This window comes from Microvirga antarctica, assembly GCF_017921815.1.
Taxonomy (GTDB): Bacteria; Pseudomonadota; Alphaproteobacteria; order Rhizobiales; family Beijerinckiaceae; genus Microvirga; species Microvirga antarctica.
Genome location: NZ_JAGEMM010000002.1, coordinates 567490 through 798175, shown reverse-complemented (window position 1 = coordinate 798175; position 230686 = coordinate 567490). Strand labels below are relative to the sequence as shown.

Annotated in this window: 187 protein-coding genes and 1 pseudogene (2 of these 188 running past the window's edge); 61 read left to right on the top strand and 127 right to left on the bottom strand. The window is 63.2% G+C overall.

Features of this window, described 5'->3' with window-relative positions:
* The 7 genes from mmsA to ytfQ form a co-directional block, all read right to left on the bottom strand.
* Window positions 1-1489, bottom strand: partial view of a multiple monosaccharide ABC transporter ATP-binding protein gene (gene mmsA, locus J4G32_RS10930; protein ID WP_210490853.1) — the 5' portion only. It extends 41 nt beyond the left edge of the window; the window shows 1489 of its 1530 coding nt (coding positions 1-1489); the start codon lies at window positions 1487-1489; its stop codon lies off the left edge, out of view.
* Window positions 1490-1572: 83 nt separating this feature from the next.
* Window positions 1573-2622, bottom strand: coding sequence for a multiple monosaccharide ABC transporter substrate-binding protein (chvE, locus tag J4G32_RS10925; protein WP_210491440.1), 1050 nt, complete (start codon window positions 2620-2622; stop codon window positions 1573-1575).
* A gap of 271 nt (window positions 2623-2893) precedes the next feature.
* The gene (locus J4G32_RS10920; protein WP_210490852.1) at window positions 2894-3667 is read right to left on the bottom strand and encodes a FadR/GntR family transcriptional regulator; all 774 of its coding nucleotides are present in this window, start codon (window positions 3665-3667) and stop codon (window positions 2894-2896) included.
* Window positions 3668-3685: 18 nt separating this feature from the next.
* Window positions 3686-4645: a galactofuranose ABC transporter, permease protein YjfF gene (yjfF, locus tag J4G32_RS10915; protein WP_246504949.1), complete on the bottom strand. Its 960-nt coding sequence runs from the start codon at window positions 4643-4645 to the stop codon at window positions 3686-3688.
* Complete coding sequence (gene ytfT / locus J4G32_RS10910; protein ID WP_210490851.1) at window positions 4642-5646, bottom strand: galactofuranose ABC transporter, ATP-binding protein YtfT; 1005 nt, start codon at window positions 5644-5646, stop codon at window positions 4642-4644. Before ytfT ends, yjfF begins: the two co-directional genes overlap by 4 nt.
* Window positions 5647-7155, bottom strand: coding sequence for a galactofuranose ABC transporter, ATP-binding protein YtfR (gene ytfR / locus J4G32_RS10905; RefSeq protein WP_210490850.1), 1509 nt, complete (start codon window positions 7153-7155; stop codon window positions 5647-5649).
* 70 nt (window positions 7156-7225) lie between these two features.
* Complete coding sequence (gene ytfQ / locus J4G32_RS10900) at window positions 7226-8188, bottom strand: galactofuranose ABC transporter, galactofuranose-binding protein YtfQ (protein WP_210490849.1); 963 nt, start codon at window positions 8186-8188, stop codon at window positions 7226-7228.
* Window positions 8189-8351: 163 nt separating this feature from the next.
* Here ytfQ and J4G32_RS10895 point away from each other — a divergent pair, with 163 nt between their 5' ends.
* Window positions 8352-10085, top strand: a complete 1734-nt coding sequence (locus J4G32_RS10895; RefSeq protein WP_210490848.1) for an IlvD/Edd family dehydratase — start codon at window positions 8352-8354, stop codon at window positions 10083-10085.
* Between the two features lie 38 nt (window positions 10086-10123).
* The gene (locus tag J4G32_RS10890) at window positions 10124-11062 is read left to right on the top strand and encodes a dihydrodipicolinate synthase family protein (RefSeq protein WP_210490847.1); all 939 of its coding nucleotides are present in this window, start codon (window positions 10124-10126) and stop codon (window positions 11060-11062) included.
* Between the two features lie 234 nt (window positions 11063-11296).
* On the opposite strand, the gene J4G32_RS10885 is transcribed toward J4G32_RS10890, so the two are convergent.
* Window positions 11297-12433: a succinylglutamate desuccinylase/aspartoacylase family protein gene (locus J4G32_RS10885; protein ID WP_210490846.1), complete on the bottom strand. Its 1137-nt coding sequence runs from the start codon at window positions 12431-12433 to the stop codon at window positions 11297-11299.
* A 141-nt stretch (window positions 12434-12574) separates the two neighbouring features.
* Here J4G32_RS10885 and J4G32_RS10880 point away from each other — a divergent pair, with 141 nt between their 5' ends.
* The gene (locus J4G32_RS10880; protein ID WP_210490845.1) at window positions 12575-13948 is read left to right on the top strand and encodes a M20 family metallopeptidase; all 1374 of its coding nucleotides are present in this window, start codon (window positions 12575-12577) and stop codon (window positions 13946-13948) included.
* 26 nt (window positions 13949-13974) lie between these two features.
* On the opposite strand, the gene J4G32_RS10875 is transcribed toward J4G32_RS10880, so the two are convergent.
* Window positions 13975-14604: a DUF2239 family protein gene (locus tag J4G32_RS10875; protein ID WP_246504948.1), complete on the bottom strand. Its 630-nt coding sequence runs from the start codon at window positions 14602-14604 to the stop codon at window positions 13975-13977.
* A 118-nt stretch (window positions 14605-14722) separates the two neighbouring features.
* On the opposite strand from J4G32_RS10875, the gene J4G32_RS10870 reads away from it, so the two are divergent.
* Complete coding sequence (locus tag J4G32_RS10870; protein ID WP_210490843.1) at window positions 14723-15061, top strand: GIY-YIG nuclease family protein; 339 nt, start codon at window positions 14723-14725, stop codon at window positions 15059-15061.
* A gap of 91 nt (window positions 15062-15152) precedes the next feature.
* On the opposite strand, the gene J4G32_RS10865 is transcribed toward J4G32_RS10870, so the two are convergent.
* From J4G32_RS10865 to ligD, 3 genes are all read right to left on the bottom strand, one after another.
* Window positions 15153-18374, bottom strand: coding sequence for a peroxidase family protein (locus J4G32_RS10865; protein WP_210490842.1), 3222 nt, complete (start codon window positions 18372-18374; stop codon window positions 15153-15155).
* A gap of 345 nt (window positions 18375-18719) precedes the next feature.
* On the bottom strand, window positions 18720-19781 hold the full coding sequence (locus tag J4G32_RS10860) for an ATP-dependent DNA ligase (RefSeq protein ID WP_343232633.1): 1062 nt from the start codon (window positions 19779-19781) through the stop codon (window positions 18720-18722).
* A 24-nt stretch (window positions 19782-19805) separates the two neighbouring features.
* Window positions 19806-22484, bottom strand: coding sequence for a DNA ligase D (gene ligD, locus J4G32_RS10855; RefSeq protein WP_210490840.1), 2679 nt, complete (start codon window positions 22482-22484; stop codon window positions 19806-19808).
* A 150-nt stretch (window positions 22485-22634) separates the two neighbouring features.
* On the opposite strand from ligD, the gene ku (J4G32_RS10850) reads away from it, so the two are divergent.
* On the top strand, window positions 22635-23453 hold the full coding sequence (gene ku / locus J4G32_RS10850) for a non-homologous end joining protein Ku (RefSeq protein ID WP_210490839.1): 819 nt from the start codon (window positions 22635-22637) through the stop codon (window positions 23451-23453).
* Window positions 23454-23471: 18 nt separating this feature from the next.
* On the opposite strand, the gene ku (J4G32_RS10845) is transcribed toward ku (J4G32_RS10850), so the two are convergent.
* Complete coding sequence (gene ku, locus J4G32_RS10845; RefSeq protein ID WP_210490838.1) at window positions 23472-24362, bottom strand: non-homologous end joining protein Ku; 891 nt, start codon at window positions 24360-24362, stop codon at window positions 23472-23474.
* A 175-nt stretch (window positions 24363-24537) separates the two neighbouring features.
* Here ku (J4G32_RS10845) and J4G32_RS10840 point away from each other — a divergent pair, with 175 nt between their 5' ends.
* From J4G32_RS10840 to rimO, 5 genes are all read left to right on the top strand, one after another.
* Window positions 24538-25503, top strand: coding sequence for a DUF6454 family protein (locus tag J4G32_RS10840; RefSeq protein ID WP_210490837.1), 966 nt, complete (start codon window positions 24538-24540; stop codon window positions 25501-25503).
* Window positions 25504-25636: 133 nt separating this feature from the next.
* Entirely contained in the window at window positions 25637-26536 is a 900-nt protein-coding gene (locus tag J4G32_RS10835) for a hypothetical protein (protein ID WP_210490836.1), read from the top strand.
* A 16-nt stretch (window positions 26537-26552) separates the two neighbouring features.
* Window positions 26553-27032 carry a YbaK/EbsC family protein gene (locus J4G32_RS10830; protein WP_210490835.1) on the top strand — a complete coding sequence of 160 codons (480 nt, stop codon included), beginning with the start codon at window positions 26553-26555 and terminating at the stop codon, window positions 27030-27032.
* 115 nt (window positions 27033-27147) lie between these two features.
* Window positions 27148-27390 carry a DUF3297 family protein gene (locus tag J4G32_RS10825; protein ID WP_210490834.1) on the top strand — a complete coding sequence of 81 codons (243 nt, stop codon included), beginning with the start codon at window positions 27148-27150 and terminating at the stop codon, window positions 27388-27390.
* 157 nt (window positions 27391-27547) lie between these two features.
* Window positions 27548-28864 (top strand): 30S ribosomal protein S12 methylthiotransferase RimO, encoded by a 1317-nt coding sequence (gene rimO, locus J4G32_RS10820; RefSeq protein WP_210490833.1) that lies wholly within the window; start codon window positions 27548-27550, stop codon window positions 28862-28864.
* Window positions 28865-28871: 7 nt separating this feature from the next.
* On the opposite strand, the gene J4G32_RS10815 is transcribed toward rimO, so the two are convergent.
* The 6 genes from J4G32_RS10815 to J4G32_RS10790 all read right to left on the bottom strand — a co-directional run bounded on the left by J4G32_RS10815 (window position 28872) and on the right by J4G32_RS10790 (window position 34151).
* Entirely contained in the window at window positions 28872-29501 is a 630-nt protein-coding gene (locus tag J4G32_RS10815) for a nicotinamidase (RefSeq protein WP_210490832.1), read from the bottom strand.
* Window positions 29502-29518: 17 nt separating this feature from the next.
* Window positions 29519-29971, bottom strand: coding sequence for a GNAT family N-acetyltransferase (locus J4G32_RS10810; RefSeq protein WP_210490831.1), 453 nt, complete (start codon window positions 29969-29971; stop codon window positions 29519-29521).
* 68 nt (window positions 29972-30039) lie between these two features.
* Window positions 30040-31038 (bottom strand): class II fructose-bisphosphatase, encoded by a 999-nt coding sequence (glpX, locus tag J4G32_RS10805; RefSeq protein ID WP_210490830.1) that lies wholly within the window; start codon window positions 31036-31038, stop codon window positions 30040-30042.
* 77 nt (window positions 31039-31115) lie between these two features.
* Window positions 31116-32438, bottom strand: a complete 1323-nt coding sequence (locus J4G32_RS10800) for a homoserine dehydrogenase (protein ID WP_210490827.1) — start codon at window positions 32436-32438, stop codon at window positions 31116-31118.
* An 82-nt stretch (window positions 32439-32520) separates the two neighbouring features.
* On the bottom strand, window positions 32521-33741 hold the full coding sequence (locus J4G32_RS10795) for an LL-diaminopimelate aminotransferase (RefSeq protein ID WP_210490824.1): 1221 nt from the start codon (window positions 33739-33741) through the stop codon (window positions 32521-32523).
* A 38-nt stretch (window positions 33742-33779) separates the two neighbouring features.
* The gene (locus J4G32_RS10790) at window positions 33780-34151 is read right to left on the bottom strand and encodes a hypothetical protein (RefSeq protein WP_210490821.1); all 372 of its coding nucleotides are present in this window, start codon (window positions 34149-34151) and stop codon (window positions 33780-33782) included.
* A 112-nt stretch (window positions 34152-34263) separates the two neighbouring features.
* Between J4G32_RS10790 and J4G32_RS10785 the strand changes: the two genes are divergently transcribed.
* Both J4G32_RS10785 and J4G32_RS10780 read left to right on the top strand, forming a co-directional pair.
* Window positions 34264-36069, top strand: coding sequence for a PHA/PHB synthase family protein (locus J4G32_RS10785; protein ID WP_210490816.1), 1806 nt, complete (start codon window positions 34264-34266; stop codon window positions 36067-36069).
* Between the two features lie 222 nt (window positions 36070-36291).
* Window positions 36292-37722: a M10 family metallopeptidase gene (locus J4G32_RS10780; RefSeq protein WP_210490815.1), complete on the top strand. Its 1431-nt coding sequence runs from the start codon at window positions 36292-36294 to the stop codon at window positions 37720-37722.
* A gap of 108 nt (window positions 37723-37830) precedes the next feature.
* Here the strand turns inward: J4G32_RS10780 and J4G32_RS10775 are convergent, their stop codons facing one another.
* Window positions 37831-39150 (bottom strand): OmpP1/FadL family transporter, encoded by a 1320-nt coding sequence (locus J4G32_RS10775; protein ID WP_210490814.1) that lies wholly within the window; start codon window positions 39148-39150, stop codon window positions 37831-37833.
* A gap of 390 nt (window positions 39151-39540) precedes the next feature.
* Here J4G32_RS10775 and J4G32_RS10770 point away from each other — a divergent pair, with 390 nt between their 5' ends.
* The gene (locus tag J4G32_RS10770) at window positions 39541-40425 is read left to right on the top strand and encodes a fumarylacetoacetate hydrolase family protein (RefSeq protein WP_210490813.1); all 885 of its coding nucleotides are present in this window, start codon (window positions 39541-39543) and stop codon (window positions 40423-40425) included.
* A gap of 44 nt (window positions 40426-40469) precedes the next feature.
* Here the strand turns inward: J4G32_RS10770 and lpdA are convergent, their stop codons facing one another.
* The 7 genes from lpdA to eno form a co-directional block, all read right to left on the bottom strand.
* Window positions 40470-41906, bottom strand: coding sequence for a dihydrolipoyl dehydrogenase (gene lpdA, locus J4G32_RS10765; RefSeq protein WP_210490812.1), 1437 nt, complete (start codon window positions 41904-41906; stop codon window positions 40470-40472).
* A 129-nt stretch (window positions 41907-42035) separates the two neighbouring features.
* Window positions 42036-43412, bottom strand: a complete 1377-nt coding sequence (locus J4G32_RS10760; RefSeq protein ID WP_210490811.1) for a pyruvate dehydrogenase complex dihydrolipoamide acetyltransferase — start codon at window positions 43410-43412, stop codon at window positions 42036-42038.
* Window positions 43413-43438: 26 nt separating this feature from the next.
* Window positions 43439-43735 carry a DUF5076 domain-containing protein gene (locus tag J4G32_RS10755; RefSeq protein WP_210490810.1) on the bottom strand — a complete coding sequence of 99 codons (297 nt, stop codon included), beginning with the start codon at window positions 43733-43735 and terminating at the stop codon, window positions 43439-43441.
* Window positions 43736-43739: 4 nt separating this feature from the next.
* The gene (locus tag J4G32_RS10750; protein WP_210490809.1) at window positions 43740-45182 is read right to left on the bottom strand and encodes a pyruvate dehydrogenase complex E1 component subunit beta; all 1443 of its coding nucleotides are present in this window, start codon (window positions 45180-45182) and stop codon (window positions 43740-43742) included.
* A 57-nt stretch (window positions 45183-45239) separates the two neighbouring features.
* Window positions 45240-46286: a pyruvate dehydrogenase (acetyl-transferring) E1 component subunit alpha gene (gene pdhA / locus J4G32_RS10745; RefSeq protein ID WP_210490808.1), complete on the bottom strand. Its 1047-nt coding sequence runs from the start codon at window positions 46284-46286 to the stop codon at window positions 45240-45242.
* A gap of 167 nt (window positions 46287-46453) precedes the next feature.
* Entirely contained in the window at window positions 46454-46771 is a 318-nt protein-coding gene (locus J4G32_RS10740; RefSeq protein ID WP_210490807.1) for an FtsB family cell division protein, read from the bottom strand.
* Between the two features lie 150 nt (window positions 46772-46921).
* Entirely contained in the window at window positions 46922-48205 is a 1284-nt protein-coding gene (eno, locus tag J4G32_RS10735) for a phosphopyruvate hydratase (protein WP_210490806.1), read from the bottom strand.
* A 128-nt stretch (window positions 48206-48333) separates the two neighbouring features.
* Here eno and queF point away from each other — a divergent pair, with 128 nt between their 5' ends.
* Window positions 48334-48786, top strand: a complete 453-nt coding sequence (queF, locus tag J4G32_RS10730) for a preQ(1) synthase (RefSeq protein WP_210490805.1) — start codon at window positions 48334-48336, stop codon at window positions 48784-48786.
* Here queF and J4G32_RS10725 read toward each other — a convergent pair.
* From J4G32_RS10725 to J4G32_RS10710, 4 genes are all read right to left on the bottom strand, one after another.
* Entirely contained in the window at window positions 48768-49937 is a 1170-nt protein-coding gene (locus tag J4G32_RS10725; RefSeq protein WP_210490804.1) for an MFS transporter, read from the bottom strand. The genes queF and J4G32_RS10725 overlap by 19 nt on opposite strands.
* A 125-nt stretch (window positions 49938-50062) precedes the next feature.
* Window positions 50063-50902 carry a 3-deoxy-8-phosphooctulonate synthase gene (gene kdsA, locus J4G32_RS10720; protein WP_210490803.1) on the bottom strand — a complete coding sequence of 280 codons (840 nt, stop codon included), beginning with the start codon at window positions 50900-50902 and terminating at the stop codon, window positions 50063-50065.
* A gap of 51 nt (window positions 50903-50953) precedes the next feature.
* A complete protein-coding gene (locus J4G32_RS10715; RefSeq protein ID WP_210490802.1) occupies window positions 50954-51355 on the bottom strand; it encodes a DUF350 domain-containing protein in 402 nt (133 codons plus the stop codon).
* A 77-nt stretch (window positions 51356-51432) separates the two neighbouring features.
* Window positions 51433-52299, bottom strand: a complete 867-nt coding sequence (locus J4G32_RS10710; protein WP_210490801.1) for a VOC family protein — start codon at window positions 52297-52299, stop codon at window positions 51433-51435.
* On the opposite strand from J4G32_RS10710, the gene J4G32_RS21770 reads away from it, so the two are divergent.
* Window positions 52279-55911 carry a hypothetical protein gene (locus tag J4G32_RS21770; protein WP_281413547.1) on the top strand — a complete coding sequence of 1211 codons (3633 nt, stop codon included), beginning with the start codon at window positions 52279-52281 and terminating at the stop codon, window positions 55909-55911. The two genes, J4G32_RS10710 and J4G32_RS21770, sit on opposite strands and share 21 nt — an antisense overlap.
* A gap of 86 nt (window positions 55912-55997) precedes the next feature.
* On the opposite strand, the gene pyrG is transcribed toward J4G32_RS21770, so the two are convergent.
* The 3 genes from pyrG to tpiA form a co-directional block, all read right to left on the bottom strand.
* Window positions 55998-57626, bottom strand: a complete 1629-nt coding sequence (gene pyrG, locus J4G32_RS10700) for a CTP synthase (protein WP_210490800.1) — start codon at window positions 57624-57626, stop codon at window positions 55998-56000.
* Window positions 57627-57733: 107 nt separating this feature from the next.
* Entirely contained in the window at window positions 57734-58186 is a 453-nt protein-coding gene (secG, locus tag J4G32_RS10695) for a preprotein translocase subunit SecG (protein ID WP_210490799.1), read from the bottom strand.
* 167 nt (window positions 58187-58353) lie between these two features.
* Window positions 58354-59121 carry a triose-phosphate isomerase gene (gene tpiA / locus J4G32_RS10690; protein ID WP_210490798.1) on the bottom strand — a complete coding sequence of 256 codons (768 nt, stop codon included), beginning with the start codon at window positions 59119-59121 and terminating at the stop codon, window positions 58354-58356.
* Between the two features lie 135 nt (window positions 59122-59256).
* On the opposite strand from tpiA, the gene J4G32_RS10685 reads away from it, so the two are divergent.
* From J4G32_RS10685 to J4G32_RS10655, 7 genes are read left to right on the top strand one after another with little or no spacing between them, the layout of a single operon-like run.
* Entirely contained in the window at window positions 59257-61158 is a 1902-nt protein-coding gene (locus J4G32_RS10685) for a peptidyl-prolyl cis-trans isomerase (RefSeq protein WP_210490797.1), read from the top strand.
* Between the two features lie 4 nt (window positions 61159-61162).
* Complete coding sequence (gene trpE, locus J4G32_RS10680) at window positions 61163-62686, top strand: anthranilate synthase component I (protein ID WP_210490793.1); 1524 nt, start codon at window positions 61163-61165, stop codon at window positions 62684-62686.
* Window positions 62687-62732: 46 nt separating this feature from the next.
* Window positions 62733-63374 (top strand): anthranilate synthase component II, encoded by a 642-nt coding sequence (locus J4G32_RS10675; RefSeq protein ID WP_210490782.1) that lies wholly within the window; start codon window positions 62733-62735, stop codon window positions 63372-63374.
* Between the two features lie 5 nt (window positions 63375-63379).
* Window positions 63380-64393: an anthranilate phosphoribosyltransferase gene (gene trpD / locus J4G32_RS10670; RefSeq protein ID WP_210490773.1), complete on the top strand. Its 1014-nt coding sequence runs from the start codon at window positions 63380-63382 to the stop codon at window positions 64391-64393.
* An 18-nt stretch (window positions 64394-64411) separates the two neighbouring features.
* Window positions 64412-65212, top strand: a complete 801-nt coding sequence (gene trpC, locus J4G32_RS10665) for an indole-3-glycerol phosphate synthase TrpC (RefSeq protein ID WP_210490761.1) — start codon at window positions 64412-64414, stop codon at window positions 65210-65212.
* Window positions 65209-65685 carry a cyclic pyranopterin monophosphate synthase MoaC gene (gene moaC, locus J4G32_RS10660; protein WP_210490749.1) on the top strand — a complete coding sequence of 159 codons (477 nt, stop codon included), beginning with the start codon at window positions 65209-65211 and terminating at the stop codon, window positions 65683-65685. Before trpC ends, moaC begins: the two co-directional genes overlap by 4 nt.
* Complete coding sequence (locus J4G32_RS10655; RefSeq protein WP_210490729.1) at window positions 65682-66905, top strand: molybdopterin molybdotransferase MoeA; 1224 nt, start codon at window positions 65682-65684, stop codon at window positions 66903-66905. Before moaC ends, J4G32_RS10655 begins: the two co-directional genes overlap by 4 nt.
* 200 nt (window positions 66906-67105) lie before the next feature.
* Here J4G32_RS10655 and J4G32_RS10650 read toward each other — a convergent pair whose 3' ends face one another.
* From J4G32_RS10650 to J4G32_RS22175, 4 genes and pseudogenes are all read right to left on the bottom strand, one after another.
* Window positions 67106-69736 carry a calcium-binding protein gene (locus J4G32_RS10650; RefSeq protein WP_210490718.1) on the bottom strand — a complete coding sequence of 877 codons (2631 nt, stop codon included), beginning with the start codon at window positions 69734-69736 and terminating at the stop codon, window positions 67106-67108.
* Between the two features lie 2312 nt (window positions 69737-72048).
* The gene (locus J4G32_RS10645; RefSeq protein WP_210490710.1) at window positions 72049-75906 is read right to left on the bottom strand and encodes a hypothetical protein; all 3858 of its coding nucleotides are present in this window, start codon (window positions 75904-75906) and stop codon (window positions 72049-72051) included.
* 154 nt (window positions 75907-76060) lie between these two features.
* The gene (locus J4G32_RS10640) at window positions 76061-84655 is read right to left on the bottom strand and encodes a hypothetical protein (RefSeq protein WP_246504947.1); all 8595 of its coding nucleotides are present in this window, start codon (window positions 84653-84655) and stop codon (window positions 76061-76063) included.
* A 120-nt stretch (window positions 84656-84775) separates the two neighbouring features.
* Window positions 84776-85189: pseudogene (locus J4G32_RS22175) on the bottom strand (hypothetical protein); the annotation flags it as partial.
* 12 nt (window positions 85190-85201) lie between these two features.
* Between J4G32_RS22175 and J4G32_RS21765 the strand changes: the two are divergent.
* Window positions 85202-86110, top strand: a complete 909-nt coding sequence (locus J4G32_RS21765) for a hypothetical protein (protein ID WP_246504946.1) — start codon at window positions 85202-85204, stop codon at window positions 86108-86110.
* Between the two features lie 271 nt (window positions 86111-86381).
* Window positions 86382-87086, top strand: a complete 705-nt coding sequence (lexA, locus tag J4G32_RS10635) for a transcriptional repressor LexA (RefSeq protein ID WP_210490697.1) — start codon at window positions 86382-86384, stop codon at window positions 87084-87086.
* On the opposite strand, the gene J4G32_RS10630 is transcribed toward lexA, so the two are convergent.
* Complete coding sequence (locus J4G32_RS10630) at window positions 87064-89346, bottom strand: ComEC/Rec2 family competence protein (RefSeq protein WP_210490682.1); 2283 nt, start codon at window positions 89344-89346, stop codon at window positions 87064-87066. The two genes, lexA and J4G32_RS10630, sit on opposite strands and share 23 nt — an antisense overlap.
* Window positions 89347-89473: 127 nt before the next feature.
* On the opposite strand from J4G32_RS10630, the gene gltX reads away from it, so the two are divergent.
* Window positions 89474-90901: a glutamate--tRNA ligase gene (gene gltX / locus J4G32_RS10625; RefSeq protein ID WP_210490648.1), complete on the top strand. Its 1428-nt coding sequence runs from the start codon at window positions 89474-89476 to the stop codon at window positions 90899-90901.
* Between the two features lie 171 nt (window positions 90902-91072).
* Window positions 91073-92365, top strand: a complete 1293-nt coding sequence (gene gltA, locus J4G32_RS10620; RefSeq protein WP_210490635.1) for a citrate synthase — start codon at window positions 91073-91075, stop codon at window positions 92363-92365.
* A gap of 325 nt (window positions 92366-92690) precedes the next feature.
* Here the strand turns inward: gltA and J4G32_RS10615 are convergent, their stop codons facing one another.
* The 15 genes from J4G32_RS10615 to J4G32_RS10545 all read right to left on the bottom strand — a co-directional run bounded on the left by J4G32_RS10615 (window position 92691) and on the right by J4G32_RS10545 (window position 107889).
* Window positions 92691-93083, bottom strand: coding sequence for a hypothetical protein (locus J4G32_RS10615; RefSeq protein ID WP_210490624.1), 393 nt, complete (start codon window positions 93081-93083; stop codon window positions 92691-92693).
* On the bottom strand, window positions 93070-94293 hold the full coding sequence (lpxB, locus tag J4G32_RS10610) for a lipid-A-disaccharide synthase (RefSeq protein ID WP_210490619.1): 1224 nt from the start codon (window positions 94291-94293) through the stop codon (window positions 93070-93072). The genes J4G32_RS10615 and lpxB overlap by 14 nt, the downstream gene beginning before the upstream one ends.
* Complete coding sequence (locus J4G32_RS10605; protein ID WP_210490606.1) at window positions 94283-95182, bottom strand: LpxI family protein; 900 nt, start codon at window positions 95180-95182, stop codon at window positions 94283-94285. Before J4G32_RS10605 ends, lpxB begins: the two co-directional genes overlap by 11 nt.
* Window positions 95179-95985: an acyl-ACP--UDP-N-acetylglucosamine O-acyltransferase gene (lpxA, locus tag J4G32_RS10600; RefSeq protein ID WP_210490595.1), complete on the bottom strand. Its 807-nt coding sequence runs from the start codon at window positions 95983-95985 to the stop codon at window positions 95179-95181. Before lpxA ends, J4G32_RS10605 begins: the two co-directional genes overlap by 4 nt.
* Complete coding sequence (fabZ, locus tag J4G32_RS10595; RefSeq protein ID WP_210490578.1) at window positions 95985-96449, bottom strand: 3-hydroxyacyl-ACP dehydratase FabZ; 465 nt, start codon at window positions 96447-96449, stop codon at window positions 95985-95987. Before fabZ ends, lpxA begins: the two co-directional genes overlap by 1 nt.
* Window positions 96450-96477: 28 nt before the next feature.
* Window positions 96478-97557: a UDP-3-O-(3-hydroxymyristoyl)glucosamine N-acyltransferase gene (gene lpxD, locus J4G32_RS10590; RefSeq protein WP_210490565.1), complete on the bottom strand. Its 1080-nt coding sequence runs from the start codon at window positions 97555-97557 to the stop codon at window positions 96478-96480.
* A 137-nt stretch (window positions 97558-97694) separates the two neighbouring features.
* Complete coding sequence (gene bamA, locus J4G32_RS10585; protein ID WP_210490545.1) at window positions 97695-100094, bottom strand: outer membrane protein assembly factor BamA; 2400 nt, start codon at window positions 100092-100094, stop codon at window positions 97695-97697.
* 164 nt (window positions 100095-100258) lie between these two features.
* Window positions 100259-101422, bottom strand: coding sequence for an RIP metalloprotease RseP (rseP, locus tag J4G32_RS10580; protein WP_210490534.1), 1164 nt, complete (start codon window positions 101420-101422; stop codon window positions 100259-100261).
* A 37-nt stretch (window positions 101423-101459) separates the two neighbouring features.
* The gene (gene dxr, locus J4G32_RS10575; RefSeq protein ID WP_210490514.1) at window positions 101460-102623 is read right to left on the bottom strand and encodes a 1-deoxy-D-xylulose-5-phosphate reductoisomerase; all 1164 of its coding nucleotides are present in this window, start codon (window positions 102621-102623) and stop codon (window positions 101460-101462) included.
* Window positions 102624-102630: 7 nt separating this feature from the next.
* Entirely contained in the window at window positions 102631-103479 is an 849-nt protein-coding gene (locus J4G32_RS10570) for a phosphatidate cytidylyltransferase (RefSeq protein WP_210490508.1), read from the bottom strand.
* A gap of 2 nt (window positions 103480-103481) precedes the next feature.
* Window positions 103482-104249 (bottom strand): isoprenyl transferase, encoded by a 768-nt coding sequence (locus J4G32_RS10565; protein ID WP_210490499.1) that lies wholly within the window; start codon window positions 104247-104249, stop codon window positions 103482-103484.
* Between the two features lie 28 nt (window positions 104250-104277).
* Window positions 104278-104838, bottom strand: a complete 561-nt coding sequence (gene frr / locus J4G32_RS10560; protein ID WP_210490492.1) for a ribosome recycling factor — start codon at window positions 104836-104838, stop codon at window positions 104278-104280.
* Between the two features lie 60 nt (window positions 104839-104898).
* Complete coding sequence (pyrH, locus tag J4G32_RS10555) at window positions 104899-105612, bottom strand: UMP kinase (RefSeq protein WP_210490482.1); 714 nt, start codon at window positions 105610-105612, stop codon at window positions 104899-104901.
* A gap of 172 nt (window positions 105613-105784) precedes the next feature.
* Entirely contained in the window at window positions 105785-106714 is a 930-nt protein-coding gene (gene tsf, locus J4G32_RS10550; RefSeq protein WP_210490471.1) for a translation elongation factor Ts, read from the bottom strand.
* Between the two features lie 161 nt (window positions 106715-106875).
* A complete protein-coding gene (locus J4G32_RS10545) occupies window positions 106876-107889 on the bottom strand; it encodes a 30S ribosomal protein S2 (RefSeq protein ID WP_210490463.1) in 1014 nt (337 codons plus the stop codon).
* A gap of 401 nt (window positions 107890-108290) precedes the next feature.
* Here J4G32_RS10545 and J4G32_RS10540 point away from each other — a divergent pair, with 401 nt between their 5' ends.
* Window positions 108291-108758, top strand: coding sequence for a DUF1810 domain-containing protein (locus J4G32_RS10540; protein WP_210490451.1), 468 nt, complete (start codon window positions 108291-108293; stop codon window positions 108756-108758).
* 7 nt (window positions 108759-108765) lie between these two features.
* Here the strand turns inward: J4G32_RS10540 and J4G32_RS10535 are convergent, their stop codons facing one another.
* The gene (locus tag J4G32_RS10535) at window positions 108766-109941 is read right to left on the bottom strand and encodes a zinc-dependent alcohol dehydrogenase (RefSeq protein ID WP_210490440.1); all 1176 of its coding nucleotides are present in this window, start codon (window positions 109939-109941) and stop codon (window positions 108766-108768) included.
* Window positions 109942-110038: 97 nt separating this feature from the next.
* On the bottom strand, window positions 110039-111661 hold the full coding sequence (locus tag J4G32_RS10530) for an ABC-F family ATP-binding cassette domain-containing protein (RefSeq protein ID WP_210490431.1): 1623 nt from the start codon (window positions 111659-111661) through the stop codon (window positions 110039-110041).
* Between the two features lie 241 nt (window positions 111662-111902).
* Here J4G32_RS10530 and J4G32_RS10525 point away from each other — a divergent pair, with 241 nt between their 5' ends.
* Window positions 111903-112262 carry a hypothetical protein gene (locus J4G32_RS10525; protein WP_210490426.1) on the top strand — a complete coding sequence of 120 codons (360 nt, stop codon included), beginning with the start codon at window positions 111903-111905 and terminating at the stop codon, window positions 112260-112262.
* Window positions 112263-112267: 5 nt separating this feature from the next.
* Here J4G32_RS10525 and J4G32_RS10520 read toward each other — a convergent pair whose 3' ends face one another.
* The 13 genes from J4G32_RS10520 to J4G32_RS10460 form a co-directional block, all read right to left on the bottom strand.
* Window positions 112268-112996: an SDR family oxidoreductase gene (locus J4G32_RS10520; protein ID WP_210490417.1), complete on the bottom strand. Its 729-nt coding sequence runs from the start codon at window positions 112994-112996 to the stop codon at window positions 112268-112270.
* 23 nt (window positions 112997-113019) lie between these two features.
* On the bottom strand, window positions 113020-114084 hold the full coding sequence (locus J4G32_RS10515; RefSeq protein ID WP_210490405.1) for an ABC transporter ATP-binding protein: 1065 nt from the start codon (window positions 114082-114084) through the stop codon (window positions 113020-113022).
* 1 nt (window position 114085) lies between these two features.
* Window positions 114086-115702, bottom strand: coding sequence for an FGGY-family carbohydrate kinase (locus J4G32_RS10510; protein WP_210490389.1), 1617 nt, complete (start codon window positions 115700-115702; stop codon window positions 114086-114088).
* A gap of 30 nt (window positions 115703-115732) precedes the next feature.
* A complete protein-coding gene (locus J4G32_RS10505) occupies window positions 115733-117175 on the bottom strand; it encodes an FAD-dependent oxidoreductase (protein WP_210490376.1) in 1443 nt (480 codons plus the stop codon).
* Between the two features lie 102 nt (window positions 117176-117277).
* Window positions 117278-118573, bottom strand: coding sequence for an ABC transporter substrate-binding protein (locus J4G32_RS10500; RefSeq protein WP_210490369.1), 1296 nt, complete (start codon window positions 118571-118573; stop codon window positions 117278-117280).
* 28 nt (window positions 118574-118601) lie between these two features.
* Complete coding sequence (locus tag J4G32_RS10495; protein WP_210490349.1) at window positions 118602-119435, bottom strand: carbohydrate ABC transporter permease; 834 nt, start codon at window positions 119433-119435, stop codon at window positions 118602-118604.
* Complete coding sequence (locus J4G32_RS10490; RefSeq protein WP_343232632.1) at window positions 119425-120300, bottom strand: carbohydrate ABC transporter permease; 876 nt, start codon at window positions 120298-120300, stop codon at window positions 119425-119427. Before J4G32_RS10490 ends, J4G32_RS10495 begins: the two co-directional genes overlap by 11 nt.
* A gap of 54 nt (window positions 120301-120354) precedes the next feature.
* Window positions 120355-121422: a LacI family DNA-binding transcriptional regulator gene (locus J4G32_RS10485; RefSeq protein ID WP_210490339.1), complete on the bottom strand. Its 1068-nt coding sequence runs from the start codon at window positions 121420-121422 to the stop codon at window positions 120355-120357.
* Between the two features lie 233 nt (window positions 121423-121655).
* Window positions 121656-122888 (bottom strand): glutamate-cysteine ligase family protein, encoded by a 1233-nt coding sequence (locus J4G32_RS10480; RefSeq protein WP_210490336.1) that lies wholly within the window; start codon window positions 122886-122888, stop codon window positions 121656-121658.
* A complete protein-coding gene (locus J4G32_RS10475) occupies window positions 122885-124279 on the bottom strand; it encodes a RimK-like ATPgrasp N-terminal domain-containing protein (protein ID WP_210490333.1) in 1395 nt (464 codons plus the stop codon). The genes J4G32_RS10480 and J4G32_RS10475 overlap by 4 nt, the downstream gene beginning before the upstream one ends.
* A 524-nt stretch (window positions 124280-124803) precedes the next feature.
* Window positions 124804-125583 (bottom strand): sulfite exporter TauE/SafE family protein, encoded by a 780-nt coding sequence (locus tag J4G32_RS10470; RefSeq protein WP_210490322.1) that lies wholly within the window; start codon window positions 125581-125583, stop codon window positions 124804-124806.
* A gap of 20 nt (window positions 125584-125603) precedes the next feature.
* Window positions 125604-126230 (bottom strand): rhodanese family protein, encoded by a 627-nt coding sequence (locus J4G32_RS10465; protein ID WP_343232631.1) that lies wholly within the window; start codon window positions 126228-126230, stop codon window positions 125604-125606.
* Window positions 126184-126498, bottom strand: coding sequence for an ArsR/SmtB family transcription factor (locus J4G32_RS10460; RefSeq protein ID WP_210490312.1), 315 nt, complete (start codon window positions 126496-126498; stop codon window positions 126184-126186). The genes J4G32_RS10465 and J4G32_RS10460 overlap by 47 nt, the downstream gene beginning before the upstream one ends.
* A gap of 91 nt (window positions 126499-126589) precedes the next feature.
* Here J4G32_RS10460 and J4G32_RS10455 point away from each other — a divergent pair, with 91 nt between their 5' ends.
* Window positions 126590-127474, top strand: coding sequence for an MBL fold metallo-hydrolase (locus J4G32_RS10455; protein ID WP_210490302.1), 885 nt, complete (start codon window positions 126590-126592; stop codon window positions 127472-127474).
* A gap of 270 nt (window positions 127475-127744) precedes the next feature.
* The gene (locus tag J4G32_RS10450; RefSeq protein WP_210490298.1) at window positions 127745-128776 is read left to right on the top strand and encodes a 2,5-dihydroxypyridine 5,6-dioxygenase NicX family protein; all 1032 of its coding nucleotides are present in this window, start codon (window positions 127745-127747) and stop codon (window positions 128774-128776) included.
* A gap of 92 nt (window positions 128777-128868) precedes the next feature.
* On the opposite strand, the gene J4G32_RS10445 is transcribed toward J4G32_RS10450, so the two are convergent.
* The 4 genes from J4G32_RS10445 to J4G32_RS10430 all read right to left on the bottom strand — a co-directional run bounded on the left by J4G32_RS10445 (window position 128869) and on the right by J4G32_RS10430 (window position 134005).
* Window positions 128869-130041, bottom strand: coding sequence for an ABC transporter ATP-binding protein (locus J4G32_RS10445; RefSeq protein WP_210490290.1), 1173 nt, complete (start codon window positions 130039-130041; stop codon window positions 128869-128871).
* A gap of 48 nt (window positions 130042-130089) precedes the next feature.
* Window positions 130090-131892 (bottom strand): ABC transporter permease, encoded by a 1803-nt coding sequence (locus tag J4G32_RS10440; protein WP_210490288.1) that lies wholly within the window; start codon window positions 131890-131892, stop codon window positions 130090-130092.
* A gap of 63 nt (window positions 131893-131955) precedes the next feature.
* On the bottom strand, window positions 131956-132993 hold the full coding sequence (locus tag J4G32_RS10435) for an ABC transporter substrate-binding protein (RefSeq protein ID WP_210490281.1): 1038 nt from the start codon (window positions 132991-132993) through the stop codon (window positions 131956-131958).
* Between the two features lie 208 nt (window positions 132994-133201).
* Window positions 133202-134005 (bottom strand): SDR family oxidoreductase, encoded by an 804-nt coding sequence (locus J4G32_RS10430; RefSeq protein ID WP_210490268.1) that lies wholly within the window; start codon window positions 134003-134005, stop codon window positions 133202-133204.
* 358 nt (window positions 134006-134363) lie between these two features.
* On the opposite strand from J4G32_RS10430, the gene J4G32_RS10425 reads away from it, so the two are divergent.
* On the top strand, window positions 134364-134888 hold the full coding sequence (locus J4G32_RS10425) for a hypothetical protein (RefSeq protein ID WP_210490258.1): 525 nt from the start codon (window positions 134364-134366) through the stop codon (window positions 134886-134888).
* Window positions 134889-134917: 29 nt separating this feature from the next.
* On the opposite strand, the gene J4G32_RS10420 is transcribed toward J4G32_RS10425, so the two are convergent.
* From J4G32_RS10420 to J4G32_RS10410, 3 genes are all read right to left on the bottom strand, one after another.
* Window positions 134918-136549, bottom strand: coding sequence for a flavin-containing monooxygenase (locus tag J4G32_RS10420; protein ID WP_210490252.1), 1632 nt, complete (start codon window positions 136547-136549; stop codon window positions 134918-134920).
* A gap of 58 nt (window positions 136550-136607) precedes the next feature.
* Entirely contained in the window at window positions 136608-137528 is a 921-nt protein-coding gene (locus J4G32_RS10415) for an SMP-30/gluconolactonase/LRE family protein (RefSeq protein ID WP_210490244.1), read from the bottom strand.
* A 164-nt stretch (window positions 137529-137692) separates the two neighbouring features.
* Window positions 137693-139318: a GMC family oxidoreductase gene (locus J4G32_RS10410; RefSeq protein ID WP_210490242.1), complete on the bottom strand. Its 1626-nt coding sequence runs from the start codon at window positions 139316-139318 to the stop codon at window positions 137693-137695.
* Between the two features lie 429 nt (window positions 139319-139747).
* On the opposite strand from J4G32_RS10410, the gene J4G32_RS10405 reads away from it, so the two are divergent.
* Complete coding sequence (locus tag J4G32_RS10405) at window positions 139748-140515, top strand: SDR family NAD(P)-dependent oxidoreductase (protein WP_210490233.1); 768 nt, start codon at window positions 139748-139750, stop codon at window positions 140513-140515.
* 81 nt (window positions 140516-140596) lie between these two features.
* Here the strand turns inward: J4G32_RS10405 and J4G32_RS10400 are convergent, their stop codons facing one another.
* Both J4G32_RS10400 and J4G32_RS10395 read right to left on the bottom strand, forming a co-directional pair.
* Complete coding sequence (locus J4G32_RS10400; RefSeq protein WP_210490221.1) at window positions 140597-141451, bottom strand: helix-turn-helix domain-containing protein; 855 nt, start codon at window positions 141449-141451, stop codon at window positions 140597-140599.
* Between the two features lie 240 nt (window positions 141452-141691).
* The gene (locus J4G32_RS10395; protein ID WP_210490214.1) at window positions 141692-142303 is read right to left on the bottom strand and encodes a hypothetical protein; all 612 of its coding nucleotides are present in this window, start codon (window positions 142301-142303) and stop codon (window positions 141692-141694) included.
* A 220-nt stretch (window positions 142304-142523) separates the two neighbouring features.
* Here J4G32_RS10395 and J4G32_RS10390 point away from each other — a divergent pair, with 220 nt between their 5' ends.
* A complete protein-coding gene (locus tag J4G32_RS10390) occupies window positions 142524-143540 on the top strand; it encodes an LLM class flavin-dependent oxidoreductase (RefSeq protein WP_210490207.1) in 1017 nt (338 codons plus the stop codon).
* A gap of 126 nt (window positions 143541-143666) precedes the next feature.
* Here the strand turns inward: J4G32_RS10390 and J4G32_RS10385 are convergent, their stop codons facing one another.
* From J4G32_RS10385 to J4G32_RS10365, 5 genes are all read right to left on the bottom strand, one after another.
* Window positions 143667-144197, bottom strand: coding sequence for an SRPBCC family protein (locus J4G32_RS10385; protein ID WP_210490203.1), 531 nt, complete (start codon window positions 144195-144197; stop codon window positions 143667-143669).
* The gene (locus J4G32_RS10380; RefSeq protein WP_210490198.1) at window positions 144194-144535 is read right to left on the bottom strand and encodes an ArsR/SmtB family transcription factor; all 342 of its coding nucleotides are present in this window, start codon (window positions 144533-144535) and stop codon (window positions 144194-144196) included. The genes J4G32_RS10385 and J4G32_RS10380 overlap by 4 nt, the downstream gene beginning before the upstream one ends.
* Before the next feature lie 120 nt (window positions 144536-144655).
* Entirely contained in the window at window positions 144656-144991 is a 336-nt protein-coding gene (locus tag J4G32_RS10375) for an NAD-binding protein (RefSeq protein WP_210490194.1), read from the bottom strand.
* Between the two features lie 104 nt (window positions 144992-145095).
* Window positions 145096-145491, bottom strand: coding sequence for an NAD(P)-binding domain-containing protein (locus tag J4G32_RS10370; RefSeq protein ID WP_210490185.1), 396 nt, complete (start codon window positions 145489-145491; stop codon window positions 145096-145098).
* Complete coding sequence (locus J4G32_RS10365) at window positions 145488-146411, bottom strand: SDR family NAD(P)-dependent oxidoreductase (RefSeq protein WP_210490175.1); 924 nt, start codon at window positions 146409-146411, stop codon at window positions 145488-145490. Before J4G32_RS10365 ends, J4G32_RS10370 begins: the two co-directional genes overlap by 4 nt.
* A gap of 64 nt (window positions 146412-146475) precedes the next feature.
* Here J4G32_RS10365 and J4G32_RS10360 point away from each other — a divergent pair, with 64 nt between their 5' ends.
* Window positions 146476-147408 carry a LysR family transcriptional regulator gene (locus J4G32_RS10360; protein ID WP_246504944.1) on the top strand — a complete coding sequence of 311 codons (933 nt, stop codon included), beginning with the start codon at window positions 146476-146478 and terminating at the stop codon, window positions 147406-147408.
* Window positions 147409-147479: 71 nt separating this feature from the next.
* Here the strand turns inward: J4G32_RS10360 and J4G32_RS10355 are convergent, their stop codons facing one another.
* Complete coding sequence (locus J4G32_RS10355) at window positions 147480-148103, bottom strand: TetR/AcrR family transcriptional regulator (RefSeq protein WP_210490163.1); 624 nt, start codon at window positions 148101-148103, stop codon at window positions 147480-147482.
* Between the two features lie 79 nt (window positions 148104-148182).
* Here J4G32_RS10355 and J4G32_RS10350 point away from each other — a divergent pair, with 79 nt between their 5' ends.
* On the top strand, window positions 148183-149259 hold the full coding sequence (locus J4G32_RS10350; RefSeq protein ID WP_210490159.1) for an aldo/keto reductase: 1077 nt from the start codon (window positions 148183-148185) through the stop codon (window positions 149257-149259).
* A 351-nt stretch (window positions 149260-149610) separates the two neighbouring features.
* Here the strand turns inward: J4G32_RS10350 and J4G32_RS10345 are convergent, their stop codons facing one another.
* Entirely contained in the window at window positions 149611-150390 is a 780-nt protein-coding gene (locus J4G32_RS10345; RefSeq protein ID WP_210491398.1) for an SDR family oxidoreductase, read from the bottom strand.
* Window positions 150391-150425: 35 nt separating this feature from the next.
* Window positions 150426-150755: a nuclear transport factor 2 family protein gene (locus J4G32_RS10340; RefSeq protein ID WP_210490146.1), complete on the bottom strand. Its 330-nt coding sequence runs from the start codon at window positions 150753-150755 to the stop codon at window positions 150426-150428.
* Between the two features lie 140 nt (window positions 150756-150895).
* Between J4G32_RS10340 and J4G32_RS10335 the strand changes: the two genes are divergently transcribed.
* Window positions 150896-151795 carry a LysR family transcriptional regulator gene (locus J4G32_RS10335; protein ID WP_210490134.1) on the top strand — a complete coding sequence of 300 codons (900 nt, stop codon included), beginning with the start codon at window positions 150896-150898 and terminating at the stop codon, window positions 151793-151795.
* Between the two features lie 120 nt (window positions 151796-151915).
* Here the strand turns inward: J4G32_RS10335 and guaA are convergent, their stop codons facing one another.
* Entirely contained in the window at window positions 151916-153472 is a 1557-nt protein-coding gene (guaA, locus tag J4G32_RS10330) for a glutamine-hydrolyzing GMP synthase (protein WP_210490114.1), read from the bottom strand.
* 53 nt (window positions 153473-153525) lie between these two features.
* Complete coding sequence (locus J4G32_RS10325) at window positions 153526-154821, bottom strand: RsmB/NOP family class I SAM-dependent RNA methyltransferase (protein WP_210490095.1); 1296 nt, start codon at window positions 154819-154821, stop codon at window positions 153526-153528.
* Window positions 154822-154943: 122 nt separating this feature from the next.
* On the opposite strand from J4G32_RS10325, the gene J4G32_RS10320 reads away from it, so the two are divergent.
* A complete protein-coding gene (locus tag J4G32_RS10320) occupies window positions 154944-155093 on the top strand; it encodes a hypothetical protein (protein ID WP_210490087.1) in 150 nt (49 codons plus the stop codon).
* A gap of 86 nt (window positions 155094-155179) precedes the next feature.
* On the opposite strand, the gene J4G32_RS10315 is transcribed toward J4G32_RS10320, so the two are convergent.
* Together J4G32_RS10315 and guaB are read right to left on the bottom strand one after the other, a co-directional pair.
* Complete coding sequence (locus J4G32_RS10315; RefSeq protein WP_210490076.1) at window positions 155180-155611, bottom strand: MAPEG family protein; 432 nt, start codon at window positions 155609-155611, stop codon at window positions 155180-155182.
* Between the two features lie 71 nt (window positions 155612-155682).
* A complete protein-coding gene (gene guaB / locus J4G32_RS10310; RefSeq protein WP_210490058.1) occupies window positions 155683-157173 on the bottom strand; it encodes an IMP dehydrogenase in 1491 nt (496 codons plus the stop codon).
* Between the two features lie 177 nt (window positions 157174-157350).
* On the opposite strand from guaB, the gene J4G32_RS10305 reads away from it, so the two are divergent.
* Together J4G32_RS10305 and J4G32_RS10300 are read left to right on the top strand one after the other, a co-directional pair.
* Entirely contained in the window at window positions 157351-158784 is a 1434-nt protein-coding gene (locus J4G32_RS10305; RefSeq protein WP_210490040.1) for a DHA2 family efflux MFS transporter permease subunit, read from the top strand.
* Between the two features lie 42 nt (window positions 158785-158826).
* Window positions 158827-159681, top strand: coding sequence for a dienelactone hydrolase family protein (locus J4G32_RS10300; RefSeq protein WP_210490026.1), 855 nt, complete (start codon window positions 158827-158829; stop codon window positions 159679-159681).
* 69 nt (window positions 159682-159750) lie between these two features.
* Here the strand turns inward: J4G32_RS10300 and J4G32_RS10295 are convergent, their stop codons facing one another.
* From J4G32_RS10295 to J4G32_RS10275, 5 genes are all read right to left on the bottom strand, one after another.
* Window positions 159751-160224 (bottom strand): VOC family protein, encoded by a 474-nt coding sequence (locus J4G32_RS10295; RefSeq protein WP_210490018.1) that lies wholly within the window; start codon window positions 160222-160224, stop codon window positions 159751-159753.
* Window positions 160225-160258: 34 nt separating this feature from the next.
* Window positions 160259-161215: a Gfo/Idh/MocA family protein gene (locus J4G32_RS10290; protein ID WP_210490007.1), complete on the bottom strand. Its 957-nt coding sequence runs from the start codon at window positions 161213-161215 to the stop codon at window positions 160259-160261.
* 101 nt (window positions 161216-161316) lie between these two features.
* Window positions 161317-162045: an RlmE family RNA methyltransferase gene (locus tag J4G32_RS10285; protein ID WP_210490004.1), complete on the bottom strand. Its 729-nt coding sequence runs from the start codon at window positions 162043-162045 to the stop codon at window positions 161317-161319.
* On the bottom strand, window positions 162042-163148 hold the full coding sequence (locus J4G32_RS10280; protein ID WP_246504941.1) for a Ppx/GppA phosphatase family protein: 1107 nt from the start codon (window positions 163146-163148) through the stop codon (window positions 162042-162044). The genes J4G32_RS10285 and J4G32_RS10280 overlap by 4 nt, the downstream gene beginning before the upstream one ends.
* Before the next feature lie 107 nt (window positions 163149-163255).
* The gene (locus J4G32_RS10275) at window positions 163256-164440 is read right to left on the bottom strand and encodes an aminotransferase (protein WP_210489981.1); all 1185 of its coding nucleotides are present in this window, start codon (window positions 164438-164440) and stop codon (window positions 163256-163258) included.
* Between the two features lie 196 nt (window positions 164441-164636).
* Between J4G32_RS10275 and J4G32_RS10270 the strand changes: the two genes are divergently transcribed.
* Window positions 164637-166400 (top strand): hypothetical protein, encoded by a 1764-nt coding sequence (locus tag J4G32_RS10270; RefSeq protein ID WP_210489969.1) that lies wholly within the window; start codon window positions 164637-164639, stop codon window positions 166398-166400.
* Window positions 166401-166402: 2 nt separating this feature from the next.
* A complete protein-coding gene (locus J4G32_RS10265) occupies window positions 166403-166999 on the top strand; it encodes a hypothetical protein (protein WP_210489967.1) in 597 nt (198 codons plus the stop codon).
* Between the two features lie 50 nt (window positions 167000-167049).
* On the opposite strand, the gene efp is transcribed toward J4G32_RS10265, so the two are convergent.
* Window positions 167050-167625: an elongation factor P gene (gene efp, locus J4G32_RS10260; RefSeq protein WP_210491397.1), complete on the bottom strand. Its 576-nt coding sequence runs from the start codon at window positions 167623-167625 to the stop codon at window positions 167050-167052.
* Window positions 167626-167759: 134 nt separating this feature from the next.
* Between efp and epmA the strand changes: the two genes are divergently transcribed.
* Together epmA and J4G32_RS10250 are read left to right on the top strand one after the other, a co-directional pair.
* Window positions 167760-168845 (top strand): EF-P lysine aminoacylase EpmA, encoded by a 1086-nt coding sequence (epmA, locus tag J4G32_RS10255; RefSeq protein ID WP_343232630.1) that lies wholly within the window; start codon window positions 167760-167762, stop codon window positions 168843-168845.
* Window positions 168842-169894: a lysine-2,3-aminomutase-like protein gene (locus J4G32_RS10250; RefSeq protein WP_210489961.1), complete on the top strand. Its 1053-nt coding sequence runs from the start codon at window positions 168842-168844 to the stop codon at window positions 169892-169894. Before epmA ends, J4G32_RS10250 begins: the two co-directional genes overlap by 4 nt.
* Before the next feature lie 12 nt (window positions 169895-169906).
* Here J4G32_RS10250 and J4G32_RS10245 read toward each other — a convergent pair whose 3' ends face one another.
* The 4 genes from J4G32_RS10245 to J4G32_RS10230 form a co-directional block, all read right to left on the bottom strand.
* Window positions 169907-170983 (bottom strand): BMP family ABC transporter substrate-binding protein, encoded by a 1077-nt coding sequence (locus J4G32_RS10245; protein WP_210489949.1) that lies wholly within the window; start codon window positions 170981-170983, stop codon window positions 169907-169909.
* A 94-nt stretch (window positions 170984-171077) separates the two neighbouring features.
* Window positions 171078-171995, bottom strand: a complete 918-nt coding sequence (locus J4G32_RS10240) for an ABC transporter permease (protein ID WP_210489939.1) — start codon at window positions 171993-171995, stop codon at window positions 171078-171080.
* Window positions 171992-173068: an ABC transporter permease gene (locus J4G32_RS10235; protein ID WP_210489935.1), complete on the bottom strand. Its 1077-nt coding sequence runs from the start codon at window positions 173066-173068 to the stop codon at window positions 171992-171994. The genes J4G32_RS10240 and J4G32_RS10235 overlap by 4 nt, the downstream gene beginning before the upstream one ends.
* Window positions 173058-174608 carry an ABC transporter ATP-binding protein gene (locus J4G32_RS10230; RefSeq protein ID WP_343232629.1) on the bottom strand — a complete coding sequence of 517 codons (1551 nt, stop codon included), beginning with the start codon at window positions 174606-174608 and terminating at the stop codon, window positions 173058-173060. Before J4G32_RS10230 ends, J4G32_RS10235 begins: the two co-directional genes overlap by 11 nt.
* Window positions 174609-174828: 220 nt before the next feature.
* Between J4G32_RS10230 and J4G32_RS10225 the strand changes: the two genes are divergently transcribed.
* Window positions 174829-176031 (top strand): UbiH/UbiF family hydroxylase, encoded by a 1203-nt coding sequence (locus tag J4G32_RS10225; RefSeq protein ID WP_210489922.1) that lies wholly within the window; start codon window positions 174829-174831, stop codon window positions 176029-176031.
* Window positions 176032-176033: 2 nt separating this feature from the next.
* On the opposite strand, the gene J4G32_RS10220 is transcribed toward J4G32_RS10225, so the two are convergent.
* A complete protein-coding gene (locus tag J4G32_RS10220; RefSeq protein ID WP_210489914.1) occupies window positions 176034-177002 on the bottom strand; it encodes an AEC family transporter in 969 nt (322 codons plus the stop codon).
* A gap of 250 nt (window positions 177003-177252) precedes the next feature.
* On the opposite strand from J4G32_RS10220, the gene hspQ reads away from it, so the two are divergent.
* Window positions 177253-177582, top strand: coding sequence for a heat shock protein HspQ (gene hspQ, locus J4G32_RS10215; protein WP_210489903.1), 330 nt, complete (start codon window positions 177253-177255; stop codon window positions 177580-177582).
* Window positions 177583-177655: 73 nt separating this feature from the next.
* Here hspQ and J4G32_RS10210 read toward each other — a convergent pair whose 3' ends face one another.
* The gene (locus J4G32_RS10210; RefSeq protein WP_210489876.1) at window positions 177656-178459 is read right to left on the bottom strand and encodes an invasion associated locus B family protein; all 804 of its coding nucleotides are present in this window, start codon (window positions 178457-178459) and stop codon (window positions 177656-177658) included.
* A 297-nt stretch (window positions 178460-178756) separates the two neighbouring features.
* Between J4G32_RS10210 and J4G32_RS10205 the strand changes: the two genes are divergently transcribed.
* Together J4G32_RS10205 and J4G32_RS10200 are read left to right on the top strand one after the other, a co-directional pair.
* On the top strand, window positions 178757-180523 hold the full coding sequence (locus tag J4G32_RS10205) for an extracellular solute-binding protein (protein ID WP_210489866.1): 1767 nt from the start codon (window positions 178757-178759) through the stop codon (window positions 180521-180523).
* 126 nt (window positions 180524-180649) lie between these two features.
* Entirely contained in the window at window positions 180650-180982 is a 333-nt protein-coding gene (locus J4G32_RS10200) for a hypothetical protein (protein WP_210489862.1), read from the top strand.
* A gap of 15 nt (window positions 180983-180997) precedes the next feature.
* Here J4G32_RS10200 and mfd read toward each other — a convergent pair whose 3' ends face one another.
* Both mfd and J4G32_RS10190 read right to left on the bottom strand, forming a co-directional pair.
* On the bottom strand, window positions 180998-184519 hold the full coding sequence (mfd, locus tag J4G32_RS10195; protein ID WP_210489854.1) for a transcription-repair coupling factor: 3522 nt from the start codon (window positions 184517-184519) through the stop codon (window positions 180998-181000).
* 44 nt (window positions 184520-184563) lie between these two features.
* Window positions 184564-184860, bottom strand: a complete 297-nt coding sequence (locus J4G32_RS10190; RefSeq protein ID WP_210489840.1) for an FAD assembly factor SdhE — start codon at window positions 184858-184860, stop codon at window positions 184564-184566.
* Between the two features lie 83 nt (window positions 184861-184943).
* On the opposite strand from J4G32_RS10190, the gene recG reads away from it, so the two are divergent.
* Complete coding sequence (recG, locus tag J4G32_RS10185) at window positions 184944-187061, top strand: ATP-dependent DNA helicase RecG (protein ID WP_210489829.1); 2118 nt, start codon at window positions 184944-184946, stop codon at window positions 187059-187061.
* A 3-nt stretch (window positions 187062-187064) separates the two neighbouring features.
* Here the strand turns inward: recG and glmS are convergent, their stop codons facing one another.
* Complete coding sequence (gene glmS, locus J4G32_RS10180) at window positions 187065-188891, bottom strand: glutamine--fructose-6-phosphate transaminase (isomerizing) (RefSeq protein ID WP_210489822.1); 1827 nt, start codon at window positions 188889-188891, stop codon at window positions 187065-187067.
* A gap of 123 nt (window positions 188892-189014) precedes the next feature.
* Entirely contained in the window at window positions 189015-190391 is a 1377-nt protein-coding gene (gene glmU / locus J4G32_RS10175) for a bifunctional UDP-N-acetylglucosamine diphosphorylase/glucosamine-1-phosphate N-acetyltransferase GlmU (RefSeq protein ID WP_210489806.1), read from the bottom strand.
* A gap of 232 nt (window positions 190392-190623) precedes the next feature.
* Here glmU and J4G32_RS10170 point away from each other — a divergent pair, with 232 nt between their 5' ends.
* Together J4G32_RS10170 and mdoH are read left to right on the top strand one after the other, a co-directional pair.
* Window positions 190624-192144: an OpgD/OpgG family glucan biosynthesis protein gene (locus J4G32_RS10170; protein WP_210489795.1), complete on the top strand. Its 1521-nt coding sequence runs from the start codon at window positions 190624-190626 to the stop codon at window positions 192142-192144.
* Window positions 192120-194309, top strand: coding sequence for a glucans biosynthesis glucosyltransferase MdoH (gene mdoH / locus J4G32_RS10165; RefSeq protein ID WP_210489781.1), 2190 nt, complete (start codon window positions 192120-192122; stop codon window positions 194307-194309). Before J4G32_RS10170 ends, mdoH begins: the two co-directional genes overlap by 25 nt.
* An 8-nt stretch (window positions 194310-194317) precedes the next feature.
* Here the strand turns inward: mdoH and J4G32_RS10160 are convergent, their stop codons facing one another.
* The 4 genes from J4G32_RS10160 to J4G32_RS10145 form a co-directional block, all read right to left on the bottom strand.
* Window positions 194318-195247: a protein-L-isoaspartate O-methyltransferase family protein gene (locus J4G32_RS10160; protein WP_210489763.1), complete on the bottom strand. Its 930-nt coding sequence runs from the start codon at window positions 195245-195247 to the stop codon at window positions 194318-194320.
* 197 nt (window positions 195248-195444) lie between these two features.
* Window positions 195445-197088 carry a Na/Pi cotransporter family protein gene (locus tag J4G32_RS10155; RefSeq protein WP_210489749.1) on the bottom strand — a complete coding sequence of 548 codons (1644 nt, stop codon included), beginning with the start codon at window positions 197086-197088 and terminating at the stop codon, window positions 195445-195447.
* Window positions 197089-197255: 167 nt separating this feature from the next.
* Window positions 197256-197891 carry a MarC family protein gene (locus J4G32_RS10150; RefSeq protein ID WP_210489744.1) on the bottom strand — a complete coding sequence of 212 codons (636 nt, stop codon included), beginning with the start codon at window positions 197889-197891 and terminating at the stop codon, window positions 197256-197258.
* A gap of 82 nt (window positions 197892-197973) precedes the next feature.
* On the bottom strand, window positions 197974-198366 hold the full coding sequence (locus tag J4G32_RS10145; protein WP_246504939.1) for a DUF1622 domain-containing protein: 393 nt from the start codon (window positions 198364-198366) through the stop codon (window positions 197974-197976).
* A gap of 203 nt (window positions 198367-198569) precedes the next feature.
* On the opposite strand from J4G32_RS10145, the gene J4G32_RS10140 reads away from it, so the two are divergent.
* Window positions 198570-199079, top strand: a complete 510-nt coding sequence (locus J4G32_RS10140; protein ID WP_210489735.1) for an L-2-amino-thiazoline-4-carboxylic acid hydrolase — start codon at window positions 198570-198572, stop codon at window positions 199077-199079.
* Window positions 199080-199130: 51 nt separating this feature from the next.
* The gene (locus J4G32_RS10135; RefSeq protein ID WP_343232628.1) at window positions 199131-199964 is read left to right on the top strand and encodes a VOC family protein; all 834 of its coding nucleotides are present in this window, start codon (window positions 199131-199133) and stop codon (window positions 199962-199964) included.
* Between the two features lie 3 nt (window positions 199965-199967).
* Here J4G32_RS10135 and J4G32_RS10130 read toward each other — a convergent pair whose 3' ends face one another.
* From J4G32_RS10130 to J4G32_RS10105, 6 genes are read right to left on the bottom strand one after another with little or no spacing between them, the layout of a single operon-like run.
* Entirely contained in the window at window positions 199968-201431 is a 1464-nt protein-coding gene (locus J4G32_RS10130; protein ID WP_210489730.1) for an NAD(P)-binding domain-containing protein, read from the bottom strand.
* A 29-nt stretch (window positions 201432-201460) separates the two neighbouring features.
* Window positions 201461-201940: an L-2-amino-thiazoline-4-carboxylic acid hydrolase gene (locus J4G32_RS10125; RefSeq protein WP_210489724.1), complete on the bottom strand. Its 480-nt coding sequence runs from the start codon at window positions 201938-201940 to the stop codon at window positions 201461-201463.
* Window positions 201941-201945: 5 nt separating this feature from the next.
* Entirely contained in the window at window positions 201946-203625 is a 1680-nt protein-coding gene (locus tag J4G32_RS10120) for an ABC transporter ATP-binding protein (RefSeq protein ID WP_210489718.1), read from the bottom strand.
* Window positions 203622-204452, bottom strand: coding sequence for an ABC transporter permease (locus tag J4G32_RS10115; RefSeq protein WP_210489713.1), 831 nt, complete (start codon window positions 204450-204452; stop codon window positions 203622-203624). Before J4G32_RS10115 ends, J4G32_RS10120 begins: the two co-directional genes overlap by 4 nt.
* Before the next feature lie 8 nt (window positions 204453-204460).
* The gene (locus tag J4G32_RS10110) at window positions 204461-205432 is read right to left on the bottom strand and encodes an ABC transporter permease (RefSeq protein WP_210491372.1); all 972 of its coding nucleotides are present in this window, start codon (window positions 205430-205432) and stop codon (window positions 204461-204463) included.
* Window positions 205433-205436: 4 nt separating this feature from the next.
* Complete coding sequence (locus J4G32_RS10105; RefSeq protein ID WP_210489703.1) at window positions 205437-207038, bottom strand: ABC transporter substrate-binding protein; 1602 nt, start codon at window positions 207036-207038, stop codon at window positions 205437-205439.
* 443 nt (window positions 207039-207481) lie between these two features.
* On the opposite strand from J4G32_RS10105, the gene J4G32_RS10100 reads away from it, so the two are divergent.
* From J4G32_RS10100 to J4G32_RS10065, 8 genes are all read left to right on the top strand, one after another.
* Window positions 207482-208600 carry an anhydro-N-acetylmuramic acid kinase gene (locus tag J4G32_RS10100; RefSeq protein ID WP_210489690.1) on the top strand — a complete coding sequence of 373 codons (1119 nt, stop codon included), beginning with the start codon at window positions 207482-207484 and terminating at the stop codon, window positions 208598-208600.
* Window positions 208601-209047: 447 nt separating this feature from the next.
* Entirely contained in the window at window positions 209048-209305 is a 258-nt protein-coding gene (locus J4G32_RS10095) for a hypothetical protein (protein ID WP_210489676.1), read from the top strand.
* Window positions 209306-209834: 529 nt separating this feature from the next.
* Window positions 209835-211286, top strand: coding sequence for an amidohydrolase family protein (locus J4G32_RS10090; RefSeq protein WP_210489664.1), 1452 nt, complete (start codon window positions 209835-209837; stop codon window positions 211284-211286).
* An 11-nt stretch (window positions 211287-211297) separates the two neighbouring features.
* Window positions 211298-211747 carry a tripartite tricarboxylate transporter TctB family protein gene (locus J4G32_RS10085; protein ID WP_210489609.1) on the top strand — a complete coding sequence of 150 codons (450 nt, stop codon included), beginning with the start codon at window positions 211298-211300 and terminating at the stop codon, window positions 211745-211747.
* 7 nt (window positions 211748-211754) lie between these two features.
* The gene (locus J4G32_RS10080; protein ID WP_210491366.1) at window positions 211755-213266 is read left to right on the top strand and encodes a tripartite tricarboxylate transporter permease; all 1512 of its coding nucleotides are present in this window, start codon (window positions 211755-211757) and stop codon (window positions 213264-213266) included.
* On the top strand, window positions 213263-214237 hold the full coding sequence (locus J4G32_RS10075) for a Bug family tripartite tricarboxylate transporter substrate binding protein (RefSeq protein ID WP_210489599.1): 975 nt from the start codon (window positions 213263-213265) through the stop codon (window positions 214235-214237). The genes J4G32_RS10080 and J4G32_RS10075 overlap by 4 nt, the downstream gene beginning before the upstream one ends.
* A gap of 14 nt (window positions 214238-214251) precedes the next feature.
* Window positions 214252-214875 (top strand): glutathione S-transferase family protein, encoded by a 624-nt coding sequence (locus J4G32_RS10070; protein WP_210489590.1) that lies wholly within the window; start codon window positions 214252-214254, stop codon window positions 214873-214875.
* Between the two features lie 49 nt (window positions 214876-214924).
* Window positions 214925-215650, top strand: coding sequence for an RraA family protein (locus tag J4G32_RS10065; protein ID WP_210489575.1), 726 nt, complete (start codon window positions 214925-214927; stop codon window positions 215648-215650).
* Between the two features lie 22 nt (window positions 215651-215672).
* On the opposite strand, the gene J4G32_RS10060 is transcribed toward J4G32_RS10065, so the two are convergent.
* Window positions 215673-217097, bottom strand: coding sequence for a M10 family metallopeptidase (locus J4G32_RS10060; protein WP_210489559.1), 1425 nt, complete (start codon window positions 217095-217097; stop codon window positions 215673-215675).
* Window positions 217098-217442: 345 nt separating this feature from the next.
* On the opposite strand from J4G32_RS10060, the gene J4G32_RS10055 reads away from it, so the two are divergent.
* Window positions 217443-218675 carry a glycosyltransferase gene (locus tag J4G32_RS10055; protein ID WP_210489550.1) on the top strand — a complete coding sequence of 411 codons (1233 nt, stop codon included), beginning with the start codon at window positions 217443-217445 and terminating at the stop codon, window positions 218673-218675.
* 23 nt (window positions 218676-218698) lie between these two features.
* Here J4G32_RS10055 and J4G32_RS10050 read toward each other — a convergent pair whose 3' ends face one another.
* The 10 genes from J4G32_RS10050 to J4G32_RS10005 all read right to left on the bottom strand — a co-directional run.
* Window positions 218699-218986 (bottom strand): hypothetical protein, encoded by a 288-nt coding sequence (locus J4G32_RS10050; protein ID WP_210489546.1) that lies wholly within the window; start codon window positions 218984-218986, stop codon window positions 218699-218701.
* A 9-nt stretch (window positions 218987-218995) separates the two neighbouring features.
* Window positions 218996-220321, bottom strand: coding sequence for an HlyD family type I secretion periplasmic adaptor subunit (locus tag J4G32_RS10045; RefSeq protein ID WP_210489536.1), 1326 nt, complete (start codon window positions 220319-220321; stop codon window positions 218996-218998).
* On the bottom strand, window positions 220314-222035 hold the full coding sequence (locus tag J4G32_RS10040; RefSeq protein WP_210489527.1) for a type I secretion system permease/ATPase: 1722 nt from the start codon (window positions 222033-222035) through the stop codon (window positions 220314-220316). Before J4G32_RS10040 ends, J4G32_RS10045 begins: the two co-directional genes overlap by 8 nt.
* A 40-nt stretch (window positions 222036-222075) precedes the next feature.
* Complete coding sequence (locus J4G32_RS10035) at window positions 222076-224043, bottom strand: hypothetical protein (protein ID WP_210489510.1); 1968 nt, start codon at window positions 224041-224043, stop codon at window positions 222076-222078.
* Window positions 224044-224067: 24 nt separating this feature from the next.
* Window positions 224068-225024: a calcium-binding protein gene (locus J4G32_RS10030; protein ID WP_210489508.1), complete on the bottom strand. Its 957-nt coding sequence runs from the start codon at window positions 225022-225024 to the stop codon at window positions 224068-224070.
* A 363-nt stretch (window positions 225025-225387) separates the two neighbouring features.
* Window positions 225388-226269: a glucose-1-phosphate thymidylyltransferase RfbA gene (gene rfbA, locus J4G32_RS10025; RefSeq protein ID WP_210489495.1), complete on the bottom strand. Its 882-nt coding sequence runs from the start codon at window positions 226267-226269 to the stop codon at window positions 225388-225390.
* Window positions 226270-226407: 138 nt separating this feature from the next.
* Window positions 226408-227484 carry a dTDP-glucose 4,6-dehydratase gene (gene rfbB / locus J4G32_RS10020; RefSeq protein ID WP_210489472.1) on the bottom strand — a complete coding sequence of 359 codons (1077 nt, stop codon included), beginning with the start codon at window positions 227482-227484 and terminating at the stop codon, window positions 226408-226410.
* 27 nt (window positions 227485-227511) lie between these two features.
* On the bottom strand, window positions 227512-228111 hold the full coding sequence (rfbC, locus tag J4G32_RS10015) for a dTDP-4-dehydrorhamnose 3,5-epimerase (protein WP_210489457.1): 600 nt from the start codon (window positions 228109-228111) through the stop codon (window positions 227512-227514).
* Between the two features lie 87 nt (window positions 228112-228198).
* Entirely contained in the window at window positions 228199-229611 is a 1413-nt protein-coding gene (locus tag J4G32_RS10010) for a glycosyltransferase family 4 protein (RefSeq protein ID WP_210489439.1), read from the bottom strand.
* An 82-nt stretch (window positions 229612-229693) separates the two neighbouring features.
* Window positions 229694-230686 carry the 3' portion of a glycosyltransferase family 2 protein gene (locus tag J4G32_RS10005; RefSeq protein ID WP_210489425.1) on the bottom strand. Its footprint extends 846 nt past the window's final position, so the window shows 993 of its 1839 coding nt (coding positions 847-1839); its start codon lies off the right edge, out of view; the stop codon is at window positions 229694-229696.

Here is a 230686-nt window from a genome sequence, read left to right as displayed (position 1 = left end):
CCTGGGATGCCTCGGCGCTGTCGAGTTCGGCAATCATTGCGCCTTCGTTCATGACGTAGATCCGGTCGCACATGCCGAGCAGTTCGGGCATCTCCGAGGAGATCATGAGAACACCCTTGCCAGCGTCGGCCAGCCTGTTGATGATCATATAGATCTCGTATTTCGCGCCCACATCGATGCCGCGGGTGGGCTCGTCAAGGATCAGGATCTCGGGGTCGGCGAAGAGCCACTTGCTCAGCACCACCTTCTGCTGGTTTCCACCGGAAAGGTTGACGGTCTCCTGGAAGACGCTCGGGCTGCGGATGCGCATTTTGGCGCGGTAATCATTGGCGACCGCCAGTTCCTGCATCTCGTCGATGACGAAATTCTTGGAGACGCCCTCGAGATGAGCGAGCGTGACATTCTTGCGGATGTCCTCACCCAGAACGAGGCCATAAGTCTTCCTGTCCTCGGTGGCATAGGCGATCCCGTTGGCGACGGCCTTTTCCACCGTGCTGACATCGATCTCCTTGCCGCCCAGGCCTACCCGGCCTGAGATCTTCTGCCCATAGCTGCGGCCGAAAAGGCTCATGGCGAACTCGGTCCGCCCTGCCCCCATCAGTCCGGCGATTCCGACGATCTCGCCGCGCCGGATGTGGAGGTTGACGTTCTTGACCACCTGCACATGCTTGTGGAGCGGGTGATAGGCCGACCAGTTCTCGACCTTGAAAATGGTCTCGCCGATCTTCGGCTCCCGCGTCGGATAGCGCTCGTCCATGGTGCGGCCCACCATGCCGCGAATGATATGGTCCTCGCTCACCTCTTGCGTCCGGCAGTCGAGCGTCTCGACTGCGCCGCCGTCGCGAAGGACCGTGATGGAATCGGCAACCTTCGAGATCTCGTTGAGCTTGTGCGAAATCAGGATCGAGGAGATGCCCTGCTCCTTGAAACGGAGCAGCAGGTTCAGGAGCGCGTCGCTGTCCTGCTCGTTGAGGCTCGCCGTGGGCTCGTCGAGGATCAGAAGCTTTACCTTCTTTGAGAGCGCCTTGGCGATTTCCACGAGCTGCTGCTTGCCGACGCCGAGATTGGTGACCAGCACGTCGGGCGCTTCGTTCAGGCCGACGAGCTTCAAGAGTTCCTTCGTCCGCATGAATGTGAGGGACCGGTCGATAACGCCGAATGTGGCCTGCTCGTTACCGAGGAAGATGTTCTCGGCGATCGACAGGAGCGGCACGAGAGCGAGCTCCTGATGGATGATGATGATGCCGAGCTTCTCGCTGTCGGCGATGCCCGAGAAACGCCGCTCCTGGCCCTCGTAGTGGATCTCGCCCGAATAGGAGCCGTGCGGGTACACGCCGCTCAGAACCTTCATCAGCGTCGATTTGCCGGCGCCGTTCTCGCCCACCAGCGCATGAATCTCGCCGTCCTTGACCGCGATGTTGACGTTGTCCAGCGCCTTCACGCCAGGGAACGTCTTGGTGATCCCACGCATCTCAAGGATCGCGTTCATCGCATGACCTCGGGCAACGAACCTTCAGGAATCGAGCGAGGACCCCGCGCGGGCGCGCAGGGTCCAGTGTACGTCAAAACCAGTTACTTGAACTGGCTTTCCTTGTAATAGCCGCTGCCGATCAGAACGTCCTTCCAGTTGGACGCATCGACGCTGACCGGCTTCAGGAGATAGGACGGGACAACCTTCATGCCGTTCTCGTAAGTCTTGGTGTCATTGACTTCTGGCTGCTTGTTGGAGAGCACGGAGTCGACCATGTTGGCAGCCACCTTGGCGAGTTCGCGGGTATCCTTGAACACGGTCGCGGTCTGCTCTTTGGCGAGGATCGACTTGACCGATTGCACTTCCGCATCCTGTCCGGTGATCACCGGCATCGGCTGCTGCGGCGTGCCGTAGCCGACCCCCTTGAGAGAGGAGATGATGCCGATGCTCAGGCCATCGTAAGGCGACAGAACCGCATCGACGCGCTTGTCGGGATAGAAGGCGGAGAGCAGGTTATCCATGCGGGCCTGCGCGACGGCACCGTCCCAACGCAGGGTCGAGACCTTGTCCATGCCGGTCTGGCCGCTCACCACCTTGAGCTTCCCGCTCTTGATGTAAGGATCGAGCACCGACATGGCGCCGTTATAGAAGAAATAGGCGTTGTTGTCGTCAGGCGAACCACCGAACAGTTCGACGTTGAACGGACCCTTGCCCTCCTTGAGCCCCAGCGCCTTCTCGATATAGCCGCCCTGGAGCACGCCGACCTGGAAGTTGTCGAACGTGGCGTAGTAGTCGACGTTCTTGGAGTTGCGGATCAGGCGATCATAGGCAATCACCTTGATGCCTTTGTCGGCCGCCTGCTGCAGCGCGTCGGAAAGCGTGGTGCCATCGATGGCCGCGATTACCAGCACCTTCGAGCCCTTGGTGATCATGTTCTCAATCTGCGAGAGCTGGTTCGGAATGTCGTCTTCCGCATATTGCAGATCGACGGCGTAGCCCTTCTCTTTGAGCACCTTGACCATGTTGTTGCCGTCGTCGATCCAACGCGCGGACGACTTCGTCGGCATGGCCACGCCGACGGTCCCCTTATCCTGCGCGTGAGCAGCGCCAAGGATGCTGGAGGCTCCAAGGGCCACGGCTGCCAGTGTCATCGTGAATGTCTTCAAGGTCGTTCTCCCTATCGTCCATGCCCGGAACGTCGACAGCGCGCCCGGTGCAACGTCAGTCTTCTTCACTCTGGACCCAGGTGAGCATGCGGTTGCCAGTAGAGCCGGCGCCCGCTCCTCACCCATCACGGCGGAGCGACTTCTGGAGTAGCCCCGCCTTCGGTCAGCCGAGTGTTAGACCTGTGAGCTGACCCAATAAATCATACTATAATACTAATCGCCAGAAGACGTCACGGCGATCCCGGGGCCGTCTCGCTTACGCGACACCCGAGAAGGCATGGATCTGGACCGTCGTGAGGGCGCTTTCCCCATGCTTGATCTGTATCCGTTCCGCGGCCTGAAGGATGAGGGCCGACATGGCCTCGCTGGCCGCGACCGGATTGCGCTGCGCGATTCCATCGAGCACCGCCTGATGCTGCCGCATCACCGCTTTGAAGCGCGCGTCGCTGGAAACCGGCGAGCTGATTGTGAACGAGGTCGCCAGCGCCGCACCGATCATGGAACCGATCGATTGCAGGAAGGGATTGGCGGATGCCTCCAGAATGGCCTGGTGGAAGGCGAGGTCCGCCTTGGTGAAGCCCTGTCGGCTCGTCTCGCACAGATACATGGCCTCCAGCGCCCGCTGCATCTCCTCGAGCTGGTCCGGCGTGCGGCGCATGGCGGCGGTGGCACAAGCAAGGGGCTCCAGCATCTGCCGGATCTCGAACAGCCATCCCAGGAAGCGGGCGTCGACGCCCATCTCCAGATGCCAGTCCAGAATGTCGGCGTCGAACATGTTCCAGTTGTTGCGGTCGAGAACCTTCGTGCCGACCTTGGTCTTGGATTCGATCAGGCCCTTTGCCGCGAGAGTCTTCAGGGCTTCGCGCAGGGATGTGCGCGAAACGCCGTACAGCTCCATCAGATCCGCGTCTCCCGGCAGAATGCTGCCGATGGGAAAGCGTCCCTGCATGATGTTCTGGCCGATCCCGCGTGCGACGAGATCATGGGCCGATCGCGCGCGTACAGGCCTCCGCAAACCGTTCAGCAACATCAAATCTCCTCTTCCAGACTACCGCGTTCGCAGGGAAGCCGCCGACAGGCCCCGCTGCAGCACAATGAATGCGAACAGCAATGCGCCGATGGCGATTTTCGTCCACCAGGAACTCAAGGTCCCCTCGAACGTGATGTAGGTCTGGATCAAACCCTGAATGAGCACGCCAACCAGCGTGCCGATGATCGTTCCGTAACCGCCCGTCAGCAGCGTGCCACCGATGACGACCGCCGCGATGGTGTCGAGCTCGACCCCGGTGGCAGCAAGGGAATAGCCTGCGGAGGTGTAAAAAGAAAAGACGATTCCGGCCACGCCCGCCAGGAAGCTCGACAGCAGGTAGATGCGGATGGTGGTCTTGGCCACTGGAACGCCCATCAGTTCCGCCGAGGTCCGGTTGCCGCCCAGCGCATAGACATTCGCGCCAAATCGCGTGAAATGCGCCAGGACGATGCCGGCGGCGAAGGTCAGCAGCATGACGATGGCGATGAAGGTCAGGCGCCCCCCGCCCGGCAGGGCAAAGGCGATATCCGTGATCAGGCCATAGGCGGGCGCGTTGATCGGGATCGAATCCGTGGTCAGAACGAAGCACAGGCCACGCGCCAGGAACATGCCTGCCAATGTGACGATGAAGGCCGGGATCTGGAAAGTGTGGATCACGAAGCCCATGCCGGCGCCGAATAGCGACGCGATACCCAAGACAAGAATGAAGGCCAGATAAGGATTGAGCCCATACTTCTCGATGCTGACGGCCAGGAAAACGCTCGTGAAGGCGATGACCGAGCCGACCGAAAGATCGATGCCGCCGGAGAGAATGACGAAGGTCATGCCGACGGCGACAATTCCGATGAAGGCGTTGTCGGTCAAAAGATTGCCGATCACGCGGGTCGAAGCGAAGCTCGGGAACTGCGCCAGACAGATCAGGTAGCCGACGATGAAGACAGCCAGCGTGATGAGGACGGGAAGGTGACGCCGGATCATGCTCTTGCCTTCAACACGGCGCTGACGGCCGACAGGACGGGCGATTGGGCGAGAAGCACGGCGAGAACCACGATCGCCTTCACGATGAGGTTGTATTCCGGCGGATAGCCGCTCAGCAGGATGCCGGTGTTCATCGCCTGGATGATGAGGGCTCCGACGACGGCAAGCCCGAGATGGAATCGTCCTCCGAAGAGGGACGTTCCGCCGATCACCACGGCGAGGATCGCATCCAGTTCGAGCCACAGGCCGGCGTTGTTGGCGTCCGCCCCACGGATGTCGGCCGTCACGATGAGGCCCGCAATCGCCGCGCACAGGCCGCACCACATATAGACTGCGATGGTCACGACTTTGGTGCCGATGCCCGCATAGGCGGTTGAACGCACATTGGCACCGATGGACTCGATGAAAAGCCCTAATGCCGTGTAGCGGACGATGGCATGCGTGATGACGAGCATCACGATGGCGATCAGCACCGGAACGGGCAGCATGAGGAAGGAACCGCTGCCGATGGCCGCAAAACTGTCGCTGGTGAAGGTGATGATCTGGCCTTCGGTGATCAGCTGCGCGAAGCCGCGTCCCGCCACCATCAGGATCAGGGTGGCAACGAAGGGCTGGATCTCGAGCACCGCCACGAGAACGCCGTTCCAAAGGCCGCAGGCAAGGCCGATGCCGGCAGCGGCGGCGAGTGCCACGGGCAACGGATAGCCCTGTGCTGTCAGCGTCGCGGCCATCGCGCCTGCTATCGCCATGACGGCACCGACCGAAAGATCGATGCCGCGCGTCGCGATGACAAGGGTCATCCCTAAGGCGAGGATGGCCAACGGCGCACCGCGATTCAGCACATCGATGAGACTGCCGAAGAGGCGTCCGTCCTGCAGACGCAAGGCAAAGAAGTCGCGGAAGACGAGCCAGTTGACGAAGAAGACGAGAACCAGCGCAGCAAGCTGCGGAAGCCCCTTGGGAAGAGCGCGGGACGATCTGGCCTGGATCATGCCGCTCATTCAATGGCCCGCAATGGTTGTCATGATGGTGTCGGCGCTCACATCCGAGCCGGAGAGTTCGCGCACGTGCCGCCGGTCGCGCAGGACCACGACACGGTCGCTGTAGGAGGCGATCTCCTCCAGCTCCGACGAGATGACGAGAAGGGCGAGCCCTTCCTCGCACAGGCGCTCGATCACGCGAATGATCTCCGCATGCGCCCCCACGTCGATGCCGCGCGTCGGCTCGTCCAGGATGAGGAAACGTGGCTCGGTGGCAAGCCAGCGCGCCAGCAACGCCTTCTGCTGATTGCCGCCGGAAAGGAGGCCGATGGGCTTTTCCGCATCCGGCGTGCGGATGTCGAGAAGCTTGATGAAACGGTCGGCGATTTCTTCCTGCTTGCGCCGCGGGATCAGCCGCAGCCAGCCGCGTTGCGCCTGGAGCGCGAGAATGATGTTCTCGCGAACGGACAATTCCGCCACGATGCCTTCTGTCTTGCGATCCTCCGGCGTGAACCCGAACCGCAGCCGCGCCCCATCCCGCGGCGTGGCGATGCGCACCGGCTTGCCGTCGACGAAGGCCTGCCCGCTATCGGCGCGTTCGATGCCGAAAACCAGTTTCGCCGTTTCCGTGCGGCCGGACCCGAGAAGGCCCGCAAGACCCACCACCTCGCCGGGGCGAACCTCCAGATCGAACGGCTCCATGAGACGGCGCTTGCCGTAATCCTTGAACGTGACGAGCGGTTCGCCCGTGACCGTTTTACGCTGGTTGCGATGCAGTGCTTCGGCAGCCAGCTCCCGCCCCAGCATCATCGAGACGAGCGCGATACGCGGCAGTTCCGCGATCGGGCGCGAGCCTACAAGACGTCCATTGCGCAACACGGTGATCCGGTCGCAGATCGCATACACCTGATCGAGAAAATGCGTGACGAACAGGATGCCGATACCCCGGCTCCTGAGATCCCGCAGGATCCCGAAAAGAGTTTCGACCTCCTGCGCGTCGAGGCTCGCCGTCGGCTCGTCGAGGATCAGCACCTTGGCCGAGAGATCCACCGCACGGGCGATGGCGACGATCTGCTGGACGGCGACCGAATAGGTGCCCAGCGGATTGGCGACGTCGATGTCGAGGCCGTAGCCGGCCAGGAGCTTTTCCGAGAGGCGGCGCATCTCACCCGTGCGCACGAGGCCGAAGCGATGCGGCTGACGGCCGATGAAGAGGTTCTCCGCCACCGACAGATTGGGCAGAAGATTGACCTCCTGATAGACGGTCCCGATGCCGAGCGCGAGCGCATCCGCTGGATCGCGCGCCGCGATGTCATCCCCGTCGAGGCGGATGGTGCCGGCATCGCGCTTGAAGACGCCGGTGAGCACCTTGATCAACGTGGATTTACCGGCCCCGTTCTCACCCAGCAGGCCGTGAATCTCCCCCGCATGCAGCGTGAAGTCCACGTGGTGAAGCGCCTGCACGCCCGGGAAACCCTTCGTGAGATCTCGGATCTCGAGAAGCTGGGGCTGTTCCGTCACTGATGGCATCCCATCCTTGCCGTTCCACAGGCGAGACAGCAGGCGATTGTCCGCCTGCCGCTCCGGCGATTTGCGGATCTTAGTAGAGGTCCTTGCGCCGGTCGTATTCGGCCTTTGCCGTCGCGGGCAGGAAGACCTTCGACTCCGTCTGGATCCACTTCTTCGGCACCGTACCGTTCTTTTTGAACGCGATGAGCGCGTCGAAAGCCGGCCCGCTCATGTTCGGCGTCAGCTCGACCGTGACGTTGGCTTCGCCGTCGGCCATGGCTTTGAAGATATCCGGAACGCCGTCGATGGAGACGATCTTGATGTCTGTGCCGGGCTTCAGGCCGGCTTCCTTGATGGCTTGGATGGCGCCGATCGCCATGTCGTCGTTATGCGCGTAGACGGCGCAGATATTCTTGCCGCCGCCCTCCGCCTTGATGAAGCTTTCCATGACTTCCTTCCCCTTGGTGCGGGTGAAGTCGCCGGATTGCGTGCGGATGATCTTCATGCCGGGATGGGCGGCAACGACCTGATCGAAACCCTTCTTGCGGTTGATCGCGGGGCTCGAGCCGACAGTCCCCTGCAGCTCGACAACGTTGCACTTGCCGCCGGTTTCCTTGGCGAGCCACTCGCCGGCCACCTTGCCCTCATAGACCGTGTCCGACGTGACGGCAGTGAGGTAGAGCGACGGGTCTTTCGTGTCGATGGAGCGGTCGAGCAGCACGACCGGGATCTTGGCATCCTTGGCCTCTTTGAGAACCGCATCCCAGCCCGTCGAGACGACCGGGGCGATGAAGATCGCATCGACGCCCTGGGCAATGAAGGAGCGCACCGCGCGGATCTGGTTTTCCTGCTTCTGCTGCGCATCGGAGATCTTCAGGTCGATGCCACGCTTGTCGGCTTCGATCTTCGAGACCTTCGTCTCAGCCGCCCGCCAGCCGGATTCCGAACCGACCTGCGAGAATCCGACGGTCATTTTTGCTTGGGCATAGGCGGCGCCTGAGGACAGCATGAGGGCAGTCATGCCGATCGTCGTCAGAAGATGACGGGCTTTCATGAGTTTCTCCCTGAAATTGTCGTTGCTCTTCGACTTTAGCAGCCTTATCAGCTGACTATTAGTACTATTATATGAATCAAATCGAGAGCCTATTCAACCAAAGTCTCGTTCGCGAGAGGCCGCGCCGGACAGCGCGATATACAGTTTCAAGGGCATTGGAAGAATGACCGCAGTCAGGAAACGCCCGTTGCGCAGCCAGGCCTGGTTTGGCCGCCAGGACAAGATGGGCTTCTATTATCGCTCGTTCCTCAAAAACAGCGGATTGCCGCAGGACCAGTTCGAGGACCGGCCTGTGATCGGCATCTGCAACACATGGTCCGAGTTGACGCCCTGCAACGCGCATTTTCGCAATCTTGCCGAGCATGTGAAATTCGGCGTGCTGGATGCGGGCGGCTTCCCGCTTGAATTTCCGGTCTCATCGCTCGGCGAGGTGACCATGCGGCCGACGGCCATGCTGTTTCGCAACCTCGCCGCCATGGACGTGGAAGAGGCGATTCGGGCCCATCCCCTGGATGGCGTCGTGCTCCTCATGGGGTGCGACAAGACGACCCCTGCCCTGCTGATGGGCGCCGCCTCGGCGGACCTGCCGACCCTCGGCTTGTCGGGCGGCCCGCAATTGCGCGGTGTCTATCGCGGCAAATATATCGGCTCGGGCACCAACATCATTTCCATGAGCGAGCAACTTCGCGCTGGCGAGGTGACGCTCGAGGAATTTCACGAAGCGGAGGCCGGCATGAACCGCTCGGCCGGCCATTGCATGACCATGGGCACCGGGTCGACCATGGCGTCCATGGTTGAGGCCCTGGGTGTCGGCCTGCCGGAGAATGCTGCGATCCCGGCCGCGGACGCACGACGCAACCACCTCGCCCGCATGGCCGGCCGGCGCATCGTTGAAATGGTCAACGAGGACCTGGTTCTCTCAAAGGTGTTGACGCGCGAAGCCTTCGAGAACGCCATCCGCACGCTCGCCGCCATCGGCGGCTCGACCAATGCGGTGGTGCATCTTCTTGCCATTGCGGGACGCGTCGGCATCGACCTCACGCTCGACGATTTTGACAGGCTCGGCCGCGAGATCCACTGCCTCGTCGACCTCATGCCCTCCGGCCAGTTCCTGATGGAGGATTTCTACTATGCGGGTGGCCTGCCGGTGGTGCTGCGCACGCTCGGCGAGCGCGGCCTGCTGCACAAGGATGCGCTCACCGTCAACGGCAAGCCGATCTGGGAGAACGTGAAGGACGCGCCGTGCTGGAACCGCGAGGTGATCACCACCTTCGAGGAGCCGTTCAAGCCGGATGCGGGCATTGCCATCTTGCGCGGCAACCTTGCTCCCGACGGCGCGGTCATCAAACCCTCCGCCGCCTCGCCCGAGCTCATGAAACATACCGGTCGCGCGGTCGTGTTCGAGACCGTCGAGGAGATGCACCATCTCGTCGACGATGACGATCTCGACATCGACGAGACCTGCATCATGGTGCTCAAGAACTGCGGCCCAAAGGGCTATCCGGGCATGGCGGAGGTTGGCAACATGCCGCTGCCGCAGAAGCTGCTCAGGAACGGCGTGCGCGACATGATCCGCGTTTCGGATGCGCGCATGTCCGGCACGGCCTACGGCACGGTGGTGCTGCACGTGGCGCCGGAGGCCGCCGCCGGTGGGCCGCTCGCGCTGGTGCAGAACGGCGACCTCATCACCCTCGATGTCCCCGCACGCAGCCTTCATCTTCACGTCGAAGCGGAAGAAATGGAGCGCCGTCGCGCCGCCTGGGTGCCGCCCGCGCCCCATGCCGAGCGCGGTTGGACGAAGCTCTACATCGACCATGTTCTGCAGGCCGACAAAGGTGCCGATCTGGACTTTCTGGTCGGACGCACGGGCTCGCCCGTTCCACGCGACAATCACTGACAATAGAAGACATTGCGAAGACTTTGAAGGGAGAAACCATGTCCGCGTCCGGCCAGTCGTCCACGCGCCCCTATCGCGGCGTCTTTCCCGTGGCTCCGACCATCTTTCATGAGAACGGTCAGTTCGACCGCGAAGGCCAGAACCGCGCCATCGATTTCATGATCGATGCAGGCTCCCACGGCCTCTGCATCCTCGCGAACTTCTCCGAGCAGTTCCTGCTCGATGACGCCGAGCGCGAGACGGTCATGACGACCGTCCTCGATCACGTCGCCGGGCGCGTTCCCGTCATCGTCACCACGAGCCATTTCTCGACCCAGGTCTGCGCCGCGCGCTGCCGTCGGGCGCAAGATGCGGGCGCGGCCATGGTCATGATCATGCCGCCTTTCTTCGGCGCGACCTTGCGCGTCTCCGAAGCCGGGATCGACGCGTTCTTCCGCCGGGTCTCTGACGCCATCTCGATCCCGATCATGATCCAGGACGCGCCGATGGCCGGCACCTTCCTGTCAGCGGCTTTCCTTGCGCGCATGGCCAGGGAGATCGCCAACGTGTCCTATTTCAAGATCGAGGTGCCCGGCGCCGCCGTCAAACTCCGCGAGTTGATCGCGCTTGGTCAGGATGCCATCGCAGGCCCTTGGGACGGCGAGGAGGCGATCACCCTCATGGCCGATCTCGATGCCGGCGCCACGGGCGCGATGACAGGCGGCGGCTATCCCGACGGCATCCGCACAATCATCGACCCCTATTTCGCCGGCAACCGGGAACAGGCTCTCGTCGCCTATGAGCGGTGGCTGCCGCTGATCAACTACGAGAACCGGCAATGCGGCCTCTCGGCCGCCAAGGCGCTCATGAAGGAAGGCGGCGTGATCCGATCCGATGCCCTGCGCCATCCCCTGCAACCCCTGCATCCGGAAGCCCGCAAAGGCTTGGTCGAGGTCGCCCGCCGGCTCGACCCGATGGTGCTGCGCTGGGGGCGATGAGCCCACACGGAAGGGTTACGCCGCGGCCCTAGAGGCTGCCACCATTGCACCAACCCGCTGATAACCGGCCGATGATCGACGCGCGGCTTGCCTCTCCCATGGCGGAGGCAATGGGGTTCAATCCGCGCGAAGTCCTGCCAGTCAGCGAGACACGAGCCGATTCCCTGGGAATCTCCTGTCGGGATCCGTGAACCGCAACTGCCCGACCCGAAAAATTTTTTATGGGACTGGACCCTAGGGATAGGGGTCACCCAGACCGTCCTTCACCTTCGCCGGATCCTGTCCGGCGATCGACAGGAAGGCGGTTCCGGGGCGGGCGATGCGGGAGAACAGCCGTCCGAAAACAACGCCGTCGGTTCGCGATCTGAGGATGGTACGAGGCGTCGAAAGCGGAGCCTCCGGCGAGACGATCTCGGCCACGATCTGCCCTTCGACGACAGACTCGCCGAGCGCCACCTTGTGCACAATGATCCCGGGGGTGAACGCCCGCACATGGTCGACGGCGTCGACCGGCGTCGCGTCGCAGAGAGCGTCCGGAATCTCTCCCGGGTCGCCGGTGATCGCGCCGCTGCGCTGGAGGAAACGGATGATGGCGTCGGCGTCGAAGGCGGCAAGGTCGTCGCTCACATCCGCCTGTCCGCGATATTCCATCGTCACGGCAATACAACCATGGGCGAGTGGAACGTCGGGATAGGCTTCCTTGATACGAACCCACGGAAGATCGCAGGCCTCGTCGAAGCTGCCGCCCGCGCCACCGGTCGACAGGAGCGTGGCGACGCTCTGTGCTTGCGCCGACAGCGCCGCGGCAGCGGGCCACCCTGCATCGTTACAATAGAGATACGTGACGCCCTCGAAGTGGCAATGAAGGTCGAGAACGATGTTGGCGTCGATCGCAAGGCCGAGCAACGTCGCGCGGAGAGCATCAAGTTCGAGATAACCACGCAAGGCCCGCGTTGACTCTCGCAAGGCAGTCCGCACAAGTCGGTCGTTCTCCCGGGCATCCTTTCCGAGTAGCCCTTTCAGGCTGGCTATGGCGGCAGAGGACACATCGGGAAAGTTGCGGTTGAAATTGCCGCCGCCAGCCAGATCACCCCGGCCGATATGCATGTTGAGCATCCGCTGCGAGAGACCAAGCGGATTGGCGAACGGCACCACCACGATCTCGCCCGCAATCTGGCCGGCATCGTCCGCTTCAACGAGTCGGTGCAGGAGATGGTGGGCAACGAGCATCGCCGGCGTCTCGTCCGCGTGCAGGGCCGCTTGAACATAGATCTTCGGTCCCGCGCTTGGCTCACCGAAACGGTGAACCGGCAACCAACGCGTGGTCCCGAAACTGCCCTGCGGAATCTCGATCTCTTCAACCTGATGCATCGCGTGTCTCCTCCTGTCGCGTGGACGCGCGTTTGACGCGGCGCGGCCTTCACGGTTCTGTATCACCCGGCTCGCGATTCGCGTATGCGAACGCCGCGAGGGGTGCCAGCGTACCAGGCTGGACAGACAAGGCAGTGGACGATGGACCGGGCAAACGCGATATCGAGCGCAGAACGCTATTTCGATTCCGGTGCGTTTCAAGAGAGACTCACGCGTCTCGTCTCGCTCCCCACCGAGAGCCAGGACAGCAACCGCGCAGACACTCTGCAACGTTACCTCGAATCCGAAATTCGCCCTTGGCTCGAGACCTTGGGTTTCACCTGCACGATACTGCCTCATCCGCGCGCGAAGAGCTCATTCCTGTTCGCGGAACGGATCGAACATGCGGGTTATCCGACCGTGTTCGGTTACGGTCACGGTGATGTGGTGCGCGGCATGGAATCCGCGTGGCGCGAAGGTCTCTCTCCGTGGACGGTCACGTGTGTCGGAGATCGATGGTACGGACGCGGCACTGCCGACAACAAGGGGCAGCACGCCCTGTGCATCGCGGCCTTGCAATCCGTTCTCGAGGTCAGGGGCAAGCTCGGCTTCAACGCCAAATTTCTGATCGAGATGGGCGAGGAGGTCGGCTCGCCGGGGCTGCGCGAATTGTGTACCGACCATCACCACCGCTTTCAGGCCGATGTTCTGATCGCCTCCGACGGCCCCCGTCTCACGGCCGACCGTCCGACCATCTTTCTCGGCACGCGTGGGGTGGCGACATTCGACCTTTCGATCGTGGCAAGAGACGGCGGGCATCATTCCGGGAACTGGGGAGGCGTCCTGTCGGATCCGGCTATTCAGCTTGCGCATGCCATGAGCACGATCACGTCACCCACCGGGCGGATCGCGGTGGCCGAGTGGCGTCCCGACGGGATTCCGGACTCTGTGCGCGCCGTCCTCAAGGATTTCAAGATCGATTCGGGGCCGGATGGGCCGATTATGGATCCCGAGTGGGGCGAGCCGGGACTCACACCGGAGGAGCAGGTGTTCGGATGGTGCTCGTTCGACGTGCTGGCCATGCGGGCTGGCAATCCGGAGACCCCGGTCAATGCCGTCCCTCCCGACGCATGGGCGCGGTGCCAGCTCCGGTTTGTCAAAGGGATTGACCCGGAACAGATCGTGCCAGCCCTCCGCCGTCATCTGGCGCGCCATGGATGGAGCGGCGTGACGGTCGAGGAGGTCGAAGAGATGTCCCTCGCGACACGACTCGATCCGGCCGATCCCTGGGTCACATGGGCGGCGGGGTCGATCGCGCGCACGACCGGAAAGGATCCGGCAATCCTGCCCAATCTTGGCGGCACCTTGCCCAATGACATTTTCGCGGATGTCCTGGGCCTCCCCACGATCTGGGTTCCCCATTCCTACCCCGGCTGTCAGCAGCATGGTCCTGACGAGCACCTGCTGGCGCCGCTCGCCCGCGAGGGCCTCGCGATCATGGCAGGCCTCTACTGGGATCTTGGCTCAAGACCCTAAGGGCGCGCCTCGCCATCGCTCTGTCATCAAAGCCGGGCAGCACTGTCATCCGGGTTGCCCCACGCCAGCCTCTGCGCGAAATGCCTCACGTCCGGCGGCCACGAGAGAGTGTGTGTGGCAAACCCCTCGCGGTCATCGGCAAACAGGGCCCGGCACGCTTCCTCGAAACCCGGAAAATCGCCCCCCAGCGCCGCCATGAAACGGTAGGCTGCCTCCCGCGCGGCCCGCGCTCTGCCCTCACCGTCATCGGCCTGCCGGGCCTGATCGATCATCCGTCTGAGCGCCTGCGATGCCCCGCCCCTCTGAGTGGCGAGCCAATCCCAATGGCGGGGCAGCAGCGTCACTTCCCGGGCGACAACGCCCAATCTGGGCCTGCCTCGTCCCCTCGCGGGGTTGCCTGCGCCCTGTACCTCAGGCTCGGGCCGAAGCGCGCCGGTTGGATAGGAGGCCAAGAGACGCGCCCGGATGTCGTCCTCGGTGCCGCGGAGATCGAGATCAATCACCGCTCCAGTCTCGTCGTCGAAAGTGAGGATGGCAGCGTCCGGATTTCGGCACAGAGCAGCCTTTACCCCCACAGCGACCTCGATCAGGGGTCCGCAGACAAGGACGGCGCCGCGTTCGAAGGCGCGACAAGGCGTAGACAAGGTGTGGGACAAGGCGGAGTCTCCGGTGACATTTCCATCATGACCCTGATTCAGTCGTTGCGTCAATATTACCCGGATGTTAATCGAAGTCACGGCGAAGCTTTCTCCGCCGTGAAAGAGGACACGGACCATGAAAAGCGCTGATCGAAAAGCGGCTACCGCTGCCTACAAGGAGCGGAAAACGGCCCCGGGAATTTACGTGGTGCGCTGCATTCCGACCGGAGACCAATGGGTCGGACGGGCTCCCGATCTCGCCACCATACAGAACCGGATCTGGTTCAGCCTCGCTCAGGGCGCGCAGCCCCAGCGGGCTCTTCAGGCTGCGTGGACGACCCACGGAGCCGAAAGCTTTGTGTTTGAAGAGGTGGAGCGTCTCGAGGATGAGGAAACGCTCGCGTACGTGAGGGACGGCATCCTCAAGGAGCGGCTCGCCCATTGGTGCGCCACCCTCGGCGCAAAGGCTATCTGACCACAACGGCCTCAAGTGCGTCTGTTCGATACCGTCCAATGGTCAAGCAGACGGCGCCTTGCCGCACCCGGTCGCGCTCAGCCTCGTCCGCCTAGATGACGAAAAAGTCGTGATAGGTGAGCTTCAGACCCTTCTTCAGGCTTGCGATCTCGATGGCCTTTCCGGCTCCCGATCCGTCCGCGTCGTAGGACAGGACGCCTGTTTTGTTGTCGTAGATCAGGTAGTCGTTCTTGTCCTTGGCCTCGCTGCCGACTGTGAAAAAGGCCTTGTTGAGAGCGACCGGCTTCGCCTCGGTGCCCTTCCCGAGCTTGCCGAACACCGCATTGTCGAGCCAGACGGAATCGTCTCTGACGTTGAAGTCCGTGATGGTGTCGAGGTTGGTCGCCTTGTTGGGGCGAGCATTGAACACGAAGATGTCCCGGCCCGAATCGCCCGTCAGGATATCCCGGTCCTGACCGCCGAAGAGCGTGTCATTACCGGTCCCGCCGGCGAGCCTGTCAGCGCCCTTGCCACCCACCAGGCGGTCGTCGCCGGCGCCACCGGACAGACGGTCATCGCCGCTGTCGCCGCCGATGACGTCATCCCCGGTGCTGCCAGCGATGGCGTTATCAAAACTGTTCCCGGACAGCCGGAACGGGCCTGTGCCGATCGCTTTGAGATTCTCGATCTCGGATCCGCGCGCCAGCGTGTAGCTGACGCTCGTCCGGACGGTGTCTTTCCCGCCGTCGCCGATCTCCTTCACGATATCCCGGGCGTTGTCGACCACATAGATATCGTTACCCGTTCCACCGATCATGACGTCCGCACCGCCGCGGCCGATCAGGTAATCGTTGCCGGCGCCGCCGGTGAGGGAATTGACCCCGTCGTCGCCGAAGAGCCGGTCGGATCCGGCGCCGCCGATCAGGTTTTCAATGCCAATCAGCACATCCGCACCGGTCTGGCTGCCGGAGGCACTTCCGGTCATAAGATCCATATAGACAGCCGTTTTCGCGCTCGCATAGGTGACGGTGTCGATGCCGCTGCCACCGTCGAGGGTGTCGGCTCCCGCGCCGCCCTCGAGGAGATCGTATCCGCCGCCGCCGCTGAGATGGTTGTTGCCGGCATCGCCGCGAAGCGAGTCGGCCCCGTCGCCGCCGACGATGTTCTCAATCGAAATCAGAACGTCGCCGGTGGCTTCTCCGCCCGAGGCCTTGCCCGCAGCAAGGTCGACGAAGACCGCCGCAGAACCGCGGTAAACGGCGGTATCGTTGCCGTTGCCGCCGTCAAGGGTGTCGCCGCCTGCGCCGCCCGCGAGACTGTTGTTGCCGCCGTTTCCGCGCAAGCTGTCGGCTCCCGAGCCGCCAATCAGATTTTCGATGGACGTGAGGGTATCACCGGTCGCGTCACCGCTTGAGGCTGTGCCGGCCGCCAGATCGATGGCCACCGCCGTCGAGCCCGCGTAGCTCGCCGTGTCGTTGCCTGCCCCGCCGTCGATACGATCGGCGCCGGCGCCGCCTTCCAGGATGTCGTCGTCAGCCTCGCCGTCGAGCCAGTCGCTTCCCGCACCGCCAAAGAGGCTGTCGTGCCCGGCCCCGCCATGGAGATCATCGTCGCCGTTGCCGCCGCTGGCGGCGTCGTCGCCGCCGTAACCCATCATCAGATCTTTCTTGGAAGTCCCGTTGAGCGACTCGCCGCCCTCGGTGCCGCCGATGCGCTGATGGGACGCGAAGGCGTCGTGGTAGACATATGTGATGCCGCTGGTGCGGCCGATGATGTCGGCCAGAGAAGTGGATTTGATCTCGTTCAGCAGGCTCGTCTCGCCGCTGAGGCGATTCTCGTAGTAGAACCGGTCGCCGTCGCGCAGGTTTTCGAACTGCTTGCTCGTGAGGTCGGTGAAGGTCACTCCGAGTTGCGAACCGCTGACATGCCTCTCAAGCAGACCGCCGATGATGGAATCCAGCTTGGTGATATCGTTGGCATAAACCAACTTGAGCGCAGCCAGCGTCGCGCTGTCGACGCCGTTCTCCGCGGCAAACGTGTCGAAGCTGGTATAGGTCGAAAGACCGAGCCCTGCCCGGAGGGTATTGTAATCGCCCACGCCATGATCGCGGCCGCGCTGGGTGTCCAGCACTGTCAGATCGATGCTGGCCCCGGTGCCGTTGCCGTTGCTTTGGCCGAAGAGCAGATTGCGGTTGCCTTCAACGACCTTGCCGTCGATCTCCTGCGTCTGATGCGCCAACTGACCGCGCACCCACTCGTCGAGACTGGCACCATTGCGGATCGCGTTCGACGCGTTCGCCAGTTCGAAGGACTGAGCGAGGGTGAAGGCCCCGTTCGAGGTGCCATTCTCGGCCAGAATATCGAGCACGTTGCTCGACTGGTCATGACCGAAGCGGAAAGCGACCGTCGTCCATTCGTTGATGACCGACGGGTTCACATCGGATTTATAGCCCGTATAGGCGCCAACCGCGCCGGCACCGAGAAGCTTCGGCAGATATTCCGAATAGACGATATGCTGCCATTCGGCTTCCGTGATGGCCCGGGCAGCCTGGAAGAGCTGCTCCTGAGTCCAGCTCGGAAACTCCTGCGCGAGGCGATCGACCTGCCAGTTATGTTCGCGCGCCCACAAGGTGTGATGCGTGAGCAGCGCCGCGCTCTGGTTGGTGCGGTCGTCGCCCGTCACGAAGAGCGTGGGCGCAAACCCTCCGAGAGCGGTCAGGCCGTTGTTGATGGTGCGGACCTGATCGATCGTCTGACCGGAATCGGCGGCGACCTGGGCAAAGGTGGGAAGCAGATCCTCGGAATCGCCAGATGTGAGAAGCCTGGCGCCCTGGACCCCGTTCACATCGTCGCGCAACAGGTCGAGCATGGTCTGGTTGACGCCGTAGACGGTCGACAGATCGAGGAAGCTGGTCTCGGTCGTCTGCTGCTGGCGAACCCCGTTGACGAGCGTGAACGGCGTGCGGATGAACGGAAACGGCAGCCCGGCGAGATTGACCGGCGCGTCTACGCTCGGGCTGCCTGCGGCCTCAGCGACGTCGTGGGTGAGAAACTGCCCGAAAAACTGGAAGAATTCGTTGGTCTCTGCGGCATTCGGCAGGTTGACGTCATTCCCGAAGCCATCCTTCGGCTGCGCGAGAATCTGGTCGCTGATGACGCGCGGGATCGGCGTCAGCGACATCTGGCCCGCGCCATCGAGATAGCTGTCAGGCGTCACTCGGACATAGAAATCGCCGGCGGATCCCCAAAGCGGGTTGGCGATGTTGTTGCCGATGCCGGTCGGATCGCGGGCGATGAGGCTTGAGGCAAAGTTTGCCGAGATTCCGGATGACATGTGCAATTCCCCTCGCGCACCACGAACTCGATGTGAGCACAGGTCAGACACGCACAAATCAATTCGACGAAATATAATTTAGAATACGCAGCACCCTTCCCTAGAGAAACTCACTGGGGAGGGACGCTTGCGGCGTATTCTGAAGACCTTCGACAGAACAACTTCGGCATCTGGGTGCCAAAAAACACTGGCATGACGGGCCTGATTTGACAATTTTCCTGAGGTATTACCGCTTAAGAGATGGTTTTTTCGCTTGCCATATGAGCAGCCGCTCGGCAGCGCGGAAGTTCGAAAAAGTGATTCTGCCGCTGAAAACAAGCGTGGCCGGACAATGGTTTAGTCAAGCTAGACAGGCATGCCGGGCGGCTCGATTTGATCCAACAAGCATTGATCGGGACGCTTGTCCGGCCGCCATCTTAGCAATTTCGTTCCGTGGCGAAAGCGATTGCCTGTGACGTGATCGAACCGAACCTCGACCACGAGTTCCGGTCGCAAAGGCTGCCATTCGCTGCTTCGCTCCGTGCTCCACCGGCTCGGCCCACCCGGCGCCTTGCCCGTGAAGCCCGGAGGCTCGCGCAGCGCCTCAAGCCTGCGGGTCAGCTCGGCCCGCTCCGCAGCCGGAATGGTCGAGGTGAAACCCACATGGTCGAGCTTGCCCGCATCGTTGTAGAGCCCCAGGAGGAGCGATCCGACATTCCGGCTGGCACTTTCGTAGCGGAAGCCCCCGACGACGCAGTCCGCCGTTCTGAGGCGCTTGACCTTGATCATCGTTCTCTGGCCAGGCTCGTAAGGGCTGCGAAGCCGTTTGGCCACAACCCCATCCGTCTGGCCGTCGAGAGAGCCTTCAAGCCATTCGGCCGCGATGGCTCGATCGTCGGTTGAAGGCGACAGGACAAGTCTCTCCGGCAGAGCAGCCTCGCTCATGAAGGCCTCGAGCGCCTTCCGGCGCACGTCGAGCGCATCCCGCCATGTCTCACCTCCATCTGGACAGATCAGCATATCGAAGACGGTCAGACGCGCAGGCGTGGAAGCCGAGAGGGTCCGGATCCGACTTTCGGCCGGGTGAAGGCGCATCTGCAGGGCATCGAAAGCGAGCGCGCCGTCCTGTTCGATCAGCAGCTCGCCGTCGAGGACGAAGCTGCGTGGACGGATGTCCCTCAGCATGCTGACGACTTCGGGAAAATAGCGCCCCAGGGGCTTTCCCGACTTTGCCCGCAGCTCGACCGCGTCGCCGTTCTTGAAGGCGAGGCAGCGAAAGCCGTCCCATTTCGGCTCATATTGCCAGGGCCCGTCCTCCTCCGGCAGCTCTGGCGCGGACTTGGCCTCCATGGGAGGAGTGTCAAGCGGTAGCGCAAACGGTGTCTCGGATGGCGACGCCGTTGCGGTTTTTGACGAACGTGGTGACACAGGGTGTCCTCTCTCAGAGCCGTCTCAGGCCGCAAGCCTTGCTTTACCGAGTTTCTTGATGGCGTCTTCGAGCGACCCTTCGCTGTCGCCATACTCCGCCCAAGCCTTGCTTTTCCCGATCAGCGTCGGAACCGAACGGATCGTGTAGCGGGCCGGGTCGAGATCCGCCTTCACTTGCGCCCATGTGAGGGGCATCGATACGAGGGCTCCGGGCCTCGCACGGGGGGACAGCGGGGAAACGGCGGTCGCCATGCGGTCATTGCGCAGATAGTCGAGAAAGATGCGACCTTCTCGAAGCTTCTTGGCCATGTTGACCACGTATCGCTGCGGCTCGTCCTTCGCCAGCCGGAGGCAGACCTCACGGGCGAAAGTTTTGGCGTCGGGCCAAGTCGACTTGCGACGCCCGGTTGACGCAAGAGGCGTCACCACATGCAGCCCCTTCCCGCCCGTGGTCTTGCAGAAACTGGTAAGGCCGAGGTCGTCCAACCGCGTCCGCAGGGCCTTGGCGGCCTCCACGACGGTCGAGAAGGCGACGCCGGGGCCCGGATCGAGGTCGAAGACGAGACGTCCGGGGATCTCGGGTTCGCCGGGGCGACAGTTCGAGGGATGCAGCTCCATGCCGGCCACTTGCGCAACGGCCGCAAGCCCCTCGATCCTGTCGATCTGAAGGTAGGGCTTCTTGTCTCCGAACACGGTGACGAGTTCGAGGAGGTTGGAGGTTCCGGGCATGGCATGGCGCTGGAAGAACTGTTCGCCTCCCAGCCCGTCAGGGGCCCGGATGATCGAGCAGGGCCGGCCGTGCAGATGCGGCATCATCCAGGCGCCGACCGCCTCGAAATAAGCGGCAAGATCGCGCTTGCTGACCGGAACGCCGTCCCCCGCATCCGGCCAGAGCGCCTTGTCGGGGCTGGAAATCGTGACTCCCATGACCACGGCCTTTCCGGACTTTCCCGTCCGCGACTTTGCGGGGGACCGCGGCGCTGCCGGTTCCGGCACCTCCGTGGCCGCGGCACTTGCGGGCCTCTCCGCTTCGACCTCGGCCGCAGGCTTGTCCGCCCGCAGCCCCTTGAAGGCTGCCTGGCGAACCATCCCCGCGCCTGTCCAGCCCGCGAATTCGATCTCGGCCACGAGGTCAGGCTTGGTCCAGTGGGTGTTCGCGTCCTTTTTCGGCGCACCGATCCCAGTGAAAGGCGAGACAGTCGATTCCGTCGCCCGCAAAGCCTCCAGAAGAGGTTTGACCTTGGCCGCGCTAAAGCCGGTCCCGACCCGACCGAGATAGACGAAATGATCGCCCCGGTGGACCCCTGCAAGGAGCGAGCGAAACTTTCCCTGCGTCGTTGTCCACCCGCCGATGACGACTTCGTGGCCGGCGCGACACTTGGCTTTCGTCCAGCTTTTGGTGCGGCCCGAGCGATAGGGCGCATCCAGCCGCTTGGATACGATGCCCTCCAGCGAGAGGCGGCAGGCCGATTGCAGCACGGCGTCGCCGCCGGTCTCGAAATGCTCGACAAAGCGGATCAGCGTCGCCGGCACCTTGTCCAGCCCTTGCAGCAACGCCTCCAGGCGGATTTTCCGATCTGCCAAGGACTCGGACCGCAGGTCCCGCCCGACGTCATAGAGGAGGTCGAACCCATAAAAAATGAGATCGTCGGTTTCGCCTTCCGACAAAGCGGCCTGAAGGGCCGCGAAATCCGGAGCGCCGTCATGGTCGAGAGCAACGATCTCGCCGTCGATGATCGCATCCGGCAACCCGCTGGCTGCCCGCGCGATCGCCCCGAACTTCGCCGTCCAGTCGAGACCCTTGCGGGTTTTCAGGGTGGCCTGTCCGCCGGCAATCCGCAGCTGCATCCGATAGCCGTCGAACTTGATCTCGTGCGCCCAGCCGTCGCCAGAGGGCGGGCGCTCCACCGGCTCACAGAGCTGGGGCGGGATGAAGTCTGGCAGCGATGTTGACGCCGCGGCCTTGGATTTCGGTGGAGCGCGCCGCAAGGTCTTGGACGTCGCGGCCCCCTTTTCCCGTTCGCTGGCTGCCAGGCCCTGGCTGCTGTCCCAAACGGCATCCGGGCCGGCCGCCTTTTTCCCGGACAGCATGAAGGGCGTCGGACCCTTGCCCTTGCCGGCAGCGATATCCGCCATCGAACGGCCAGAGGCGACGGATTGATCGTCCTTGAGAACAGCCTCGCCATTACCGTCACTGCTGAACGAGTCCCGATGCTTGATCAGGAGCCAGTTCGTCCGCTTGCCGCCGTTGCGGTCTTTCTTCATGCGCACCAGCACCCAGCCGCCATGGAGCCGGTCGCCTTGGAGGGTAAACTTGAAGTCGCCTTTGGCCAGTTGTTCTTCGGGAGTGCCCTCCCCGTCGGGCTCCCAGAACCCGCGATCCCAGAGCTGCACCGTTCCGCCGCCATACTCGCCTTTCGGGATGGTGCCTTCGAAGTCACCATACTCAAGGGGATGGTCTTCGACCTCGACGGCCAGACGCTTGTCATGCGGGTCGAGCGACGGACCGCGGGTCACGGCCCAGGATTTGAACACGCCATCCATCTCGAGACGCAGGTCATAATGGAGACGGGTGGCCGCATGTTTCTGGATGACAAACCGGCCGCCGCTGGCGTGGGCTCCGCCCGCCTCGCCGCTCGGCTCACTGGTCTTCGTGAAATCGCGCTTTGCCCGATAGGTTGAGAGTTTGCTGTTGCCTGACACGAAGCGTCACCCCGTTTTGTCATCGCCCTTGCGCGAGCGGCATGCAGTAACGCCGCGAGGGTGGCGTTGGTTCTGGCAGTTCGGGACGCCCAGGAACGATGATCCCGGTCCCTGGTTGTGCGTCTGTGACCGCGCAGGCTGAGGGACACCATGGCACCGAAGACATTCTGGAAGGGCTACCTGAAGCTGTCATTCGTGACATGCGCCGTTACCATGACACCGGCCGTCTCCGAGGGCGAGAAGGTCAAATTTCACACCCTCAACCGCGCCACCGGCAACCGGATCGAAAGCCGCTATGTGGATTCAGAGACCGGCGCGGTGGTCGAGGGAGACGATGAGGTCAAGGGCTACGAGGTTGGCGAGAATGAATACGTGATCCTCGAGGACGACGAACTCGAGGCCGTAAAACTCGAAAGCACCCGGACGATCGAAATCGACATGTTCGTGCCGAAAGATTCGATCGAGTGGATCTGGTACGACCGTCCGCACTACCTCATGCCCGCGGATTCCGTGGCCCGGGAGGCCTATTCCGTCGTCCGCGAGGCGATGAAGGCCACGGATATGGTGGGGATCTCGCGGGTGGTCCTCTACCGCCGGGAGCGCGCTGTCATGCTCGAACCCCGCGACAACGGGATCGTCCTGTGGACCCTGCGCTATGGCGACGAGGTCCGGAAGGAGGATGTGTATTTCGACGAGATCGAGAAGGTGAAAGTCGAGCCGCCCCTGAAAGCCATGGTCACCACCTTGATCAAGGAACGCTCGCGCAAGTGGGATCCGGCCATGGTGCGTGATCCGGTCCAATTGAAACTGAAGGACATTATCGCCGCCAAGTCCAAACGCGGCGGAAAGCCCGCGGCGCGGAAAAAGCCCGGACCGGAGCGCCCGAACAACGTGGTCAACATCATGGATGCGCTGAAGAAAAGTCTCGCTGCAGAAACAGGCAAGAAGGCGCCGCCCAAGCGAAAGTGAGTGGCTTTTCGCGAGCCATCATCCGGCCTTTCGCTTCGGCGCGGCGGACGCCGCTGCGCGCTTGGCGGGGGCCTTGGCTTTGGCCTTACCGGAAGACGATGCGGCTGATTTTTTAGCACCCTTGCCGGCAGCTCCTGCAGCCCCCGCGCTCTTCCGCAGGGCCTCCATCAGGTCGATGACCTTCGCCTCGGGCTTGGCCGAGGGACGGGCGAAGGGCTTGCTCTCGCGCTTGGCGCGCACAAGATCCGCGAGCGCGCTCTCGTAGCGATCATCGAAAGCGGCGGGGTCGAAGGTGCCGCGCTTGGTGGCAATGATATGCTTGGCGAGATCGAGCATCTCGCCCTCGATCTTCATTGCCGGGATGTCGTCGAACGCGTCTTTCGACGAGCGGATTTCGTAGTCGAAATTCAACGTCGTGGCGATCAACCCCTCGTCGTGGACCCGGATCAGCACCGTCCGAACCCGACGGAACAGAACCGTGCGCGCTAGCGCCGCCACATTGCCCGCTCGCATGCCCTCCCGGATCAGCGCAAAGGCCTCCTGGGCTGCCGGGCTGCTCGGGGTGAGATAATAGGGACGGTCGAAATAGACGTCATCGATATCGCTGCAGGCTACAAACGCCTCGACATTCAGGGTCTTGTCACTGTCAGGGACAGCCGCCGCAATCTCGTCCGGCTCCAGCATCACGTATTCGCCCTTACCGGTCTCATAGCCCTTCACTTGCTCGTCCGCCCCGACCGGTTTTCCCGTTTCCGGATCCACGAACTGGCGGCGGACCCGGTGGCCTGTTTTCCGATTGAGCGTGTGGAAGGCGATCCGGTCCGAACTCGAGGCCGCGGTATAGAGGGCTACCGGACAGGACAACTCGCCGACTTTCAGAAACCCCTTCCAGTTCGCGCGCACGGCCATGGCTGTCCTCCGATTGATCCAACTCAACTCGGCGCTACCCGTGACGTTCCTCATCGCGCATCAGCGTCATCGCGGCGTCGCGCGACAAGGGCAGAGTCTCCGCTTGCACCGGATCCCTTGCGGATTCATGATTGATGGACAAGCGGCACAGTCAATTGCCGCGTTGGAGGACGCCATGACTTCCCGACGACTCGCTTCTTTTTGTGCGGCAATTTCAATCCTGACGCTCCCGCTCGTCGCTTTGACAGCACAGCCCGCCGCTTCTGCCGATACGGCGCTGGGCGAGCGGGTTCTGAAGCTGACGCGAGGCACCAAGTGGGAGCCGGTCACGGCCATCAAGATTCCGTTCAAGACCTTCCATCCCCAGGGCATGATCAAAATCGGCGATGATTTCTTTGTCTCGTCCGTCGATATCCAGACGCCGACCACGCGCTATACCGAGATGAAAGACGGCTATGACCGCGACACCGGCAAGGGTCAGGGCCACCTGTTCAAGATCGGTCCAGACGGCAAGCTTTTGGGCGACCTTATCCTGGGAGAAGGAACGGTCTATCATCCCGGCGGGATGGATTACGATGGGGAATTCCTCTGGGTACCGGTGGCAGAATACCGGCCCAACAGCCAGGCGATCATCTACAAGGTCGATCCCAAAACCATGAAAGCCCTCGAAGTCTTCAGGTTCAAGGATCATATCGGCGGCATCGTCCACAACGCCGAGAACAAGTCCCTGCACGGAGTCTCATGGGGTTCCCGCCGCTTCTATGCGTGGCCGATCGGTGCGGACGGCAAGGTGACCAACGCTGATGCGAAGCCCGAAGAGCTGCGGGTGATGAACCCGGCGCAGTACATCGATTACCAGGATTGTCATTCTCTCGCCGGCCAGCGGATGCTGTGCTCTGGCCTGAATGCCTACAAGGCGAGCGCTGACGGCCCGGTCTTCCGTCTCGGCGGATTCGAAGTGGTCGATCTCAAGGATAACCGGCCCGTCTGGCAGGTGCCGATCGAACTCTGGTCGCCCTCCGGCCTGCCCATGACCCAGAACCCGTTCTTCGTCGAATCAACCGCCACCGGTTTGCGTGCGTATTTCATGCCTGACGACGATGATTCCACGCTGTTTGTCTACGACGCCGCCATCAAGTGACCGATCACCCGCCGGGCGACCGATGCGCCCGGCGGTTCTGTCCCCTGTGTTCCCTTGACTTTGATTTGGCCATCGGCAGTGATGCGCTGAATGGCGAACCCTAGGGAAGGCGCCGATTCAGGGATCTGGGACCATGGGGCATCTGGTACGCCGCTCGCTTTGCGCAATGCTTTTGCCAATGTGTCTGGCAGGTTTATCCGTCACGGCTCAGGCAGCCGACATCCCCTACCCATCCCCCGTGCCCATCGAGGCACCGCTCGCGGTTACCTCGCCGTGGAGCTATCGGTTCATCCCCTATGGGTGGCTGGTGTCCATGAACGGCAATCAAACGGTGCGAGGGCGCACCGTCAAGGTCGACGCCACTTTCGTTGATATTGTTGAGAAATCCGATACGCTTCTGGCACTAATGGGGAATTTCGAGGCGCGCAACGGTGCGCTCGCCCTCTACGCGGATGCGGTCTGGACCAAAATCGGTCTGGATGGAAACACTGTCAGGACGCGCTCGCTGGCCCCCGGCGTGGTCGGGTCCCTGGGCGCTGCCGCCGATTTCAGCACGCAGCTTGCGGTCGTCGAGGTTGGGGCTGCCTATCAGGTGGCGAGCGCCGGCGCGCTCAAATTCGATATCCTCGGTGGCGTGCGCTACTGGTACCAGGAGGCCGATCTCTCGCTCGATCTGGTTGGAACCCTGAACCTTGCCGGCCTTGAGCTTATCGGGGGCCGCGCAGTGGCGAAATCAGGCGCCGTGGACTGGGTCGACCCGGTCATCGGCGCGCGAATCCGTTATGATCTCGCTCCGGGCCACGAACTCTTCGTGCGCGGCGATATCGGCGGCTTTGGCGTCGGCAGCAAGTTCTCGTGGCAGGCCATTGCCGGGTACGGCATGGAGTTCGGCACCTACCAGGGTGTGACCTATTCGGGCGTGATCGGCTACCGCGCGCTCGGCGTGGACTATGCCCAGGGCTCGGGCACCCGCCGCTACGAGTTCGACATGGTGTTGCACGGCCCCGTGGTCGGACTGAGCATGAAATTCTGATCGGACGGTTCTCTTCATGAGCCTCGAATCCGTCCGGGCGTTCCTCGCCGAGAAGGCGCCCCAACTCACGATCATCGAACTATCGACGAGCACCGCCACGGTGGAGCTGGCTGCGGCGGGTCACGGGGTCGTCCCCGGCCAGATCGCCAAGACCCTGTCGCTCAGGATCGGCGATCGCGTCGTTCTTGTGGTCACGCGGGGCGATGCCAGGCTGGACAATCGCAAGATCAAAGCGACGTTTGGCGGAAAGGCCCGGATGCTTGCCGGCGACGAGGTGGAGGCCGTGACCGGTCATCCCGTCGGCGGTGTCTGTCCCTTCGGGCTGGCAACCGCGCTGCCGGTCTATTGCGATGTGTCCCTCAAGGCCTTCGATGAGGTGATCCCGGCGGCTGGCGCGATCCACAGTGCTGTCAGGGTTTCGCCTGACCTTATGGCTGATCTTGCATCCGCCGCCTGGGTCGATGTCTGTCAGGCGGAGGCGGTCGCTCCGACCTGACACCAGGGACATCAGTCGAGGCGCGGGACCGTCCGGCGCACTCGCCGTTTGCATTGGAACCGGAATTGGCTATCTCTGGCCGCAACCCTGGCCCCTCATTCGGAATTCGCGACCTATGACCGACACCCCTCCCGATCGCCTGTCCGGCAACCCGAACAGCCCCTTTTACGATGAGAAGCTGCTCGAGCGCGGCGTGGGTGTCCGCTTCAAGGGCGTCGACAAGACCAATGTCGATGAGTATTGCGTCAGCGAAGGCTGGGTGCGCCTGACCGCGGGAACGGCCAAGGATCGGGCCGGCAACCTGATGACGATCAAGCTCAAGGGCCTTGTCGAGCCGTACTTCCGGGACGTCGAGTAAGGGTCGCTCAACCCCACGACCATCAGAATATCCTTGCAAATCCGGCTGTGATGGTGTCTCACGACCCGCCCAGCCCGTTTTGTCGTGACTGCGTGCCGCCCGCCACAGGGTGCCGGCCTGGGCAGTTCAAACACGTGTCAGAGATGGATGCCCGCGGATGAATGCTCCCGCTCCAAAAGTGTCGTTCGTATCGCTGGGATGCCCCAAGGCCCTGGTCGATTCGGAGCGGATCATCACGCAATTGCGGTCGCAGGGCTATGAACTGACCAAGAAACACGACGGCGCGGACGTGGTCATCGTCAATACCTGCGGCTTTCTCGACAGCGCCAAGGCGGAATCCCTCGACGCCATCGGCCTCGCCATGGCGGAAAACGGCAAGGTGATCGTCACCGGCTGCATGGGCGCGGAGCCAGAGCAGATCCGCGACCGGTTCCCAAACGTTCTGGCGATCACCGGACCGCAGCAATATGAGAGCGTGGTCGGTGCGGTGCACTTGGCAGCCCCGCCGGTCCACGACCCCTTTCTCGACCTCGTGCCCCCGCAGGGCATCAAGCTCACCCCCCGGCACTATGCCTACCTGAAGATTTCCGAGGGCTGCAACAACCGCTGCTCGTTCTGCATCATCCCGAAGCTGCGCGGCGATCTCGTCAGCCGGCCGATCGGCGAAGTGCTGCGCGAGGCCGAGAAACTGGCCAAGGCCGGGGTCAAGGAATTGCTCGTGATCTCGCAGGATACGAGCGCCTACGGCCTGGACATCAAGTACCAGCCCAGCCTTTGGCAGGACCGGGAGGTCCGGACCCGCTTCTATGAGCTGGCGCGGGAGTTGGGCGAGATGGGGATGTGGGTGCGCATGCACTATGTCTATCCGTATCCTCACGTTGACGAAGTCATCCCCCTCATGGCCGAGGGCAAGATCCTGCCTTACCTCGACATCCCCTTCCAGCACGCCTCCCCGTCTGTCCTCAAGGCCATGCGGCGGCCAGCTCACCAGGAAAAGACCCTCGAGCGCATCCGCCGGTGGCGTGAAATCTGCCCGGATCTGGCGATCCGCTCGACATTCATCGTCGGTTTCCCGGGCGAGACGGAGGCCGATGTCGATTTCCTCATGGAATGGCTCGCGGAGGCCAAGCTCGACCGGGTCGGCTGCTTCCGGTACGAACCGGTCGACGGCGCACCCGCCAACGCGCTGGGGGGGCCCGTTCCGCCCGAAGTGAAGGACGCCCGCTGGCACCGTTTCATGAAAACCCAGCGCGATATCAGCGCGCGGATCCAGAAGGCAAAGGTCGGCAAACGCCTTCAGGTCATCATTGACGAGCCCGGCACGACTGTGGCGCGCGGCCGCTCAAAATATGACGCGCCGGAAATCGACGGCTCGGTCTATGTGGGGTCCCGCAGGCCCCTGCGCGCCGGCGATATCGTGACGGTGAAAATCGAACGCGCGGATGAATACGACCTCCACGGGGTCGCCGTCTAACGGCAGTTCAATTCTGGTCATCCAGATTCGAACTGTCGATGACGGCGACTCCGGCCGCAGCCAGATCGGTCCGGATGACATCCAGCGACCCATTGGTGTCGATGGCCCGCGACGCATCGGCGATCAGCAGCGTCTCGAAACCCGCAGCCTGGGCGTCCAGTGCTGTCCAGCCGACACAGAAATCGGTGGCGAGGCCGGCCACGAAGATCCGCCGAAAGCCACGCTCGCGCAGATAACCAGTCAGGCCGGTCTTCGTGCTTCTGTCAGCCTCGATAAAAGCCGAATAACTGTCGATGCCGGGCTCATAGCCTTTGCGGATGATGAGTTCCGCATGCGGAATGTGGAGGTCGCGCGAGATTTCTGCGCCGAAAGTCCCCTGGACGCAGTGATCGGGCCAGAGGATTTGCTGCCCGTAGGGCGCCTTCATTGTCTCGAACGGGCGTCGGCCATGATGGCTTGAGGCAAAGGAGAGATGGCCCGGAGGATGCCAGTCCTGCGTCAGGATGACGTGGCGAAAGAGACCGGCGATCCTGTTGATCGGCCCCAGAATCTCGTGCCCGTTTGCAACCGCCAGCGCTCCGCCCGGGAGGAAATCGTGCTGGACGTCGGTGACGATGAGCAGGTCCGTCGACAGCATGGCGTTGCCCTGATCGGTCAGACCGGGAGCCGGTACTGAAGAAAACCGCTCCGCACCGCAACCTTGTCGTAGAGCGCCCGGGCCGTCTCGTTGGTCTCGTGAGTATTCCAGTAGAGCCTGGCGGCGCCTGCTTCACGGGCCCGGTCTGCGACGGCCTCGATCAGGTGACGCCCGATGCCGCGATTGCGCGCCTTGTCGGAGGCATAGAGATCCTCGAGATAGCAGTAGGAACCCTTTGTCCAGGTCGAAAGATGGAAAAGGTAATGGACGATGCCTACGACATCGCCGTTCAGGACTGCCACGAGGCCATGAACTGGCTCCGAAGGATCGTGGAGGCGGGCCCAGGTGGACTGCGTGATGTCAGGCGAGAGAGCCGCCTTGTAGAAGGCAAGATATCCCTCCCACAGCGCCTGCCATGCCTCTCGGTCGCCGGGCTCTACGGGGCGGATCAGGATCACCGGTTCACCCATGGCTCCCTCGGCTTCACAAGCGACGAATTCCTTCCTCGCCTATTAGGCGAGGAAGGAAGTGTAACGTCTTAATCCAGATGGAATTTCGACAGTTCCCGGTGCTCGCCGAAGATGCGCCGGACCGTGCCGGTTGCCGACCGGTAGACAATCGTCTCGGTGGTGATCACCTTCTCGCCGAACTTGACGCCCTTGAGGAGGCCGCCATCGGTGACCCCGGTCGCGGCCACGATCACGTCGCCGCGGGCCAGGTCCTTCATGTCGTATTTCCGGTTCGGATCGGTCACTCCCATCTGCAGGGCGCGAGAGCGACTTTCCTCGGTGTCGAGGATGAGCCGCGCCTGCATCTGGCCACCGATGCACCGCAAGGCGCCGGCCGCCAGCACGCCCTCAGGGGCAGCGCCGATGCCGAGATAGATATCGATGCCGGTCTCCTGCGGCTGGGTCGTGAAGATCACGCCGGCCACGTCGCCGTCCGAGATCAGGCGAACGCCGACGCCGAGCTTGCGCAGAGACGCGATCAGCGCCTCGTGGCGCGGCCGATCAAGCACGAGGGCTGTCAGTTCCTGGACCTTCACGCCCTTGGCCTTGGCCAGATTGTTGAGGTTCTCTTCCGGTGACGCATCGAGATCGATGGTGCCCTGGGGATAGCCGGGGCCGATGGCGATCTTGTGCATATAGACGTCGGGAGCGGCCAGCAGCGTGCCGGATTCGGCCATGGCCATCACGGCGATGGAGCCCGGCATGTCCTTGGCGCACAGCGTCGTGCCTTCGAGGGGATCGACGGCGATATCCACCTTCGGGCCGTTCTTGTTGCCGACCTTCTCGCCGATGAACAGCATCGGCGCCTCGTCGCGCTCGCCCTCGCCGATCACAACCGTGCCGTCGATGGGAAGCTTGTTCAGTTCCCGCCGCATGGCGTCCACGGCCGCCTGGTCGGCCGCCTTCTCGTTACCGCGTCCGCGCAGTCTGGCGGAGGCAACTGCCGCGCGCTCGGTGACGCGCACGAGTTCGAGGGTCAGGATGCGTTCGATGAGCTGGCCCGGCTGGACTGTGATGCCCTGCGACATGGATGGATCGTCTCCCTTTTGCAGGCGGAGCCAGTCGGCTCTCTGCGCTTGAATGGCGGACCCGCAGGCCCGTTCGATTATTCGCGTTCGATCCGGATCACCTGAGGTGGCTCCGCGATCAGCCCGTCCTCCGAGATCCGCTCGACGGCCGACCGGATTGCCGATTCCGTGGCCGCGTAGGTGATGAGCACCAGCGGGACCGGCGCACCTGAACGTCCGTGCGGATCCTGATTAGCAGCTTTCTCGGATCGTTTCTGCAGAATGCTTTCAAGCGAAATATCAGCCTCGGCCATCCGGGTGGCAACACCTGCCGCGACGCCCGGGCGGTCATGCACAGTCAGGCGAATGTAGTAGCCGCCCTCGTGCCGCTGCATCGGCGAGCGCGTCGCCTTCTCAAGCCTGTCGACGGAGCATCCGAACGGGTGATCGGCCTTCCCGAGCACGACATCGGCGATATCTGCGACCACGGCCGAGGCAGTGGCATCGCCTCCGGCTCCAGGGCCGATCAAGGTCAGTTCCTTGATGGCGTCGGCGTCGATCGTCACCGCGTTCGTGACGCCCATCACCTGCGCGATGGCAGAGCTCTTGGGCACCATCGTGGGATGGACCCGCTGCTCAATGCCCATGGCGTTGCGCTCGGCCACGCCCAGAAGCTTGATCCGGAAACCGAGTTCGGACGCCATCGTGAGATCAAGCGGCGTGATGGACGAAATCCCCTCGACGTAGATCGCCTCAAGGTCGACCTCCGTCTCGAACGCCAGACTGGTCAGGATGGCGAGCTTGTGGGCGGTGTCGAAGCCTTCCACGTCAAACGTCGGGTCCGCTTCCGCATAGCCCAGGCGCTGCGCGTCCTTCAGGCATTCCTGGAATGTCAGACCCTCAATCTCCATTCGCGAGAGGATGTAGTTGCAGGTCCCATTGAGAATTCCGTAGAGCCGCGAGATGGCATTGCCCGGTAGCGCCTCGCGCAGGGTCTTGATCACCGGGATGCCGCCCGCCACCGACGCCTCGAAGGCGAGCGCCACGCCATTCGCCTCGGCAAGGCGCGCAAGTTCCAGACCGTGCTGGGCGAGAAGCGCCTTGTTGGCGGTGACCACGTGCTTGCCAGCGCGCAACGCGGCCTCGACGATTTCCCGGCCCGCCCCTTCGGAACCTCCGACAAGCTCGACCACGCAATCCACGTCAGGCGAGGTCGCGAGCGCGATCGGATCGTCGAACCATTGATAGTCGGCGACATCAAAGCCGCGGTTCTTCGTCCGGTCCCGTGCCGAGACAGCCGTGACCTCGACCGGACGGCCGTAGCGCTGCGTCAGAACTGCATTGCGGCGGGCGAGGATCTTGATGACCGAGGCACCAACCGTGCCAAGGCCGGCAATGCCGACCCGAAGAGGACGTGTCACGGAGAAGGGCTCCTATGGAAAAGTCGCTGCTCTTTACGACTGCTCTGGGCCCATGTCCATGCGAAGCGGCAGACGCCGCGCCTCAGACCGCCTTGCTCAACGGAATGATGTTGTGGAGGGTCGAATCCGCGCCGTCGAAGAATTTCCGGACATTGCGCGCGGCCTGACGGATGCGTTGCTCGTTTTCGACGAGGGCGATCCGCACGTAATCGTCGCCGAACTCGCCAAAACCGATCCCGGGCGCGACCGCGAGGTCGGCCTTCTCGACGAGCAGCTTCGAGAACTCGAGGCTGCCGAGAGAGCGGAACTTCTCCGGAATCGGCACCCATGCGAACATCGACGCCGTGGGAGTGGGCAGCGCCCAGCCAGCCTTCCCAAAGGACTCGATCAGCACGTCGCGGCGACGCTTGTAGGTGGCGCGCATCTCGCGGATGCAATCGTCCGGACCGTTGAGCGCGGCCGTGGCCGCCACCTGAACGGGCGTGAAGGCGCCGTAATCGAGATAGGACTTCACCCGCGCCAAAGCGGCGAGCAGGCGCTCGTTGCCGACCGCGAAGCCGATCCGCCAGCCCGCCATGGAAAAGGTCTTCGACATCGAGGTGAATTCGACAGCGACATCGATCGCGCCCGGAACCTGGAGGATCGACGGCGGCGGGTTTGAATCGTCGAAATAGACCTCCGAATAGGCCAGATCCGACAGCAGAATGAGGTCGTGTTTCTTCGCGAAAGCAACGAGATCGCGGTAGAAATCGAGCGACGCAACGTAAGCGGTGGGGTTCGACGGATAGCAGACCACCAAAGCCACCGGCTTGGGGATGGAGTGCGCGACGGCCCGTTCGGCGGCGGGGAAGAATGCCGGCGTCGGCTCGGCCGGCACCGACCGGATCACCCCGCCGGCCATCAGGAAGCCGAAGGCGTGGATCGGATAGCTGGGATTGGGAACAAGCACCACGTCGCCCGGGGCGGTGATGGCCTGAGCCATGTTGGCGAAGCCCTCTTTCGAGCCGAGCGTGGCCACCACCTGGGTGTCCGGGTTGAGCTTCACCCCGAAGCGGCGCTCATAATAGGCGGCCTGGGCCCGGCGCAAACCGACGATGCCCTTCGAGGCAGAATACCGATCGGTGCGCGGCTTTCCGACGGTCTCGACGAGCTTGTCGATGACGTGCTTTGGCGCCGGAAGATCGGGATTTCCCATTCCGAGATCGACAATATCCGCTCCACCGGCCCGGGCAGCGGCCTTGATGCGATTGACCTGCTCAAACACGTAGGGCGGCAGGCGCTTGATGCGATGGAAATCGGACATGGGTGACCCTCGAGGCAAATCGTGGCGGTTCTGCGGTCTCACCGCGTCTTGGCGGCCGGTGGTGTGACCGCGGGCGGCGGCGCCGTTCCCCCCAGCGTTGCTGCGGCGGTCCCGGCCGCAAGGTTGCGGTCGCGGATCGCATCAAGCTCGGCCTCTGCCGCCTTGACCTCCGCAAGCGTCCGGGGCTTCTCCGGCCGGCCTGGATTGGCGGTGCCGATTGTCATGTACTCAAGCGAGTCAGGGCGAGACTGCGTGACGAAGTCGGGTCGCGCGGCGAGCTTGGGGCCGAATCCGGTGGACGAGACGAGTTCGCCCGCAGCATTCGGGCTGGCGCACGCGGACAGCGTCCCTGCCAGAACGGCAGCCGCCAAAAGAGCGACGCACCGGGGCGCCGCGGTCGGAAAATTCATTTTAATCCCACGATCCATGACATTGCTCTGGCATGTATGATGCCTCAATCGCTAAAATGTCGGAAACGCGGCCCAGGAGCAATGCCTGCGGGCACCTGAGGGAGATCGCCTGATGGACAAGCCGCCGGGACCGGACAAGCCGACGTTGAAATCGCCCGATTTCGACGAACTTTCCCGCAATGTGGCGCTGTTTCTGGATGGTGTGGGTAAAGCGACGGCTGCGTATTTGAAACCCTCGCAAGAGGGTTCGACTCCGTCGAATTTTTCCGAGGAGGCAGCCGAGGCCGTCAAGACCTTCGGCCACGTTGCCGAATCATGGATGTCCGACCCCACCAAGACGCTTGAGGCCCAGACCCGGCTCGGGACGCAGTTCTTCGATCTCTGGACATCGACGCTCAAGCGCGCGCAGGGCGATGCGGCTGACCCTGTGGCGCGCCCGGAGCCGAAGGATTCGCGGTTTCAGGACCCGCAATGGTCCCAGAACCCGGTCTTCGACTTTCTGAAGCAGGCCTATCTCATCACGTCGCGATGGGCCGACGATGTGGTCGAAGGCGCCGAGCACGTCGACGAACCCACCAGACAGAAGGCGCGGTTCTATCTCAAGCAACTCTCCAGCGCCCTGTCCCCGTCGAACTTTCTCCTCACCAATCCGGAGCTGATCCGCGAGACCCTTCACCACAATGGCGCCAACCTGGTCCGGGGTGTCGCTATGCTGGCCGAGGACATCGAGGCTGGCGGAGGGTCGCTGCGCATCCGCCAGTCCGATCCGAGCTTTTTCAAGGTGGGAGTCAATGTCGCAACGACCCCCGGAAAGGTCATTTTTCAGAATGATCTCATGGAGTTGCTACAATATTCTCCCACGACGGATAAAGTCCTGAAGCGGCCGCTCTTGATCGTCCCGCCCTGGATCAACAAGTTCTACATCCTCGATCTCAACCCGGAGAAGAGCTTCATTCGCTGGGCGGTCTCGCAGGGCCTGACGGTGTTCTGCATTTCGTGGGTCAACCCGCGGGCGGAGCATGCCGAGAAGAGCTTCGAGCATTATATGCGCGAGGGCATTTTTGCGGCCCTCGACGCGATCGCGGAGACGACGGGCGAGAAGAAAGTGACGGCCATCGGCTATTGTGTCGGAGGGACCCTGTTGGCCACGACGCTTGCCTACATGGCGGCCAAACGCGACAAGCGCATCGACAGCGCGACGCTCTTCACGGCGCAGGTGGACTTCACCTTTTCGGGCGACCTGAAGGTTTTCGCCAATGCGGAGCAAATTGGCGCGCTCGAGAAAACCATGAAGAAACGTGGCTATCTCGAGGGCAGCCACATGGCCAATGCCTTCAACATGCTGCGGCCGAATGACCTGATCTGGCCTTACGTGGTCAACGTCTACATGAAGGGCAATGCACCCTTCCCGTTCGACCTGCTTTACTGGAACGCGGATTCGACCCGCATGCCGGCTGCCAATCACGCCTTCTACCTGCGCAATTGCTATCTCGACAACAAGCTCTCCAAGGGTGAATTGGAACTCGGCGGCGTGAAACTGGACCTCAAGAAGGTCAAGGTGCCGATCTTCAACCTGGCGACCCGTGAGGATCACATCGCGCCGGCCCAATCCGTCTTTTACGGCTCGGCGCGCTTCGGCGGGCCAGTCGATTTCGTGGTGGCTGGCTCCGGCCACATTGCGGGCGTGGTCAATCCGGTCGCCAAGCCGAAATACCAGTTCTGGACGGGTGGACCGGCTGTGGGAGAGCTGAAAGACTGGATGGCACAGGCGACGGAGACCGAGGGAAGCTGGTGGCCCTACTGGTTCTCCTGGGTGGAAAAACAAGCGCCCAAGCGCGTCCCGGCTCGCGATCCTGCCAAGGGTAAGCTCGCGCCTCTGGCCGATGCCCCCGGCACCTATGTGATGGAGCGGTCCTGATCGAACGGCCGCGTCGCAGGAGATCACCGGTCCCGATTGTGGAGCAAGCTGGCTGATGTGGCCCGGCGGACTTATGGGCCTCCAGAATGCGACCGGTGACGACGGCTGAGGCGCCGGAAATCTTGTCGCGTGTCGAAGGACACAGGACGATCGAACGAAACACGCGCAACATTGTTCTATCCATCAGTGGGTGATCCGTTGGGTCACCGAGAGGAGATGACAATGGCAACCGTGAGAGAGATTCCCGGCAAAGGCTACGGCAACGTCTTTATCGATTCCCTCATTTGGGGCGCCGAGAAATGGGCCAATCCATCCGCCGATCCCGTCACCTACTTCTTTGGGTCGCGCCGTGATTTCAAGGTGGCGGCAGAGATTCATCCGGGCGGAAACAAAGTCCATGAGGGACGGGTGTTCTTCGATGAGCTCAACAAGATGGCTTCAAAGTGGAAGCAGACGGAGAAGCAGGCCTTCGCGTCGGCTCTCTCCCTCTATGAGAGTGTCTGCGGGCTGAAATTCACGCCGAGCACCTCTCCTCAGCACACCAACATCGCATGGTGGCAAACCGCGCTTGGGGACGACATCCTTGGCGCCCATGAGACTCCCGCGGCCGAGCAAAGCTGGGGTATTTTCAATCAATACGATCCGACCTGGAAAAATCTCAAACCCGGCTCCTCCGGGTTCTACACCATCCTCCACGAACTGGGGCACGGGATGGGCTTGGCCCACCCCCACGATGGCGGCGGTAGCGGTGACTCGACCCGCTTCCCGGGCGTCTATGATGCGGAGGACAAGGGAACAGGACACGTGAACCAAGGGGTTTTCACCGTCATGTCCTATAACCGCGCTTGGGATCATGCACCGAAAACGAAGAGTTACGGCCAAATGGCGTCTCTCGGCGCTCTCGATATCGCCGCCTTGCAGACGCTTTACGGGGCCAACAAGCATACGCAGACGAGCGACAATCTGTATGCCTTGCCCAAAGTAAGCAGACCTGGTGCCACATGGTCATGCATCTGGGACGCCGCCGGGAACGATACGATCACGGGTGCAGGCAGCGGCGTTGGCGTCACGATCGACCTGCGCGGAGCGACTCTCCGACCGGGAGACGAGCACGCTGGGGGGTTCATCTCGCAAGCAAAGGGGATCGCCGGCGGCTTTACGATCGCTCACCGAGTCCGGATTGAAAATGCGATCGGCAGCAAACTCAAAGATGTTCTCACTGGCAACGCTGTCGCCAACAAGCTCCTCGGGCACGCCGGCTCCGACACGCTAGAGGGCTTTGGCGGTAACGATTACCTTGATGGAGGCGCGGGAAGCGATCGCCTGAGCGGCGGCTTTGGCGCAGATACATTTGCCTTCACCACGCGGCTGAAAACCGGAGAGATCGAGTCAATCTCGGATTTCAAGCCGGGGACAGACACGATGTCCCTCGCCCATCAGGTGTTCGACAGGATCGGACATCGGGGCGTACTCCAATGGGACGCGTTTGTCTCGGGGTCACAGGCACACGATGCGCACGATCGCATCCTCTACGACGAACAGACAGGTCTCCTCTCCTATGATCCCGACGGATCGGGCGCCATGGCGGCTCATGTGATCGCGCAACTCTCGACAGGGTTGAGACTGTCGCACACCGATTTTCTCGTGAGCTGACAGAGCCTGCCATTCGTCGAGGACGAGGGGGCATCTCTCCCGCCAGAGACCCTTTCAAACGAAAGACCGGCTCGAGGCCGGCCTTTCGTCCGTTCACGTTGGTGGGTGTCAGTATTTGCGCACGATCGGAGCCGGGATCGCAACAGCGGGGTTATCCCACCGGTACTTGACCGAGGCCGAGATCAGGTCGACTGACGAGTCCACATTGGCAGCGAAAACCACGCCGCGCGTCGGGAAGATCGAATTGCCTGGGGCGATGTTGATGTCGGTATTTCCCACCGAGAAGATGTGCGTGTAGGCGACATCGAAGGAGAGCTGATCGCTCCACGCATAGGTGGCGCCGAGCGAGAGCCAGACGCGATCGGAATCGGGCAGACGCGGGTTGCGGTTGTCGAGTTCGATGGGCGAGATCTCGTAGCCGAGGCCCGCCCGGACTTTCCAGGCCGTGTTGACCTGATATTCGCCACCCAGCGAGAAATACCAGCCATCCTCATAATTCAGCGGAAGATAAGGGGCCGATGCGAGCAGACCTCCGGTCAGCTGATTGACCACCCGGGGGGAGCCGAGGCGGCTCCAGTTGGTCCATTCACCGGTCGCATGCAGCGTGAACGCATCGCCGATTTTCTGGCTGAGGCCGACGGAGACCGATTCCGGCAACATCAGATTGGCCTGGATCGGGACGCCGAAATACTGGAACGACCCGTCGAGCTTGTGCTCGACCGCCGAGCGGAAGCCGACGCCGATCTCCGTGCCGCTGAAGGGCGTGAAGGTCGCGCCCAGCGAATAGCCAAACCCGACATTGTCACCTTCAAGACCGGCGCTGGCGGCAAGCGGCGACGGATTGGCGGGCGACGGCCCGACCGCCGAGAAATACCGCACCTTCAGGTACTGGACGCGAACGCCGGCGCCGACGGACAGCCAGTCATTGACCTTGTAGCCGATGGTCGGCATCGCCTCGAGGGAGAAGATCGATGTGGTGCGGGCGTAGAGCTGGCCTGCCCAGATCTCGTTCGGCTTGGTGGCAAGGCCGAAGGGCGCGCCGCTGTAGAGACCGAGCCAGAGGCGATCATTGACCTGGTAGCTGGAGTAGCTGGTCGGCAGGAACGCATCGAGGCCGATATCGCCGGAGGGGCCGAGCGAGGAGAGGCCCCCGGGGATCGTGTAGATCGGGCTGATCTTGGATTCCGGGATGATCGCCGTGGCGTGGAACTCGGACTGGAAGCCTGGCGCCATCGTGATGGTCGCCGGGTTCCAGTACATCGACGAAACGCCGCCGGAACCGGATGCGACGCCGGCGAATGACATCCCCTGCCCCGTGGCGCTCTGCTCGCGAAGCGCGAAAGCACCGGCTTGCGCGCCGTTCTGGGCGCTGATGAGGGTCGCAAGGGAGATCGCGGCCAAGGCTACTGAACGGATCGAATGGCTCATGTAAATTTCCTGCCCTCTCGGACTATCGTCTCTTGATGGCGGACGAATCCGCTGCAGTCCCCACTCTGCCAATGCTGCATTTTCGCCGCAATCTCCGAATTGCAGCAGCCCGTCGGCACAGAGCTCGCCCCCATGAGTCAGGATCTCCTCCGATACTATACGATTAAGGAGTATCTACCTTCGATATCTGCGCGTCTGCTTCTCGGGCCAAGACCCGGCCTGTATTCGCGCGCCTTTGCTTGCAGTCGTCGCTCCCTGGTCCGGCCGTGCAGTCGTCGCGCTTTGACGAGCCGCGTGACAAAACCGCAACATCGGCGCTTGGGAAAAAAGGTCGTTGCGTTCAAACGGCGTTTTGCTCGATAACCCTTCACGCTGCGACAGGAGATCTGGATGAAATTGCTGAGGTTTGGTGAATTCGGGCACGAGAAACCCGGAATGTTGGACGGGGACGGCAACATCCGCGACCTTTCGGGCGTCGTGCCCGATATCGCACGCGATGTCCTCGTCTCCGCCAGTCTGGAACGCCTGAAGGCCATCGATCCGGCCTCGCTGCCACTCGCGCCAGCCGGACAGAGGATCGGCGCCTGCATCGGGAGTGTCGGCAATTTCATCGCGATCGGTCTCAACTATGCGGACCACGCGGCCGAGACCGGCGCGGCGATCCCGGCTGAGCCCATCATCTTCAACAAGGCCCCCTCCTGCATCGTCGGCCCCGACGACGATGTCGTCATTCCCCGGGGGTCGGTGAAAACCGACTGGGAAGTCGAGCTGGCAATCGTCATCGGCGACCGGGCGTCCTACGTCGCCGTCAATGAGGCGATGTCGTTTGTGGCCGGCTACTGTGTCTGCAACGACGTCTCGGAGCGCGAGTACCAGCTCGAGCGCGGTGGCACCTGGTCAAAGGGCAAGGGTTGCGCGACCTTCGGGCCGCTGGGGCCGGTCCTCGTCACCCGGGACGAAATCCCTGACCCGCAGAACCTCTCCATGTGGCTCGATGTGAACGGGGAGCGTCGCCAGACGGGCTCGACCCGGACCATGATCTTCGATGTGGCGAAGATCGTGTCTTACGTGTCCCACTTCATGATCCTTGAGCCCGGCGACGTGATCACCACGGGAACGCCGCCCGGCGTCGGAATGGCCATGAAGCCGCCGCGCTATCTGGCGGCCGGCGACACGATCAAGCTCGGCATCGAGGGGCTTGGCGAGCAAAGCCAGCGTGTGGTCGCCTTCGAGGACAGGGGGACTGACACCAGCCACGGCAAAGCCCGCAGCTGAGTCGATCCGGCGCGGTTCGGGCTCCCCGATACCGCGCCGCTCGCCTAGATGTGGATGACCCGGTCGTAAGCGTCGAGCACGCTTTCGTGCATGGTCTCCGACAGGGTCGGATGCGGGAACACCGCGTGGATCAGTTCTTCCTCGGTTGTCTCGAGGTTCATGGCGATCACGAAGCCCTGAATCAGCTCGGTCACCTCGGCGCCCACTAGGTGCGCCCCCAGCAACTTGCCGGTCTTCCTATCGAAAATCGTCTTCACCAGACCCTCGGGCTCGCCTAGCGCAATCGCCTTGCCATTGCCCACGAAGGGGAAGCGACCGATCCGGACGTCGAGGCCCTGCTCCTTGGCCTTCGCTTCCGTCAGCCCCACCGAGGCGATCTGCGGCTGGCAATAGGTGCAGCCGGGGATCATCAACTTGTCCATCGGATGGGTGTGGAGACCCTTGATGGTCTCGACGCAGATGACGCCCTCGTGCTCCGCCTTATGGGCGAGCATCGGCGGTCCCGCGACGTCGCCGATGGCGTAGATGCCCGGCACATTGGTGCGGCCGAGACCGTCGGTCACGATGGTTCCCCGCTCGATGGCGACGCCCAGCTTCTCCAGGCCGAGATTCTCGATATTGCCGACGACGCCGACCGCCGAAATCATCCGGTCGGCCGTGATTGTCTGGGTTCCTTTGCCGTCGTCGATGGTGGCGGTAATGGAATCCGCCCCCTTCTCGACCTTCGTGACCTTGGCGCCGGTGAGGATCTTGATGCCCTGCTTCTCGAACCGCTTGCGCGCATGGGCCGCGATTTCCGCATCCTCGACCGGGAGGATCTGCGGCAGCACTTCCACCACCGTCACTTCGGAACCCATGGTGCGGTAGAACGAGGCGAACTCGATCCCGATGGCCCCCGACCCCATGACGATCAGCGATTTCGGGATCGCGGCCGGTTTCATCGCCTCGAAATAGGTCCAGATCAGCTTGCCGTCAGGCTCCAGCCCGGGCAGCGCGCGGGGACGCGCACCGGTAGCCACAAGGATGTGCTTGGCCTGATAGGTCCCGGCCGGGAGCGTGTTCTTGGGCGGCGGCGTCTGCGGCTGCACCGCAGGCTTTTTCGGCGCCGTCACGACGACCTCACCGGGCTTGGTGATGGTCGCCTCGCCCCAGATCACGTCGATCTTGTTCTTCTTCATCAGCATGCCGATGCCGCCATTGAGGCGACCCGACACGCCCCGCGAGCGCTGGACCACTGCTGCCGCGTCGTAGCCGATCTTCTCGGCGATCAGCCCGTAATCCTTGGCGTGCTGCATGTAGTGATAGATTTCGGCCGTGCGCAGCAAAGCCTTGGTGGGAATGCAGCCCCAGTTGAGGCAGATGCCGCCGAGATGCTCCCGCTCCACGACGGCGGTCTTGAAGCCCAGTTGGGCCGCCCGGATCGCCGCCACATAGCCGCCCGGTCCGCCGCCGATGACGATGATGTCGTAGGGGTCTGCCATCGATGCCTCCAATTCCCCTTTCCGCACGCAACGGGTCGGGGCGGGGTGATGCGGACGAGCGCCGCATGTGAAACTTGCTCGAGCGTCCCGTCCGCCAATGGATGGGACCGCTGAGTCGCGGTGCGAGCCTTAGACCAGCATGCTCATGGGCTGCTCGATCAGCACCTTGAAGGCGGATAGCAGTTCGGCGCCGAGCGCGCCGTCCACGACCCGGTGGTCGCAGGACAGGGTCACGCTCATGGCCTGGACGATCGCCGGCGCGTCGTTCTTGACGACGACACGCTTTTCACCCGCGCCGACCGCCAGGATGGTGCCCTGCGGCGGGTTGATGACCGCCAGGAAGTTCTTGATGCCGAACATCCCGAGATTGGAGACCGCCGTCGAACCGCCGGTATATTCCTCGGGCTTCAGACGGCGGGTCCGTGCGCGGGCCGCCAGATCCTTCATCTCGGCCGAAATCGCCGTGAGCGTCTTCGTTTCCGCGTGGCGGATGATGGGCGTAAAAAGCCCGCCCTCGACCGCGACGGCGACACCCACATCCGAATGCTTCAGCCGCAGGATGCGGTCCTCCGCCCAGACGGAATTGGCCGCCGGAACGCGCTGGAGCGCGATTGCCAGGGCCTTGATGACGAAGTCGTTGACCGACAGCTTGTAGGCGGGCTTGCCGTCCTTGTCCTTGCCGGCCGCCGCATTGATCTGCTCGCGCAAGGCCATCAGCGCGTCGAGTTCGCAATCGAGCGACAGATAGAAATGCGGAACCGTCTGCTTGGATTCCACGAGGCGCTTGGCAATTGTCTTGCGCATGCCGTCGAGCGCGATCTCCTCGTAGGAGCCCGGTTCGAACATCGCCTTGACCTGATCGGCCGAGGCGCTCGCGGCCAGTGGTGCTGTCGCGGGCTTGACTGCGGGCGCGCTTGCCGGCACGGCGGTCGCCGGGGCCTGGGCCGCCCCGCCTTGGCCGGCTGCCCGCACATCCTTCTCGATGATGCGGCCATGCGGCCCTGAGCCCTTGAGGGCCGAGAGATCGATGCCGGAGTCCTTGGCGACGCGTCGGGCCAGCGGCGAGGCGAAGAGCCTTTCGCCCGCAGGTTTCGGCTCGGCAGGCTTTGCGGCAGGCGCGGGAGCAGCCGCAGGTGTCGCGACCGCCGGGGCGACGGCGACAGGCGCTTCGGCCTTCGGCTCGGGCGCTGGCGCGGGAGCAGAAGCATCCGTTTTGGGAGCGGGCCCGCCGGCTGCCGCACCCGTGATGGATTTCGGATCTTCCCCCTCACCCGCGATCACCGCGATCGGCTGGTTGACGGGGACGTCGGCGGTGCCTTCGGCGATGAGGATCTTGGCCAAGATGCCCTCATCCACGGCCTCCACCTCCATCGTCGCCTTGTCGGTCTCGATTTCGGCGATTACATCGCCGGATTTGACCGTGTCGCCTTCCTTCTTCAGCCACTTGGCAAGGTTGCCCTTTTCCATTGTGGGCGACAGGGCGGGCATCAGGATATTGATGGGCATGGCGTTGGGGATCCTGATCGATTGTTTCAGTTGATGGCCTGGGTCGGGCCGGGATCGGAGGGATCGTTCAGTTCGGTCTGGATTCCGGCGCTGATCTCGGCCAGCGCCTCCTCCTCGGAGAATTCGGTTTCGGCGGCGTAGACCCGCGCGGCATGGCGCGCGAGATCGACCAAGAGAACCCCCCAGGTGAAGGGGTCGTCGAACGCCCGACGCAGGGCGACGCTGACCGCGCCGTCGACCACGGAAGCCCGCAGGATTTCGACACCGCCCTTCTCGAGCGCGTCAGGCGGCGCGGTGAGGGCTTCGAACTTGCGCTCGCTCATAGCATCACCTGTAGCAGACAGCCTTTGCGGCCCGCACCACGTCGGCAACGCTCGGCAGGGCGAGTTTCTCGAGATTGGCAGCGTAGGGCATCGGGACGTCCTTGCCGGTCACCCGGATGACGGGGGCATCGAGATAATCGAACGCATGCTCCATGATCCGCGCCGAGATTTCAGCACCCACGCCGGATTGTGGATAGCCTTCCTCGATCGTGACGCAGCGCCCGGTCTTCATCACCGAGGCCACGATGGTGTCGGTGTCCATCGGCCGGATGGTCCGAAGGTCCACTACCTCGGCGCTGATACCTTCCTTCTCGAGTTCCTGCGCGGCCTTCAGCGCATAGCTGACGCCGATCGAGAACGAGACCAGCGTCACGTCCTTGCCTTCGCGATGAATGCGGGCCTTGCCGATCGGAACCGTGAAGTCGTCGAGTTTGGGGACCGGGAAGGACTGGCCGTAGAGAATTTCGTTCTCGAGGAAGATCACCGGATTGGGATCGCGGATCGCGCTCTTGAGCAGGCCCTTGGCGTCGGCCGCCGTATAGGGAGAAACGACCTTCAGGCCGGGTACGGCCGAATACCAGGCCGAGAAGTCCTGGCTGTGCTGCGCGCCGACACGGGAGGCCGCGCCGTTGGGGCCGCGGAAGACGATCGGCGCGCCAAGCTGGCCGCCGGACATATAGAGCGTCTTGGCGGCGGAATTGATGAGCTGGTCGATCGCCTGCATGGCGAAGTTGAAGGTCATGAACTCGACGATCGGACGAAGCCCGGTAAACGCCGCGCCGACGCCGACACCCGCAAAACCATGCTCGGTGATCGGGGTGTCGATCACCCGCCGGTCGCCGAATTCCTGCAGCAGCCCTTGGGTGACCTTGTAGGCGCCCTGGTATTCGGCAACCTCTTCGCCCATGACGAAGACGTTGGGGTCCTTGCGCATCTCCTCGGCCATGGCATCCCGGAGCGCTTCGCGCACCGTCATGGTGACCATCTCGGTCCCTTCCGGGATCTCGGCCATCGCGTCGTGGGCGGAGACGCTGGAGATGATCGAGGGTGCTGCCGGGACCGCGTCCGGACTCGTATCGGGTCCGCGCCCCATGGCGGATGACCGGTCGGCGAGACCTTCAGCTTCCGCATCCGGCGTGGGCGCTGCCTGTGCTTCGGTTTTCGGAGCCGCGGGCGCTGCGGCGCTCGCCGTCGAGACGTCCTCGCCGTCCATGGCCAGGACGCCGATCGGCGTGTTCACCGGCACATTGTCGGTTCCGTCGGCGATCAGGATCTTGGCCAGTACGCCCTCGTCGATCGCCTCGACCTCCATCGTCGCCTTGTCGGTCTCGATTTCGGCCAGCACATCGCCGGGCTTGACCGGGTCGCCCTCTTTTTTCAGCCATTTGGCCAGTTTGCCCTGTTCCATGGTGGGAGACAGGGCAGGCATCAGAATGTCGATCGCCATGGAAGACTCTTTTCCAGTTGCCGCTTCGGCGAAGATCTCAGGGGCGAAGAGAGGCGCTTAATGCGCTTCCAGCAGGATGTCGGTGTAGAGCTCCGACGGATCGGGCTCAGGATCGTGCGTGGCGAACTCGGCCGCCTCGTTGACGATCTCGCGCACCTTGCTGTCGATCGCCTTCAACTCGTCCTCGGACAGCTTCCAGCTCTCCAGAAGGCGACGGCGCACTTGCTCGATCGGATCGTGCTCCTCCCGCATGCGGGTGACCTCGTCCTTGGTGCGATACTTCGCCGGATCGGACATGGAATGGCCGCGATAGCGATAGGTCTGCATCTCGAGGATATAGGGACCCTTTCCGGAGCGTGCATGCTCGACGGCCCTCTGCCCGGCAGCGTAGACCGCGCGGATATCCATGCCGTCGACCTGCTCGCCGGGAATGCCGAACGAGACGCCGCGCTTGGAAAAATCCGTCTGCGCGGAGGCGCGATTGACGGAGGTGCCCATGGCGTAGCGGTTGTTCTCGATGATGTAGACGACGGGCAGCTTCCACAGCTGCGCCATGTTGAAGCTCTCGTAGACCTGCCCCTGGTTGGCAGCGCCGTCACCGAAATAGGTCAGGCAGACATTGCCGTTCTGGCGGTAGCGGTTCGCGAAGGCGATGCCCGTGCCCAGCGACACCTGCGCACCGACGATGCCATGACCTCCGTAGAAGTTCTTCTCTTTCGAGAACATGTGCATCGAGCCGCCCTTGCCCTTCGACAGGCCGCCGCGACGGCCGGTCAACTCGGCCATCACGCCCTTCGCCTCCATGCCGCAAGCCAGCATGTGTCCGTGGTCGCGATAGCCGGTGATGACCTCATCGCCCGGCTGGGTGGTGAGCTGCATGCCGACGACGACCGCCTCCTGCCCGATATAGAGGTGGCAGAAACCGCCGATGAGTCCCATGCCATACATCTGGCCGGACTTCTCCTCGAAGCGGCGGATCAGCAGCATCTCGCGATAGGCGGCGAGGTCCTGATCCTTGTCGAACTGGGGCGAATTGGGGACGGCTTTTCTTGCCGGGTTCTTGATTGGCGTGGACTTGTTTGCCTTGCGGGCAGCAACAGCCATCGGGTCCTCCGAAGGGTTTCCTCGACGAAAGTTGTAGCGCAGTCGGTTAAGGAAATCGAGAGGGCCGCGAGGCTGTTTCAACGATACAATTAATGCGCCAAGTAATTGATTTTATGATTTTAATTTTGATCAACTCGTTTTCAGTTGATTAGAAAACTTCGTTAATTTCAGTTCTCGCCCAGGATAATCACGAGATCGCTGCGGTGCACACGTCCGAGCATGATCCGGGCCCGTTCTTCGAGAAGATCGCGATCGATCTGGTCGCTGCGCAACAGCGCGATGCGGCGATCCCAGTCGCTTCTCTCCGAGCGCACGATGGCAAGTTCGTTGGTCAGGTCCTGCGCCTGGGCTTCGTATTGCTCGCGCGCATCGAAACCACGCGCCCCACTATGCGCGTGATGAATGAAATACCCGACGACTCCAGCCGACAGGCTGTAGAGCACGAGGGGAACCAAGAATCGGCGGGCGCGTCTGCGAATGACCATGGACATGACCAGTACGTCGCCATGGTTAAAAAGGCGTTAGGATCTCTGTCCGCATCGCGGGAAGCCGCGCGACACGTCCCCTTCAAAGCGAAGCCCCGCCGGCTGGGTCGCCGACGGGGCTTGATGCTTGGGCGCGCGACGGCTGTCAGGTCAGGCGAAGGCCTTGAGGGCGGACCGGCCAGCATAGCGTGCCTGCTCCCCAAGCTCCTCCTCGATCCGGATGAGCTGGTTGTATTTCGCGGTGCGGTCTGAGCGGGCGAGCGAGCCGGTTTTGATCTGGCCGCAATTGGTGGCGACAGAAAGGTCGGCAATCGTCGCGTCCTCTGTCTCGCCCGACCGGTGGGACATGACGCAGGTATAGCCGGCGCGATGCGCCATCTCGACGGCCGCAAGAGTCTCCGTCAGCGTGCCGATCTGGTTGACCTTCACCAGAAGTGAATTGGCAACGCCATTCTTGATGCCGTCCGACAGGCGGCTCACATTGGTCACGAACAGATCGTCGCCCACAAGCTGGCACTTGGAGCCGACAAGATCGGTCAGGATCTTCCAGCCCTCCCAATCGTCTTCCGCCATTCCGTCCTCGATGGTGGCGATGGGATAGGCGCCGACAAGCTTTGCCAGATATTCCGCCTGCTCCTTCGGCTTCAAGGTTTTTCCAGCACCTTCATAAAGATAGGCGCCATTCTTGAAGAACTCGGTTGAAGCGCAATCGAGGCCGATGACGATGTCCTTCCCGGGCTTGAAGCCCGCCTGCTCGATCGACTTCATGACGAAATCGAGGGCGGCTTCGGCGCTCGGCAAGTTCGGCGCGAAGCCACCTTCGTCGCCAACATTGGTGTTGTGGCCGGCGTCCTTGAGGGCTTTCTTCAGGGTGTGGAAGACCTCAGCGCCCATGCGGACCGCCTCGGACAGGGTCGGCGCGCCGACGGGCAGGATCATGAATTCCTGGAAGTCGATCGGATTGTCCGCGTGCGCGCCGCCATTGATGATGTTCATCATCGGCACCGGCAGGACCCGCGCCTGCGTGCCGCCCACGTAGCGGTAGAGGGGAAGCGTGGAGGCGTCGGCCGCCGCCTTGGCGACCGCCAGCGAGACGCCCAGGATCGCATTCGCACCGAGCCGGGCCTTGTTGGCCGTGCCGTCGAGTTCGATCATCGTCTCGTCGATGAGGATCTGCTCCTCCGCATCGAGGCCGCCGATGGCATCGAGGATCTCGGTGTTGACCGCCTCGAGGGCCTTCAGAACGCCCTTTCCGCCATAGCGGCCCTTGTCGCCGTCCCGCAGCTCGACCGCCTCGTGCGCGCCCGTTGAAGCCCCGGACGGGACAGCCGCCCTCCCCATGGACCCGTCTTCGAGGGTCACGTCCACCTCCACGGTCGGATTGCCCCGGCTGTCGAGAATTTCGCGAGCGTGAATGTCGATGATCGCGGTCATGGCAAGTGAGCTCCTGCGGCTGAAGGGCGGCCGATGCGGCCTTAAGTCATCGAACGGCTTATTGACCGAAACGGCCGGGCGGGCAAGGACGGGAAGACAAGTCCCTTCACCAGACCCAAGGTCATCCCATGACGGACGCCCCCACCCTGCTCGGTCACGCCAGCGCCCTGCCCGCCTCGCCCGATGAGGCCCAGCTGGACCGGGTTCCGAACCCGCACGAGGATACGAATTATGTGGCGCGGTTCACCTGCCCCGAATTCACGTCTCTCTGCCCGGTGACCGGGCAGCCCGACTTCGCTATCCTGGTGATCGACTACGTCCCAGGCCCCTGGCTGGTGGAATCCAAATCCCTGAAACTTTATTTCCACAGCTTTCGCAACCATGGGGCGTTTCACGAGGATTGCACGGTGGCGATCGGCAAGCGCCTTGCCGCGCTCCTTCAACCGCGCTTTTTGAGAATCGGCGGGTATTGGTATCCCCGCGGCGGCATCCCCATCGACGTATTCTGGCAGACCGGGGAGATGCCCCAATCCCTTTTTCTGCCCGACCAGGGCGTCTCGCCTTACAGGGCTCGCGGCTGAGCCGGCGGCCGGCTGAGAACGAACGCGGCGGTCAAACCCACCCCGAGGGCGACCGCCGCCGCCAGACCGAGCGAAACCTGCCATCCGATGTGATGGAGGCCGTAGCCGAGCGCCACGACGCCGATGGCCTGGCCGCAGAAGAACGAGAAGGCATGCAGGGCCACCGCTGAGGCGCGGGCATGAGGCGCCACCTCGGTTACCTGCGCCTGAAACGTGTTGTGCAGCATGTAGAAGCCGAGGCCCAGGAACAGCATGGCGGCGGCGTAGAGCCGCCAGTCGGCTGCCGATCCGATGGCCAGGAGTGCGCATGCGCCGACAACGCCGCCGCCGATCAGGATCCGGGGAATGCCCAGCACACGCAGCATCCAGGAGATGAGCACAGAATAGACCAGCCCGCCGACAGCGAAGCCTGCAATCGCGAGGCCCGCCTGGGAGGCGCCGCCGCCGAGATCCTCGATGAGCGGAGCGAGATAGGGGAAGAGCCCGAAGAACGCCATCGACTCGACGAAGACGAACCCGAACAGCGCGAGCGCCCGGGGATTCGACAGGATCTCCCGATAGCGCTGCAAGGCGTATTTGAGGTTGAACGGACCGCCTGGAGCAGCCCCGCGAAAGCCGAGGAACGTCGCCACGAGCGCGAGCGCCATCATCCCTGTCGAGATCATGAAGACGCCGCGCCAGCCGATCGTATCGGCCAGAAGGCCGGCGAGCGATGACCCGGCGAGCTGTCCGGAAATGACCGCCACGAGGTAGCGGCTGAGCGCCACCTGCCGCGTCTTCATCGGGACCCGGTCCCCGATCATGGCAAGCGACAGCGGCACTGCCCCACCCGCGGCCGCGCCCGCGAGAACCCGCATGGCGAAGAGCGTGGTCGTGTCGGGCGCCATGGAAGCCCCCGCCAGGGCCACCAAGAGAAGGGTGAGCGCCACCCGCATCACCCGCTCCTTGCCGATGGCATCGCCAACCGGTCCGAGGATGGGCTGGACGATGGCGTAAGGCAGGGCGAAGGCGGCAGAGAGAAGCGCGATGGTCGACGGCGTGGAGCCTAGGTCGCGGGCCATGACACCCACCATAGGATCAACGGCACGGCCTGAGAAACTGCTCGCAAAGCCGCTAGTCGCCAGGATCAGGATCAGATTGCGGGGAGTCATGACGCCGTGTCGGTGAGGGCTCGGAACGCATTGCGCCCGTCGTGCTTAGCACGGTCCCGCGAAACGGCGACCTGCCCGGACGCACACCTGCCCTCACCTAATGTCATGGCCGATCGGCCGTTGTGTCACGCCTTCGCGAGGGCGTCGAACGCCTGCAGGCGCGCCAGCAGCGCCTCGAGGTCGCGCAGTGGGACCATATTGGGCCCATCCGACGGGGCCTTATCCGGGTCCTGATGGGTCTCGATGAACACGCCGGCGACGCCCACCGCCACGGCGGCGCGCGCCAGAACCGGAACGAATTCCCGCTCGCCCCCGGTCGTTCCGCCGCGACCTCCGGGCTGCTGTACCGAATGGGTGGCGTCGAAAATCACCGGGGCACCGGTGCGCGCCATGATCGGCAAGGCGCGCATATCCGAGACCAACGTGTTGTAGCCAAACGACACGCCACGTTCGGTCAGCATGACGTTGGGATTGCCCGCATCCGTGATCTTGGCCGCCACGTTGACCATGTCCCAGGGCGCTAGAAACTGACCCTTCTTGACATTGATCGCCCGCCCCGTCGCTGCTGCCGCGAGCAGAAGGTCGGTCTGGCGGCACAGAAAGGCCGGGATCTGGAGGATGTCGACCACCTCGCCTACCGGGGCGCATTGTTCCTTCGCATGGACATCCGTGATGACGGGCAGACCCAGGGTTTCCTTCACCTCGGCGAAGACCGAAAGGGCCTGATCGAGGCCGATGCCCCGCGCGCTCGAACCCGACGTCCGGTTCGCCTTGTCGAAGGAGGACTTGTAGACGAGCCCCATGCCGAGACGCGTCGTCATCTCCTTGAGTGCAATGGCCATTTCCAGCGCGTGGGCGCGGCTTTCCATGGCGCAGGGACCGGCAATCAGGGCCAGCGGCAGGTGGTTGGCAAACCGAACATGGCCGGCCGTCACGATCGCGGATTTCTGTGGGGTCTGTGTCATGGCGGGTCCCCTACCTCGTTTTGCGCTCGCAGGCAAAGGGCCTGCTGACAGCTAGAAGGTCATGGCGGCGGCGTTGATGATCCCGGCTGCCAGCGAGGCAGCGCCGAGAAACAGGGCGGCGGCCATTTCGCCCTTGGCGATGCGCAGCGACAGGTTCGGCATGACGATCCGCACCAGCCAATAGACGAGGATCTGCACGGCCAAAGCCACGAGCCCCCAGATCAGGCAATCGACGATAGTCTGCGCATGGACGATAGCGCTGGCGAGCGGCAGGGCAAAACCCACCAGACTGAGGCCAAGGGCCGTGGCGGCCGAAATGACGTTGAGGCGGATGAGCGCAAACTCGTTATGCATCGTCACCAGTGTGTAGACCGCCAGATAAAGCGCGATGAGCGCCGTCGCGACGACGAACAGGATGATGAAATCCAAAAGGCCGGCCAGTGTCGAAGTCATGGAAATTCCCCCCAGAGAATCCGCAAAAGTGAAGCACGGCGGCGACATGACGGCATCGCGCCGATTCGTGCCCGATACTACGTTGCTTCGAAGGCGATCGCGACGCCGAATGCGGCACTGGCCGGAACGACAAGCCGCGTTCCCATGCGGCTGAACGGAATGTGGGCATCCGCAAGGCGTCGTTCCTGGGCATGCAGGTCGTCGACGCGCACGGTATAGGCCACGAACGCGGGCTGATCGAGCTCCGCCTCTACCGAGCCATAGAGTTCGCCCGCATCATCCGGCGTCATGACGTCGAGATGCCCGCCGCCTGCAAGCGGATACGCGAGATCGTGGAACGCCGGATGGGTTGGAGCCACGCCCGCGAAGGCCGACAGAAAAGCCTCCATATCTTCCGGCGACGGAGCGGAAAGGGCCACGACCTCCACATCCTGCGCCCCGTTGCCGTGACGCTGATAGGCCGCGTTCCAGAAGTTTTCCGGGAAGTGCTGCTGGCAGACGAAAAATCCGGCGAGCGGCGCCGTAATCGCCTGCGCAAATGCCAGCGTGAAAGCAACGTGAACCGGCGAGCCGTCAGGCTTGCGTCCGCTCCGTTCGAAGAAGAAGGGCTCGAAATCGCCGATGCCGGCCTGGCGAAACGTCAGGGCGTCCGCTTTCGCGTCCGCGGTGTCGAGGACCAGCATGGCGAGGCCCTCACGACGGGCGAGATAATTTTTTACAAACGCGCCGAAACTGAATGTCGTCGCCTCATCCGGCGCCATCGCGACACCGGCGCTTGCCGTGATCAACTCGATGAACGACGTCCGCATCTGGACGATCCGGTTCTCGGTCCCCCATGGGTGGCGGTTGCGGGCGCCGACCTGAAATCCCAGACGTTCGTAGAAGGCCGCCGCTCCGTCGAGGTCTTGGACGGCAACAACCAGATGATCGATGCGGCGCTGCATGAGACATTCCTGTTTTGGCTCAAGGCGGAGTCGGCAGGCCCACCCGATCGGGTGCATTTACCAACGTTATATCGTCTGATAAGCATAAGCTTGACTGGGGCGATGATCGCGCCGTCGAGGCGCCCACCCCTCGTCGCTTCCATTCCCCGCCGCGCATCTACTTCCCGAAGCGAACCCAGGACAAGACGTTTTCCCATGGCATTTACCATCACCAGCGAGTTCAAGGTCAACAGCGCAACACCGGGCCAAGCCAATGCGAATCTCACGCCCTTGAGCGATGGCGGGTGGGTGGCTGTATGGATCAATCAGAATCAGAACTCCTCCTCGATCGGACTCGTCCAGCAGCGATACGGTTCTGATTCCCGACCCGTGGGAGAGATGACACAGGTCAATGCGGACGGCGGGAGTTCGTATTCTCCCCATGTCACGGCCCTTAAGGGCGGCGGTTGGGTCGTTTCCTGGGAGAAATGGACCGGTACAGACTACGATATCCACCAGCAGCGTTTCGCTGCCGATGGCGCAAAAGTCCAGCAATCGACGACGGTGGTCAACGCCACCACCGCGGGCGACCAGAGTAATTCGACCATCGTCGGATTGGAGGATGGCGGATGGCTCGTCAGCTGGCAGGGACCCGACCCACTGACGAATCGCGAGGCGATCTATATGCAGCGATACTCGTCCGCGGGCAGCCTGGTGGGCGGCGAAACCCAGATCTCTCCTTCAACCAGTGAGAATAGATACCAACCATGCATGACAGCCCTCTCGGATGGGGGATGGATTGCGACCTGGGTCGCGCCGGATACCAACAGTGAAGGCATCTTTCAGCAACGATTTAGTGCTGCCGGAATCGGAAGCGCCGTATCCCATGTGGAGGCGACCGATGCCGGCGGGTCTCTTAGGCCCAGCACGGCTGTCCTGGCTGATCATGGTTGGATAACAACATGGCTATCACAGGCGACAGGGCGCCCTGAAGTTCATTTCAGGCGCTTCGCTGCCGACGGAACGGCCACGGACGAGGTGGCAGCGACGGCCTCAGGGACCTATCACGACAAGGTTCAGGTAGCGGCCTTGGCCGATGGCGGCTGGATCCTCACTTGGGCATCGTTCGCGCAAAAAATCGCTGAGGCAGATACGTACCAGCAGCGCTACGATGCCCTTGGGCAAAAGGTCGGTCCGGAAGTTCTCGTGAATTCGGTCACGCAGGGTTCGCAGTTGCCGACGGATGTGATTGGCCTTGCCGATGGAAGCTGGCTGGTGGCTTGGAACTCGGTAACGGACCCTGCATCATCTTCGGTCCCTTCCGCGAACCTGAGCCGCATCATCCCACCAGAGAATGGCCTTCGGCCCGGAGCGGAATATGCCAGCGGGACCGATGCCAATGAAACGCTCTCCGTGGTCGCGGGAGGGCTCGACGCCGGCGACCGGGTGCTGGGAGGGGGCGGAACCGACACGCTGCTGATGTCGGGACCGGGCACGCTGGATCTGACCGCGCCCGCAAGTTTCGCGGGTTTCGAAATCCTCACAGGCTCGGCGGGCGACGACACGATCATCGCGGACGCAGCTCGGCTCAATGGCCTCACCTCTATCGACGGAAAGGCAGGAAGCAATACACTTCTGCTGGCAGGGGGCTGCTCATTCGATCTCAGAAGCAGCGCCACCGCTGTGACCGGGTTTGACCTGATTTCGCTGACCGACCCCGATGGCACCAGCGTCGCCGCTAACGACTGGACCACGGCCTCACTGTTGCGCGCCGCGATCGGCCGCGCAGACAGCCTCGCGATCGAGAACCTTGTCCTTTCAAGACAGCAGCGAGCGACACTCTTCGCAAACGGCTTCGAAGTCGTCAAAGACAAGGCAGGCACCTCTACGGCGCCGACCGATATCAAGCTGACAGGCGGGGCTGTGACGGAGCATGCGGCCGTCGGCGACATCGTCGCGAGGTTAACGACAACGGATGCAGATACCGGGGAAAATCATACTTACACGATCGTCGCAAACGCCGCCGGCGACCCGTTGCCGGCCACCGGATCGCTCTTCGCGATCACTGGCGACACGATCACCGTTCGTACCGCGTTGGATGATGTCGATGTCGGATCCCACGACCTGTGGGTCAAATCGGAGGACGCCGCCGGCGCATCCGTCATCAAGAAGCTGACTGTCTCGATTACGAACGTCGCCGAGGCACCCACCGACATCACACTGACAGGCGGGGTTGCGACGGAGCACGCGGCCGTTGGCGACATCGTCGCGAGGTTGACGACAAAGGATCCCGATACCGGGGAAAATCATACTTACACGATCGTCGCAAACGCCGCCGGCGACCCGTTGCCGGCCACCGGATCGCTCTTCGCGATCACAGGCGACACAATCACCGTTCGTACCGCGTTGGATGCTGGCGATGTTGGATCCCACGACCTGTGGGTCAAATCGGAGGACGCCGCCGGCGCATCCGTCATCAAGAAGCTGACTCTCTCGATCACGGACGTCGCCGACGCGCCCACCGATATCACGCTGACAGGCGGGGTTGCGACGGAGCACGCGGCCGTTGGCGCCATCGTCGCGAGGTTGACGACAAAGGATCCCGATACCGGGGAAAATCATACTTACACGATCGTCGCAAACGCCGCCGGCGACCCGTTGCCGGCCACCGGATCGCTCTTTGCGATCACCGGCGACACGATCACCGTTCGTACCGCGTTGGATGCTGGCGATGTCGGATCCCACGACCTGTGGGTCAAATCGGAGGACGCCGCCGGCGCATCCGTCATCAAGAAGCTGACTGTCTCGATCACGGACGTCGCCGACGCGCCCACCGAGTTCACCGCGAACGGCCTCACGGTTGACGAACTTGCCGCCCCGGGGACTGCCGTCGGCAAATTCTCAAGCAAGGACCCTGACGCGGGGGACAAGGCCACCTACACGCTCACCGATGATGCTGGCGGACGGTTCGCGCTGATCGGTGATCAGATTGTCGTCAAGAACGGCTTCCTCCTGGATTTCGAGCAGGCCGCAAGCCATTCCATCACCGCGCGGGCCACGGATGCTTCTGGACTGACGCTGGAACGGACCTTCGTGATCAACGTGGGCGACGTCGGCGTTGAAGTCACCGCCGGGAGTGATGCAGCGGACGTTTTTATCGCTGGAGCCGGCGCGGACAAATTGTCCGGGGCAGCCGGAGACGATGTCCTCAAAGGCGGCGCGGGAGCCGACTCTCTCAATGGCGGCAGCGGCAACGACCGACTCTATGGCGGGCTCGGCAACGACATGCTGACCGGCGGTGCAGGACGGGACGTCTTCGTTCTCGACACGAAGCCGAGCAAAGCAGCGAACCGTGACAAGGTCGCGGACTTCTCGGTGAAGGACGACACGATCTGGCTCGACAACGCGATCTTCCGGAAACTGGGCCAGGGCTCGGAAGCGAAACCCGGGAAGCTGAAAAAGGGCTTCTTCGCCCTCGACAAGGCGCAGGACGCAGACGACTTCCTTGCCTATAGCAAGACCACGGGCATCGTGACCTATGACGTCGACGGTTCCGGGTCCGGCAAAGCCATCGAGATCCTTGTCCTGAAGAAGGGCCTTGCGCTGACGTCAGCGGATTTTCTCATCATCTGACGAAATGTCAGCGAAAGCCAAATCGCCGGACCCTCGAGGTCCGGCGATTTGGGAGGCAATCTCCAGGCGACGCGGCTGCGTCGCGCTCAGACCAACCGGCTCTGTTCCACCGCCGCGTGTACAAAACTCTTGAACAGCGGATGCGGCTCGAAGGGGCGCGACTTCAGTTCGGGGTGATACTGCACGCCGATGAACCACGGATGATTGTCGTACTCAACGATCTCCGGCAGTACGCCGTCCGGGGAGACGCCCGAGAAGCGCAAGCCCTTCTGCTCGAGGCGGTCCCGATAGGTCATGTTGACCTCGTAGCGGTGACGATGCCGCTCGGAAATCTCCGTGCCGCCATAGATCTGCGCGACCTTGCTGCCGGGCGTCAGGGAAGCCTTGAAGGCGCCGAGACGCATGGTGCCGCCAAGGTCTCCGCCGGCCGCCCGCTTCTCGAGTTCGTTGCCGCGCAGCCACTCGGTCAGGAGGCCGACGACGGGTTCTGATGTGGGGCCAAACTCGGTGGAGTTGGCTGTCGGAACGCCGCCAAGGGAGCGCGCCGCCTCGATGACGGCCATCTGCATGCCGAAGCAGATGCCGAAATACGGCACCGAGCGCTCGCGAGCGAACCGTGCGGCGCGGATCTTGCCTTCCGAGCCGCGCTGACCGAAGCCGCCGGGCACCAGAATGCCGTGGATGCCTTCGAGGAACGGCGCCGGGTCCTCGTTTTCGAAGATCTCGCTTTCGATCCAATGCAGGTTGACCTTGACCTGATTGGCGATGCCGCCGTGATGGAGCGCCTCGATGAGGGATTTGTAGGCGTCCTTCAGGCCCGTATATTTGCCCACGATGGCGATGTTGACCTCGCCCTCGGGGTTGTGAACGCGCTCGGAGATCGTCGTCCAGCGGGTCAGATCGGGGGTCGGCGCGTCGTCGATGCCGAAGGCCGCCAGGATCTCGCCGTCGAGGCCAGCCTGGTGATAGGCCAGCGGCACATCATAGATGGACGGGGCGTCGCGCGCCTCGATAACGGCCGTCTCGCGGACATTGCAGAACAGCGCGAGCTTGCGGCGTTCGTCCCGGGGAATTTCGCGGTCGGTCCGGCACAGCAGGATGTCGGGCTGGATACCGATCGAGCGCAGTTCGGCCACCGAATGCTGAGTCGGCTTGGTCTTCAGCTCTCCGGCTGACGGAATGTAGGGCAGAAGGGTCAGGTGGGTGTAGATCGCCTGGCCGCGCGGGAGGTCGTTGCCGAGTTGGCGGATGGCTTCAAAGAACGGGAGGCCCTCGATGTCGCCGACCGTGCCGCCGATCTCGACGAGCACAAAATCGAACCCGTCGTTGCCGGTCAGGACGAAGTCCTTGATGGCGTTCGTGACGTGCGGAATCACCTGGATCGTCGCGCCGAGATAGTCCCCGCGCCGCTCCTTGGTGATGATGTCGAGGTAGATCCGGCCCGTCGTGATGTTATCGGCCTTGGTGGCCGGCACACCCGTGAAGCGCTCGTAGTGCCCGAGATCGAGGTCGGTCTCGGCGCCGTCATCGGTAACGAACACCTCACCGTGCTGATACGGGCTCATGGTCCCCGGATCGACGTTGAGATATGGGTCGAGCTTGCGAAGCCGGACCGTGTAGCCGCGCGCCTGGAGAAGCGCTCCAAGGGCGGCCGAAGCCAATCCCTTCCCGAGCGAAGACACCACGCCGCCGGTGATGAATACGTACCGCGTCATGGACCCCTATCCAAAAGAAAGGGTGCCGATTCGCAAACGCCAAATCAGCACCGAGATTACCATCCACAAAAAGAAAGGGCCGGAAGCTCCGGCCCTGGTCGTCAGCCTTACTGCGACTGGGGGACCTGCGGGGCGGCCGGAGCCGCCGGAGCGGTCGGCGCGGGGAAGGCGGGCGACGTCGGTGCGGGGAGCCCCGTCGCCGGTGCTGCCGGCTGGTCGCCCTGAAGGCGCTGAAGCTGCTCGAGCACGTTGCCGCCCGACGTTCCCGCCGGCGCCTGCTGACCCGCCGGAGCTGCGGGGGCAGCGCCGTCGAGAATCGAACGGGGCGCCCGGCTCCATCCGGCCATGATCGTCAGGCCAAGGCTCGTGACGAAGAAGAGGGCCGCCAGGATCGCCGTGGCGCGGGTTAGCACACTGGCCTGCCCGCGGCCGGTCATGAACCCGGAAACCCCGCCGCCGCCGCTCAGACCCATGCCGCCGCCTTCTGAGCGCTGCAGCAGGACCACGCAGATCAACGCCAGGACAATGATCAGGTGGACAATGATGAGGATTGTTTGCATCGTTTCCAAATACCTCAAGCGGCCGCGCCAAGGCACTGACCGCTCGTCTTTCCATTCGTTGGCCGGGCTGTAGCATAGGTGTGTACGGGATCAAAGGGCTGCAAGCGCCTATTTCCCGCAAGCTATGCCCGCCCCTATTCCGACCGGCACCAGCCTCCGGCCGAGCCTTATGCGTGATAGGCGTTGGCGATCCCCAGGAAATCGGCCGCCACCAGGCTCGCACCTCCCACCAGCGCCCCGTTGACGTTCGGAACCGCCATCAATTCGGCCGCGTTCGACGGCTTGACCGAACCGCCATAGAGAATTCGCACACGGCCCTGCTCCTCGGCTCCGACCAACGCCCCGAGCGAGGCGCGAATGACCGCGTGAACCTCCTCCACGTCGGAAGCGGTCGGGGTCAGACCGGTGCCGATGGCCCAGACCGGCTCGTAGGCGACGATGAGGTTCTGGCTCGTCGAGCCGTCAGGAACCGAGCCTGCCAGTTGCGTGCGCACCACGTCGAGGGTCTTGCCGGCCTCGCGCTCATCCTTCGTTTCGCCGATGCAGACAATGGCGACCAGGCCGGCGCGATGGGCCGCCAATGCCTTCGCGGCGACCTCGGAATCGGTCTCCCCATGGTACTGGCGCCGCTCCGAGTGGCCGACGAGTACATAGGTCGCACCCATATCCGCCAGCATCTCGGCCGACAGATCGCCCGTGAAGGCTCCGGCCGCCTTCGCGTGGCAATCCTGTCCTCCGATCCCGATAGCGGAGCCGGCCGCCATCTCTGTGAAACGCCCCACCAGGGTCGCCGGAGGGCAAATTGCGAGGTCGACCCTGCTCCGCAAGGCCGGAACGTAGCCTGCCAGAATCTCGGTCAGAACAGCCGTCTGGGCCTTCAGGCCATTCATTTTCCAGTTCCCGGCGACCAGCGGGCGCGGCGGTTCGACGCTCATTCGGGCACTCCTGTCAGGCTCAAGTCACACGCACTAGCAGAGGCAAGGGGCGTCTTTCAACACGTCTTGCCCTTTTCGCCGCGCCTCTGATCGGCTATCGGCGTCTGTAACGAGTTTCAGGGAACGGATTTACCGATGCTTCGAGGAATACGCACCGCCGGGCAGAGCCTGGTCGGCAAGATCATCGCCACGATCCTTTTCGGGTTTCTGATCATCAGCTTCGCCATCTGGGGCATCGGCGACATTTTCCGCAATGCGCCGCCCACCGTCGTGGCCCAGGTCGGCAAGACCCCGGTCTCGGTCGACCAGGTCCGCACCGCCTATACCAATGAATTGCAGCGGCTTGGCCGGCAGTTCCGGACGGTGATCACGCCGGAGCAGGCCCGCACGTTCGGCATCGACCAGCGAGTGCTGTCCAATCTGGTGACGGAAGCGGTGATGACCGAGCAGGCGAAGGCCCTCGGTCTCAGCCTGCCCGACCAGGCCGTGGCGCGGTCCATCCTCGAGGATCCGAATTTCCGCGGCCCCGATGGTCAGTTCAACCGGGCGCTGTTTGATCAGGCCCTGCGCAATGCCTCGCTCGCCGAGCCCGCCTTCCTGCGCGAGCAGCGCGCCGCCATGGCGCGCATTCATCTGGCCGAGGCGCTAGCCGGCGACCTCACCGTCCCGATTGCGGCGCAGGATGCCCTCCACCGCTATACCAGCGAGCGCCGCGCCGCCGCCTACTTCCTGCTGACACCGGAAGCTGCGGGCGAGATCCCGGCGCCGACGCCGGAGCAGCTCCAGGCTTTCTACAATGACCGCAAGGCATCGTTCCAGGCGCCCGAGTTCCGGGCGGTATCGGTTTTGGCCGTCGACGCCACGACCCTCGCCCAGCCCGCCTCGATCACCGAGGCCGATGCTCGCGCCCGGTACGAGCAGGAAAAGGGCAAGTTCGGCACTCCTGAACGGCGCACCGTGCAGCAGATGACCTTCCCCAGCCAGGCGGAGGCCGATGCCGCAGCGGCCAAGATGAAAGAGGGCGCGACCTTCGACGCTGTCGCCTTGGAGCGCGCCATCGCCCCGGCGGATCTCGACCTCGGCACATTCGCCAAGACCGAGATGCTTGACCAGGCCGTCGCCGCAGCAGCCTTCGCGCTCGACAAGGACGCGGTCAGCGCTCCGATCGCCGGGCGCTTCGGACCGGTCATCGTGCGCGTCACCGACATCCAGCCAGAGACCGTACGCCCCTTCGAAGAGGTTGCGGCAGACATCCGGACCGAACTCGCCCAGTCGCGCGCCAAGGCGGAAATCGAAGCCGTCCATGACGCGATCGAGGACCAACGCGCCGGCGCGCGCCCCCTCGCCGAAATCGCCAAGGGCAAGGGCCTGACGCTCGTGCAGATTCCTGCTGTCGACAATGCGGGCCTGGACAAGTCCGGCGCCGCGGTCACCCTGCCGGAACGCGACGCCCTGCTGAAGGCGATTTTCGCCTCCGATTTTGGCGCCGACAACGAGCCCCTGCGCGTCGCCAATGGCGGGTATGTCTGGTACGATGTGACGGCGATCGATCCCGCGCGCGAGAAGTCGCTGGACGAGGTGCGCGAGCAGGTGGCCGGGTTGTGGCGCGATGAGGAAGTGGCCCAGCGCCTGTCCCAGAAGGCGCGGCTTCTGACGGAACGTCTCGATAAGGGAGAGGCGATGGACGTTGTTGCCAAGGAAGCAGGCGCCCCGGTGAAACAGGCGGACGACCTCGCGCGCAACGCTGCCAAGGATGATCTCTCGGCCGAGGCGGTCAACCGGATCTTCGCCGTGCCCGTCGACAAGGGCGGCAATGTCGCCAATGGCGCCGGGGGACGCGCGGTCTTCAAGGTCACCGCAGCGACGGCCCCCACTTTCGTCACAACGACACAGGAAGCCGACAAAGTGGCCACCCAGCTCAAGAACAGCATGGCGGACGACCTGATCAACGAATACATCGCCAAAGTCCGCCAGGATCTCGGCGTCACCATCAACCAGCAGGCGCTGAGACAGGCGACCGGCAACAGCGATCTGTAGCGCCATGTCCCTCGCCATGCCGGAATTCGACACCTTCGCGAGAGCCTACGCGGCCGGCGAATCCGGCGTGGTCCGCACGACCCTGGTGGGGGATCTGCTGACTCCCGTCGCGGCGTTTCTGAAACTCCGTCACGAGCGGAGGGGCCCTGCCTTTCTGCTCGAATCTGTTGAAGGAGGCGCGGTTCGCGGCCGCTTCTCGATGATCGGCCTCGATCCCGATCTGATCTGGCGCTGCCAGGATGGCGTCGCCTCCATCGACCGGCAGGCCCTCGCGCGGACAGGTGCGTTCGAACCTCTCGCGGGTTCGCCGCTGGACAGCCTTCGCAGCCTGATTGAGGAAAGCGCCCTGCCGCTCGGAGACGAGCTACCCCCCATGGCGGCCGGGCTCTTCGGTTATCTCGGCTACGACATGGTGCGCCAGATGGAGCGCCTGGCGGAGCCGAACGCCGATGTGCTGCAGGTTCCCGACGCCATCCTGATCCGCCCGACGGTCATGGTCGTGTTCGATGGGGTGAAGGACGAGATTTCACTGATCACGCCCGTGCGCGTCCAGCCGGGCGTCTCGGCAAAGACCGCCTACGAGTCGGCCCTCCTGCGGTTGGACGAGGTGACGACAGCGCTCGAGCGGCCCCTGCCCCTCGACACGCGGACGGACCCGCGCGCGATCGATTTCGAGCCGCCGGTCTCAAACACCAGCCCGGCCGAGTTCGAGGCGATGGTGGCCACTGCCAAGGATTACATCCGGGCGGGCGACATCTTCCAGGTCGTACTCTCCCAGCGCTTCGAATCCGCCTTCCCGCTTCCGGCCTTCGCGCTCTATCGGTCGCTGCGGCGGATCAATCCCGCGCCCTTCCTCTGCTATCTCGATTTCGAGGATTTCCAGATCGTCTGCTCGTCGCCGGAAATTCTGGTGCGCGTGCGCGACGGCAAGGTGACGATCCGGCCTATCGCCGGTACGCGGCCCCGTGGGGCGACGGCGGCCGAGGACAAGGCGCATGCGGATTCGCTGCTCGCGGACCAGAAGGAACGCGCCGAGCACTTGATGCTGCTCGATCTCGGCCGCAATGACGTGGGTCGGGTCGCCGAGATGGGCTCGGTCACAGTCACCGATTCATTCTTCCTCGAGTTCTACAGCCAGGTGATGCACATCGTGTCGAACGTGGAGGGTCGCCTGGACCCGCGCCACGACGCCCTGCAGGCACTGGTGGCTGGCTTTCCCGCCGGCACCGTGTCGGGTGCGCCGAAGGTGCGCGCGATGCAGATCATCGACGATCTGGAAAAGCACAAGCGCGGTCCCTATGGCGGGTGCATCGGCTATTTCGGGGCCAATGGCGAGATGGATACCTGCATCGTTCTGCGCACCGCCCTTGTGAAGGACGGGCGCATGGCCGTGCAGGCCGGCGCCGGCATCGTCTATGATTCCGATCCCGCATCCGAGCAGCAGGAATGCGTCAACAAGGCCAAGGCGCTGTTTCGCGCGGCGGAGGACGCGGTCCGGTTCGCAAGCCGTGCGAGGCTCGGCCAATGAAGACGCGTCCCTTGACCCCGCGTTCCCCATACGCAAACGTCGCGTCATGACCCGCGTCCTCGTCATCGACAATTACGACAGCTTCACCTGGAACCTGGTGCATCTGCTTGGTCCGCTCGTGACCAGCGTCGACGTGGTACGCAATGACGCCATCACCACGGACGAGATCCTCGCCGATCGCCCGGACGCCATCATCCTGTCGCCGGGTCCCTGCACGCCGAACGAGGCCGGCATCTGCCTCGATCTCGTCACGCGCGCAGGACCGACGATCCCGCTCTTCGGCGTGTGCCTCGGCCTGCAGACGATCGGTCAGGCTTTTGGCGGTACGGTTTCACGCGCGCCCCTGCCGATGCATGGGAAAGTTTCAGAAGTTGAGCACGGGGGCCAGTCGGTCTTCCGCGGCATCAACGGTCCCTTCAAGGCCACGCGCTACCATTCGCTGATCGTCGAACGCTCCTCCTGCCCGCCGGATTTGACCGTGACGGCCCAGACCAGCGACGGGCTGATCATGGGCCTGTCGCATCGCGATTTTCCCCTTCACGGGGTGCAGTTCCATCCGGAGAGCATCCTGTCCGAGCATGGCGTGACGATCATGCGCAACTTCTTCGATCTTGCGGGGGCGTGGAATGCCAGGTCTCGCGCACATCCCGACAATCAGCGCGCGAGCGCCCCCTCTTCAGCAAGCTGAGCCTCATGGAATCCTTCAAATCCTACCTCGCCAAGGTCGCCACCGGCGCCTCGCTCACCCGCGAAGAGGCGCGTTCCGCCTTTGACGACATTCTGTCGGGCCAGGTGACGCCTGCGCAAAGTGGAGCGTTTCTGATGGCGCTTCGGGTGCGCGGCGAAGGGCTCGAGGAAATCGTCGGCGCGGTGTCGGCCATGCGCGGCCGGATGACGAAGGTCGAGGCGCCGGCAAACGCCATGGATATTGTCGGCACCGGCGGCGATCACTCCGGCAGCTACAATATCTCGACGCTCGCCGCCATCATCGTGGCAGCGACCGGCGTTCCTGTCGCCAAGCACGGCAACCGGGCGGCGTCGTCGAAATCCGGTACGGCGGATGTGCTGTCGGCGTTGGGCGTGAAACTCGGACTCGAAGCGGCTGGCCTGCAGCGCTGCCTGCGCGAGGCCGGGCTATGCTTCATGTTCGCCCAGACGCATCACGCCGCCATGCGGCATGTGGCGCCCGTCCGGGTGGAGCTTGGCACCCGCACGATCTTCAATCTGCTCGGCCCGCTCTCCAACCCGGCCAGCGTCTCCCGGCAGCTCCTCGGCGTTTTCTCGGAAGTCTGGCTCGAGCCTTTGACGCAGGTGTTGAAGGAACTGGGCTCCAAGCGGGTCTGGGCCGTCTATGGCTCCGACGGGCTCGACGAGATGACCACCACCGGCCCCACGCATGTGGCGGCGCTGGAGGATGGCCGCATCCGCCGATTCACCGTCACCCCCGAGGAGGTCGGCCTGCCGATAGCCCGGCTCGAGGACCTGAAGGGCGCCGACCCGGCGCATAATGCCGCGCAGCTTCGCGCCGTGCTCGACGGCGTGCGGATCCCCTACCGGGATATCGCACTGCTGAACGCCGCCGCGTCCCTTGTCATTGCGGAGCAGGCCACCGATCTGCGGGACGGGCTCGACCGGGCTGCACGGGCGCTTGATAGCGGCGCTGCGCGCGCAACCCTCGATCGCCTTGTCGAAGCCTCGAACGCCTGACCCGAAGAGGCCGAACCCATGAGCGACGTACTCGCCCGCATCGAAGCCTACAAGCGACAGGAAATCGCCGCCGCGAAAGCGGCCGTTCCACAGGGTGAAATCGAACGCCTCGCCAGTGCGGCCTCAGCGCCCCGTGGCTTTTCGGCGGCCATCGAAAAGCATCTGAAGGCGGGTCGGCCTGCCCTCATCGCCGAGATCAAGAAGGCGAGCCCGTCGAAGGGATTGATCCGCCCGGATTTCGATCCTCCGGCATTGGCCAGAGCCTATGCGGCGGGTGGGGCTACCTGTCTGTCGGTTCTGACCGACGGGCCCTCATTCCAGGGCAAGCCTGACTATCTGACAATGGCCCGCGACGCCTCCGGCCTGCCCGCCCTGCGCAAGGATTTCCTGTTCGATCCCTATCAGGTCTACGAGGCGCGCGCGTGGGGCGCCGACTGCATCCTCGTCATCATGGCCAGCGTCACCGATGAGGAGGCGCGCGCCCTGATTGATGTCGCACACGGGCTCGCCATGGACGTCCTCGTGGAGGTTCACGACAGATCCGAGCTCGACCGGGCGCTGCCGCTGGGCACGAAACTGATCGGCATCAACAACCGGAACCTGCGCACTTTCGAGGTCTCGCTTTCCGTCAGCGAGGAACTTGCGCCGCTGATTCCGGCCGACCGTATCATCGTCGGCGAGAGCGGTGTCTTCACCCGCGAAGACATGACCCGGCTCGCGCGCGTCGGCATCAGGACCTGTCTGGTGGGCGAGAGCCTGATGCGCCAGCAGGATGTGGCGGCCGCCACCCATCGCCTGCTCTTCGGCGAGCCCGCATGACCACCCTCACCCACCTCGATGCCACCGGTGAGGCCAACATGGTGGACGTGTCCGGCAAGCCGGTGACCCACCGGGTGGCGGTAGCCGAGGGTTGCATCGTGATGCAGCCCGAAACCCTCGCCTTGATCCGTCAGGGCGATGCGAAGAAGGGCGACGTGCTGGGCACGGCGCGTCTCGCAGGCATCATGGCGGCCAAACGCACCCATGATTTGATCCCGCTCTGCCACCCCCTTCTCATCACGAAGATCTCCGTCGACTGCCAACTCGACGAGGGCCTTCCGGGCGTTCGCGTCACCGCCGAGGTCAAGGTGGCGGGCCAGACCGGTGTCGAGATGGAGGCACTGACGGCGGTGTCCGTGGCCTGCCTGACGATCTACGACATGGTCAAGGCCGCCGATCGCGGCATGCGCATCGAGGCCGTGCAGGTTCGCGCCAAAAGCGGCGGGCGCTCCGGGACCTACGAGAAGCCATGACGCTCCTTGCGGTGGCGGATGCGCTCCGGAACGTCCTTGCGGGAATTGCGGGACCGACCGAGGCCGAGGACGTGGCGCTGTCTCAAGCCACCGGGCGTGTTCTGGCCGACAATGTGGCGGCGCTGCGCGACCAGCCGCCTTTTTCGGCCTCCGCGATGGATGGCTACGCGGTCCGATTTTCGGACCTTGCAACGATCCCTGCCCGACTGAACGTTGTGGGAACAAGCGCCGCAGGACAGCGATTTTCCGGATCGATGAGCGCTGGTCAGGCGGTGCGCATTTTCACCGGCGCGCCAGTCCCCGAAGGCGCCGACACCATTGTCATGCAGGAGAATACGCAGGCCGGCGGCGACGCAGTTTCGATCCTCGAAGCTTCGGCGCAAGGACGGCACATCCGGCCGGCCGGCCTCGATTTCAAGGCCGGCGAGGTGCTGCTGTCGTCCGGTCGACTTTTAGATGCCCGCGACATCGCTCTCGCAGCCGCCATGGGCCACGGTCACCTGAAAGTCCGACGTAGGCCCCGCATTGCGATCCTCGCGACCGGCGACGAACTCGTGCTGCCGGGAGAGGTTCCGGGCCCGGATCAGATCACCGCCGCCAGCCTTCCGGCCCTTGTGGCCATGGCTGAGAAAGCCGGGGCCGAGGTCACCGATCTCGGCATCGCGGGCGACACACTCTCTTCGCTCGATGAGAAGATCACAGGTGCGCAAACGGCTCGCGCCGACATGCTCGTGACGCTCGGCGGTGCCTCCGTGGGGGACCACGATCTCGTCCAGCAGGCCCTTGCCCGTCGCGGGATGGCGCTGGGTTTCTGGCGCGTGGCGTTGCGGCCGGGAAAGCCGCTCATGCACGGCCAGCTGGGTTCCACCGCCCTTCTCGGACTGCCCGGAAACCCTGTCTCGTCGCTCGTCTGCGCGATCCTGTTTCTCGTGCCCGCCATTCACAAGATGCTGGCGCGGCCTGATTTCGGCAGCGATCAAACGGAGGGGGCGATTCTCGGCGCGGATCTCCCGGCCAATGGCGACCGGCAGGATTACATGCGCGCCTCACTCCTCATGACTGATGCGGGACCGCCTGTCGTTACGCCGCACGCGGTCCAGGATTCATCCATGCTCGCCGTTCTGGCCAGGTCTGACGCGTTGCTTGTGCGAGCCCCGCACGCCACTGCCGCACGGGCGGGCGATCCGTGCCGGATCATTCGCCTCGCGCGCTATTGCTAGCGGGTCGTCGAGCGACGGGACCGGCGGATCGGGCGGATGACCTGACAGACAAACCCGCTCGCACGTCTTGATGCCGTCAGAATGGGATTGGTTCTCATCACCGACCTGCCACACCCTTCGAGACGCGGCTGCCATGATGCGAAATGGGATGGCACGCGTGGTTACGGGGATGCCATCCCATCTTGTCGTGTCACACCGCGTCAGATGATCAGGAAGTCCGCCTTCGTGAGCGCTGCCTTGTTCTTCAACACGGCAATTTCGACCTGCGCGCCGCCGCCGTTGCCATCCTTGTCGTAGTACAGAAAACCAGTCTTCTTGTTATAGATGACGCGGTCGTCGCCATCATGGGCTTTCGCACCGACATAAAACTTGGCGGCGTCGAGCTTTGCGGGCTTTGACAGCGAGCCTTTCTTGCCGAGCGCGGTGAAGATCGCGTTCTCGAGATAGATCGTATCGTCCACGGGCTTGAAGTCCACGACCTTGTCGAGGTTCGTCTTATTGTTCAACTTGCTGTCGAACACGAAGATATCCTTGCCCGTGCCGCCATTGAGGATGTCGATGCCGGTCCCGCCATAGAGCGTGTCGTTGCCGGCATCGCCATTCAGCGCATCATTGCCATCGCCGCCGCGGAGCAGATCATTGTCATTGCCGCCATTGAGGCTGTCATTGCCACCAAGACCGATCAGCGTGTCGTTGCCGCCGAAGCCCCAGAGCGCGTTGGCCGAGCCGTTGCCTGTGAGCGTATTGGCCGCGTCATTACCCGAAACGTTTCCGCCGGAGCCGCCGACCACCACATTCTCGATGGTCGAATAGTTGGTGATCGACGCGGATCCGGACACGATGACGGTGTCGACGCCCCCCGTATCGATGACCACGTCGCCGATATTGTCCGCATAGTACGTGTCGTTTCCGTCGCCGCCCTTCATGGTGTCGGCGCCGACACCACCCACGATGGTGTCGTTGCCGGACGTCCCCATGATGACATTGTCGAGGCTGTTGCCGGTCAGCACGAGGCCCGTGCTACCCGTCCCCGTGAGGTTCTCGATATAGGGGCCGAGCGCGAAATTGACGGAGGTGATGACCGTGTCGACGCCGCCATCGGCAGCCTCGGTGACCTGATCGCCCGCATTGTCGACAGTGTAGGTGTCGTTGCCAGCCCCACCGATGAGGACGTCGGCGCCCGCGCCGCCGCTGATGATGTCATCGCCACCGCCGCCGGTGATCACGTTGACCTGAGCGTCACCGGTCAGCGTATCCGCGAGGTCGGTACCGATGAGATTCTCGATGCCCGAAAAGGTGTCGCCCTCTGCGTCACCGCCCGTGCCCTTGTTGTTGGCGAGATCAACCACGACCGCCGCCGCAGCGCCGGCATAGGAGGCCGTATCGATACCCGAGCCGCCAACGAGCGCGTCTGCGCCTGCGCCGCCGGTGAGGACATCGTTGCCCGCACCGCCATCGAGCTTGTTGACCCCATCGTCGCCGGTCAGCGTGTCGTCCGATTTCGATCCGAGCAGGTTCTCGATGCCGTCGTAAGTGTCGCCAGCGGCCTCGCCCTCTGTCCCGACTTTGGTTTTCAGGTTGGCTGTGACAGAACCGATCGCGTATTGGAACGACGCCGTATCAGTTCCCTCACCCCCCCGCATGTCGTCAGCGCCATCGCCGCCGATCAAAACGTCGTCGCCGCCGACGCCGGACAGCACGTCTTCAAACTTTGTACCCACATAAATGTCGTTATGCGACGTTCCAAACACGTCGACGCCCGCTGTGCGGGCATCGACGATGACCGTTTCAGTGAAGCCTGCCCCAACCGTGTTGTTGTGCCAGGTGACCGCCAGCCGACCGTCCGCCATTTCGGAGATCGCCGGGGTGTCTTCAACCCCGACTGCACTGCCGATCAGCAGCGGATCGGAAACATTTCCGCCGCTGTCGACGACCTTCACGAAGATGTTGCCATTGACGTCTGTCGTCGTCTTCTCGTTGTACACGACTGCATAGCCGCCATCGTAAAGCGCTGTGCCGCCCATGTAGCTGGGAGCTCCCGAATCGAGTTTCGCGCCGCCGATCGCTACGTGCGTGACGGTGTCGCTGTCGACATAGGTGTAGGCATCGACCCCAACGTTCCCGTTCTCGGCCAGAACCACGAACTTGCCATTCGGGAGACCGTCGTTGCCGAGCAAGCTGATGATCTGAGCCTTGGTCGCAGGGATTTTAGCGACCGCGTTCGTAACGGTTGAACCGACAACGGTGCTAAAGGAAAACTGCGTTGCGCTGGCGGAGGTCTTGTAAATCACGCCGTACGTATTGGTGCCGAGCCAGGCAACCGACGGGGCCGTCGCGCCAACGGCCGGAATATCGACGGAGACCGTCTCCGTCCCATCCACACTGTAAGTCTTGAGCTTCACGCTATCGGCGTTTCCGACCTTTTCGACATAAACCGTTGCCCAACCACCGTCTGGCGCGGCGGAAATCTGAGAAGTCAGCTTGTCGCTCCCGGTCACAACGGTGATGGCTGGACCTTGCGGTGCGCCTCCGAGATCAAATTTCTGCGTGACGACATTCTTAGTGCTGCTCACCCAGCTGATGGCAAAGCCTCCATCCGTATCGATGGCCTGGACACGTGCGAAGGATGCGGCGTTGATGGAAGAGGCTCCGGTGTCGACAGCGCCGCCCACTTTCTCCCCGTGCCCGTCATAGAGCTGGAAGTACATCTTCGAGTTTTCGGTCCATGTGGCAACATAGCCGCCATTTGCCAGCATCGAGACCGAACCGTGATCAACCGCGACGGTGCTGGAGTGGACGCTCGATTTGGTGTTCCAGAGGGTGGGTGTCATCTCTCGTCTCCTGGTGGGGCAAAGTGAGGGGCCGCGCCGCGGCTCACCTTTTGAAAAGAAAAGACGGTGGCCCAGGGCAGAGGGAGCCGGCCGCGATGGAAGGACTCGCTTCGAGCAATCGATGGGACCAGAGCTGCCAGTGCGCCATCATTCTCGAATCGATTTTGAAGTGCACCTAACGTAAACCTGTCTGTAATCCCGCAATTTCGCCGTCACAACTCCCTGTTCAGAGAGGTATTTCGACGCCCTTGCCCCGCTTCGTCGCAGACCTGTCATAGGAATTTCTTGTGAGGCGGCTGTGCGATGGCGCACGTTGCTTGGAACATGGCGATGGGATGCCAGAGCGGGCGCTGCGGCGCCGTTCGCGCGAGACAGAACACTTGCGTCGAACATAGGAGTAACGCCCCCACCTGCCCGGCTCAACCTGCCAAAGGTTTCTCTAAGCCAGCTCAGCCCGGCGCGCCGCGACTTGCGATGATCCATGCCTCTGCGGAGCGTTGGAGCGATGCGCCCTGATGCGTGTCGGAACCCTTGAGAAACGAGGCCCGCCCGCCCGGGTCTCCCATGTGGCTTGTAGTGCGCGATGCTTTTGTCCTGGGTGTATGCGAAACGCGCAGCGAACCACATGCGCATCCGGTCGACCTGCCAGAGGGCGGAAACAGACTCCACCTGGTCGCCGGCAGACCTCACCCCGCCACGACAATGCCTTTGCGGCAGCGTCATCCACCGCTAGCGCCTGCACGCGGAGGGCCAATTGTGGCTTGGTGGGCCCGCTGCCAGCGCGCGACGATGCGAAGCTGACGCGCCATCCCCTCGACTGTCCTCCTCCAACGTGGTGTCACCGGCCTGTGCCGGCCAGAACGCAAAGGACGTGCTCCGCCGAGCGCCAGTGGTCGCACCCGCCATCTGTGGCCAACGAGCGACGGCAGAAAGGCAAAGTGTCGAGCAAGCCCCTCGGTTGGATCGTCCTTCACCGGAACCAGATGAGAGCGCCAACGAGATGTGTGACTGCGATGAATTGCCTGTCGAGCCGATCGTATCGTGCGGCGAAGCGCCGAATGTGCGTGGTCATCCTGAACAGCGTTCGATGCGGTTGCGTTGCCTGTCATGCGCCTGATCCCCGGCGATTGAGCTCTCTCGTGACCGGGTTGACGGTCGCCGCAACACCCATGAGAGCGATGCGCTGAAGAACGGCTGCGGAATCGTAAGCCCGGTCGGCGAGAAGGCTCAGCGCGTCATGCCGTCGATCAGTGGAGGCGCGAGCAGCTCTCTCGGCTCTGGCCGGCGCGAGGGTGGAGCGCATCGGCCGATCTAGGGCATCGGCGGCCATGTGGATTGCGGTCGCCAATGCTGCTTGGAAACACCCAACAGCCGGATCGCGCTCGACCTCTTTTGGCCGGAACCCTGGCCTTGATCGCCTGCTGGCAGGTCCGAAGCAGCGTCTAGCGCGGCATATTGGACCGGTTGCCGCGGTCCTTCATCAGGTTGACGAGACCCGTTCCCATACGCCTGCTGCCGACGGGCGACTGACGCGCGTGTGCACGTCTTTCCATCGGTCGTGCCGCTCGGGCGGTTTGCGCCGGTTGGCATCCGACCTCAGCACCATACATCCCGTCGACGGATAACGGTTGTCGGTGCCCGTGCGGTCAGAATCCTTTGCCTACGGAGGCAGCGAAAGCGCGAGACGCTCCACCCTGCGTTTCACTCAACTCCCTGCGTTTGACACCCGTTAGAACATCCACGCGACGCGGCGTCAGTTAAATCCCGCATCAGAGCATCGGGGAAAGTCCGCATGCCGATTGACTCTGGGCTCGGCCAGTGCGGCGCGACGGGATCGTTCCAACCAGAACGACGGGATTCCAGGGCTGCGGGCACGGCGTATGTGGGGGGGCTCGTCGAGACAGCTCGCACGCAGGGACCGGTCTCGCGCGTCGTGGCACTCGTTGCCAACCGAACCAGTTTGCCCGCTGAGAGGCGAACTCTGGCTCAGCCCTGAGTTTTCGCCGCAACCACTTGAGGCTGTCAACGCGCCTGCTGGACGGCTCTCTGAGTCTGCTCCTGTGTGTCCCCAAGCGAGGCGGGCAACCGTTCCACCGCGGACGACCGGCAACGCGGCGCAGGATCGTTGGCGAGCCTCGACCGGAAACAAAGAGCCCGCTCGGACCAGTGCCTGAGCGGGCTCCCTAGGTTATAACGGAAGACGGACAACCAAAACGGGTCGGTAGCCTCTGCGGCCGTCGCGAGATGAGCGATTTGCCTCCGCGCAGAACAGGAATCCCGCTCAGGCAATGCCTGAGCGGGGCGTTATCAGGCTAGATGAAGAACAACTCGCTGCCCGAGAAGTGAGCCAGTGCCTTGTTATTCGTGAAGGTCGCGATCGCCACGGCAGCCTTCCCACCAGATCCGTCCACGTCATAGGAGAGCGTATGCTTCGTCGCGTCGTAGACGAAGAAGTCGTCCTTGTCTTTCGCATGATCGAGCGAGAAGAATTTCGACTTCATCTTCATCGGCTTCAGGCCTGTTCCTTTCTTGATCGCGGCGTACAGGACCTTGTTCGATTTGAAGAGGTCGTTTTCCAACCAGATCGAATCGTCCTTGACGCTGTAATCCTTGATCGTGTCCTTGTTCTTCGACTTGTTGAATTTCGTGTCGAAGCCGAACACGTCCTTGCCCTTGCCTCCCGTCAGGATGTCATTGCCCAGACCACCGAAGAGCTTGTCGTTGCCGAGATTGCCACCGAGCTTGTCCTTACCGGCGCCGCCCTTGAAGTAGTCGGCGGCAAGCGTGCCGGTCGTGACCTCAGGGTTGACGTCGATTACAGCCACATCGATCGTTTGGGTCAGCGAGCCGCCCTTGCCGTCCGTAACCTTGACCGAGATGGCATTGGACTTCGCCTGCTCGAAGTCGAGCTTGAAGCCGTCCGCCACCAGGATCTTGTTGCCGGAGAGAGAGTAGCGCCCGCCTGCATTATCGAGCAGGGCGTAAGTGAGGGTGTCGCCGTCCGCATCCGTTGCGGAAAGCTGGCCGACTTCTGTTCCGACGGCTGCATATTCCGCGGCACCGATTCCGGAGAGTTTCATTGCAGCCGGATCGTGGTTGCTGCCCTCGGCGAGGTCATTCAGGTTGATTCGAATGACCTGTTCCTTGGCCATCCCATCAGCATCGGTCGCCGTGACAGTGATGTCATAGTACTTGGCGCCAGTGGCGAGCGCCTCGTAGTCGAGCTTCGAGCCGTCCGCCACGAGGATCTTCGTGTGGGTCGTATCGAGCTTGAACCGGCCATCGGCGCTGTCCTTCAGGGCGAACGTGACCGCCTTTCCTTCGGGATCGACCGCCGTCAGTGTCCCGACAACTGAATCGGTGGCCTTGTTCTCGTCCAGTGCGACAGCTGTCGCATTGTTCAACTTGACGCTTTCCGGCGCCTCGTTGAGATCCTTGATGTTGATGGTGAACGTCTTGACTTCGGACAGACCACCGCCATCGGTCGCCTTCACGGCGACCGTGACGAACTTCTGGCCGGCGGGAAGCGATTCGAAGTCGAACGTTGCGCCCGCCGCAAGCTTGAGAGTTCCGCCAACGATCTGGAACTTGGCGTTGGCGGTGCCCGCCACAGTATTGTCGAGGGTCCAGGTGGGCTGCTGGCCGCTGTCGTCAGACGCGGTCAACACGCCCTGGAACGTCCCGTCATTCTCGTCGATCGTCACCGCCGCGCCGGCGTTGAGCTGGAGATTGAACGGTGCGTTGTTGCCGGGGGCAACGTTCTTGACCGTCACGCTCACCGTGCCCGGAGTCGACAGCGTCCCGTCCGATGCAAAGATCCTATAGTCGACCTTGCTGCCGGCAGCGTCGACATCGGGCAAGGCAGCATTCACCTTAATCTGATTGCCGGAGATGACGAAACGACCGTCGGCACTCGTCAACCCGCCTCCTTGGAACGTGTAGGTGATGAGTTGGCCGTCCGCGTCCTTGTCAGTCAGCGTTGCGACGAGGGCATTCACCTGTGCAGTCTCCAGCACGTCAAAGCTGCCGGTCGGAGCAGGTGGGGCCGTGTTGAGAGCCGTAACGGTGATATCGACGGCTTTGATATAGGACAGGCCTGTGCCGCCCTGGTCGGTCACTTTGACGAACAGATGCGAGACGGTTGATGCATCGACATTCGGAAGGCCATCCGCTCCCACCTTGATGGCGCCCGTCGCGGCGTCGATGGCAAAGTTGGTGCCCGTATAGTCCGTTGCGTTGGCATCCGCCGAATTCACCAGCTTGTAGGTGAAATTCCGGTTGGCCGCGACCGTATCCGGGTCGGCGACCGTCGGTGCCGCCGCAATCTGCTGGCCTGATGCTACGTCCTCACGCACCGACGACAGCACGTAGGTCAGATCCGTCGGCTTCTCGTTCACATCGTCGAGATAGACCTTCACCTTCGTGATGGGATACGTGAGTCCGCCTGTCCCAGACTCCCGGGCGCGAACCTCGACTTCGAAATACTTCTTCTCGTTCGCCTGACCCGCATTCTCGGTCTTCAGTCCAATCGTCGTCGATTCATAGTCGGCGCCACCGGCAAATGAGAGCTTGCCCGTTGTGGCATTGATCGAAAACAGATTGCCGGGATTGGTGACGATCTCATACGACAAGCTCGTCCCGCCGACGTTGTCGTCGATGGACGACACAATCGAAATATCCGCAGTCGCAGCACCGTTCTCAGACAGAGCCGACACAGCCGTATAGGTCGGCGTGCCCGGTGCCGTGTTGGTCGCAGCCAGCGGCGTAACGGTGATATCGACGGCTTTGATATAGGATAGGCCTGTGCCGCCCTGGTCGGTCACTTTGACGAACAGATGCGAGACGGTTGATGCATCGACATTCGGAAGGCCATCCGCTCCCACCTTGATGGCGCCCGTCGCGGCGTCGATGGCAAAGTTGGTGCCCGTATAGTCCGTTGCGTTGGCATCCGCCGAATTCACCAGCTTGTAGGTGAAATTCCGGTTGGCCGCGACCGTATCCGGGTCGGCGACAGTCGGTGCCGCCGCAATCTGCTGGCCTGATGCTACGTCCTCACGCACCGACGACAGCACGTAGGTCAGATCCGTCGGCTTCTCGTTCACATCGTCGAGATAGACCTTCACCTTCGTGATGGGAGACGTGAGTCCGCCTGTCCCAGACTCCCGGGCGCGAACCTCGACTTCGAAATACTTCTTCTCGTTCGCCTGACCCGCATTCTCGGTCTTCAGTCCAATCGTCGTCGATTCATAGTCGGCGCCACCGGCAAATGAGAGCTTGCCCGTTGTGGCATTGATCGAAAACAGATTGCCGGGATTGGTGACGATCTCATACGACAAGCTCGTCCCGCCGACGTTGTCGTCGATGGACGACACAATCGAAATATCCGCAGTCGCAGCACCGTTCTCAGACAGAGCCGACACAGCCGTATAGGTCGGCGTGCCCGGTGCCGTGTTGGTCGGTTGCGCAACATAGACCTTGACTGTTTCAATGCTTGACTTCGCCGTAGCGGGAACCTGTGCACTATTTTCGTCGTACCCGCCTTCGTCCGTGACCTTGACGTTGACCTCGTAGTAGTGGCGTCCGTCGGTTTCCACCTTTGGTGCGCCCGCATAGCTGAGAGAAGTGTTGGTCTTGAGTCTCAACATATTGTTGGGGCCGACTTCGAACAGAGCGCTGTTCAGACCCGTATCGATCGCATAATGCAGAACGCCGCCTCCGTTGAAGTCGTCATCCTGGTCGGTCGCAGAGAGCGTTCCAACATTGGCCGCGAGGGCCCCGCTTGCAACCGCAGTTCCATTGTGGACGACATGGGTGGGCGCATCGTTCACGTCCTGAATCACCACGTCGAAAGATGCAATGTATGTATTCGAGGTGGTACTGGTGAATTGGAAGGCGTTCGAATAAACACTAGCGACATCTTCGTAGTCGAATTTCGACGTTCCGTCCGCGTTCGTCGCAGCCTTGATGCGAACGATCCAGTCGCCAACAGCCCACGCATGCCTGGTGGTATCGGGGTCTGCAGTCGTTGCCTTGACAACTTCGAACCGTCCAAGATCGTCTCCGGGATCCACCGCGCCGAAAACGGCCGCAGCCTTGTCGGTTGCATTTAAGAAGCCGGTAAAGACACCGATGACCTCTCCCTGCCGCGGGTTCTCGCCGAATTGAAGCATTCGGGCGTTCCCGCTGACTTGTGTCGAAGAGCCAGCAATAGGACTGATATTGAGGTTAACGGTGGTCATGGTTCTACTCCAAGGACGTGAGGTGAATATGCTATATCATTTCGTTTAATGGATGGTCTAGATGCAAAATCGACGCCCCCCGGCCCTACGCGATGATATCGAAGTCTGCGAGGCCGAGGGTTGGCTTGATGGTTGTGAACTGTGCGACCAGGACCTTGAGGCTCGCCCCGCTGCCATCCGCGTCGTAGTAGAGCTTCGCGGTAGTGGCCGTCTTCTCGTAGATCAGGCGCTGGGTCGCAAGCGTGGCATCCGACCCGAGGATGAACTTGTCTGCAGTGAGGTCACCGCGCACAGCGCCGAGCCGAAAGACCGATGCCTTCAACTGCAGTTGGTCTTCCCCAGCCGTAAAGTCAACGATCGTGTCCGAACTGGCAGAAGTCGGAGATTTGTCGAAGAGGAAGAAGTCGTTCCCGGTTCCACCCGTCAACACGTCCTTGCCGAGACCGCCCCCAAGGGTATCGTTCCCGCCAAAACCCTTGATGACATCATTGCCGATGTTGGCGATCAGACGTTCTGAGGCGTCCAACCCCGTGATGTTCTCCCCCGCAACGTCACGCAGCGCGATAGTCAAGGGTTGGCTGTCAAGATGCCAGTCAGCCGGATCCGTGTGACCGGTCTTCATGACCCGAATGGTGAGGGACCAATCGCGCTGGGTTTCAAAGTCGAGACCCAGTCGCGTGTCATTGAAGAGCTGACCGTCGACGATCTTGAAGCGACCGTCCGAATCGACCAGCACCTCGTTGTCTTGAGCGTCCCGCGTGACGATCTTGTAGACATAGCTTCCCGCCTTGTCCGTCGAGAGCTCGCCAATGAAGGTGTCTGCCAGCGGGTATTCGCGGATCGAGTTGTCCGACAGCAGAACGGTCGTTGGGTCGGTGTCCGCCGTATCCGTCGGAACACCAGCAATCGAGAAGACTTCCTCAATGCCCGCAGCCCGGTAGATATCGGCCCAGTGATCAAAATCAGCCTGATCGGCATACTGACCGGTGTAAAGGAACGCCACATCATGATCGCCGTTGGCGGTCGTGCTGCCGGAACCGTCCTTTTCGCCCGCGATGAGGTCGCCCTTCTGGGTGATGATATAGGTGTCGTTGCCTGCACCGCCATTCATCGTGTGCTGGAGTTGGCGGCCGTCAAAGCCGCCGTCGAGGGTATCGTCGCCGCCGGCGCCGAGCAGGGTTGCCGAGAGGTCGTTGCCGGTCAGATGCACGCCCGTTGTGCTGGTGGGCGACACCATCAGGGTCTCGATGCTGATGCCCTTCGCCAGGTGGTAGGCCGTGGCGCCCGACACCTCGAGGATGTCGGCGCCCTCGTCGGCTGCCTCCACCACGATGTCGGTGGCGTTGTGGACGATGTAGTGATCATCCCCCATCCCGCCGACCAGGCGATCGACAGCACCCGCCCCGCCGTCGAGCGTGTCGTTGCCCTGCCCGCCCTCCAGGGTATTGGCCTGGGCGTTGCCCGTGATGTGGTTGGCCTCGTCGTTGCCGATCAGCGTCACCTCGCCGCTCGAGCCACTGGCCTGGAGATCCTCCACATGGGCGGTCAGCGTGTAGCTCGTCCAGGCGGCGTCGAAGGTCACGTTGTCGAAGCGCACGGTGTCGTGGCCGGTCGCATCGGTGCCATCGCTGGCGATCTCCGAGACCACGTCGTCCTTGCTGTGAAGGAAGTAGGTGTCGTTGCCCGCGCCGCCATTCAGGCTGTCGGCCGTGCCGTTGCCGTGGATGCCGTCCAGCGTGTCGTTGCCGATGCCGCCGACGAGGGTGTTGGCGCCATCGTTGCCCAGGATGCGGTTGTCCTCATTGTTGCCGATGAGGGTCACGTCGCCCGTGGAGCCGGAGGCATCGAGCACCTCCAGGTTGTCGCCCAGCGTATAGCTGCTCCAGGCGGCGTCGAAGTGCATGCCCACGAGCTGGACCGTGTCGTGACCCGTGCCGGCGCCCGCATCCTCGTTGATGATGCTGCCCTGATCGTGGACCACATAGGTGTCGTCGCCCAGACCGCCCTGCAGGATGTCGTGCCTGCCCGCCACCGTCTCGCCCCCGACGCCGCCGCCATCGAGCATGTCGCCGAATTTGCTGCCGATGATCGTGTTGGCGAGGTTGTTGCCCGTCAGGCTGATGCCGTTAAGGACGGATCCCGCAGCCTCGATGGTCTCGACGCCGATCGTGTTGTCGAGGACATACGTGTTGATCGATACGATCACCTTGTCGAACCCACCAACCGCCTGGTCGAGCGGTTCGATGACCAAATCGATGTCGCTCTGGCTGTTGACGAGCCAGATGGTGTCGTTGGTGCTCGGGCCGTTGACCGTGGTGACCACCTGGATGTGGCTGTCGGTCGCGGGGAACGGGTGGTGAATGTCGTTCACCGTGATGGTGAAGGTCGTGGCGATCGGATCCGGGCTCGACGCATCCCGGTCCTTCGGATCAAAGGTGAGATGATCGAGGATCTCCTTAATCTCAGCCGCCGTTCCGCTGAACGTGTAGGTGATCGTCTGACCGTCCTTGTGGCCAAGCGGCATGGTCGTCAGACCGCCCAACGTGCCGTCATCGTCCTTGAACGAGATCGTCACCGTCAGGATGTCGTCCGCATTGGCATCGCTGATCGTCACCTTGTTGAGGAACGGGTTGACCTCGCCACCGCGGTCCGTCGCACCCGTCTTGCCATCCCCGGCGATGGTGATCACCGGCGCCGCGTTGTCCACCGCATTGCCAGACGCAGTGGCGTCAACCGTCACGTGCTTGATGGCGGTGCCGTTTTTGGAATCGGTGACCTGAATGCTGAAGTCGTTGTGCTCGACCTGCCCGACTTGATCTGGGTGGTTGACGGGGTTGAAGCGCACCGCGTTCAGGTAGGCGGTGATGTTCTCAGCGGTGCCCCGTAGGTCCAGCATAAATGGATCATCGGAGCCGCTGTTCGGGTCAGACGTCAGGACAACCGAGTATGCGGTCGGGTCCGGTAGAATGTAGGTGCCAGCCTCGCTGGTTCCATTGCTCAGTTCGATATGGACGGACATCGTGCCACCGCTGACGCTATCTTCCGCATCAAAAATAATCAGGTCGCGGAAGGGCGCGACGATATCTGTGTCCTCAATGTGCCATTCCGCTGTGCCGTTCACTGCGACCCTGATTTCGGGGGCGGTGTTGTCAGGGTTGACATCCGTGACGATGATTTTGATCGGCTGTGACGAAGACCAATCCACACCGTCGAACACGGACACGGAGGCTTCATACCATTTGATGACCTTGCCGTCCGCGTCCAGCCCACCTTCGTGCAACCGGGAATCGCTGTCGTAGTCCAGCGGGCCCTTCGCGTAGACATACCAGAACCCGTCCGCGGCCTTCTTGACTTCAAAGAGCCCGCCCACGTCGTTATCGAGACGGAAGCCCACGATCGTGTCGCCATCCTGGTCGACCGCCGTGAGGGACATCAACGGAATGCCCGTCCCCGTATCCTCGGGGTTTTTCCAGCTTTCGAGGGATGTGACAGTCGCCGCGTGATTGCCTGTCGTGGCATCCACCGTGACTTGGATACCGTCGGTGGCACCATGGACGTCGGTCACGTCAACGGCGAAGGTGGTCGTATGATGCGTTCCGCGCGCATCGCCGTGATTGTCGGGATTGAAGGAGAGTCCCCGCAGGAAGAGCGACACCGCGCTCTGGGTCCCGGTCACGGTGAGAATGCCGGCGGTATAATCGATGGAATCGATGTCCGTCGGCAGGTGCAGGGAATCCGGCACGTTCTCGAAGTGGCCGTCCGCTCCACTCGGGAAAACCCGAACCGTCAACTTGTCGGTGGCATCCGGGTCGACGAATGTCAGGTTCTGGAAGGGCGCGATGGTCGACGTGTCGTCCACCAACCAATCGATCTTTCCTTGCGGATCGACGACGACGGTCGGGGAATTGTTCTGCAGGCCGGTCGATGTGACGCGAACTGTCACGTCCTTGGCTTCCATCAAGCCTTCCGAGTCGATCGCCATGACGGTCATTTTGATGCCCTGCAGGCCATCGGAAACCGGACGATCGGTGGGATTGAACTGAAGCCCCTGCACAATGGCGTTGATCTGGTCGCGCGTTCCCGTGACAGTGAGGAAGCCGTTGCCCGGCGTGTACGAGAAGCTGACGCCTGTCGGAAGGTTATTCATGTCAGGCAAATTCTCGAAAACGCCTTCAACGCCGGTCCCGAATACGACGTCCACCCTCATAATGTGCGGTGGGGTCGCAGCGTCATCCTCGGCATCCCAAATGAACAGATCGCGGAATGGCGCAACCGTGCCAACGTCATCGATCGACCAGGTGGTGTTGCCCTGTGGCTTAACGTCGATGTGAGGCTTATGATTCAACGCGCTTGTCGGCACGATATGAACGGTGAGTTCCTGATCGAAGAACCCGCCATGGGCATCCCATTCGCGCACGGTGACGTGGTAGTCGCCGTTGGCCAGCTGCTCGTTGTCCTTGAGCTTCAACAGCCCTGTTGTCGGCGATAGATCGAACTTGTGCGTGCCGTCGGACAGAATTTCGTACCGCAGCAGCCCGAGATCGTTGGCATCCGGGTCGGTGCCGATGAGCAATCCTACGATCGCTCCGTCGATACCCCCTTCGATGGTCGCCTCGGTTCTCTGTGACACGAAGGTCAGGCTGGTCGGGTTGTGGTTGAGCGCGTCTGCCGGATCATCGCCAACTTTGATCTTGAAGAGTTGATCAAACGACAGGCCCTGCGGATCAGTGACGCTAACGCTGACTTCGTAGAACTTATGGTCCGCCGGAAGCGAGTCCCAATCGAGAGCCGCCCATTCCTTCAACTTGAGGACATTGCCGACGACCTCAAACCTTCCGCTGGGATCAGCCAGAAGTTTATACTTCAGGCTCGTTTCCGCATTGTCCGGATCGTGACCAACGAGCGTGCCGATGTTAACGCCACGCAGGTTCTCCGCGACGGTCGCCTCGATTGTCGTATCGCTGAACTTCAATGAATCGGGACGCACATTGGCCGGATTGGTGTCAAGGATCTGGATGGACACGACGCTGTGGGTGGTTCCACCGTGCGTGTCGACCGCAATGACCTCATACGGGACGGTCGTGTTCCTGTTGACCGTCAGGTCGGCTCCGACCGCTACCACGATGGAGCCATCGTCGAGGATCTCGAAATGCCCATCCGCACTGATGCGACCGTTGGAATTGACCTTCGCGTCGGCGAAAATGAATTCGGAAAAATCGCCGTCCACATCAGTCGCCGACAAGGCTCCGACGGCCGCCCCCCCGGTTGCGGTTTCGGATACGGTGCCACGCGTCAAAACTGGCGCAGTTGGCGCGTTGTTGACGTTGTCGATGTCGATCCGGATGGAACCGGGCGTGGTGTCGTTATGCCTATCGACGGCAAGCACATCGTAGTTCAGGGATGTGGCGTCCTGCACGTGAATATCCGCGTTCTGGGCGACGACAACACGCCCATCCGCGAGGATCTCGAACAACCCATCCTTGCTGATCTTGCCGAGTGACCCTGCTTTTGCGTCGGCGAAGACAAAGTGCACCGCATCGCCGTCCAGATCGGTCGACGTCAGCGTGCCCACGGGGCTGCCGCTGATGGCAGTTTCAAGAATCGATCCGCCCGCCCAGCTTGGGGCATTGGGAGCGTGATTCACATTGGTGATGGTGATCGTGACGAGGCCTGTCGTGATCCCAAGATGAGAATCGATGGCACTGATTCCATAGGCCGTGGGCGTATCGTCATCGACCGACAAGTTCGCGCCCTGGGCAACGACGATCGTCCCGTCCGGCTTGATCTCGTAGCGCCCGTCGGCGCTGAGCTTGCCGAGGCTGCCCGCTTTCGCATTCGTGAATTGATACGTGACGGCATCGCCATCCACATCGGTGGCTGACAAGGTTCCGACAAAGGCTCCCGGCCCGGCAGTCTCAAGCACAGATCCGCCCGCCAAGGAAGGTTGGCCCGGTTCGTGGTTGACGTAAGTGATGGTCAGAATGACGGAACCCGTCGTCGACGCCCCCAGCGTATCCTTCGAGATAATGTTGTATGAGGTTGGCGTATCTTGCCTGACGTCGAGATTGGCGTTCTGTGCGACGACAATCTTGCCGTTGGGGAGAATTTCGAAGCGGCCATCTGCACTGATGGTTCCGAGGCTGCCCGCCTTTGCGTTCGCGAAGGTGAATCCAACCGCGTTCCCGTCCGGATCGGTTGCCGTCAGTTCGCCGACGAACGAACCGCCTCCGGCGTCTTCGCTGACGGTGCCACCAACCTTCAGGCTGGGCGCTGACGGCGGATCGTTCACGTCCGTCACATAGATCTTGATATCCTGCGTGACCGACAGCGGCGTCTTGCCCCCCGTCGGAACATCGGTCACCTTCACCTTGACAATATAGTAGCTCCCCCCGGTGTCATTTTTGATCAAGGGATCTTCAAAGTTCAAGGCGAACGGCTTGGCGCTGAGCTGAAAGCCGCCGGCGCCGTTCGAGGCAATTGTGAAAATGTCGAGGATGTTGGCCGGGTTGGACGCGTCCAGCGACCATGACAGCGCATCCGAGTCAGGATCGATGGCTGACAACGTGCCGAGAGACGTCGTGTTTTCCGGCAGCGTGAGCTGCGTCGCATTTGCGACGCGAATGGTGTTGGGCGCCTCGTTGACGTCGTTGATCAGGATCTTGATCGTCGTCGTGTCGGATTGGAGAGCTGCTGGGTCAGCCGAGGATTCGGCCGAATAGACCTGGAGATTGAAGTATCTCTGCTCCTGCGGGGTGCCCCTGTTGGCAATAATGAGGCCAAACGTGGCGTCATCCTCATAGTTGATCGTCTTCAAGAGCGTGATGACACCCGAGACGGGGTCAATAGAGAACGTCTTGTTGAAATCATCGACGAGGTGATAGCGCAGCGGTCCCATCTTTCCATCGGTATCGACGGAGTTCATCTTGGCGACTGCGCCGGTCGCGTTCTCGTTGATGGCGAGCGCGAAGTTCCCCGTGTCGATCGCGACAGGCGTGGTCGGCGCATAATTGAGACTGCCGTTGCCGACAAAAATCACGTGCTCGATCGACGACGTGAGAGGATCGACCTTGCGCGCATCGTAATTGGCGACGGAAATATAGACGGTGTCGTTCGCTCCGCCGCCCGTTCCGTTGAACTCGCTTACCACGTCATTGAGATCGTCGATGTAATAGGTATCGTCGCCATTGCCGCCGATCATCGTATCGACGCCGGTCGCGCCAGCGACCGTGTTGCCGGCCGTATAGTCAAACGTATCGGTGCCGTCGCCCCCGCGGAGCATGTCGTTGCCAGTCCCGCCCATCAGGCTGTCGTTCTGGCTCCCGCCGTCCAGAGTGTCGGCCCCGGTCCCGCCGTTGAGCGTGTCGTTTCCGTCACCGCCGAGGAGGGAGTCCGCCTCGCTGCCGCCGAGCAAACTGTCATTGCCGCTGCCGCCATCCAGCGTGTCCGAGCCCGCGCCGCCATCCAGCGTATTTGCGGAAGCGTTACCCGTGAGAGCGTTATTGTTGGTGTTGCCCGTGAGGGAGACCGCAGAGGTGCCCGTCGCAATGGCATCATCGAGCCCTTGGCTCGTTAGCGAATAGTTGATGCTCGTATAGACTGTATCCCGGCCCTGAACGCCCTGCTCGATGATGACATCGCCTACATCGTCCACGTAGTAGACATCGGATCCCTCGCCTCCGTCCATCGTATCGGCGCCCGTACCGCCATCGAGCACGTCATTCTCCGAGCCACCATCGAGTTGATCGTTGCCGCTTCCGCCCAGAAGTAAATCGTTGCCGGCGCCGCCATAGAGTCGATCGTCGCCGCCGCGGCCATCAAGCGTGTCATTGCCGGACATCCCCGCCAACCAGTTGCTGACGTCCAAGTCTTGAGCCGCGATAGCATCGTCGAAACTTGTCCCCGCGATGTCGTAGATGTATTGGAGCAGATCAAGGTGCCCGTCGCCTTTGTTGATTGATCCCACCTGGAGATCGCCTGTGATTCCACGTGTCCAGCCGCTGTAATCGACTGCGCCGCCCACATCCCCGCCACCTGAACCGCCTTGGTAATAGTCGTTGCCGCCCGATGCGAAGAAGATGTCATAGCCTGCTTCGCCCCTGAAGGTGTCGTTGGCAGCGCTTCCATAAAAGGTGTCGTTGCCAGCGCCGCCATTAATGGTGACGTCGTAGGTTCCAGAGATGAACGTATCGTTTCCGGAACCGCCATTTACTCCAGAGAGGGAAATCAAAACATCCTGATAGCCGCCGTGGAGCGCGATGCCGTTTGCAAGATCGACGCTGATAGGATCAGCCCCGGTATAGACGGCGATCCCCCCCTGGAGGGTGTTGCCTTGGCCCTCGCCATACAACAGGTCCCATGCGTCGCCGATCAGGAAATCGTATCCGTCGCCGCCGTACAACGTATCGATGGCTTGGTCGTTGGTGCCTTGAGAAGCGTAAAGGACGTCATCGCCACCATTGCCGTAAATCAGGTCCGCACCGTTCCCGCCGTCGATCGTGTCGCCACTCCAGGCCTCACCACCTTGCATCGTGTCATTGCCGCCATAGCCAAAGAACACGAGAGGGCCGCCCGTGTAGCTGGTAGCAAGAAAATAATCCGCGATGTTGGTTCCGCCAAACATCTCGACGCTATCGACAGTGTCCATAGCAACGTAGCTGTCGAGGATCTGGTTCGTGTGCAAGACGTTGCCGTTTGACAGCCCGAAATCTTGGCCGGATAAGTTGACTAGGACTCCATAGCTACCGCCGTCATATAGATATGAAATGAAATCCTTTCCATTCCCGCCGCTGATCGTATCGTAGCCCCCACGTCCGATGAATATGTCACCTCCCTCACCGCCGAGTATAGAGTCGCTGGATGATGTGCCGATAATGAGATCAGCTCCGCCATAGCCGTAAAAAACGTAGGTGCCATCTATGAAGGGCAGAGACCGACCGTCTAACGTGTCTGCGCCTTCAGTCCCGAGAACAGGCTGAGACCAAGAAGCGCTTTGACTGAACTCCGTGATGAAATCATCAGCGGTCGGAGCCGTTACTAATCTCGAATGATCATCACTGTAAAAATTGGTTGAAAGATGATTTATTTCTGCTGGCTGAACTGATTGAACCTCAATTTGAAACTGAGCAACATGATAATTATATTCAGATTTTTCTAGGTAATTTTGATCATTATACGCACCGCCAGAACTGCTATAGTTCTCGGCTGAACCTCGCACACGAGAATGATCATGCCAGAGATCGGGTCCAGAAAGCTGATTGTTCTCTCTGAACGCCGGGTCATTGAATTCGTCGGCGACCTTGCGAGCGAAACCATACTGAAGAGCATCGACGGCCGAGGAAGTCTCGTCTTCCCAGGCATGGTGATCAACCGGCTTGTGCGCGTCTGCGACAGAGGTATCCAGGTCGCCCAGTCCCCCGTCTCCAGCACCATCCGTCGAGGCGCGGCGATTGCCGTCGGAACCGGCGTCTGGGTCATGGCCGTCATCGTGGCTCCCGTGGATGGCTGCCGTGTTGATCAAGTGATCATCGCCGAAATCGTAGGACCTCTTCTCGGACAGGTAATCTTCCAGCCCGTCGACACCGACGATGTGAGAGCGGTCAGTGGCGTTTGGGGGAGCCGGGACAGATGGATTGGCCGGGCCTGCGGGCGTCGTGACGGTGTCGCTGCTCGCAGCGACCCAGTCCGTGGAATGCGCACTCTTTGTCGGCCCATCAACGGCGAGCGGCGGAACCACATTCTCTCCGTTCGGGACACCGACGGTGGCCATTTCATCGGGTGCCGCTGCGACTGCTGCTGCATCGTCGAGGAACTGCGAGGAAGGATTGCGCGACTTGGCCATGTTTGGTCCCCTGGAAAGACACGTCAAAAAGTCTTAAAGAATGTTGTAACATCGCAGTTACGTCCTTGCAACCTTGCTGCGAATGCTTTGCCGACACGCGTTCGCTTCTGGGCATCGAAAACGCAAAAAAAGGCGTGGCTTATCGTTATATTTCATCCACTTAATCAGCCGATGTCGGCGTTAATCACGTTCACGAGGACCATCATCGCGTTGATTTTTTCCACGCTGATAGTGCGTCGACCCAGTGACGGGAATAAATGCGCATGGGGAATGGAAGCAACCTGTGCTTACATTTAAGTAATTTACACAACTATTAGTAACCAACTTGACCATTGGCCGAGATCAGTATTTCGCTGCAGTGACCAGATGCCCGTCGTCTGCCGCAGAGATATGCACGGGGTGACGAGGCGGGCCGCGAAGAGCGCGCAGCGGCCGTTCACGCCGACCAAGACGACGTGAGATGATGGCACTGCCGAGCCGGGCTTGCGGAACACACGGGGAACAGTTACGGTGTTCCTGCTTTGTTTCAGAATCGCTCCTCGCCTCGACGGAGCAGTAAAGGCCAGCCATGCTGACGCGAAAACAGCACGAACTGCTCCGCTTTATCCATGAACGTCTGCGCGAGTCAGGCGTCCCGCCGTCTTTCGACGAAATGAAGGACGCGCTCGACCTCAAGTCGAAATCCGGCATTCACCGGTTGATCACGGCTTTGGAGGAACGCGGCTTCATTCGCCGCCTGCCGAACCGGGCGCGCGCGCTGGAGGTGATCCGCCTGCCGGAGACGGTCGGGGGCACTGCCGGTCAGAAGCGATTTACGCCAAGCGTGGTCGAGGGCGGGCTCGCGAGCCGAGCCAAGACTCCGCCGGCGCCGGCACAGGAAGAGCGCGGCCGCGACGTCTCGATCCCCGTCATGGGGCGGATCGCTGCGGGCACGCCCATCTCCGCGATCCAGAACCGCAGCCATTCGATCACCCTGTCGAACGACTTTCTCAGCCAGGGCGAACATTATGCCCTCGAGGTGCGCGGCGACTCGATGGTCGAGGCCGGCATTCTCGACGGCGACCTCGTGGTGATCCGCAAGCAGGACAACGCCAATACGGGTGACATCATCGTGGCGCTCATCGACGAGGAAGAGGCGACGCTCAAGCGCTTCCGTCGCCGTGGCTCGTCGATCGCCCTCGAGGCCGCCAACCAGGCCTATGAGACCCGGGTTCTGGGCCCCGACCGGGTGAAGATCCAGGGCAAGCTCGTCAGTCTGGTTCGCCGCTACTGACCTCACCGTCCGGCGGGTCGGCATCGGGGAGATCGCGCTCCGGGAGCGCTCGCACGCGAGCCGGCGCCGCCGCACCCGGCGGCTGCGGCGATGGTGCCAACCGGGCAACGGTTTCATCACCCTTATGGACGGAGCGAATGGCGATGGCAGCGGCGCCGAGGCGAAGTGTCGTTGCCCCTCTGGCGGCGAGAGTCTCCCGGTCGAGCACGAGAAGCGCCTTGCAGGTCGACGGCGCTTTCAGCCGGGTGATGACGATTTCGGCGCGGCGGCAATCCTCCGCGAACGCGGACGCGTTCAGGACGAAAGCCACAGAGTGACCGTCCGGCACGTCGACCACGCAGCCGGCCGGATCGCAGCGGGAGCCGCCGTGGAGGCTTGCATCATCTGGATCGCGGGCGTCGCCGTCGGCCTTGAGCCATTGCTCCGCCACGAAGGCTGACGTCTTGCCGACGAACGTCAAGGCTCCGTCGCGACCGCGGATAGCCGCGCCCTGCCCGTCCCGGTCGATGTAGAGATCGGCTCGCATCGGGGTTGCCGCAAAAGCCATTCCGATGGCTGCCGGCATGAGTGCCAACCATCGCAGGGATGAGGCGGCGAGCACCGCGATGAGAAGCGCCAGGCTCAGCAGCGCGACCGCGCCCAATCCGAGCGCCGGAACCACGAGGGTCGAGCCACCAAAGCCACCCACCCAGGTCGCGATATCGAGCACCTGGGCAACAGCTGCACCCATCATCTGCCAGATGGGCCGATCGAGCCCGAAAGGGAAGGCGAGGACGCCGAGGACGGCGGCAGGCATGACCACCAGCGACACGAGGGGGAGCGCCACCGCATTGCCGACCAAGCCATAGGGATTGAGCGTCTGAAAGTGATAAGCGCTGAAGGGCGCTGTCGCCACGGTGGCGATCAGGGTCGTGGTCACCAATCCCATGGCGTGGCCGCCGACGAAGCGCAGACCCCTATCGATCAGGCCGGTGGGTCGACCATTCGGCGCCCGCCGTTGCAGAAGCGGCATGAAGGCCGACAACGCCGCCACGGCGGCGAACGACATCTGGAAGCTCGGTCCGAGGAGAGATTCGGGCTCCCGGGCCAGCACGATCAGCGCAGAGATGGCAAGGTTGCGCACGCTCACGGCCGGACGGTCGACCAGGACTGCGCCGAACATCACAAGGGTCATCAGGAGGGAGCGAACCGTCGCCACGTCGGAGCCCGAAAAGACGCAATATCCAAGAGCGCCGGCCATTGCGATGACCGCCGCCAATTTCTTGATCGGCCAAAGCAGCGCCAGCGTCGGAAAAAGGCTCAGGAAGGCGCGCGCCAGCCAGAAGAACGTGCCCGCGGCGAGCACCATGTGAAGTCCGGAAATCGAGACGATGTGGTAGATCCCGGCAGCCCGCAGGACATCGTTGGTGGGCTCCGGGATGAGGCCTCTCTTGCCGGTCACGAGAGCTGCGCCGACGCCGCCCGCGGGTCCGCCGATGGCGCTGGCGATCCGCTGCGTCAGCACGTTGCGGGCCTCGTCCACGGCGGCGCCGAGACGAAAGCGCAGGGGCGCGAGGGTGGGTGGATCGATAATCCTCACCGTGCCAAGCACCGAGCCGACGCCGCCGATCCCGCGAAAATAGGCATCCCGCCCGAAGTCGTAGCCTCCCGGCCACGCCGGCTGCGGCGGCGGCAACAGGCGCGCGTTACCGGTGATGAATTGCCCGGCGACCAGCGGGTCGTTCCGCCTCACGCTCACGCGGACGAGCACGGGTCGATCGGCTTCGGTCACACCCTTGAGGTCCCCGACACGCACCAGCAGGCGCTTGCCATCCGGCCGATCCTCGACCGCTTCGATGAACCCTGAGAACGATCCAATGACGATCCTGCGCAGGATGGGCGCATCGACCGCGCGGGTGCGGATGGCTCCCGTCGTGAAGCCTGCGAACACCATCGCAAAACCGATGCAGACTGCCAGCGCCGGCAGATGGGCCCGCAATGCGATCGCCAGGACCGCGAAGGCCACAAGTCCACAGACAGGCGCCCAGAGCGCAGGCTTGCCCTCGGCCTGAAAGAACAGCAGGATTCCCGCACCGTAACACACTGCCGTCCAGGGAAAGAGCCGGCGCTGCTCCAGTTCCCGCGACCACGCCTGGGAAAGCCATTGCCGGCCATCAGCCACGCGCCACCCGAGCGCAGGCTGCCACTGACGCGGCAGCGCCAATGCCCGCGCGGAAGAGCGCTGACTCGAACCAGGCTCGGGATTGTCGGGCAGATGCATCGGTTCGACTTAACGTCCGGCGGGTTTACATGGTAGACGACGCCTCACAGGGGCGAACCCTCCGTTTGGAGGTCCCTCGCCCGCCGGCGTTCTGCGCCCCAAACTCGTCCGACAAGGTTCTGCATTGATGAGCGTCATTACTCGTTTCGCCCCCTCGCCCACCGGTTTCCTGCATATCGGCGGCGCACGCACGGCCCTGTTCAACTGGCTCTATGCGAAGCGGCAAGGCGGCAAGATGCTGCTGCGGATCGAGGATACGGACCGGGAGCGCTCGACCGAACCCGCCATCAAGGCGATCCTCGACGGCCTCACCTGGCTCGGGCTCGATTGGGATGGGGACGTCGTCTACCAGTTCACCCGTGCAGCCCGCCACAAGGAGGTGGCGGAATCTCTCCTGGCATCCGGCCGCGCCTATTATTGCTATGCCAGCCAGGAGGAGCTCGAGGCCATGCGTGCCGAGGCGCGCAAGGAGGGAAAACCTTTGCGCTATGACGGCCGCTGGCGCGACCGCGATCCTGCGGAGGCGCCTGACGGCGTCAAGCCGGTGATCCGCCTGAAGGCTCCGCTCGAGGGCGAGACCGTCGTCGAGGATGCGGTGCAGGGCCGCGTCGTGTGGCAGAACAAGGATCTCGACGATCTGGTGCTGCTGCGATCGGACGGGACGCCCACCTACATGCTGGCGGTTGTCGTCGACGACCACGACATGGATGTCACCCATATCATCCGCGGCGACGATCACCTCACCAACGGCGCGCGGCAGACCCAGATCTATCAGGCGCTCGGCTGGGACGTGCCGAACATGTCGCATATCCCTCTCATTCACGGGCCGGATGGTTCCAAGCTCTCCAAGCGGCATGGTGCCCTGGGGATCGAGGCGTATCGCAGCATGGGTTATCTGCCCGTGGCGCTGCGCAACTATCTGGTCCGCCTCGGCTGGAGCCACGGCGATCAGGAGTTCTTCTCCACCGAGGAAATGATCGCCGCCTTCGATCTCGGCAGCATCGGGCGCTCGCCTGCCCGCTTCGACTTCGTCAAACTCGAGAACATCAACGGGCATTACATGCGCCAGACTCCGGACGCGGAGTTGGTCGACGCCATGGAGCAGCTTTTGCCGGAGATCGGCGCACAGCGACAGCTCGGCGACACCTTCACCCCTGCTTTGCGCGCAAAGCTCATCGCCGCCATGCCGGGTCTCAAGGAGCGGGCGAAGAACGTGGTCGAGCTTCTCGACAGCGCGTATTACCTCTACGCCCAGCGGCCTTTGATCCTCGACGAGAAAGCCGCGGGCCTGCTGGCCGATGGACGCGTCAGGCTTGCGGGCATCGTCGAAAAGCTTGAGGCCGTGTCTGACTGGACATCGGCCAATGTCGAGGGGGTGGTGCGCGAGCATGCGGAGACGCTGGGCGCAAAGCTTGGCCAGATCGCCCAGCCCTTGCGCGCCGCGCTCACCGGTCGCGCCACCTCGCCCGGACTCTTCGACGTCATGGTCGTTCTCGGCCGGGACGAAACCCTGTCACGCCTGCGCGATCAATTGAGTGCTGCGTCGGCTGCATAGCCGGCCGCTTCACGCTTCGCCGCGCTTGCCCCCTCCATACGGATAAGCTACCCACAGCCACATGATCCCCGACGGGCGAACCTCGGACCGGACATCCGCACGGAGACCTCTTCTCCAGCCGCGCGGCTGCCCTACGTAAAGCCCGGCCTCCTGTTGAAAGGGCGAAGACGCATGAGCGCAGATATTGCAAAGCTGACTGTTGATGACAAAGCCGTCGATCTGACGGTCAAACACGGCACCATCGGCCCGAGCGTCGTGGACATCTCCAAGCTCTACGCGCAGACTGGAGCCTTCACCTACGATCCGGGCTTCACATCGACCGCCAGCTGCGAGTCGAAGATCACCTATATCGATGGCGACCAGGGCATCCTGCTCTATCGCGGTTATCCGATCGAACAGCTCGCCGAGCACGGCGACTTCCTCGAGACCTGCTACCTGCTGCTCTACGGTGAGCTTCCGACCGCAGCCCAGAAGGCAGATTTCGACTATCGCGTCACGCGCCACACGATGGTGCATGACCAGATGAACCGGTTTTTTCAGGGCTTCCGCCGGGACGCGCACCCGATGGCCATCATGGTGGCATCGGTGGGCGCGCTGTCGGCGTTCTATCACGACTCAACGGACATCTCCGATCCGCAGCAGCGCATGATCGCGTCCATGCGGATGATCGCCAAGATGCCGACGCTTGCCGCGATGGCCTACAAGTATTCGGTGGGTCAGCCCTTCGTCTATCCGCAGAACGACCTCGACTACACGTCGAACTTCCTGCGTATGTGCTTTGCGGTTCCCTGCGAGGACTACAAGGTCAACCCGGTGCTGTCCCGTGCGCTGGACCGGATCTTCATTCTTCATGCGGATCACGAACAGAATGCGTCGACCTCGACCGTTCGCCTTGCCGGCTCGTCCGGTGCGAACCCATTTGCCTGCATCGCAGCGGGCATTGCCTGCCTGTGGGGACCCGCCCATGGTGGCGCCAACGAGGCGGCGCTCAAGATGCTGGAAGAGATCGGCACGCCCGACCGCATTCCGCATTACATCGCGCGCGCAAAGGACAAGAACGATCCCTTCCGCCTGATGGGCTTCGGACACCGGGTCTACAAGAACTACGATCCGCGCGCCCGCATCATGCAGAAGACCACCCACGAGGTTCTGAACGAGCTCGGAATCAAAGACGATCCGTTGCTGGACGTCGCCGTGGAACTCGAGCAGATCGCACTCAAGGACGAGTACTTCCTCGAGAAGAAGCTCTATCCGAATATCGACTTCTATTCGGGCATCACCCTGAAGGCGATGGGCTTCCCGACCTCGATGTTCACCGTGCTGTTCGCCCTCGCGCGCACGGTCGGCTGGATCGCCCAGTGGAGCGAGATGATCGAGGACCCCTCGCAGCGCATCGGCCGTCCGCGCCAGCTCTATGTGGGCGCACCGCAGCGCGATTACGCAACGGTCGCCTCGCGGGGGTGACCTGCCTCAGGCAACAGGCAACTAAAGCTCCCCCCGTCAAATCGGGTCCGTCGTCCCGGGCCCGGGACGACGGGGGCACTCTCCGCCGAAGCTCAGACATTGCGGCTATTTTGCTTCAAGGGTGCTGCGGGTAGGCAATTCCTATCGTCTTTACTCTGGGCCGTACGGCCCTCATCTTTTGATCGTCAGAGTCGAATTCCTCGTCGCTCGCCACTCTCCGCCGATCCGCCTCGTCGCCGTTTTCATCAGCTGCGAAGATTACAATGAGGTTGCAGCCGCCTGAATTGTGAGCGAGCGTTCCCCCCTTCCAATCCACGGCCCTTCCTCAGGAGGTCCTGTCGAAGCCATAGAGCGTGAACGATCTGCCGTTGATGCGGGCGATCTGCTCGAGCGACATGCCGACCCGAATGCCAGACGGCGCCGACCAATTGGCGCTTGACGAATGAATGCTCGATGGCCATCGACGGGCTTTTGAATTCCACCACACGACCTCGACACGCCGGAGCGGATCATTGGGGAAGATGACGCTTGCAGGAATCGCTATTCCCTCATCACGCATCCATTCCCGCACCACATTGGTCTTGCCGAAAACCTTGGCGAGGCGCTTCTGTGTTGTGTCCGACGCAAATGGCCCCGTGCAGGTCAACTCTCCGGCGCTTGCCTGGTGGAACACGAAAAATCCCAGGATGATGCCAGCAAAGCGATCACACTGGCGCATTCCCTGAACCTTTCTCCAGACGGTTGGCCTCCGACGCGGACGACGGATCTCGCAGGATGGCGGCGACGATGCGGGCGGCGCGTTCGCTTGGGGCTTCGTCTCCGATCCGCATGAGAGCATCGAGACGCCTGAAGGCCTCTTCCTGTCGGCGCCGCTCCTGGGAATCCGACAACAGCGGCAATAACGCGTCTGCCAGTTTTTCGGGCGTGCAATCCCATTGGATGAATTCGGGAATGACGTTCTCGTGCAGCACAAGGTTTGTCAGCACGATGGAATGGGCCTTGATCAGGTACTTGAGCACCTCTTCGATCTTCGAGACCCGATAGGCGACGATCATCGGCACGCCTGAAAGTCCGAGTTCGAGGGTCACGGTGCCGGAGGCCGCAAGGGCCGCATCGCCGGACCGGAACGCCGCCCACTTTGCGGCCTCTCCGGTGACGATGACAGGTGTGACCGGCCAGTTCTCGGCGCGACGGGCGATCTCTTCCACGAGATGCGCGACGGCCGGAATGGTCACCGTGAACGGGCGGTTCGAGCGCTCACGCAGCAGTCCGATGGCCGCGCCGAAGGGCTCCATGAGCCGGCTGACCTCGGTCCTTCGGCTTCCCGGCAGAACGAGAAGCTTGAACGGCCCGTCCGGTCTGCCCGCACGCTCACCCGCTGCCGGCCTGATCTCGGTCAATCGCTCGATGAGCGGATGGCCCACATAGGTTGTCGGCGGCCCGCCCAATCGTTCATGCGCCTCGGGCTCGAAGGGTAGCAGGGCCAGCAGATGATCCACATAGGCACGCATCTTTCGCGCCCGCCCCGGCCGCCAGGCCCACACGGAAGGGCTGACATAGTCGACGATCGGAATGTGGGGTGCACGCCTGCGCACGGCCTTGGCGACCCGGTGCGTGAAATCCGGGCTGTCGATGATGACGAGCATGTCCGGATTGACGGCGACCACCGCATCAGCAGTCTGGCGGATGCGCCGTAGAATGGTCGGCAGCCGGTTGATGACAGCCGAAAAACCCATGACCGCGATGTCCTCGAGCGGAAACAGGCTGATTTGGCCCTCGGCTGCCATTGCATGGCCGCCGACGCCGCCGAAAGTTACGCGCGGGAGACCCGCTTGATGCTTGAGGGCGCGCATGAGCTTGGCACCGAGCTGGTCGCCCGATTCCTCTCCGGCGACGATCCAGATGGCAGGCGGTGCATCAGGAACCATGGTCGGCGTCCATCCAAGGGAGTTCGACCGCGATCAGGAACAGGCCCAACCGGTCGGCAAGGGCGATGGTCCTGTCCTGATCGAGCACAAGCGTCGAGCCTGCGCCGACGGCAATGCCCGAGAGGCCGGCGCGGGCAGCCTCCGCAACCGTCCGTGGACCGATGGCCGGCATGTCCACGCGGAGATCCTGGCCGCGCTTGGCGGCCTTGATCAGCACGCCGCCCTCGCGTCGCCTGCGCAATCCGAGAAACGATCGCCGCATCCGGCCAACGCGCGCCAGCATCCGGTCGGTCCCCTCTGGGCCTTCCACGGCAAGCACGTGTTCGCGTGCGACGATGGCCGCCTGGCCGATGTCGAACGCCGAGAGCGACGACAACAGGTCGAGCCCGATGGAGACGGCCTGCCGATCGTCAGCGGAGGGCGCAAGGCGGCCGGCCATCGTCACGGGCGCCACGAGGCCCGGCGCGAGCTCATGGGCGCCCACGACCCTGTAGCCGCGCTCTTCCAGCAGCATGACGGCGCCGCGAAGGACCTGATCGTCGCCCCGCGCGATGACCTCGCGGACCTCCTGGCGATTCCGCAGCAGCGAGAAGGCCCCCAACAGGGCCGAGAAGCCTGGTCGCCGCACTGCGCCGACGAGGGCCACGGCGCGCGGCTTCCACGCATCGAGGCGCTGCATGATCGTCCTGAGGTCGAGAAGATCGACGGTCGCGTCCGCCCGTCCGCGCAGCTCCGCCGAGACAAACCCGCGGAAGGCCATGACCCGGCAATCCTGCCCGGTCTGCTCGAGGTGATGCACGAGCTGGATCGGCAACTGCCCCGACCCCGCGAGGATGGCTACCGGACCGTCCTCACGCTGGGGAAGTCGCGCGCCCGACGGCGCGGTCAATGCGACGAGACAGGGTCCCGGGGCGTGCAGATCGCCCGGTCCTTGCCCTCGCGGATGAAGTCGAGGATCTCGTGAACGAAGGGATGCGTGGCGAATTCGCCCGCCACGTCCTCGACCCGCTCGGACAACGTGCCCTCGTCCGCAAAGAGAAGACGGTAGGCGCGGCGGATATCGTGGATCTGGTCCCGCGTGAAGCCGCGCCGGCGCAACCCGATGATGTTGAGGCCCGCGAGATGAGCCCGGTTCCCCGTCGCCATGCCGTAGGGGATCAGGTCATTCTCGAGGCCAGTCAGACCCCCGACGAATGCATGGGAGCCCACGCGCGCGAACTGGATCACCGCCGAGCCGCCGCCAAAAATCACGAAATCGCCGACCGTGACGTGCCCCGCCAGCATCACGTTATTCGACAGGATCACATCGCTGCCAACCCGCGTGTCGTGCCCCACATGGGAATTGGCCAGGAATGAGCAGCGGTCACCCACGACCGTCGCCAGACCGCCTCCGGCGGTGCCCGGGTTCATCGTCACGCCTTCGCGGATGGTGCAATCCGACCCGATAGTGAGCGTCGAGGGCTCGCCGCGATATTTCAGATCCTGCGGGATATGACCGATGGATGCGAAAGGGAAAATCCGGGCACGGGGGCCGATGGTGGTGCGGCCGGCAAGGGCCACATGGCTCACGAGGCTCGAACCCTCGCCCAGTTCGACTTCCGGACCGATCATGCAGAAGGGGCCGATCGATGAGCCGGCGCCGATGACCGCGCCGTCTTCGACGACAGCGCTCGGATGAATGAAGGTCTCCATCAATCCATCACCAGCATGGCGCTCACTTCGGCCTCGCAGACGAGAACGCCGTCCACCCTCGCCTCGCCCTTGTACCACCACATGTTGCGGCGGTTGTTGAGCTTGCGCATATGGAATTCGACCCGGTCGCCGGGCTCCACGGGTTTGCGAAACTTCACCTTGTCGATGGTCATGAAGAAGACCTGCTTGGGCTTTGCCTGCTCGGCGATCTTGAAAGCGACGCAGATGGCGCCCGCCGTCTGGGCCATCCCCTCGATGAGATAGACACCAGGAAAGATCGGCCGCGAGGGAAAATGCCCGGTGAATTGCGGCTCGTTATAGGTGACGTTCTTGATCCCGATACAGGACCGGTCGCCATCGATCTCAATAATCTTGTCGACCAGAAGAAAAGGATACCGATGCGGAAGCAGATCGAGGATCTGCACGATATCGGCGGTCTGAAGCGTACTTGGCGCTTCGCTCATGTCATCGTCTCCGGCTGTACCAATGTCTTTAAGGGTCAGAAGACATCCCGTCACGGCTGCGGGAATCGCCGGAATCGTCTTTCGATGCAAGTTTTTTCAGGGCATTGATCTCACGGAACCAGTCGCGCATGGGTCGCGCGGGGACCCCGCCCCACCTGGCGCCCGCGGGAACATCGCCGTTGACGCCGCTGGTCGCGGCGATCTGGGCGCCCATCCCGATCCGGGCATGGCCGCGGACCGCAACCTGCCCGCCAAGTGCGACGAAATCCTCAAGGGTGGTGGAGCCCGCGATTCCCACCTGAGCCACGATGACGCAATGTCGCCCGATCACCACGTTGTGGGCGATCTGGACGAGGTTGTCGATTTTCGTTCCTTCGCCGATCACCGTGTCGCGGCTCGCACCGCGGTCGACGGTGCTGTTGGCCCCGATCTCGACGTCGTCCTGAATGATCACGCGGCCGACCTGCGGCACCTTCAAGTGCCCCTGAGGCCCCATGGCGAACCCGAAACCGTCCTGCCCGATGCGCACGCCAGCGTGCAGGATGACGCGGTTTCCCAGATAGGCATGGGAGATGCTCACATGGGGGCCGATCGCGCAATCACGCCCGATCATCACCCCTTCGCCGATCACCGCATGGGCGCCGACAAGCGACCCTGCGCCAATTTCAGCCCCCGGCCCCACGACCGCTCCAGGATCGACCGTCACGCCATGCTCGAGGCGGGCGGTCGGATGCACGAACGAACCCGGCGAGATCCCGCGCGCCGCGAAAGACGATTGGGGCCGCATGGCAGTCGGGAAAAGTCTGGCCAGGACCTGCGCAAAAACCCGGTAGGCCTGAGGTGTGACGATGGCGACCGTCCCGGCCGGCACCTTGCTGGCAAAGCGCGGGGTCACAAGCACCGCGCCCGCTTTCGTGGCGCCGAGCGCCTGCCCATAGGCGGCATTGTCCATGTAGGCGAGATCGGTCGGCCCTGCAGTCTCAAGGGGCCCGACACCCGTCACGGCGAATGCTCCGTCGACCCCTTCCGGAAGCGGCGCCTGCGCCAACTCGGCGACCTCCTGCAGGAGAAGCGCCCGGGCGGGTGAAAAGAAACGTGTCTCGGTCATGAAAAAATGAGGGCGCCACAGGGGCGCCCTCTCCATCTGAAATGGTTTCGGTTCAACAAGACCAAGGCATAACGAACCTTGCGCGGTCCCTGTCCAATCGATCCGCCTCTCCCGTCTCCAGGATTCCGGATCATGCCTTAGAAGCGCGACCCACCGGTGAAGCGGAACGCCTGTGTGCGGTCGCCACCGATCTTGACACCGAGAGGCGTCATGACACCCTCGTCCTTCGAGAGAGCGAAGGCGTAGTCGAACCGGATCGGGCCGAGCGGCGAGGTCCAGAGGATCGAGGCACCGACCGAAGACCGGATCGTCTTGCTGTCACGCACCTGGATACATTCCTGCGAAACCTGCGCCTGAATGGTGCAGCCGGTCGTCGGGCTGTAGCCGTCGATGATGCTGTTGCCGTTGTTGTCGAACACCGTCGGGCCCTTGTAGCCGAACAGAGTACCGGCATCGGCGAAGACAGCGCCCTTCAGGCCGAGTTCCCGCGGAAGGCCCCAGATCGGGAACTGGACTTCCAGCGAGCCGCCGAAATAGGTCGTGCCGCCGATGGCATTGGCATTCGTGTCGAGGCTCGAGATGTCACGCGGGCCGATGCCGTTCGTGGCAAAGCCGCGGACGAGCGACGGGCCGAGGAAGAACTGGTCGACGATGCGCAGATCACCGCCCGAACCGTACGTGCCCTTGTCGCCGCCATCGAAGCCATAGATCTGGCCGCCCTGAACGCGGGCGATACCGATGATGTCATCCCAAAGCTCGCGATAGTAGCGCGCATCGCCAGTTGCCCGGAAGAAGCGCGAATCGCCGCCGAGACCGGCAAAATCCGTCTTCACTTCGGCGTAGAAGCCGTTACGCGGGTTCTTGGTGCTGTCGAGCGTGTTGTAGTTGAAGGTCAGGCCCGCGAGCGACGTCAGGGTGCGGCCCTGCGATTCCTTGATGGCGAGCGATGCCTCGCCGTCGCCTTCGCAGAAGAGACGGTTGGGCGTGCCATTCGGGTTGAGCTGGGTATATCCGGCGAGCGGGATCGAGCAGTCATTGTAAGGCTGCTTGTAATCGTTCGGGATGTTGAGATCCTGCTGGTACAGCGAATACCGCAGCGTCAGCGTGAACTCTTCGGTGAAGGGCAGGCCGAGGCGCAGCTGGCCGCCGGTCATCCGGTTTTCGTAGCGGGCATACTGCGTCTGGTCGCTGAACTTGGAGAACAGGTCGATACCCGCAGCCATCCGGTAGCCGAGGAAATACGGCTCGGTGAAGGAGAAGTCGACGCCGTTGGTGCGCTGGCCGAGCTGGCCGGCGACACGGACGAACTGGCCACGGCCGAGGAAGTTGGACTCGCTGACCGCGACCTCGCCGATGAAGCCGTCCGAGGTCGAGTAACCGCCCGAGACCGAGAAGGCACCGGTCGACTGATCCTCGACGTCCACGTTGACCACCACACGGTCAGGCGCGGAGCCCGGTTCGTTGGAGATCCGGACGGTCTTGAAGTAGCCGAGGTTGTTGAGGCGGCGTTCTGCCCGGTCGACAAGCACCCGGTTGTAGGGATCCCCTTCGCCGAGATCGAACTCGCGACGGATCACGTAGTCGCGGGTGCGGCTGTTTCCGCGGACGTTGATCCGCTCGATGTAGACGCGCGGACCGTCCTCGACGACGTAGCCGAGATTGATGGTCTGTGAAGCGGGATCGCGGGTGCCGACGGGGCGAACCTGCGCGAACGCATAGCCCTTGCGGGCCGCATCGGCGGTCACGTCCTGCAGCGACTTCTGCACGGCGTCCGCATTGTAGACGGAGCCAGCCGAAGTCGAGAGGTTCTTGCGGACCACGTCCTCGCCGAGTTCCGGGATGCGCGACTCGACGTTGACGGCACCGACGCGATATTGCGGGCCTTCCTCGACCGCGATCGTCACGACATAGCCACCGCCGGTCGGGTCGAACTGCACGTCGCTGGAAACGATGCGGAAATCCGCATAGCCGTTCTTCAGGTAGTAGCGCCGGATAAGCTCCAGATCGGCTGCGATCCGGTTGGGATCGTAGACGTCGGTGCTCTTGAGGAAGCTGAGGATATTGGTCTCGGTGGTGCCCATCACGCCACGCAGGCGGGTGGCCGAAACCTGATTGTTGCCAATGAAGCGGATTTCCTTGACGCCGGTCTTATCGCCTTCGTTGATGCCGTAGATGATGTCGACCGTGCCATTCGGCAGATCGACAACCCGCGGCGTCACCGTGGCGAGGCCACGGCCCTGACGGCGATAGACTTCGAGAATGCGCTGGACGTCGGCGTCCACGGTCGCCTGGTTGTATGCCCGGCGGGACTGCGCCTCGAGGGCGCCTTCGATGGCCGCCTTCTCGACGCGCTTGTTGCCCTCGATGACAACGCGATTAACGACGGGACCCTGTGACACCGCTGCTCTGCGATTGCCCTGAGGTGCCCCCTGCGCGAAAGCCGTCTCTGCGGCAGTCACTCCGGCAATCATCGCACTCATCGCGATGATGGCTGTGGTGGCCGGCTTCTTCCGGCGTTTCGTGGTCGTCGACATCATCAACTGGCCCGTCTCTTTATATTTGCCTAAGCGGGTCGTCCCGCCAGGTCAGCGACATAAGACGCAAACCCTATCGGTGCGGTCCGCTTGTACAAACTTTCGCCGTCATTGCAAACGGCGGATTACCCAACAGAGTACCAATTCTACCGGGCGTGGCGTCCTTGTCACGTTCCTCGCGCCATAAAACTTGCACCAAGGTGAACAATATCATTCCAAGTGGCGAACAGCATGAGCATCGCCACCAGCGCAAAGCCAATCCGGAACCCGATTTCCTGGGCTTTTTCGCTCAATGGGCGGCCTCGGATGGCCTCCACCGCGTAGAACAGAAGGTGTCCGCCATCGAGCAACGGAATGGGGAAAAGGTTAATGAGACCGATCGAAACCGACATGAAACCGATCAATCCGACGAGGCTGTAGACGCCGCCGACGTCGAATGCCGTTCCGGAGGCCCGAGCGATGCCGATGGGTCCGGAGAGCTGGTCTGCCGATTCTTTGCCGGTCACCAGCCGCCGCAGAAAATTCATGGTGCGATCGACCAGATTCCACGTCTCGACGGCCCCGGCCTTGATGGCTCCCAAGGGGGTATAGGACAGGCGCTTGACCGCGGCCGGATCCCGCGAGGCCTCGACGCCGAGAAGCCCGATCCGCTGCTTGCCAAAGGGGGTCGTCCGCTCTGTAAAATTCGGCGTCGCGCTGAGCGCCACGGTCTGGCCGCTGCGATCGACCGTGAAGGCAAGTGCCTCTCCGGCGCTGGAACTGACCAGCAGCTGCATGTCCGCGAAGGTCTCGATGCGCCTCCCGTCGATGGTCAGGATCAGGTCCTTGGGGAGAAACCCTGCCCGTTCGGCAGCGCTCCCCGGCTGGACCGACTCGATTCGAGGCTCGATGACCTGACGGCCGCTGAAATAGTTGAAGCCGGCGAAAATCGCGATCGCCAGGATAAAATTGGCAATCGGCCCCGCCGCCACGATGGCAGCGCGCTTGGCGACACTTTGGTGCGGAAAACTGACGGCGCGTTCGGCCGCCGTCATCTGAGGAAGATGGTCCTGGTCCGGCATGCTCGCGGCGTTGAGATCGCCGACGAACTTCACGTAGCCGCCGAGCGGCACGGCCGAGATCTTCCACCGCGTGCCGTGCCGATCCGTCCAGCCCAGCAACTCCTTGCCGAATCCGATCGAGAAGGCCGTGACCCCGACGCCGCACAGGCGTCCAACCCAGAAATGGCCGAATTCATGGATGAACACGACCACGCTGAGGACCACCACGAACGAAACAAGTGTCAGAAACACCGACCCTGTCGCTCCCGTAATCGCTGCTAGCCAATCCATTACTGTCCCTTTCGCGTGCCAGAGGCCGCGCTGATCGTCATCGGGCCGACAGAGACTGTCGTGAAAGACCCCGTGCTTCTCGGTCGAGCGCAAGGGCATCCGCAACCGTCGCGGGCGCGGTCAGCGCACGTCCCGCAAAGGTCGAGCAAACGCCCTCAACCAACTCTGAAATCTCATAAAACCCGATGCGCCCTTCCATGAAGGCTGCGACGGCTATCTCGTTGGCGGCGTTCAAGATCGTCGGCATCGCTCCACCGTCCCGCAAAGCAGCCCTCGCCAGCGCCAGGCACGGAAACCGCATGTCGTCGGCCCTGTCGAACGTTAAGCGCCCAATCGCGGCAAGATCGAGACGCGGCAGGTCCATGGCAAGCCGGTCCTCGCCGCGCAGGGCGTTGGCGATCGGAACCTTCATGTCGGGGAGCGCCAGACCGGCGGTCAGCGCGCCGTCTCGCCACTGGACCAGGCCGTGAAAGATCGCCTCGGGATGGACCAGCACGTCGAGCCGGTCGGGTTCGAGATCGAACAGATGATGGGCCTCGATGAGTTCGAGGCCCTTGTTCATCAGTGTCGCGGAGTCGATGTTGATCTTCGACCCCATGGACCACACCGGATGGGCTGCCGCCTCGGCCGGGCTGGCGGCAGCAATCCGCTCCCGCGTCCAGGTTCGGAAGGGGCCCCCGGTCGCCGTGATGATGGCCTTCTCGACATCGCGGTTCTGGCCCGCGGAGAGCGCCTGCTCAAGGGCGTTGTGCTCAGAATCGACCGGCATGAGGCGCACGCCCAGACGGCGCGATTCCCGCATGAAGGCTGCTCCCGCACAGACCAGACTTTCCTTGTTGGCAAGGGCCAGCGTTCTGCCCGGACGCAGCGCCGCCGCCGTGGGTCCCAGGCCTGCGGTCCCGCTGATCGCGGCAAGCACGATGTCGGCGTCACGCTCCACCGCTTCCAGAACCGCAATGGCGCCAGCGCCACTGGCAATTCCCGAGCCGGACAAAGCCTCCCGCAAGGCGGCCCCGCCCTGCTCGTCGGCCAGCGCCGCAAACTGCGCGCCGAGTTGACGGGCCACCCGCGCGAGGGCGTCCGCATCCCGGCCGCCGACGACAGAGACGATCCGGAAAGCGTCCGGGTGGGCGAGAACGACCTCAACGGTGGAGCGGCCGACGGAGCCGGTTGCTCCCAGAATCGTAAGAGTGCGGGTCATGAGCGCGTCACCCTGCCATCCAGGTGATGAACAGGACCATGCCGAGAATGAGCGACACTGCCCAGAACCCGTCGAGGCGATCCATCACACCCCCATGGCCGGGGATCAGGTGGCTCGAATCCTTCACGTCGCAATGCCGCTTGAGCGCGGATTCCCCGAGATCGCCAAGCTGGCTCGCAACGGCCGCCACCATGGACAGCATGATGGTGTTACGCAGGCTGAATGGCTGCATCCAGCCAAGCCGTTGCGCAAGCCAGGCGACAAGAAAACCCGCGATTGCGGCCGCCACCACCCCACCCAGAAAGCCCGACCAGGTCTTCTTCGGGCTGACCCGGGGCCACAATTTGGGACCGCCGAGCGCCCGGCCGGTGAAATAGCCGGCAATATCCGTCGCCCACACCACTGCAAACATCCACAACAGACCGACCAGGCCGAGATTGGGATGGGCCCGCACGATAGGCGGCACAAGAACGATGATCAGCGCGTACAGGAAACCAGAGGCTGCCCAGAGCCTGTCGCGCTGCGTGCGGCCCAGGACCAGGGCGACAACGACAGCCCCCAGCGCCAGCCACACAAACCAGACCGTTTCCATACCCAGGAGCAGAAGCAGGGTGAACGCCGCCAGCGCGCAGGCCAACGCGATCTGGATCGGGCGCGCAGGCGCGACCGCGGTCATGCTGGTCCACTCCCACATCATGGCAATTCCGGCAGCAAGCCAGAACAGCGCGAAGGGCCATCCGCCCGCGAAGGCGGTGACCAGGGCAAGCGGGATCAGGATGATGGCGGAGAAGACGCGCTTCTTCAGTTCGCTCATGGCGGGGGCGGCCGGTGGGGCGGGGCCCTCATTTGCGGCCATGCTCAACCCACCCGCGCGCTGAGGCCACCGAAGCGGCGGTCGCGGCGGCAATATTCGTCGATGGCGGCCCGGAAAGTCGCGTCGTCGAAATCGGGCCAGAAATCCGGGATGAAGAGGAATTCCGAATAGGCGGTCTGCCAGGTCAGGAAGTTCGACACGCGCTGTTCGCCCGAGGTGCGGATGACGAGGTCGGGGTCCGGTATGCCGTGTGTATCGAGATGCTGCTCAACCAAGGCGGAATCGATGGCCTCTGGATCGAGCGTGCCCGCCCTCACCTTCTCGGCGATGGCCCGCACGGCGCTGACGATTTCCTGCCGTCCGCCGTAATTGAACGCGATGACAAGGGTCAGGCCGGTATTCTGGCGCGTCAGGTTCTCGGCCTCGTCGAGGAGAAGAGCGATGTCGCCGGTCAGTCCGCGGCGTTCGCCGATGATGCGTACGCGGATATTGTTGGCGTGAAGCTCCGCGAGATCATGCCGGACAAAACGCTTCAGCAGGCCCATCAGGTCGGACACCTCCTGAGCGGGACGTCGCCAGTTCTCGGCCGAAAAACTGTAGACCGTCAGGTAGCGGATGCCGAGATCGCCGGCCGAACGCACGGCCCGCCGGATCGCCTCGACCCCCCGGCGATGACCCTCGAACCTGGGCAGCCCGCGCTTGGCGGCCCAGCGCCCGTTGCCGTCCATGATGATGGCGACATGCGTCGGCACGCCCTCGCCCGCAGGTTTGCAGGCGAGGCTTTGAGCCGACAGCTTGGCTTCACCGCTCATGATCGATCTTCCGGATGCCGGTCCAATCCTAGACCTGCATGATTTCCTTTTCCTTCGCCACGAGCAGAGAGTCTATGTCGGAAACGTATTGATCCGTCGCCTTCTGCACCTGATCGGCGTGACGCTTGCTGTCATCCTCGCTGATGGCGCTGTCCTTCTCGAGTTTCTTGAGAAGATCGAGCCCGTCGCGACGCACGTGGCGGACCGCCACCTTCGCCTCCTCGGCGTATTTATGCGCGACCTTCACCATCTCCTTGCGGCGCTGCTCGTTCATCTCCGGAATGCGCAGGCGGATGACCTGGCCCTCGGTCTGCGGGTTGAGGCCCAGATCCGACTCGCGGATCGCCTTCTCGACGGGGCCGACCATGCTCCGGTCCCAGACCTGAACGCTCAGGAGCCGGGGCTCGGGAACGCTGACGGTAGCCACCTGCGTGATCGGCATGGCCGAGCCATAGGCGTCGACCTGGATCGGGTCGAGCAAGGTCGGCGATGCCCGACCCGTCCGCAGGCTGCCAAGGTCATGCTTGAAGGCATTGATCGCGCCCGTCATGCGGCGCTTTACGTCATCGAGGTCAAAAGATTGTGCCATCTCGATTGAATCCTTACTCGAACTGCATGGAGAGGGGCTTACGCTTCCCTCGGCTTGGCATCAAGGGGCGACGATCGTCGACGGCACAGTCCCCTGCAGGATCGCCGTGACGGAGCTGGGGGCGTGGATCGACCCGACGATAATCGGGATTCGACTCTCGCGCGCCAGCGCGAAGGCCGCCGTGTCCATGACTTTCAGATCGCGTGAAATCGCCTCGTCATGGGTCAGCCGCTCGTAGCGGACCGCCTTCGGATCGGTCTTCGGATCGGCCGAGTAGACACCGTCGACCTGGGTCGCCTTCAGCACAGCGTCGCACCTCAGCTCGGCAGCACGCAGAACCGCCGCGGTGTCAGTGGTGAAGAACGGGTTCCCGGTGCCGCCCGCAAGCACGAGGACCTGCCCCTTCTGCAGATGATGGAGAGCCGGCTGGCGCGCATAGGTCTCGCAGATGGACGGCATCGACACCGCCGACATCGTGCGGGCCGAGATGCCAGCCGCGTTGAGGGCGGTCTCGATAGCGAGCGAATTCATGGCGGTTCCGAGCATGCCCATCGAATCCGCCGTCGGGCGGTCGATCCAGCCGGCGGCACTCATGCGCGCGCCACGGATGATGTTGCCGCCGCCGATGACGATGGCGATCTCGAAGCCGGCCCGTGTCGCCCGACCGATATCCTCGGCAAGGCCGGAGAGCGTCTGCGGATCGAGCCAGAACCCGTCGGAGGCCATCAGGGCCTCACCGGAAAGCTTTACCAGAATGCGCCGGAATTGTTTCACTGCCAGACCCCTCGTCGGTTGGGTGGCGGAGCCCCGGTCAGGGCCGGCGCTCCCGTTCCACGTCACAAGTCGATGCGCCCGTCTCGGAAGGACCTGGGGCCGCTTGTCCGGATGGCGCGTCGGCCTCTCAAGAAAACGGCGGCTGAAACGCCGCCGTTTTGCTGGAACGATGTCAGGCCTTCACGCCCGCCGCCGCAGCCACTTCGGCCGCGAAATCGGGAGCCTCTTCCTTCTCGATGCCCTCACCGAGGGCATAACGGACGAAGGCCTTCAGGGTCACGGGCTTGCCGGCCTTCGACTCTGCTTCCTTCAGCACCTGCGCGACCGTCTTCGACGGATCGTGCACGAAGGATTGCTCGAGGAGGGTGACCTCCTTGTAGTAGCTCTTCAGGCCGCTCTCGATGATCTTCTGCATGACGTTTTCCGGCTTGCCGGCATTCTTGTCACGCAGGATCGCGCTCTCGCGCTCGAGGGTCGCCGCATCGACGCCAGAGGCATCGACCGCCACCGGGCTGGTTGCCGCCACATGCATCGCGATCTGCCGTCCAAGGGTCGACAGCGCGGTGACGTCGCCTTCGGATTCCAGCGCCACGAGGACGCCGATCTTGCCGAGGCCGTCGCTGACGGCGTTATGAATGTAGGTGGCGATCACGCCCTTCGACACTTCGAGCTTGGCGACCCGCCGCAGCGTCATGTTCTCGCCGATCGTGGCGATCAGCTCCTGCAGGCGGTCCTTGATCGTGACCTGCGAGCCGGGGAAATGCGCCGTCTCGAGGGATTCGACGGTGCCGTTGCCCATGAGCGCAATCTTGGCGGCTTCGCGGGCGAACGCCTGGAACTGGTCGTTGCGGGCCACGAAATCGGTCTCGGAGTTCACTTCGAGGATGGTTGCCGTGTGACCCGACGATTCGACCGCGACGAGGCCTTCTGCGGCCACGCGGCCAGCCTTCTTGGCGGCCTTCGAGAGACCCTTCTTGCGCAGCCAGTCGACCGCAGCCTCGATGTCGCCGCCCGTCTCGTTGAGGGCGTTCTTGCAATCCATCATGCCGGCGCTGGTCGTTTCGCGCAGCTCCTTCACCATCGCAGCGGTAATGTTCGCCATGGCTCGTCCTTTCACAGGTTCACAGATAGTAGGGAGCCCGGCGCTCAGGGAACGCCGGGCTTGATCCATTGACTCAAGGTCGCGCCGCGGTCAGGTCGTTCCAAGACGGCCTTGGCCGTCCTGAACGCCCCAAGACTGGGCGACGATCGCTCGGGCTGGCGTTATGCCGCCTCGATCATCGAACGGGCCTGACCAAGCCAGCCGTCGCGCTCGATGCGGCCGTTCAGCTTGGCGTCCTTGTCGAGCAGTTCCACATCGGCGGGCTGCATCGCGGCAAACTGCCAGTAGTGGAAGATCCCGGCTTCGTTCAGCTTCTTCTCGAGCTGCGGGCCGACACCGGTCAGCTTCGTCAGATCGTCCGGAGCGCCGCGGGGAGCCGCCAGGCGCTCGAACTGCTCGCCCTGCTCCGGAGCAACGGCGTCGTTGGCGGGCACTTCTTCGGCCATCGGGTTTTCCGAAGCGCCGATATCGATGCCCATGGCGCCGGCGCCGCGGGAGATGCCGTCAAGCGCCGCGCGGGCGATGAGGTCGCAATACAGGGTGATGGCGCGGCCCGCGTCGTCGTTGGCCGGAACCGGGAAGGTGATGCCGTCGGGATCGCAGTTCGTGTCGACGATCGCCGCCACCGGAATGCCAAGGCGCTTGGCTTCCTGAATGGCAAGTTGCTCCTTGTTGGTGTCGATGACGAAGATCAGGTCGGGCGTGCCGCCCATATCCTTGATGCCGCCGAGTGCGCGCTCGAGCTTTTCCTTCTCGCGCGAGAGCATCAGGCGCTCTTTCTTGGTCAGGCCGGTGCCGCCGCCGCCGAGGATCTCGTCGACCTTGCGCAGGCGCGAGATGGAGCCCGAAATCGTCTTCCAGTTGGTCAGCATGCCGCCGAGCCAGCGGGAGTTCACATAATACTGGGCCGAACGCTTGGCCGCATCAGCAACCGAATCCGCTGCCTGGCGCTTGGTGCCGACGAAGAGCACGCGACCGCCCTTGGCGACCGTGTCGCTCACGGCCTGCAGGGCGCGGTGCAGCATCGGGACCGTCTGGGCGAGGTCGATGATGTGGATGTTGTTACGGGTGCCGAAGATATACTGGCCCATCTTGGGGTTCCAGCGGTGCGACTGGTGACCAAAGTGAGCGCCGGCTTCGAGCAGCGAACGCATGGAAAATTCAGGTAGTGCCATAATCAATCTCCGGTTAGGCCTCCGCGGAGCAGTGGACCGGATAACCGGCCACCGGTGGCAGCCCGATTAAATCATCGAGCAAGCTCCGCGTGTGGGATGAGCGCGCCTATAGGGGAGAATCGGCACGAAGGCAAGCCGGATGAGACCGGGCGTGGCTGGCGTCTCCATCCCCGCCCTTGGGCTCCGCCGCGCCGCATGCAACTCCCGCCCCACCCGGCGTGGTGGCCGGGCAACACCGCGACGGAGAGCGCTGAAGAGGTCCCGATCCCAAATGACCAAAGCAAGAGTTTCGACCTGGAAGGTTACTTAACGTCATTTGGGTCCTTGCTATACGCTCAAGGCCGCATTGTCGGTCCGTTTCTGAGGCAGGAAAGGCGGCTCGCGAAGATTGAGGGCGGCCCATGACCCCACCGGACCTGTTTGACCTGCAACGTTTCGTTACCGCCCAGTCCGAGACCTTCGACAGGGCTCTGGCCGAGTTGGAGGCAGGACGAAAGACAACCCATTGGATCTGGTTCGTCTTCCCGCAGTTGCGTGATCTCGGACGCTCGTCGATGGCGCTGTTCTACGGCATCGGGTCGCTGGCAGAGGCCCGCGCCTATCTGACCCACCCGGTCCTCGCGCCTCGGTTGATGCGCGTCACGCAGGCCGTGATCGACGCCCCGGCGCCGACCCTTCACGCCCTCTTCGGATCCCCGGATGACATGAAGTTTCGCTCCTCCATGACCCTTTTCGCCATGGCCGCGGACGATGAACCCATTTTCCAGCTGGCCTTGGATCGATGGTGCGCGGGTGAAACCGATCCGCGCACCCTTGCGATCATCGCAAGCGAGAGGGAGGGCCAGACGCCGGCCCCGCCCGCTCCTTAATACAGCCTCAGCCGCCGGGACGGAGCACCACCTTGATGACGCCATCCTCCTTGTCCCGGAACTTCTTGTACATCTCCGGCGCGTCCTCGAGGCTTGCAGGGTGCGTGACGACAAAGCTCGGGTCGATCTCGCCGGCTTCGATTTTGGCGAGAAGCGGCTTCGTGTAGGCCTGCACGTGGGTTTGGCCCATCTTGAAGGTGAGGCCCTTGTTCATGGCGGCGCCGAGCGGGATCTTGTCGCCCATGCCTACATAGACGCCCGGAATCGAGATCGTGCCGGCCTTGCGGCAGCTCATGATGGCCTCCCGCAGCACGTGGACCCGGTCGGTCGCCATGTGGGCTGCGGCCTTGACCTTGTCGAGGATCGCATCCGCCGCACCATGGCCGGAGGCTTCGCAGCCGACCGCATCGATGCAGCTGTCCGGACCGCGGTTATTGGTGCGGGACATCAGCTCGTCATAGACATCGGTCTTCGAGAAATCGATCGTCTCGGCCCCGCCGGCTTCGGCCATTGCAAGGCGCTCGGGAACCTCGTCGATGGCGATGACGCGGCCGGCGCCCATCATCAGCGCGGACCGGATCGCGAACTGGCCTACCGGTCCACAGCCCCAGATGGCGACCGTATCGCCGTCCTTGATCTGCGCATTCTCGGCCGCCATGTAGCCGGTGGGAAAGATGTCGGAGAGGAACAGGGCCTGCTCGTCCGTCACGTTGTCTGGGACCTTGATCGGGCCGACATCCGCCATCGGCACGCGCAGATATTCCGCCTGCCCGCCACTATAACCGCCGAGCATGTGGCTGAAGCCGAACAGACCGGCGGGCGAATGGCCCATGGCCTTGATGGCCATGTCGGCATTGGGGTTGGTGGTGTCGCAGCAGGAGAACAATCCCTGTTTGCAGAACCAGCACTCCCCGCAGCTGATGGTGAACGGCACCACCACCCGGTCACCTTTTTTGAGGTTCTTGACCTCGGGGCCGACCTCGACCACCTCGCCCATGTTCTCATGGCCCAGAATGTCTCCGGATTCCATGGTCGGCTGATAGCCATCCAGCAGGTGCAGATCAGATCCGCAGATCGCGCAGCAGGAAATCTTGATGATGGCATCCCGCGGGTGCTGAATTTTCGGGTCCGGAACCGTGTCCACCCGAACGTCGCCTTTACCGTGCCAACATAGTGCGCGCATCACATCTCTCCTTGAAGGTTGCCAGCCAACAAACAGAGAGGGTGTGCGGTTCCTGCTTTATCCCGGCGATCACAACGCCCAACGCGACGCAACCCCGTTACATCCGAAGGCCCGGCGCCTCCTGGCCCGTGCGCGCCACATATTCGGTGTAGCCGCCCCCATATTGATGAACGCCATCGGGAGTGAGTTCAAGGACACGGTTGGACAGGGCCGATAGAAAATGCCGATCGTGCGACACGAACAGCATGGTGCCCTCATAGCGCGCGAGCGCCTCGATCAGCATCTCCTTGGTGGCCATGTCGAGATGGTTCGTCGGCTCGTCGAGGACCAGAAAGTTTGGCGGATCGAACAGCATCTTGGCCATGACCAGGCGGGCCTTCTCGCCGCCTGACAAAACGCGACATTTCTTCTCCGCATCGTCGCCGGAAAAGCCAAAGCACCCTGCCAGCGATCTCAGCGACCCCTGCCCCGCCTGGGGAAACGAATCCTCCAGCCATTGAAACACAGTGCTGTCGCCCTCCAGCACCTCCATGGCGTGCTGGGCGAAATAGCCCATCTTCACGCTGCCGCCCAAGGCAGCGGTGCCCTGGTCGGGGGACGTGGTGCCCGCGACCAGCTTCAGCAGCGTCGACTTGCCCGCCCCGTTGACGCCCATGACGCACCAGCGCTCCTTGCGACGCACCGTGAAGTCGAGCCCTTCATAGATGCTCCGGCTCCCGTACCGCTTGTGGACGTTCTTCAGGCTGACGACATCGTCTCCGGAACGCGGCGCGGGCTGGAACTCGAACGCCACGCTCTGCCGCCGCCGGGGCGGCTCCACCCGGTCGATCTTGTCGAGCTTCTTCACCCGGCTCTGCACCTGCGCGGCGTGGGAGGCGCGCGCCTTGAAGCGTTCGATGAACTTGATCTCCTTGGCGAGCATTGCCTGCTGGCGCTCGAACTGCGCCTGCTGCTGCTTCTCGTTGAGCGCGCGCTGCTGCTCGTAGAACTCGTAATCGCCCGAATAGGTGGTAAGCGTTCCGCCGTCGATCTCCAGGACCTTGTTGACGATCCGGTTCATGAAGGCCCGGTCGTGCGAGGTCATCAGCAGCGCGCCGTCGTACCCTTTCAGGAACCCTTCCAGCCAGATGATGCTTTCCAGGTCGAGGTGGTTGCTCGGCTCGTCAAGAAGCATCACGTCGGGCCGCATCAGCAGAATGCGGGCCAGCGCGACGCGCATCTTCCACCCGCCCGACAGGCCGCCCACATCGCCGTCCATCATCTCCTGGCTGAAACCGAGGCCGGCCAGAACCTCCCGGGCGCGGGCCTCGAGGGAGTAGCCGTCCAGTTCCTCGTAGCGCGCCTGGACCTCTCCATAACGCTCCAGGACCTCATCAAGATCGCCCAACCGTTCCGGGTCGACCATCGCGGTTTCGAGCTCCCGCAATTCGGCCGCCACCGCGCTGACCGGCCCAACTCCGTCCATCACCTCCGCGGCCGCGCTGCGGCCGGCCATTTCGCCGACATCCTGGCTGAAATAACCGATCGTCACGCCGCGATCGACGGAGACCTGACCCTCGTCCGGCTGTTCTTCCTTCGTGATAATGCGAAACAGCGTCGTCTTGCCCGCGCCGTTGGGGCCGACCAGGCCCACCTTTTCGTCCTTCTGCAACGAAGCGGAGGCCTCGATGAAGAGGATGCGGTGGCTGTTTTGCTTGCTGACGTTCTCGACGCGAATCATGGACCTGGGACCTGGACAAAATGCGGCGGCCTTATGCCATGGGTTGCGCCCAGCGACGAGGCCGCAGAAGGCGACATATCGCCGGTCAAATCATCATTGTTGGCGTTCCGGTGGATGAACGCTCGCGCACATCGTGCTACGGTCGACGCTATCCACCGCCTGAACCGGGTCGCCAGCCGACCGGTCAGCGCCCTCACCCGGCAAGCCTGCCCCCGGCCTCGCGCCGCCCTCAGGAGTTCCCATGAACCGTCTCGTCGCGACCCTCGTGCTGTCCACCGGCATCTGGAGCGCCCTGGAAAGACCCGCTTTCGCAGCCTTCGACTGTCCCCTTGTGAGCGACATGGATTCCAAGGCAACCCAGGCGAAAATCGCCCAAATCCTTCCAGGCGACGACGACCTCACGAACCCGGACAAGCTGAAGGCTGCCATCGTCAACCTCAAGGCGGGCGGCATCGGCACCGACCTCGCGGTCAACAACCTGATCGCCGCCTATTGCCCGAAGGTCGCGGCGAACGCCAAGCTCTCCGACACCGAGAAGACCGACCGGGTGCAGTCCTTCGCCGCGATGATCACGCAGCTCGTCTACACGATGGATCCGTAGCGCATTTACAGATCGTTGCTCTGGGGTAGGATTACCAAATCCCGGATGGTGACATTGCGTGGCCGCGTGAGCATGAAGAGCACGGCCTCGGCCACCTCCACCGGCTCCATCAGGCCGCCGGCCGCAAGTTCGGCCTCCAGCTTGTCCTTCGGCCAGTCCTTGATTAGCGCGGTCACGACCGGGCCCGGCAACACCGCGCCGACCCGCAGCCCGTGTTTTGCCACCTGACGGCGCAATGTGTGCACGAAAGCCTGCACCGCATGTTTAGAGGCGGTGTAGATCGGCTCGTGCACCACCGGCACGACGCCGGCAATCGAACTGGTGACGATGACATCGCCGGTTCTGCGCTCGACCATATGGGGCAGCACCGCGTGGACGGTGCGGAAGACCGCGTTGATGTTGAGGTTGAGCATGCGATCCCAGGCATCGGGGTCGCCGTCGACCACTTGCCCGCCCACATAGGAGCCGGCATTGGCATGGAAAATGTCAAGCTGTCCGGTCTGCCGGAGAATCGCGGGCAGCATGGCGGACACGCTCGCCTTATCCGTCACGTCGACCACCAGCGGAATGGCCTCCTTGCCGAGATCCGCGCAAATGGTCGAAAGCGCGTCCCTGTCGCGGTCGACCAGCACCACCCGGACGCCGGCGTTCAACAGGGCCTTGGCGCATTCGAGACCGATGCCTGAGGCAGCGCCGGTGATCGCCGCAACCTTGCCGCCCATATCAAGACTCATCGTCAACTCTCCTGGTGAATTGTTCAGGCGGCAAACAGGTGCGCGGCGTCGGGCTCGAAGACAAATTCGACAGCACTTCCCGTCTCGAACACCTCGTCCTGCGGAATAACCGCAAGCGCTCTCTCGCCGGAGGCCGTCTCAAGGCTGACGATCGTCTCGGCGCCAAGCCGCTCGGCGAGCGAAACCGTGCCGCGGATAACGCCGAGGCCGGGCTGCTGCTGCCCACGGCGAAGCAGTTGCGGCCGCACTCCGAGCACCGCCCGGTCGCCGACCGAGAAGCCCTCGGCTTCGATGGCGACGGAAGCCACCGTCGGCGATTCCACCGTGACTGCGCCATTCGACACACCCGTCACCCGCACGTCCAGAAAGTTCATTTTGGGCGATCCGATGAACCCGGCAACGAAGCGGTTGGCCGGCTTCTTGTAGAGATCGATGGGCCTGCCGATCTGCTGCACCTTGCCGGCATCAAGCACGACGATCTTGTCGGCCAGCGTCATCGCCTCCACCTGGTCATGCGTGACGTAGATCATGGTGGCGCCGAGCTCCTTGTGCAGCCGGGCGATCTCCATGCGCATATCCATCCGCAGGGCAGCATCGAGGTTTGACAGGGGCTCGTCGAACAGGAACACGGCAGGCTTGCGGATGATCGCGCGGCCGATGGCGACCCGCTGACGCTGTCCGCCTGACAGGTTGGCGGGCTTGCGATCGAGCAGTTCCTCGAGCTTGAGGATGCGCGCGGCCTCTCGCACCCGCGTCTCGATCTCGGCCTTGGGCGTCTTGCTCAGCGTGAGCCCGAAGCTCATGTTGTCGTAGACGGTCAGGTGCGGATAGAGCGCGTAGGACTGGAACACCATGGCGATGCCCCGGTCGCGCGGCTCCATGTCGTTGCAGCGCTGATCGCCGATGAAAAGGTCGCCGGCGGTAATGTCTTCCAGCCCGGCGATCATGCGGAGCAAGGTGGATTTTCCACAACCGGAGGGACCGACGAACACCACGAACTCGCCGTCGGCGATGTCGATATCGACGCCCTTGATGATCTGGGCAGCACCGAAGGCTTTGCGTAGTTTCTGCAGGCGCAGGCCGGCCATCTCAAGTCTCCGTCGTCTGAATGCGGCTGTCGCGCGCGGCCCGCTGGAGCGCCTCGAAAGCCGAAAAACGCTGCGTGTGTTGAGCGATGAGGGATTCGTCCCGCGTTGGCTGGAACAGGTCGGCGGCGCCGGTCATCGCGTCCATGGCAGCGGCAAGATCCAAGAAGGATCCGCTCGCCGTCGCGCCGAGCATCGCGCTGCCGAGAAGCACCGGCTCGGCCTGCCGCGACACGGCGACCGGCACCCGGGTGCAATCCGCAAGAAGCTGGCGCACGAGCGGGTGCCGGCCAGCACCGCCGCTCAGCGCGATGGTGTCGATGACCGCGCCTTTGGCACGGCTCGCCGCGATGATCTGACGGAGTCCATAGCCGAGGCCGAGGATTCCCGCGACGTAATGGGCCACGAGATTGTCGCGATCGCGCTCCATCCCGAGCCCAGCAATGATCGCGCGCGCGTCGGGGTCCGCATGGGGCGAGCGATTGCCGAGGAAGTCCGGCACGATCACGAGACCGCCCGCCCAACCAATGGCATCAGACAAAGAGGCGGCCTTGTTGACCGCAAGCTCTGCCAGGAAATCCGGCACGGACTGGCCGCGTGATTCAGCGAGTGCGCGCGCCTCACCGGCAGAGGGGTGGAGATGCACGATCTGATCGATCGCAGCGCCAGCGCTCGATTGTCCACCTTCATTCAGCCAGAGGCCCGGCACCATCGCGCTGAAATACGGACCCCAGACGCCCGGGATGAAGATTGGCTCAACACTGCTCGCCATCGTGCAGGCCGAGGTGCCAAGCACATAGGCCATCGTGGTGGTGGCCGATCCACCGACTGTGCCGATGCCGCCCGCATGGGCATCGATGAGGCCGGCACCGACCGGTGTCCCAGGCTTCAGGCCGAGATCCTGTGCGGCTTGCGCCGTGAGACCCGCGCCAAGCGCATTCCCGGCCGGCACGATGTCGGTGCCGATGCGCGCGAAGGCGTCATCGGCCAGATCGCCGAGACCGATCTGGCGGAAGAAGCTCTCATCCCAGCGGCTTTCATGGGCCATGTAGGTCCATTTACACGTGACGGTGCATGCGGACCGAGCGAGGCTTCCTGTGGCCCGCCAGGTGAGGAAGTCGACGAGATCGAAAAACTGCCAGGCCGACCCGTAGGTCGAAGGAAGGTTCTCCTTCAGCCAGAGCAATTTGGGCGTTTCCATCTCCGGCGAGATGACTCCTCCCACATAGTCGAGCACGCGATGGCCAAGGCGGTTGATCCGTTGTGCGTTCTCGGTCGCCCGATGATCCATCCAGACGATGATGTTGCGTTCATCATCGCCGTGGGGCCCGACCGCCAGCGGCGCGCCCTCGGGTCCGACGACCACCAGCGAGCAGGTGGCATCAAAACCGATGCCCGCGATGGCGTCAGCTTCGAGGTCAGCCTCCGCCAGCGCCTCGCGCACACTGGCTGCGACGGCCTGCCAGATGTCGTCGCTGGACTGCTCCGCGATGTCAGGACCGTCCTGCCAGAGCCTGATGTCGCGCTTGGCCGTGGCGACGAGCGTGCCGTCGCGCCGGAAAATTCCGGCGCGCGCGCTGCCCGTTCCGACGTCTACGCCGATGTAATGATCCGTCGCCATGCGGCTCTACCGTTCCTTGCTCGATGGTGCTCAGGCGGCCGGCGCCAGGCCTTCTGGCATTGTCCGGCTGCCGTCGGGATTGCGCAGATAGACGCCCCGCTGCAGCTGCTGACGCCGCAAATCCCCGACGTCGATATCGGCAGGCGTCCGGTTGCCGCGCACGGAGATCTTGGCTGCCCGACCGGCGGCCTCGCCCATCGCCATGCAGGTGGCCATGACACGGATTGCGCCCATCGCCTCGTGGGTGGCGGAGATCGAGCGGCCGGCGACGAGCAGGTTGGACACTTTTTGCGGCACGAGCGAGCGATACGGGATGTCGTAGCAATCGCCACACCAGATCAGCGTGCAGCCCTCGTCGCCGGGACGATGGATGTCGATGGGATAGGACGCGACAGCGATGGAATCGTCGAAGTGGCGGCAGGACAGAACGTCGTCCTGGGTCATCATGTACTGCCCCACGATGCGGCGCGTTTCACGGATGCCGAGGAACGGCGCCGTCTTGGTGAAATAGGCGTTCTCAAAACCCGCCACGTAGTGGATGAGGTAGGTGACGATATCGTCGATCTGGGCGCGGCCTTCGATCTCGCCCTCGGTGAGGCTGCGGGCGTCGGTGCCGTCGGTACCGGTCACGCGCGTCATGTTGATCCACACCTCGCCCTTCTTCAGGCCGGTGATGATGATGGTCCGTTCGTTGGGGATGCTGAGGCCGCGCTCGGCCTTGGCCTTGGCCATGAGTTCGCGCAGGCCCACGACGATGAACTGGTTGTTCTGGCCGAAATACTCGGCGGGAATGAAGTCCGTCAGATAGGTGCGCGCCTCCTTGGGCGCGTTGGCGATGGTCATGCGCAGCTTTTCGGTGTCGACTCCGCCGAGGCAGAACATGAGCGTCGGCGGCTGCATGCCCCCGTGCTCGTCACCTTTCTCGCACGGCACGCCGGCGCGGTAGGCCACGTCCGCGTCACCCGTGCAGTCGATCACCACCTTGGCGAGGACCGCGGAACGCCCGCTCTTGCTCTCGGTGATGATGCCGCGGATGCTGTCGCCATCCATGATCGCGCCGGCAAAAAACGTGTAGAACAGCACATCGACGCCCGCCTCGGTCAGCATCTCGAGCGCCACCGTCTTGACGGCCTCTGGCTCGACAAGCGTGATGCCCATATGCAGCGGGCACGGCCGGTGTTCGCTCGCACCATCGCGCTCGGTCCGCAGGCGTTTGATGAACTTCTCGGGCAGGCCGTCAATGATCTGGTTGCCCTTCTGGCCGAGGAAGCCCAGCACCGGCAATCCGATCGTCATGTTGCCGCCGACAAAGCTGCGGCTCTCGATCAGGCCGACGCGCAATCCGTCCTCGGAAGCGGCAAGCGCGGCGGTGAGGCCGGACGGCCCGCCCCCGACGACGAGCACGTCATACTCGGCCGAGACGGGAATGGAACGGGCGGGTTCCTGAATGGACTTGACGGTGGTGCTGGGCATTGTTCTCAACCTCGACGGAAATGGCTTTGCGATCTGCTGGCAGGTTTCATGGGGTTGCAGGCCCGTGCAATCGGCAGCACGGGCCTGAAGGATTTTCGCCGACTAGGCAGGCATCAACGGCTTCACGCGCTGGATGATCGCCGCAACCGCCTCCTTGACGGGCTTGCGGCCGAGGACAGCGAGCTGAACCTCTTCGAGCATGGTGGCCTGCGCGCGTGCGGCTTCCGGGAAGGGCGGGAAGGTCGCGCGCGCCGTCGCAAGCGCCTTCGCCTCGACCGCAGCGACCGGGCTCTTCTGAATGAGCGCCGGATCGGCATAGGTCGACACACGCACCGGGCCGTTGCCGTTCAGCGCCATGCCCAGCGTGACGCGCTTGCTCGACACTTCCTTGATGAACGACCAGGCAAGCGCCTTGTCCTTGGTGTTCTTCGGAATCACCATCGCCCAGGCTTCCGTCACCGAGGCCATGGGCGTCTTGCCGACGAGCGCTGCCGAGACCGGGAACTCGATCGCCTTGATCTTGCCGGGATACTTGCTCTGATCGGGATTGTTCAACTGGGCGAAGCGCGCGAACGGCAGCACGGTGAAGGCGGCCCTGCCCTGCTGCATCCAGGTCACCTGATCGTCGTTCTTGGTGGTCGCGTAGCTGCGCGGCAAGGCGCCGGCCGCAAACATCGCCCGAAGCGTCTCCAATGCCTTTTCCATCGCCACCGGGTCCGGCACAAGTGCGAAATCCTTGGTGATGAAATCGCCCCCGAAGGCGCGCGCGAACATCACCGGAAAGACCGCCAGATCGCTCGCCAGGATCATGCCCGTCACCGGCGTGCCGGCCTTGGACGTAAAGGTGAGCTTCTTGGCCTGTTCGACGAGTTCCTCAAGGGTGGTCGGGGGCGCCGAGATGCCGGCCTCCTCAAGCAGCGCCTCGTTGTAGAACAAACCCTGCGTGGCATGGCGAACCGGGATGCCGATGAGCTTCCGGTTGATGGTCATGCCCTGCACCAGCCCAGGAGCGATATCGGCAAAATCCTCGATCGGATCGCTTTTCAGCTTCTCGTCCAGCGGCTCGAACAACGACGCGATCTCGGCCGTTGGGCGATTGTCGACCATGAAACCGACGCCGTAATCGGTCTCGGAGAGACTTGCCTCGCGGAAAAGACGGTCCTGGAGCGGATTGGAATCGAAGGTCGTGAACGTCACGGCCGCATCGTTGGCGGTCTTCCAGTTCTTCAAGAGGTCGGTCTCGCCGGTGCCGAGCACGGTCTCGTGCACCTTGTGGCTGAGGACGTTCAGCGTTTTCGCGGCGGCCCAGGACGGGCGCGACGCGAGAACGGCGGCGGCACCCATGGTGGTGCCGAGGAAGCGGCGGCGGGTCAATGCGAGTGTAGACGTGTTTTTCATGCTTGTTTACCTCCCTGCAGACGGTTGATCATCCCTTGGTGGCGCCGGCCGTCAGTCCAGCGACGAGATAGCGATTCATGAGCACGACGAAGAGAAGAACAGGGGCCAGTTGCACCGTTGACGCGGCGAACAGAATGCCCCAGTCGACCCCGTCGATGGAGCCGATCATCTCCGAGATCACCAGAGGCGTCGTCTTGGCCTTGGTGGCAGTGAAGATGAAGGCAAAGAGGAACTCGTTCCACGAGAACACAACGACGAACACGGCGACCGCCAGAATGCCCGGCGCCGCCAGCGGCACGATGACCCGCAACAGGATGGTGAGCGGTTTCGCGCCGTCGATCTGTGCCGCCTCGTCCAGTTCGCGCGGAATCTGGTCGATGAAGGTGCGCATCAGGATTGCACCCAGCGACACGAAGAACGTCGCGTAGAGCACGATCAGCACGATGTGCGTATCGTTCAGCCCCATGGCGTTGATGATGGGGAAAAGTGGCAGCGTGACTACGATGGGCGGAATCAGCCGGACGACGATGAGAAACACGACGCTGGCATTGAGAAATCGCCCGGCATTGCGCGAATAGACGTAGCCCGCGCAGGTGCTGGCGCTCACCGCAAGCGCTGTCGCGCCCGCCGTGACGATGGTGCTGTTGAGCAATCCGTCGAAGAACGATCCCCAGCGGTTCCAAAGCGAGGCGTAGTTCTCGAAGGTCGGGGTGAACAGATAGGCGGGCGGGACCGCGAAGATCTCCTGCCCGGGCTTCAGCGACGACATGACGATGAAGGCGATCGGAAACAGCGACCAGAACAGCAGCGCTGCGACAGCCAGCGTCTTCCCCAAACCGATGGAAAGTCTCTTAGTGCGCATTGCCGGTCACCTGTTTGCGCAGCAGGAAGACGTAACCGCTGGCCAGCACAAGCGAGGCCGCCACCATGATCCACGCTGTCGCGGCAGCGGACCCGAAGGCGTTGTAGCTGAACGCCTCCTGGTAGAGGTAGACCGCCACGACCTCGGTGGACCGGGCGGGGCCGCCGCCGGTCAACAGCCAGACTTCGGAGAAGATGCGGAACGCGAAGATGTAGCGGAACAGCAGCGCCACCATGACGGCCGGACCCAGCAGCGGGAAGGTCACCCGACGAAACGCCTGGAAGGGTGTCGCGCCGTCGATGCGGGCGGCCTCGTAGAGATCGCTCGGGATGGCCAGTCGCGCCGCGTAGAGGATGATGAACGTGAAGGGCAGGTGCAGCCAGATGGTAAGCAACGCGATCAGCACCATGGCGTGGGTCGGCTCGAACGACCAGTCGAGGATGGGAAGGCCGAGCGCCTTCAGGGCGAGCGTGATCGGGCCGGCATCGGGGTCGAAGAGGAAACGCCACATGACGACCGCGATCACCTCGCTCACCGCATAGGGCGCGAGCACCGCGACGAGCAGGAAACGCCGGAACCAGAGGCCACTGGCGAAAAGCAGCGCGACAAGGAGCCCGACCGCAAGCTCGATATGGACGGCGCAGACAACGATAACGATAGTGTTCCAGAGCGCCCTGCGGAAGGCAGGATCGGACAGCACGCGAATATAGTTCTCGAGCCCGACAAAAGACGGGTCCTGCCCGAATGTGGACTTCGTCACGCTGAGCCAGACAACGAAGGCTGACGGAATGACAATGACACTCAGAATCAGCATGTGAACTGGAGCGATCAGCGGCAATGACTGGGCAAGGCTCTTTGTGCGCACGATGTCCTCCTCGACCTTATCCTGCACGGTTCATGGGTGTGATCCGTCCGCTTCTTACTCGCCGGGAACCGGCGCGTGCTTGCGGGGCAGAACAGGCCTGGCATTTGCGGTCATGCTGAGATCGCGCACGGAATCGCGAACCTGCAGCGATGTATTGAGCTCGATGCGGCGTGGCGGTGAATCGTCGCCGCCGATGCGCGCCTTCAACCGGTCCCAAAGCATCCCTGCCATGGCGTCAACCGGCTGGCGAACAGCCGTCAACGCCGTTTTGCGTGCGCTCATCCAGGCATAATCGTCGAAGCCGATGAGCGAGATCTGCTCCGGCAGATCGATGCGACGCGCCGCCAGCGCCGAGAGCACGGCGAGCGTCGTCACGTTGGTGAGCGCGAGGATCGCCGTCGGGCGCGCATTCCGGTCCAGCCAGTCCGCAAAAATGTCCGCACCGCGGTCACTGTTGGAACCAAGCTCGACCACGCGAGCTCCCTCTCCGAATTCGCCGAACAGAACGCTGTCGGCGCCGCGGACGCGCTCGCGGATAGGCGCGAACGAAAGATGGGAGGCCGCGATAACCACGTCGCGATGCCCCAAGGCCACGAGATGGCTCGCGGCCATGGCTCCTGCTTCGTGGTTATCAATTGTTACAGCATCCGCAAAGGTGCTGATCCCGGCAACGCGGTCGGCCAGCACGATCGGCAACCGATGCGCCTCGTCGGCCAAAATCTGCGGAATCTCGTCGTTGTTGGGTACCGCAATCAGGCCGGACGGCCGCCAACCGAGCAGAGCTCGCAGGCGCGACCGCTCAAGCTCCGGGTTGTCACGGGATGAGGCGACGATGACATCATATCCGTCTTCCTGCGCCCTCACCTCGAGCCGCGAAACCAGCGAGGTAAAGAACACGTCGTCGAGGTCCGGCACGAGCACGCCCACGACTTTCGTTTGCCCGGAGCGCAACTGCGATGCGGCACGGTCAACGTGATAGGATAACGCTCGGGCTGCTCCCTCGACACGTTCCCTCAATTCGGCGTTCACGGGCTTCGAGCCACTAAACACGTTCGAGACGGTCGCGGTCGACACCCCGGCCCGTTTGGCCACGTCTTTGATGGTTGAGCGCTTGGGAGCCATGAACAGCCGCTGTTAATCGTTTAACTGTTAATCGTTTAACTCGACGTTTCCGTTATGGCAACCGCCACAAGCAAAAAATGGCACGCCGATGCTCCGGCGTTTTTCAAACCGGGTTGCGGACCTTTGTGACCCGCCTCGGAGGCAACGAGGTCGGGTGGACGACAGGCTTTGGCCGCGCAGGTCTCAAGATCGATCCCCGGTTGCGGAATCCGGTCTAGGGCTGGGCCTTATCCCTACGGGGACCTGAACATCTCGCCATGGTCCAGGCACTCACACAGCTCGCGATAGACAGATTGCAGTCTCATGCGAGAGGGCTCCGGCCCCGCCGCAAGTTCGATCCGATGCGCGAGACAGCCATGATCGATCAACTTCGCCCAGTGCGGAGCCCATACCGATGGATCGATCACTCCCCTGTCCGGGAACCGGCCCATGATGTGTCGCCACAGATCGCCGGCGCGACAGGTTTGTCCGGAAAATCCGAAAAGACTCAAAAAATCCACGTCGTCGATCAGCGCGTGATCCGCGAACCGAACGCAGGCGTCAAACAGGCGGACAAGACGCCCCGTCGGTATTGGCTTGTGACCGAAGCGCTGATCGGCAGAATTTTCAAAGAGCTGATGGACGGCGGCCGTGATCGCGGCTGCAACGGCAAGGTCGGCCGCCGGGCATTCCTGTGAGTCGATCACGCGGATCTCGATGGAGTTGCGGTCAAAGCGAGGGATTGCTCCTCTCGAATTGAGCCAGTCGTACCGCAATGCGCCTCGGGGATCCTGCGCGGCGAGTGATGCGTACATCGGCTCGAGGATTGTCGTCTCATACGCCGCGCGGCTCTCGACGGAATCGGGGATCACGCAACCCGTGATGAGCGGATATGCTGCCGCATTGTGCCGGTAGCAGTGCATCCGGAAGTCGCGATAGGCCGTCACCCTGCCGTCCGCGATCCCCGAGCTTGCGCACAAGGATGGGATGATCGGCAGGAGGAGACGAATGCTTTCGTGCAGTCGGACGAACTCAGCATCATCCGCGAATGGCAGGTTGAGGTGCATGCTCTGCAAGTTTCCCCAACCATGGGACCGAGTGTCGAAGATGCGTCGATAGGCGCGATAGACACCAAACGGATCGACCTCCCAGTGGCGCATATCGGTGAGTGGGTTCATCCACGGATGCATCGACGTCGGCATCAGGCGGCCGCCGTGTGGGCGGAGCACATCGTTGACCGCGCCGACCTGTCGCTGAAAGGGAGAGACGAGATGCTCCAGTTTCCCGACAGGGCTAGGGTTTTTCATTTCCAGCACATGAAGCGCGAACTCATTCGACCACGCGGCAGGATCAGTTTCGGACACCGGCAAAGAGGCGATGTCGGCCAGGATCCGATCAGCAATGGGCCGGCATTCGAGGTCGTTGATGCCGACGATGCAATACTCGATCTCGACTCCAAACCCGGAAAACGCCGTCAGGGCCGTCATCGTCCCGCGCTGCCGATGCGCTTCACGAAGACCCGCATGATCCGCTCGTAGAGCTGAAGGCCCATTTTCGCATCTTCGTTTCCCGCATCGACGTTCGGATTATCATTGATTTCGATGACGACGCATCTGCCGCCAAGCTCTTTCAGGTCGACCCCATAAAACCCGTCACCAATGAGATCTGCGGCGGCAAGGGCAGTCTCGCGCACGTTTGACGGCACGTCCCGGAAATCAACCGCCTCGGTCCGGCCCTCGATATACTGGCCGCCGTTGTGCTTGACGACCTGCCAATGGTTTTCAACCATGTGATATTTGCAGGCGAAAAGCAGCTCTCGATCGATAATTCCAATACGCCAGTCGTAGGGCGTCGGCAGATAATCCTGGATAATCAGAAGCGACGACAACCCGAAAAGATCGCGACAGATCCTGCGCAGCTCTGTTTCGTCATTAGCCCGATAAACGCCTTTCGAGAACGATGACTCGGGCAGTTTGACGACACAGGGAAAGGCGGTCGCGGCCAGCGCAGCCTCGACATTGTCTTGATGGACAAGCACCGTTCCAGGTACCGGAAGACCCGAATGGGCGAGGAGCTCAAATAGAAAGGCTTTGTTGGCGCACCTCAGAATGGAAGCTGGGTCGTCCACAAGGGCAAGGCCGAGATCCCTCGCCTGCCGAGACAATTCATAGGTGTCATCGTCAAGTCGTGTGTGATCACGAATGAGCAGACCGGCAAAATCCCTGATCCGATCGGCCTCAAAACGGGAAATGAGCCGGGCGTCGAGATTGAGCGAAGCAGCAGCGGCGAGAAATCTTCGAAGCGCTTCGGGATTGGATGGTGTGAGCGCCCGCCCCGGCGTGTGGAGGATCGCAAGAGACGGCGGGGCCATTCGCCGCCTCACTGAGAAGGTCTCGACCGGCGAGGGCCGCCTGTCTGTCAGCCAGATATCGGCGGTCTCGTCCACACGGCAGGCCATTTCGATCCGCGTGTTGAGCCAGACTCCGGCGTGTCGCTCGAACCAGAGCGTACATGAGGGAAGTCGCAGGGTGTCGAAAATCCTCTGAGCGAGGCCGTGATACACTCCATCGACATCTTCATTGAGTGCACAGCCGAGAACCTGCGCGTCGGCATCCAGATGGGCAAACGTGGCCTTGATCTCGCCAGCAAGATCATGGTTCACACGAGCGATCGCGCGTCCCGAGTAGAGATCCTCCAGCGCCTCGACATCAGGCAGCGGACATTGTCCCCGCGCGTCCGCGATCAATGAAACGTAGTGACAGAGATCATGGCGTTGGGTTGCAGGCACAAGATTGAGGACAGGGCTGGACCCGAAACCACGCTCCGCATGATGGGCAAGGTAATTCACCGCCCCCGAGCAGCCATGAGGCAGCGACACTCTAGGCAATCTTTCGCTGACAACTATCACGAATCAACCTTCAGGGCGCGACCGAGTGTCTGGCGAGATTATCGGAGTGTCCACTCTCAACCTCCCCGTCAAGGTTGGAGAGCACTCCAATCCTCAGGGCGTGCAGGGCAGCGGCGAGATGCGCTCCCGAACCATCCGCGACGCGGCAACGCAGACATTGGCGGGGCGGGAGGTCCGTTCGCAAGTGCTCTCGTCGCGACGATCCGCGCGGTCACGGAGGACAAGCCCGGATAGCTGCCAGCGGCGACCTGAACGCACAGTTTGCGACAGCGGCTGCTCCTGCACATTCGCTCCGAAAACCAGGAGTTTCCCTTTTCGTCGCCGGCGCCCTCGGCCACCTCGGTCCGATCTCGTCATCCACCCAGTCTCTTGGTGCGGATGCGTCGATTCTCCAAATATGCGAGGCAGTCGCTGATCCGGCAGGCGGCCATCGCCAGACATTCCGAACGCGGAAGGAACAGGGAGGCAGACTCTGGAGCAGCTGTGTCGGCAGCTCAGAGAAAACCGACGCTCATGACAAGCATGTAGATCGCAACGACGATGATCATCGTCGCGAATACGCTATTGAGTGCCCCTTCCTTGCTGGCTAGCCCGTGTGCGGCCCGGGCCCCGACCAAGCCGCCGAGAATGCCGCCGCCGATGAAGACAAGCGCAAGAGGCCAGTCAATCAGTCCGGACAGGGCATAGTTTGACGTTGTGGTCAGGCCGAAGGCCGACACTGCGACGAGCGAGGAGCCCACCGCGTTCAGGATCGGCATGCCGGTCGCCATGATCAGCCCCGGCACGATGAGGAAGCCCCCACCAATCCCGAAAAATCCCGACAGCGCTCCTGTCGCCATACCGATGCCGACAAGCTTCAGGACGTTTTCCCGTCCAAGGCGGACTTGCGGGTTGCCCTCGCCCCGGCGCTTTCGGAGCATCAGACCCGCAACGATCAGCATCAGGACCGCAAAAAGCGTGAGCAGCTTTTGGCCGTCCACCATCTTGCCGAGCGTGGAACCTCCAAAGGCCCCGACAATGCCGGAGGCGGCAAAAACGAGCGCACAGCGCCATTTCACGTGCCCAGCACGCGCGTGGCTCAACAGGCTGGCCGCAGCGTTCACAGAGACCGCGATCGCACTCGTTCCGATGGCCACATGGGGGTTTGTCACTCCGACCACGTACACCAGAAGCGGCACGGCGAGGATCGAGCCGCCCCCTCCCACGAGCCCCAGGGAGAAGCCTACGAGTGAGCCCGAGGCAAGTGCGAGGAGGCTTTGAGTGAGGGACAGCATTGGTTTCTCCAGCGCTGGCGTTAGGCGGCGCGTGTCGGATTGGAGCTCGAATGGAGAGCAGCGTTCCAGGGCGCCTTTGTGAGAATTCTTGCCATCCCGCAAAAGCCAGTGACGCCGGCCAGCGTCAGTCCAGCCCCAACGAAAGCAGGTACGATAAGGAACCAAGGTGAGACAAACACGCCAAGAGCAGTGCCAAGCAAGCCCAACATGCCAGCGCCGATCTGCACCTGCCGTTGCAGCTCGAGCGGTTGGCGACGGTCGATTTCGACAGGAAGGCCGGCCTTCTTCCAGCCGTCCAGCCCGCCCTCAAGAAGAGACGCCTCGCAATTTCCTGCCGCCTTGCTGGCCAGCCGTGCCGCGTTGGCCACAGTCCGTGCACCGCTTTTGCAATGAAAGATGACCTTCCTGCCAGCGTGCGGCATGCCCTCCGCCTCGTCGAGTTTCGACAGCGGCATCAGGAACGCTCCCGGAATTTTTTCACGGGCGTGCTCATCGGGTTCGCGAATATCGACAAGCAAGGCCCCCTGATCGAGGAGGCGTTTGGCCTGTTCAGGCGTGAGTGTGGAAAGGGACATGCGCAATCTCCGTTCAGTCATCAATTCAGGAGCGGCAGAAAAGTCGGTGCAAATTGGCGAAGAGGTCTTCAATCCGCGGGTCGGCGATCCGGTACCAGAGGGTCTGACTCTCCCGGCGGAAGGTCACAATCCCTTCGTCCCGCATCTTGGCGAGATGCTGCGAGAGGGCGGATTGCGACAGCCCAACTTCCGACGCCAGCGAGGTCACGCTGCCCTCGCCCCACTCCACGAGCTTGCACAGGATCATGAGGCGCCGCTCGTTTGCGATGGCCCGAAGAATCCCCGCAACCTCGGTGGCCTTTCCCTCGAAGGTCTTCAGATCGAAAGACGGCTGCGCCATCTACATCCCCATTAATTAGTCATTGCTTATTTAGCGTTCTCTAATATATTGTCAAGGACGAAACGCACGACACAGACGAAAGGCGAGCACCATGTCAGGCACACCCGTGATCAGCGCATTTTTTGACGAGCCCACAAATACGGTCAGCTATCTCGTCGCCGATCCAGCCACGAAGGCGGCTGCGGTGATCGACCCCGTTCTCGACTACGATCACAACTCAGGCACGGTGGACACGCGATCGGTTGAGGCGATTGTTACGGCCGCCCGAACGGCGGGCTACGCTGTCGAATGGGTGCTCGAAACCCACGCCCATGCCGATCATCTATCCGGCGCGCCCTACATCAAGGCGAAGACGGGCGCGAAGATCGGGATCGGCGAGCACATCAAGGACGTTCAGAGAATCTTCCGACCGATCTTCAACGCTACCGATCTGGAAACGAACGGCAGCGACTTCGATCACCTCTTCAAGGATGGCGAACGCTTCAAGATTGGCGAACTCGAGGTCGAGGTGCTTCATACGCCAGGCCACACACCGGCCGATATTTCCTACAAGATCGCGGATAATGTGTTCATTGGCGATACGATGTTCATGCCGGATTACGGTACCGCCCGAGCCGATTTCCCCGGCGGCGATGCCCGCCAACTCTTCAGGTACATCCGGCGATTACTGGCCCTCCCGCCGCAGACGCGGTTGTTCATGTGCCACGATTACAAGGCGCCTGGGCGCGATACATACGCCTGGGAGACCTCGGCCTCAGAACAGCGCGAGCGTAACGTGCACGTAAAGGACGGCGTCGCGGAAGACGAGTTCGTCGCCATGCGCACCGAGCGGGACACCAAGCTTGCAGCACCGAGACTTCTCCTGCCGTCAATCCAGGTCAATATACGCGCCGGAAAGTTCCCGCCCGCGGAGGCAAATGGGGTCCGCTACCTCATGATCCCTGTGAAAATCAAACCTGGATCAGGGGTAGCCTAAGCAGGACCGGAACCGGGAATGCGAGGATCCGCGAGGCCCAGGCATGAACGGTGTGCGACAGCATGGAACCCAGTCGTGCCGCGGGTCGTATGACTTCGCGGCAGAAACGCAACGGTCCTTGCCGATGCGCGCGGCAGACCGAACGCAAGCGCGCTTTCGGTAACGCGATCCTTTCTGTACTATCGTTCAAAACTCGTTGCGGAGCACAGGACCGTTCAGTGATCCTGTTCGGTCCGCGTCCGTATCACATCGTTGAACGAAGAGCCCGGCATGCCCTACGGACGCAGCTATACCAGCCACGCGATGGCTGTCGAGTTGGTGGATCTCTTTCGGCATCAGCTTGAGATGTGCAGGCTTCGCCCGGAAGAGCTCTGCCTCTGCATCACCGACACCGCCTGGAACCCGGCCTACGCGGCTGCTTGCATGGGCGCTGCGCACGCGCTGGGGGCGCAGGCCTATCAGTTGGTCTTTCCGACCGATCGACTGCTGCCGACGAAGTCCCTCGCGAGTTCATGGCGGGAGGCCGACCTGATCGTATATATGACGTCTCATACGTTGCATTATCGGCCGGAAATCCGCGCTGCACTCGATGCAGGGACCCGCGTGCTGTGCGTTATGCAACCCATTCACGTCATGCAACGGTTGAAGGCTGATCCCGAGGTTCGCCGGCGCACGCGCGCGGGTGCCGAACTCCTTGACGCGGCGAGGATTATTCGCATCACGTCCGACGCCGGCACTGATCTCGTCATGGATAAGACCGGTCGGCCAGGGCTTGCTCACTACGGCGCGGCGGACCAGCCCGGCCATCTCGATTTCTGGGGTGCCGCCATGGCGCAATCGGCACAAATGGAATTCACCCTCGAGGGTCAACTCGTCCTCGACGTGGGCGATTGCTGTTTCTTCCTAGGGCGGCTTGTTGAGGACCCCGTGGTCATCACCTTTAGAGAGGGCAGAGCCGTTTCATTCGACGGCGGACTCGATGCGTTCCTGATTAAGTCGGCTCTCGAGGAGGCCGGTGGCGAGGCCGCCTTTGTAGCCGGACATATGGCCTGGGGAACCGACCAGCGCGCAAAGTGGCTTCAGCCCCTTATCCAGACGCCGGATGCAGGAGGTGGTGGCGCGGATACGGAGGGCTATTACGGCGCCATCCAGATTGAAATTGGCAGCAACAACGACGTCGTCTTCGGCGGTCGAAATGCAAGCCCTGCGCATCTTGGACTCTGTTTTCGAAATAGCAGCCTCGCGCTGGACGGACATCCGATCATCGAGCGGGGCGAATTCGTCATTGAATCCCTGCGATAATCGACCGCTTCATGGTCTGGTCCCCATGCGACGGACCGAGCGCGCTCCGACACGGACCGCTGCCACAACAGGGGCAGATCACGCGCTGCTCGTTACTTCCGGTAGATTCTGGCGAACTCGACCGGGACATGGAGGCGCATGGACGTGCCAAGGACGGGCTGCTCTTCTCTGCTCGAGAACTGGACCTGCGCATTCCCCCATCCAACCGCTCGCCCGACCACCCTTCTGTTCGCACCCACGAACAACGAGGTTGCCTGCTCAAAGGCCCATTCGTTGATTCCCGTGGACGTCGTGGCCGACAGAAGCCGGCACTTTTCCGGACGAGCAATGACGCTCACTTCCTCGCCGACAGCAAGATCATCCTGGCCGAGAACGCCCGTGATGGGGCCGGCATCGGTGGAGACTGTGGCGCTGCCGCCCGGGCCCAGAGTGACGATCCGTCCCATGACTTCGTTTGCTGCGCCGATAAATTTTGCCACGTATCGATCGGCCGGCTTGTCGTAGATGTTTTGGGGTGAATCCAGTTGCGCGACCCTGCCCTTGTTCAACACCGCAATCCGGTCGGCGAGCTCCATCGCCTCGTCCTGATCGTGTGTGACATAGATCGCCGCAAATCCGATTTGCTGCTGCATCCGCCGGATCTCAAACCGCAGCTGCTCGCGAACCTTCGCGTCCACGTTTGAGAGTGGTTCGTCGAACAACAGAAGACCGTCGCTCGACACCAACGCGCGCGCGAGGGCAACCCGCTGCTGCTGACCGCCCGACAGCTGACCTGGAAACTGCTCCGCGAGATCCTCGACGCCAACCGTGCGCATCACATTCATGACGCGTTCGCGAATCTCGGCGCGGGGTACTTTCTTCACTTGCAGCGGATAAGCCACATTCGTGAAGACCTTCATGTGGGGCCACAGCGCATAGGACTGAAAGACCATTCCAAGTTTTCGCCGATCCGGCGAGGAATCGACATTGTCAGCCGACGAATAATGCTCCTCGCCATGGATCGTGATGACCCCTTGATCTGGCGATTCAAGGCCCGCGATGCACCGCAGGAGCGTCGTCTTTCCGCAACCTGAAGGCCCGAGAAGAACGACGAACTCGCCTTGCGCGACACAAAGATCGATTCCGTCCACCGCTGGCACCCGCGTGCCATCGCGACGTTTGAAATATTTCTGGATGCCTCTCAGCTTCAGTGCATCGCCGGTCCCAGTCCCCTTATTGGAGGAGAAAACCCGCGCCGCCCGCGTCTCGGCGTCAAGCATATTCATGTTGCGTCTTCCTCAAAAATACGCGGCTTGCTCTGCGGTCGAGAATGTTCATGCACGGAACAGAGCCGCATTGCGGCCGGAAGACCCGCGGCCGATCCGTCGCTCGAAAACATGGGCCGCCGACAGCACCACCACATTGATGGCGGTCAGGATCAGCGCCAGCGACGCGAGCACCGCGAACCCTCCGGTTTGAAAGATCTGGAGGATCTGAAACCCGATCACAGGAACGCGCGTGCCCGAGACCATGATCGATGCATTGAGCTCGCCGGTCATCCAGACGAACAGCAACCCCCAGCCGGCTATCAACCCCGGCACCATGAGGGGCAGGCTGATGCGCAGAAATGTCATCCCGCCTCTGGCGCCGGAAACCCAGGATGCCTCCGACAACTGCTTGTCGACCTGTGCTGCGGCCGCATCAGCCGAAATGGTCGCCTGGGGAAGAAAAAGAACCACGTAACAGAGGAGCAGGATCGCGTACGTGTTACCGAGCTGGAAAGGCGGACCCGCAAACGCGAGGACGAAGCCGAGGCCGATCACGATTGCCGAAAGCGCAGACGGTAGCTTGATGATTCCGTCGAGCGTGAGTGCCCAGCGGGAATGCGCGTGACGCAGATAGAGCGAAAAAATCGCCGCGACAAGCATCGCAATCGTTGCACCGATAACAGCCAGGCTGAAGCTGTTCACGAGCGAACGCGACGCCGCGCGGTTCTCGGTTGCACCCATCCACAGATTGGCGACGTTCAATTCACCCCAGCTGATATCGATGGTCCAGTAACCGTTGAGCGCGACCAGGATGAGCGCGAGAAGCGGAAGCACGAATGTCAACACCGCATAGACGATGAGCAGGGTCTGCCCCCAGACGCGAAGTTTTCCGAGGCGAAGCGTTGCCGTCCGTTGCCCCTTGCCGCCGATCGATGCGTGCCGGTTTGCCCGCAAGATGCGGCCCTGGAAATACCATGCGGTGCCGAGGGCGATGACGAGGAAGACGCTCAGCCCGATGGCGACGGCGACGTCTGACGGATATGTGAAGGTCACAAGGCGCACGATTTCGACAGCCAGCACCCTCACACGCAGTTCGTTTCCGATGACCACCGGAACGGAGAAAAACGAAAATCCGAACCAGATAATGTAGAGAGCGGCCGCGCCTAGGCTGGGCCGCAGCACCGGAATGGTGATCTGCCAGAGGGTTTGAAAGAGGGATGCACCGCTGATGCGGGCCGCCTCCTCCATGCTGGGGTCGCTGTTCCGAAGGCCTGTCGACACCATCAGAAAGGCAAAGGGGATCATGTAGGCAGTATAGAGAAGGATGATGCCCGGCCAGCTATAGATGTTCAGCGGACCTGATGCGACAGCGATGCCGAACCAGCCCAGCGCCGCGCGCAACATCCCGTTGATGAAACCGGCCTGGGGAGCGAGGAGGAAGACCCATCCGATAGCACCGGCGATGGGCAGGAGGATCATCGAAAACATCGGCAGCAGCCCAGCCAGCCAATCGATTCTTGCATCCGTTCGCTCCATCAGCCAGGCGAACAAGGAACCGATGACAAGCGCGAGGATCATGCTGCTCGTCACGATGACGACTGTGTTGAGGAGGATGGTCGAGAGGTCCCGATAAGCCAGAACACGCGCAAAGACATCGGTGTCGAAGTGGCCGTCATTGAAGAAGAGGCGCAGGGCGAGACGCACGACGAGGTACACAACGATCGCTGCGAAGACCGTGCCGATGGTTCCGCTGATAACGTTGAACCATCCGCCCCTGAAGGCGCGCAGATTTACAAACGGGCGAAGGGTCGGTGCCGGAGCATCCCCACGATCCCGCTCCTGCCCTTGAGCACGCTGAGCTTCCTTCAAGTCACAACTATCCTTCACCAGAGAGGTCGAGGCGGGGAGGCTGTGGAAAGCCTCCCCGGACGATCATTTGCGGCCAAGGAGCTTGAGGACCTGTTCCTTCCGGTCGGCGGCGTCCGGAGCCGCCTTCAATGCTGCAATCTGCGCCGGGGACTTCGACGGATCGAGGACCCAGATGTTGTCGCCGATGGTCGCCTGCTGCTCGTTGCCTTCAGGTGAAAGCAGGTACTGGGCGAAGAGCTTGGCGGCATTGGGATGGCCGACCTTCTTAGGATTGATGAATCCCAATTCCATCTGTGTGCCTGTGGTGACTGCCGGTGTGAGGGCCTTCACGGGCGCTCGTTTTGGCAGGGCAGCGATTCCGGGACCGGAGACGGGACCGGCGATTGCGCATTCGCCCGCGCCAAGGGCAGACGAGGCCGCAGCGGCGCTCTCGTAGACCTTCGGGTTGTTCGCCGCGACACCAGCGAGGGTTTTCTCGCCGAACTCGGCGCGAACGCGATCCCAGATCTCGATGTAGGCGAGCGCCACCTCGGGATTTGGCATGCAGACAAGGCCTTTGTACTTCGGGTCAGCGAGATCAGCGAAGGATTTCGGGGCATCCGCTTCCTTCACCAGGTCGGTGTTGTAGGCAAGAATCCACGGATTGTAGGCAATCGTTGCAGTGCTCTTGTTAAGGAAGTCAGCCGGGTAGCTGCCTGAATCGAGCGCAGGGATGCCGGCGGTCTTGATCGGGATCATCCATCCTTTAGGCCCGTAGTCGTTGGTGACGACGTTGTCGAAACCAGCGCCAATGATGATGTCCGCATTGAAGGAACCGGCGGTCAGTTCGGACGCGAAACGCTGCAGAAGGGTCCCGGCGGGAAGTCCCAGCGGCTCAACCGTGATGCCGTATTTCTTTTCGAACGCCCGGGCGACGTGCTCTGTGCCCGGGACCGGATTGGCGCTGTAAAACACAACGGTGCCCTCAGCCTTCGCAGCCTTGATCAATTCGGCCGACGGTTCACTGGCGGCATTCGCTGCTGAACCGGGAGCTATCATTGCTGCAACGAGACCAAGGATCGTCGCGGTCCCTGCTGCCAGGGTGGTAGAGTAATATCGCATCATTCCCTCCTTCCATTATTTGTTTTTTTGACCAGCTTAATATAGCGATCCACGATGACATGGCGCCAGCTTTTGCGGCCTCGTGGCAACCGCGTCGGCGAGAAACACATATGCGTTAAATCGTTGGCGGCGATGCCGAACGGCGAGCAGGACTAGCGAGATTGCGACGCTGCCTCATGCGCCTCATCGCAGCAGTTTGCGAATAGAATTACAAAAGCGTGTTGATGCGCCCGCCATCGATGACCGTCAGTTGACCAGTGATGAAGTTCGCACGCGTCGAGCAAAGGAACGCCACAAGGGCAGCCACTTCCTCCGGGGCCCCAGCCCTGCCAAGGGGCACGGGCTTGAGGCGCCTGGCAATCAATTCCTCGACTGGAACGCCCTGCTCGTCGGCCGCCGCCTGATAGGTTCGGCGGAACGAGGAGCCCTCTCCACCGTCGATGGATCCTGTCGCTATCGAGTTCACGGTGATGCCGAATTTGCCGTATTCGTTGGCGAGTGTCCGGCTCAATCCGACCGCAGCAGGCCGAGCAAGGTTATGAAGCACCAGCGGGATGTCACGATGGGGCTCCTTGGCGGCGATCGACGCCATGTTGATGATGCGCCCCCATTGTCTCGCTTTCATGCCGTCCGCGACCTCGCGGACGCACCACGCCAATCCCTTGACCAAAGCGTTATAGGCCTCGTCGAACTCGTCATCGGTCGCCGTCTCGAAAAGGGCATCAGGTGGCCCCCCGTTATTGTAGACAAGGATATCGATGGAATCGGACTGCTCGCGCACCTTGGCAAAGATCGCTCGAATGTCGTTTCGGTTGCAGGCGTCGCCCGACACCGGGTGGACGTCGAGCCCCCGCGCGCGCAGGAGGGCGACAGCCTCCTCGAGACGCGCCTCATTGCGCGCTACCATGAAGGTGCGGCACCCCTCACTTGCCAATTCCGTCGCAATGGCCAGCCCGAGACCACGGCTTGCGCCCGTGACCACCGCCACCTTGTCGCCTAAACCCAGATCCATAACGCCCCCAATCCGCACCATTGCCGAAAGGCAATGGCGTTCGTGTCCCATCGGTGGTCGAAGTCTGTCCGCACCCAAAACGGCAGCTTTGGCGATAACCACCTTCGCTGGATTTCACGGGTGGGTGCAATGCTGCACTTTGATGGATGGCGGCGGCAGCGAACACAATGGACCGCGTGCAAACGAGGGGTTTATCACCAGTGTGATTTCGTCCTGCGATCCGCCAGATCGACACCTGTCCCCGGCGATCTGAATTATAGTTCTGGCCAGGCCAAATCACGATATGTGGCGGTTCGGACAGGACCACGGCCACCACATTGCCCGCGGGCAGTCGTGTTCACACGGGAGGAAATTCCACATGAGCGACCCTTTCAACGGCACGTGGGGCATCGATAGTAGCGAGTCGTTCGTCTGGGACGACGAGCGCAAGAAGCATGTTGTCGATGAGATCGGTGAAGAAGTGATCACCCTACGCATCGAGAATGGTGTCCAGGACTACGAGGTCCTCTACGGCGATCAGCCCAAGATCCGCATCGGCTACACAGCGCCCTACGATGGCAAGGAATGGGTGCCCTATGCTGTCCGCGAGATCATCAGCACGGCTGACGATCCGGCAGCGGAACTTGAAGCGTTCAAGCGGCGCATCAAGGCCAGCGGCGGAGAACGGGAACGGCGGTTCGAGGTGGGCCACCCCTACGGCTTCGTGCGCCTCGTCTATACCGACGAGCGGACTCATTACCGGGTGAGCCGCAACCCAACGAACGGCAATGCGCAACACATCATGCTTCGGCGCATGGCAGACGATGGTCGATCCTATCTCGCGACGGTTCTCGATGTGCACGGTATCACATATCGCATTCGCAAGTTCGTTCGTCTCGAGTGATCGGACCGTGGGACCCGCGGTTGCTGGGTTTACTTCTTGATGAACTCCGGGAAGCCGTTTGCAATGGCGGCCTCGGAGCGCTCTCGATAGATATAGGCGCCGCCGCGATACTGAACGACTCGCCGTTCCAGCCTTCCCTCTCTGTTCGCGTTCACGCCCGTGAACCAGGAATCGACCTCGTCGACGAGCAACGCCGACTGAACGTCTCGCGCGTGCGCGGTCCATTGCTCAGCTGCGGCGGGGTCAGGCTCGATATAAGTCAAGCCGTTCTCGTTCATGTATCGAACGAGTTCAGCGACCCAAACTGCGTTGTATTCACAGGTGCGAGGGATGTTGCCCTGCGCGCTTAAGGGCCCAGCCGACATGAAGAAATTCGGGAAGCCGGGCGTCATGAGCCCGAGATAGGTGACCGGGCCGTCTCTCCACTCCGCTCTCAGTTCGCGACCGTCAACGCCCACGATATCGATTGCCTCGAAGGCGCCGGTGACTGCGTCAAAACCTGTCGCGTAGATCAGCATGTCCAATTCGTGGAAGCCCTCGCTCGTCCGAATTCCATCAGGAGCGATGACTTCGAACGGCGTCGCTTTCAGATCGACGAGGGTCACGTTCGGCTGGTTGTAGACCTCGAAGTAATTTGTCTCGTGCGGGACGCGGCGCGTTCCAAAGCCGTGGTCCTTCGGCACAAGTTTTTCTGCGGTCTGCGGGTCCTTGACCCTTTCCCGGATCTTGCGGCGGATAAAATCAGAGATCAGATCGTTGGCGGCCCGGTCGGTCAGAATGTCCCGAAAGTTGCCCTGCCAGATCGCCATTCCGCGTGCATTGTACCGCTCTTCGAAGAACCTCTCACGATCATCGTCGGACAAGTCGAAGATGCTGCGCGGATCGGGAGAATGGAGAAACCACGCATATGTCGAGCTGACGCGAGCCTTGAGCTCGTCGTATCTGGACTGGATTCCCGTCTGTTCCTCCGGCGTCACAGGCCCATTTTTGAGGGGTGCCATGTAGTTTGCGGTTCGTTGAAACACCGTCAGGTGGCGGGCCGTCTTCGCGACTTCCTGGATGACCTGAACACCCGACGCCCCCGTCCCGATCACGCCGACGCGCTTGCCCGCAAAGTCGACCGGATGATGGGGCCAGCGGGCCGTGTGATAGGCCTCGCCGGCGTAAGACTCAATCCCCGCAATCCGAGGGAGTTGCGGCGTCGTCAACGGACCGACCGCCGCGATCAGCCATCGCGCGCGGCAGGTCGTGCCGTCTGCCAGTGCGACTTCCCACACATTTTCCCCTTCGATGAAGCGGGCGGCGCTGACACGTGTCGCAAATTGCATGTCCTTGCGTAGATCGAACCGGTCGACCACGTAGTTGAAATAGGCTTCCGTCTCGGGCTGTCCCGAGAAATGCTCCGACCAGTTCCATTCCCGAAACAGGTCCGGTGAGAAGAAGAATCCGTAGGAATAGCTTTCGGAATCGAAGCGGGCGCCGGGATAACGGTTCCAGTACCATGCCCCGCCAGGCCCCTCCCCTGCCTCGAAAAGTCTGCACGTCAGACCGAGGTTTCGAAGGTGGATCAACGCGGAGATGCCTCCTGCGCCGGCGCCAATGATGACGGCGTCATAATTGTCCGCAACGCTTGCGCGCGAGGACGTGTCTGGGGCAGCCATTGTGATCACCGTCTTGTCGTTGTGGACCGAAGCGTGGAGGTCGTTCGAAACAAAGATGCTAACGCTGGAAATTCAACGTCAAACCGGGTCGGGTCCAGTCGAACGAGATAAGACGCCCGCTCTGGGAGAGCGTCACATAGGCTGTGCTCATCTCCGGCCCGCCGAAACAGATGTTGGTGACGAAGAGGTCCGGGAGCGCAATATGCTCCACGCTCGTGCCATCGGGCGAAATGACGGTGATGCCGCCATTCATGAGGGTGGCGACGCAAATGTTGCCAGCCGAGTCGACAGCAAGGGAATCGAGCAGCTGGTAGTCCGCCAGGCCCACGAGCAGTCGGCCGCCCTGAGGAGATGGAAAATCTCTCTTGCGGATCACGCCGGGGCTGGCGATCTCGAATTCCCAAAGCCGTCCGGTGATTGTCTCGGCCACATACAGCCGATCCTCATCAGGCGAGAGACCGATGCCGTTTGGCTGCCACATGGGATGGACGGCGGTGACCAGCGGCGCTCCCGTGATCGTCCCGTAATAGACCCCACCTCGATGCACCGCGGTTGCGGTCGCTTTGCCGGTATCGGTGAACCAGAAGCCGCCGGAACGGTCGAAAACAATATCGTTCGGGCCTCGAAACTTCACAGGGCCAGCACCGTCGTAGACTTTCTCGACATGTCCGGTTTCCAGATCGACACGCTCGATCCATCCCACCGGATCGCCGTCCGGCGCGCCGGCGGGACGCAGACCGAGTTGATCCTCGTGCCAGGCAAATCCACCGTTGTTGCAGACATAGACCTTGCCATCCGGACCGAGGGCGGCCCCGTTGGGCCCCCCATCGAGCTGGGCGATGACCGTCCGCGCGCCGTCCGGGCCGATCCGAAGCAAGGTGCGGGCTTCGATCTCGACAAGAAGGATCGTCCCGTCCTTCAGGACGATCGGCCCCTCGGGAAAGCGCAAGCCCTCGGCAATTGTCGTGCAGGCAACCATGTCAGCAACTCCTACGAATGCGCCACAAGATCATGAAAACGGAGCGCGGCGAGAGGGGTCCAGGGTCGGATGACCCGACAATTGCATATGAATTTCGCAATCCCGTCTCGCAGCGCCGCCGCAAGAGAGCACGTCGGGCATCGGCGCACGCTCGTATTCCCGCTTCAGCGCGCGTCAGCCAGGATCATCGCGGCCGCCTTCTCACCGATCATGAGGCATGCGGCGTTCGTATTGGATGCCGGCATCGTGGGCATGATGGAGGCATCGGCGACGCGCAGGCGTTCGATGCCGTGCACCTTCAACTGGGGATCGACGACGGCCTGTGAATCTATCCCCATTCGGCAGGTGCCGATGGGATGATAGGAGGTCTGCCCACTGTCGCGAATGTACTCGACGAGTTCGTGGTCGGACACAGCATCTGGCCCCGGCCGGAGTTCCTTCACGATATAGTCGGAGAGAGCAGGTTGCGAGGCCACCTGTCGCGCGAGCCGAAGCCCTGCGGTCAAGACCCGCACGTCTTCCGGGTGGGACAACTGGTTTGGCCGAATGCTCGGAGGGGCGTCCGAAGACGGCCCGGAAAGGTGGAGGCTTCCCCGCGATTGGGGAGAAAGCTGGACGACCCCGAAAGTGAGCCCCGGATGCGGGTCAATTCCGAGCTCCTTCGAGTAGGCCATTCGGTCCTTGCCGCTGAAATGATGGAGTTGAACCTTCAGGTCGGGGCGCAGAAGGTGGGGCGAAGACCGCACCACGGCCTGCGCTGTCGCCAGCGGTGTCGTCATCAGTCCCTTGCCGAAAAACAGAAATTGCGCGCCGATCCAATACTTGTACAACGGCCGCCTGATGATCTCGTTCAAGCCGCGCGTATTGCGAGCCTCGAAACTGACGCGCGTCTGGAGATGATCGATCAGGTTCTCACCGACGCCCGGGAGCACGACGCGAGGCGCGATGCCGTGCCGCCGCAGGATATCCGGGTTTCCAATCCCGGAGAGTTCGAGCAGGTGCGGCGTTCCGATCGAGCCGGCTGAAATGATGACCTCCCGACCCGCCCGCGCCGTGTGAGCGACCCCCCCGATGGAGTAGGATACGCCGTCAGCCCTGTTCCCGGAGACGTTGATCTGCGTGACCATTGCGTCGGTCACGATCTTTAGATTGGCGCGCCCCTTGGCAGGACGGAGATAACCCACCGCGGCGCTCTGACGGCGCCCGAACTTCGTGTTGTATTGCAGGAAACTCGCGCCATAGCACTCTGCTGCATTGTAGTCTTCGTTTTCGGGCAGGCCGGTTTGTCGGCAAGCCTCGACAAACGCCTCCGAAACCGGAAGTCGCGCGTTCAGGCGTTCCACGGAGATCGGTCCGTTTCTGCCACGCCAGTGCGGGTCCCCGCCTGCAAAGGACTCAAACTTCTTGAAGTACGGCAGAAGGTCGTCAAAGGCCCAGCCGGTTGCGCCCCGCGCGGCCCAGTCGTCGTAGTGCCAGTGATCGCCGCGGACGAACAGCGTGCCATTGACCGAGCTCGATCCCCCAAGCGTCTTGCCACGGGGCCAGCGCAGGCGGCGGCCACGCAGCTCTGGGTTAGGCTCGGTCTCGTACTGCCAGATCACATCTTCGCGGCGCAGCATTTGACCCGTTCCGAGAGGAGCCCGCATCCAGAACAGATGATCGGGCCCGCCCGCCTCGAGCAACAGGACCCGATGCCTCCCGCATTCCGACAAGCGGGCCGCGATGACCGAGCCCGCAGAGCCAGAACCGACGACGATATAGTCCCAATCTTCCGTTACTGGTTTTTCCATTGCGGCCATTCTGTCCTCGACCCAGAAGGCTGCCAAGACAACCCCGATGAGTGCATCTGCTCTGACGTGCCGTCGGATCGTCGAACGCCCTGGGCACCGATACGTTGCAGTGAACATAAACCGGCGCAGCCGTGCTCGATAGCAAGTCGACCGCTTTCCGCCGCCGCCCCGGGTGAAATTGCATACGCGTTCTGACAAGGCTGTCTGTTCGCGACGAGAGGTTGCAGCACTAACCTCAAGCGATCCCGATCTCTATCACATGCGCAATAGTCAGAGACGGCGGACGGCTGAGCTTCCTTCGATCGAAAAATGATTGCAGGGTCTCAAACCTGCGACGCCCGCCGCGCTGAGCGAACGCGCGTAGCTGACGCTGCGACGTCAATTCAAGCCGGCATCGCGACAATCCGCGAATGCGAAAAGAGGTGGGAAATGCCAACTTTCAACAACCAGAAAATATGTCTCGTGACCGGCGGAGCGTCGGGCCTCGGACGTGCGACCGCGCAGTCGCTCGCGTCCCACGGCAACGTCGTGATCATCGGCGATATTCTGGAAGATGAGGGGCGCCAGACCGCATCCGATATCGCAGCTGCCGGAGGACAGGCATTTTTTGCACCCCTCGATGTGACTGATCGGGAACAGGTCAAAGCGTTTATCGAGATGATCGCCCAACGCCATGGGAGGATCGATTGCGCGGTTAACAACGCCGGGATCGAAGGCTCGTTGCACAAGGTCGATGCCTATCCCGACGAGGATTGGCAGCGGGTGATCGATGTCAACCTCACCGGCGTGTTCTCTTGCATGAAGCATGAACTCGCCGTGATGGCTGCGCAGGGCGGAGGGTCGATTGTGAATGTCGGCTCGACCGGTTCCCTCCGCGGCATCGGCATGATGTCGGCCTACATCGCTTCGAAGCACGCCATGCTCGGGCTGACACGAACGGCCGCGCTGGAATACGGAGCGCAGAACGTCCGCGTGAATATCCTGTGCCCCGGCGGCTTCCATACGCCGATGAGTGACCGTCTCTACCACGGAGATTTCAGCGGAATCGTGTCCGGTACGCCGCTCGGGCGGATGGCCCCCGCAGACGAAATCGCGACCGTCATTACATGGCTATGTTCCGATGAAGCCAGTTTCGTGACGGGTGCTGCGTATCAGGTCGATGGCGGCCGGATGGCCGGGCCCGTGCTGCCGAGTTAGGTTCGACACAAGACGCAGAGGAGAGGCGGTTCCGATCGCGAAGACAGGCGCGAGTGCCTGATCTTGCCTCCCGTCTACGCCTCAAGCCAAGGCAGGGAACTCCGTCTCTCGAGGAAACGCCGCGATAAGATCCGCCTCATATTCCGACAGCGTGTCTGACAAACTCTGCATGATCGAGTCGCGGCGAGGCGTTATGTGTGTCCGATCGCCTCCGACCCCGACGGCGATATGCCGTCCGGCAATCCGCATCGGCAAGACAGTCGCGATCGAAGCGGCTTCGTTGAGCCGTGTATTGACCATGTAGAAGACGGTGTTGGAGCGGATCTCTCGCAGCATCGCCGTCGTATGAGCGACGTCGACCTTGCACTCCGGAACACGTTCGCGGGCGTTGATAAGGCGCACGACGCGATCGATCTGGGCATCGCTTTCGCGGCTCAGAAGCACGCAACCGTAGGAAGACCAGATGAGCGGTAGCGCTGCTCCTTCGCAGAGCGGAGGATCATGTGATAAAGTCTCGCCGACAATCCGGTGCCACTGAACGAAGATGTCATTCTGGCTGGTGAGCGAGATCGTGTGGCCCGTCCTGGTTCTGAGGTCGGCAAGCAGCTCGGTCAGGACACCGTGGCGGAACATCTGTTCATAGCCGAGATCCTCCAGCCACTTGCCAAGCTGGTAAACCTCCGGCGCGGGCAGATAAGTTCGCCGTTTTCGATCGAATGAAAGATACCCTGCGCTCACCAGGCTCTTCAGCAGAAAGGTTGCGCTTGATTGCGGATATCCCAGCCGAAGAATGATTTCCTTCTGAGTGAGATCGCGGCGCAGTTCCGAAAACAGCTTGAGTATATCGAGTGCTCTTACGGCAGATTTGACAGGTTCACGCGTCATGCGAATGCCCCCCCTGCCCGCCATATTGCGCCTTGCGTTGGAGAACGACAAGGCTGCGCAACGGAGGCCATGCCGCTGGCCGTGGATGTCAGGTTAGGCGGTCCGATGGGCCGCCTTGGCGGATAGCTCGTTTCCCGTCAATCTCGTCCCCGCCCAGCAATCTCATCACCCCGCGACCCGGTTCAGCAGGGATGCCTTCTCGCGTGGAGCAGACCATCGATCGCCCTTTGCATGACGTGGACACGCCAGGGGGGCCTCAAACAGACTCCTCTGCCTGCTCCCTTGCCTCACTCAGTCCATTGATTTCGCGTCGGCAAAAGCATCTGCAGCGAGCGCTTTGCGAAAGGACTCGAGCCTGGAGCGGTACCCTTCGGCATCACCGTATTCCAGGAAGCTTTGGTAACGGCGATGTGGATCGCTGACCCGTAGCGCATGCTTGATTGGGCACCAATACTGCTCCGTTCGGCTGCCGATCTCTCGAACATAGGCGATGACTCCGTTCGAGTAGCCACAATAGAGACAGTTCAAAATCTCGATCCAGTTCAGGTACCGGAGATGGCGCCTGTCAAAATTGATGTAGTCGCGTCGGGCAACGCGCGGAATCCCATAAATTCGGAAGCAGATTTCTTGATAGATGGTCGCCCAAACATCAAGCAGGGCAATCGGCACGATCAGGGAATAGATGACCGGCGCGCTGATGATCTTCGCCAGTCCAGAATCCGCCAAAAAGCTTGCGACACTCACCCGCAACCGACGATGTTCGAATGCAATACCGTGCTCGAAGGCGACGAACCGCTCTTTGATGCTCCAACCCAGGATCTTGCGCCGAGCTTCGATCTCGCGGTCAAGTTCGGTCTGGAGGCGTATGATCTCAGTCGCCAGCTCCTGCATGCGGTGTGTCATCGGATTTTCATTCCCGGTTGCCAGCTTGACACTGCCTTATTGCACGAAATTGCGATCTCTGTTCGCTGACAGGCGCTGAACAGGCGCCCGATTCAATCTTGGGCCACAAAGGCCCGCGAGTCGGGGCGATCGGCCATCGAGAGCGCCAGCTCAGGCACGCACAGCCAATCCGCCTGCTATCATGTCGAATCGCCTGAAGGCATTTGCACGGGATCGCTCCATGAAGAAGATCGGCTTTCTCTCATTTGGGCACTGGTCGCCCTCACCGCAGTCCCGGACGCGGTCGGCCCGTGATACCCTCCTCCAATCCATTGACCTTGCCGTGGCCGCCGAGGAACTCGGCGCGGACGGCGCATACTTTCGCGTCCATCACTTCGCGCGCCAGCTCGCCTCACCCTTCCCGCTGTTGGCGGCAATCGGCGCGAAAACGAGCCGTATCGAGATCGGCACCGCCGTCATCGACATGCGGTACGAGAACCCTCTCTATATGGCCGAGGATGCGGGCGCGGCCGATCTGATCAGCGGAGGGCGTCTCCAACTCGGCATCAGTCGCGGTTCACCTGAGCAAGTCCTCGAGGGCTGGCGCTATTTCGGTTACGTGCCCGAGGAGGGCCAAAGCGACGCCGACATGGGCCGCCGCCGCGCAGAAGTGCTTCTAAACGTCCTCAAGGGCGAGCGCTTTGCCGAGCCGAACCCACGCACGATGTTTCCCAACCCGCCTGGCTTGCTGCGCATCGAGCCGCATTCGGAGGGCCTGAGCGACCGTATCTGGTGGGGCTCCGCCTCCAACGCCACCGCGGTATGGGCCGCGCAGCGGGGCATGAACCTTCAGAGTTCGACCCTGAAAGCGGACGAGACAGGCGAGCCCCTGCACGTCCAGCAGGCGAGGCAGATCCGCCTTTACAGGGAAGCGTGGAAGGAAGCGGGGCATGTCCGCGAGCCCCGCGTCTCCGTCTCACGCTCGATCTTCGCGCTTGTGGACGACCGCGACCGCGAATATTTCGGCCACGACAAGGACAGCGACCAGGTCGGCGTCATCGACAACATGCGCGCCATCTTCGGGCGCTCTTACGCTGCAGAACCGGACAGGCTTGTCGATATGCTGAAGGCGGACGAGGCGATTGCGGAGGCAGATACGCTGCTTTTGACCGTGCCCAACCAGCTCGGCGTCGACTATAATGTCCATGTCATCGACGCCATCCTCAAGCACGTCGCTCCGGGGGTGGGCTGGCGATGATGATCGGTCCCCGGACCACTTCAGCAAGCTGATCGCCGCGATGTCAGGGCTGACGCCCGACGTTTCGCGGCACGGCCGCCATGTCTCTCCATGACGCTGCGCGCGAGAGTATCGCTGCTTCGAACGTCAAGGTTCGACATCCCGAAGAGGGCCAGACCTGGAGACCGGCACGGTCGCTCGCCAGCGACTGTCGAGTTTTGCCAGCTGGCTGGTGAAGCCCTCCTTCTGCATGATTGTGGTCGGGCGATCGTGCATGGGGCTCAGCGTGACGACCATGCGCGCGGTGCCGGCCGCCATTGCCAGGAAGTCGACCGCAATGGTGCTGTCATAGGGCGCGACCCCGGGCAGGAAATCGATGACCTGTGTCAGGACCAGGCGATCATTGGGCTTGAACTCCCTGAACATCCCGCGGCACACTTGTGATGTCGGTGCGCCCATGCGCTCCATGGCGGCGATCGCCTCAGGGGTGTCGGCCACCATGGTGTAGTGAAGGGCGCCGCCCTGACGAGGCTCGATCGTGATCACGTCCGCGCGGAACTGATCGGGGCCCCACCACGACTCGAAGCCGTCTTTCGTGGTCCACAGGTCCCAGAGTTCAGCAACGTCCGCCTTGTAAGTCCGCTCGATGATGAGGCTTGGCTCGACGTCTTTGCTCATGTGTCCGACTCCGTTTCGCGTTCACGACGCTGCTGGCGGACCTCGAGTGCGGCGCCGAAGCGGTCAAGCCGCGCCTCCCAAAGCCCGCGATAGGTGGCAAGCCAATCGTCCAGTTCACGAAACCGGTCGGGCTTCAGGGAATAAAGGCGCCGCTGCCCCTCCGGCCGCACGACGACAAATCCTGCTTCGAGGAGAATCCTGAGATGACGGGAAACCCCCGACTGGCGAATGCCAATGCCCGCAACGAGGTCATTCACCTGCTGCTCGCCGCGGCTCAGTGCGTCGACCACTCTGCGACGGGTCGGGTCGGCCAATGTCTGGAAGGCGTCTATATCCATCTTGGTGAATATACATATTGATGGATATAGCGCAACTTCGGCGCAGGCGTGCGATATCAGCCGGGACTTGCGGGCAGATTGCGATGCCAGCTGAAACGCGCCAATACAGGCTTGAGGCCTTCAGCTTGTCGGGACGGTCATCGCGTTGACCAATGCTGGCAGTCCATCCGGCCCCGAGATGGCCCATTCCTCGATCGTTGCAGGGTCCAGCCCCCGCGCGCGCATCGCCTCGGCAAACGCGTGTACATCCTTGCGGTTGAGGGCGGCGATGTGCTCGGCGATGCCGGGCCCGATCTTGTGTCCGATCGCCTGAAGAATGAAGCTGCCGCCGCTGCTATGCGCCAATGCGCCTTGCAACGCGCGCAGATCGACCCCCGCTGCCTTCGCCAGGGCAAACGCTTCGACGATATTGCGGAGGTTGGACACCGTCAGCACGTTGTTGATGAGCTTGGTCATCTGGCCGGCGCCCGGCCCGCCCATGGAGGCGATCGTTCGGCTGTGGCACGCGATGACGGGTCGGCACGCATCCAATGTCTCAGCCTTGCCGCCGACGAAGCAGGTCAACGTCCCCTCGACCGCACCGGAGCGCCCCCACTGACCGGGGCATCGAGATAGCCGAGCCCCATTCGCGCAAGCGCCTCTGCGATCTGCATCGCGGCGCCGGGGTCACCGGTGGCGTGGTTGATGACGATGCCGCCGCCAGGAAGGGCGTTCGCCACGCCGTCCGCGAACAGCAGCTCCCTCAACTCCGCGTCCCCCGGAAGACACAGGCAGAGGATATCGACGCTGCGAGCGAGCGCCTGCGGATCACGGGCCCGCACAAACCGCACAGGGCCGAGTTCGGCATACGCGGCGTCGCGGCGCGCAAAGACGTGCAGGTCATGGCGCAATGCCAATGCCGCTGCCATCGGGGCGCCCTGATCGCCCAGCCCGATGAAACCCACGCGCCGCTTCATGCCACGCCTCCGATCATGGCGCTGGCCATGGACCACAGGCGATCCGCGTTCGCGGGATTCAGAGCGTAGGCTGCCACACCGGAGGCGCGGCCTTGGGGACGCTCGCTGACTGTTGCGACCTCATTGCAATCCTCGAAATAGCGGCCGGACACACCGTCGAGGAACGGCGAGGCTGCCAGCAGGACGGCGGTTGCCGCTCCCTGTTCTGGCGTCTTTCTGTACGCTTCAGGCGTGCGAAGTCCTCCCGTGTGGCGCTGGAGATTGGTTGCGATCGCGCCGGGATGGAGCGCGTTGGACGTGATCCCAGTCGCGGCCCATCGCTGCGCGATGGCGACCGACAGAAGGATGCACGCCGTCTTGGACTGGGCATAGGCGAGCAGAGGGTCGTACTGGACGAAGCGGAAATCAGGATCGTCCCACATCACGGGGCCGAAAAGACTGCCTGTCGAAGCAACGGAAACGACACGACCGCCGCGCTCCCTCAGCCATGGCTGAAGACCGCACGTCAGCGCGAAATGGCCAAGGAAGTTGGTGGCAAATTGCAACTCCCGCCCGTCCGGCGTGCGTTGCAGCTGCGGCAACGCCATGATCCCGGCATTATTGACGAGCGCGTCGATCGGCCTGTTCCATTCCGCGACGAACCGATGGACCGAAGCAAGGCTCGACAGGTCAAGCGCGCGGACCTCGACGTGCGGGTTGCCGGTCGTCTTGCGCAGTTCCGCCACGAGCGGCGCCGCTGCCTCGGCATCCCGGGCGGATACGATGACCGCAGCGCCTGCATTCGCGAGCGCTCGACCGATCTCCTTTCCGATTCCGCCACTGCCTCCGGTGATGATCACCGTCTTGCCGGACAGATCGACCCCCGCGAGGACATCATCGGCGGTTGAGCCGAATGCGAAAGGTGTTTGCAACGTTGCCATGTCCAATCCTCCAAAGTCTGGACCGGATGTAGCAAAAGGCCGGTGTTTCGATTAGGGAGACAAAATGGAACGCGATGATGAGACATTTCGCACAGTCGCGCGGCTAGCCCCCTCGGAACTGGCGGCATTCGATGCTGTCATGCGTCACGGCGGCTTTCGGGCGGCGGCGCGCGCCACCGGTGCCAGCCCATCCGCATTGAGCCACGCCGTCGCGGCGCTCGAACGACGGCTGGCGACACAGCTTGTTTTGCGAAGCACCCGTCATGTGTCTCTGACGGAGGCCGGGCGACGATTTCTTGACGCGCTCCGCCCCGCGCTCGACCAGTTGAGCGCGGCGGTCGCTGAGCTTGCGTCAAGCGATGCCGAACCGACCGGACTCATTCGCATCAATGCTTCCGTGGTCGCTGTCGAGCAGGTGATGGAAGCGCTTTTGATCCCTTTCATGCAGTCGGCGCCGGGCGTGCGGGTCGACATCCATGGGGAAGGCGCGCTTGTCGATATCGCCGAAGGTGGCTTCGACTGCGGCATCCGTTTGGCAGAACTCGTGCCCGACGATTGCGTCGCCATACCGATCGGGGCGGCGACGCAACAGCATATTGTCATCGGTTCGCCCACTTATCTTGAACATGCGCCTCATCTGGTCTCGCCCTCCGACTTGACGGCGCATCAGTGCATTCAGCTGCGCCTGGCGCCCGATGCCCTCTATCGGTGGGAATTCGCGAAAGACGGCGAAAGCTTCACGGTGCGGACTGTCGGCCGTCTCGTCGTGGGTTCAACCAAGTTGGCGCTCGCCGCTGCGGTCGGTGGTCTGGGCCTGGCCTATGTGACCCGCGCCTTGGCGGAAGAAGCCTTGCACAGCGCGCGGGTGGTGCAGGTCCTCGGGAGTTGGACACCGCCCTATCCCGGCCTCGCGCTCTACTACTCGCGGCATCGTCACATGAGCTCTGCAATGCAGGCGCTCGTCAGCTATCTGAGACGCGAGCGCACCAGCGCCTAACCGATGGGCGGCAACGAGCGGTCAATCCGGGACCATGAAGAGATGCTGATCCCGGATACACGCGGGCCGCCTCATTCTTGCGGCCACGCCGCCATTGTCGCGCCGACGATGGCGAGCAGGAAAGAGCGTGATGCTCCGTCACGCGCCAGCACCGACATTCCCTGAGCGACAGCCATAACGAGGCCAGCAAGCGCAGCTGCGTCGGTGGCAGCGGATAGTTTTCCGGTCGCCACATCGTTCCTGATTCTTGCCTCGAGGCAGGAAGCCATGGACTTCCGGATGTCGGCAATCGCGCCCTGAACCTCGCAGGCCGCGGCCGAACCGCTGGCGGTCGCGCTGGCGAGCAGACATCCCTTGGGGGTAGCGTCCCCTGTATAGATGACGGCGGCATTGGTCAGCATCGCGTTCGCAGCGTCATACGCGCTTGGCGCGCCTTGGATGTCGCGCGCCATCGCCTCAGGATCGCCTGCGTAGAGGCGTGCGGCTTCGAGAAACAACCGCTTCTTGTCGCCGAACGCGCTGTACAGGCTGGGTGCCGTCACCCCCATCGCCGTCGTGAGATCGACGATTGAGGTCGTCTCATAACCATGCCGCCAGAAGGTCAGCATCGCTTGTTCGAGCGCTGCGTCGCGGTCGAACGACAGCGGCCGTCCGGTCTTGCGGCGGGGGGGAGAACCGTCGTCTGGATTTTTCATAGTGATCACTCTGAAACAAATTGACTCGTCTCGAGCGGTCTATCATAATTTTCGTAACAAACACTATGAAAGCTGGCTCATGTCCCTCTCCGATTTCGTGACGCTTGGCCGGTCCGGCCTCGTCGTCAGCCCGCTTGCACTCGGGACAATGACCTTTGGCCCGGGCGACTGGGGTGCCGACGAAGCGACGTCCCGCGCAATTTTCAATGCATATCGGGAGGCAGGCGGCAATTTCGTCGACACCGCCGACATCTACGCGGGCGGCGAGAGCGAGACGTTGGTGGGCAGGTTCATCGCTGACAGTGGAAGCCGCGACGAGATCGTGCTGGCGACCAAGTTCGCGTTCAACGGCTCGGCGAACCCCCTCGCCGCGACCCAGGCCGGGCGCGGAAACCCCAATGCGGGCGGCGCGGGCGCGAAGAACATCCACCGCGCGCTCGACGCCTCGCTCAAGCGGCTGGGAACCGACTATGTCGATCTCTACTGGATGCATATCTGGGACGGCGTGACGCCGGTCGAGGAAATCGTCCAGACCCTTGGCGATCTCGTTCGTGCGGGCAAGATCCGCTATTATGGCCTGTCGGACATGCCTGCATGGATGGCCATGAAGGCAGCGACCATCGCCAGCGAACGCCGGGTTCCTGGCCCGATCGCGATGCAGCTCGAATATTCGTTGGTCGCGCGCGACGTGGAAGCGGAGCATTTCCCCGTGGCGCGCGAAGGCGCGATGGGGGTCATGCCGTGGAGCCCTCTCGCGGGTGGCTTCCTCACGGGCAAATATTCGCGCGGGAACACGGCGGACACCGGCCGATTGAGCGGCGCCAATCCATTCGGCAACAGCAAGTTCGTCGATCGAAACTGGGAGATTCTTGATGTATTGCAGGCCGTTGCAAGAGACCTCGATCGACCGGCCGCGCAGGTGGCGCTGGCCTGGACGTTGAGCCGCCCAGGCGTGACATCGACACTGATCGGCGCGAGCAGGCTGTCGCAGCTGGAAAGCAACATTGCTGCAGCAGAGATACGCATGACCGCCGAACAGATGCAGCGGCTCGACACCGCCAGCGCGCCAGTGCCAGGATTCAGCTCCTCGCTAACGCAGCCTTGGATTCGCCGCATGATCTTTGGCGGCCACGGTGTCGCTGGATGGGGAGAGTGACTGACGGGGAGTGCCGATCTCACGCCATTTCTTCGTTCAGCGACTCAGAGAATGGACCGTGTCAGCCACTCCCGTCGGTCGCATTCTGGCAATGCCCAGATGTCTACCAGTCCACAAACGATGTCTCAGAAATCCCGTGAAAACCACGCGTTTGCTCACGAAGGCGACGTCGGGAATGATCCTCAGCAGATCGCTCGTCCTTTAAACGCCCTAGGATTGTGGCGCATCTGAAATGCGCGATCATTCCGGCCACCTCCCTTCCCGGCCAGAACACCTCCCCCGTCCTCGTCGCGGCGAGCGCCCATTCGCTTCTGCCTGAGACGCTCTTGTCCATGCCTCCGATTGGGTTGTTCACACGGTCGGCACGGTTCCGCCGTCGATGACATATTCCGACCCCGTGATGGTGCCTGCGCGATCGGATGCCAGGAAGGCGATAAGGCTTGCCACTTCCTCCGGCTTCGAGGGGCGACCTATCGGTATCCCGCCAAGCGAATCCATGATCATTCTCTTGCCTTGCTCGACGTCACCGCCATGGTCCGCCGCCAGCCGCGTCGCCAGCTGAACGGACGCCTCGGTTTCGATCCAGCCGGGGGACACGCGAACGACGCGGACGCCGTGGGGCGATACCTGCTTTGAAAGGCTCTTGCTGTATGTCGACAGAGCCGCCTTTGCTGCAGCATAGGCCGTCGTCGCCTCGGGCAGAGGCAGTTGACGTTGAATGGATGTCACGTGGATGACGACGCCAGATCCGCGCGACACCATATCTGGAACGAGTTCGCGATCCAGGCGGACCGCCGGCATGAGATTGAGATCAAGTTCCTTGCGCCAAATCGCATCGGTCAAAGCCTCGAAACCGCCGCTGGGGGCAGAAGAGCCGCCCAACATATGGACGATGATGTCCACGCCTCCCAAACGCTCCCGCACGGCGGCGGCCAATGCGGCGCAGCCATCGGTGCTGGTCAGATCGGCGGCGACGAACAGCGAGTCAGGCAAGTCGGCGGGCTGGGTACGGGCGGTTGTCACAATCTGTGCGCCGAGGTCACGAAAGAGGGCAAACGTCGCCGCTCCGGCACCGCGCGTGCCGGACGTGATCAACGCCCGTTTCCCCTTCAAGTTCATGAACGGGATGATACCGGCGTCCTGCTTCGCGCTCTGGATATCCGCTCTCATGGCGTGATCTCCAACGCCGCGATCTTCTCGCCTTCCAGAACGAAGGCGTAGCGAAGATCGACAGGGCTGCCGGGAAAATCGCCGACGACATGGCTCGTGACGACCGTCCGATCGCCCTCACGCGCGATCGAGAAGGGCTCGACGGTGTAGGTATATTTTTGCGAGGCACCCGCCTTCCATTGTCGGATCGCGCTGCGACCGGTGTAGGTACTCCCCTCGTCTCGAACCACCGCGTCGTCGGTGAAGTATCGGGAAAGAGCGTCAGCAGCTTGCTCTCTGTCCGCAGCGAAATACGCGGCAACTGTTTTGGGGAGTTCGACAGCCATCGTTATTCTCCATCGTGAGTTTGTTCGGATTGGCGGATCGTCAGCAACGATCTGCCCGCGACCCTCACCCCAAATTAGAGATGGACGTCAGCGTTGATAATCAGGATAAATCGCGATGAAACGTTGCGAAAAGCAGGACAATGAGCGGACATAACTTGATCGCGTTCGATTCCGTTCTCGCAATTGCGCGCAGGGGCTCGTTCCGGGCGGCAGCCCTCGATCTGGAAATGTCGACGACCGCGCTCAGCAACGCCATTGGCAAGCTGGAGCGCCAGCTAGGAGTCCGCTTATTCAACCGGACGACCCGAAGCGTCTCGCTGACGGATGCCGGACGTAACTTCGTCGATAAGATCGGTCCTGCGCTGCAAGATCTGCACGATGCAATGGAAGGCGCGCGTTCGCAGCAGGAAACGCCATCGGGAACGCTGCGGATAAATGCGTATGCAACCGCCGCGCGTGAGATACTGGCGCCGCTTCTGCTTCGTTTCCTGCGACGACACCCCAAGGTGCATATCGATCTCGTCACCGAGGGCCGGCTTGTCGACATCATCGCGGATGGCTTTGACATCGGCATCCGGAACGCGGATCTCGTCCCCAGCGACATGATCGCGATCCCGCTGGGGCATCCCCGTCGTTATGCGGCAGTCGCCTCCCCGGCTTACTTCCAGAGCAACGACAGACCGCGCGTGCCTCCCGACCTTGCTGATCACTCCTGCGTACGCGTCCGGCTGCCAAATGGAGCACTTTACCGATGGCATTTCGAAAAGGACGGGCAACCGATCCTTATCGACGTTCACGGAGCGATCACGCTCGATGAGGCCAGCCTTTCGCGAATAGCCGTACTGGACGATTTCGGCATTGGTTTCTTCATGGAATCGGACGTTCGCGACGACATTGCGACGGGGCGTCTCGTGCGCGTCCTGGAAGACTGGACGCCGCCACTTGCGCCACTGTGCCTTTACTACCCGAGCCGACGCAATCCCTCGGCAGCGTTTCGAGCCTTCATCGACCTTGCTCGCGACTTCGCCAATCAAGGATAGCGAATGGCGCCATGTGCCGAGGCGAGTGTCCGAATCGCCTCTCTCCTACCGCGTTCCACCAGCAGCGAAGCGATTTCGAGACCGTTTATTGCCGCTGAACACAGCCATTTCCAGTGACCCTCACTCCCACTCGATCGTCCCCGGCGGCTTTGATGTGATGTCGTAGGTGACCCGGTTGATGCCCTTGACTTCGTTGATGATCCGGGTGGCGACGCGGCCGAGGAAGGACATCTCGAAGGGGTAGAAATCGGCCGTCATGCCGTCGACGGAGGTGACGGCGCGCAGCGCACAGACGAAATCATAGGTGCGGCCGTCGCCCATGACGCCCACGGTCTTCACCGGCAGCAGCACGGCGAAGGCCTGCCAGATGTCGTCGTAGAGGCCGGCCTTGCGGATCTCGTCGAGATAGACCGTGTCGGCCTTGCGCAGGATGTCGAGCTTTTCGCGGGTGATCTCGCCCGGCAGGCGGATGGCGAGGCCCGGGCCGGGGAACGGATGGCGGCCGACGAAGGCTTGTGGCAGGCCGAGTTCCCGGCCGAGCTTGCGGACCTCGTCCTTGAACAGCTCGCGCAGGGGCTCCACGAGCTTCATGTTCATGCGCTCGGGCAGGCCGCCCACATTGTGGTGGCTCTTGATGGTCACCGAGGGGCCGCCTGTAAACGAGACGCTTTCGATCACATCCGGATAGAGCGTGCCCTGGGCGAGGAAATCGGCGCCGCCGATCTTGCGCGCCTCCTCCTCGAACACGTCGATGAAGAGCTTGCCGATGGTCTTGCGCTTCACCTCCGGATCGGACACGCCCTCGAGCGCGCCGATGAACAGGTCCTGCGCCTGCACATGCACCAGCGGGATGTTGTAGGAATCGCGGAACAGGGTGACGACCTGCTCGGCCTCCGACTCGCGCATCAGGCCGTGATCGACGAACACACACGTGAGCTGGTCGCCGATCGCTTCGTGGATCAGCACAGCGGCGACGGCCGAATCCACGCCGCCCGACAGGCCGCAGATCACGCGGCCCTTGCCGACCTGCTCGCGGATGCGCGCAATCGACTCGTCGCGGAACGCCTTCATGGTCCAGTCGCCGCGGCAGCCGGCAATGTCGCGCACGAAATTGCGGATCAGCTTTTCGCCTTGCGGGGTATGGACAACCTCCGGGTGGAACTGCACGCCGTAGAACTTGCGCGCCTCGTCGGCCACGACCGCGAAAGGCGCGTTGTCCGACACCGCCAGCGTCTTGAAACCCTCGGGCAGCCGGGTGACCCGGTCGCCGTGGCTCATCCAGACCGGATGCTTCTCGCCCACATGCCAGACGCCCTTGAAGAGCGGGCTGTCGGCGGTGATCTCGATTTCGGCCCGGCCGAATTCCGCATGGTGGCCGCCCTCGACCTCGCCGCCGAGCTGGTCCGCCATCGCCTGCTGGCCGTAGCAGATGCCGAACACGGGGACATCGGCGTCGAACAGCGCATGCGGCGCGCGGGGCGAGGCGTCGGTGGTGACCGATTCCGGTCCGCCGGAGAGGATGACCGCCTTCGGCTTCATCTCACGAAAAGCCGCTTCGGCCTTCTGAAACGGCACCACCTCGCAATAGACCCCGTCCTCCCGCACGCGGCGGGCGATGAGCTGGGTCACCTGGGAGCCGAAATCGACGATGAGGATCTTGTCGTGGGTCTGGGTCATGGCAACGTCTCTACGGCTGTGGCGTCTTTTCGGCAAGAATGGGTCAAGGCGGTTCAGGTTTTTCGCAGCATGGCCACGTAGAACCCATCCGTCCCGGTCTTAAGCGGCGTCATCTGGAGACCATGGGTCGTCCGGCGGATGACCGGGGCAAGGTGCTCGAGGCCTGCGGCCTTCAGCATGTCGTCGACAGGGACAGCCGCAAAACCGGGCGTGCGGTCGAGGAAGGCGCTGACCGCGCCGTCGTTCTCTTCCGGCAGGATCGAGCAGGTGATGTAGAGCACCCGGCCTCCGGATTTGACCAGGGCCCCTGCCCGGTCGAGCACGATCGCCTGCTCGTTGCGCCGCACATCGAGGCTGCCGGGACGCAGACGCCACTTGGCGTCCGGGTTGCGACGCCAGGTGCCGATGCCGGTGCAGGGCGCATCGACCACGACGCAGTCGATCTTGCCGTCGAGATCGGCCACCGCATCGGCCTTGGCCCGCGGTGTCCGGATCTGGACGTTGCGCACGCCCGCCCGAGTCACCCGCTCGTGGATGGGCGCCAGCCGCCGGGCATCCGAATCGGTGGCGTAGAGCTGGCCGTGATTGTTCATGATCGCTGCGAGCGCCAGGGTCTTGCCGCCGCCGCCGGCGCAGAGATCGACCACCTGCTCGTCCGGCTGTACGCCCGAGAGCTGGGCTGCGAGCTGCGAGCCCTCGTCCTGGATCTCGATCCAGCCCTTGATGAATTCCGGCTCGGACTGGACAGCGGGTCCCCGCCCGTCCTCACCCGGCTGAATCCGTAATCCCCAGGCCGACAGGGGCGTCTCGACCGCACCGAGATGGGGCAGCATGTCATGGGCCTCGGAGCGAGCCGTGACTTTCAGGGCGTTCACCCGCAGGTCGAGGGGCGCCCGCGCGGTCAGCGCCTGCATCTCGGGCACGAGATCGTCGCCGAAGACGCTGCGGAGCGAAGGTTCGATCCAGTCCGGAAAATCCCCCGCGATGGCGGCCGGCGCCTTGCTCAGATCCGCGCCCTCGATGCGGGCGCGTTCCTCGCCGGTTGGCGGTTCGGCCGCAAAGCGCTCGCCGGAGAACAGCCGGGAAATGTCTGCGAAGGACAAACGGCGCTGCAGCACCAGCATGCCCAGCACCACGCCGCGCGGGGTAGCGTCGTCCATGATCCAGGCGGCCGAGGCCTTGCGGCGAAGGGAATCGTAGACAAGGCTGGCGATGGCTGCCCGGTCCTTGGACCCGGCAAAGCGATGCGACAGGCCCCAATCCTTGAGGGCGTCGGTCGCCGGGCGGCGGCGGGTTTCGATATCGCCCAGAACCTCGATGGCGGCGGAGATGCGTGCTGCAGGTGTCATCGGAACATCACACTCGGCCCTGGTCGTACAATAGACACATTATATCCTAGCTTCTGTCGCGATCCGGATCGTAGTTTCAGACGCGTGCATGTCGCACGTGGTCCTTCCGGAGCCATATCACAATGCTGACTGTCCTGACGCGTCTTGCCGCCGTGGTGCTCACTGTGGCGGTTGCCGCCTGCGCCACCACACCGCCGCCCGCTGACTTTTCGGCTCCGCCGCGCAAACAGACGGACGCCAAGACGCAGCTCGAGAGCGGAAGACGGACCTAGCCGCTTTCGCCCTGTCAGTGCAACCGACCCGAACCGAACCGGCCGGCTGGCCCTGCAAGGCCCGCCATGCCGGTTCGGAAAGGGTCTTAAATGCCCGCCTCGGCGGCGATGATGCGCATGGCAAACATGATCCACATGAGCGCCAGGATCAGCGCGCCGATCAGGAACACCATGAAACGCTGCTGCACCTTGTTGGAGGTGACGTGGACGAAGGCATGAACCAGCCGCGTCACCACGAAGATCCAGGACATCACCACGAAAACCAGATCGGCCTTCCGCGTGATGATCGCCAGCGCCACGAGGATCAGGAAGAGCACCGGCAGCTCGAACTGGTTGCCATAAGCGTTCGAGATCTGCTGCGTGCGGGTGGGCCATGAGCCGTTGTTCAGCGCGATCTCGCCGATCGCGACGTCGCCGCGTCGCAGATGTCCGATGCGGGAGCGGCCCATTCCGATCATCAGCACGAAGATCAGGGCGACCTGCACGAAGACCGGCAGAAGGATGGCTGTGATGGTCATGAGGGCACTTTCGGGCAAAAATGGGCGACAGGTCCGGCCGGGGCCGCGCCTGTCACGGGGTCAGGCTGAACTCACGAACGCCCGGGGTAATTGGGGCTTTCCCGGGTGATGGTGACATCGTGCACGTGGCTTTCGCGCAGGCCCGCATTGGTGATGCGGATGAACTGCGCCTTCGCGTGAAACTCGGCGAGATCCGCGGCGCCCACATAGCCCATGGAGGCGCGAAGGCCGCCTGAGAGCTGGTGCAGGACGCCGGAGACCGGGCCCTTGTAGGCCACCTGTCCCTCGATTCCTTCCGGGACGAGTTTCAGGGTGTCGCGCACCTCCGCCTGGAAGTAGCGATCGGCGGAGCCGCGCGCCATGGCGCCCACCGATCCCATGCCGCGATAGGATTTGTAGGACCTTCCCTGGTAGAGGAAGACGTCGCCGGGGGTCTCGTCCGTTCCCGCGAGCAGCGATCCCACCATGGCGCAGGAGGCGCCGGCCGCGATCGCCTTGGCGAGGTCGCCGGAGAACTTGATGCCGCCATCGGCGATGACGGGGATGCCCGCCTCCACGGCGGCCTCGACCGCCTCCATGATGGCGGTGAGCTGCGGAACGCCGACGCCGGCGACGATGCGGGTGGTGCAGATCGAGCCCGGACCGATGCCGACCTTGACCGCGTCCGCCCCAGCATCGATGAGCGCCTTGGCGCCTTCCCGGGTCGCGACGTTGCCGGCGATGACCTGAACGGCGTTCGACAGCTTCTTCGCCCGTGTCACACTTTCCAGCACCCGCACGGAATGCCCGTGGGCCGTATCCACGACGATGACATCGCAGCCCGCATCGATCAGACGCTCGGAGCGCTCGAACCCCTGCTCGCCGGTGGTCGTCGCGGCAGCGACCCGCAGCCGACCTTGCGAATCCTTGGCGGCGTTGGGATGGGCGACCTGCTTCTCGATATCCTTGACGGTGATCAAGCCGATGCAGCGGTAATGATCGTCGACGACGAGCAGCTTCTCGATGCGGAACTGGTGCAGCAGCCGGCGGGCCTCGTCCTGGTTGACCCCCTCCCGGACGGTGATCAGCCGATCCTTGGTCATGAGTTCGGAGACGGGCTGTGCCGTGTTGTTGGCAAACCGGACATCCCGGTTGGTCAGGATGCCCACGAGCTTGCCATTGGAGCCCGCAGGACCGCGCTCGACGACGGGAATGCCCGAAATGCCGTGATGCTTCATCAGGGCGAACGCGTCGGCCAGGGTCTCGTCCGGGTGGATGGTGATGGGGTTCATCACCATGCCCGACTCGTAGCGCTTGACCAGACGCACCTGCTCGGCCTGCGCGTCCGGCTCGAGATTGCGGTGGATGACGCCGATGCCGCCGTGCTGGGCCATGGCGATGGCCATCTTGCCCTCCGTCACCGTATCCATGGCGGACGCAATGATCGGGAGGTTGAGGGAAATCGTCTTGGTGAGCTGCGTGGCGATGTTCACGTCGCTTGGCAGAACTTCGGAGCGGCCGGGCCGCAACAGGACGTCATCGAAGGTCAGTCCTTCGATGAGCTGATCGATAATGCGGGCCATGGCCAACTCCTGGAACAAGTGGTGAACGTGCCGAGCGTGGCTGCGGCATCGAGTTGGCGAGGGTCCGTAGCACGGGCGTCCGGTTTCTCAAAGCGTTCCCGCAAGCAATGACCGAAGACCTGCCGTGCGTCCGATTTGGTTTGCAACTTCGCCGCAGGGCGCTAAATCCAGAGAGTCATGCGACCCTCCCGCCTTCTGCCCCTGATTATCGCGACCGCGCTCTTTATGGAGAACACGGATTCGACGGTCATCGCGACCTCGTTGCCGATGATCGCCATGGATATCGGTGTCGAGCCGATCGCCCTGAAGCTCGCGTTGACTTCCTACCTCGTGGGCCTTGCCATCTTCATCCCGGTCTCCGGCTGGATGGCCGACCGCTTTGGCGCCAAGACGATTTTTACGGCAGCGCTCGGCGTGTTCATGGCGGGCTCCCTCTCCTGCGCATGGGCGAACTCCCTTGAGGGTTTCGTGTTCGCCCGGTTTGTCCAGGGGATGGGCGGCGCCATGATGGTGCCGGTCGGACGTTTGGTGCTGCTGCGCAGCATTCCGCGCAACGAGATCGTCCAGGCGCTGGCGACATTGACGATCCCGGCCACCATCGGGCCGATTTTCGGGCCGGTGCTCGGCGGTTTCATCACCACCTATTTCGACTGGCGCTGGATCTTCTTCATCAACATTCCCATCGGCATCCTCGGGATATTCCTGTCGATCCGGTTCATTCCCAACATCAAGGAAGAGCAGATCCCGCCACTCGACATTGTCGGGTTCCTGCTGTCGGGCATGGGCCTCGCGCTGCTGATGATGGGGTTTGCCTCGGGCGGTCACCTGGTACCGCTGCGGGTGTCCATCGCCTGCGTGCTTCTCGGCACGCTCTGCATCGTGCTTTTCGTGCTCCATGCACGACGAACTCCCCATCCGGTGATGAAGCTCGGGTTGTTCCGGCTGCCGACGTTCCGTGCCAGCATCATCGGCGGCTCGATGTTCCGGGTCGGAATCGGGGCTATTCCGTTCCTGCTGCCTCTCTTGCTGCAGATCGGCTTCGGCCTCTCGCCTCTCGCCTCCGGTTCGCTGACTTTCATCTCGGCCGTCGGGGCCCTGTTCACCAAGACCCTCGCCAAGCGGGTGCTCGAACTCACCGGGTTCCGCCGCCTGCTGATCGTCAACTCGCTCATCGGCGCGGCCTTCATCGCCATCAACGGCCTGTTCACCCCCATGACGCCCCATTGGGCGATCATGCTCCTGCTGTTCGCCGGCGGGTGTTTCCGGTCCATGCAATTCACCAGCCTGAACGCCATTGCGTATGCGGACGTGTCGCAACGCGACATGAGTTCGGCCACCAGCCTGTCCAGCGTGGCGCAGCAGGTTTCGTTAAGCACCGGGGTGGCGATTGGTGCTGCGGCGCTCGAGACGTCCGTCTGGATGCGAGGCGCCGGCACCATGGGCGTGCCGGATTTCGCCGTCGCCTTCTGGTCGGTTGCGATCATCGCCGCCCTCTCCTCGCTGGTCTTCCTCAAGCTTCCGCCCGATGCGGGGGCCGAGATGTCCGGTCACCGGGCCTTTCCGCGTCCGCAGCCGTCCTCAGGGATGGAAACAGGTGTGGAACCGCGCTGAACTTGCCCTATCTTGTGGGCTGGCAATGCAGAAAGAGCCCCCATGGATAGACGCATCATCGACCTCTACGACGACTTCACCCATGGCGGCATGAACCGCCGCACCTTCATCGACCGGCTTGCTTCGCTGGCAGGCTCCACCGCCGCAGCGACCGCCCTGCTGCCGATGCTGCAGAACAACTACGCGCAGGCCCAGACCATCGCCGAGACCGACCCGCGCATCGTTGCCGAGATGGTCGACATCCCCGGCGCGCCGGGCCTCAAGGGCTATCTCGTCAAGCCGAAAACCGGCGGCAAACTGCCCGCCGTCATCGTCATTCACGAAAACCGCGGTCTCAATCCGCACATCAAGGACGTCACCCGCCACATGGCGGCCGAGGGATTCCTGGCGCTGGGGCTCGATTACCTCAGTCCGATGGGCGGCACGCCTGCCGACGAGGATAAGGGCCGCGACATGATCGGGACATTGAAGCAGCCCGACGTGCTGGCCTATGGCCGCGCGGCCGTGGCTTATCTCAAGGGATTGCCGGACAGCAACGGCAAGGTCGGGGCGATGGGCTTCTGCTGGGGTGGCGGCGCGGTCAACGCGCTGGCCGTGGCGGAGCCCGACCTCGCGGCCGGCATCGCCTATTACGGCGGACAGCCCAAGGCCGAAGATGTGCCCAAGATCAAGGCGGCCATGATGCTGCATTATGGCGGCCTCGACCAGCGCATCAATGCGGGCATTCCCGCCTACGAGGCAGCGCTGAAACAGGGCGGCAAGACCTACGAGATCTTCGTCTACGAGGGCGTGGACCACGCCTTCAACAACGACACGAACGCCGCCCGTTTCGACAAGACGGCCTCGGATCTGGCCTGGAGCCGGACGGTCGCGTTCCTGAAGAAGCAACTTGCCTGAAGAAGCAACTTGCCTGACGACGAGGGCCGCCGCCGGCGGCCCTTTTTTCGTTAAAGGGGGGTGGGTCGGTCAGCCGCGCCGTGCCGCCTGGATGGCCGCGACGTCGATTTTCGTCATGGTCATCATGGCTTCAAAGGCGCGCTTGGCTTCATCGCCGCCGGCCGCAATACCCTCGGTGAGCACCCGCGGCGTGATCTGCCAGGAAATGCCCCACCGGTCCTTGCACCAGCCGCACGCGCTTTCCTGGCCGCCATTGCCCACGATGGCGTTCCAATAAAGATCGGTCTCGGCCTGATCGTCGGTGGCGATCTGGAACGAAAAGGCCTCGGTGTGCGTGATGGCTGGACCGCCGTTGAGGCCGAGGCAGGCGACACCCGCCACCGTGAACTCGACGGTGAGCACGTCGCCCGCCTTGCCCGACGGGTAGTCACCGGGCGCCCGGTGGATTGCTGTCACGAAGCTGTCGGGAAACGTCTCGGCGTAAAAGCGGGCAGCGGCCTCGGCGTCCTTGTCGTACCAGACGCAAATCGTGTTCTTCGCCATCTCGTTTCCTTTCGCGATGCGGCAAATCCCTGGACTACCCTGCCTTGGGGGGTGTCGCGTCCGTGAAGGGATCGACGCTTAACCGGCGGCCGATCATGAACGCGTCGGCCACGAGCCGGAACGGGATGTCGTCGACTTCGGACTGACCTTTTGACAGAAGGGCGTCGAATTGCCGGTAGACACCCTCATACTCCGCCGAGGCCTCGTCGAGGACAACCTTGCCGTCGATCTCAAGGCAACTTCCGCCCTTCGTCAGCAGAAGACGCGTACCCGCCACCGTCTCGATTTCGATGTCCCAGATCTGCGTTCCGGTCTCCCGCCAGTCGAACACGGCCTGGAGGTCCGCGTCCGCGCGAGACGACGAAAAGGTCAACGCGGCGGCGATCGGCGCATCGCGGTTGCTCGGAAATTCCAGTGTCGCCTGCCGCACGAAGATCGGGTCAGGGGCGATGCGGCTGAGGATCGACAGGGCATTGATGCCCGGGTCGAACACGCCGAAGCCGCCCGCCTGCCAGATCCATTCCTGTCCCGGATGCCAGTGCCGCACATCCTCCTTCCAGGTGATCCTCAGGCGTTTGATGGACTGCCCGGCCAAGGCCTTGGCGGCCGCTGTGACCCCCGCATTGTGCTGGGCATGCCAGGCGGTGAAGAGGGTCTTGTTCGCCTTTCCGGCAATCCCCTTCAGGTCTTCCAGTTCGCTCAAGGTCGCGGCGGGGGGCTTCTCCAGCAGCGCGCTCTTGCCAGCGAGCAACGCCTGCTTGGCGATGTCGTGGCGGACCTGCGGCGGCGTGCAGATTGCGACCGCATCGAGATCCGGCAGCTTCAGCATCTCACGGTAATCGGTGAACGTGTATTTGGCGTCCTCAGGCGACAGGCCGCGTTGGCTCGACACCGCGAGCAGCTCGAAATCAGGATTGGCGCGGATCGCCGGCAGATGCTGATCCTGCGCGATTTTGCCAAACCCGATGATGCCGATGCGATGCGGAGCCATGGCGTATGTCCTTGGTCGGCGGAAAATTCCGCTTGTCGGCGAGCGCCTCCAGGCCCCGAGACCCGACCCTGCGGCCTGTCCGCGGGCGTCGGGAAAAGCCTCTAATAGTCCGGCTGGGCGTTCCCGGCCGTGCCTCTGAAACCGGTGGCCATCACGTAGAGTTCCGCCGAATCGGACCGGCTGGCGGCGGGCTTCACGTGGCGAACGACGGAAAAATCGCGCTTGAGGTCGGTCAGCAGCTGTCCTTCGGTGCCGCCCTGAAAGACCTTCGCGACGAAACTTCCGCCCGGCGCCAGAACTTCGCGGGCAAAGAAAATCGCTGCCTCCGCGAGGCCCATGATGCGCAGGTGGTCGGTTTTCTTGTGGCCGGTGGTGTTGGCCGCCATGTCCGACATCACCACGTCGGCCGGGCCGCCGAGCAATTCCATCAACTGCGCCGGCGCGCCCTCGTCGAGGAAGTCGAGCTCGATGAATTCCACGCCCGGCATCGGGTCGATGTGCAGGAGATCGATGCCCACCACCCTGCCCTTGGCGCCGACCTTGCGGGCGGCGATCTGCGACCAGCCGCCCGGGGCGGCGCCGAGGTCGACCACCCGCTGGCCGGGTTTCAGCAGGTTGTATTTCTCGTCGATCTCCAAAAGCTTGAAAGCAGCCCGCGAGCGATAGCCCTCACGCTTGGCGCGGGCCACATAGGGGTCATTGAGCTGGCGCTCGAGCCAAATCTTCGAGGACAGCGACCGCTTGTTGGCCGTCTTGACGCGCTGCTTCATGTTGCGCACGCCCGAGCCGGGTTTGCTCGCGCTGCCCGATCCCGCCTTGCTGTCGGTCATCGGTAGGCCTCCTGCCGCCAGACCCCGTCGTGACGCATCATGTTCATCAATATTCCTTCGCGCAGGCCGCGATCGGCAATGCGCAGCCTTTCCGACGGAAACGCCAGCCGGATGGCTTCCAGGATGGCGCAACCGGCGAGCACGAGGTCGGCGCGATCCCGGCCGATGCAGGGATTGGCCGCCCGCTCGTGATAGTCGCAACTCAGCAGCCGTTCGAGCACCGCCGAGATCTCCGCGCTCTGCATCCACAGGCCATCGACCCGGCGCCGATCGTAGCGTGGCAGGCCGAGATGAATGCCCCCGACGGTCGTGACCGTTCCCGACGTGCCAAGCAGGTGGAAATTCGCACCCTCGCTCGAGGTGGAGGCCGCGAGGTTGAAGTTCATCAGGAGGTCGGTCACCTCCTCGACCATGCCGCGGAAGCTCTCGCGGGTCACATGGACGCCGCCATGCCGTTCAGCCAGGGTCACCACTCCGACGGGAAGCGAATCCCAGGCGCGGATCCGCTTGCAGGGATCGACCAGCATGTTGGTAGCGGGCCCGTCGAGCCAGGCGATTTCCGTCGAGCCGCCGCCGATATCGAACACCACCACCGAATCGGCGTCGTGATCGACCAGGGATGCGCAGCCTGTGACAGCCAGATAGGCCTCGGTCTTGCGGTCGAGAATTTCCAGCGTCAGCCCCAATTCTTCGCGCACACGCTCCACGAAGGCCGGGCCGTTGGTCGCCAGACGACAGGCCTCGGTCGCCACGAGACGCGCCCGCGCCACGTCCTTCGCGGCCATCTTGTCGCGACAGACGCGCAGGGCCTCGATGGTCCGATCGATCGCGTCCTGGCCCAGTTCGTTGCCATGGCCGAGGCCTTCGCCCAGCCGGACGATCCGCGAAAAAGCGTCGGTGACGCGGAACCCGAAATGGGCCGGTTCAGCGATCAGCAGGCGGCAATTGTTGGTGCCGAGGTCGAGCGCAGCATAGCCTCGTCCGGCACGTTTCGGTTCGGGCCTGAGAGAGGGCTGCTCCGGTTCGGCCCAGCGCGAATCCCGCTCGGGCCCCGCCCCCGACCGGGCCTTCTGGGACTCGGCAATCGCGTCATACTTCGTCAAAACGTCATCCTTGGCATCGGCTTCCGACGCCACTGTTGACCGCAGAGTACCCGCCCGCCCCGGCTTCGCCAAGGGCAGCCGGTTGGATTGTGCCGCACGTCCCAGGCTCAGACGGAGTAGCCTCGCAGACGGTCAGTCAATCCGGCAAGGACATCCGCGCCCACATTGGCGAACGCCACCCTCACCTGACGCTCCTGATCTGGGCCGAAATAGCTGCCGGGAAGAACAAGGACGCCACGCTCGGTGGCAAGCTTCTCGGCCACGTCCTGGGCGCTGCGACCGGCAAAGGGGTGCGTCAGATAGGCGAAGTAGGCCCCTACCGAATCGATCCGCCATTCCGGCAGCGGCGCGAGCGCCTCTCGGAAAACCTCGGCGCGGCGGTTGATGTCGGTCCGGTTGGCGTCGCGCCAGGAACGCAGGCCTTCGATCGCCCACGGAAGCACGGCCTGGGCCGGGCGCGGCGCGCAGATCTGGAGACAATCCAGAACCTTGCCCACCTGGGCGATGAGGTGGTGATCGGCCGTGATGGCGCCGGCCCGGTGGCCCGGAATCGCGTAGGATTTGGAGAACGAGTAGAGCTGAATGACGCTCGACCGCCACGACTCGGTGGCAAAGAGCCCGTGGGCGCGGTTCATGCCGGACGGCAGGAAATCCCGGTATGTCTCATCGATGACGAGATAAATTCCCTTTTCGCGGCACAGATTTGCGAAGCTTTCGATGACGTGATCGGGATAGACGGCGCCGGTTGGATTATTCGGCGTGACGAGCACGATCGCCCGGACCTTGTGGTCGATCAGCGCCGCAGCGTCCGCGACCCGCGGCACAAAACCGTCCTCGGCGCGGCATGGCAGAGGGCGGGCCTCGACGCCGAGCATGTCGAGGGTCATCTGATGGTTGAAGTACCATGGCGACGGCAGGAGCACGGTGTCACCGTGCCGGGCGAGCAGCATCATGGTGGCAAAGAACGCCATGTTGCAGCCCGCCGTCACAGCGACGTCGCGGCTCTCGATGGCGCCCTCGTACAGCCGCGACAGATCCGCCGCGTAGGCGCTGCGAAGGGCCTCGTCGCCGCTGATCAGACCGTAGGTGGCGGACACAGGCGAGCCCGCGCTGTCGGCAAGGCGAGCCAGCATCTCCGGGTGAGGCGCTGTGCCGGGGACAGCCTGCGATAGGTTGATGGCCGGGCCTCGGCTGCCGTCGTAACGGGCGAGCCATGCCTGCGCCTGTGGAATAGGCGGGGTTCCCACATCGCTGACGAGCGGGTTGATGTGAGGCAGGGCAGCGACAGGCATGGACGTGATCCTCATGGCAGCCCCAGGGCTTAGCAACGCGCCGCTCCGCGGTCCAATCCAGCGCACGGACTATTGCACCAAAGCCACTATCGTAAAGTCAATGCGATGGAGCGAGTCACCTTACGGAATGTCCGTTGCACAAGGCATCGTCCCACCCTTATACCGGATTCCGTAATTTGATCTGGGGTGAGTAAAAATGCGGCATCGTTCTCTGAAGTCCTCCTACGGCGCCGTCGCCGGGATGCTGGTGCCGCCTTCCCTCGCCCTTCTCGCCTTCGCGAGTTTCGCAACCCCTGCCCGCTCGCAAGCGTTCAACTGTCAAGACACTTACGGCTCAATCAGTGGCTTTACTGGCCCGAACGCCCTTGCCTGCGGCTCGGGCGCCAACGCGTTCGGAGTGAACAGTTCAGCCATCGGCAACGGAGCAACGGTCGACTTCACCGGAACCAATGCGGTCGCCATCGGCTACAATTCGGTCGCCGATGAGGCAGACACCGTCTCGGTGGGCAATACGACCAATCGCCGTCGCGTGGTGAATGTCGCGGCCGGCGTCGACGGCACCGACGCGGTCAACATGAACCAGCTCGAGACGCTCTCCCTCTTCGTCGGCTTCAACGCCGGCGCGACGATCGTGCTCTACGACCAGGTCGTCGGCCTGAGCAACGGCACCATCGGCATCGTGCAGCAGAACGGGGTCGCGGCTCCCATCACCGTCGGCAACGCCACCGACGGGACCGTGGTCGACTTCACCGGCACGGACGGCACCCGCACCCTCACCGGCGTGCGCGACGGAGCGATCGCCCTTGGCAGCCAGGAGGCCGTGACCGGCAACCAGCTCTTTGCCACCAACAACCGGGTCACCGCCACCGAGACGAGCATCACGAACCTCACCACCAACGTGAATAACGGCACGGTCGGCCTCGTCCAGCGCGATACCCTCACGAACGCCATCACGGTCGCCAGCACCTTCGGCGGAACCTCCGTCGACTTCACCGGCACGGACGGTGCGCGCGTGCTGAGCGGCGTTGCCAACGGCATCGCTGCCACCGACGCGGTCAACCTCAGCCAGCTCAACGCAGCTTTATCGGGCCTGACCGTCAACATGCCCATCGTGGGCAACAACACGAGCGGATTCGCGGCACCTGCTGCAACCGGCGCGGATGCGCTGGCAGCAGGCTACGGCAGCCGCGCATCCGGCGCCAACAGCCTTGCGGTCGGCACGAACGCGCAGGCCACCTTTGAAGGGGCGACCGCCATCGGTGCAGGCGCCCGGGCCACTGCCGACCCGACGACGGCCGTTGGCTTCCAGGCTGCGGCCACCGGCAACAACGCCTCCGCGTTCGGCGGCAATTCCGTGGCGTCCGCCGTCAACTCCACCGCCATCGGCCAGGACGCGCAGGCCACCGCCACCGCGGCGACGGCGCTCGGGCAGGGATCGCGGGCAGCTTTTGCGGGCTCGACCGCTGTCGGCGCGGGTGCTGCAACGACGCGGACCAATCAGGTCGCCGTCGGCACCGCGGCCAGCACCTACACGCTCGCCGGCATCAACTCCGCCGCCAGCCGGTCCGCCCAGACCGGGACGACCCGCCTCGTCACGGCCGACCAGGCCGGCAATCTCGGCGTCTCGGATTTCGACTTCACCAGCATCGCGGCGCTTGACGGTCGCGTGGGCAACCTCGAGACCGGCCTCGCGAACCTGACCCGCTTCTCCTACGAGTCCCGTCGCGAAGCCCGCCAGGGTGTGGCGGCCGCCATGGCCATGACGACGGCCTCGATGCCATCCGCCCCCGGCCGCACCAGCTGGTCGATGAACGGCGCGAGCTTCAAGGGCGAATACGCCTTCGGCGGATCGCTGGCTCACCGGTTCGACACGCAGATGCCGCTGGCCATAACGGCAGGCTACGCCTATGCGGGTGACAACAGCCACGGGGTGCGCGTCGGCCTCGCGGGCGAGTTCTAGAGTTGCCCATCCTGACACGGGGCGGCGCCCTTGTGGCGCTGTCCTTCGCCCTCTTGCCGATTTCCGCGCAAAGCCAGGCGCCGGCCCAGCCCCCCGCCCAGACGGAGGCCCAGAAGGCCGCGGAGCAGTTCAAGCCGTTGCAGATGGACCGGAACGGCGTCCTGATCCTCGTCCGCTCGACGCTGCTCGCCGTCCAGCAGGCCAACGAGACGGGCAATTACAGTGTTCTGCGGGAGCTGGGCTCACCGGGTTTCCAGCAGGGCAATTCCTCCGCCAAGCTGTCGGAGATCTTTGCCAATCTGCGCAATCAGAACGTGGATCTTTCGGGAGTCGCGGTCCTTGAACCCCAATTGACCCGCCTGCCGGAGGTCAACGGCAACGGCTTCATGCGGATGGCAGGCTTCTTTCCGTCCGTTCCCGTGCAGGTGAATTTCGATCTCGTCTTCGCGTCCGTCGCCGGCCGCTGGCGGCTCTTTGGCATCGCCATCAATCTCGGCCAGTCCTCGCCGGTCCCGCCTGCCCCCGCCCCGGAGGCTGCGGCAACCCCCGCCGCACCGGCCACGCGGCCCGCCACCCCGGCCCGCCCCAAAACGCCATAAAAAAACGCGGCTCGAAGGCCGCGTTCCTGATCGTCTCCAACCGGAAAGGCTCAGTCCTTGGCACGTTCCACGTAGGAGCAGTCCTCGGTCATGATCACTACCCGGGTTCCGGGCACGATATGGCCGGGCACAAGGGTCCGCAGGCCGTTCGACAGGATGGCGGGCTTGTAGGACGAGGAGGCCGTCTGGCCCTTGACGACCGGCTCCGTCTCCATGATCTCGAGCGTCACGCGGGCGGGAAGCTCGAGCGAGATCGGCACGCCATTGTGGGTCGAGAGCATGACGGCCATGCCCTCCTGCAGATAAGCCTTCATGTCGCCGACGATATCCACCGGGACCATGACCTGATCGAAGTTCTCAGGGTTCATGAAATGGTAGCCCTCGCCGTCGCCGTAGAGAAACGTGTGCTCGCGGTCTTCCACGAAGGCGCGCTCGACCTGCTCGGTGGTGCGATAGCGCTCGGACACCTTCACGCCGTCGGATATGCGGCGCATGTCGAGCTGGGTGACAGGCGTCCCCTTGCCGGGATGGATGTTCTGGGCGGTGAGCACCACATAGAGCCTGCCGTCGACTTCGACGACGTTGCCTTTGCGGAGCGTAGAGGCGATGACCTTCACGGCAAGCATTCCTTGTGACAGATAGGGGGGATGTCGGCGGGCCGCGGTTTTCGCCCCGGAGACACCGGAAAACTGTTTCACCGCCGCACTAGCCTATCTCCAGACAAATCGCCAGCCTGAGCGGCCAAAACCTGAACGTGATCGTGAATTCGACCCTGTCACCGCCCCTCCCCAGCCCTGCCGCGTCGCCGTGGTGGCAGCCGCATGTCCATCAGGACCGGCGGCCCTTCCTGCTCGGGCGAAACCGCATCCAGCAGGCGTTCCGGGGGTTTTTCGCGGGAGCCGACTTTGTCGAGGTCGATACGGCCACGCTTCAGGTCTCGCCCGGCAACGAGGCGCATCTGCATGCCTTCGCCACCGAGGCCATCGCCCCCGATGGAGGGCGGACGCCGCTTTATCTCCATACCTCTCCGGAATTCGCCTGCAAGAAGCTTCTCGCAGCAGGCGAAGCCCGCCTGAACTGCTTTTCGCATGTGTACCGCAACCGCGAGCGTGGACCGCTCCACCATCCGGAATTCACGATGCTGGAATGGTACCGGGCCGGCGAGCCCTACGCGGTCCTCATGCAGGATTGCGGAAAGCTGCTGGCGCTCGCCGCCGAGAGCGCGGGACGGCCGATACTGTCGTTCCGGGATCGGCAGGCCGACCCGTTCCTCGAGCCGGAGCGGCTCTCCGTCACCGAGGCCTTCGACCGTTATGCCGGCATCGATCTTCTCGCGAGCCTCTCGCCTGACGGCAGGCAGACGGACGCGCCCCGGCTTGCGGCTGCCCTCGTCGCGGCTGGCCTGCGCGTCGCCTCGGACGACACCTGGTCGGACCTCTTCAGCCGGGTCATCGTCGAGCGGATCGAGCCGCGGCTCGGTATCGGGCGGGCGACTATTCTCGACGAATACCCGGTCATCGAGGCAGCGCTTGCCCGGCCGACGGTCCATGATCCGCGCGTCGCGGAACGCTTCGAGCTTTACGCCTGCGGCGTCGAGCTCGCCAACGCCTTCGGGGAACTGACGGACCCTGTGGAACAGGCCCGGCGGTTTGCCGTCGAGATGGATGAGAAGATGCGCGTCTACGGCGAACGCTATCCCGTCGACGACGATTTCCTCGCAGCGCTCGCCCACATGCCGGAGGCCTCCGGCATCGCGTTGGGCTTCGACCGGCTGGTCATGCTCGCCACCGGCGCATCCCGCATCGAGCAGGTGCTCTGGGCGCCCGTGGCGGAGACCCGCCGATGAACGCCCCAACCCTGCGAAACGGCGCTGCGATGGTTGCGGCGGGACTTGTCGCACCGGAGCGTGAAAGCGCGATTGACCGCGTCGCCGAGCGCTACGCGGTGGCGATCAGCCCGGCCATGGCGGCGCTGATCGACCCGTCGGACCCGCACGACCCGATCGCCCGGCAATTCGTGCCCCAGCTCGATGAATTGATCAGCACCCTCGATGAGCGTCCCGACCCGATCGGCGATTTCGCCCACAGCCCCGTCGAAGGGATCGTCCACCGCTATCCGGATCGCGTGCTGCTGAAGGCCGTGCATGTGTGCCCGGTCTATTGCCGCTTCTGCTTCCGGCGCGAGATGGTCGGGCCGCAAGGCTTGGGAACCCTGTCACCCGACGCCATGGAGGCGGCTTTCGCCTATATCGCAGCCCATTCCGAGATCTGGGAGGTGATCCTGACGGGCGGCGACCCGCTGGTGCTGTCGCCGCGCCGGATCGCGGAGATCATGCGGCGGCTGCGCGCCATCGACCATGTGAAAATCGTCCGGTTTCACACACGGGTCCCGGTGGTCGATCCCGATCATGTGGATCTAGACCTCGTCGATGCCCTCAAGGCGAGCGGCAAGACCACCTATGTGGCGCTCCACGCCAATCATCCGCGCGAACTCACCGCACAGGCGCGCGCAGCCTGTGCGCGTCTGGTGGATGCGGGAATCGTGATGGTGAGCCAGTCGGTGCTGTTGCGCGGCGTCAATGACGATCCGGACGTGCTGGCGGATCTCATGCGCGCCTTCGTCGAGACGCGGATCAAGCCGTATTATCTCCACCATCCGGACCTTGCGCCGGGCACCGGCCATTTCCGGCTTTCGATTGCGGAAGGACAGGCTTTGGTGGCGGGCCTGCGCGGCCGGATCTCCGGGCTCTGCCAGCCGACCTACATTCTCGATCTGCCGGGCGGCCACGGCAAGGCGGAACTCGCCGCCTCCCGGGTCACACCGACCGCAGACGGCCGCTATGCCATTACGGATCATCGCGGCGGCGAACATCTCTATCCGCCGCCGGTGGAATAGCTTTCGGGCCGCTTATTGCGGCAGCTTGTCATCGATGCCCTTCACGTAGAAGTTCATGCCAAGCACCTGCTCGTCCGACAGGGCGCCGTTGCCCTTGCACTCAACCGTGGTCCCGTCCTGCTTGACGATGGGGCACTTGAACGGGTTGAGGGTGCCGGCCTTGATCGCGGCTTCGGTTTCCTCGGCGAGCTTCTTCACGTCGTCCGGCATGTTCTTGAACGGCGACATGACGACCATGCCCTTGTCGAACCCGCCCCAGAGATCTTCCGACTTCCAGGTGCCGTCGAGAACCGCCTTCGTGCGGGCCACGTAGTAATCCGACCAGTTGTCGACGATCGCCGTCAGCTGGGCCTTGGGGGCAAAGCGCTCCATGTCGGAGGCCTGTCCGAAACCGAACTTGCCACGGGCCTCGGCCGCCTGGAGCGGGGCCGGGCTGTCGGTGTGCTGGGCGAGGACATCGACACCCTGATCGAGGAGGGCCTTGCCGGCATCGGCTTCCTTGGCAGGGTCGTACCAGGAATTGGCCCACACCACCTTCAGCTTGACGCCCGGATTGACCGACTGCGCGCCGAGAAAATACGAGTTGATGCCGGCCACGACTTCGGGGATCGGGAAAGCGCCCACATAGCCGATGGTGCCGCTCTTGGTCATCTTGCCGGCGATCTGGCCAATGACGTAGCGGCCTTCGTGGAACTTGGCCGCATAGGTGGACAGGTTCGGTGCCCGTTTGAAACCGGTCGCGTGTTCGAATTTGATGTTGGGGTACTTCTTGGCGACCTTCAGGGTCGGCTCCATGAAGCCGAAGGACGTGGTGAAGATCAGCCCATGGCCCGTACGGGCGAGTTGTTCGATCGCCCGTTCGGAATCCGCTTCCGGCACGCTTTCCACGTAGGTCGTCTCGACATTGTCGCCGAAGGCCTTCTCGATCGCCTTGCGGCCCACATCGTGCTGGTAGCTCCAGCCGTGGTCGCCCACCGGGCCCACATAGATGAAGCCGACTTTCAGCTTCTGCTGGGCGTCCGCGCCGCCAGCTGAGAATGCGAGAGCGGCCGCTCCCACCAGGGCGCCAATAAGGGTTCGTGACGACATGCTTGCTTCCCTAGGATTCGACAGTGGCGTTATTTCTCGCAGGTCGCGGGTCTTGCCGCAACATTGCGCAGTGATGACAATAGCACCGCTGTGCCTATCGGTCAGGCACGAACGGCACACCCAGCGAGCCGGGCGTGCCGATCGCCCGGCCGTGTCGCAGCGACAGAAGAAGGAGCGCCAGGATCGTGGCGAGATACGGCACGGCCGACAGCAATTGCGACGGCACACCGAATTGCGCGGCCTGGGCGTGGAGCTGCAGCACCGTCGCGGCCCCGAACACGTAAGCCCCGATGAGCACCCATTTCGGACGCCAGGCCGCAAAGACGACGAGCGCCAGCGCGATCCAGCCGCGCCCGGCGGTCATGCCGGGGGACCAGAAGCGTGTGTAGACAAGGGACAGATAGGCTCCCGCCAGACCCGCGCAGGCGCCGCCGAACAGGATCGCGAGAAACCGCGTCTTCAGAACCGGCAGCCCGAGGCCGTGGGCCGAGGCATGGTTCTCGCCGATGGAGCGCAGGATCAGCCCGGCGCGGGTCCGGTTGAGATAGAGCGCGACCGCGAGTGTGAGCACCAGCGACCCATAGACGAACAGGTCCTGCCCAAAAAAGAGGCGGCCGATCACCGGCAGATCCGTGAGGCCCGGAAGATGAAGGGGGGCTACCGGATCGCGCCGCGCGCCGACGAAGGGGGCTCCGATAAGCCCGGACAGACCCAGCCCGAAAATCGTCACCGCCAGCCCCGAACCCACCTGGTTGGCGGCAAAGCCCAGCACCACCAGCGCGAACAAAGCCGCCATGACGGCTCCCGCCAGAACACCGGCCCCGACCCCGATGGCGGTCGAGTTGAAGGTGACGGCAGCAGCAAAGCTGCAGGCCGCGCCCATCGCCATCATGCCCTCGACGCCGAGGTTGAGAACGCCGGAGCGCTCCGCCACCAGTTCCCCGAGCGAAGCGATCAGGAGCGGCGTGGAGGCCGTGACGATGGTGAGCAGGATGGCCTCAAAGGTGGTCATCGGACGCCTCCCCGGCTGACGATACGGACACGGTTGCTCACCAGCGCGTCGGCGGCAAGCACGCACAGCAGCAGGATGCCCTGGAACGCCTGCGTGAGATCGAGCGGCAGCTTGAGCATGATCTGCGCGCTCTCCCCGCCGATGAAGGTCAGCGAGACCACCAGCGCGGCAACGAGAATTCCAATGGGATTGAGCCGGCCGAGATAGGCCACCGTGATGGCCGTAAACCCGTAGCCGGGCGAGATGGAGGGCTGCAACTGGCCGATCTGGCCCGCGACCTCGGAAATCCCCGCGAGCCCCGCAAGGCCGCCCGAGATGGCAAAGACCGCCAGCGTGGTGGTCTTGGCGCTGAACCCGGCAAAGCGCGCGGCGCGCGGGGCATCGCCGGTGAGGCGCAGCCGATAGCCGAACAGGGTGCGGCCGAGGACCACGGCGGTGACGAGAACCGCAACGGCCGCAAACACCGCCCCATAATGCACCCGCCCGGCGTCGAAGATCGGCGGCAGGGTCGCTGCCGGATCGAAGGTCACGGATTGCGGAAAGTTGAAACCCTTCGGGTCGCGCCACGGTCCGCGCACCAGATAATCGAGGACGAGTTGGGCGATGTAGACGAGCATCAGGCTCGTCAGGATTTCGTTGACGCCGAACCGCGTTTTGAGAAAGGCCGGGATCAGGCCATAGAGCGCGCCGCCGAGAATGCCGGCCGCCAGCATCGCCGGCAGCACCCAGGCCCCCGCATCGGTGCCGTGAGTCTTGAGCGCGATCCAGCTGCCAACCACCGCGCCGATCACATACTGGCCTTCGGCGCCGATATTCCACAGATTGGCGCGGAAGCAGTAGGACAGGCCGATGGCAATGAGCGCGAGCGGCGTCGCCTTGACGAGAATTTCCTGCAGCGCCCACGGGTCGCTCAAGGGCTGGCTGACGTAGACCTGAAACGCCGCGATCGGCGATCGGCCCATCAGCCAGATGACGAAGCCGGCGATCAGGAACGCGGTCACGAAGGCAAGCACCGGCGCAATGGCGCGCCAGATCGGTGAGACCGACGCGCGGGGAGACAATTCAATGCGCATGGGCAGCCTCGTGGGACGATCCGGCCACGCCCAGCATTTCCAGGCCGACGCTTTCCCGCGTCCAGGCCGAGATCGGCTTGAGGGGGCTCAGATGCCCCTGGTGGATGACGGACATGCGGTCGGCGATCTCGAACAGTTCGTCGAGGTCCTGGCTGATGACGATGACGGCGCTGCCTGCGGTTGCCAGATCGACGATGGCCTGGCGGATGAGCCGCGCCGCGCCCGCATCGACGCCCCAGGTGGGCTGGTCGACCACCAGAACCGCGGGACGGCGGATCATCTCCCGGCCGATGACGAATTTTTGCAGGTTGCCGCCCGACAGCTTGCGCGCCTGCGGATCCGGCCCCGACATGCGCACGTCGAAGCTTTCGATGATCGACCGGGCGAACCGGCGCGCGGCCCGCAGGAGGATGAAGCCGGACCGACTGACCTCGGCGGCCGCGTGCGAAATCAAGGTGTTTTCACTGAGGCTGTGGGTGGGTGCGGCGGCGTGGCCGAGCCGCTCCTCTGGCACGAAGGCCGCCCCCAGCCGCCGCCTTGCATCGATGCCGGCAAGGCCGCACGGGCGGCCCGCGATGACGATGGCGGCGTTGCTCGCGGCGACACGCTCGCCGGAAAGGGCAGCAAACAGCTCGCTCTGTCCGTTACCGGCAACGCCCGCAATCCCCACCACCTCTCCGGCGCGGGCCACCAGATCGATATCCTTCAGCGCAAGTCCGTGCACGGAATCGGCCGGCAGCGACAGGCTGTTCACCTGGAGCATCTCGCCCTTGGGCACATGCGGCGCGGTACTGCGGACATCGCCGACCTCCGCGCCGACCATCAGGGCCGCGATCTCGCGGGCGCTGCGCTGGCGCGGGTCGATCGAGGCCACCACCTTGCCGGCGCGCAGGATCGTGGCAGTCTGGCAGAGCCGCCTCACCTCTTCCAGCTTGTGGGAAATGTAGAGGATCGACACGCCCTCCGCCGACAGCTTGTCGAGGGTCACGAACAGATGCTCGGCCTCCTGCGGCGTCAGCACCGATGTCGGCTCGTCGAGAATGAGAAGGCGCGGCTCCTGCAGCAGGCAGCGGACGATCTCGATGCGCTGCCGCTCGCCGGCCGACAGGGTCCAGACCGCCCGGTCGGCTTCCAGCGCCAGTCCGTAATTGCGGGAGATGTCGCCGAGCTTGGCGCGCACCGCCGACAGGGTCCAGGTGTCCGACAGAGCCACCGCGATGTTTTCAGCGACGGTCAGTTCGTCGAACAGGGAAAAGTGCTGGAACACCATGCCGATGCCGAGGTCCCGCGCCTGCACCGGCGACGCGATGGCGACGGGTCGCCCCTCCCACAGGATCTCGCCCGCGGTCGGTTCCACCACGCCGTACATGATCTTGACGAGGGTCGATTTGCCTGCCCCGTTCTCGCCCAGCAAGGCATGGATTTCCCCTGGCCGGATGGCAATGTCGATGCCGTCATTGGCCAGAAGGTCACCGTAACGCTTGCTGATCCCGCGCAGTTCGACGAGGGGCCGTGTCGCTGTTGAAAGGTCTTCCTTCACGCACTGAAACTCTGACTGAAAAGGTGAAAGACGGCTTTTGCGGGAGGATGTTGACGGCTGTATTGAACGCGATGCTTGCGCCAGATCCGGCATCGACATCGCGCGACGATGCGATCATAGGGATCAGGCACACTCATCGGCAATGGCGAATGCATCGATTATGGTGCGTTGGCAAGCACCCCTTGATCGAATGCTGGGCGTGCCTGAGAGAGAGGGCAGCATGTCGGATCGACACTTCGAGATTGTGATCGTCGGCGCAGGCGCGGCAGGACTTGCGGCCGGTCTCGCCTTTGCCCGCGATGGTTATCGGACCGCCCTCATCGGCCCCCTCGATTCGCCTCGCGATGGTCGCACGGTGGCCCTGCTCAACGGATCGGTCCGTTTCTTGGAAGCGCTGGGGCTTTGGCCCGCCATCGCCAATCACGCCGCGCCCCTCGAGACGATGCGGATCATCGACGATACGGGAAGCCTCTTTCGGCCGCCGCCGGTGGCCTTCAGGGCCTCCGAGATCGACCTTCCCGCCTTCGGTTTCAATATCGAGAACGCGGACTTCGTGGAAATCCTGGCGGAGGCCGCGCGGTCGCGCGAGGGCCTGACCCTCATCGACGGTCAGGCCAGTTCCCACTCCGGCGACAGCGAACTTGCCCATGTGACGTTGGGGGACGGCGGGTCGATTGCCGGGAAGCTGATCGTGGCTGCCGACGGGCGACGCTCGCGTCTGCGCGAGGAGGCCGGGATCGAAGGCCGCACGTGGTCCTACCCGCAGACGGCCGTCACCGCGATCCTCGCCCATGTCCGGCCCCATCGGGAGACGTCGACGGAATTTCACACCCGTCACGGACCCTTCACCCTCGTTCCCCTGCCCGGACACCGGTCGAGCCTCGTGTGGGTGACGAGCCCAGAGCACGCGTCGGAACTCTCGGCCCTCCACGACGCGGCCCTGGCCTTACGGATCGAGCGGCAGGCCCAATCGGTTCTCGGCGCGATGCGAATCGACGGGCCGCGCGGATCGTTTCCCATGACCGGAATGGCGGTTGACCGCTTCACCGCTGCACGGCTGGCCCTCGTCGGCGAGGCGGCCCACGTTTTCCCGCCCATCGGGGCGCAGGGACTGAATCTCGGCCTGCGCGACGTTGCGGCCCTGAGAGACGCAGTGATCGATGCCGGCGACGAGGGCGAAGATCCCGGCTCCTCGAACGCGCTGCGTCGGTATCAGCGCGGCCGTGACATCGACGTCCGCCTGCGGACTGCCGCGGTGGACGGGCTCAACCGGACCCTTCTCAGTGGCTACCTCCCGCTAGATTTCATGCGCGGGGCAGGCCTTCTCGGCCTTGCCACCATCGGCCCCCTCCGACGTGCCGTGATGCGGGAAGGCGTGCTGCCGCGGATGGGGACGCCGCGGCTCATGCAGGCGGCGGTGTAGACCTACGGAAACAGGTCGTAGGGCAGGCTTCCGATCCGGATGACGTAGAGAACCGCCGTCAGGGTGGCGACAGACGCAATCGTGCCGATCAGCACGCAGGCGGAGGCGCGCTCGACGCCGACATCGTACTGGGTTGCCACCACGAAGATGTTCAGCGCCGGCGGCAGCGCCGCCATGGTGATGGCCGCATAGGTCCAGACCGCACCGAAATCGCCGATGGCGGACAGCAGCACCCAGACCAGAAGCGGGTGCAGGATGAGCTTGATCGCCGCGAGAGCCGGCACCCCGTCGGGAATCCGCCAGAGCGGGCGCATGGCGACCGTCACGCCCAGGATGAACAGGGCACAGGGTGCGGCAGCGCCGGAGAGCCAATTGACCATCTGATCGGCGGCCTGCGGCAGGCGCAGGTGAAAGTAGCTCGCCGCAATGCCCAAGGCCGTTGCCACGTTGAAGGGGTGGGTCACGATCCGCCAGGCGATCCTGCGGATCGTCGCCCCGACGCTCAGGCGCTCGACCCCGGCCACTGACATCAGGAGCGGCACGAGTGAGAACAGGAGCAGATTGTCGAACACGAAGATCAGCACCACCGGCGCGCTGGCCGCGATCCCGATGGCACCGAGCACCAGGGGCGGACCCATATAGCCGATGTTTGAATAGGACCCCGCCACCCCCTGCATCACCGCCTGGGGCAGGTCGCGTGTCTGCCGCCAGCCGATCGTGAAGGCCGACACGAAGACAAGGAACGTCGCCAGTGTGGTTCCCGCGATGAAGGGCCAGTTTGCCAACTCGTCCAGGGGCTTGTCGGCGATGAGGCGGAAGAACAGGCACGGCAGGGCGACGTAGATCAGGAAGAACTGCATCCACGCGAGCCCGGCCTCCGGCTGCTTCACGACCTTGCCGCAGAAGAATCCGAGTCCGATGAGGCCGAAAAAGGGGGCTAGCAGATTGAAAAGCCCGATTAAATCGGACATCGGCGGCTCCGCGCGACGGGGGTGACGGCATTCTTCTGACGAGTTTCCGCGCGTACCACAATCCCGGTTGGCGCCCGTCCCCCGTTCCGCGTTTGCAGGCCTTGCGTCGTAAGGGCGCATGACCGGTCCGGAAGGCCCAAGGGGCCGCCAAGGCTTGTGCGGTTCGTTAACGCCCTCGCCATAACGTGAGGCAAAGCAGGTTTGCGGTTGAGTGGGCTGCCTCTATATGCGGGTCAAGGAGTCAAGACCAATGAAGGCTAGTTCAGCGAGATTCGCGATCGGCCAGGTGGTGAAACACAGATTGTTCGATTTCCGTGGCCTGATTTTCGATGTGGACCCCGAATTCGACAATACTGAAGAATGGTGGCTGGCGATCCCGGAGAATATCCGGCCGCACAAGGAGCAACCCTTCTACCATCTGTTCGCCGAAAACGCCGATACCGAATACGTCGCCTATGTGTCGGAACAGAATTTGTTGCCCGACACGTCGCGCGAACCGCTCCGTAACGCTCTGATCGCCGACCTGTTCGTGCGCGACGAAAGCGGGGTCTACCGGGCGAAGCCGACTTTCGCCCACTAGGAAGCCGGGGCGGTCCCCATAAAAAACGCCGGGCGCGAGGCCCGGCGTTTTTTGTGTTTCGTCGAACGTCCGATCAGGGCTTCGGAGCGGGCGTTGCCGGAGCAGCCGGAGCGCCGGGCGCTGCGGGAGCGGCACCTGCGCCGAGCTGCTTGCGAAGCTCTTCGCTCTTCTTCTCGAGCTCTTCCTGCAGCTTCTTCTGCTGCTCTTCGAGCACCTTCGGATCGATGGCCGGGCCGTCGAAGGCCTTGGCGAAGCCAGCGGCCGGGACCGCGAAGGTCACTTCACGACCGCCCTGGTTCTGGACGCTCACATTGAGGTTCGCGCCCTTCTTCAGCGCCGCGATGAAATCGTCCTTGACCGGTGCTTCGGCGAAGCAGCCGTTGGGGAAGCAAACCGCGTAGCGGCCAGCGGTCGGCTGGCCCTGATCGACCGTGAAGCGGATGCCCGGCTGCAGGAGCAGGCCAAGCGGCATCAGGAAGCGGACGATCTTCTGGGCCTGCGGGCCGCCCTTCACGTCGTATAGAGCGACGGCCAGAACCGGCTGGCCCTGGTCCGACACGAAGTCGCGGGTGGTGTAGCAGATCTCGTTGTTGGTGCCCTGATCCTTGCCGCAGACCTTGGTCCATTCCGGCTGGGAGGGTTCGGCCTTGACCTGCACCACCATGGGGCCAGTGCCCTGCGCGGCGGCGTTGGGAGCCGCAGGAGCGCCGGCGGCCGGCGGTGCGGCAGGGCGAGGCGTCGCGGGCGCAGGAGCCGCCGGGCGCGGTGCCGCGGGCGTGGTCTGTGCCAGGACCGGCGAAGCGGCTAGCGTAAGGGCGAGAGCCGTGGCCAGGCCCCGGGTGCCCCCCAGGCTCGCGAGGCGGGTCGCGAATGACATGTCGTGGATCCTCTTCAATCGAAAGGTCGGCTTTTGCGAAAGGTCGGCTTTTGCGCAAGGTCGGCTTTTTGTGAGTGCCGTATGACTCGGCGCGGTTCGTAACCTTCAAGGACGGTGAATCTTTGCCGATTAAGGCGAAGACATGACGTGTTGCGCTCCTTTAACCTTTCGGGGGTTAGGTTTCCAGTCATGCGGAGCAACTTTCTTTACACTATCCAGGGGTGGTCGCCCTCCTCGCCAGCCGCCCGAGCGCCAGCGCGCAACAGCCTCCGGGGGTTCAGGAATTGCCTCTTCGGCATGCTGCTTCTGGGTGCCTGTGGATCTGCCGCCGCGGCCGAGCCGATTCGGCGCGGGATCGCGATGCACGGCGAACCGGCCATGGGCCCGAACGCGCAGCCTCTCTCTTACGTGAACCCGGATGCGCCCCGTGGGGGCCGAATCGTTCTGGCGCTTCAGGGCTCCTTCGACAGCCTCAATCCCCTCATCGTGCTGGGCGTCGCCCCGGACGTGGTGCCGCGCTACGTCCTGCAAAGCATGATGATCCGGTCGCTGGACGAGCCCTTCTCGGTCTATGGGCTGGTGGCCGAATCCGTGGAGATGCCGGAGGACCGCAGCGAGATCATCTTCAACCTCGACCCCCGCGCGCGATTCTCCGACGGCCACCCGCTCACCACCGAGGATGTGAGGTTCACGTTTGAAGCCTTGAAGAAGGACGGGAAACCTTTCCACCGCTCCACCTTCGGCCAGGTGAAGGCGGTGGAAATCCTGTCACCGCATCGCATCCGTTTCGACCTTTCGGGCACGGGCGATTGGGAGCTTCCCCTCATCATCGCCACGATGCCGATCTTTGCCGCCCATGCGACCGATGCGGAGGCCTTTTCCAAGACAAGCCTCACCGCGCCCATCGGGTCCGGTCCCTACCGGCTGAGCGAGGTCAAGCCCGGCGAACGCGTCGTCCTGACCCGCCGCAGCGACTATTGGGGCGAGGATCTGCCGATCACCCGAGGGCTCTATAACTTCGACCAGATCCGTTACGATTTCTATCGTGACGCCAATACGTTGTTCGAGGCTTTCAAGACGGGACTTTATGATTTCCGGCTCGAAGGGGACGCCAGCCGGTGGGCTACCGGGTACGATTTTCCCGCCGTCCGCGACGGGCGCATCGTGCGGGAGACGCTCCCGATCCGCGCACCCAAGGGCATGAGCGGCTTCGTTTTCAACACGCGGCGCGCCCAGTTCGCCGATGTGCGCGTGCGGGAGGCTCTGGGCTATCTGTTCGATTTCGACTGGGTCAACCGCAACCTGTATTTCGGGCTCCTGACCCGGTCCGACAGCTATTTCGCCGGCTCCGACCTGTCGTCTGCCGGCCGGCCGCCGACCCCCGAGGAACGCGCCCTGCTCGCTCCGTTCGCGCAGGACCTGAACCCGGCCATTTTCGCGGGACGGTGGAAGCCGCCCGCCTCCGATGGGTCAGGGCGCGACCGGCGCTCCGCCCGCGACGCCCTCGCCTTGCTGGCAGAGGCCGGCTGGGCTCTCGACGGACGGGTGTTGCGACACCGGGAGACGGGGCAGCCATTCGTGTTCGAACTGCTGGTCAATTCCCGCCAGCAGGAGCGCCTCGCCCTCAATTTCGCCGAATCCCTCACCCGGATCGGCGTTCAGGCCAAGGTCCGCCTCGTCGACGACGTGCAATACTGGCGACGCCTGTCGACTTTCGATTTCGACATGGTGCAATCGTCCTGGTCCGCCACCGCCTCCCCCGGTAACGAGCAGCGCAACCGATGGGCGTCAGCTGCGGCCGGCCGCCAGGGCTCCCTCAACTACGCAGGCGCTGCCTCGCCGGCCGTCGACGCCATGATCGACGCCCTGCTGCGGGCCACCAGCCGGGAGGACTTCGTCGCGGCCGTGCGGGGTCTCGACAGGGCGCTGCTGTCAGGATTCTACGTGGTGCCGCTGTTTTATGTGGGCGATCAATGGCTTGCCCACGATTCCCGCCTTCAGCGACCGGAGACGGTGCCTCTTCTGGGAACCACCATCGATCCGTGGTGGCGGGCGCGAAAGTAGCGATCCGAAAGGGCGATGGACTTTCATGTTGCAGTGCCGTTCATCTGGCGCGTGAAACAAACAGCGCGACGGTGCGTTGGAGCGGATAGTCCGCCCCTTTCCCATGTTGCACTGCAGGAATTTGTCATGACCGCGTTGCCGAAAGTCCTCGTCGTCGATAGCTGCCGCAGAGCCCAGGACACCGCCTTGTCCACGGAATTGGCCGAAATGGGCTATGCCAGCGTCACCGCGCCGTTCGAGGCGGCCGACGATGTCCTGGCGATGATGGGAAGCCCTGTGGCGATCGTCCTGCAGATGTCCCGCCATGGGGATGCGGCCGAACAAACCCGGTTCCACGCACTTGCCGCGCGCCTTCGCTCGGCAGTGGCGCCCCACGGTACCCCCGTGATTGTCACCGGCGGCCCGCTCGGCGCTGCCACCAAATTGCAGGACCAGCTCTGCCGGCAGGCAGCCAGCTAGGCCGCGCCCAAAGCGCTATGCGGCCTTTTTCTCGGCGATCTGCACCAGTTCCCGCAGGATAATCCGCGCCGTCTTGAGGCGCTCCACCGGCGTGTCGATCTCGCGGATGAAGACGATCTTCATGTCGGGCCGGACCTTTGCGAAGGACGCCTGCTCCGTCACGTAGGAGACGAGGCCGGTCGGGTTGGCGAAGGAATTGTTCCGGAACGACACAATGAGCCCCTTGGGCCCGCCATCGACCTTTTCGATATTGGCGCGGCGGCACAGCACCTTGATGGCCATGATCTTGAGGAGCTGGTCGACCTCCGACGGTAACGGTCCGAAGCGGTCGATGAGTTCCGCCCCGAAGCTGTCGATCTCGGCATCGGTCTCGAGGGTCGACAGGCGACGGTAGAGGCCGAGCCGCAATTGCAGATCCTGGACATAGGTTTCCGGGATCATCACCGGCGCGCCCACAGCAATCGTCGGCGACCACTGGTCCTCGGTCGGCTCCTCGATGCCGGCCTTCAGCTGGGAGACGGCCTCTTCCAGCATCTGCTGATAGAGCTCGTAGCCCACCTCCTTGATGTGGCCCGATTGCTCGTCGCCCAGCAGGTTGCCCGCGCCGCGGATGTCGAGATCGTGCGAGGCGAGCTGGAAGCCCGCGCCGAGGGTGTCGAGGGTCTGGAGCACCTTGAGGCGGCGCTCCGCCTGCACGGTCAGCGGTTTGGTGGCCGATACCGAAAACACCGCGTAAGCCCGGGTCTTGGACCGGCCGACACGGCCACGGAGCTGATAGAGCTGCGACAGGCCGAACATGTCGGCGCGGTGGACGATCAGCGTGTTGGCGGTCGGGATGTCGAGGCCGGATTCCACGATCGTGGTCGAGAGCAGGATGTCGTATTTGCCCTCGTAGAAGGCTGTCATCACGTCCTCGAGCTGGCCCGCGGCCATCTGCCCGTGGGCCACCGCGACTTTCGCCTCCGGCACCTCGCGGTCGAGGAAGGCCTTCACCTCGGCCAGATCGTCGAGCCGCGGGACGACGTAGAAGGCCTGCCCGCCGCGATAGCGCTCGCGCAGCAGGGCCTCGCGCACGAGGAGCGGATCGAACGGCGTGATGAAGGTGCGCACCGCCAGCCGGTCGACCGGAGGTGTCGTGATGAGCGACAATTCGCGCACGCCCGTCAGAGCCAGTTGCAGGGTGCGCGGGATCGGTGTGGCCGAGAGCGTCAGCACGTGGACCTCCGCCCGCAGCTCCTTGAGGCGCTCCTTATGGCTCACGCCGAAATGCTGTTCCTCGTCGACGACGATCAGCCCGAGATCCTTGAAACCGATGGCCTTGCCGAGCAGCGCATGGGTGCCGACGACGATATCGACCGAGCCGTCCTTCAGGCCTTCCTTGACCTTCTTCATCTCGGCCGCCGGCACGAAGCGGGAGGCCTGTCCGATGGTCAGGGGCAATCCGCGGAAGCGATCCGTAAAGGTCTTGAAATGCTGGCGCGCCAGCAGCGTGGTCGGCACCACCACAGCCACCTGCTTGCCGTTCATGGCGGAAACGAAAGCCGCCCTCAGGGCGACCTCGGTCTTGCCGAAGCCGACGTCGCCGCAGACCAGCCGGTCCATCGGACGGCCGGAACCCATATCGTCGAGCACCGCCTCGATGGCGTTGAGCTGGTCCTCGGTCTCGTCATAGGGGAAGCGCGCCGCGAACTCGTCGTAGAGCCCTTCGGGCGGCGTCAGGCGGGGTGCCTCCTTGAGAATGCGGGCGGCGGCAATCTTCATGAGCGCTCCCGCCATCTCGCGGATGCGCTGCTTCATGCGGGCCTTGCGGGACTGCCATGCCCCGCCCCCGAGCTTGTCGAGCTGGACCTCGGTCTCTTCCGAGCCGTAGCGCGTCAGCAATTCGATATTCTCGACGGGCAGGAACAGCCTGTCGCCGCCGGCATAATGCAGCTCGAGACAATCGTGCGGCGCGCCCGCGGCCTCGATGGTCTTGAGACCCGCGAACCGGCCGATGCCGTGATCCACGTGGACGACCAGATCGCCCGGTGTCAGCGCCGCGACCTCAGTCAGGAAATCCTGCGGGCGCTTGGACTTGCGCTTCTGCCGCACGAGCCGGTCGCCCAGGATGTCCTGTTCGCTGATGACCGCGAGATCGCCCACCTCGAACCCTGATTCCAGGCTCCAGACGCCCACCGGCACCTCGTTGCGCGGATAGGCCATGGCCTGCGCGAATTTCGAGATCGGCTTGGTCTGCCGCAGGTCGTGATCCTGAAGCACATGCGTGAGCCGTTCGCGGGAGCCCTCCGACCAGGCCCCCAGAATGACCCGGATCTTGCGGGACTGGAGATCGCGGATATGGGCAATCGCGGCCTCGAACACGTTGGCGCTCTCGTCGGCCCGCTCCGCGATGAAATTACGCCCCCGCCGCGCATCGCAATCCACGACAATCCGACCGCTTTGCTCGGGCACGGCGAACGGGGTCAGGCGCGCCACTGTGATATCGGCGGTCCGCTTCGCCCATTCGTCCGGCGACAGGTAAAGCGCGTCCGGCGGCAGCGGCCGATAGGGCGCGACGCCGGTCTGCTTCTGGGACATGGCCTCGCGGCGGGCGTCGTAATAGTCCTTTACCTGGGCCAGCCTTTCGGCAGCCGCATCGTCCACCATGCTGTCGAACACGACAGGGATATCGGGCACATAATCGAGGATCGTATCGAGGCGGTCGTGGAACAGCGGCAGCCAGTGCTCGTGGCCCGGATAACGACGCCCCTCGCTGATGGCCTCGTAGAGCCGGTCGTCCCGCGTCGGCGCGCCAAAGGCCGCCACATAGGTCTGCCGGAAGCGCTTGATGCTCTCGGTCGTGAGCTGGACCTCGCTCATGGGCACGAGATCGAGGGAGCGCAGGGTCCCGACCGTGCGCTGGGTCTCGGGATCGAAGGAGCGGATCGATTCCAGCGCGTCGCCAAAGAAGTCGAGGCGGACCGGATTGGGCAGGCCTGCCGGAAACAGATCGATGATACCGCCGCGGACCGCATATTCGCCCGTGTCGCGCACCGTGCCGGTGCGTACGAACCCGTTGGTCTCCAGCCAGCTCACCAGCAGCACCGTGTCGACCACGTTGCCGGGCGCCGCCGAAAAGGTCTCGGCCGCGATCCGCGACCGGGGCGGGACCCGCTGGACGAGGGCGTTGACCGTCGTCGAAAGGATACGGGGCTTGTCCTCCGACGTCTTGGAGCGGGCAAGCCGCGACAGCGTCGTCATGCGCTGCGCGGTGACGGCGGTGTTGGGCGAGACGCGGTCGTAGGGCTGGCAATCCCAGGCCGGGAATTGCAACACCTCGATCTCTGGCGCCACAAACCCGAGGCCGTTGATGAAATTCTGCTGCCGCTGACCATCCCGCGACACGTGGACGAGGACCGCCGGCCCCTCGATCTTGCCGGACAGGCCGCGCGCGAGATCGGCGACGGCCAGCACATCGAACCCGTCGGGGACGCTCGACAGCGTGAGGCTCTGGCCCTTCTTGAGGGCATCCAGGGCACGGATCAGGGGAGACTTCATGTCAATCAGTCGGACCGGTCAGCGAGGGGCGTGATGCAGCGGCATCACACATGGATGGGCGAGGCGTGGTCGTGAAAGGCCTTCATGCGGCCAAACAGCGGCGTGTCGTATTCGGGAGGCACCGGCGCCTCGCCGGTGATCCAGGCCAGAAGATCGCGATCGACCGCGTCGATCAGATGCTCGAAGGCCGAGAGTTCAGCCTCGGGCAGGTCTGCGATCTCCGCATCGGCGAAGCGGCCCATGATCAGGTCCATTTCCCGCATGCCGCGATGCCAGGCCCGAAACAGGATCTGCTTGCGGCGGACATCGAGGCCGGCACTGCTGCGCGTGGTTCCGCTCATGACATGGCTCCGGGACAAGGGCGTCGCCTTCAGGCGGCATTGCGGCTATATAACCGCCCTCACTCATCTTGCCACCCGTTTGAATGTCATTGCGCCCTTTCATTCTCGATCCGCTCTTCGCGCCGGCGCATACGCTTGCGGGTGTCGGGCCCAAGATCGCCCCGCTGCTGGACCGGCTGCTGGGTGAGCCGGGCCGCCCTGCCCGCGTGGCGGACCTCTTGTTTCACCTGCCCACCAGCGGGATCGCCCGGGAATTGAGAGGCGCCATCGCCGACGCGCCGGTCGGCGAGCCGGTGACGCTCTCCGTCACCGTCGCTTCCCATCGCCCGCCCCCGCCCGGCCGCCGCGGACCCCACCGGGTCGTGGTGGAGGATGCGACCGGCGACATCACGCTGGCCTTCTTCAACGGCCACAAGGGACGCCTGGAGAAACTGCTGCCGCTGGGCGAACGCCGCTACATTTCGGGCAAGATCGAGATGTGGGAGGGCATGCGGCAGATGGTGCATCCCGACCGGGTGCTGGACGAGCGCGGACTTGCCGAGCTTCCGGCCGTCGAGGCGATCTACGGCCTGACGGAGGGCCTGTCCTCCCGCATGGTCGGGCGCTACATGAACGCGGCGCTCGCCAAGGTGCCGGTCCTGCCCGAATGGCAGGACGCGGCGTTCCTGCGCCGAAACGGCTCGCCGCCCTTCCATGAGGCGCTGGCCGCCCTCCATCGTCCCGACGACGCCAAGGCGCTGACGGAGGACGTGCTCGCCAAATCCGTTCCCCGCCGACGACTGGCCTATGATGAGCTGCTGGCCTCCCAGCTCGCTCTTGCGCTGGTCAGAAGCCGCATGCGGCGGCTTCCGGGCCGGGTCAATGCCGGCGACGGGCGTCTCGTCGCGCGGCTGCGGGACCTCCTGCCCTTCGGCCTCACCGGCGCGCAGGAACAGGCGATCGCCGATATCCGGCAGGATCTCGTGTCGGACAAGAAAATGCTGCGGCTGCTGCAGGGCGATGTGGGCTCGGGCAAGACGGTGGTGGGTCTGCTCGCTATGGCGAGCGCCATCGAGGCAGGCCGACAGGCGGCGCTGATGGCCCCGACGGAAATTCTGGCGCGCCAGCATTTCGAGCGCATCGCTCCGATGGCCCGCGAGGCCGGGCTCTCACTCGCCCTGCTCACCGGCCGGGACAAGGGCGCGGAGCGCAAGGCCGTGCTCGCAGGTCTCAGCGACGGGACAATCCAGATCGTCGTCGGCACCCACGCGCTGTTCCAGGAGGGCGTCGTGTTCCACGACCTCGGCGTCGCGGTGGTGGACGAGCAGCATCGCTTCGGCGTCCATCAGCGTCTGGCGCTCGGCGCCAAGGGCGAAGCCGTCGACATCCTCGTCATGACCGCGACGCCGATCCCGCGCACGCTGGCGCTGACCTATTTCGGCGACATGGACGTCTCGGTGCTGGACGAGAAGCCGGCGGGCCGCAAGCCGATCGCCACCAAGCTCATCTCCATCGACAGGCTGGATGAAGTCGTTGGCGGCATCGGGCGCGCCATCGCGTCAGGCGATCAGGTCTATTGGGTCTGCCCCCTCGTGGGTGAATCGGAATCCCTCGACCTCGCGGCGGCCGAGGAACGCTACGAGCAGCTGCGCATGATCTTCGGTGAGTGTGTCGGCCTGATCCACGGCAAGCTGCCCGGGCGCGACAAGGACGCCGCCATGGAGCGCTTTTCCTCTGGCGAGACGAAGATCCTCGTCTCCACGACAGTGATCGAGGTCGGCGTCGACGTGCCTCAGGCCACCATCATGGTCATCGAACACGCGGAGCGGTTCGGGCTCGCCCAGTTGCATCAGCTCCGCGGCCGGATCGGCCGGGGGGCGCGGGCCTCGACCTGTCTTCTGCTCTACAAGGGCCCGCTCGGACAGACGGCGCAGGCACGGCTCGAAATGATGCGCGAGACCGAGGACGGCTTCCGCATCGCCGAAGAGGACCTGCGCCTGCGCGGCGAGGGCGAGGTGCTGGGCACCCGCCAATCCGGCCTCCCCGGCTTCCGACTCGCCCGCCTCGAGAGCGACGCGGATCTGTTGGCCGCCGCCCGGGACGATGCCCGTCTCGTGGTGGACCGGGACGCCGATCTGACGAGCGAGCGCGGGCAGGCGCTTCGGGTGCTTCTCTATCTCTTCGAGCGGGACGCTGCGATCCGCCTGCTGCGGGCGGGGTAACGGCTACTCCACCGTCACGGATTTCGCGAGGTTGCGCGGCTGGTCCACGTCCTTCCCCATGAAAACCGCCGTGTGGTAAGCGAGAAGCTGGATCGGGATCGAATGGACGATGGGGGCGACGACCGGATGGGCTGAGGGCATGACGATGGTCGCCATGGTTTCCAGGTCGGTCTCCATTGCGCCGGCCTCGTCGGTGATCAGGATGATGCGGCCGCCACGGGCGGCGACCTCCTGCATGTTCGACACGGTCTTCTCGAACACGGCATCATGCGGTGCGATCACGATCACCGGCATCGTCTCGTCGATCAGCGCGATCGGCCCGTGCTTGAGTTCGCCCGCCGCATAACCCTCGGCGTGGATGTAGGAGATTTCCTTGAGTTTCAGCGCTCCTTCGAGCGCGAGCGGATACGAGGTGCCGCGGCCGAGATAGAGCACGTCCTTGGCCTTGGACAATTCCCGCGCCAGCATCTCGAGCTGGTGCTCGCGCTTGATCGCCTCGCTCATCAGGCCGGGCACGCCGATCAGGGCATCGACCAGTTCTTTTTCCGCCTCCGCCGACAAGGTGCCCCGCGCCCGTCCGGCCGCGATGGCAAGACAGAGCAGAACCGTGAGCTGGCAGGTGAAGGCCTTGGTGGACGCAACCCCGATCTCGACACCTGCCAGGGTCGAGGCCACGACGTCGCTCTCGCGCGCCATCGTGGAGGTGGGCACGTTGACCACGCAGATCGTGTGCTGCTGCTCGGCGCTGGCATAGCGCAGGGAGGCGAGCGTGTCGGCGGTCTCGCCGGATTGCGACACGAACAGCGCGAGACTTCCGGGGTCGAGGGGCGCCTCGCGGTAGCGGAATTCCGACGCCACATCGATCTCGACGGGGATGCGCGCCAGCTTTTCGAACCAGTATTTGGACACCAGACCGGCGAGATAAGCGGTCCCACAGGCCGAGATCGAAATGCGCTTGAGATCCTTGAAGTCGAACGGCAATTCGAAAGGTAATTCAACACGTCCGGCCGTGAAGTTCACGTAATGGGCGAGCGTGCGACCAACGACTTCCGGCTGCTCGTGGATCTCCTTCACCATGAAATGCCGGTGGTTGCCCTTGTCGGCCAGGAACGACCCGGTGACGATCTTGTGCCGTGTCCGGTGGACCATGTGGCCGTCCGCATCGCGGATGTCGACGCCCTTGCGATTGAGGATCGCCCAGTCGCCGTCGTCAAGATAGGCGACCTCGTCGGTAAACGGCGCGAGCGCCAAGGCATCCGAGCCGAGATAATTCTCCCCGTGACCGTAACCGATCGCCAGCGGCGCCCCGTGCCGGGCACCGATCATCAGATCGTCTTCGCCGGCGAAGATGAAGCCCAACGCAAACGCGCCCCGCAGACGCGGCAGGGTCACGGCCACGGCCTCGATGGGGCCGCGGCCCTGATGCATCTCATAGGTGACGAGTTGCGCCACGACCTCGGTATCGGTTTCGGTCTGGAACCGGATGCCCTTGGCTTCCAGGCCTGTCTTCAGCTCGCGGAAATTCTCGATGATGCCGTTATGGACGACGGCGAGCTTGTCGGTGGCGTGGGGATGAGCGTTGGTCTCGTTGGGCTTGCCGTGGGTCGCCCAGCGGGTATGGCCGATTCCGATCATGCCCGGCAGGGGCGAGGCGGCGAGTTTGGCCTCCAGATTGCGTAACTTGCCCTCAGCCCGACGCCGGTCGAGGACACCGTCCTCCAGCGTGGCGACGCCCGCCGAATCGTAGCCCCGATATTCGAGACGCTTGAGGGCCTCGACGATCTGCTCGGCCACCTGCTGGTTCCCGATAATTCCTACGATTCCACACATGGGTCGGAGCGTCTTTCTGGCGCACGTCTCGCCGATTAAGCTTATCGCGGTGCCGCAGCGGGCACCAAGTCATCTCGCATCAACTTGCGTGACGGATTGTGACAGAGGTTCGAGGGACCGGAATCATTTCTTTTTCGCCGCCAGGGCGGCCTCGCGAAACGCCGTCGCCCAGCCGGCCTTCGTGACCTGCCGGCCCCGGCCCAGCGCCAGCGCGCCGTCCGGCACGTCCTCTGTCACCACCGAGCCAGAGCCAACAAAGGCACCGGCGCCGATCCGGATTGGCGCGACAAGGGAGACGTTCGAGCCGACGAAAGCGCCCTGCCCGATCTCCGTGCGGTACTTCGAAAACCCGTCATAGTTGCAGGTGATGGCCCCGGCGCCGATATTCGCGCCAGCGCCGATGCCGGCATCGCCCACATAGGTCAGATGATTGACCTTCGCGCCCTCGCCCACGACCGCATTCTTGATCTCGACGAAATTGCCGACCTTGGCCTTCACGCCGATCTCGGCGCCGGGCCGAAGCCGGGCAAACGGCCCGATCGCGGCCTGGGCGGCGATGTGCGCCCCCTCGAGATGGCTGAAACTATGAATGACCGCGCCCGTGTCGACGGTGACGCCGGGGCCGAACACCACATGCGGCTCGACCAGGACATCCCCGCCCAGGCGCGTGTCGTGACTGAAGAAGACGGTCTCGGGCGCGACCAGCGTCACCCCGGACACCATTGCGGCTTTGCGCAACCGGCCCTGGATCATCCGCTCCGCATCCGCGAGCTGGGCCCGATCATTGACGCCGTGAACTTCCTCTTCCGGCACGACCACGACTGCCGCGCGGTGGCCCTGCTGGCGCGCGATCGCCACCGCGTCGGTGAGATAGTATTCGCCCTTGGCGTTGGCATTGCCGATCTTGTCGAGGATGGCGAGCGCCACATCGCCGCGCAGGGCCATCAGGCCTCCGTTGCACAGGGTGATCTCCCGCTCGGCCTCGCTCGCATCCTTGTGCTCGCGGATGTCGACCAGTTCGTCGTCCTCCAGAATCAGCCGCCCGTAGCCGGTGGGATCGCGCGCCTCGAACCCGAGGGACACCACCGCCGCGCCGCGCGCCAAGGGTTCGCGCAACTGGGCGAGGGTCACGGTGCTGACGAGGGGCGTATCCGCATAGACGATGATGACGTCATTTTCCTCGCGCTGGAGGGCGTCGCGCGCCATGAGGACCGCGTGGCCGGTCCCAAGACGCTCCCGCTGCACGAAAATCTCGGCTCCGTCCGCGTGGCGAGTGGCCTCTGCCGCCACCATCTCGCTGTCAGGCCCGACGACGACCGCCACCGCAGTCGCTCCGGCATCCTGCACCGCTGCCAGCACGTGGCCGAGCATCGACCGATTGGCGATCTCGTGAAGAACCTTCGAGCGGCCGGAGCGCATCCGGGTGCCCTCTCCGGCGGCCAGAACGATCGCCAGGCAGCTGCGTGCAGTCTCTTGGGGGGAAGCGCTTGCGTTCGTCATCAGGTGTCGGTCCAACGATGCTTTGACAGGGAGCTACCTTACAAACGGGCTCCCCTGCAACGTCTTGCCCACAAATTGCCAGGATCACTCACCAACTCGTTTACTTCGCGCCCGTGATTGCTGATATGTACGGCCATCAATCAATGGGCTGAATGGCCTCCGTTCGGACAAGAGTATCATCGTGCCGGTATTGCCTAGGGGTCCGTCCCCTTTCCATCCTCGCCGGCGCGACATGCTGGCCTATCTTGGCGCGACCGTCGCGGGAGCAGCTTACGCGTCGAGCGCCCGGGCTCAAACGCCGCCCGCGATCATCCAGACCACCCTCGGCGAGGGCCAACGCTTCGATTCGGCGATTGTCATGAACCTCGCGCGCCAGATTTCGCGCAAACCGTTCGTTCCCGTCCCCAACGACCTGCCGGATGCGTTTTCGAAACTGGATTACGATCAGTACGTGGCGATCAAATCCCAACGTCCGCCGATCTGGGGCGCGGATGGCCGCGGAATCGCCTTCGAGCCCCTCCATCGCGGCTTTGTGTTCGCCAACGCCATCGATCTGTTCATCGTCGAGGACGGCATCGTGCGGCGCGTGTCCTATGACCCGACGCAATTCGATTACGGCAAGATCAACCTCCCGAACAATCTCGGCGACGTGGGTTATTCGGGCTTCCGCCTGATCTCCACCGCCGGCGACGGCAAGCCGTTCGACTTCGCGATCATCCAGGGCGCAACCTTCTTTCGCGCCATCGCGCGGGGCCAGAATTTCGGTGCCATCGCCCGTGCGCTGACCCTCAAACCTGCCGACCCGAAGGGCGAGGAGTTCCCGATCTTCCGCGCCTTCTGGCTGGAGCGGCCGCCGGTCGGCAGCACCAGCATCACCATCCATGGCGTGATCGATTCCGAATCGACCAGCGGCGCAATCCGCATGACGTTCCGCCCCGGCGACATGACCATCGTGGACGTGGAAACCACGCTCTTCCCGCGGGTCAATCTGGAGCACGTGGGCCTCGGCGGGATCGGATCGACGTACTTTCACGGGCCCAATGACCGCTCGAACGCTGACGATATCCGTCCGGCCGTCTACGAATCGACAGGGCTCCAGATGCTCAACGGCAAGGGCGAATGGCTCTGGCGGCCGCTGCAAAATCCCGACACGCTGCAGATTTCCGCCTTTGTCGACCAATCGCCGAAGGGCTTCGGCCTGCTCCAGCGCGACCGCGCCTTCGAGACGTTCCAGGATGACGACCAACGGTTCGAGCGCCGTCCGAGCCTGTGGATCGAGCCGCTGGGCGATTGGGACCTGGGGAGCGTGCAGCTCCTCGAGATCCCGACCGATGCGGAAATCAACGACAACATCCTGACCTATTGGCGGCCGAAAGCGCCCATGGCGGCCGGCAGCGAAGTGCCCTTCGCCTATCGGCAATACTGGTGCTGGACGCCGCCGGAGCGCCCGCCGCTCGCCACCGTCGTCAGCACCCGCATCGGGCGGGGCACCAGCGGCCGCAAGCGTCGATTCGCCGTTGAATTCTCCGGCGACGCCCTCGGCGAGGCCCCGGCCCAGGACCTCAGGTCGGTCTTGACGGTGGGGCCGGGCGTCTTCCAGAATCTCAAGCTGTGGTCCTACCCCGAGCGAAAGGCTGTCCGCGTCGTATTCGAGCTTGACCCGGGCAATGAAAACGCGTGTGAAATGCGCTTGATCCTCGAAGCTGGCGGAAAACCGATTAGCGAGACATGGCTTTATCGTTGGACACCCTGAGTCCCGAACCTGGTCCGACCGCCTCGCGGTCCGAGCCCGTCATGCCCCCTGAGTGCCGTCTGGAGATGCCCACGCAATCTCTGCGGCGCTGGTCCGCATCGCAGGAGCGCAAACCCGTTGTCGATCGCTCGAAGGCGCGGACGCAGCTCGCGCGCCTGTTCGTGTTCGGCGGCGGGCTGCTGCTCACCGCCTTTGGCACCTACGAGATGTACCAGGTGGTGTCGATCAGCCGCACCACTGTCCTCCAGTGGGTCCTGGTCGCACTCTTCACGGTCAATTTCTCCTGGATCGCGGTAGCCTTCACCAGCGCGGTGCTCGGCTTCGTGACGCTGCTCACGACACGACGGGCCCCCATGGGGATGCCGGCGAGCCTGTCCCATCGCACTGCCGTGGTCATGCCCGTCTATAACGAGCAGACGTCACGGACCTACGCGGCCCTCGAGGCGATCTATGAATCCGTCGAGGCAACTGGCCTCGGCGCGAATTTCGACTATTTCATCCTGTCCGACACCACCGATCCGGATGCCTGGATCGCGGAAGAGCGCGCCTTCCTCGCCCTGCGCGACAGACTGGGGCCGGACGCGCGGTTCTATTATCGGCACCGGGAAAAGAACCACCACCGCAAGGCCGGCAACATCGCGGATTTCGTCAAGCGCTGGGGCGGGCATTACGAGCACACGCTGGTGCTCGATGCCGACAGCCTGATGACCGGCGACTGCATCGTGCGCCTGGCCGGCGCCATGGAAGCCGATCCCGATGCGGGGATCATCCAGTCGCTGCCGTTGATCATCAACCGCAACACCCTTTTTGCCCGCCTGCAGCAATTCGCTGCCCGGGTCACCGGACCCGTGATCGCCACCGGATTGTCGGTCTGGATGGGCCGGGACGGCAATTACTGGGGCCACAATGCCATCATCCGCACCGAGGCATTTGCCGCCCAGGGCGGCCTGCCTGATCTGAAGGGCAAGCCTCCGCTCGGCGGCCACATCCTCAGCCACGACTTCGTCGAGGCGGCCCTCCTCCGGCGCGCCGGCTGGGACGTCTACATGCTGGCGGATCTCGGCGGTTCCTTCGAGGAGAGCCCGCCCTCGCTGATCGACCTCTCGGCCCGCGACCGGCGCTGGTGCCAGGGCAATCTGCAGCATACGCGCGTGATCGGCGCGAAGGGGCTGAAATGGCCGACCCGACAGCATTTCGCGACCGGGATCATGTCCTATCTCGCCTCGCCGTTCTGGCTCTTCCAGTTGATCGTCGGTATCGCGCTCGTCCTTCAGACAACCTACATCCGGCCTGAATATTTCGCCCGTGACTTCCGCCTCTACCCTGTCTGGCCGCGGTTCGATCCCGAACGCGCGTTGATGCTGTTTGCCATCACCATGGGGATCCTGCTCGCGCCCAAGATCTTCGGCCTCATCCTGATGCTGGTGCGAGGGAACGACCGCCGCGCCTCGGGCGGGGCCATCAGGCTCGTGATCTCGGCCATTCTCGAAATGATCCTGTCGGCGCTGCTCGCCCCGATCCTGATGCTTATCCAGTCGGGCTCGGTGTTCCAGATTCTGCTCGGCCGCGACACCGGCTGGCAGCCGCAACGACGCGATGACGGCTCCATTCCGTTCAAGGACATCGTCCGGCGCCACCGGTCGCACACGGTCCTGGGCGCCCTTGCGGGAATTTCGGCCTTTCTCATCGCCACCTCGCTGTTCCTCTGGATGTCCCCGACCATCCTCGGCCTTTTGCTGGCCATTCCCCTGTCTTGGCTCAGCGGGCAGCTCGGGGCGGGTCTCGCCCTGAAGCGGCTCGGTCTGCTGATGACGCCGGAGGAGCATACCCCTCCGCCGATCGCCACCCGCGCCAATGCCCTGCAGCTGCGCAACGCGACGTTCGATTTCGACGACAAGGACGGCCTGGCAGCGCTCTATGCGGATGCAGGCCTGCGCGCCCGGCATGCGGAAATGCTGCCGCCCGCGACACCCCGTCGTCGCGGCGAGATCGAGACGGAGCGGGCGCTTGCCGAGGCCAAGCTCAGCGACGCGGAGAGCATCGAGGACGCGCTTGTCTGGCTCAAACCCAAGGAGCGCATGGTGGTCATGCGGGATTCAGCCCTGCTCGAGCGGCTGGTCCAGCTCAAGCAGGCCGCGCCTGAGCTGGCAAGGGCCGCCGAATAGCAGCGGGATCAGGACCGGATAGGCGGCCCACTCGGGTTCGCGGACGGGGCGGCATCGTAGCTCAGGGCCCAGTCGGGCCCCACATACCAACAGCGTCCGACCGGAGCTGGCGTCTTCCAGATAAGACTGCCGACGAATTCAATGCCGCCCTTCTGAAAGGCCGCCGTGAGGGCCGTGGCCGCGCTGCGCTCGGCGAGAGAGCCTTCCGCGCACACGAAGGACGCCGGCCCGAGCCACCCCGCCGCATAGCCGTTGTCTTCCCGCGAGATCCGCAACCCTGCCCCATAGAGCGTATGAGATCCTCCCGTGGGGGTCCGGTTCGGCCGGGGCACGCCGAGAGGGAAAATCAATCGACCGCCCGACTTCAGAGTCTCGATCCAGCATTCTGCGGGAGCCATGGCGGCGAAGTTGACATAGACGACGTCCACCGGTTCACGCGGCCACACCGCACCATCGCCCTCGACCAGGGTGACATTCCGGGCGGTGGCGAGATTGCGCCTTGCGCGGTGGGCCAGGTCGGCATCGCATTCAACGGCCAGCACGTGCCCCGCATCTCCTACGAGATGGGCGAGGATCGCCGTGTAGTAGCCGGTTCCAGCGCCGATATGAGCAACCCGATCCCCGCGCTGAACGCCTGCCGCGTGCAGCCATCTGGCATGAAGCGATGGCGAGCCGTTATTGACGCCGCGATCCGCGCGAAGCCCGATATTGATGTCCTGATAGACGGCCGCCGGATCGCGCGAAGCAAGCTCCTGGTAACCGAGGCGGGAAATGAACTGCCAGGGCGCCTCCCCCACAAACATCTCCCGCGGAACGCTGGCAAATGCATCTTCAAGGCCAGGGTCATGGACGATGCCCCCGACAGCCAGCATCTGGCGAGCAAAGGCGCGACGAACGATCCGCAGCTCGTCCTCGTCGAACTTGCCGTCATCCAGCATAACCGTTCTCCTTGGGACCGGTGACTGCGCCCGTAGCTGCGCCTCAAGGTCCGGCATTCCCGCGGCGTTCAGCCGAGGCGTTGGCCATCTGCGCGCCTCAGCATCTCTCGGCGCATCAGCGCCGCGAGATGGAAGCGCCTGAGCGCGGACCATTGTCGACTGGAAAGCTCCGAGAGAGGCTGACCGGTGGATCGACTTTACGAGGTGAGCCGGCTGGGCTTGAGATCGCCGCTCTGCTCCAGCAGGGAATGGGCCGTGGATGCAATATGCGCTTCGATCCGCTTGAGGTCACGCACGATGTCGAGCTGCAACGCCCCCGTGTCGCCAACCGATTTGCCCGACCGCAACTGCTCGAAATGGCGCTGGGTGATGGTGCGCTCGAACTCGCGGAAACGCTCCTTCTCCTCGACCAGCCGGCGGGCCGAGCCGATGTCCTGGAACATCAGCACGGAGGCCGCCAGATGCAGGTGCTCCAGCAGTTTGGCGTGCATCTGGTCGATATCGGCCAGACTGTCCTTGGGCAGGCGCAGGTGATTCTTGATGCGCTTGGCCGCCAGCTCCATGAGGTTCTTGTCGATGATGTCGCCGGCATGTTCGAGATTGATGGCGAAGGCCAGGATGTCGGACAGGCGCTTGGCTTCCTCGTCGTTGAGGGCCTCGTGGTTGATGGAACTGAGATAGCGACGCACGGCGCTGTAGAGGCGGTCGACCACGTCGTCGGTCCGGCTGATCGCCTCGACCTCCTTCATGTCCCCGTCGTGAAAAAGGTCCTGCGACCCCCTCAGCATCGTCTCGACGATATCGCCCATGCGCAGGACCTCGCGCGCCGCATTCGACAGGGCGACCGAGGGTGTATCGAGCGCATCGTTGTCCAGATATTGCGGAACGCCGGGATCGGACGAGCGGACCTTGTCGGGAAAGGTCCGCAGCAGCAGCCGGGCGATCCACGGCAGCGGCAGGATGAAGGCCGCGGCCAGCACCACGTTGAACAGCGTATGGAAATTCGCCGCCAACCGAGACGGTGTCGGATCGAACATCGTCAGATAGCCCAGAATGGGATTGATCAGCGGCAGCGCCACGATGACGCCGACGAGCCGTATCGCGAGATTGCCGATCGGCACGCGCAGCTTCACGGGATCGCCGCCGGACGCCTCCAGCAGAGGGTTGAGCGCGGTGCCCAGATTGGCCCCCAGCACCATGGCCATGGCCGAATGGGCATCGATGACGCCCGCCGAGGCCAGCGACATGATGAACAGCAGCGCCGCGACGCTCGAATGGGCAGCCCAGGCGAGAAGCGTCGCCAGCAGGACGAGGATCAGCGGATCGGGCGCGATGACGGCCAGAACGCTCTTCAGCACGACCGACGATTCGATCGGACGGATCGTCTCCGACAGCAGGTGCAGCGAAAGCAGCATCAACCCGAGGCCGATGGCCACCCGTCCGAGATCGCGCAGCCGGCTCGACGAGCCCCGGCGATAGGCAACATAGCCGACGAAAATCAGCATCGGGAAAATCAGGGTGATGTCGAAGGAGAGCACCTGGACGATCAGCGTCGTCCCGACATTCGCCCCGAGCATCACCGCAAGCGCCGGCACGAGGTCGACGGCTCCCCCAGCCGTGAAGGACGACACCATCAACGCGGTGGCTGTACTGCTCTGGAGCACGGTCGTCACACCGAGGCCGGCGAGAAATGCCCGCATGCGCGTGCGCAGCCCGACGCCGAGGATCCACCTCAGATCGCTGCCGAAAGCCCGCTGGACCCCGCTATTGACCATGTTGATGCCCCAGAGAAGCAGGGCGATCTCACCGAACAGGTGAATCAGGACGGCAGTCGCGGACATTCATTCCTCAGGGTTGTGGTCAGGTGCCAAACCTTCTGCTTAATCCTGTCGGACCCATCCGGCAATCAGGTTGCCGGCTAATCATGCCCTCGCGATGATAAATCCGCTGAAAATCTCATGGGATACGCGGATAACACCCGCGGCCCTCTCCGTTTGACGGGGCGTTCTCAGATCGGCGGCAGCTTCAACCACTCGGCGACCGCCGAGAGGATCAGGTTCACCGACAAGGCGGCGAGGATCACACCCATGACCCGGCGCATGACATTGGTGCCGCCGCGCCCGATCGCCTTGAAGATGATGTCGCCCATGAGAAAGATGGTCAGAAGGAGGCCCAGCACCACCGCCAGGACACCAAAAGTCGCCACTTGCTCGGAGAGCGTGAAACGGTTGTTGTCGGTCAGCAGGATGATCGCCAGCATGCTGCCCGGCCCCGCGATGATGGGGGTTGCGAGCGGATAGATGGCAACGCCAAGCGCCGACTCAGGCGCTTCCTCGGCGGCTTTGGTCGCCGCGAGCGGCTGGCCCAGCACCATCGAGATCGAGAACAGCAGAAGGATGATGCCGCCCGCGATCTGGAACGACATCAGTGAAATTCCCATCGCACTCAACACGTGTTGTCCGATGAAGCCGAAGAAGAGCAGAACCGCGTAGGAGAACAGGACGGCGAGGATCGCGGCTCGGCGGCGTTCCTGCGATGACAGGTCTGCGGTCGCCCCCAGGAAGAGCGGCAGATGGCTGATCGGGTCGAGCATCGCCCACAGCGTGAAGAACTGGTTCAGGAGCAGTTTCTGATCTTCCAGCATCGGCAACTCGCGATCGGTAGGAGGCCCGGGAACTCATCGACGATGTGCGACTGTCAGAAAACATATTTTCCGGCGAGAGCGACTAGGAGGCTTTTTCGCGCGACTGCCCATCCTGCCGCTGCCATGGCCAGCGCCCGTCGATTTCCACTTCGAGGGAGAAGCTGAGGAAGGTCCGGATGAGGATGATGCCAGCCAGAATGGCGAGACTCTGGAGGGTCGGCTCGATGGCGACCGTGTTGATGATATCGGCCGCCACCAGAAACTCGAGCCCCAGCAGAATCGCCCGTCCCACGCTCGACCGATAGCCCGAATACGCCTCGGTGCCGGGCGCACCGACCACCAGACGACGCAGATAGCCGATGGTTCCGGCCATCAACCCGATGACGATGATGGCGATCCCGCCGATTTCGATCAGGCGCGTTGTCATCCGCAGGGCTGAGGTAAACCACTCGTCCATCGTCATCCCATCGGCCATTCGCAGGTTGATCAAAGCACAGGCGGCTTCTTGACGAAATACCCGCCAGGCTCACGCGGTGACGTTGGTGGTAGCACAGGCGTACGGCGTTGACCGCGCCAATTCGGGCAACCAACTGCGTTTCGGTGAAAGAGAATTGGTCCCATGGTGTCGACCGCGTTAGAATGCCGATCATGCAAAAGCCTCTCACCGACGGACCGCCGATGACCACACCGCCTGATCAGGTTGCAACCCTTCAGCGCGAGCTGGAGGATGCGTTTCAGAACCGCGCCCACCTCTATCGCCTAATGCTCGACGAACTCGAAAGCGCGTACGGCCATGATGAGGCCGTTGCGCTGATGTCCCGGGCGCTGGAACGACGCGGCCGCGAAGTGGCCGCAGCACTCTTCAAGGATACCCCGGCCGAACCGGAGGCGGTCGGCCGTCGTTTTCTGTCGGTGAGTCCGGACGGGGGCCGCATGTATCCGCACGAGGCCAGCGTCAGCGCGGACGCGATGGACATCCGTGTCCATCGCTGTCCACTGAAGGACGCCTGGCGGGCATCCGATTTGCCAAGCGAGCGCGTCGCCACGCTCTGCAGCCTTGCAGGCGCGTTCGACAAAGGCCTGTTCGAGGCGGCGGGCCTGCAGTTCTCGAACCAGACCTGGAGCGAAGAGCGGGGCGGCGGATGCTGCTGGATCAGGCTCGAACGTGCTGAGAGCCATACGCCATAAAACCGCCAATACGCCTTGAGCCTTGTCCCTCTCAACACCGGACCATCCATCGTGACGCATCCCATTCTCGATCACGTCGTCGTCAACGTCATGGGCAACCTCGATGGCGCCCTGCAGCAATATCGCCGGCTCGGGTTCCAGCTCAGCGAACGCGGACATCACACGCTGGGTTCGAGCAATCACCTCGCCATCTTCGGCGAGAACTACCTCGAATTGCTGGGCTTCGAGCCCGGCCGCCAGACCCAACGGGCCGATCTCTGGACGCATCCGGTCGGCCTCACCGGCCTCGTGTTCAAGACATCCGATGCGCTGCGCCTGCATGGCGACCTGGACACGCAAGGGCTTGCCGTCGACAACCCGTCCGATTTCTCCCGTCCCGTGCGGCTCGCCGATGGGCTTCACGACGCGGCCTTCCGGGTCGTTCGCCTCGGGTCCTCGCTCGTGCCGAACGGGCGCGTCTTCTTCTGCCAGCATTTCACGCCGGACCTCGTCTGGCGGGACGAATGGCGGCAGCATCAAAACGGTGTGGTCGATATCGTGGAATTTGTCATCGCGGCGTCGGACCCACAGAAAACCGGCGATCTCTACCGGACGATTTTCGGCTCGCAGGCCCTGACCGACATCAAAGGCGGCGTCGCGATGAAGGCCGGCCGCGCGACCGTGCTGTTTCTGACGCCGCAGGATGCTGAGAGCCGCTTCCCCGGCGCGGTGCCCACCAGCACCGACGGGTCCGACCGCATGGTCGCACTGACCTTCAAGGCCCGATCGGTCGGCAGCGTTGCCGACCTGCTGGCCAAGAACGCTGTGCCACACACCCGTGACGCCGACCGGGTCGTGGTGCCGCACGACGCGGCTGGCGGCGTCGCTTTGGCGTTCGTGGAATAGCTCTTACGGCTGCACGAAGAACGGCGTGTCCTGCAATTCGGGCTCGTCGAAAGCTTCGAGGTCGCGGCGGACCACGTCGATGTCCTCGCGGAAGAGGCTCTTGGTGATGGCGACGGCCACGCGTTCGGCCGCAACGTTGACGCCGGGGATGTCGCTGGCGATGGCGCCGTGGCTCAGGGCTGCGCCGTGGTTCAAGAGATGGATGCGCGACAGATCCGGGCATGTCCCAGTCTCGCGCTCCAGAAGTTCGAAACCATCGCCCAGATACGGAAAGTCACCCAGGCCCGGCCGCCTCAGGTCCTCTGGCGGCTCGTAGCGATCGCGCCATCGGGCCACAAACGGCGCCAGCCCGGCAATTTCCGGAATTGCTGCGGCATCCACCTGAAAGCCCGTCCCGACAATGAGGAAGTCGTGGCGGCGGGGCGTTTCCTCGCCCCGGATTGTCACCGCGGCCTGCGCGTCCTGCCGAAAGGCGCGTGTCACCGGCTTGCCGAGATGGATGTGGAAGTTCGGCTGCCTCAATGCCCGCCGCACCGTCTCGTGCGGCGGAGGCGCCTGCACGTCGTTCAAATAGACGGACAGCCCCCATTTGTCGGAATCCGCAAGGGCGGCCCAGCCATGAAAATAGCCGGGGGTTGCGGAGCCCCGTCCCTTGTTGATCTGTGGCAGGCTCTCCCGGCGCACATACATGTCCACCCGTCCGGCGCCCTTCTCGAGCGCCGTCGCTGCGTTGTCCCAGGCCGATGCGCCACCGCCGACGATGCCGATGCTGCGTCCCCGCAACTGATTGAAATCGACAAAGTCGTTGGTGTGGGCAGCCAGATCCGGCCAGAGGGTCGCATCGATGAAGTCCGGGATCTTGTCGCCACCTGCGCCGCCGCGCCCGGTCGCGAGCAGCACACGGCGGGCAAAGACCACGCTGTCGCCCGCGGCTGACCCAATCTCGACCCGCAGAAATCCGCCCACCGGCTTGATCGCGTGAACCGCCGTGTCGTGTTCGACAGGGAGCTTCAGCACCCGCTGGAGAAAGGACAGGTAATCCACCCAGTCGCCATTGTCGATCTTGTACAGATCGTGCCACGCTTCCACGCCGAACGAGGCCTCATACCATGCCCGAAAGCTCAAGGATGGAATGCCGAGGGCCGGCCCGGGCAATGTCTTGGGAGAGCGCAGCGTATCCATCCGCGCAAAGGTGCGCCATGGGCCTTCGCGGCCTGCCGATGCCCGCTCGAGAATGCGGATGTGACGAACGCCCTTGAACAACAGGGCGGCGGCGGCGGCGATGCCGTTCATCCCTGCGCCCACCACGACAACGTCGGTGGCGGGTCTCCCGTCAGGGCCATCCTTCCGCGCGGGCCAGTTCGCCGCCGGAAGGTTGAGAACCTCGAGATCGCGCGCGATCCGGCGCTCGAGGTCGTCAGTCGAACGCTGGGTGGCACGCACGATGCTGTTGAGAAGATGGTCCACGTCGGGTCCAGTTCAGGCTTGGGGTCGCGTCAGGTCTGGGCATCCGCCTCGTAGCGGTAGCGGAAGTCGCAATGGCTTGCGCCTTCCATGATGGTTTGGGTCCGCGTCATCTTCAGCTTTGGATCATACCCCTCGCAGAAGGAGCCGTCGCGGTTGCATGACAGCAGACCGCCGATCTCTCCCATTCCCATCGCCTTGTACATCTCGGCATAACGACAGCGGGTCACGTTGAAGTCGAAATGCGTCGCGTCCCGATGCAGGGGCTCGATCTCGAGCGCGTTTTCGGCGGTCCAGTTGGACTGGATGTCGACAAAACTCTGGAGACTGGTGCCGCCCTCGGCCTGCGCGGCAAACTGCGCCGCCTGTGCGATCGAGGATCGCCGCACGGATTCGGACACCACGCGGCGCGCTTCCTCCTTGCCATGGCGCTCCACGAGCGTGGTGTAGACCTCTTTCAGCAGCTCGGCCTCGATCCGCCGGCGTTCGATGATGGGAAGGGACGACGTCATGCGCGCTATCTCCTTGAGATGTTGATGGGGTCGGGGACGGGGGCCGCCGCGGCGCCGTGACCAGTCAGGACGTCCGGCGACACCGGGGGAATCCAGTCGCGCCCGGGAACGGACGCGAGAAGCGCTCTGGTATAAGGATGGCGCGGAGCGGTGAACACGTCTGCGGTCAATCCCTCCTCGACGACCGCGCCATCCTTCATGACGGCGATCCGATCGCAAATCTGGGCTGCCACCCGCAGGTCGTGGGTGATGAAGATCATCGAGAGGCCGAGGCGGCTGCGCAGATCAGCCAGCAGACGCAGCACCTGCGCCTGGACCGACACGTCGAGCGCGGAAACGGGCTCGTCCGCCACCAGCACTTCGGGATTGAGCGCAAGCGCGCGCGCGAGACCGATCCGCTGGCGCTGGCCGCCGGAGAATTCGTGCGGGAAGCGCTCGGTCGAATCGGGATCGAGCCCGACAAGGGCGAACAGCTCCTTCACGCGGGCCTGCGCCAGCGCCCGTGATTCCCCATGGATGATCGGCCCCTGGGCCACGAGTTCGCCGGCCCGTCGGCGTGGGTTGAGGGACGCGAAAGGGTCCTGGTAGACCATTTGAATGCGTTGCGTCGCGGCGCGCATGTCCTTGCGCGACAGGGTCGCCAGATCCGTGTCGCCAAGCCAGATCGATCCTTTGTCCGGATCGAGAAGGCGCACCATGCAGCGCGCCAGGGTCGACTTGCCGGAACCGCTCTCGCCCACGATCCCGAGGGTCCCTCCGCGCGGTAGCGACAGCGTGACGTCGTTCACCGCGTGGGTCACACGGCGGCTGCGCGCCAGAAGCCCGCCCTTGCGATAGGTCTTCGAGACGTGTTCGATGCGCAGGATGATATCGCTGCCGGTCTGCTGTGCCGGCGGCGGAAGCAGGGGTGGCACGGCCGCGATCAGGGCCCGCGTATAGGAGTGCTGCGGATGATTCAGAACGTCGTCTGCGAGACCCTCCTCGACGAGCCGTCCCTTCTGCATCACCGCGACCCGGTCGGCGATCTCGGCCACCACGCCGAAATCGTGGGTGATGAAGAGGACCGCCGTTCCCTTGCGCTGCTGAAGCTCGCGGATCAGCTTGAGGATTTGCGCCTGCGTCGTCACATCGAGCGCCGTGGTCGGCTCATCGGCAATCAGAAGGCGGGGCTCGAGCGCCAGCGCCATGGCGATCATCGCCCTCTGCCGCTGCCCGCCGGACAACTCGTGCGGATAGGCCCGGCGCGCGGCTTCCGGATCGGGAATATGGACGTCGCGCAACAGGTCGAGCACGCGATCGCGGATGATTCCAGCGCCCAGATCCGTGTGCGTCTCGAACATCTCGGCGATCTGGTCGCCGATGGTCAAAAGTGGATTGAGCGCCGTCATCGGTTCCTGAAAAATCATGCCGATGCGCGCGCCGCGGATCTTTTGCAGAGCCTCGTCGCTGAAGGCGAGCAGGTTCTCGCCCTCGAGCACGACCTTGCCGGCCGTGGCATACACGTCGTCGGGCAGCAGGCCGAGAATCGCGCCGGCCATCATCGACTTGCCCGAGCCGCTCTCGCCCACGACGCACAGAATCTCGTTGGGGCGGAGCGCCAGCGAGACGTCTTCGAGCGCGAAGGAACGATCCGCGCCCGGCGGCAGCGAGACCGTCAGGCCTTCGAGGGAAAGGATCGCGCTCATCGCCGCTTCAGCCTTGGGTTCAGCGCATCGTTCAGCCCCTGCCCGACCAGCGAGACGGCCAGAACCGTGAGCAGGATCACCACGCCGGGGATCGCCGACACATACCACTGGGTGCGCAGAACGGAACGCCCCGTTCCGATGAGATTGCCCCAAGACGGCACGTTCGGATCCGAGAGATTGAGGAAGGCGAGCGCGCTTTCGAGCAGAATGGCCGTCGCCATGATGACGCTCGCATAAACGATGACCGGCGGCAGGGCGTTGGGCAGGATCTCGCGGAAAATGATCTGCACATCCCGCATGCCCAATGTGCGTGAGGCCTGGACGAACTCGCGGCTGCGCAGGGAAAGGAATTCCGCGCGGGTGAGGCGCGCGGAGGCAGGCCAGGACACCAGGCCGATGGCGATCGTCACGGTCTTGATGTCGGAGCCGAACACGGCAACGAGAACGAGGAGCAGGAGGAAATTCGGCAGGGTCTGGAACGCCTCGGTAATGCGCATCAGCACGTCGTCGACGAGACCGCCATAATAGCCGGCAAGCGCTCCCAGCGCGATCCCGATGGAGATCGACAACGCCGTGGCGATCACGCCGATCAGCAGCGACACGCGCGCGCCATGGAAGATCTGCGCCGCGATATCCCGGCCCGTCGTGTCAGTGCCGAGCCAGAACCGCGGATTGGCGAAGGGCCATTGCAGGGGTCTGCCGGCAAGGCTCAGCGGGTCCTTGGGGTACAGGAAAGGCGCGGCAAACGCCATTGCCACGACGACCAGAAGGAGGAGAAGGCCGACGATGGCCGCCGGACTTTTCGCAAGCCGTCCAAGGGTTTCCATGACCGGCCTCAGGTGACGATGCGCGGATCGAGGCGCGCATAGAGGAGATCGACGATGAAGTTGACGGCAATCACCAACAGCGCTGACACGAACACGATCCCGAGTAGAGTATTGAGGTCGCGCTGCACGACGGATTCGTAGGCAAGACGCCCCAGTCCCGGCAGCGCGAAGACGCTCTCGACGACGATGGAGCCCCCGAGCATGGTGCCGGCCTGCAGCCCGACCAGCGTCACCATCGGCAACAGAGCGTTGCGCATCACGTGCCGCCGCACCACGCGACCGGGACTCAGGCCCTTTGCCCGGGCGGTGCGCACGAAGTCCAGGTTGAGCACTTCCAGCATCGAGGCGCGCATGATCCGGAGATAGGTGGCGAGGAAGATCAGCGCGAGGGTCAGGGTCGGAAGGAGAAGATGCCACCCGATATCGACGAGGCGGCGCAGTCCCGAATGACCCGCGCCGATTTCCTCGAGGCCACCAGCCGGCAGCCAGCCGAGATTGACCGCGAAGATGACGATCCCCATCAGGCCGAACCAGAACGACGGCGTGGCGTAGAAGATCAACCCCAGGGTCGAGATCAAGGTATCGGGCCACCGGTTGACCTTGCGCGCGGCCACGACCCCAAGCGCCATGCCACCCGCGAACGCGAAACTGAGGGCCGATCCCATCAGCAGGAGCGTGGCCGGCAGACGCTCAAGGATCACCGTTGACACCGGCTTGCCATAGATCGCCGAATATCCCAGATCGAGTTGGAGAAGCCGCCACACATACCGTCCAAGCTGCACGGGCACCGATACATCGAGGCCGTAGAACCGCCTCAGTTCCTCGATCATCACCGCATCGCCGCCGCCCATCTGGGCGACGAGCGCGTCGACCGTGTCGCCGGGGGCGAGTTGCAACAGCAGGAAAAGGCCAGCCAGCACCACGAAGAGCGTGGGCAGGCTGGCCGCCAGACGGCGCAGGGCGAGATAAAGAACGCGCATCACGTTAGGATGACGCGATCCAGGTGTCGTGCCAATCGCTGGAATCCCAACGCGGGACGTTGTGATGGTTCTGCACCTGCTTGTTCGTGGCCGCGAAGAACTGGCGCTCGGTGATCATCCAGACCGGGATCTCCTCGTTGACCACCGAAACCCAATCCGCATAGAGCGCCTTGCGCTTGACCGGGTCGATTTCGCTCGCGGCCTGGTCGATGAGCTGATCGACCTTGTCGGATTGCCAACCGAACTGGTTCGTCCACGGCGAGCCTTTGGGCGAGCCGGACCGGTACCAGACCGTCGTGGAGACGGCCGGATCGCCGCGATATTGGTGCCAGCCTGTCGCAAGGTCGAAATTCCAGTCGCGATAGACGGTCGTGAGGGCGCCGGCGACGTCGAGCTGGACGATCTCCACCTTGATGCCGATCTCACCCAGGGACTGTTGGATGAAGGTGGCGAGCAGCGGGACATCCTCGCCGTTCATGATGGGAACGAGCTTGAGCGAGAAGCGGGTGCCGTCAGGCCCGGGCTTGTAGCCTGCCTCATCGAGCAGCGCCTGGGCCTTCTTCTTGTCGAATGGATAGGGCGGCTTGCCGGCGGGATAGAACGCGGGCGACGACGACGGGATCGGACCGGTCGCGGGCTTGGCCTGACCGTAGAGAAAGTTTTCGATGAAGAAGTCCACGTCAACCGCGTGGGCGATGGCGCGACGGACGCGGACATCCGACAGCTCCTTGCGACGGGTGTTGAACTCCAGCGTGTTGTTGAAGGCGTTGGCCTCGATGCCGCGGGTCGACACCTCGAAGCGCTTGTCGCTCTTGAGACGGTCGAGATCGGACAGTGACAGGCCGTTATAGGAGCTGAGCTGGATCTGCCCCGTCTCGAGGGCAGCCGCGACCGCCGACTTGTCGGTGATGACCCGCCAGACGATCCGCTCGAGATACGGGAAATCCTTGCGCCAATAGGTCGGGTTGCGCTCGGCAATGATGAACTGGCCGCGCTCGTATTGCACGAACTTGAAGGGCCCGGTGCCGATCGGCGCGGTATTGGCCGGGTTCTCGAGAATGTTCGTTCCCTCGAACACGTGACGGGGGGCGATGTAGCCGAGATCGCACAGCGCCCGCAGCAGAAGATTGAGCGGCATCGGACGCGCGTAGCGGAACACCGCCGTGTGGGCGTCCGGCGTGTCGACCGCTTCGAGAAACTGCTGGAGCTGCGTGCCGTAGTTGAGATGCTTCTTCCACATCTCCATGGCGGTGTACTGGACGTCGGCAGAGGTGAACGGCTTGCCGTCGTGCCAGCTGACACCCTCGCGCAGCTTGAACGTTACGGTCTTGCCGTCGGGCGCGGCATCCCAGCTCACGGCCAAGACCGGCGCCGGATTGCCGCTGGCGTCGAGGTCGACGAGCGCCTCCATGATCTTGCTGGTGATAAGATACACGCCGGTGGAGGCGCGCAAAGCCGGGTTCAGGATACGCTGCTCAGACCCAAGATGCGCCGTGAGCACGCCACCGCGCTTGGGCGTCGCCTGCGCGAAGGCGCCGCGAGGAAGAAACGCGCTCGCCGCAAAGGCGGTTGCGGACAGCAAAGCGTGACGGCGGGTGAGGCGCATCTGACAAATATCCTTCTTCTCGATAGGTCAGCAGAGCTTACGAATTGGTTCGCCGGAGTCAACGAGAATGTTCTTTTTACAGAACCCGACGGCAACGCATTTTCTTCTCTATCGTAGCAGCTTTGGAGAATTCCATTCCCCCTCACCCCGATTCAGCCACCCGCAGGAAAACACCTTTCTTCATCCGCGTCGGATGCCCGGAATTTCTTCTCCGTGCTCGCCCTCCCGTCGTTCTATATAACGGACGCCACTTCAGACGCCTGGGACGACCCTGCGGCGCGCAACAAAAGCCAGGTGCCGCGTCGAGACATCTTAACTCTGTCGCCCCATCGGCTCCCTTTTCGGATGTTCACGTTTGCCCAACCTGGGCAGCGGGCGGTATACGCAGACCATGATCACCCGCCCCGCTTGGCGATGGGCGACTACATGCGGAGTGAAACCGAATGGACGCGATTTGGGCGATTGGTCTGATGACCGGCACGGTCCTTGACGGCAACATCGACATTGCGCTGATCCGGACCGATGGCGTCGAGATCCAGGAATTCGGCCCGTGGACTCTCGCGCCCTACCCCGTCGCACTCGGCCCCATTCTCCGTGAGGCCATGGAGAAGGCGCGGGACTGGGCGTTCGAAGGCCCGGAGCCGGCGATTTTTGCGCAGGCGGAAGACGCCCTGACCCGCGCCCAATCCGCGGCCGTGATCGCCTTTTTGGCCGACTATAACCTCAGCCCGAAGGATATCGGTGTCGTCGGTTTTCACGGGCAGACCATGCTGCACCGGGCCCCGACAGCAAGCCGCGTCGGCCAGACGCGCCAGCTGGGGGACGGCAAGCTGATGGCCGATCTCGTTGGCGCGACCGTCGCGTACGATTTCCGCAGCGCCGACATGAAAGCCGGTGGGCAGGGCGCCCCTCTGGCGGCGAGCTATCATGTGGCGCTCATGCGCCGTCTGGGCCAGCAGGCGAACGCCGCCGTTCTCAATCTGGGCGGCGTGAGCAACATCACCTGGTGGAACGGTGACACGATGGTGGCCTTCGATACCGGGCCCGCCAACGCCCCTCTGAATGACTGGATGCGCCGACACGGACTTGGCGACATGGACCGCGACGGGGCCCTGGCTGCCACGGGAACAGTGGACGAGGAGCGACTGGGGCGCTTGCTGCAACACCCCTACCTGTCTGCGCCGTCACCGAAATCGCTCGATCGAAATGACTTCACCGCCACGATGGCGGACGGCCTCAGTGTCGCCGACGGCGCCGCCACGCTCACAGCCTTCACGGCGGGCGCGGTGGGCAAAGCCCTGGATCTGCTGCCCCAGCGCCCGAACCAACTGATCCTGTGCGGTGGCGGGCGGCGCAACCCGACCCTGGTCGCAGCCATCCGGCAGCGAGCGGGGGTCGAACCCGTTCTGGCGGAAGCTGTCGGTTGGAGAGGTGACGCCGTCGAGGCGGAATGTTTCGCGTTTCTTGCCGTGCGGGCGTTACGGGGCTTGCCCATCAGCTTCCCCCTGACCACCGGGGTGAAGACGCCCATGACCGGGGGACGGATCGCCCAACCGGCATGATTGTCATGGGGCGTCCGATCCTTCGCGAACCGGACGTGTGCATGGAGCACGGCTCTGCCCCTCCGTTTGCGGCGGAGACAGACGCCGTTAATGCGTGTAGTTCCAGATCCCAATGGCGAAGAATATCACCTGCGTCAGGTATATGATCTTGAGAAGTCTGGTTTCGGATTTCTCGTCTGTGTCCGGCATGGCAACTGTCCTTGGGCAATGCGGACGATCTAGACCCGCACGACTAACGACTCCTTACCCGAAGGGCGTTAGGAATTTAAACTGTGGGGGCCTGTGGATGAAGTGTGGCCGCAATGTGCGCCCGCGTTTTGTTTCGGAACCACTTGCCCTTCTCAACCCTTTCCTGAAGCGTCTTCGCTCTCCGACCCCGGCCAACCCCTTTTTCTCCCGCCGTCGCGACAGCCTGTCTTTCACTCTCCGTCGAACTGGATCGTGCCAATGATGAAATCCTGGATGAAACTTGCGTCCGATCTGTCGATGCTGGCGGTCGAGTCGAATTCAGTGATCATGACGCGCATGACGATGATGGCCACCGGTCGCGGCAGCACGGCGGAGAACTCGCGCATGATCTCCGAGAAGGTGTTGGCAGCGACGGAGGCGGCCATCACCATGGCGACCGGCGGCTCAGCTGAAAAGGTTGTGCGCGGCTACCGCAAGCACGTGAGAGCCAATGCTCGCCGCCTGACGCGGGCCTGACGCAACCCCTTCGGCTGACAGGCCGTTCAGCCTGGCGGAAAAGTGGAACAGCGAGCGTTCTGCTAGTCGTCGGTGTCGAGGTGTGGCGACACCCTCTCGGCCCAACAGCGCGTCTCGGGCCGCCCTGACATTGATTGTCCAGAATGGAAGCGTCATCGCAGCATTGTTGCGATCAGGCGTGGCTCGCGCTTGCAATGGAAAGCCTTCGATTCGCTCCGGGGGGGCGGATTGCGCCAGTCCCCTGTTCTGCGGTGAACGATCGGAGTCTCGACTGCAACGAGACCGATCGAAAGCAAACCTTTTTCCCTGGTCGATTGCACCGTATGCGGGCACCCCGTGCTCAAGGGATGGTCGATCGCGCCTGCGATCAACCCTTCGTGCTTTCGAAAAAGGCACGGCCGCGAATGCCGAGGTTTGTCATCCACGGGCTGTATAATCGTTAGACAAACTTTTGTGTCGCTGTTAAGTTTTAGGCCTCCCTCGACGGTCCCCGCGACCTGGCGAGACACCACTCGACCACGAGGCCTTTTTGCGTAAAGTCACCGCCATCCGGAGCGCCGCCTGGACGATCGCGTGGAGCGAAGCCGAAGGTCGCCACGTCTATTTGCAGGATGCGGATTTTGTCTTTGACGATTCCGGAGCAATCCTGTCCGTCGGCCCCGTTTGGACCGGCCCCGTGGATCGCGAAATTGACGGACGCCGTCTCTTCCTGATGCCGGGCCTGATCAATCTGCACTGCCATCCCTCCACTGAAACGATGCGGCGCGGCCTGACAGAGGAAATTGGCAGTCCCCTGCTCTATGGCAGCACTCTCTTCGAGTATCTGAGCGTCTGGGTCTCCGACGTCGACGCAAAGGTCGCCTGCGCCGAGGCCGCCCTGTGCGAGTTGCTGCTCAGCGGCTGCACCACCATCACGGACCTGTCGTTTCCGTATGTCGGATGGCTCGACGTCCTGAGCCGCAGCGGCATTCGGGCCGTGGTGGCGCCGATGTTCAAGGACGCCACATGGACGACTGCAAACGGTCACGCCGTCGAGTATCGATGGGACCTTGAGCAGGGACGACGGGAATTTGCGGCGGCCCTTGCCGTCCTCGACGAGGTTGCGGCCGATCAATCGGGCCGGCTCAGTGGCATGCTGGCGCCCGCCCAGGTCGATACCTGCACGCCAGAGCTGCTGCGCGACGCCATGGATGAGGCCGTCCGCCGTGACCTGCCGCTGACCCTTCACATATCCCAGAGCCACACGGAGTTCTTCGAGATCGTCCGACGCCACGGGTGCACGCCGATCGAGTGGATCGAGAAACTCGGCCTGCTCGGGCCGCGCACCATCCTCGGTCACGCGGTCTATGTGGACAGCCATAGCTGGATCAATTGGCCCGAGCAGCGCGACATCGCGCGGCTGGGGTCGAGCGGGACATCGGTCGCGCATTGCCCGACGGTTTTCTCCCGGCGCGGTGCGATCCTCCAGGGTATGCGCAGCTATCTCGACGCAGGTGTGAACGTGGTCATCGGGACCGATACGTTTCCGCACAACATGGCCGAAGAATTGCGCCTTGCCTCGACCATGGCGCGGGTTGCGGGGCGGTCCGTCGCCTCGCTGCCGTCCGAGGAGCTGTTCGGCGCCGCCACCACCCGCGGCGCGAGGGCCCTCAAGCGCGATGACATCGGCAAGCTCGTAGTAGGAGCGAAGGCCGATTTCGTTCTCGTCGACCTCGATTGCCCGGCCATGCGCCCCCTGCGGGAGCCGCTGCGCAACTTCATCTTCGAGGCCGGGGATCGCGCCGTTCGCGATGTCTTCGTCGACGGCCGGCAACTGGTTGAGAATGGCAAGGTCCTGACCCTCGATCAGGACGATGCTCTCGCCCGCGTCGAACAGGGCCAGCAGCGGGCCATGGTCGGCACGGCCTCGAAGGATTGGGCCGGTCGCGACACGGATGCGCTGGCTCCCATGGCCCTGCCGATCCGGCCCATCGTTTCATAGGAGCCGGGCACATGGCGCGGGGCAACGTTCAAGACATTCTCTCCGGCCTTCTGTTTCTCGCCATCGGCCTGATCGGCGCCGTTGCGTCGACCGCGTACGACATCGGCACAGCGCGCCAGATGGGCCCGGGTTACATGCCGGTCGGCCTGTTCGGGATCATGGCTGTGATCGGGGCCATCATCGCCATTCGCGGCGGTCTGCAGCAATTCACGCCCGCGCCAACGCCCGCCTTGCGCCCGCTTCTCATGGTCCTCGTCGCGACCGGAGCCTTCGCCGCGCTGATCAGGACCGGCGGACTTTTCCTCGCCACCCTGGTGCTGGTCGTCACCGCAAGTTTTGCCGATCACGAGGCGCGACTTCGCGAGGCGCTGATCGCAGCGGCGGCGCTGGCGATTTTCGCGGCACTGGTTTTCTCCGTGGGGCTCGGCGTCCCGCTTCCCCTTTGGCCCTGGTCGGATTGACGCCATGATTGAAATCCTCGGCCATTTCGCCGACGGCCTCGCCATTGCGGCGACGCCTTCCAACCTGTTGTTCTGCCTGATCGGTGCCCTGCTCGGAACGCTGATCGGCGTCCTGCCCGGCATCGGGCCGTTGGCCACGATGGCCCTGCTGCTGCCTATCACCTACTACCTGCCGCCACTGGCTGCGCTCATCATGCTGTCGGGCATCTATTACGGCGCGCAATACGGCGGATCGACCACTGCCATCCTGGTGAACCTGCCGGGCGAAACCTCGTCGATGGTCACCATGATCGACGGCCACGCCATGGCGCGGCGCGGACGCGCCGGCGCAGCCCTCTCCATTGCGGCGATCGGCTCGTTCTTTGCGGGCTGCGTCGGCACCCTGATGATCGCGCTGTTCGCACCCGTGCTGACAACCCTGGCGCTTCGTTTCTCCGCGCCCGAATATTTTTCCCTGATGGTTCTCGGACTGGTCGCCGCGGTCGTCCTCGCCCAAGGGTCGCTGTTGAAAGCGCTCGCCATGATGCTGCTCGGCCTGGCGCTCGGGCTCATCGGCATGGACGTCAACTCCGCGACCCCGCGTTTCACCTTTGGCGTGTCGGAGCTTTATGACGGTATCGGCTTCGTGCCGGTCGCCATGGGCTTGTTCGGTATCGCGGAAGTCATCGCCAATCTGGAACGGCCCGAGCGGCGGGACGTGATGACCCGCACCATCGGCTCATTGCTCCCGAGCATGCAGGAATTCCGCGATTCCATCGGTCCCATCATCAGGGGAACCGGCCTTGGCGCGATCCTCGGCCTGCTGCCGGGGGGCGGCGCCATGCTGGCCTCGATCGGCTCCTATGCGCTCGAGAAACAGGTGGCCAAGGACCCCTCGACCTTCGGGCGGGGCGCGATCCAGGGAGTGGCCGGTCCTGAATCCGCCAACAACGCCGCCGCCCAGTTGAGCTTCGTGCCGCTCCTGACCCTCGGCATTCCGGGGAATCCCGTGATCGCGATGATGCTCGCCGCAATGGTGATCCACGGAATCCAGCCCGGGCCGCAGGTGATGACCCAGAGGCCTGACCTCTTCTGGGGATTCATCGCCAGCATGTGGTTCGGCAACCTCATGCTTCTCATCATTAACCTGCCGCTGGTCGGCATCTGGGTGCAGTTGCTGAAAATCCCCTACCGGCTGCTGTTCCCCGCCATCCTGTTCTTCTGCTGCGTCGGCGCGTTCAGTCTCAACAACTCGGTGTTCGAGGTGGCTCTGGCGGTCGGCTTCGGCGCTCTGGGCTACATCTTCATCAAACTCAACTGCGAGCCCGCGCCCTTGCTGCTCGGCTTCGTCCTTGGCCCCGCCATGGAAGAAAACCTGAGACGTGCGCTGCTGATCTCGCGCGGCGACTGGACGGTTCTCATCACGCGACCGCTCAGCCTCAGCTTCCTCCTGCTTGCTGTCGTCATGATGGCAGCGATTGCCATTCCGACTATTTCACGCCGCCGTTCCGAAGCATTTGACCAAGGGGATTCGCTATGAAACGCCGCCTTTCCGCAGTTCTCGCCGCCGCCGTTCTCGGCGTGACCTTGAGCGCGCAAGCCGCACTGGCCCAGGCCTATCCGTCCAAACCCATTCGCATCATCGTGCCGTTTCCGGCGGGCGGCTCGGCGGACCTTCAGACCCGTGCCTTCGCGGATGCGTTCAGCGTCGCCATGGGACAGCCGGTGGTGGTCGATAACCGGGCGGGCGCCGCCGGCAATATCGGCACGGAGGCTGCCGCGCGCGCCACGCCCGACGGGTATACCCTCGTCATCGGTGGTCCGAACGTCATCAACAACGGCTACCTCTACAAGACGGTGCCCTACGACTGGAAGAAGGACCTGATGCCCCTCGGCCTCATGTTCGCCAATCCGAACGTGCTCATCGTCAACAACAAGCTGCCCGCCACAAACGTGAAGGAGTTCATCGCGCTCCTGAAAGCGTCCCCCGACAAGTACTCGTTCGGCTCGTCCGGCGCGGGCGGTTCGATCCACCTGTCGGCCATGCTCTTCATGCACATGACCGGCACGCAGATGCAGCACATTCCCTACAAGGGCGATGCGCTGGCAAAGACCGACCTTTTGGCGGGCGAAATCCAGGTCATGTTCAACGCCCTGTCCTCCTCGCTTGAAAACATCCGCGCGAACCAGTGGCGGGCGCTGGCCACAACGGGTGCGAAGCGCTCGCCCCAGCTTCCCGACGTCCCCACGGTGGAAGAGAGCGGCCTGCCCGGCTATGTCGTCACAAGCTGGCAGGGCCTGTTTGGACCGGCTGGCCTGCCGGCCGATGTGGTCGCCAAGATCCGCACGGGCTTCGAGGCCGTCTATGCCAACCCGGCGACCTTGAAGCGGTTCGAAGAGATCGGCACCCAGCCCAACCCGTCTACGCCGGCCGAACACGCGGCCTTCATGGCAGCGCAGGACGCCATCTGGGCGCCCGTCTTCAAGGCCGCCAACCTTACGCCCCAATAAGCAGGAGCCGTCTCGTGATCGATCTCTATAGCGCCCGCACGACCAATGGGCTGCGCGCCTCCATCATGCTTGAGGAGCTCGGACTTCCGTACCGCGTCCACGCCGTCGATTTCGACGCGGATAACGCAACCAAGCCTGCGGAGATGATGGCTGTGAACCCGGCGGGATCGATCCCTGTTCTGATCGATCACGAGACGGGTGTCAGCCTGAGCCAGTCCTTCGCGATCATGCTCTATCTTTGCGAAAAGACCGGACGTTTCCTCCCGCAGGAGCCGGTGGCGCGAGCGCAGGTCCTGCAATGGATGAGTTTCGTGATGACGGACGTCATATCGGCCACCCATCCGATCTTCGTCCTCACGAGCGAGTTGAAGGACACGCCAGAGCCGATCATCCGCCATTACGAGGCTCGGCTCATGCGTTTCCTCGGGCAGGCCGACGCCCAACTGGGGCGAACGCCCTTCCTCGCTGGTGATGAAATCAGTGTGGCGGATTTCGCGCTTTACCCGACCGCCGCGTTTCGACAGAAGCTGCTCGATCGCGTCGGCGGCGTCCCCAATCTGCGCCGCTGGCTGACAGAGGTGGGCGCGCGCCAAGGCGTCGCGCGTGGGATGGCCGTGCCGGAAACGCCCGCCCACTGATCCACGCCTCCCCATCCTCCCAAGACAATGTCCGCAAGGAGATAAGACCGTGACACGAACACCCCTGCCCGCAGAGCTTCGGGCGAAACTCGAACGCTGCTCGGTTCCCACCCTGAATTCCATCATGGTCAAGTCGGGCCTTGGGACCAACCACATGCGCGGCCTCGACGCCGTCGGCTCAGCACGACGTTTTGTCGGCGTTGCCACGACCCTGCGCGCTGTCCCGATGCGGGAGGACTTCCGCCGCAAGGTCGCGGCCGGCGAGTTGCCAGACCTGCAGGCCCGCGCCTTCGAACAAACCGAGGCCGGCGAAACGTTGATCATCGCCGCCGGCGGCGATACCCGCGCGTCGGTCTTCGGCGACATCATGACGACCTACCTTCAGGTCAAGGGTGCTGCGGGAATCGTCATCGATGGCAGCGTCTCCGACCCGGAAGCGATCTCGTCGATCGGCATCCCGGTCTTCGCCGGAGGCAACTCGGCCTTGTCGGCCGCCACCTTCCTGCATTTCACGGAGATCGATATTCCGGTCGGCTGTGACGGGGTTGCCGTCTGTGCCGGCGACGTGGTGGTGGGAGACGGCAACGGCGTCGTCGTCATTCCGCGCATGTTCGCCGAGGAGGTTGCCACCGCAGCCTTCGAGCGCGAGGAGCTGGAGCTTTTCGTTCTCGAGCGGATCAAGGGTGGGGCAAGGCTGGTCGGCACCTATCCGCCGGACGACGCCACCCGCGCGGCCTACCAGGAATGGCGCAAGGCGCGCGCCCAGCAAGGCTGAACAGCCGAACCGGCGCCGGCTTCTAGACGATGTAGAAGTCGGCTGCGCTCAACAACAACATCTTGGGCAGGATTGCGAAGATCACGGCAGGGGCCGCCCCCGCCCCATCGGGGTCGAACGACAGACCGCCGGTCTTCGGATCGTAGATGACGGCGTGATGATCACCCGCCGCCTCTCCGATGTCGAAGGCGGTCTTCTTGAGCATGCGCGGATTGCTCTCGGAGCCCTTGCCAAGGCCCTTGAAGACCGCATTGTCGAGAAGGATTCGGTCATGGCGGGGGTCGAAATCCGTCACTCTGTCGACATTCGCCTTGCCGTTCAGTCGCGCGTCGAACAGAAACGTGTCGGATCCGGCGCCGCCGCTCAGCACATCGCGGCCCGCGCCACCGCTCAGCGTATCGTTGCCCTGTCGCCCGGCGAGCCGATCGGACCCCGCCCGGCCCTCCAGGACGTTGGCTCCCACATTGCCGAGCAGCGTGTCATCGCCCGACCCGCCCGTGGCGTTTTCGATCAGGGATCGGACGTTGCCGCGGTAGAGTTCCGCATTGGCGATGTTGCCGGCGGCAAAGTTGAAGTAGCCCCCGAGGTCAGCGAGCTGGCGCTCCGAGACCGTCGACCAGCACCCTGGCCGCAGATCGACCGACAGATCGGTGCGATAATTCGAGAAATCATACGTATCGACGCCGCCGCCGTCCCAGATCGTCGAGAAGATGCGGTTGCCACCGGGAGGCGCTTCCCCGACGCCGTCCACGAAGGCCCGGCCGGTGGTCGGGCTCCAGCGATAGGTCGTGTCGCCGGCATGCGTGGAGAAATTCGCCCCGTACATCTGCTGCAGGGCCGCGATGTCGCCCACCATCAGAGACTGCGCATAGCCCCACGTCTCATTGACGAGCGCGTCGCCTTTGGCTCCCACAGAGGAGCGATAGCTCATCACGGAGAATTCCATCGCGTTGCGGTCGTTCGGCAAAGTGCCGAAACCGCCCGGATCGTGGCCATGCTTGAGCCCGAGTTCGTGGCCGATCTCATGGAGGAAGGTCCAGAACCCGTAGCCGGCCGGAATGGGCGCCGAGAACCAACCCGATCCGTTGCCGAACCAGCTATCGCCGCTGGCGGCGCCCTCGTCGAGGGTATAGGTCCAGGCCGGGCTCGCAACCTCGGATGTGGCAAGGCGCAGGGTCGCGTGGCTGGTGGCCGTCTCCTCAATCTCGCTGAACGACAGACGGCTGACTGCCGCCACCATATCGAAGACGGACCGAGCAGCGTCAGCCTGAACGGGATTGAACGGCGCGAAATGACGCTGCGGTTCTCCCTCACCATAGGAAGGGCCATAAACGGATGCGAGCGCCGGAAAACTGAAAGTGAGATGCAAGTCATTCCACTTCAATCCGGACAAGATGCCGTCGATCGATCGATCGTTTGCGCGCTGCGCAGTGCCTGAAGTCGTCATCGCATCCCCGGGGAGTTGCGACGACTATGAGCGTCCCCGGGTCATTGCTTCAGTGTTACTGGGGATTACTTCCCGGGTCCGCCGACTCACCCGAGTCTCGTCGGAATTACCGATCACGATGAAACTCTCTTCCGGAGGAGTAATCATCCGGAGAGATGCGCGCTTTTGCAGATCAACAGGCGGAGGACATCGCGGGGATCGGCAACGGAGACGGACGCCAATTCCGCGGGTCCCGCAATCAGACCCCCCCTCTTGTCCGTGCGCTGCGCGCAGACGATGTGCTAGGTCAATTAAAGACGCCATACTGTCGGCCTCCGCACTTTCTCCTCTCATACGTGAACCACGATGCCCCTGACCGTTCTCTTTCTTCACCAGAACTTTCCCGGTCAGTACAAGCTCCTGGCGGACCACCTATCGCGCAGTGAGGACGTGACCGTCGTCGCGGTCGGCCAGAAATCGCCGTCCCAACAGGATTTTGGGCGGGTCCGCTATGAAAGCTACAGCGCGCGCGCGGATTTCGGGCCTGAGCATTTTCCGCCGCTTCACTTTTTCTCGGAGCAGGTTCGTCGCGGCGACATGGTGCGCTGGAAGCTGCTGGCGCTGAAACACAAGGGCTTCTCGCCCGACATCTGCTTCGTCCACCCGGCCTGGGGGGAGGCGCTGTTTCTGCGCGACGTCTTTCCGAACACGAAGATCGTGTCGCATCTCGAATTCTACTATCGCGGGACCGGCAGCGATCTCGATTTCGATCCCGAATTTCCTGTGCCTGCGACAGACCTCCATTACGTCTCGCTTCGCAACCTCCCCACCCTGCAGACGGCGGCGATCTCGGACATCCTCGTGTCGCCCACAGTGTGGCAGGCAAATACGTTCCCGACTGCGCTCAGCCAACGCGCCAAAGTGATCCACGAAGGGATCGACACGGCGCTTGCCAGCCCCGCACCGGCATCGCCCCTCCATCTGGGATCGGGCCTCACCCTTGCGCCTGGCGGAACGCTGATCACCTACGTGGCGCGATCCATGGAACCCTATCGCGGATTTCACACCTTCATGCGGGCATTGCCGCATCTTCTCAGGCTTCTGCCGCACGCGCAGGTCGCCATCGTCGGCAAGGACGAGCCAAGCTACGGACGTCGGCCCGCACAAGGGGGCAGTTGGAAACAGGCAATGCTCGCGGAGGTCGGCGCGCAGATTGATCGCGACCGTGTCCATTTTCTGGGCACGCTTACTTATTCAGACCTCATCGCCCTGTTCAGGCTTTCCACCGTCCACGCCTATCTGACCTATCCGTTCGTCTTGTCCTGGTCGCTGTTGGACGGGATGGCGTGCGGATGCGCGGTCGTCGGCTCAGCCACCGCGCCGGTGATGGAAGTCATCCGCGATGGGCAGAACGGCGTACTCGCGGATTTCTTCGACGCGCGGGCCCTGGCCGAGACAATCGCGGCCACGGCTGAGAACGCTCGATTGCGAGCTCACATCACCATCAACGCGCGACAGACGATCATGGACTCGTACGACTTCAGGGGCGTCTCCCTGCCCGCATACGAGAGCCTTATCCGGACGGCTCTGGACGCCTGAGGCGAGAATCGTCGGGAAGCTCCTCAGCGAACTGGCGCACGTCCGCGCGGGGGCTTGGCGGGAGCAGAAGGAGATGTCTGCGGCGCCTTTGTGCGTTTGCCTTTGACCGCTTCGAGGCAATCCGCATACGCGTCGAGGAGCCAGTCGCGATCGAAGACCACGCCGGTCTGGCTGGCCCGCTCCTGTTCCAGCTGCGCGAGGTAGCGCATCAGCGCAAACGCCACCAACTCGGGGCTGTCACCTTCGAGACCGACTGGGCGACCTCCCGAGGCGGCCTCACTCGACGCGTGTGCTGAACGTCCATTCGACATGGTCTGTCCTCATTGTTCTTTCAGAGCGAAATCATAGATCTTGAAAACGGGGTCGAGAAAATACGCCAGGATGGTGCGTTTGCCGGTTTCGATCGTCACCTGTGCCGGCATTCCAGGCAGCATCTCGACTTTCGCCTCCTCGATGGCGTCAGGGGCGACTTTCACAATCCCCTTGTAGAAGTATTTCTTGGTCGCTGGATCCTCGAAGCGATCGGCCGAGACTTTCTCCAGCGTGCCTTCGATGGCCTTTGCGTATCGTTGTCGATAGGGGAGAAAATGCACGCTGGCATTCTGTCCCGGCCGGACACGGGCGATATCCGTGGGCTCGATCTCCACGGATATCACCATGGGCTGATCCTTGGGCACAATCTCCAGCACGGTCTGGCTCGGTGTGAGCGATGCGCCGGGGCCGAAGACCGACAGGCCGTAAACGTAGCCCCCTTCAGGAGCGACGATAACCGCCTGCTCCATGCGTCTCAGCGCGGACGCGAGACGGGGCACGATCTCAGATAACCGGGCATCGTTCTCCGCCGTATCCTTCGCAATACTCTCAAGACGGTCCTTCGTCAGCTGCGCAATCTGGATCTCCGCCGCGCGCGCCTTGTCGTCTTCGGCCACGATGAGGTTTGCAATCTGCACAATGTCGCCGCGCAGGCTCGACGCGCTGCGGTCAAGGCCCAACACCCGAGGGCGCGCGACGAGACCCTTGTCGAGCAGCGGTTGGAGAGACTTCAACTCCTCTTCGATGCTATCGAGCTGAGCCTGGGTGGTCTTCGTGCGGCCATGCAGCCCTTCGACCTGTCGCCGGCTGCCGTCAATCTGCTGCCTGAGAAAGTTGATCTGGCCGAGATAGGCCGAACGCCGCGCGGCGAGAAGCCCAAGTTCCTGCTGATGGAACAGCTGGATCTGAGGATCGCTCTTCTGTGCAAGGAGTGCGCTCGGAAACACCATCTCGCTGGAATCCGCCCGCTCCGTCTCGAGACGGGCAGCGTGGAAGAGGGCCGCAATCCGGTTGTTGGCAAGGACCGTCGCCTCCGCCTTGGCGTCGGCGAGTTCGAGCTGGATGAGCTTCTCGCCCTTCTCGACCAATTGACCTTCACGCACAAAAACGATGCCGACTTCGCCGCCATTGGGATGCTGCACCGCCTTGCGGCTGCCCTCGACCGTGACCTTGCCGGATGTGATCGCGGCGCTGGCAACCGACATGGTCGACGACCATGCGGCGACGGCCGCCATGAGAACCAGTGCTGCGAGACCGCCGACCAGCACCGGTCCGAATGCGGAATCCTTGAACGGCTTCGCATCAAGGGGAGACGGGAGTTTCAGGTCAGGCATTCGCGCCTCCCATCTTCTTGACGACGGTTGGCCGTCCGAGCTGCTTGAAGATGTCCTGCGTGGGCCCGAAATTGACGAGCATGCCCTCGCGCAGAACCGCCGCGTGATCGAGATGGACAACCAAATTGGGTCGGTGGGTGATGAGAATAACGGTCGTGCCGAGTTCCTTCAAACCCTCGATGCACGCGATGAGGGCTTCCTCACCGGGTCCGTCGAGGTTCGAGTTGGGCTCGTCGAGGACGACGAAAGCGGGCTTTCCGACGATCGCACGGGCGAGCGCAATCAACTGCCGCTGACCGCCCGAGAACATGAGGTTCTCATCGAGCGGAGTCTCATAGCCCTGCGGCAAACGCAGCACGAGATCGTGCACACGGGCCCGCTTGGCCGCATCGATGATCTCGTCATCCGAGAATGTGCCGAACCGGCCGATGTTGTCGGCCACAGTTCCAGGCAGGAGACTCACACTCTGCGGAAGATACCCGACGAAACGTCCGAATGCCTCATTGCTCCATTGGTCGAGTTCAGCTCCGTCGATCCTGACGCTTCCCGCGGTCGGGTGCATGCTTCCCGTGAGAATGCGCGCGAGCGTCGACTTGCCGGATCCGTTCAGGCCAATGAGCCCAAGACTTTGCCCGGCCTGAAGAAAGAAACTGATCCGCTTGAGGATCGGTTTGTCCGAACCGGGCGGCACGAAGGTCACTTCCCGGCATGCGATGGACCCGCTCGGCCGGGGGAGGTGCAGGCTGACCGCCGTGTCGGAGACATCGGCCAAGGCCGCGTCGATCCGATTCATGGCCTGTTTGACGTTGTGATACTCTTCCCAGGCACCGATGGCCTGATCGATCGGCCGCATGGCGAATTGGAACACGATGACGGCCGCGAACATCACGCCGCCCGGTATCAGCCCGTTGATGAGCTGGACCGCCCCCGCCGCCATCAGCACGCCCTGCATCAGGATGCGCGCAGAGCCCATGAAGGAGGAGAACACCACGCCTCGCCCACTGGCAATGAACTGCTCGTGGATCGCCCGGTCGCGCTCGCCGCGCCATCGACGGACGACGGCGCTCAGCATGCCCAACCCCATCACGGCCTCAGCCGTGCGCGTGACGGCTTCGCCGAATTGCTGGGATGAATTTCCGACCACATTGGCCTTGATCAGGGCGCGTTTCGTGAAGACGGAGTTCGCGATCGTGGCAACGGCGGATATGAAAATACAGATCAGCGCGACGACCCCCATGAGCGAGTCGACCACAAAGATGACGCCGAGAAACACGAAGCCCCAGGGCAGATCGATGAAGGCGATTCCGCCTCGTCCGGTGGCGAACTGACGGAAGCCGTCCAGGTCGCGCATCAGCTGCGCATTCGCCGGGCCGGACCCTGCTCCAGAGCGGCGAACGATCGTCTGAAAAAGCCGGTCGGCAAGCCGCCCCTCGATGCGTGCCGATGCGCGCACGAGCAACGTTCCGCGGACCCATTGGAAAATTCCCTGGGCGCAGACGCTGATGGCGAGCCCGAAGACGAGGGCGATCAACGTCTCCCAGCTTCTGCCGGGAATGACCCTGTCGAAGACCTGGATCATGAAGACCGGATAGGCGAGCATCAGAACGTTGACGAAGGAATTGAAGAAGAACGCAAAGATGAAATGCGCCTTGCACGACCAGAGAGTCGCCCTGATGTCGTGTTCCTTGTCGTGGCTGCCTGCGTAGGTGCTCATCATCTATCTTCGGTCAAGGAGGGGCGCCCGCGCAGCATGATCAGGCCGTTCTGCGTTGCGGGCTTGCGCGCCGACGTCGCGAAGCAAGAAATGATTTCAGAGACTCTTGCACGCTGTGACCATCCAGCCGCGCTTGAAATGGGTTCGCCTGCGCGGTTGCGCCGCTTTGAATGAAGTTTAACTCCGGCGCGGCAAAAACCGGAAGGCCGCGTTCCAGAGCGATGATCGCCTCGGAAATCGCGAAGGCATCCCAGCAAAACATGCGCGGCGCATCGATCTGGCTCGGTTCAAACCGGGACGATGTGGCGACAGCAACGCAGTTCTCGAGGACAGACGAATGCCCCGCCACAAGCATCTTCTCGAACGGTTCCGGCAGAGTTCTCGCTTCTCGACGGATTGTCGGGCCAGCACTCAGGCCGAGTAACAGTGAATGTCCACCAAGGTCCAATCGCTTCAGAAGACCGGCAAGCCAGTCTCTATCACGCGGCACGGCGCCTGCGCGGCAAAAGACCTGCGGGCAACGGGCCCGCGTCGCTGTCACAAACACGTCGGCCTCCGATGCCCCGGAGGTAAAGCCGGATACCTGGACCGGTAGGGCGTAAAGGCCTGCCCAACGATCGATCAGCGGCAGAAAGGCGCTGAGATCGGCACATCCAATCTGGCAAAGTTTCACCCGGAACGCTCTGTCGCGCGATGTGAACGACAGGCCCAACAAGGTACGGTGGACCGCCTCGATATCGTCGCTCGCGAAAACGACGACATCGGCCGCCGCCTTGTCGCAGGCCGGACCGAAATCGCGTTGAAAGGCAAGCGGCGGCGTCCCTCGTGCTGCCGCGGCCGTTGCGACAGGATGAAGGATCGCTGCAAAGACTTCCGCGCTGACGGCCTCGATCGCGCGGAACTGCTCAGCCAGCGCAAAAGCGGCCGGATGATAACGATCGGTCTCGCGAATCCAGACAGAACAGGAGTCACCGTTCAGGCTGACGGACAGGTTGTGGCAGGTCGCTGCGGAATCGATCGTGCCGGCCCTTAGGATGATCTGCCGTCGCCAACCCTGCGCGTCAGGCTCATGTGCGTCACGACTTACACTCCCGATCGAGGCCGCTTCTTCTGCCCCGAAGGACACGACGGAGACAGCCCTCAGGGAGACCGTCGCGTCGTCCACCCCAAGAAAGATTGCCAGATCCCCACCAGGAAGGCGAATTGCTCCTGCCACGTCGAGCGTGGCGCCGTTGACAGCCAGCCGTTCGCGAGGCTTGGCGAGATGGAAGATCCATTGGCGAAGCGCCTCCGAGGGTGAGGGCACGACCTCATGGAGCGAACTGATCAAGGTCTGCGAGGCGGGTAACGTGACAGCCGCCTTGCCGTGCTTCACCACCGTGCGGATGAGATTGCCCGCAACGACCAGATAGGCATGCGCGGGCATACCGCCTTCGAACCAGAGGGTTGCCTCGCCATCGGTGCCCGGCAGCGTGGTCACAGGAAGGCTCCTCAAGCCTTCGGCAGTCACCGCGAACGCGGCGACATCCTCGCCTTCTGCGGAAGCGGCGACCTGCACGACCTGCCCATCCTCGAATGTCGCGACCACGTGGCTCGGCGCGAGCCATTCGCTGATGAGATCGAGAAACCGGACGAGGACGTGCGGGGCTTGCTCGCGCGGAGAAAATCGCCGCGCGATGAGATTCAGGACACGACCAGTATCCGGATTTTCCCAGCGCGCCAGATGCGCTTCCACGTCGTACGTGCGCACGTCGTCGTTCGGTGAGGACAGCTCCAGCTCGCACGGGATTCCATCCCGCAGCTCAGCGGAATGGACGAGAAGAACCTCGAGATTGCGGCCGGGTTGAAAGAGCTTCTTGCGTTCGACGATGGTCGCGATGAGACCCGCGACCCGCAGTTCCTGAACGACGGATTCGTCAGAGCTTGTGCACCAGACGTAAGCAAGGCCCACGGAGTGCGGGATGACAAAAAGGGAGAATGCCCCCTGCTCGTCGTGAGCAGGAGGCATCCTCGTCATAGGTTGAGACATGCATCAGAAGTGGAAAAAGGAAGAATCGATGTCGTGCGGATCGTAGCCGATGAGCTTGAACTGCGTTCCGTCGGCCTTGACCGTCACGATCGTGTTGCCTTCCGAATCGCTGTTGAACGCCAGGCCCTTCATTTTCGTCTTGTGAGCAGCCGTGCCCGACAGGTCGATCACGTCTTCCTTGGCGTTGAAGTCGCGGATCGTATCCAGGTCGCCGACCGCGCCCTTTTCAATCATGAAGACATCGGCGCCTTCGTTGCCGCGCAAGCTGTCGGAGCCGAGTCCGCCCCAAAGCGTGTCATCGCCTGCACCTCCAAGGAGAGTGTCGTTGCCCGCGCCGCCGAAGAGCTTGTCGTCGCCGGTCATGCCGCTGACGAGGTCGTTGTCCGCGCCGCCGTCGAGGCTGTCATTGCCCGTGCCGCCGAACAAGCTGTCCTCACCAGCACCGCCCACGAGCTTGTCGTTTCCGGCATCGCCGTAGAGGGTATCATCGCCTTCGTCGCCGTATAGCGTGTCGTTACCGTCACCGCCGAAGAGCCGGTCGTGTCCGTCGCCGCCGCGCAGGTAATCCTTGCCGTCGCCGCCGACGATCTTGTCGTTTCCGGCATCGCCGAAGAGTTTGTCGTCGCCGGCATCACCGAAGAGACTGTCGTTGCCGTTGCCGCCCGAGACGATGTCATTGCCATCGCTGGCGCGGACGGTGTTCTTGCCGTCGTTGCCCACGATGTTCTCGTTGAGATCACCGCCCTTGACCGTTGCGTTGATCGTACCGGTCAGCACGACACCCTTAAATCCCGTTCCGGCAAGATTGACGCTGCTGCCCGTCTCAACGACGTCATAGCCCTTGGCCTCGCCAACCAGCTTGCCCAACTTGTCACCTCTGCCGAGGATCACATAATCCGACTTGCTCGTGGGCTTGAATGTCGAGGCATAGGTCGATGTCGACCCGTCAACGAGCTTCAAGGGCGCGTTTCTCTCGGCTGCCGGGATATTTCGCAGCATGTAACTATATGCCGCGGGACTTACTTCACTCTGAAAGAATGCGCCGGCAACTGTAGCCATTTTGGATTACCTCGAGACAGACCCGTCTGCCTATTTATCGCTGAAGTTCTACTTCTTTTTGGGTATCACGTAGCGTCAGCAATTCGCAATCGGATTCGTGGTGCGATGCAAATATTATCCTAGGAATGACCTCCTTGTTGCCTCTTTGCATCAACCGGTCGGGCCACGGCCGGGGTGGGCGCATGGCTCGCCCCTCTTAGCGCCGGTGGCGCTCCCGGTAGCGCCAGGGAAATTGGGCCAAATCGGACGCCGCGTCGGTGCGAATCAGAGCTCGTCCTTCTGCAGTTGCTCCAGCAACGACCGGCCGTACTTGGTCTTGGACAATTTGTTTGCCGAGGCCTCAAAGACGTCGCGCCCGATCCAGCGCTGGCGATAGGCGATCTCCTCCGGCGAGGCGATCAGCAGGCCCTGCCGGGATTGGATGACGTGGACAAACTGAGAGGCCTCCAGCAAGGATTCGTGGGTGCCGGCGTCGAGCCACGTGAAGCCCCGGCCGAGTTGCTCCACATATAGACTCCCCTGCCTGAGATATGCGTTGTTCAGGTCTGTGATTTCGAGTTCACCGCGTGAAGAAGGAACGAGGCCTTTGGCAATGTCAACGACCTGCTCGTCATAGAAGTACAGGCCGATCACAGCCCAGTGTGACTTCGGTTGATGCGGCTTCTCCTCGATGGAGGTCACCTGCCCGTCGGAGTCGAATGCGACAATTCCATAACGCTGCGGGTCCTCCACCCGATAGCCGAAGACGGTTGCGCCCTTTCTTCGGTTATCCGCAGAAAGCAGCACCTCGGGCAGCCCGTGGCCGTGAATGAGATTATCGCCCAGCACAAGGCAGGCGGGATGCCCGTTGAGAAAGCTCTCGCCAATAATGAAGGCCTGGGCCAACCCGTCCGGGCTTGGCTGCACCGCATAATCGAGCTTGAGGCCCCATTGCTTGCCCGTTCCCAGCAGACGCTCGAAGGACGCCTGGTCTTCCGGCGTGGTGATGACGAGGATCTCGCGGATCCCTGCAAACATCAGCGTCGTCAGCGCGTAGTAGATCATCGGCTTGTCGTAGACCGGCAGCAACTGCTTCGAGGTCACCAATGTCAGGGGGTGCAGCCGCGTCCCCGACCCGCCCGCAAGGATAATGCCCTTCCGATCCATGATATTCTCCTGTAGCGGCTCGCCCGAAGGGCCAGCCCGCCATTCAACCAATTGCGCAGAGGCTATCCCACGATTTCCGGGGCGGCCTGATCCCGGAGCGTGGTCGATAATCGGCAGGCGCTGTCGACGCGATGACGCTCACGTGGACTGCCCGAGGCGTTCGCCGCGATAGACGCCCGATCTGATCCGCTCCCACCAGGGCCGGTTGTCGAGATACCAGCGTACGGTCTTGGCGAGACCGGTCTCGAAGGTCTCCAGCGGCGTCCAGCCGAGATCGCGGCCGATTTTGGCCGCGTCGATCGCGTAGCGCCTGTCATGGCCGGGACGATCCTTGACGAAGGCGATCAGATTTTCCCGCGGACCGATGGTCGCGCTCGGGGCGATCTCATCGAGAATGGCACAGACAGCGCGGACCACTTCCAGGTTCGTCCGCTCGTTGTGACCGCCCACATTGTAGCTCTCCCCGACTCTGCCGGTTTCCGCGATCTGAAGCAGGGCTTGAGCGTGGTCCTCGACATAAAGCCAGTCGCGCACATTCGAACCGTCCCCATACACGGGCAGCGGTTTGCCTTCCAGGGCATTGAGAATGACCAGCGGGATCAGTTTCTCGGGGAAGTGATAAGGGCCGTAATTGTTGGAGCAATTGCTCACCACAACCGGCAACCCGTAGGTGTGATGCCAGGCCCGAACCAGATGATCGGAGGCGGCCTTTGAGGCGGAATAGGGTGAGCGCGGGTCATACGCGGTGTCTTCGGTGAAATATCCGGCAGTCCCCAGCGAGCCGAAGACTTCATCGGTCGAGATATGGTGGAACCTGAACGCGCCCTGTTCGGCGCTGGACAAACTTCGCCAATAGGCGAGCACAGCCTCGAGCAGCGTGTAGGTCCCAACGATGTTGGTCTGGACGAAATCCGCCGGGCCGTCGATCGACCGGTCCACATGACTCTCCGCAGCCAAGTGCATGACGAGCGTCGGGCGGAAGGTCGCCAGGACGTTCGCAACCGCAGCCGCATCGAGGATATCAGCCTTGACGAAGGCAAATCGGCGGTCGCTTGCGATCGGTGCCAGCGAATCCAGGTTGCCCGCATAGGTGAGCTTGTCGAGAACGAGAACCTGATGGTCGGTTTCGCCGATCAGCAGGCGGGCAACCGCAGAGCCGATGAAACCAGCTCCGCCCGTAATCAGAACCCGCTGTGGCGGCTTTCGTGCTGTCATGGCGGGGATGAACCTCGGGTCACGAATTTAAGACAGACCATCAGCGGCCTCATCGGCATGCCCATGGCGAAAGGGGGAGACGAAATCCGCAAATGCGGGCAACACCCGGTCCTTATCCGACAAAATCGCGTCGTCGGCGGAAACTGGCCAGGAAATGGCAAGCGTCGGGTCGTCCCAGGCCAGGCCCGAGTCGCATGAGGGAGAATAAAATCCATCGACTTTGTAGGCCACCTCTGTGTCCGGCTCGAGCGTGCAATATCCATGGGCGAAGCCACGCGGCACGAAAAGCTGCTCGCCACCCGAAGCGGTGAGGGTTTCGCCCACCCACATCCCATAAGTGGGAGACCCGGCCCGCAGATCGACTGCCACGTCGAAGATGGCCCCGCGAAGCACCCGCACGAGCTTGGCCTGCGGCGTCGGCGGACGCTGAAAATGAAGGCCCCGCACCGTTCCCTTGAGACTGGAGAACGCCTGGTTGTCCTGAACGAACACAGTCCTCCCCAAGGCGTCTCCGAATGTTTGAGCGTTATAGGTTTCGATGAACCACCCGCGAGCATCGCCGAAGCGTCGCGGCACGATCAGGACGACGTCGCTGATCTTCGTCCTGGTGACTCTCAGACCTGACATGCCGACTGACTCACTTCGATGACAAGGGCTCCGCCGAAGGGCGGCGATAAGGCTTCGCAGGACTGCCCGCCGCAGTTGGCGCCACGCTCACCCCCTGGGCTGCCGCGCCTTCCGCTTGACTGTAACAGTGGCAACAGAATTACCGTATGGGGCGGAATCGTCAACGTTGACCTGCCCGAATGCTGCGGTCACGGGGGCGGGCACCAGAGAAAGCGCGTTCGCGTCCAGAAGGCGTCGATAGACGGCACTGTGCTCGTCGAAATAGTCCTCGTCCACATCGGCGCGCGCGAGGGCAAGATGGTTAAGCGTCGTCGGGGCGACAGGCGTGTCCCGCTCCAGAATGCGCCTCAACACCTCTGCCAGAGCGCCCGGACTCTTGGCGGTAAAAAGATGGTCGGTTGCCGCATTCATCTTCTCGGCCATCCCGCCGATATTGGCGCAGATCAGGGGTCGGCCGGCCATCTTTGCCTCCTGGATGACGACCGGCGAATTCTCCCACCAGACAGAGGGAACAATCACGAAGGCGCACGCCGCCATCAGGTCGCTGACGTCCTCGTTGCGATAGCTTCCCATCAGCCGCACGACATCCTCCGTATCCGCCAGGAGACTGTCAATGCGCGCGCCAAACGCGGTGTCCTTGAAATGCCGGTTTTCGCCGTGAATACGGATTTCCAAACGCAAGCGAAGCGATTCAGGAAGCATCGCTGTCGCCTGCAACAGCAGATCGACGCCCTTGAAGGGGTTGATCTGGCCGAAATAACCGATGACGACACGGCCACCCCCGCCAGTCTCGCCGCTTTGGGCCGGAATCACCCCGGTGGAGACGCGCAGCCGCCCGCGCGCGATCACATCCGGATCGAGCAGGTTCTCGATGACGCCGATCCGCTCATCGTCGATCCCCCAGGCGGCATATCGCCCCTTCAAGAAGGCGCTTGGGGAGACGAAATAATCGACGTCGGCGAAGAGGGATTTCAGAATCGTATTTCTGACGAAGAACTTCCCCGCACTCATGGTCGGGAAGCACATGCCGCATTCGGCCGGCGAGGCGGCGTGACACAGACGGCCATCCACCTTCACCATCTGTCCGAAATTGGCGCAGATGGCAGCGAATTCATGGATGGTGAAGACGACTTTGACCCCTGCCCGCTTGAACATCTCGAAAATCTCGATGCCCCAGAAAACAAAGTGATGCACGTGCACAACGTCGGGCCGGATTGAGCTGATCAACTCGCCGACGAGCTGCTTCAGAACGTCATAGCCGAGGGTCTGAAAGGTGAAACCGTCCACCTGGGGAGGCGAGACCAAAATTTCGTCGGGACGCCCGCGAAAGCTGCCGAAGAACGCGCTATGACCGATCGCCTGCGGCTCAGCTCTGGCGACAAAAACAGCCTTCTCCACACCCGGATCACGCTTCAAACGCTGAAAGAGCGAGTAAGCCGCTCGCTCCGCCCCGCCCATGCTCAATTCAGGATGGCCGTGAGACAGGATCAGGATTCTCATCGTGCCCCCTCTCGGCGCAGGACGCGTCCGACCATCGCGGCCGCGCGCGCTTCTTCTGGAGCGCCTTTCATGCCGAACCTGCTCACGCGCGCTTCCTCGACACAATCTGGTGGACGCGCTTGCCTGTCGCCATTGGCGCAGGTTCGGACAGGTGGTCTTCCCAGCGCCGGTTGAAAGTGACGCAGTTGAGGTAGGTCACCATGCCTCTGAGATCGTGATCGCCCATGCTGGGGATCGACTGCCGCTCCAGATGATAAAGGCCTTCGCTCACATGGACCTCCATGTCTGCGCCAAGCTGTTCCGCCCGCAGGCAGAGGTCCGCATCCTCAAAATCCCCGCGGACATAGACGGAATCGAAGCCGCCCAGGTCGCGGTAGAGATCCGCCGACAGGCACATGAGCGCCGCCGTGACGGCTCTCACCTTGATGACGGGTCCGCCGCTGTAGAGTGCGTAGGGCAATCCCTTCATCGGATGGTCGGCCAGCCGCATGTTTCCCACTTGCGACGAGCGCGGAAATTCCATGCCGATGTGCTGGATGGTGTTGTCCTCGTAAAGCAGCGAGAAGCCGACGACGAGTTCAGGCAGCCGCTGCGCCTTGCGCCCGCGGATCGCCTCGGCCGCACCCCGAAGCGGTGCCGCATCGAGAACCATGATGTCCGAATTCATCAGCAGCACCACATCTCCTGACGCTGCGAGAAACCCGAGGTTGTTGGCGCGGCCATAGCCATAATTCTCTGCGTTCTGGAGCAAAACCGTCGGCACGGTGATGGCGGTGCTGCGATTGTTGAGATTGTTGTAGATCTCGGAAAAGATGCGGGCGTCGTCGACCACGAGAACAAGTTCGAAGCCCTCGCCAAGAACGCGCTGGAGGTGGTGGATGCAATTGATGAAGAAGCCGTCGCCGTAGAAGGGCACGATTATGGAGACGAGAGGCACGCCCGACGGGAGTGACGGTCCGAACCGGAATGGCCTGGCAATCGCTTCGTTCTCCGGCTTTGCAAGGAGCGGATGATAAATCTGGCTCGCGAGGTGCCGGGGGAGCGACTGGATATCTCCAAACGCACTTCGAACGAG

What these genes read in the sequence shown, in the direction of transcription:
- J4G32_RS10040 (WP_210489527.1), bottom strand. Translation starts at nt 222,035, where the DNA reads ATGAGCACCTACGCAGGCAGCCACGACAAGGAACACGACATCAGGGCG.
- J4G32_RS10210 (WP_210489876.1), bottom strand. Translation starts at nt 178,459, where the DNA reads ATGTCATTCGCGACCCGCCTCGCGAGCCTGGGGGGCACCCGGGGCCTG.
- J4G32_RS10190 (WP_210489840.1), bottom strand. Translation starts at nt 184,860, where the DNA reads ATGAGCGGAACCACGCGCAGCAGTGCCGGCCTCGATGTCCGCCGCAAG.
- secG (WP_210490799.1), bottom strand. Translation starts at nt 58,186, where the DNA reads ATGCAAACAATCCTCATCATTGTCCACCTGATCATTGTCCTGGCGTTG.
- J4G32_RS10205 (WP_210489866.1), top strand. Translation starts at nt 178,757, where the DNA reads ATGCTGCTTCTGGGTGCCTGTGGATCTGCCGCCGCGGCCGAGCCGATT.
- J4G32_RS10645 (WP_210490710.1), bottom strand. Translation starts at nt 75,906, where the DNA reads ATGCTTCAATTCGGCGAGAACCCGCGGCAGGGAGAGGTCATCGGTGTC.
- J4G32_RS10050 (WP_210489546.1), bottom strand. Translation starts at nt 218,986, where the DNA reads ATGTCGAATGGACGTTCAGCACACGCGTCGAGTGAGGCCGCCTCGGGA.
- J4G32_RS10295 (WP_210490018.1), bottom strand. Translation starts at nt 160,224, where the DNA reads ATGGCGAAGAACACGATTTGCGTCTGGTACGACAAGGACGCCGAGGCC.
- J4G32_RS10870 (WP_210490843.1), top strand. Translation starts at nt 14,723, where the DNA reads ATGAAAAGCGCTGATCGAAAAGCGGCTACCGCTGCCTACAAGGAGCGG.
- J4G32_RS10710 (WP_210490801.1), bottom strand. Translation starts at nt 52,299, where the DNA reads ATGCAGCGCCGCATCGATCATCTGGTTGTTGCCGTCCAAGACCTCGAC.
- J4G32_RS10830 (WP_210490835.1), top strand. Translation starts at nt 26,553, where the DNA reads ATGAGCCTCGAATCCGTCCGGGCGTTCCTCGCCGAGAAGGCGCCCCAA.
- lpxA (WP_210490595.1), bottom strand. Translation starts at nt 95,985, where the DNA reads ATGGAGACCTTCATTCATCCGAGCGCTGTCGTCGAAGACGGCGCGGTC.
- J4G32_RS10480 (WP_210490336.1), bottom strand. Translation starts at nt 122,888, where the DNA reads ATGACGGCCCTGACGGCGTTTTCCGGGTTTGGAGTCGAGATCGAGTAT.
- mdoH (WP_210489781.1), top strand. Translation starts at nt 192,120, where the DNA reads ATGGCTTTATCGTTGGACACCCTGAGTCCCGAACCTGGTCCGACCGCC.
- lpxD (WP_210490565.1), bottom strand. Translation starts at nt 97,557, where the DNA reads ATGACCGAGACACGTTTCTTTTCACCCGCCCGGGCGCTTCTCCTGCAG.
- J4G32_RS10315 (WP_210490076.1), bottom strand. Translation starts at nt 155,611, where the DNA reads ATGACCATCACAGCCATCCTTCTGCCGGTCTTCGTGCAGGTCGCCCTG.
- J4G32_RS10235 (WP_210489935.1), bottom strand. Translation starts at nt 173,068, where the DNA reads ATGCGCATTGAATTGTCTCCCCGCGCGTCGGTCTCACCGATCTGGCGC.
- yjfF (WP_246504949.1), bottom strand. Translation starts at nt 4,645, where the DNA reads ATGATCCGGCGTCACCTTCCCGTCCTCATCACGCTGGCTGTCTTCATC.
- J4G32_RS10470 (WP_210490322.1), bottom strand. Translation starts at nt 125,583, where the DNA reads ATGCTGTCCCTCACTCAAAGCCTCCTCGCACTTGCCTCGGGCTCACTC.
- J4G32_RS10045 (WP_210489536.1), bottom strand. Translation starts at nt 220,321, where the DNA reads ATGCCTGACCTGAAACTCCCGTCTCCCCTTGATGCGAAGCCGTTCAAG.
- J4G32_RS10305 (WP_210490040.1), top strand. Translation starts at nt 157,351, where the DNA reads ATGCGACCCTCCCGCCTTCTGCCCCTGATTATCGCGACCGCGCTCTTT.
- J4G32_RS10775 (WP_210490814.1), bottom strand. Translation starts at nt 39,150, where the DNA reads ATGAGCCATTCGATCCGTTCAGTAGCCTTGGCCGCGATCTCCCTTGCG.
- J4G32_RS10100 (WP_210489690.1), top strand. Translation starts at nt 207,482, where the DNA reads ATGGACGCGATTTGGGCGATTGGTCTGATGACCGGCACGGTCCTTGAC.
- lpdA (WP_210490812.1), bottom strand. Translation starts at nt 41,906, where the DNA reads ATGGCAGACCCCTACGACATCATCGTCATCGGCGGCGGACCGGGCGGC.
- J4G32_RS10170 (WP_210489795.1), top strand. Translation starts at nt 190,624, where the DNA reads ATGCTGGCCTATCTTGGCGCGACCGTCGCGGGAGCAGCTTACGCGTCG.
- J4G32_RS10390 (WP_210490207.1), top strand. Translation starts at nt 142,524, where the DNA reads ATGAAGAAGATCGGCTTTCTCTCATTTGGGCACTGGTCGCCCTCACCG.
- hspQ (WP_210489903.1), top strand. Translation starts at nt 177,253, where the DNA reads ATGAAGGCTAGTTCAGCGAGATTCGCGATCGGCCAGGTGGTGAAACAC.
- J4G32_RS10085 (WP_210489609.1), top strand. Translation starts at nt 211,298, where the DNA reads ATGGCGCGGGGCAACGTTCAAGACATTCTCTCCGGCCTTCTGTTTCTC.
- J4G32_RS10510 (WP_210490389.1), bottom strand. Translation starts at nt 115,702, where the DNA reads ATGGCGACGGATCATTACATCGGCGTAGACGTCGGAACGGGCAGCGCG.
- J4G32_RS10540 (WP_210490451.1), top strand. Translation starts at nt 108,291, where the DNA reads ATGACCCCACCGGACCTGTTTGACCTGCAACGTTTCGTTACCGCCCAG.
- J4G32_RS10285 (WP_210490004.1), bottom strand. Translation starts at nt 162,045, where the DNA reads ATGACCGACAGCAAGGCGGGATCGGGCAGCGCGAGCAAACCCGGCTCG.
- J4G32_RS10445 (WP_210490290.1), bottom strand. Translation starts at nt 130,041, where the DNA reads ATGAATATGCTTGACGCCGAGACGCGGGCGGCGCGGGTTTTCTCCTCC.
- J4G32_RS10825 (WP_210490834.1), top strand. Translation starts at nt 27,148, where the DNA reads ATGACCGACACCCCTCCCGATCGCCTGTCCGGCAACCCGAACAGCCCC.
- J4G32_RS10055 (WP_210489550.1), top strand. Translation starts at nt 217,443, where the DNA reads ATGCCCCTGACCGTTCTCTTTCTTCACCAGAACTTTCCCGGTCAGTAC.
- J4G32_RS10200 (WP_210489862.1), top strand. Translation starts at nt 180,650, where the DNA reads ATGACCGCGTTGCCGAAAGTCCTCGTCGTCGATAGCTGCCGCAGAGCC.
- J4G32_RS10375 (WP_210490194.1), bottom strand. Translation starts at nt 144,991, where the DNA reads ATGACCAAGCTCATCAACAACGTGCTGACGGTGTCCAACCTCCGCAAT.
- J4G32_RS10120 (WP_210489718.1), bottom strand. Translation starts at nt 203,625, where the DNA reads ATGAGCGCGATCCTTTCCCTCGAAGGCCTGACGGTCTCGCTGCCGCCG.
- J4G32_RS10250 (WP_210489961.1), top strand. Translation starts at nt 168,842, where the DNA reads ATGAACGCCCCAACCCTGCGAAACGGCGCTGCGATGGTTGCGGCGGGA.
- J4G32_RS10450 (WP_210490298.1), top strand. Translation starts at nt 127,745, where the DNA reads ATGCCCTACGGACGCAGCTATACCAGCCACGCGATGGCTGTCGAGTTG.
- J4G32_RS10385 (WP_210490203.1), bottom strand. Translation starts at nt 144,197, where the DNA reads ATGAGCAAAGACGTCGAGCCAAGCCTCATCATCGAGCGGACTTACAAG.
- J4G32_RS10530 (WP_210490431.1), bottom strand. Translation starts at nt 111,661, where the DNA reads ATGATTCGCGTCGAGAACGTCAGCAAGCAAAACAGCCACCGCATCCTC.
- J4G32_RS10110 (WP_210491372.1), bottom strand. Translation starts at nt 205,432, where the DNA reads ATGCGCGTTCTTTATCTCGCCCTGCGCCGTCTGGCGGCCAGCCTGCCC.
- J4G32_RS10780 (WP_210490815.1), top strand. Translation starts at nt 36,292, where the DNA reads ATGGCAACCGTGAGAGAGATTCCCGGCAAAGGCTACGGCAACGTCTTT.
- rseP (WP_210490534.1), bottom strand. Translation starts at nt 101,422, where the DNA reads ATGGATTGGCTAGCAGCGATTACGGGAGCGACAGGGTCGGTGTTTCTG.
- glpX (WP_210490830.1), bottom strand. Translation starts at nt 31,038, where the DNA reads ATGTCGCAGGGCATCACAGTCCAGCCGGGCCAGCTCATCGAACGCATC.
- rfbB (WP_210489472.1), bottom strand. Translation starts at nt 227,484, where the DNA reads ATGACAGCACGAAAGCCGCCACAGCGGGTTCTGATTACGGGCGGAGCT.
- J4G32_RS10105 (WP_210489703.1), bottom strand. Translation starts at nt 207,038, where the DNA reads ATGCGCCTCACCCGCCGTCACGCTTTGCTGTCCGCAACCGCCTTTGCG.
- J4G32_RS10240 (WP_210489939.1), bottom strand. Translation starts at nt 171,995, where the DNA reads ATGACCACCTTTGAGGCCATCCTGCTCACCATCGTCACGGCCTCCACG.
- J4G32_RS10380 (WP_210490198.1), bottom strand. Translation starts at nt 144,535, where the DNA reads ATGGATATAGACGCCTTCCAGACATTGGCCGACCCGACCCGTCGCAGA.
- J4G32_RS10095 (WP_210489676.1), top strand. Translation starts at nt 209,048, where the DNA reads ATGATGAAATCCTGGATGAAACTTGCGTCCGATCTGTCGATGCTGGCG.
- gltX (WP_210490648.1), top strand. Translation starts at nt 89,474, where the DNA reads ATGAGCGTCATTACTCGTTTCGCCCCCTCGCCCACCGGTTTCCTGCAT.
- J4G32_RS10615 (WP_210490624.1), bottom strand. Translation starts at nt 93,083, where the DNA reads ATGCGCCAGTGTGATCGCTTTGCTGGCATCATCCTGGGATTTTTCGTG.
- J4G32_RS10685 (WP_210490797.1), top strand. Translation starts at nt 59,257, where the DNA reads ATGCTTCGAGGAATACGCACCGCCGGGCAGAGCCTGGTCGGCAAGATC.
- tpiA (WP_210490798.1), bottom strand. Translation starts at nt 59,121, where the DNA reads ATGAGCGTCGAACCGCCGCGCCCGCTGGTCGCCGGGAACTGGAAAATG.
- bamA (WP_210490545.1), bottom strand. Translation starts at nt 100,094, where the DNA reads ATGATGTCGACGACCACGAAACGCCGGAAGAAGCCGGCCACCACAGCC.
- J4G32_RS10865 (WP_210490842.1), bottom strand. Translation starts at nt 18,374, where the DNA reads ATGTCATCCGGAATCTCGGCAAACTTTGCCTCAAGCCTCATCGCCCGC.
- J4G32_RS10880 (WP_210490845.1), top strand. Translation starts at nt 12,575, where the DNA reads ATGGACCGGGCAAACGCGATATCGAGCGCAGAACGCTATTTCGATTCC.
- efp (WP_210491397.1), bottom strand. Translation starts at nt 167,625, where the DNA reads ATGCTTGCCGTGAAGGTCATCGCCTCTACGCTCCGCAAAGGCAACGTC.
- J4G32_RS10655 (WP_210490729.1), top strand. Translation starts at nt 65,682, where the DNA reads ATGACGCTCCTTGCGGTGGCGGATGCGCTCCGGAACGTCCTTGCGGGA.
- J4G32_RS10570 (WP_210490508.1), bottom strand. Translation starts at nt 103,479, where the DNA reads ATGGCCGCAAATGAGGGCCCCGCCCCACCGGCCGCCCCCGCCATGAGC.
- J4G32_RS10565 (WP_210490499.1), bottom strand. Translation starts at nt 104,249, where the DNA reads ATGAGCGGTGAAGCCAAGCTGTCGGCTCAAAGCCTCGCCTGCAAACCT.
- trpC (WP_210490761.1), top strand. Translation starts at nt 64,412, where the DNA reads ATGAGCGACGTACTCGCCCGCATCGAAGCCTACAAGCGACAGGAAATC.
- ku (WP_210490839.1), top strand. Translation starts at nt 22,635, where the DNA reads ATGGCACCGAAGACATTCTGGAAGGGCTACCTGAAGCTGTCATTCGTG.
- J4G32_RS10290 (WP_210490007.1), bottom strand. Translation starts at nt 161,215, where the DNA reads ATGGCTCCGCATCGCATCGGCATCATCGGGTTTGGCAAAATCGCGCAG.
- J4G32_RS10300 (WP_210490026.1), top strand. Translation starts at nt 158,827, where the DNA reads ATGGATAGACGCATCATCGACCTCTACGACGACTTCACCCATGGCGGC.
- J4G32_RS10010 (WP_210489439.1), bottom strand. Translation starts at nt 229,611, where the DNA reads ATGAGAATCCTGATCCTGTCTCACGGCCATCCTGAATTGAGCATGGGC.
- guaA (WP_210490114.1), bottom strand. Translation starts at nt 153,472, where the DNA reads ATGACCCAGACCCACGACAAGATCCTCATCGTCGATTTCGGCTCCCAG.
- glmS (WP_210489822.1), bottom strand. Translation starts at nt 188,891, where the DNA reads ATGTGTGGAATCGTAGGAATTATCGGGAACCAGCAGGTGGCCGAGCAG.
- J4G32_RS10125 (WP_210489724.1), bottom strand. Translation starts at nt 201,940, where the DNA reads ATGACGTCGTCCCTTCCCATCATCGAACGCCGGCGGATCGAGGCCGAG.
- J4G32_RS10420 (WP_210490252.1), bottom strand. Translation starts at nt 136,549, where the DNA reads ATGGCTGCCCCAGACACGTCCTCGCGCGCAAGCGTTGCGGACAATTAT.
- J4G32_RS10340 (WP_210490146.1), bottom strand. Translation starts at nt 150,755, where the DNA reads ATGGCTGTCGAACTCCCCAAAACAGTTGCCGCGTATTTCGCTGCGGAC.
- J4G32_RS10500 (WP_210490369.1), bottom strand. Translation starts at nt 118,573, where the DNA reads ATGAAAAACACGTCTACACTCGCATTGACCCGCCGCCGCTTCCTCGGC.
- J4G32_RS10140 (WP_210489735.1), top strand. Translation starts at nt 198,570, where the DNA reads ATGACCACACCGCCTGATCAGGTTGCAACCCTTCAGCGCGAGCTGGAG.
- J4G32_RS10335 (WP_210490134.1), top strand. Translation starts at nt 150,896, where the DNA reads ATGAGCGGACATAACTTGATCGCGTTCGATTCCGTTCTCGCAATTGCG.
- J4G32_RS10035 (WP_210489510.1), bottom strand. Translation starts at nt 224,043, where the DNA reads ATGCCTCCTGCTCACGACGAGCAGGGGGCATTCTCCCTTTTTGTCATC.
- frr (WP_210490492.1), bottom strand. Translation starts at nt 104,838, where the DNA reads ATGGCACAATCTTTTGACCTCGATGACGTAAAGCGCCGCATGACGGGC.
- J4G32_RS10425 (WP_210490258.1), top strand. Translation starts at nt 134,364, where the DNA reads ATGAGCGACCCTTTCAACGGCACGTGGGGCATCGATAGTAGCGAGTCG.
- trpD (WP_210490773.1), top strand. Translation starts at nt 63,380, where the DNA reads ATGGAATCCTTCAAATCCTACCTCGCCAAGGTCGCCACCGGCGCCTCG.
- J4G32_RS10505 (WP_210490376.1), bottom strand. Translation starts at nt 117,175, where the DNA reads ATGCCCAGCACCACCGTCAAGTCCATTCAGGAACCCGCCCGTTCCATT.
- recG (WP_210489829.1), top strand. Translation starts at nt 184,944, where the DNA reads ATGTCATTGCGCCCTTTCATTCTCGATCCGCTCTTCGCGCCGGCGCAT.
- J4G32_RS10455 (WP_210490302.1), top strand. Translation starts at nt 126,590, where the DNA reads ATGTCAGGCACACCCGTGATCAGCGCATTTTTTGACGAGCCCACAAAT.
- J4G32_RS10075 (WP_210489599.1), top strand. Translation starts at nt 213,263, where the DNA reads ATGAAACGCCGCCTTTCCGCAGTTCTCGCCGCCGCCGTTCTCGGCGTG.
- J4G32_RS10245 (WP_210489949.1), bottom strand. Translation starts at nt 170,983, where the DNA reads ATGTCGTCACGAACCCTTATTGGCGCCCTGGTGGGAGCGGCCGCTCTC.
- J4G32_RS10270 (WP_210489969.1), top strand. Translation starts at nt 164,637, where the DNA reads ATGCGGCATCGTTCTCTGAAGTCCTCCTACGGCGCCGTCGCCGGGATG.
- J4G32_RS10525 (WP_210490426.1), top strand. Translation starts at nt 111,903, where the DNA reads ATGAACCGTCTCGTCGCGACCCTCGTGCTGTCCACCGGCATCTGGAGC.
- J4G32_RS10895 (WP_210490848.1), top strand. Translation starts at nt 8,352, where the DNA reads ATGACCGCAGTCAGGAAACGCCCGTTGCGCAGCCAGGCCTGGTTTGGC.
- J4G32_RS10630 (WP_210490682.1), bottom strand. Translation starts at nt 89,346, where the DNA reads ATGCATCTGCCCGACAATCCCGAGCCTGGTTCGAGTCAGCGCTCTTCC.
- guaB (WP_210490058.1), bottom strand. Translation starts at nt 157,173, where the DNA reads ATGGCCCGCATTATCGATCAGCTCATCGAAGGACTGACCTTCGATGAC.
- J4G32_RS10750 (WP_210490809.1), bottom strand. Translation starts at nt 45,182, where the DNA reads ATGGCGATCGACATTCTGATGCCTGCCCTGTCTCCCACCATGGAACAG.
- J4G32_RS10325 (WP_210490095.1), bottom strand. Translation starts at nt 154,821, where the DNA reads ATGACACCTGCAGCACGCATCTCCGCCGCCATCGAGGTTCTGGGCGAT.
- J4G32_RS10405 (WP_210490233.1), top strand. Translation starts at nt 139,748, where the DNA reads ATGCCAACTTTCAACAACCAGAAAATATGTCTCGTGACCGGCGGAGCG.
- kdsA (WP_210490803.1), bottom strand. Translation starts at nt 50,902, where the DNA reads ATGACACAGACCCCACAGAAATCCGCGATCGTGACGGCCGGCCATGTT.
- J4G32_RS10150 (WP_210489744.1), bottom strand. Translation starts at nt 197,891, where the DNA reads ATGCTGGAAGATCAGAAACTGCTCCTGAACCAGTTCTTCACGCTGTGG.
- J4G32_RS10410 (WP_210490242.1), bottom strand. Translation starts at nt 139,318, where the DNA reads ATGGAAAAACCAGTAACGGAAGATTGGGACTATATCGTCGTCGGTTCT.
- gltA (WP_210490635.1), top strand. Translation starts at nt 91,073, where the DNA reads ATGAGCGCAGATATTGCAAAGCTGACTGTTGATGACAAAGCCGTCGAT.
- dxr (WP_210490514.1), bottom strand. Translation starts at nt 102,623, where the DNA reads ATGACCCGCACTCTTACGATTCTGGGAGCAACCGGCTCCGTCGGCCGC.
- J4G32_RS10060 (WP_210489559.1), bottom strand. Translation starts at nt 217,097, where the DNA reads ATGACGACTTCAGGCACTGCGCAGCGCGCAAACGATCGATCGATCGAC.
- tsf (WP_210490471.1), bottom strand. Translation starts at nt 106,714, where the DNA reads ATGGCGAACATTACCGCTGCGATGGTGAAGGAGCTGCGCGAAACGACC.
- J4G32_RS10790 (WP_210490821.1), bottom strand. Translation starts at nt 34,151, where the DNA reads ATGAATTTTCCGACCGCGGCGCCCCGGTGCGTCGCTCTTTTGGCGGCT.
- J4G32_RS10795 (WP_210490824.1), bottom strand. Translation starts at nt 33,741, where the DNA reads ATGTCCGATTTCCATCGCATCAAGCGCCTGCCGCCCTACGTGTTTGAG.
- J4G32_RS10675 (WP_210490782.1), top strand. Translation starts at nt 62,733, where the DNA reads ATGACCCGCGTCCTCGTCATCGACAATTACGACAGCTTCACCTGGAAC.
- J4G32_RS10810 (WP_210490831.1), bottom strand. Translation starts at nt 29,971, where the DNA reads ATGGGTGAACCGGTGATCCTGATCCGCCCCGTAGAGCCCGGCGACCGA.
- ytfR (WP_210490850.1), bottom strand. Translation starts at nt 7,155, where the DNA reads ATGCCATCAGTGACGGAACAGCCCCAGCTTCTCGAGATCCGAGATCTC.
- J4G32_RS21765 (WP_246504946.1), top strand. Translation starts at nt 85,202, where the DNA reads ATGCCAGAGATCGGGTCCAGAAAGCTGATTGTTCTCTCTGAACGCCGG.
- J4G32_RS10760 (WP_210490811.1), bottom strand. Translation starts at nt 43,412, where the DNA reads ATGCCCATCAATATCCTGATGCCCGCCCTGTCGCCCACAATGGAAAAG.
- J4G32_RS10415 (WP_210490244.1), bottom strand. Translation starts at nt 137,528, where the DNA reads ATGGTTGCCTGCACGACAATTGCCGAGGGCTTGCGCTTTCCCGAGGGG.
- glmU (WP_210489806.1), bottom strand. Translation starts at nt 190,391, where the DNA reads ATGACGAACGCAAGCGCTTCCCCCCAAGAGACTGCACGCAGCTGCCTG.
- lpxB (WP_210490619.1), bottom strand. Translation starts at nt 94,293, where the DNA reads ATGGTTCCTGATGCACCGCCTGCCATCTGGATCGTCGCCGGAGAGGAA.
- J4G32_RS10725 (WP_210490804.1), bottom strand. Translation starts at nt 49,937, where the DNA reads ATGACTCCCCGCAATCTGATCCTGATCCTGGCGACTAGCGGCTTTGCG.
- J4G32_RS10370 (WP_210490185.1), bottom strand. Translation starts at nt 145,491, where the DNA reads ATGAAGCGGCGCGTGGGTTTCATCGGGCTGGGCGATCAGGGCGCCCCG.
- J4G32_RS10155 (WP_210489749.1), bottom strand. Translation starts at nt 197,088, where the DNA reads ATGTCCGCGACTGCCGTCCTGATTCACCTGTTCGGTGAGATCGCCCTG.
- J4G32_RS10320 (WP_210490087.1), top strand. Translation starts at nt 154,944, where the DNA reads ATGCTGACTGTCCTGACGCGTCTTGCCGCCGTGGTGCTCACTGTGGCG.
- J4G32_RS10650 (WP_210490718.1), bottom strand. Translation starts at nt 69,736, where the DNA reads ATGACACCCACCCTCTGGAACACCAAATCGAGCGTCCACTCCAGCACC.
- chvE (WP_210491440.1), bottom strand. Translation starts at nt 2,622, where the DNA reads ATGACACTGGCAGCCGTGGCCCTTGGAGCCTCCAGCATCCTTGGCGCT.
- rfbA (WP_210489495.1), bottom strand. Translation starts at nt 226,269, where the DNA reads ATGGATCGGAAGGGCATTATCCTTGCGGGCGGGTCGGGGACGCGGCTG.
- J4G32_RS10435 (WP_210490281.1), bottom strand. Translation starts at nt 132,993, where the DNA reads ATGCGATATTACTCTACCACCCTGGCAGCAGGGACCGCGACGATCCTT.
- ytfQ (WP_210490849.1), bottom strand. Translation starts at nt 8,188, where the DNA reads ATGAAAGCCCGTCATCTTCTGACGACGATCGGCATGACTGCCCTCATG.
- J4G32_RS10515 (WP_210490405.1), bottom strand. Translation starts at nt 114,084, where the DNA reads ATGGCCGGCCTGCGCCTGCAGAAACTACGCAAAGCCTTCGGTGCTGCC.
- J4G32_RS10160 (WP_210489763.1), bottom strand. Translation starts at nt 195,247, where the DNA reads ATGCTGGATGACGGCAAGTTCGACGAGGACGAGCTGCGGATCGTTCGT.
- J4G32_RS10145 (WP_246504939.1), bottom strand. Translation starts at nt 198,366, where the DNA reads ATGGCCGATGGGATGACGATGGACGAGTGGTTTACCTCAGCCCTGCGG.
- J4G32_RS10395 (WP_210490214.1), bottom strand. Translation starts at nt 142,303, where the DNA reads ATGACACACCGCATGCAGGAGCTGGCGACTGAGATCATACGCCTCCAG.
- pdhA (WP_210490808.1), bottom strand. Translation starts at nt 46,286, where the DNA reads ATGGCTGTTGCTGCCCGCAAGGCAAACAAGTCCACGCCAATCAAGAAC.
- ytfT (WP_210490851.1), bottom strand. Translation starts at nt 5,646, where the DNA reads ATGAGCGGCATGATCCAGGCCAGATCGTCCCGCGCTCTTCCCAAGGGG.
- J4G32_RS10920 (WP_210490852.1), bottom strand. Translation starts at nt 3,667, where the DNA reads ATGTTGCTGAACGGTTTGCGGAGGCCTGTACGCGCGCGATCGGCCCAT.
- J4G32_RS10275 (WP_210489981.1), bottom strand. Translation starts at nt 164,440, where the DNA reads ATGCCTGTCGCTGCCCTGCCTCACATCAACCCGCTCGTCAGCGATGTG.
- moaC (WP_210490749.1), top strand. Translation starts at nt 65,209, where the DNA reads ATGACCACCCTCACCCACCTCGATGCCACCGGTGAGGCCAACATGGTG.
- J4G32_RS10355 (WP_210490163.1), bottom strand. Translation starts at nt 148,103, where the DNA reads ATGAAAAATCCAGACGACGGTTCTCCCCCCCGCCGCAAGACCGGACGG.
- queF (WP_210490805.1), top strand. Translation starts at nt 48,334, where the DNA reads ATGACGGACGCCCCCACCCTGCTCGGTCACGCCAGCGCCCTGCCCGCC.
- J4G32_RS10350 (WP_210490159.1), top strand. Translation starts at nt 148,183, where the DNA reads ATGTCCCTCTCCGATTTCGTGACGCTTGGCCGGTCCGGCCTCGTCGTC.
- J4G32_RS10225 (WP_210489922.1), top strand. Translation starts at nt 174,829, where the DNA reads ATGTCGGATCGACACTTCGAGATTGTGATCGTCGGCGCAGGCGCGGCA.
- J4G32_RS10365 (WP_210490175.1), bottom strand. Translation starts at nt 146,411, where the DNA reads ATGGCAACGTTGCAAACACCTTTCGCATTCGGCTCAACCGCCGATGAT.
- rfbC (WP_210489457.1), bottom strand. Translation starts at nt 228,111, where the DNA reads ATGTCAGGTCTGAGAGTCACCAGGACGAAGATCAGCGACGTCGTCCTG.
- J4G32_RS10545 (WP_210490463.1), bottom strand. Translation starts at nt 107,889, where the DNA reads ATGGCACTACCTGAATTTTCCATGCGTTCGCTGCTCGAAGCCGGCGCT.
- J4G32_RS10885 (WP_210490846.1), bottom strand. Translation starts at nt 12,433, where the DNA reads ATGCATCAGGTTGAAGAGATCGAGATTCCGCAGGGCAGTTTCGGGACC.
- J4G32_RS10840 (WP_210490837.1), top strand. Translation starts at nt 24,538, where the DNA reads ATGACTTCCCGACGACTCGCTTCTTTTTGTGCGGCAATTTCAATCCTG.
- pyrG (WP_210490800.1), bottom strand. Translation starts at nt 57,626, where the DNA reads ATGACGCGGTACGTATTCATCACCGGCGGCGTGGTGTCTTCGCTCGGG.
- rimO (WP_210490833.1), top strand. Translation starts at nt 27,548, where the DNA reads ATGAATGCTCCCGCTCCAAAAGTGTCGTTCGTATCGCTGGGATGCCCC.
- J4G32_RS10815 (WP_210490832.1), bottom strand. Translation starts at nt 29,501, where the DNA reads ATGCTGTCGACGGACCTGCTCATCGTCACCGACGTCCAGCACGATTTC.
- J4G32_RS10520 (WP_210490417.1), bottom strand. Translation starts at nt 112,996, where the DNA reads ATGAGTCTTGATATGGGCGGCAAGGTTGCGGCGATCACCGGCGCTGCC.
- J4G32_RS10360 (WP_246504944.1), top strand. Translation starts at nt 146,476, where the DNA reads ATGGAACGCGATGATGAGACATTTCGCACAGTCGCGCGGCTAGCCCCC.
- J4G32_RS10890 (WP_210490847.1), top strand. Translation starts at nt 10,124, where the DNA reads ATGTCCGCGTCCGGCCAGTCGTCCACGCGCCCCTATCGCGGCGTCTTT.
- eno (WP_210490806.1), bottom strand. Translation starts at nt 48,205, where the DNA reads ATGACCGCGATCATCGACATTCACGCTCGCGAAATTCTCGACAGCCGG.
- J4G32_RS10115 (WP_210489713.1), bottom strand. Translation starts at nt 204,452, where the DNA reads ATGGAAACCCTTGGACGGCTTGCGAAAAGTCCGGCGGCCATCGTCGGC.
- mfd (WP_210489854.1), bottom strand. Translation starts at nt 184,519, where the DNA reads ATGAAGTCTCCCCTGATCCGTGCCCTGGATGCCCTCAAGAAGGGCCAG.
- ku (WP_210490838.1), bottom strand. Translation starts at nt 24,362, where the DNA reads ATGGCCGTGCGCGCGAACTGGAAGGGGTTTCTGAAAGTCGGCGAGTTG.
- J4G32_RS10495 (WP_210490349.1), bottom strand. Translation starts at nt 119,435, where the DNA reads ATGCGCACTAAGAGACTTTCCATCGGTTTGGGGAAGACGCTGGCTGTC.
- J4G32_RS10755 (WP_210490810.1), bottom strand. Translation starts at nt 43,735, where the DNA reads ATGAGCGAGCGCAAGTTCGAAGCCCTCACCGCGCCGCCTGACGCGCTC.
- J4G32_RS10770 (WP_210490813.1), top strand. Translation starts at nt 39,541, where the DNA reads ATGAAATTGCTGAGGTTTGGTGAATTCGGGCACGAGAAACCCGGAATG.
- J4G32_RS10740 (WP_210490807.1), bottom strand. Translation starts at nt 46,771, where the DNA reads ATGGTCATTCGCAGACGCGCCCGCCGATTCTTGGTTCCCCTCGTGCTC.
- J4G32_RS10785 (WP_210490816.1), top strand. Translation starts at nt 34,264, where the DNA reads ATGGACAAGCCGCCGGGACCGGACAAGCCGACGTTGAAATCGCCCGAT.
- J4G32_RS10485 (WP_210490339.1), bottom strand. Translation starts at nt 121,422, where the DNA reads ATGGCTCCCAAGCGCTCAACCATCAAAGACGTGGCCAAACGGGCCGGG.
- J4G32_RS21770 (WP_281413547.1), top strand. Translation starts at nt 52,279, where the DNA reads ATGATCGATGCGGCGCTGCATGAGACATTCCTGTTTTGGCTCAAGGCG.
- J4G32_RS10535 (WP_210490440.1), bottom strand. Translation starts at nt 109,941, where the DNA reads ATGCGCGCACTATGTTGGCACGGTAAAGGCGACGTTCGGGTGGACACG.
- fabZ (WP_210490578.1), bottom strand. Translation starts at nt 96,449, where the DNA reads ATGAGCGAAGCGCCAAGTACGCTTCAGACCGCCGATATCGTGCAGATC.
- J4G32_RS10460 (WP_210490312.1), bottom strand. Translation starts at nt 126,498, where the DNA reads ATGGCGCAGCCGTCTTTCGATCTGAAGACCTTCGAGGGAAAGGCCACC.
- J4G32_RS10220 (WP_210489914.1), bottom strand. Translation starts at nt 177,002, where the DNA reads ATGTCCGATTTAATCGGGCTTTTCAATCTGCTAGCCCCCTTTTTCGGC.
- J4G32_RS10835 (WP_210490836.1), top strand. Translation starts at nt 25,637, where the DNA reads ATGGGGCATCTGGTACGCCGCTCGCTTTGCGCAATGCTTTTGCCAATG.
- trpE (WP_210490793.1), top strand. Translation starts at nt 61,163, where the DNA reads ATGTCCCTCGCCATGCCGGAATTCGACACCTTCGCGAGAGCCTACGCG.
- J4G32_RS10430 (WP_210490268.1), bottom strand. Translation starts at nt 134,005, where the DNA reads ATGGATCTGGGTTTAGGCGACAAGGTGGCGGTGGTCACGGGCGCAAGC.
- lexA (WP_210490697.1), top strand. Translation starts at nt 86,382, where the DNA reads ATGCTGACGCGAAAACAGCACGAACTGCTCCGCTTTATCCATGAACGT.
- J4G32_RS10715 (WP_210490802.1), bottom strand. Translation starts at nt 51,355, where the DNA reads ATGACTTCGACACTGGCCGGCCTTTTGGATTTCATCATCCTGTTCGTC.